The organism is Campylobacter sp. RM16704, from assembly GCF_000816245.1.
Taxonomy (GTDB): domain Bacteria; phylum Campylobacterota; class Campylobacteria; order Campylobacterales; family Campylobacteraceae; genus Campylobacter_D.
On record NZ_CP007769.1, the window covers coordinates 744,868 to 975,553 of the forward strand.

Sequence of the window (230,686 nt, forward strand, 5' to 3'; positions counted from 1 at the left end):
CTATTATGTTGGGAGATATTTTATATTCAAAAGCATTTTATGAGCTTTCTTTGATAGATTTAAAATTAGCAAAAATTATTTCAAATGCAGTAGTAATGCTTTCTGTAGGTGAATTAATGGATGTAAATTTAAGTACGACTTTTAATACTGATAAAAATGCTTATTTAAAAATGATATATAATAAAACCGCAGTTTTGATTGAAGCAAGTGCAAAATGTGGAGCTATACTTGCAAATTTAAACGAAGATGATTTTGCAAATTATGGTAAAAATTTAGGTTTAGCTTTTCAAATAGTAGATGATCTCTTAGATATAAAAAGTGATGAACAAACTTTAGGTAAACCTGCTATGAATGATTTTAAAGAAGGTAAAACTACACTTGCTTATATATATTTATATGAAAAATTAAATATTCAAGAAAAAGAAAAACTAAAAAATTATCACAAAAAAGAACTGAATATAAATGAAATTAATTGGATTAAAAGCAAAATGGAAGAATATAAAATTTTTGAACAAATTAATATGGATTTAAATATTTATACAAATGAAGCCTTAAATGCTATTTTAAAGTATAAAATGGAAGACTTAGAAGATATTGTCAAAAGCATGATAGAAAGGGAGTTTTAATGCATTATTATTGTATTAGCTTCACACATAAAAATACAGATATTGCTACTAGGGAAAAACTTTCTTTTTCCAATGAAGATAAAAAACGAGAATTACTAAAACTCATTCATTCTAATAATAAAATTTTAGAAAGTTTAATACTTAGCACATGTAATAGAGTAGAAATTTTTCTTTTTACTGGAGAACTTGATAAGATTAATGAACATATTATAAATACTCTTTGCATACTTTGTGGGGTTGATAAAACTGAATTAAGTACCAAAGCTGATTTTTATGAAGATAGTGGAGCAATTCACCATCTTTTTTCTGTAGCAAGTTCTTTAGATAGTTTAGTTATAGGTGAAACTCAGATAGCTGGACAATTAAAAGATGCTTATAAATTTTCTTTACAAGAGCAAAAATGTGGAGTTCATATTACTCGTGCAATACATTATGCTTTTAAATGTGCAGCTAAAGTTAGAAATCAAACTGATATTTCCAAAAACCCTATTTCAGTTGCTTCTGTGGCAGTTGCAAAAGCCAAAGAGCTTTTAAATTTAGAAAATAAACTTGTTGTGGTTGTTGGTGCGGGAGAAATGAGCGAGTTAGCCTGTAAACATCTTTTAAATGCAAAAGCTAAAGTTTTAATTTTAAATAGGGATATACAAAACGCAAAGAAACTTTGCGAAGGATTGGGTGAAAATGTGAGTTATGAAAGCGTAGCATGCTTAAAAGATACGTTAAATAAATATGAGGTATTTTTTAGTGCTACTAATGCCCCACATGCCATCATAACAAATGATTTATTGGAAGAAAAAGAATATAAAAGATATTTTTTTGATATAGCAGTTCCTAGAGATATTGATATAAAAGCAAATGAAAAAAATATTGTTTATGCAGTAGATGACTTAGAAGAAGTGGTAAGAAAAAATTTAACACTAAGAGAGCATCAAGCTCAAATTGCTTATTCAATAGTAGGGACTATGACAAACGATTTTTTTCAGCATTTAAGTAAATTAGCAACTTTACCTTTGGTCAAACAATTACGTTTGCAAGCTGATAAAATTGCTAAAGAGCAGCTACAAAAGGCTATTGAAAAAGGTTATTTAAAACACTCAAACCACGAAGAAGCTAGAAAACTTATAAAACAAGTGATGAATGCATTTTTACATCATCCTAGTGTAAATTTAAAAAAATTAAGTGGAACTATGCAAAATGATTCTGTTGTAAATGCTATGCGTTATGTATTTGATTTAAAAAATGAAAATATGGAAGGTTTAAACCTTTATAAGTGCGAATTTAATTTGGAGAATAATCATGAAATTTAGTAAATTTTATGCCATAAGTACAAAAGAAAATCCAAAAGATGCCACATTACCAAGTCATGTTTTTTTAGTTAAAGGTGCTTTTGTTGAGCAAATTGGTAGTGGATTGTATAATTTTTTGCCTTTAGGAAAACGTGTTTTAGATAAAATCAAAAATATTATTAAAGAAGAAATGGATCAAGCAGGGGCTTTAGAAGTAAATCTAAGCTTTAATACTCCAGCTGAACTTTGGAAAGAAAGCGGGAGGTTTAATATTTTTGGCAAGGAACTTTTGCGTTTTAAAGACAGAAAAGAAAATGATTTTGTTTTAGGGCCAACGCATGAAGAAGCTATGGTGGCTTTGATAAGAAATAAAATTACTTCCTATAAGCAATTACCATTGCATTTATATCAAATAGGACTTAAATTTAGAGATGAAGCTAGACCTAGATTTGGGCTTTTAAGATGTAGAGAATTTGTAATGAAAGATGGTTATAGTTTTCATGTAAATGAAGAGGATTTAGATAGAGAATTTAATTTAATGTATAAAACTTATAGCAAAATTCTTAAAAGATTAGGATTTGAATTTAGGGCTGTTGAAGCTGATAGTGGGGCTATTGGTGGTAGTGGTTCAAAAGAATTTATGGTTTTGGCTAAAAATGGTGAAGATGATATATTACTATGTGAGCATTGTGATTATGCTGCAAATATTGAAGCAGCAAAAAGAGCTAAAAAAATTTGTAAAGATGAAAGACCGGAAGCTGATTTTGCAACACAATTTTATACCCCAAATATAAAAACTATTGATGAATTAGCAGATTTTTTTAAAATCAATCCTTATTATACTATTAAAGCTATTGCTAAAAAAGCTATTTATGAAAATGAAGAAAAAATTGTGGTATTTTTTGTGCGTGGCGATGATGAATTACAAGAAGTTAAAGCATTAAATGCAGCAAATGCATTAGAGTTAGTCGATGCAAGCGAGGAAGAATTAGAAAAAGTAGGTTTAATATCAGGATTTATCGGCTTTGTAGGATTAAATAATGTGGATTTTTACATAGATTATGAGCTTGAAAATGAAACAAATATGATTATTGGATCTAATAAAAAAGATTATCATTTAGTTGGAATCAATGTAGTAAATTTAAATAAAGAACGCTTTAAAGATTTATGTGCGGTTAAAGAGGGTGATCTTTGTCCAAAATGTCAGCACAAGCTTAAACAAAGCAAAGGAATAGAAGTAGGGCATATTTTCAAACTTGGAAACAAATACTCAAAAGCAATGAATGCAAGTTATTTAGATGAAAATGGCAAAACTCAATTTTTCACTATGGGTTGCTATGGTATGGGCGTGAGCCGTTTGGTAGCTGTTGCTATAGAAGCAAGTCATGATGAAAAAGGTTGTATTTGGAATAAAACTCTAGCTCCTTTTGTTTTAGATATTATTGTTTCTAATATAAAAGATCCAAAAGCTATGGAGTTTGCTGAGCAAATTTATACTCATTTTAAAGATAAAGAGGTTTTATTTGATGATAGAAATGAGCGTTTTGGAATTAAAATAAATGATTTTGAACTTATGGGCTTTCCTTATGCTTTAGTTATAGGTAAGGGTTTGGAAAATAATGAAGTAGAGTTAATTCATAGAAATACCTTAGAAAAACAAGTTTTAAAAACCCAAGAAGTAATTTCACACTTAGAGAAAATTCTATGATAGCAAGAGTAAATATAAGTGCATTTTTGATTTTAGAATTAATTGTTAGTATTTTATTTATAGCCTTTTTTGGTTTTTTAAATTTTTTTATGATAGTTTTTGCAAGTATGTTCTTAGGTGCTGTTTTTTTAGCTAAAACATGGACAAATCTTATTACTATGCAAAATACCAATACTAATTTATTTGGTATGATTAAATTATTTTCTTTAACTATAGTAGGGATTTTACTCTTAATACCAGGAATTTTAAGTACACTTTTAGGGATTTTACTTTTATTTTTTATGATGGCACTAAAACTTTTTACAAAACAAAAAAGAAAATATTATCATCAAACAAATAATGAAGAAATTATAGATGTAGAAATCATACAGGAGCATAAAAAATGCAATTAATTATCGCAACAAGAAAAAGCCAACTTGCATTATGGCAAAGTGAACATATAAAAAATAAACTATTACAAACACATTCTGGATTAGAAATTTCATTAGAGGGTTTTAAAACTAAAGGCGATGTTTTACTTGATTCACCTTTAGCTAAAATAGGTGGAAAAGGACTTTTCACAAAAGAGCTTGAAGAAAGTATGTTAAGAGGTAATTCGCATTTAGCTGTGCATAGCTTAAAAGATGTACCTAGTTTTTTTCCAAAAGGTTTGGTTTTGGCTGCTATTTCAAAAAGAGAAGTGGTAAATGATGCTTTTTTAAGTGAATATTATGAAAGCTTAAATGCCCTTCCAAAGGGAGCAAGGGTTGGTACCACAAGTCTTAGAAGAAAAATGCAACTTTTAATATTAAGACCTGATTTGAATATTATTTCGTTAAGAGGTAACATTAATTCGCGTTTGGAAAAATTAAAAGCTAAAGAATTTGATGCTATCATTTTAGCTCTAGCTGGTATTAAACGCTTAGGCTTAGATAAAGAAATAAAATATATTAAAGCTTTTGAACTTGATGAAATGATACCAGCTGCTTCTCAAGGTGCTTTAGGTATAGAAAGTATAAATAATAATCAAATTTTAAAATATTTAGAATGCTTAAACGATGAAAATGCTTTTATAGAGACAAGCATAGAAAGAGATTTTATTAAAACTTTAGAAGGTGGTTGTCAAGTACCTATAGGTATTAACGCAAAAATCATTGATGAAAAAATAGAAATTCGTGCCATAGTAGGCTTGCCTGATGCAAGTAAAATTTTAAAAGAAAAAAGAGTGATTGATAAGCAAGATTACATAAATGCAGGCGAGTTTTTAGCTAATCAAATGATAGCAAAAGGTGCAAAAGAAATTTTAAAAGAAGCAGAGAGTATGATATAAATGCAAAAATTCATAGATCTTTTAGAAAAAAATAATTTATTAAAAATCATCAATGAACCTGTTGATGTTGATCTTGAAATGGCACATTTAGCTTATATAGAAGTTAAAAAAGAAGACTCTAAAGCCTTGCTTTTTACTAATGCGGTAAAAAATGGTAAAAAATATGATTATCCTGTACTTTTAAATACTTTTTGCAATGAAAAGGCTTTAAATTTGGCATTTGGAAGAGATTATGAGGATGTAGCTAAAGAAATTAGTTCTTTACTTAAAATGCATATACCACAAAGCTTTGGAGCAAAATTAAATTTTTTCAAAACCTTGCTTGATTTAAAAAATATTCCACCAAAACGCATTAAAAAAGATGGAGAATTTGGCTATAAAAGTTTAAATTCTTTATATGAAATGCCTATTTTAAAAACTTGGGAAAAAGATGTCGCACCTTTTATTACTATGGGGCAAGTTTATACTCAAAGTTTAGATGGTAAGCAAAATAATCTTGGTATGTATCGTTTGCAAGTAATTGATGAAAAAACCTTACTTATGCATTGGCAAATTCATAAAGATGCAAGCCATTTTTTCCATGAGTATAAAAAAGCAAATCAAAAAATGCCAGTAAGTATTGCCATAGGTGGAGATCCTTTATATATTTGGTGTGCTCAAGCACCTTTACCAAAAGGAATTTTTGAACTTTTACTTTATGGTTTTATCAAGAAAAAACCTGCTATCTTAGCAAAATGCAAAAGCAATCATCTTTATGTGCCTTATGATAGTGATTTTGTAATTGAGGGCTTTGTAAATCCAAATGAATTCGCACCAGAGGGTCCTTTTGGAGATCATACGGGTTTTTACACTCCAGTTGAACTTTGTCCTATCTTAAAAGTAGAGAAAATCTTTGCTAAAAAAAATGCGATTTATCAAGCTACAGTCGTAGGAAAGCCACCTTTAGAAGATAAATACATGGGGCTTGGTACAGAAAGAGTTTTTTTACCTTTACTTCAAACTAATGCTCCTGATTTGTTAGATTATAGTATGCCTGAAAATGGGGTTTTTCATAATTTAATCTTAGCTAAAATAGAAGCAAAATACCCAGCTCATGCAAAACAAGTAATGCATACTTTTTGGGGTGCAGGGCAAATGAGTTTTGTAAAACATGCTATTTTTGTTGATGAAAACGCACCTTGTTTGCAAGATTATAACAAACTCATACCTTATGTACTCAACCGCTTTGATGAAAAAAAATTGCTTATTAGCGAAGGAATATGTGATCAACTCGATCATGCTTCAAGTACTTATTGTTATGGTGGTAAAGCAGGGCTTGATGCGTGTGGAGATGAGAAAAAAGTCGAACTTGAAATTCTAAGCGATGAGGCTTTATTTTCGCTTTTCAAAGAAAAAGAACAAAGTATTTTAAATTTAAAGCAATTTTATACTCAAACTTTTGCTCCAATTTGCGTAATTTTAATTAATAAAAAAGAAAAAATTACTCAAATTTTTGAAAAACTACAAGCTTATAAAAAACATTTTAGAATTTTAGTTTTCTTAGATACAGATGCTATTTTGGAAAATCCTTATATGTTAATTTGGCGTGTGGTAAATAATATCGATGCAAAAAGAGATATATTTATCAAAAAAGACTGCCTTGCAATTGATGCGACAAATAAAGGATTATTAGAAGATTATCATAAAGAATGGCCTTTAATGACAAATTGTTCTAAAGAAGTTATAGATAGACTTATTGCAAGAAATTTACTTACAAATGATGAAAAATTATTCAAAAAGTTTGAAATTTTTTAATTTTTAACTTTTTGAGAACATTTTTTGCTTATAAAAATCAAATATTTAAAATAAAAATATTAAGTTTTTTTAAATTGTGTCGATAGTGTGTTTAAAAGTCTTTTAAAAAGGAGTTTAAAATGGACATAAATAATATTCACAGAGATAATAATAACTTAACTCATTTTAATAATATAAAGAATATTGAGAAGGTTTCTCTTGAAAATAAACAACAAGTTAATTTAAATGAACAAGAGGAAAATTTAAATGAAAAATTAAAAAACGCAACTGAAAAACTTAATATGCAAATGGAAACATTAGGAACAAATGTGCGTTTTGCATTTAATGATAAGATCAACGAAATGTATGTAAATGTAACAGAAAAAGATACTGGTAAACTCATACGTAAAATTCCTAGTGAAGAAGTTATGAAACTAATAGAGCATTTTAAAGGTGTTATTGGAACTATTTTTGATAAGGAGAGTTGAATATGGCGGTAGGTAGTTTAGGAAGCTTAGGTATAGGCTCAGGAGTTTTAACAAGTGATACATTAAATAAACTTAAAGAAGCAGAGATGAATGCGAATTTAAAATTTTATAATTCGCAGCTTGAAACTAATGGTTTAAGACAAAAAGATTTAGCAGAACTTGAAGCTAAACTTCTTGCTTTTCAAACTGCTGTAAATAGTCTTGGTGATGCAACGCAATTTAATCAAAAAAAAGTTTCTCCTAGTGTTAGTGGTGATAGTGCCGCTGCAAGTTTAACAGTAGGCTCTTTATCCGGTATTACTAGTATGAAAGTAATAGTTGACCAGCTTGCACAAAAAGATGTTTATCAAAGCAATGGTTTTACGGATAAAACTTCCTCTGTATTGCAAAAATTAGGCTTAAGTGGTACTAAATCTTTTACAATTACTCAAGATGGAAAAGAATATAAAATAGATTTAGATCAAAGTACTACTGTTACCCAACTTGCAGAAAAAATAAATACAGCAACAGGTGGTAAAGTAGAAGCTAAAATAGTCAATACTGGAGATAGGGAAAATCCTTATCGTTTAGTAATACAAAGTAAAGATACAGGAACACAAAATAATATTTCTTTTTCAGGTGATGAAGACCTTTTAGAAGGTATGGGTTGGAAACTTGATAAAAATAGTGTTAGTGCTGGTGGATTGTTTGGTTTTAGAGAGAGTGGAAATTCAGATAAAACACAAATTAAAGGTAATGTAAATGTTACAAATACTTCTGATAGGCTTTTAAATACAGGTGAAAAAACTTCTTTAACTTTTGTGGTTAAAAATGGTGATAGCTATGATAAGTACACAATAGATATTGATGATACTACAACTTATGATGATTTGAAAAATGCAATCAATTCAAAAACAAATGGTAAGGTTAAACTTGAGTTTGATCCTTCTACAAACCAACCTTCATTTAAAACAACTAATGGTGCTGAGCTTGGAATTTTTGATGGTGGTTATGCGGTAGATGAAAATGGCAATATTGATAAAGCAAACTACATAAGAGATCCAAAAGCAACTAACTTATTAAGTTCTAAATTTGGAATCACATTAGATACTAGTATTCCACAAGGTTATAATGTTGAATCAAATAATGAAAATCATATACAAAAAGGTTTAGATGCTATTTTTAGTGTTGACGGTGTTAAAATGACTAGACCAACCAACATTATAAAAGATATAGCTCCTGATGTTACTTTAGAGCTTAAGCAAAAAGGTGAGATTAGTTTTAATGTTACGCAAGATACAGAAGCTATTTCTAAATCATTGGAAAATTTAGCAACTGCTTATAATGATTTAATGTTAAACATCACTGCAGCTACAAAATATGATCCAGAAGCTGGCACAAAAGGAAATTTTGTAGGTGTAAGTTCTATTTATAATATAAAATCAGAAATCAATAATATTTTACTTAAAACTATTACAGTAGATGGAACAATTATAGTTGGAGATAGTGAAACTTCAGAAGGAACTAAAATTTCATCTAAAGTTAGTTTATCTTTGGCTGATTATGGTTTGACTATTTCAAATGGAACTATGACTTTTGATTCAGCTAAATTTAATACAAAATTTAACGAAGATCCTGAGATGGCAGAAAGATTTTTTGTGGGTAGTAATGGTTTTGAAGACATTAATTTAGCAGGAGAAAAAGTTACTAGTTTTGGAAGTGATAATTTAAGTTTTAGTGGCAAGAATTTTAAAATAATATACAACGATCAGACTATTGATTTAAGTAAAACTAAAAATGGAGATGATTTTGTTCTAACTGGATCTACAAATACAGAGAGGGCACAAAATTTAGTTAATCATATCAATAGTTTTGGTATAGAAGGGTTAGAAGCTAGTTATGAAATTATTAATCAAGGAACACCTAGTGAAAGTATTCAACTAAAAATTAAAGGTACTTCTGGAAGTGATCTGGAAATTCAAGGAGATGAAAATTTCTTGAAAAATAATTTTGGCTTAACTCCTAAAACTGTATACTCAAATTGGAGAGAAGAAACAGGGACTTTTGGGATATTAAAAAATAATATGAGAGAAATGATGAGCTCTGAAGGTTCTTTTGGTGGTTATAAATCTTCTTTAAATAAGGAATCAAAAAATTTAAATGACACCATAGAAAATACCAAAAAGTCAATTAATGTAAAATATGACACAATGTGGTCAACTTGGGCTGCTTATGATAGTATAATTGCTAAATTAAATAATCAAGCAAGCGTTATTGCTAATATGATTAATGCAGCTAATAATCAAAATTCTTAAAAGGAAAGGAATTTTTAGATGTTAAACAATGCAGTTTATAATGCATATTCACAAAACCAAGTAGGTGTAGAATCTCAAGAAAAGCTCATAGAAATGCTATATGGTGGTATTTTACGCTTTGGAAGTAGAATTAAAGTAGCTATACAAAATGGCAATATAGAAGAGAGAGTGTATTATGTAAAAAGAGCAAGTGCTATTTTTATTGAGCTTATAAATTGTCTTGATTATGAAAAAGGTGGTGAAGTTGCACATTATTTAAGTGGATTATATACTAGAGAATTACAGCTTCTTTCTTTGGCAAATATAGAAAATAACGAAGCTAGAGTTGATGAAGTAATCAATGTTGTAAAAGGTTTATTAGAAGCTTGGAGGGAAGTCCACCAAAAATGAGTGAAAAAAAATGGATAGATGAATTTAAATTAGCTGTTTATACTGAAGATGTAGAAGCAATAACTAAACTTATTGAAAGATCTGATTTTAAAGATTGCCCTAATGAGGCTTTAGCACTTACAAATGAAGCAATCGTTCTTATGAAAAAAAAACAAGATGAAATTGCAATCAATTTGCAAAAACTTAAGAAAGCTTCTGCTTATATGAAGTAAAACATGGCGATAAGCCGAGTTCTGTCAAGAGTGATCATTTATCTAGACTTGTTTTTACAAACAAGTTCAAGCGAAGGGTTATATATAAGACTAAAACCATCCCTTCTTGCTGCAGATTGGGTTTACATAGCTAACTTTGTTACCAAAGCTACTGGTAGGCTCTTACTCTACCGTTTCACCTTTTCCATATAAAACATATGGTAGTTTTCTTTCTGTTGCACTTTCCCTTAGGTTTCCCTAGCCATCCATTAGATGGAATCTTTGTCTTATTGCAGCTCGGACTTTCCTCTTCTAAAAGAAGCGATCACTTACCATGTTTAAGATAATTTTATCCAAAAAAAAATATTTATGCTAGGGTAAAAATTAAATTAAGTGAGATTTTTAATTTATTTTCATTTTTTTCAAGCTTCATTTTATTTACCATAATATTTTTATTAAGTTCTTGAAGCAAAATCATTAGTGATTGAAAATCTCCAATAAAATTTAAATTTAATTCATAATAAGTAAAATATTTATCCTTGTAGTGTTGTGTTTGAATTTGAATTGATTTTGCTTTTATTGATGCTAATTTTTTTTCTATATGATTTAATAAGTCTTGATAATCTTGATTTATTTCTTTGAAGCTATTAAAGTCAAATTCTAATGAATTATTATTTTCATATTGATAAGATGGAAGATTATTATATGTTTTTATTTGTGTTTGTAAAGAATGTAGTTTATTATTTAAAAATATCTCTTTATTTTCAAAAAAACTAAAAGTACTATAATAAACCATAAAAAAACCAAAAATAAAACTTAAAATCAAAGCCAATTTATATTCTCTAGATGTTAAATTTGATAGAATTTCTTCTGAAAAATCAAATATTTTTTTCAAAATATAAATTAATTTTCTCATTATTTATTTCTTTATTTTTTAATATAAAACCATATTTTTTAAAATCATTATAAAAATTATAATCCCTAGTAAGCTCTATATTGAAAATATTTTCTTTAAAATATAGACTTTCTATTGTGCTTTTATGAACATTTAAAACCTTAATAAAATTATAAAAGTCTTTATAACAAAGTGTATTTTTATAAAATTCATACAAAAGTTGATTTTTTTCTTTATTTTTGTTTTGAATATCAATAATATTTTGTTTTTGTATAGAATATTCTAGTGTATTTTTTTCTTCAATTAATACTTTTTCGTAATTTTCGATTTTTTTTTCTATTGTAAGATTATGTATATGTAAATATAAAGGGTAAATTAAAGCCAATAAAATACCAAAAACGAAACTACATATAATTTTAAAACTTAATGATTTATAAAATAACTTTTTTTCTTTAGATGCAAAATTAATACTAAAGTCTGTATTTGAATTTAGTAAGTCATAATATAATTTTTCACTATCAATTTTTTTAAAAGAACTTATATTTTTGACATCATTTATACTTATAATATTTCTATAATCACTTTTTATTTTTTGTTCATAGTTTATGTTGTAAATGTTAATAGGTAAAGTTTTACAATTTAGAAATTGTTGTCCTAAATATTCTATTAAAACTATATACTTATCTTTAAAAATCAAAATTAGATTTTTATCTATATCTTGATTAAAATAAGCCTCAAAAAGTAGAGGTTCTGGAATTAAAGTATTATAATCATTATAATCTAAAATATTTTCATATTTAGTTAAAAAAACATATGTTTGGTGTTTGTTGTAAAAATAAGCTAACTTATAAGAAAAATCATCTTTAAGACCAAGCTCTTCAAAACTTTTTTTTAGAATTTCATCTTCACTGATGGGATTTGCAAATTTTATATATAAAAGTTTTTCATAAGCTAGAAAATCTTTTTTGATATTTTTTTTACTCATCATAAAGATTTTTTTTAAGATTTTGTTCATTTTTGTGCCAATTTTTTTCAAGTTGAACAAATAATTTTAGCATTACCTTTTTTTGTGCTAATTTTTCTATTTTTATTCTAGCTTCTTTACCTATACGCTTAATTGTAGCTCCATCTTTACCTAGTATCATTCCTTTGTGAGAATTACTATCTGTAATGATGATAGCGTTAATATAATAAATTTGCTCTAGTTCTTCGATTTTTTCTATTTTTACTTCAGTGCTATAAGGAATTTCATCACTTAAATTTTCATATATAGATTCTAAGATAAAATCTCTATAAATATCCTTTTCATTTGTAGTAGTAATAAACTCAGGATCAAAATAATAAGGATGATTAGGTAAATACTTAATCATCTCATCTAAGAGAATTTTTTTATAAAATTTTTGCTTAGCAGAATAGGGGATAATAGCACTAAAATATGAGCTAAACCGAGAATATTCACTTAATTTCTTAAGCAAAACTTCTTTTTTTACTAAATCAACCTTATTAATCAATACAATATGTGGGACTTTAGGATTTAAACTTAAAAAATTTTCATAATCATTAATATCATCATAAATACTAGCTACAAATAAAATTACATCACAATCTGCAATGCTTTTAATCGCCAAATCTATCATAAGCTGATTCATAGCTTTAGAACTTGTATGCAATCCAGGAGTATCTATAAATATGAGTTGATGGTTTTCATGCATTACGATGGCATTGATCTTTCTTCTTGTAGCATTTTGTTTATGTGAAACCATAGCTACTTTTTCTTCCAATAAAGAATTTAGGATAGAACTTTTTCCTGCATTAGTTCTACCTACTATGCTTATAAAGCCACTTTTCACAAAATATACCTAGCTAAGTCTTTATTTTCTATAATATCTCCAAGTTTAACTTGAACTTTAAAATCATCTATCTTATAAATTTTTCCAGCATATTCATCTGCTTCAAAGCTTATATCTTCTAGTAATTTTTCCACTACTGTATGTAAGCGTCTAGCACCAATGTCTTGCATTTCTTGATTAGCTTTGCTTGCTATTTTTGCAATCTCTCTAATAGCCTCATCTTCAAAAACAAGTTCAACATTTTCAGTTTTTAAAAGCTCAATATACTGTGTTAGTAATGAATTTTTTGGTCTTGTTAAAATAGCATATAAAGCATCTTCATCTAGCGAATCAAGCTCAACTCTTAAAGGAAAACGCCCTTGAAGTTCAGGGATTAAATCACTTGGCTTACTTAGATGAAAAGCACCTGCAGCGATAAATAAAATATGATCGGTTTTTAAAGGTCCAAATTTAGTTTGTATAGTACTACCTTCAACTATAGGAAGCAAATCTCTTTGCACCCCTTCTTTACTTGGATCTTGGCGGTTTGAATTTGAACCTGAAACTGCCACTTTATCTATCTCATCAATAAAAATAATCCCTTCATTTTCCGCCCTTCTTAAAGCCTCACCTTTAATGCTTTCCATATCAAGAATTTTTTCACTAGCTTCTTGTGCTAGGGCTATTCTCGCATCTTTAACTTTCATTTCTTTTTTAATTTTTTTATTTCCTACACCAATGACTTTTACTATGTCTTGCATAGCACCCATTTCAGGTGGTAAATTTGGATTAGTATCAAATACACTTTGTGAAATTTCAACTTCTATCATGCTATCATCTAAATCACCAGCTTTTAATTTCACGCGCATTTTTTCTAAAGAATTTTGATATTCTTCTTGTTTTTCTTCACTAATTCCTTTTGGTAAAGGTGGTAAAAGTTTTTCTAAAATTTTATTTTCTATGAATTCATTGATTTTTTCTTCATTTTTTTCTTTTTCTTCATTCTTGACTAAATTTAAAGCAGCGTTAGCTAAATCTCTAACCATACTTTCTACATCACGCCCAACAAAACCAACTTCAGTATATTTACTTGCTTCAACTTTTACAAAAGGAAGTCCCATTAATTTAGCAAGTCTCCTTGCAATTTCAGTTTTACCAACACCAGTTGAGCCTATCATTAAAATATTTTTAGGCATGATATCATCTTGAAGTTCAGGAGAAAGTTGTATTCTTCTATAACGATTTCTTAAAGCAATTGCTATGATTTTTTTGGCATTTTTTTGTCCAATTACATAATCATCTAAAAATTTTACAATTTCTTTTGGGGTTAAATTCATTTATCATCCTCAATTACATAAGTTTTAATATTTGTATTAGTATAAATGCAAATCTCACCAGCTATTTGCAAGCTTTCTTTAACTAATTCTTCTTCATCCAAACTAGAGTGTTTAGCTAAAGCTCTTGCAGCAGAAAGTGCATAATTTCCACCACTACCAATAGCAGCTATAGCACCATCTTCAGGTTCAACTACATCTCCAGTTCCAGAAAGTAAAAATATATGATTTCTATCAAGCACAAGCATCATAGCTTCTAATTTTCTTAAATATTTATCTTTTCTCCACTCTTTTGAAAAATCAATAGCAGCTTTTAGTAAATCACCCTTAGAACTAGAAAGTAAATTTTCAAACATATCAAAAAGATTAAAAGCATCAGCGGTGCTTCCAGCAAAACCCGCTAATACTTTTCCATTATTTAGTTTTCTTATTTTAACCGCATTGTTTTTTAAAACAGTATTGCCAAAACTTACTTGACCATCTCCACCAATTACAGACTTATTTTTGCCTTTATAAGCTAAAATTGTAGTTGCGTGAAACATTATTCTCCTTTAACTTCTAGCTTAAATACAGCATGAATTGCATGACCTAATTTAGCTGAAATTTCATGCATGCCAAGCTCTTTAATAGTATCGCATTCTAGACTTTTTTTATCAAGTTCTATATTTTTTTGATCTTTTAGTGCATGTGCTATTTCATCTTTAGTAACTCCACCAAACAAACTCCCATTAGCTCCAACAGGTTTAGTTATACAAATAGTGATTTTGGATAATTCTTCTTTTAGTTTTTCTAAATTTGCAAGTTCAAATCTCAAATTTTCTGCTTTTTTCTTTTGTTCTGCTTCATATTGTTTTAATACTTCATGTGTGGCAACTTTTGCAAAACCTTTAGTAATTAAAAAATTTTGCCCATAGCCATCTTTAACCTCTTTTACTTCTCCTGCTTTTCCTAAACTTTTAACATCTTTAATTAACAATACTTTCATTGTTTTCCTTTTTTAAAATTTTCTTCCATTTTTACCTGCGATGATAAATCTTAAAGCGTTTAATCTTATAAAACCTGTCGCATCTTTTTGATCATACACAACATCTTCTTCAAAAGTACAATAAGCCTCGCTAAATAAACTATCATTTGCACTTTCTCTGCCTATTACCATTACATTGCCTTTATATAATTCAAGCTTAACTTTACCATTTACATATTTTTGCGACTCATCAATTAAGGCTTGAAGCATTAATCTTTCAGGTGAAAACCAATAGCCATTATAAATCAAACTTGCATATTTTGGCATTAATTCATCTTTTAAATGTGCTGCTTCTCTATCTAGTGTGATGCTTTCTATAGCACGGTGTGCTTTTAAAAGTATGCTTCCACCTGGGGTTTCATAACAACCTCTACTTTTCATACCCACATAGCGGTTTTCAACAATATCAAGACGACCTATACCATGTTTTGCACCAAGCTCATTAAGCTTTGCCAAAAGCTGTGCAGGAGACATTTTTTCTCCATTAATAGCACACAAATCGCCTTTACTAAACTCAAGTTCTATTACTTCACTTTCACTTGGAGTTTCTTTTAAATCTTTTACCCAACGCCACATATCTGCTTCAGGTTTAGCCGCAGGATCTTCAAGCACTAAACCCTCATAAGAAATATGCAATAAATTTGCATCCATAGAATAAGGTGATTTACCTGGTTTTTTGGCTATATCAATACCATGTTTTTGTGCATAAGCTAAGAGTTTTTCACGGCTGTTTAAATCCCATTCTCTCCAAGGAGCAATGATGGCTAAATTTGGATTTAGTGCTAGTGCACCCAATTCAAAACGCACTTGATCATTTCCTTTACCGGTTGCCCCATGGCTAATAGCGTCTGCTTTTGTTTTATTTGCTATTTCTACTAAAGCTTTTGTTATTAAAGGTCTTGCAATGCTTGTACCTAGCAAATACTCTCCCTCATAAATCGCATTTGCTCTAAACATAGGAAATACATAATCTTTTACAAATTCATCTTTTAAATCTTGAATAAAAATATTTTCTTCTTTTACACTCAAAGAAAGTGCTTTTTTTCTAGCAGGTTCAAGCTCTTCACCTTGCCCAATATCTGCTGTAAAAGTTACCACTTCACATTTGTATTCATCTTGTAACCATTTTAAAATTATACTTGTGTCAAGTCCACCAGAATATGCCAAAACCACTTTTTTGATATCTTTTTTCATTGTTTTCCCTCTTTGTAAAAAATGATTGTAAAATTTAACGAATTTAGCTTAATATAATGTAAAATATTTAAACATTTTATAACATTTTCTTATATTTTTTGATAAAATATTTTTATGAGAATAGATAAATTTTTAAATGTAGTTAATATTACTAAGCGCCGTGCAATTTCGGAAGATATGTGCAAAAATGGCGTAATAAGTGTAAATAATCAAGTGGTAAAAGCTAGTAAAGAAGTAAAAGTTGGTGATGAAATAAGTATCAAATTTATAGAATACACTAGCATTTATAAAGTTTTAGATATACCGACTTCTAAAAGCATTCCAAAAGCTATGCAAGAAAAATATGTGGTAAAAATTCAATGAAAGAATTAATTCTAGCTCAAGATGAGCTTAATAAGCTTTGTGAAATTTTACCCAAAAATGGGGTTATTTTACTTCAAGGGGATTTAGCTAGTGGTAAAACCACTTTAGTACAAAATTACGCTCAATTTCTTGGAGTAGTAAAGATGCTTAATTCTCCTACATTTTCTATCATGCAAGAATATAATTTTCATCAAGGTAAAATATATCATTATGATATTTATCAAGAAGGTTTTGATGGGCTTTTAAAAAATGGCTTGATTGAAAATTTTTTTGAAGATGGTTTGCATTTAGTAGAATGGGGTGATGATAAATTAAAAAAATACTTAGATAAATATCAAATTTTTAATATAATTTTGCAAATTATTCCTTATGAAAATAAAAGAAAGTACATTGTATATGAGTAAATTAGAAGTTAAAAATTTAGAAAAAATCATTAAAAAAACAAAAATTATACATGATATTTCATTAGAAGTTCAAAGTGGTGAAGTTGTAGGGCTTTTAGGACCAAATGGAGCAGGAAAAACAACAAGTTTTTATATGATATGCGGACTTATTTTACCAACTAATGGACAAGTTTTTCTAGATTCACAAGATATTACAAAAGAACCACTCAATAAAAGAGCAAAACTTGGCATTGGGTATTTACCTCAAGAAAGTAGTGTATTTAAAGATTTAAGTGTTGAAGAAAATTTACTTTTAGCTGCTCAAATAATATATACAGATAAAAAAAAAATAGAGCAAAAAATTGAGCAAATGTTAGAATTATTGAGTATAGAACCTATTAGACATAGAAAAGGTATGAGTTTAAGTGGGGGTGAAAGAAGAAGGTGTGAAATTGCAAGATCGTTGATATGTAATCCTAAATTTTTACTCCTAGATGAACCTTTTGCTGGTGTTGATCCTATAGCTGTGAAAGAAATTCAAAATTTAATTAAAGACTTAAAAGCTATGAATATAGGTGTTTTAATTACCGATCATAATGTAAGAGAAACTCTAGCAATTTGTGATAAAGCTTATGTGATTAGAAGCGGAAGGTTGTTAGCTAGTGGTAATGCTAAAGAAATAGCATATAATGAAGATGTAAAAAAATACTATCTTGGAAGTGAGTTTAGACTTGAATAATGCTTAAACAAAAAACCTCTATAACGCAAAAACCAAAACTATCACAAACGTTAAGATCATGGCTTCCTATACTACAGGCTAATATTGAAGATTTAAAAGAAAGATTAGACGAATTTGCAAAAGAAAATCCTTTTATAGAAATAAAAGAAAATTCAAGTATTGCTAATACTCAAAATAAATACTATCAAGAATATTTTAGTAAAAACACTACTACACAAATGATTGATGCAAAAAGTTTTGAAGTAAAAAATGTTTATAATATTTTAAGTGAGCAAATCATACCACCATTTTTTCCTACTAAAAAATCCCAAACAATTGCAGAAAAAATCATAGAATGCTTAAATCATGAGGGATATTTTGAATATGATGAAGAAATTCTAGGCGAATTTGATCCTTTGGAAGTTGAAAAAATAAGGCAGAGATTTAAGTATCTTGATCCTATTGGAGTAGGAGCAAAAGATCAACAAGAAGCTTTTATTTTTGCTTTGGAACATTTTGACTTAGAAGATGAACTTTATGAATTTTGTAAGACACTTATTTTAAATTTAGAAAATGCTAAAGATTTTATTAAAGATCCATTATATAAAAAGGCTATAGCTATAATTAAAAAAATTTCCATTCCGCCGTTTTTGGAGTATTTTGAAGAAAGCATGGAAATCATTCCTGATATTTTTATTTACCATGAAAATGGAGAAATTAAAATTAAAATTAATGATGATTATTATCCTGAAATTGCATTTGAATCAGATGGATTAGAGCATGAATTTTTAAATGCATATTTAAAAGATGCTAAAAATTTAATTGATGCCCTAGCTATGCGTAAAGCAACTCTTTATAAAATAGGACTTATGATAGTAGAATATCAATATGATTTTTTTATAGGAGGAGATATTAAACCTATGCAGCTTAAAGATTTAGCACAAGATCTTGAAAGAAATGCTTCCACTATTTCAAGGGCAATTGCAAACAAATATTTAAGTTGTGATAGAGGTTTAATACCTTTAAAATCTTTCTTTACTACTGCAGTTGATGATGGCGAAACTTCTAATGCAACAATCAAAGATTTTCTTAGTAATTTAATTAAAAAAGAAAACCCTAAAAAACCTTTGAGTGATTTAAAAATTCTAGAACTAACCCAAAAAGAATTCCCAAGTGTGCAACTAGGACGTAGAACCATCACTAAATATCGCATGCAACTTGGCATAGGAAGTTCAAGTGAGCGTAAAAAATTATATGAACTAATGTAGGAAAATATGAATATAGAAATAATTTTTGAAAAAACTATAAAACAAAATGTGCGTTTAATAGCTGCTAGTAAGTATGTTCAAGATGGACAAATTCGAAAGCTTTTTAAGCAAGGTGTTGTGGAATTTGGAGAAAATCAAGTTCAAGCTTTAGCTTTAAAAAAAGAAAAACTTCAAGATATACAAGAAATCAAATGGCATTTTATAGGTAATCTCCAAAGTAATAAAATCAATCTTTTAATCAAACAAAACCCTATACTTTGGCAATCTTGCAATGGCTTAAAAATAGCCAAAGCAGTAAATAAAAGACTTGATTATAAACTTGATACTTTACTAGAAATTAACACTGCTAATGAAAGTTCTAAAAGTGGCATAGAACAAAACAAAGCTATAGAAGAGTATTTACAAATACAAGAAGAATGTAAAAATTTAAACTTGGTAGGAATTATGTGTATTGGTTCTATGGATAAAGAAAAAACTAAAGAAAGCTTTGAGCAAAGCTTTAAAATTTATGACAATTTACAAAAACACGGGGCAAAAATTTGCTCCATGGGTATGAGTGGAGATTTTGAACTTGCTATAAAATGTGGCTCAAATATGGTGCGTTTAGGGAGTATTTTATTTAAATAAACCCCATTTGCTTAGCTTTTTCTATCATAAAATCTGCACCATTTTCACTTTTCAATCCTCGTAAAGCTAAAGATTTTGATTCTAGTGAAAAATTTTCTACTAAGTTCAAAAATTTCTGTTTTTCTTCTTGACTTAAAATCTCACACAAATTACGCTCTTTTAAATACAAAGCATTAAAATACTGATGATTTTTAGCTGCATAAGGATAAGGTATAAAAATACAAGGAAGGTAATTTGCGCTAAGCTCAAAAAGACTACTAGCACCTGATCTTGATATAGCTAAATCTGCTTTAGAAATTTTGTCTATAATGTTTTTATCAAAATCAAAAAGTTCTACTTTTATATTTAAATCCCCATAAGCTTTTTTACATCTTTCATAATCATTCTTACCACATTGATGAATAATATTAATGCCTTTTTCTTTGAAATATAAAGCATTTTCCAAAGCAAGATCGTTAATAAATTTAGCTCCTTGTGAGCCACCTAAAAAAATAATATTTTTTAATTCTTTTCGAACTCTTGCTTTTTGAGAAAAAATCTCGCTAATAGGATAAGGACAAAAGAAGGTGTTTGTTTTGTCAATTTGATCATCAAAAGCAGTAAAAAAAGCCTTAGAAAAAGGTTTTAAAAGAGAATTTAAACTCCCCATTTTGGAGTTTTGCTCATGAATTAAAAGAGGGATATTTGCCATTAAAGCAGCAAAAGCACTAGGAGCACTGCTATATCCTCCCACGCTAAAAACTGCTTTAATTTTATGCTCTTTTAAAATTTGCTTTGTTTTTTTTGCAAGTTTTAAAATGTGAAAAAGTGACTGAAATTTAGACAAGCCTTTTTTATTGACAACACCTTGAGAGCTTAAAAAATATTTTTTATAAAAACCATCTTCATTTTCAAACCAAAGCCTATCTTGACCATTTTCACTTCCTATATAAATACAATCTATGCCTTGTTTTTTTGCACTTTGCAATAGACATCTAGCTATAGCCAAATGCCCTCCCGTGCCTCCACCTGTAATTGCTATCATTTATCCTCTTTATTTAGTTTTTCTTCTAAAACAGCAAGCCTTGTTTCTAATTTAGCTATTTTTTCTTCATAATCAATCTTGCCATGTTCTTTAATATAAGCAGGTATGCCAATAGCTGTTAAATTTGATCCAACATCTTTTAGCACAACTGCATTTGAACCTATTTTGGCATTTTTACCTATAGTAATATTGCCTAAAATTTTAGCACCAGAGCCTATTATCACTCCATCTTCTATAGTAGGGTGTCTTTTGGTCTTTTTATCTAAATTCGTTCCACCTAAAGTAACGCCTTGATAAATCAAAACATCATTACCTATAACAGAAGTTTCACCAATCACAACTCCATAAGCATGATCTATAAATATCCTTCTACCTAAACTTGCACCTGGGTGTAAATCAACTCCGGTAAAAAATTGAGAAATTCCACTAATAATCCTTGCAATTTTTATAAAACCTTTTTTGTAAAAAAAATGTGCAAAACGATAATTTACAACAGCCCAAACTCCAGGATAATTAAAAGCTAATTCTAGGCAAGATCTATATGCAGGATCTTTTTGTTTTGGCATAGAAAAATCTTCTTTAAGAATACAAAAAAATCCCATATTTTCACCTTTTTATAATATCTGAAAAATAATTTTACCAAAAAAAATATAAATAATTTTACACTATATTTAAGTGTTTTTTAATAATGGGGGGGGGGTAGAATACTTTTTTTAAAAAATAAGGGTTAAAATGCAAGAAGAAATTAAAAATATCTTGATAAATTTTCTCAATAAATATAAACAATCTAAAGAATATAAACATTATAGAGAACAAGAAAAGGTAGTTGAATATATTTTCAACAATTACCCAGATAACAAAAACAAAATTTCTATTTCTCTAAAAGCTTGTATTATAGATAACTTTTATAGTACAAATTTAAAAATGTATGGCATAAATGATATAGCCGATTGGATATTAAAACTAGATATTGACAAAGCTTTAAAAGCGGGAAATCCTTGTATTATTGAGCAAATTGCAAATTTTACAAATTCTAAAAATAAAAAAATATTCTTATATTCTTTTGCTAGTAAATATTGTTTTCATCATAACAAACAAAAATATGTTATCTATGATCAATTTATTTCAAAAAGTTTAATTTATTTTAATAAAAAATACAAATTTTCATCCTTTTATTTTACAAAAAATAATTTAAAAAATTATAAAAATTTAATAAAAATAATAAATGAATTTAAAATATTTTACAAATTAAATAATTTTAGCAATAGAGAAATTGATCATATGCTTTGGATATATGGTAAGGAAAATTCAAAATAAGGAGGAATAAAAAACTTAAAAACTTAAAAACTTAAAAAAGGAAAGAGGGAAAAATGAAAAATAATTTTAAAAATGTAATTTGTATTATTTCAGTGTTATATGCTTCAATGTTAAATGCAGGAGATTTAAAAAATTTCATCGTTGATAATAATACACCTTCTAATAAAGAAAAACCAAAATCAGTCAATAGCAAACAGCCAAAAGATGGTATATATGATTTTGAATTTTCTGGAAAAAAGTATTTGCTTGAAGTTAAAAAAGGATTGAGTACTAGGGCACAATGTCCCAATAATAAAATAATTAAAATTTCAGAAGAATTTAAGAATCCACCAACTACACCAGATGGTAAAAAAGCTCTTATGATATATATACAGCAAAAATGTATGACGACTGATTGGTAAAAATAAGGCAAGAGAATTTTCTTGCCTTATAATTTTATTTGCTACCTATACTTTTTAAATATCCATTATCATTTAAAAACAAATAAATTTCACCTAAGATATGTTTTTTTTGATTTTCATTAACAAGTTTTGAAGCATAAATTTTTTCATTAATATTATCCATAATTGCATGAATATCATAGTCAAGATCTTCTAAGGTATCTAAAATAGATTGAGCCTCTAACACACTTTCTACTTCAAAACCCTTTTCATTGATACTTATGCAAGCATCTGTTGGGTGTGTAAAAAGATTATGTTTCATACCTAACACTTCTTGATAAGCTCCTACTAGGAAAAATCCTAAAAAATAATCTTCAGCTTCTACATCAATATCATGTAAAAACAAAGGATTATCTTTAGAGTATGAAATTTCTCCATCGCTATCACAAGTTATATCCCATATACTTGCACTTCTTGTGGGCTTTTTATTAAGTCTATCAAGTGGCATAATAGGAAAATTTTGTTCCAAACCCCAAAAATCAGGTAAAGACTGAAACACCGAAAAATTCACTAAATATTTTTCTTGCACTTCATTTTGCAAACTTGATAAATCAGCCTGATCACCCACCAAAGTAATAGCTTTTCTCATAATCAAATGCACTAAAATTTCACTATTAGAGCGATCTTGTAAATCCACATAACCTAAATCAAACAAGGTTAAAATGCTCTCCATATGATCTATACTATCATGTAAATATTCAAGTGCATTAGAGGCTTTAATATTTTTATATAAATCATAAAGTTCATCAATAAGTTTTGGATTTTTATCTTTTAATAAAAGCTTACTTTCTGTGTATTCTTGTGAAAAAAGCTCTAAAACAGGTGCTACTAAAACAGCATGATTAGCCGCTACAAAACGCCCACTTTCTATAAAAATATCAGGCTCTAAATCTTTTTTTTGTTCTGCAATACTTTTTAAAATAAATACAACATCGTTTGCATATTCACTTAAAGTATAATTTCTACTCGTTTCGTTTTTAAACTGAGAGTATTCTACTGCTAACCCCCCTCCAAGATTAATAGCTTTTAAATTTTTTGCACCCATTTTTCTAAGCTCGGTGTAGATATTGCCTGCTTCATTTAAAGCTTTTTTTAAAGGATGAATTTCAGTGATTTGCGAACCCAAGTGAAAATGTATCATAGTAAATTGATCTAAAAGTTTATTAGCTTTTAAAAGATTTACCGCTTCAATAAGCTCAGTAGATGTTAAACCAAATTTTGAGTTTATACCACCACTTTTTGCCCAAATTCCAACGCCAGCTGAATGCAAACGTACTCTTAAACCTATGTTTGGCTTTGGCTTAAAACGATTTTTAGCTATTTCTATCATTGCTTCAAGCTCATTAAGCCCTTCCATAGTTAAAGTGATATTATGACCCATTTCACACGCTATAAATCCCATATTTATTAGCTCTTTGTCTTTAAAGCCATTAACCGTTATAGGTGCACCTTTGTTGTTATAAGCCATAGCTAACAAAAGCTCAGCCTTGCTTCCTGCTTCCAAGCCATAATTATATTCTTTACCTAAATTGACTAAATTTTTTACAAAACCAGGATATTGATTGACTTTTAAAGGATACACAGCATTAAAAGAACCTTTGTAATTAAATTCTTTTTTTGCCTTAGCAAATTTATCATAAATTTGCTCAATTTGCTTATGGATTAAATGAGGAAAACGAAGCAATAACGGCCCCTTATAACCATCATCACGCAAAGTATTTACTATATCTATAATAGCAGGTTTTTTACCATGATTTACACATACTTTGCCATTTTCGATGATAAAATTATTTGCACCCCAAATATTAATACCATAATCAATCATAACTCATTCTCCAAATTTGCTAATTTTATATTTTTAGTATCTTTATTTTCTAAATTTTTATAAAAAATCTCTTCTTTTTGTATCTCATCTTCACCTATACACAAAAAGATTTTAGCATTAGCATTATCTGCTTGGTTTAAATGCTTTGCAAGTTTTTTTGCTTCATAGCTTAAATATACTTTATGTTTTTTTCTTAAAGTATTTGCTAATTTAAAAATAGTATCTATATAAGCTTCATCCATAGCACAAAGATAAATTCCTTCTCTTGATTTTACACTTTGTTTTTGCTCTAAAATAGCCATAATTCTTTCTATACCCATAGCAAAACCCACGCCATGACCACTTTTGCCATCTAAGTATTCAATCAATCTATCATATCTTCCACCACCTGCTACAGCAGCTTTTGCACCGATTTCATCACTAACAAACTCAAATGCACTTTTAGAGTAATAATCAAGCCCGCGCACTAATTTCTCATCACATTCAAACTCAACATCATTTTCTTTTAAAAGTTTTTGTAATTTTTCATAATCTTTTTTACAGCAAGGACATAAATTTTCACTTAGTTTTGGAGCATTTTCGATTAAACTTTGACAATGATCATTTTTACAATCAAGCACTCTAATAGGATTTAAGTCTTTTCTTCTTAAGCAATCCTCACAAAAACCTTCTTTAGAATTTAAAAAAGCTATGAGTTTTTCTTTATACACACCCATACATTCTTTACAGCCTAAAGAATTAATTTTCAAGCTTGTGTGAATTTCTAAGCGTTTAAAAATTTCATTTAGCATTAAGATAATACTTGCGTCCTCATACACACTTGCTATACCAAAGCTTTCTACACCAAATTGATGAAATTCACGCAATCTTCCTTTTTGTGGTCTTTCATAGCGAAACATAGAGCCATGATAAAACCATCTTTTAACACTTTGAGCCTTATCCATTTTAGCTTCTATATATGATCTTACCACCCCAGCTGTCCCTTCAGGCCTTAAGCACACTTCATTGCCTGCTTTATCGATAAATTCATACATTTCTTTACCGACTATATCAGAGCTTTCTCCAACACTTCTTTTAAAAAGTTTAGTTAGTTCTAAATGCGGACAATTGATGAAAGTAAATCCATAATTTTTAGCTACTTCTTCACAAGTTTTTACTACTTTTTCATAAAGCATTGCTTGATCATCTTGTAAATCTTTCATTCCTTTTAAAGCATTAATCATCTATAAAATCCTTAATTTTTTCATGTAAAATTTCAATACTTAATGATGCATCTAATTTTAAAATTTTTATATCTATCTTGGTTTTTAAAAACTCTAAAGTTTCTTCTAATGCATTTTGTATATTCAAAAAATATTCAATTCCTCTTTTCTCAATACTATCTAAATTCTTTCTAGAAAGTCTTTGCATAATAAGCTCTTTAGAACCATATAAAAAAACTACCTTTTGTGGAAATACTCCACCTGTAGCAAAAGTATTTAATTCAAATAAAGTTTTTAAATCAAAATCAAGTTTAGCATAAGCCATATTGGAGATAAAACTACGATCTGAAATGATAAGTTTGTTTTTATTTTGCACTAAATGCATATCAATTAAATTTGCTCTATCTGCTAAAAAAAGCAACAATTCAGCCTTTTTAGAAAATTGTATTTTACTTTCTAGCAAAATCTTTCTTAAATGCACCCCTAGCTCACTTCCACCAGGTTCTTTAGTAAAAATTGCATCATGGAAATATTTTTTTAAAAGCTCTATTTGTGTACTTTTACCAACACAATCAATTCCTTCAAAAGCTATATACAATCTTTCTCCTTTAATAAAGGTATAATTTCTTTTGGCACAAGTTTATCCACATCGCCATTATGCATACAAATAGATCTTACTATAGAACTAGAGATAAAAGAATTTTTTAAATTTGGCATAAGATAAATAGTTTCAAAATCTTCCCAAAGCATATGATTTGCATAACCAAGTTGCAATTCATATTCAAAATCACTTACTGCTCTTAAACCCCTTATAATGATATTTATTTGTAAATTTTTAGCTAAATCTACTAACAAATTATCAAAAGTGATAATTCTAACATTTTTTAAATCTTTTGTAGCAATTTTTACCATTTTTTCTCTATGTTCTAAACTAAACATGGGTCTTTTACTCTCACTCTTGGCTATAGCAACTACAACTTCTTCAAACATCTTACTAGCTCTAATGATTACATCTAAATGCCCATTTGTAATAGGATCAAAAGTTCCTGGGTATATGCAACTAGCCATTTTGCCACCTTTGGTATAAATTATGCTCAATGTTGGCAATATCAAGCCATTTACCTACAATAAATTCATATAATTTTTCTAAATTATCAACCTTAGCATAACTTGCCATTACAGGAGGTGCGATGATAACTCCATAATTAGAAAGCTTAGACATCTGCTCTAAATTTAAAGTAGAATAGGGCATTTCTCTGACTCCAAGTATAAGCCTTTTATGTTCCTTTAAAGCTACTCCTGCAGCCCTTGTAAGCAAAGTATCACCTATACCACAAGCTATTTTTGCCAAAGTATTGATAGAACAAGGTGTGATAAAAGTTGTATCTATACCAAAAGATCCACTTGCTACATTTTGGCTGATATCTTCATTATCTAAAAAATTTACATGATCAAGTTCAAATTTATCTTTTATGTGTTGCAAAAAGTCTATATTTTCTAAAAGAGAATTTTCTTTTGCGAAGCTTATTTTTGCATTTTTGCTTATAATGGCATAAATTTGTCCTTTTTCTTTTAAATGTTTTAATAATAAAAAACCAAGTTCACAAGAACTAGCCCCACTAATACCTACTAAAATTTTTCTCATTTTAGCTCCACATAATTTTTACTAATGACTTTACCATGCACGACTTTTCCATCTTTATTTTTAAGGCGAATTCTTTGGTTTAAATTCCCACTTTGTAAAGCTTTTAACTCTATAATCATACTTAAATCCCCATCTTTGATAACCCCATAAACAGAATCATTTCTTTGTATAAGGGTTTTGGTTTTAAACATATTATATTTTAAAATCATATTTTCTCTTATATTACTTTTTGCTATTAAATTTGCAATTTCATCTTTTTTTAACACACCTTGTGGAGCTTTATCAAAAGGAATTTTTAAAATTTTAAAACTTGCAGGACTTAAGTTTTCATTACGCAAAATAGGACGCGTAGTCTGCAAAACTTCTAATTTTGCCTTTAAAAAATATTTAAAAAAGATATTTTTTTTAAACTGCTCTGGAGTTTTAAATTCGGCCTTAACAAAACCATCAGCCCTATCAAAATTATGATTGCCTAGTTTTAAAAAAATGTATTGATTAAAATCTACAGGCAAGTTTGATTGAGTGTTAAGATCTAAAGAAATGATTTCTAATTCTGGATAGTTTGTTTTAAATTCCTTAATTAAAGCTAATTTTACTTCATCAAAATTTGAAGCAAAGCTTAAAGTATAGAAAAATAGAAATAATACAATATTTTTCACAAGTAATATAACCTTATATAATAAAATCAAAAACTGATATATCATATCTAAAAAAGTTTGAATTTAGTTGAAAATTGGCAAAATAAATGGAATAAAATTTGCTTGTAAAAATGCAAGATTGAAGATTGAGGGCAAAATCTAAATCTAAGGAATTGCATAATGAGTATATTTAGTATAAATGATAATTCCTCTTATGGTTCTATCATTTCACAAACAAAAGCAAATAAAGAAAATAAAACAAGTTCAAAAACAAATTTTGCAAATACTTTTGTTAAACAAAATGCTAGTAAATTAATTGAAATTCAAAGTAATAATACTCAAACATTAGCACTCAATGAAGCAATATTAAATCAAAATAGTATTAAAAGCGATTCTCCTAATTATCATATATCAAGCGATTTTAAAAATTCTATTTATGCTTTAAAATATAGACAAGCTAATAATCCTGCTTCTATGGCTTATGGTTATAGTGTTGATTCTAGTGGCTATATGGGTAGTGATTTTAATAAAGCAGCGGGATTGCCTGAAGATTTTAAGATACATAAATCTACTTTAGATGAGTTGTATAGATACAATGAGGAAAATTATTTTAGCACATCAAGTAAAACTTCATTGAGTGTAACTGGTGGTTACTATACAAATATAGATATGGCTGATACTATAAGACAATATTATTCTAAATTTGATCAAATCATAAATCATAGTTTTGAAAATTCTAATAAAACTAGTTTTAGTGTAGAAGATTTAAATTCTTTACCAAAAGGTTATAGCGTTTATGACACAAATAACAATTTTGCTTCTTTAGAAAATTTAAATAAACAAACTATAACAAATTTTTATGATACACAAGAGCAATACAATACTATAGATAGCATAGGAATGCAAAATTCTATCAATACAGGATTAAAAAAATTAGATTTTTCCCCTGAAAGTATGGAAACTCAAATTTTAGATAGCGATATAGCAAAAGATACTTTTAATCCCGATATGTCTGTTTATCCAAAAAATGAAGATGGAAGCTATACTAAAGAAGCTTTATTTATGAGTTTTTTAAAATCTAGTGGTGGAACAATTTTAGAAGGTGGAAGCACCAAAGTCAATCCTAAAATTCAAGCATTTAAAGAAGCTATGGCAAAAGAAAGTTTTGATGGTTCTTTAGCCTCTTTAAATGATATTATGACAGGTAAAGTCGATTTTGCACAAATTTTAAAAGCACACGCTCAAGATGGCTGGCTTGATTCTAAAATTTATGCCAAAGAAAATAATATTGCTTGGCAAAATTCAAGCATAGGTTATGGTGGGGCTTGGTTTGATAATCAATTTAATCAAGCTAAAGCTAGTGGCTACTCTCCTAGCAATGAAAGTATAAATTCTTATGTAAATTCTGTAATGGATAAATTAAATAATATTTTAAATCAAACTAGGGCGTAATCTTTTAATTTATACCAAAATGATTTATTTCAAAAAATAAATGTTTTGGTATATTTAATTTAAATTTTTTTAATTCTTTTTTTGGTGCTACAATTAAAGCATATCCACCTTTATTATATCTATCCCAAATGCTAAAAAATTCTCTTTTAGAACTTATATACTCTCCATAGCTTGGATCAAATACTTGTAAATAACCCCCTTTATAATTAATAATTACCACAAAATGTGGAAAGCGTGGGTCGTTTTCAATTTTTAAAGTATTGGTATATTAATAATGAATTATTGATAAAATCAAATATATTTTAATTTAAAAAATTTATACAAAAAATGGTCGATATTTAAATAGACATTTATGTAATAAGGATAACAAAATGATAACATTTCCATTAAGCTCTTTTAATAAATATTTTGGGAAAAATCCATTAGAAACACTTAATAAAATAAAAAACGAAATTGTAGAAAATAGAAATTCTAAACTTATAAAAAAACAAAGAGAAAAACTAGGTAATGATTTAATAGATTTATATAAAATTTCTAAAAAATTTAGTGATAAAATAGAATTACTTGAAGATTCAATAGAAGACAAGCTTAGAAAAAATGAATTATCAAAATTAGAAGTTGAAAATTTATACAAATGGATGGATGAAAACTCTAAATCACCCCATTGGTTAAGTATAAATGGAACAAGTTATGATGAAGCTTATGTTAAAATTTTTCATACAAGTAAAAGCATAAATGATTTTAAAGAAAAATACCTTGAGCTTCAAAAAACATACTCTGTTGATTTTAGTAAGAAAATCAACAGCTTTCAAGAAAATTCAGAAAAAAATAAAGAAAAACATTTCAAACCCATACAAGGCGAAAGCAAAAACAAAGAAACTTACAAAGGTAATAATATAAGAAATGAACTTGTAAAGAATCTTTTAAAAAATAAATTTAGCACAAATGGAGAGTTAGAAATTCTTTTTAATGTAAAATTTAGCAATGATATAGAAAAAGCTAATGATTTCCTTTCTCAAAACACTATGTTAAAAATTATAAATATTAAAGTCTGAATTATTTCTTACTTAATTAAATCAATGAAAGTAATCATGGATTTTTAATAAAACTAAATTACAAAAATTCAATTTATAGAAAAATGGAGCGGGAAACGAGATTCGAACTCGCGACCCCAACCTTGGCAAGGTTGTGCTCTACCCCTGAGCTATTCCCGCTTATCTTTAAAGTAGGGCGTGATTTTAACAAAAGTTTATATTAAAGTCAAGTGTATAAAAAGGAATATTTTTTGCTTATAAATTTTTAAATCAAAAAAGGAGATTTCATGTTAGTAAATGAAAAACAAAACACTTTAGCTTTAAATAATATGACAAAAATCAAAGAAAAAAATACTTCATCAGATGAATTTCAGGCTACTTTAAATGCTTTAAAAAATAAAGAAGAAAAAGAATATAAAAAAGAAAAAGGTGAAAATTTTAACAATACTGATTTAAATATTAAAAATGTCTCTAAAGATTTTAGTGTATATGCTTGGGGAAAATTTCGCCAAAACAAATATGAAAAAAATCAAGAAAATGTTATAAACAATCTATTTAAAACTTTAGATAAAGCAAGATTATGAAAATTTCTAATAACAATTTTGAAGAATTATTTTCAAATAACAATAAAGGACAAAATAAAAAATCTTCTTTGTATGATTTACCTTTTGATTATCTTTTAAAGCAAAATAAAAAACTTGCAGAAGATAAAATGAAAAAATACAAAGAAGAATTAGTTTTTAACAAAGAAACAAATCAGTTTGAAAAGAAAATAGTTTTAGATGAGCAAAGCTATAAAGAACAAATTAAAATCAAACTTGAAAAGAAAACAAAAGAAAATATCAATGAGCAAATAAACAATAAAATCACATCAAAAATAGAAAATATTAATCCTATGCAAACATCTAGCCTAGATAGCTTAAAATTTAGTACTAATTTTTGGCAGCTTAAAATAGAACAAAAGCAAAAAGAAAACAAAGATTTTAATGTATTTTCAGCACCACTAACTAATGATTGATTTGTAAAATTTCAATTTCTTGATCTTTTTTATATTCTAATTTATCTTCTTTACTTATAAATATATGTGAATTTTCATATAATGGTTTTATCATACCTGAGCCAAATTTAGTTTGATTTGGTATAAAAATTTCTTGTGATAACTTTCCAAATGCAAAATCATTTCTTTTGCCTTTAAATTTCAAATCTTTTGCTAATTTTACTTTTAAAAATGGTAATAAATTTAACCCGTAGAATAAATTTAAAATATTTCTAGCAAAAATATGTGTTGAGACTAAAGAAGCCAAAGGGTTTCCTGGTAAAGCCAAAAAAAGCATATTTTTTTTACTAAAAAGTTTTACATGCTTACAAAGCTTAGCATTGACTTTTTCAAAAATAGGGCTAAAATCACATTCAATTAAAGCTTGTTTGATAAAATCAGCCTCACCTATGCTAGCTCCACCACTACTTATAAGCATATCAAATTGTTTATTTTCTAAAAGCTTTTTATATGCATTTAAATCATCTTTTATAAGCCCTAAATACTCAACATCAGCATAATCTTGCAAAATAGCATAAATTCCAAATGCATTTGCATTATATACGCTATATTCATCAGCATTTTCCCAAGGTTCTACAAGCTCATCTCCACTTGAAAAAATCCCAATATGCATTTTTTTAACCACTTTTAGCTCATAAATTCCTTGAGAAGCAAGCATAGCTATCATGCCTGAAGTGATTTTTTGCCCCTTTTTAAACAAAAGCTCTCCAGACTTTGCTTCCTCGCCTTTAAAACGGATAGCATTGTTTTCTTTAGCATTTTTCGCATTGAGCTTTTCATCTTCAAGTAAAGCTTCTTCAAACATTAAAATAGTATTTGCATTTTGTGGAATTTTAGCTCCTGTCATAATTTTATAGCATTCATTTTTAGCTAAAACATAATTATTTTTATCTCCTGCTAAAATACTTCCTTTTATCTTTAGTAATTCATTTTTGTCCGCATAATTTAGCGCATAACCATCTAGGGCAGAATTATCAAAAGCAGGTAAGTTTTTTTCAACAAAAACATCTTCATATAAAATACACCCCAAAGCTTGTGTTAAATTTACTCTTTGAAACTCATTTTTTGCTTTGATTTGCTCTTTTAAAAACTCTAAAGTTGCAAAAATATCTCTCATTCTTCAAGCCTTCTTATACTTGCACCTAATTTTTTAAATTTTTCTTCTAAATTTTCATAGCCCCTATCAAGATGATAAATTCTATGAATTTTACTTGTTCCTTTAGCTGCTAAAGCTGCTAAAATTAAAGCCGAAGATGCACGCAAGTCAGTAGCCATAACATCAGCCCCTAAAAGCTCTTTGGAACCATTTATAGTAGCAATATGCCCATTTAATCTTATATCAGCTCCCATTCTTAAAAGTTCACTCACATGCATAAAACGATTTTCAAACAATCTTTCATCAATAATACTTGTACCACTCGCTTTTAAAGCCAAAGCCATAAATTGTGCTTGCATATCCGTTGGAAAACCTGGATATTCACTAGTTAAAATTTCAACCGGCTTAATTTCTTTAGCAGGGTTGATGCTAACACTATTTTCATTTACATCAAAACTAAATCCCATTTGTTCTAGCTTTGCTAAAACTGCACTAAGATGGTTTGCATTAACTTTTTTAAGAGTAATTTTTGAGTTAGTGATGGCTCCTGCACACAAGTAAGTTCCTGCTTCAATGCGATCAGGTATAATCTCAAAAGGTTTAAATTCTAAAAGTTCTCCACTTGTGCCATAAATTTCAAGTTCAGAAGATCCTATGCCTTGTATATCAAGTCCAGCCTGAGCTAAAACCTCACAAAGTTGCACCACTTCAGGCTCTTTAGCAACATTTAAAAGTCTAGTTTTACCATAAGCTAAGGCTGCAGCCATGATGATATTTTCACTACCAGTAACGGTGATTTTATCAAACATCACATCAGCACCTTTGAGTTTTCCACTAGCTACTACATAACCTTGTTTAATTTCAATATTAGCTCCCATTTTTTCTAAAGCTAAAAGGTGTAAATCAATAGGGCGTTGTCCTATAGCACAACCTCCAGGTAAAGAAACTTCACAATTTCCAAATCTGGCTAGTAAGGGTCCTAGAGTAAGTATAGAAGCACGCATTTTACGCACTATGTCATATTTTGCTATAGTTTTATTTAGATTATTTGTATTTATCTTTGCGAAATTGTTTTTAAAGGTATAATTTGCTCCTAAATTTTCAAGCAAAGAAAGTAGGGTACAAATATCTGCAACATTTGGTAAATTTGAAATTTGCACTTCATTTTTAGCTAAAATACTTGAAGCTATCAAAGGAAGTGCAGCGTTTTTAGCACCGCTTATTATTACTTCTCCATTTAATTTTTCAACACTATCAATCTCCAAATAAGTCATTAACTTTCCTTAAAATACATACATTTTTTAATGATATAATAATATTTTACTACAAATATTATATAAATTGATAAGATTAAAGGTATTTTTTGGAGTTTTTCTAGTTATACTTGGCGGGATACTTTGGGCTGTAAGTGGGGTTTTAGCTGAGTATTTGTTTAAAAATCATTATTCTGCTGAATGGGTGAGTTTTTATCGCTTAATTTTTACTGGTATTATTTTAATAATTTTAGGTGCAAAAAATTTTAAATTAAAATTATTAAAGCAAAAACAAGAATTTGGTTCTCTTTTAATTTTTTCAATTTTTGGTTTATTAATAACTCAATATGGTTATTTTAAGGCTATTTATTATACTGATGCGGGAACTGCTACGATGATTCAATACAATGCACCCCTAATCATAATGCTTTTTATGTGTTTTAAAAATAAAATTTTTCCTAAAAAAATAGAACTAATTGCTTTGTTTTTAATACTTTTTGCCTTATTTTTACTTATAACAAATGGGGATATTTATGCATTAAAGCTTGATATAAGAGGTGTTATTTGGGCGTTTTTTGGAGCTATTGGAGTAGCGTTTTATTCTTTGAGTGCTAGACTTATCATAGCAAAATATAGCTTATTTTTAATCATGGGTTTAGCTAGTTTATTTGCTTCTATTTTGCTTTTTACACTATTACAAGGGAATATCCCAAAACATAATTTTTCTTTAAATTCATTTTTAGCTATGAGTGGAATTATACTCATAGGCACAATAGGAGCTTTTTGTTTATACTTAAAGGGGATTGAATTAATAGGAGCTTTTAAGGCTAGTATGATAGCTTGTATCGAACCTGTGGCTGCTGCTTCGATGAATTTTTTATTTTTAGGAACTATTTATAGTTTAATTGATCTTCTTGCTTTTAGCTTAATTATTCTTAGTGTCTTTTTGAATGCTAAACATACTAAATAACTAAATTATTTAACAGCTTGCATAGCTTGAGATAACATTTGCATAATTCTTGCATAAATACTTTGCATTTGTGTATTTAAACTTTGAATTTGAGAATTGATCATTTGTGCTTTTTGTGGATCTTGACTTGATTGTAATTTTGCATTCAATTCTGCAATTTTAGCCTGTATTTTAGAAAGCTCTTTGTAAAGTTTGCTTAACTCATCTTCAGATTTTTCTCCATTTTGACTTTCTTTAACGCTTTTTCCAAGCTCTTTTATACCTTGAGTAAATTTAAACTCTATAAAATTTTTATTTTCTTTATTTTCTTTTTCTTCTTTTTGAGTATTTGAAACATAAGGATTAATTTTACCAGTATAGTCATTTATTTGCATAATATATCCTTTCTTTAAGAACATATCGGATTTTTGAAAAAATACTTAAGTTCCATCATAAAGTTTTTTAGCTACTTCTGCGGCTAATTTTAACTTTTCATTATCAAAATGAGTATAAATTCTTGAAGTGTTTAAACTTGCATGTCCTAGTGCTTCTTGAACCAAAACCAAATCTTTTTGTTTTTTATAGAGTAGGGTAGCAAAAGTATGTCTTAACATATGAGCACCATTTTTTTGCTTACGAATTCCGGCTTTAAATAAGATTTGCTCTACTATACGAGAAACATAAGCTTGAGTTAGAGTTTTTCCGTTGCGATTAACAAATAAAAGTCCATCATGAGAAAGATAATTTACTCTAACATCTTTTAAAAGATGCTCTATAAGCTCTTTTTTAATCATCACAACTCGATATTTATTACCTTTGCCTCTAATGCGTATGATATAAAGATCATTTTCTTCACTAATATCTTTTAATTTTATATTAATAGCTTCACTAACTCTAATTCCTGTAAAAATGATGATTTTAATAATTAAACGATTGCGTATAGTATTATTTTTAAAATCAGTATTATCAATAGCATTTAAAAATTTACCTACTTCATCTTCACTCATATATTCAGGTAGTTTAATTCCCTTAGAACCACTAATTCCAGCCCAATTTTTAAGATTTATATCAAAAACATGAGCTCTATCATCTTCTTCATTTTGTTTATCTAAAAATGCAAAAAAATTAATCACGGCTATGCGATAATTTTTCTTACTTGCATCAGATAATGAAGCACTAATGCTTGCTAAAATTTCTACTAAAAGCTCTTCATCGATTTGTTTTAGTGAATGAAGTTTATAAAACATTAAATACTCATAAAGCTTTTTCAAAGGATTAAAATATGTATTTACACCGCTAAGTCCTGCATTTCTTGCTTTTTTTACAAAAGCATCGAGCTCTTGTATATTTTTAACACCTTTACTTAAGGCTAAATTTACTACAGCCAAAGCTTGAGGATCTTTTAATTCCTTATTTGATAAAGAATTAAGCTTAAATTTCACATATCTACAAAGCCAAAATAAAAATGACTTTTCAAAATTTTCTTCACAATCTAGAGGATATTTCATCGCTTATTCTCCAAAGCTTTTAAAACAGCCATTTTTGCATGAATATAAGCACTATCAAATAGCTTTTTAGAATTTTCTTTAATAATCAAACCAAGTTCAGTACAACCCAAAATAACTCCTTGAACTTGTGGAAATTGAACAATCAAATCATCAAAATATCTTTTTGACTCTTCATTTATAATACCTTTACAAAGCTCATTAAAAATAATATCATTAACTATTACTATATCATCTTTTTTAGGGATAAAAACCTCAATCTTTGAAGCAATTAAAAGCTGTTTATAAAAATCTTCAGTCATAGTGTATTTTGTCCCTAATAATAATACCTTATTGATATTTTGGTTTTGAAGCTCTAAAAGCATAGCTTTAGCTATGTGCAAAATAGGAATTTGAATGTTTTTTTGTATATTTTCATAACATTTATGCATAGTATTAGTACAAATTAATATAAAATCAACTCCACATTTTTGCAAAAGTAGGGCATGTTGAGTTAAAATTTCACTTGCTTTTTGCCAATCATTCTTGCGTTGACATTCTTCTATCTCTTCAAAATCAACACTAGTTAAAACTATCTTAGCGCTATGTAATTTTCCTAGTTTTTCATTTGTTAATTTATTGATTATTTCATAATAACTAAGCGTGCTTTCATAACTCATTCCACCTATTAAACCTATGGTTTTCAAACTTTTTTCCTTTTAAATTTAATATAAAAATTATAAAAAAATCTTACTTAAAAAATATCAAGATATAATTATAAAAACAAAATAGGGCAGGATAATGTTTTTTATGAAGAAGAAAAAAATACCAATTGCTCCAAAAAAAGATAATAACTACAAACAAGATATTGGCTTTGAAAGTGACTTTGCTCAAGAAAAAAGACTTTATGAATTTAAAGAAAACATGAAAAAACTGTCAAAAGATGAAAATACTGCTATGATTTTAGCAAAACAACTTTCAAGATTAATCCAAAAATCTTAATAAGACTTAAAAACTTTATACAGTGTTAGCACTTGTTTTTGAATACAAAATTGTTTTAAAATCTCTAGTATTATTTTTTATTTTCATTTGTAATTTTAGCTTTTTATGTCATAAAAAATATTTTAAATAAAACTTATTAATTATGTAAAATTATATGATAAATAGTAAAATATTTAAATTATATATATTTTATATTGAAAACTATAATTTTCAAACTTTTATATTTTACTATACTATCATATATAAATATACTAATAAAATATCTATTTTTAGGTATTTGTGTGATTTTATTTTTTGAATTATAATAATTTATCCACAAAAAAATTAGCATAATTTTTTGAAAAATAATAAAACTAATTATGCATATAGCATGAAACATAAATAAGAAATTTTAATTATTTTTACTAGAATATATTTTTAATTTTTACTTAATTGTTTTTTAAAGTTAAAAATCTTGACTTTTAGGGTAATCAAAAAAAACAACTTCTCCAGTATGTTCTTTTATGTCTTCAAAATTGTTTATATTAAATTTAATACATAATATGGCTGAAGTTGGGAAATTTTCTAAATCTATATGTGTTAAATATTCGCATAATTGTAATAATAATGGATTATGCATTACAAGCACCACCCTATTTTGTTTTATCTTTTTTATATAATTTAAAACTTCATCAAAATTTCCATCATAGAAGCTTTTTTCTATTAAAATATCTTTTTCTTTTAAAGCAAAACTTTTGCATATTTTTTGTGCTGTTTTTATACAACGCTTAGCAGGACTTGAAATAATACTTTGGGCTTTAAATTTTAAGTCTTTAATCCTAAAAATCATAGTTTTAATATCATCTTTGCCACTAGAGCTAAGATCTCTTTGAAGATCTTGAATTTGTATATTTTTTTGTGCCCTAGCATGTCTTATAAAATAAATATATTTCATTTTATAATTCCGAATTTAGCTAAAATATAACCACATATAAATCCAAAAATATGTGCATACCAAGCTACATTTATACCCATAAAAATAGGTACAAAGCTCATCAATAATATAGCTATAATAAGCCCTTTAGTAGCACTTTTATCTAAATATGCATAAAACCCCATTAAAACACATATTGCACCACTAGCCCCTACTACATTTACAAAACCACCATCAAAGCTTAAATATATATAAAAAACACTAAGTAAAGAACAAAGAATTCCACCTGCTAAATAAAGCAGAGCAAATTTAAAACTTTTTAAATACTTTTCTAGTATAGAACCAAATTGAAAAAGCACTATCATATTTAAAATTAAATGTGTCCAATTTCCATGCATAAAAATTGAACTTAAAATTTGCCAATAATATCCTTGAAGGAAGAATAAATTTAAACCTAAAATTATATCTAAACTTAAAGAGTCAAAATAAAAATAATTAACATAGATAAATATAATAATATTTAAAGCTATAAAAAAAGAAGTTATCATCACTCTCTACTTTATATTTTAATAGTAAAAGTTTATTAAACAAACTAGTTTTACATATAAAATTCACATTTATGAGATACAATATCGACAAAAATTATAATAAGGTTTAAAAAATGAAAAAATTAATTTTGGTTTTTTTACTATGTTTAAGCATTCTTAATGCCGGTATTGTTATAGCTCCTGATTCTTTGCCAGTAGAAGTTAAAAATTTTATAAAGGAACATTTTAAAGCAGATATTGGCTTAGTTGAGCAAGATGGTTATTCTTATGAAATATACCTAAGTGATGGAAGTGAACTTGAATTTTCACTTTCAGGAGAGTTTAAAGAAGCTGAGAATTTTAAAGCTTTAAATTTTTCTATATTACCTTTAGCTATACAAAATACCATAAAAAGTACTTACCCAAATGCTTCCATAGTTGAAATAGAAAGAAAAATTTCATACTATAAAATAAAACTTAATAATCAAATAAAACTTTATATTGATAATAACGGAACAATATTAAGGCAAAAATACGATGATTGAGCTTATTTTACTAAGCTCAAATAAGAAAGTTTTGAATTTTTTTTCCAAAAAGGTTTTAATTCTTTAAAATCTATGAAAATTTCTACAACACCAGTAGAATAAGGTGCTATTTCATAAGGCTCCCATATAAAGACTAACCCATCTTTCCTAACTTCAAAAATTTCAGTCATTTTTAAATCTTTAGTATCAAATAATTCATTTTCATTGTAAAGACTAAAAAGTTTATCTTTTATAAGTTTTTTAAAATCCTCATTTTCTAATTTTAATTCCATTTTTAAATTAATCAAAGTCATATTTATAATATCATATGTCTTTCTTTCATAATTCATCATTCCATGGGCACCACCTTTATATTCATAAATATTTTTTCCTAAAGATATAATCTTATCATCTTGATAAAAAACATAAGCTTGTGCTAAAAAATCATTATTAACAATTTCTTCTTTTTTCCATTTATCTTTGTTTTCTTTTGCTATTTGAATTAACGAAGCTTCGTTTAAATTTTCATTAAAATCATCAATGATTTTTTCTAAATTTTTATTTTTACTGGAGTATTTTAATAAATCTGCACTATAATCAAAATCTATAGTTTTATTATCTTCACTAAGTTGTTTTTGATCTTTTAAAGATAATTTATATATTTTAAATCCTGAAAGTTTTTTTTCAAAAGTATATTCTTCTTTTTTATTTCCAATTTTACATAAAGCTTCAGTTTTATTATTTTTTACATCTTTTAAAGCACATGCACCAAAATCGTTAATATCAATAAAATATTCATTTTTATTAGCACTACCCCAAAAACTATGTTGTTTTTGTTTAGTTTGTATATAGCCATAACTTGTATTACTTTTTGCTGAACTATATAATTGAATATCAAATTCCTTTCCTTGTAAAAAACTAACATCAAAAGTATTTTTTTCATATGCGTATAAACTTACATACAAACTTAACCCAAAAGCTATTTTTTTAAACATTTTCTCCCTCTTCTACTCTTATAATTAAACTTTTTGGAAGTTTAAAAAAATCAATCCATTCTTTTTCTTTTTCTCGCATTTGTCCTTGATCTACCTCATGATCATAACCTTGCAAATGAAGCATTGCGTGAATAAAAAGCAAAGATATTTCATCTTCATTACTATGTTTAAATTGTATTGCATTTTTACTAACTTCATCTAAATTAATCACGATACAGCCAAGTAAATTTTCACAGTTTTCCAAAAGTGGAAAAGATAAAACATCTGTTGTTTTATCTATGCCTCTTTGGCTTAGATTAATTCCATGCATAGTTTTTTCATCCACCAAAACAAGCTCTATGTTTTTATCACTCATATTTTTGGCAATTTTTTCAAGAAAAGAAATGTCAATTTCTTCTTCACAAAAAATCATTATTATCCTTTTAAAATTATAATTTCAAATTATATCAAAATTAAGGAAAAGTATATGAAAAAAGCTCTTTGTATTATAAGTGGTGGTATGGATAGTACTCTTTGTGCATATTTAGCCAAAAACGAAGGATATGAAGTTATCGCCTTGCATTTTGATTATAATCAACGCACTATGAATAAAGAAAGAGAATGCTTTAATAAAATTTGTAAAGAATTAAATATAACAGCAAAATATATTCTAGACGTATCTTTTATAGCTAATATCGGTGGAAATTCTTTAACAGATCTAAGTTTAGAAATACCAAAAAATAAACTCCATGAAAAAGAAATTCCAAATACCTATGTTCCATTTAGAAATGGAATTTTTTTATCTATTGCTGGTGCTATTGCAGAAAAAGAAAAATGCGAGTGTATTTTTATAGGTGTAGTTGAAGAAGATAGTAGTGGATATCCTGATTGTACTCAAGATTTCATACAAAAGGCAAATGATTTTATAAATGAAGGAACAAGTAAAAATTGCAAAATACAAATAAAAACTCCATTGGTTCATCTTAACAAAAGTCAAATAGTAAGTTTAGCTATAAAAGAAAAAGTAGCTTTAAAATACACTTGGTCCTGCTATGAAAACGAGGAAAAAGCTTGTGGAAAATGCGATAGTTGTTTATTAAGACTTAGAGGATTTAAAGAAGCAGGTTATAAAGATGAAATAACTTATATGTGATTTAGTATATTTATTTACTTTTATTTAATAATATTTATTACTAGAAAAATTTTAAAATATAGGGGAAAATATGAAGAAAATTTTATTAAGTTCGATTATAGTTGGTTCTTTAGTGAGCATTAATGTTTTTGCAAAAGAATTTAATTTAGATAAAGCACATTCTAATGTCGCATTTAAAATTAAACATCTACAAATTAGTAATGTGAATGGAAATTTTAGAGATTATGATGCTATGATTGATTTTGATAGTAGTAATTTTAAATTTAATAAACTCCAAGCAAATGTAAAAGTTGCTTCTATAAATACCGAAAACAAAGCTAGGGACACACATTTACAACAAGATGATTTTTTTAATGCAAAAACTCATCCAAATATCACTTTTACCATGAGTAAATATGAAAAAATTTCTAACGAAAAAGGTAAAATGTATGGTTTGTTAAATATTGCTGGTATAAGCAAAGATATTATTTTAGATACTGAAATTGGTGGCATAATTAAAACAGACAACGGTAAAGAAAAAGCAGGGTTTACTCTACAGGGTCAAATCAAAAGAAGTGATTTTAATTTTGCACCAAAAACTTCTACTTTAACAATTGGTGATGAAATACAAATTAATATCGAAGCTGAAATAAATGAAAAATAATTTCTTACAAGCATAAAATATGCTTGTAAGAAATATAAAAAATTATTTACCTATCCAACCTTCTTCTTTCCATACTTTTTGAGCTTCTTTGCTTTGAATAAAATGTATAAATTCGGTTACTTTTGGATTGTTCATACCTTTTTTTGTTGGAACTATTTCGCTAGCTCTATAAATGATGGAATTTTTATCTGCTTTGATAAATTTATTCTCTTTTTCTCCAACTGCTTTAATCCAGTGGGTCCATATAATTAATACATCAATATTATGATTGTTTTTCCACTCATCTACGGCAGCTTTTGAATTCTTAGCATAAACTACAATGTTTTTTCTTAATTTTTCTAAATTTTCGATTTTTCCTGTTTTTAAAGCCATATCTTCATATAAACCAACCTGCCCTGCCCCATCAACAACCATTACTTTAACATTATTTTTTAAAATATCTTCAAATTTTTTAATTTTTTTAGGATTATTAGCTCTTACTATCATACCAGATCCTCTAGCATTTAAAACTTGAACATCTTCTATTTTAATTTGGCTTGGTAACATTTTAATAAAGTCATCCATCATTGATGAATTGCCAGAAAAAATTATATCAGCATCTATTTTAGCTTGTTTTATCCATTTAGGAGTTGGACCTGCATTAACAATGACTTTTTCTCCACTTTTTACTTCAAATTGTTTAGCAAGTTCTTTTAAAACAGGTGCTGGACCACCAGGACCATAAACTAAAATTTCAGCATTTATAGTAGCTGCTGTAAATACACTCAATAATAAAATTTTTTTCATAAATTAACCTTTAAATAAAATTTAACATAAAAATATAGCCTTTTATAGTTAATAAAAATTATTTTTAAATATTTTTAATCAAATAAACCAATTTCTTTTTTATTAGGTAAAAAATAAGCAAGAAAATCCTCTTGATTTTCTTTTATAAGACAATATGTAAAATCAATATTTTTTTTAAACTCACTTAAAGTTGAGTACGGAAAATCGCAAAATAAAGAATTTTTTAATGCGGTTTTAAAACCTTTTATATTTTGGAGTTTTTGTGCTATAAATTCATAATCTTCATCATTTTCTACTAGCAAAACTACCCTAGAACTACTACCAAAGATACAAATTTCATTTTTTGAATCCAAAAAAAATGTTTTAAAAAGTTCTAATTTTTTTTCATTAAAATTAAAAGATAGTTTTTTACTTTCAATAAAATCAATAAAACTTGCAAAAATATCTGCATAAAAAAAAGCAAATTTTAAATCTTTAAAATATAAATTTTTGCAAAGAATACTAGTATAAAATAAAGATTTAACACCTAATAGTTCATAATAACATTTTTTTAAAACACAATAAGTTGGTTTTAATTTTAGAATAAATTTTTCATCACTAGAACAAAAAAAAGTTTTTTCTTTGGCATTTTTCAAAAGCTCAAAATCAATTAAAATGTTAGAACTTAATATTTTAAAATTAAATGCATTTGCAAATTTTAATTCTATGTTGGAACAATATAAAAATTCACAAGATTTTTCTTCGCATAAAAATCTAAAAAGTCTGAAAATAGCTTCTTCTAAATCAAGAACTTGAAGATAAAATACATCTTTATCTATAAATTTTATTTTTTTTTGACTTACTATCACATATGCTCCAAATTTTACAGCATAATCTGCTTGTTCTTGGTTTTTAGCAAAAAAAACACTTGCTGGTTTAATTTTATTTAAGTCTACACTAAAATCATATACACTAGAAGTTGCTCCATAATTTAAAACTATAGCATTAACAAGTTCGATAAAATTAGAAATATTCATTTAACCTATCAAAGCTCCATTTTCAATAAAACCTTGAGGAGTAATTAAAACTAATTTTCCATCTTTTTCAGCACTTAATATCATTCCTTGACTTTCATACCCAAAAATTTTAGCTTTTTTTAAATTAGTTATTACACAAACTTGTTTTCCTATTAATTCGTTTGCACTATAAAATTTAGCAATACCTGAAAGCACTTGTCTTAGTTCTCCATTTTCTAGTTCAAGTTGAAATTTTAAAAGTTTTTCACTTCCTTCTATGTTTTTACATTCTTTTACTAAAGCTACTTTAATTTCAATTTTTTTAAAATCTTCAATTTTAATTTGAGCTAAGCTTGGAGTTTCAATCTTTTCTTCTTTTTTTGCTTCTTGAGTTAATTCTACTTTTGGAAATAAAGCTTCACATGGGCTTGATTTTAAATTACATAATTGATTATTTAAAATCAAATTTTGATAATTTTCATTTGAAATTTCAAAATCCAAAGCTTTAGCAATTTTTAAAGCTGTTTTTGGCATAGCAGCTGAAAGTAAAATTGTAACTTTTGCTAAAATATTGGCACATAAAGCAACTAAGGCATTTGCTTTTTGCAACTCGTTATTTTTGATTAAATTCCAAGGCTCGTATTTACTAATACTTAAATTCGCTAAGGCTAAAGCTTTAAAAAGTTCTTCCAAATAACGATTTGGTTGGATATTTTCTAAGGCATTAATTGCGTTATCTAAATATTCTTTACACTCACTAATTTCATTTTCAAAATATTTTTTAACATCTTCAATTTCGATAATATTTTGAGAATATTTTGTACTCATACCAATGATTCTATTTAGTAAATTCCCAAGTTCATTGCCTAATTCTGCATTAATTCTTGCAACTAATGCTTTTTGCGAAAAATCTCCATCATTGCCAAACGGAACTTCTCTAAGTAAAAAATATCTAAAAGTTTCTAAACCAAAAGTATTAGCTATTTCTCTAGGAGATACTACATTGCCTTTAGATTTACTCATTTTTTCACCATCTTTTGTCCACCAACCATGAGCAGCAACAAATCTAGGCAAAGGAAGCTCTAAGCTCATTAAGAATGCTGGCCAATATACTGCGTGAAAACGCAATATATCTTTACCAACAAAATGAATATGAGCTGGCCAAAAATTCATATTTTTTTCATCAAGTCCATAACCCAAAGCACTTATATAATTCATCAAAGCATCAAGCCAAACATAAATAACATGTTTATCATCATTTAATTCTTTTGGAAGTTTTATCCCCCATTCAAAACTTGTTCTTGTAATTGATAAGTCTTTTAAACCACTTTCTACAAAATTAATAAGCTCGTTAGCTTTATTTTTAGGTAAAATAGGCTTTTGCTCTTTATACCATTTAAGAATTTGATCTTGATATTTAGAAAGCTTGAAAAAATAACTTTCTTCCTTTAAAAGCTGTGTTGTTTTGCCACAATCTGGACAATGACACTCATTCACAAGTTGAGTTTGAGTAAAATAACTCTCACAAGAAACACAATAAAAGCCTTCATAAGTTCCTTTATAAATATCACCCTTATCAAACATTTTTTTAAATGCTTTTTGAACGCTTAATTTGTGATTTTCATCCGTAGTTCTAATGAAATAATCATAAGAAATTTCAAATTCATCCCAAAGTTTTTTAAATTTAGAACTAATTTCATCTGCATATTTTTTAGGGGTAAAATTTCTAGCACTAGCAGCTTGCTCTATCTTTTGACCATGTTCATCTGTACCTGTTAAGAAAAAAGTCTTATGTCCTTGTAGACGATAAAATCTCGCTAGAGTATCTGCAATGATTGTAGTATAGGCATGACCAATATGTGCCACATCATTTACATAATATATTGGAGTAGTAATATAACGCATTTTCAACCTTTATTAAAAATCAAATCCACCTTCTTTACCTTTAGACATACTTTTATAAACTGCTTCAATATACTCTTTTCTTAAAGAGCACTCAAAAACCATAGAACAAGGTAAACAAGATTTTAAGTTTTTATCGTTTTGGCAAGCTTGAAGTTCATTTTTTTTAACTTCTAAAGCCAGCTCAAATTCATCTTTAACTTCAGCCATTAAAGCCCTTTGTAAGCTTGTTTTAGTTTTTCAATTTCATATTTTGAACCCAAAAAGCATGGCGTACTTGCATGGATTTTTTCAAATTCTAAATCAAGTAAAGAATCATTTTCTCCATTAGTAGAAAATCCTCCTGCTTTTTCAAAAATAAAAGCAAAAGGAAACACCTCAAAATATGCTCTTAACTTTCCATTTGGTGCATCGCTTGTTGCAGGATACGAAAATAATCCTCCACCTTTAAGTAAAATTTGGTGTAAATCACTCACCATGGCACCAGAATATCTCAAACGATAACCCTCATCAAACAAGGATTTTATAAAAGCTCTATGGTTGTTTGACCAATTTTTTTGTGTCCCACCACTTGCGTTTAATTTGCCTTTTTCATTTAGTTTTAAATCTTTAACAAAAACAAATTCGTCATCTTCATTTAGTCTATAAAGTTTAGGAATATCTATACAAATTATTAATTCTAATCGCACACCATAAATAACATAGACAGCAGCTTTTAAATTTTTTGCACTTGCTTTTTGTTCATAGATGGCAAAAATAGAGCCTATAGCAAAATTAACATCCACCAAAGAAGATCCATCTAGTGGATCATATGCAACAATGTATTTTTCATTTTCATTGATTAGTAACTGCTCTTGTTTTTCTTCACTAATTAAACTTTTTATACTTTTATTTTGTTTTAAAATTCTAGTAATAATTTCATCACTTTTTACATCAAGCTTTAACTGTTTATCTCCAGTTGCATTTTGAGAACTTGTATAATCAAAATCCGTTAAATATCTAAGCTCATATGAAATTTCAATCACTGCTTTTTGTATATCATTGATAATTTCTTGCATATTTTACTCCTATACTTTTTTTGAATTTTTTAATATAAAATTACAAATACTTTCTAAATCATCCAAATGAATCCAAGTTAGTTTTTTATAAAAAATTTTTTCATAACTTGCTATAGCATCAGAATAAGTAAAATATGTTTCATCAATTTCTTTACAAAATACACTAATTCTAGGTATATCCAAAGTTTTTAATCCTTCTATAAATAAAAAATCAAAATCTCCTAGTTTAGAAATTGCTTCATCTAAACTACTTGGAGAATGGGTAAATAAAGTTGTTCTTGTAGGACTTAATACCATTACATCAGCACCACTTTGAAAAAATTTAAAACTATCTTTTTTAGCTATATCAAAACTAGCTTTATCCTTTGGATCATGCTTTATAATACAAACTTTATAGTTTTGTTCCATAAAATATTTAGCAACTTGAGTAATCAAAGTAGTTTTACCTGAATTAGAAGGTCCACTAAAAGCCATTGCTAATCTTTTCACTATGCTTTCCTTAAAATAAGAAAATATATATAATTATATCTTTTTAAAAGTTAAAAGCTTATAATTATAAAAAAATTAGGATAAAACAATGAAAAAATTTATAATTATTATTTTTTTAGCATTTGTATTGAATGCATGTGTTTATAAAAATCAAGAACAAAGCATTGTAAATTTAAAAAGCCAAACTCTAATGTATGCACAAAAAATCAATTTTAATTATAAAGATAATAGAATAGTAGCTTTATTAAGTTATCTTAATCCAGTATTAGATGAAAAAAGCCAAAAAGAAGTTTTTGTGCTTAGTTTTTTACCAAGTATAAACATTAAACAAGATCAAATTTCAGTATTAATAGATGGAAAAGCAACAATAATAATGCCTTTAAATAAAAATGATAAATTGTTTAAATACATACTTAAGAGTGATTATGCAAACTATTACAAAATCACCCTAAATGAAATAATCCAAAAACCTATTTTGCAATTAAATTTATGTTTTGAGAGTCAGTGTTTTGAATCAAAGTTTCAAAAAATTTCGAAATCGGTGTATTATCGTTCAGAAGATGCAAATATACAACATAATTAGCCAAAACTTTTTTACCATAAGTTCTACTTTCAGCATAGGGAACAAGCTCCATTGATAAAAATGGTTCATATTTTCCTGCTCTGAACATATCTTCTCTTTTAAGCATTCTTGTAGTAAAACCTATACCTCCATTATATGCATAAGCCACAAAAACTGGAGAATTAAGTTTAGATTCTAAATAATCTAAATGATGATTAGCAAAAGCGTAAGCTGTTTTTGGATCAAAAAGCATGTCTTGATCAAAATTTGGGATTTGTAGTTCTTTGTTACCTATATGATTTGCTAAAAATGGAATAAATTGCATAATACCCAAAGCATAAGAGGTAGAAATAGCAGTTGGTATAAAACGACTTTCTTGTCTAGCTAGTGCTAAAATCATAGCTTGTCTTTGGATTGCATAATCTTTTAAAAAATCATAATAAGGCATTACAAAATAATGTTTTTTAAATCCTTCTGCTCTTTCTTTAATATAAGCATAAATAGCTATATTTTCTTTAGTATAAAATTCTTTAGCAAGTTTTTCTAATTCACTCGGTGAGCTTTTTGTTATTTGCTTAGCAAGTTTTTGCCAAGCAAAAGGATCTTGCATATCAAAATCATTTTTTTGTTTTTTTGGTTTTAATTTTTCTATTTTAGGTATAGGTAAACCTTTTAATTCTCTTGCATACAGACTATAAATATTTAAAGAACTGCTTTGTGCAAGCTCATCAAGAATTTTTTTATCTTGAGTGATTAAATATATCCAAAAATTCGCATTATCTACTAAAGATTTACTTTTAAAAGTATCTCTTGCAATTTGAAAAAATTCCAATGCCTTTTTGTCATTATTTTCTAAAATAGCATTTACGCCTAAATAAAAAGCATTATCTTGAAAGCTTAAATTTGCATCCACATTGACTAAAGATTTTCTGATTAATGGATTTTTCCTTTTAATTACAAGCTCTTTTACAAAACCTGTAAAATCTTTTTCTTTAGCTAGTTCATTTACAAAATCTTTTTCTAAGAAAAGATCTTTTTTATCTTTCAAGAAATTATATACTTTATAAAAATTTACACTATCATAATTTAATACCACATAGCTTAGCGGGTCTTTTGCATCAAAAGCATCTAAAAGTTTTATCAAATTAACATTATCTTGTGGAATAGCTTTTTTTATTTCATTACGAACAGAAGTGTTTAAATCTTGTATAAAAGTTAAACTATTTAATCTTATAAATTGACAAGTAGTGTTAGCATCTAAGATATTTTGTGTATTAAATTTATAACATAATTCATATTCTTTATTATATCCCAAAGGTGGAACAATGGCTTCAATGGCATTCTTAATGCGTCCTGCATATCTATAAATATGCTCTTTTAATTCTTCAATTTCTTCTTTTTTAAACTTATTTTTTTCTAATAAACGATATAAATAATAATCTTTAGCTAAAGAATTTGGTTTTTGTTCTAATTCTTTATAAGAATACATTGCACAATTTGCAAATATGGCTCCACTTAAGAGCAATGTTATACTTTTTCTTAACACTTATAAACTTCCTAAAATTAAATTTGATAAAAATATTTGAATAAATTTTAAGCCTAAAATAATAATCAAAGGTGCTAAATCAATACTCCCTATAGTAGTAGGAATAAATCTTCTTACAAAAGCATAAGCAGGCTCACTTAAACGATATAAAATTTGAACTATTGGATTATATGGATCAGGTCTTACCCAAGAAATTAAAGCTGCAATAACTATAATCCATACATAAATATCAATTACTAAAGAAAAAATTTGCACCAATGACACAATCAAACTTGTTCCAACTCCCATTTTACTCCTTTATAATTTCTTTTACAAAAGGTTTGATTAAAGTATAAATTTCACTCATTTCAGGCCCATGAGTAACCCCTGTTAATACTAAACGCAAAGGCATAAAGAAATTTTTACCTTTTAAATTTGTTTTTTCCATTAAAATCTTTTTAAACTCATCATATTCTTGAGGTAAATCCAAATCTTTTAAAACTTCTTTAATCAACTTGCATTCATTTTCAAATTCATTATAATTTTTAACTGCAAAAATTGCTTGTATTTTTTCTCTTATCTCATTTAGTGTGCTAGCTTCTTGGGTATAAAATTTTGCAAGTTCAGCTACATCTTTGTCTAAGTTTAATAAAGAATTTAATTTATCATCATCAAGCATTTTTATATGCTCACGATTAATTTGCATTAAACGCTTAGTATCAAATCTCGCCGGAGATTTTGAAACTTTTTTTAAATCAAACCATTCTATAGCCTCTTCTAAAGTAAAAATCTCTTTTGGAGTTTTATTGCCTAAAAGTATTAAATAATTTGCAATAGCACTTGCTAAATAACCATTATCAAGCATCCATTTTACACTAGAATGAGCTTCTCTCTTGCTCATTTTAACACCCTCTTCATTTAAAATGATAGGCAAATGTGCATAAGTCATGCTTTTATCATAACCCAGACTTGCTCTAATATGCTCTTGCTTAGGAGTATTTGAGACATGATCTTCCCCTCTTATAATACAACTTACACCTTCTAGCATATCATCAACCGCACAAGCAAAATTATAAGTTGGAGTTTTATCCGCTCTCATAATTACAAAACTATCAATATCTTCAGGATTAAAACTAATCTCACCTTTAATATAATCAGTAAATTTCATTTGCGATTGAGGTTTTTTAAGACGGATTACAAAAGGCTTTTCGCAATTTAACACATCAATATCTGTTAATTTCTCACAAGTACCATCATATCTATAAGCTTGATTTTTACTTTTAGCTAGTTCTTTTTTATGAGCTAATTCATCCTCAGCACAAAAACAAGCAAAGGCTTTTTTCTCACTTACTAATTTTAAAGCCATTTGTCGATGAAATTTTAAATTCTCACTTTGTACGTAGTAATGTTGCCAAGTTATACCAAATTCTTTTAAAATAGCTTTTATCTCTTCTTCTTTTCCAGCTATATTTCTAGCATTATCTGTATCTTCAATACGCAAAATAAAATCTGTATTTTCTTGTTTTGCTTTGATATAATTAAACAAAGCAGCTCTTAAATTTCCAATATGCATATCTCCAGTAGGCGATGGTGCAAACCTATACATTTTAATAATCCTTTAAATTTTTCTGTCATTATACAATTAAATACTTGCTATTTCTTTTAATTTTTGTAAAGTTCACACAAAATTCACTTATTAATATTATGATTTTATCAACAAATTAATATAAAGGATTAAAAATGAAATTAAAATTAGTTCTAGTTGGTTTAGCAATAGCAAGTTGTGTTTTTGCAAAAGATATGGTTGTAGGCATTAATGCTTTACCAGCAAATTCAAAAAATTTCATACAGAAATACTTTGCAGGATCAAACATTGCTTTAGTTAAACAAGATATTGATGGTTTTGATGTTTATCTTGATAATGGAACAGAACTTGAGTTTTTTATTAATGGAGATTGGAAAGAAATTGATGCTAAATACAGACCTATTGACACTTCTTTTTTAAGTCCAAATGTTTTAACAACGATTAAAAAAATGCATCCAAATGCAAGTATAACTAAAGTTGAAAAAGAAATTCAAGGTTATAAAATTAAACTTAATAATATGATGGAAATTTACACTGACATAAATGGTAATTTTTTGGGGCAAAAAATTGATGATTAAAAAACTAGACTAAGTTTTACTTAGTCTAGTTTTTATAAGAACTTAACGCAAGCTTTTGTATATTAAAATTTGCTATTTTTTTATATGTAAAACCTTTTTTTTTTAAAAAATCAAGTAAAATTTTTTCCATCTTTTCTAAAGATTTTAAAACTTCATCTGAAATTTTAAAACTCAAAGGCTCTATACGCTTTGGCACACAAGCTAAGATTTGAGTTTTTGGAAGATCTCCCATAAGCTCCATATACTGTAAAGTTTGAAGCATTTCAACCTCATGTGCACTACCGCTCCAATTTACCTTTTTTGGCATAGCTTCATATGGAAAGAAAAATATATCTCCTACTTGAGCATCGTCTGCTTCTATACAATCAATCACAACCATTTCATCATATTCAGCAATGATATAACTAAGTTGTAATGCTAAAGTTCCACCATCAACAAAATTTATAGAGTCTTTTTCATGAGAAAAAATATAATTTTTTTCTAAAAGTTTGCAAAGATGAACACCTAAGCCTTCATCCGCAAACATAATATTTCCAATACCTAAAATTAAGAGCTTCAATGATTTTCTCTTACAAATTTATATCCGCTAAAGATAGCATCTAAAGCACCATCTTTACCTTTGACAGAATTAAATACAGCCATATAAATATGCACTGGAACGAAAATCAATACAACCCACATTAAAATTCTATGATAGGTTCTAACATCAGCTAATCCGCCTAATGCAACTTCAATAGGTCTTAAGATATTATATAAAAATCCACCCAAACCTTCATGATACACATGCATATAAAGAATCAAACCTGTCAAGATAAGTCCAAACATAACAAGATAAAAGAAAAAATAAGTTGCAAATTGTAAAGGATTATACACACCTTGCAAATGAGGATGTTTTCCTAAAAAAATGTAAAATTTAATTTGATTTATCCATAATTTTACATTAAAAATATCTTTTACACTTCTTCTCTCATTTGCACTTTTTGGATCAAAAAAGAATAAATATGTCTTAAAAAGCACACAAGCTATCATAATAAAACCAAAAATTTGATGCACCATGCGATATTTTGCTTGCATAAACAAAGTTGGCTCTGATGAAATAGAAGGAGCTTGAAATACATAAGATATATAATAACCAGTTCCCACTAAAATAACAATTGCAACAGCTCTTAACCAATGTGTAAAACGAAGACCGATACTAAATTCGTATTCAGCCTTTCTTTCTGTTGTTAAGGAATGTTTAGTATCCATGCTAAAATCCTTTCCTTATAAATTTACATTAACTTTATACTCGCTAAGATTATTACCTTTAGTATCCATAACATGCACAGCACATGCTATACAAGGATCATAAGAGTGAATAGCTCTTATTACTTCTAAAGGTTGTTTAACATCAGCTAGTTTCATACCAATAAGACATTGTTCATAGCTACCACCTACTCCATTTGCATCTTTTGGACTTGCATTCCAAGTAGAAGGAACTACTGCTTGCCAATTTTCAATCACACCATTTTTAATTCTACACCAATGACTTAATGCTCCACGAGGTGCACTACCAATAAATCTACCTTTATATTCTTTATTTTTATCAATCACATAAGTTGCACAAGTACTTTCATCTGTTTTTAAATTTTCAACTAGAGAATTAAATGCTTTTAAACCATGATCAGCAACAATTTTAGCTTCAATTGCCCTAGCACCTGTTCTACCTAGAGTACTCATTAATGCTTTAACTGGCAAATTTGTAGCTTTTAAGAAAGAATCTACAGCTTCAACTACAATCTTATTACCTTTAGCATAGTTAACTAAAATATTTGCTAATGGACCTACCTGCATTGGTAAGTTTTCGTATCTTGGAGCTTTAATCCAACTATATTTACCTTTAGTATCAAATACTTTACTATGAACCATATTACCTTTATCATCAATACTTTCACCATCAACCAAACCTGTGTAGTTTGGATTAGTTTTACCATCATAAGGATGTAATGCTTCATTATCTGCATACCAAGCTCTAGTAGCCTCTTCAGTAATTTTAGCTTCATCTACTTCTTCAACTTTACTTAAATCACCATTTTTGATAATACCACCTTCAAATAACCACTCATCACTAGAAACTTGGAATTCTCTTTCAGTATAGAAGTTATTTACTCCAACATCATTTAAAACACTTGCTTCTTTAGAGTAAGCTTTAGCTGCCATGATTAAATCTGGATAATAAGCACGATTAATAAAATCAGCTACTTCTTGGAATTTAGTCATATATTCAGCCATTCTTGAAGGATCTAAAAGATCCATAACACAAGTTACACCACCAACGGTTAAGCTTTGTGGATGAGGATTTTTAGCACCAAAAATAGCCATAGCTTGAGCTATTGTTCTTTGAATTCTCAAACATTCTAAATAATGCGAAAGAGCAATTAAATTTTGTTCAGGAGTAAAGCGATATGTCGCATGTCCATAATATGCATTAGCAAATGGTCCAAGATTGCCTTTATCTACGAAAGTTTTTAATCTTTGTTTTACTTCTAAAAGCTTATCTGCTCCTGTTGCATAAGGTATATCTGTATACTTGAATGCTTCATCACTAGCTTTTTTAACATCAGCACTTAATGCACTTACAACATCAACAAAATCAAGACCGTGTAATTGATAAAAATGAACTGGATGATCATGCATATATAAAGCTGCATTCATCAAAGTTCTAGTTAAAACTGCATTTAATGGTGGTGTAATACCTAAAGCATCTTCTACAGCAATAATACCTGCTCTATAATGTGAAAAAGTACAAACACCACAAACTCTTTGTGTTAAAAAACCGGCATCTCTTGGATCACGCCCTTTTACAATGGTTTCTAAGCCTCTCCATAAAGTTGATCCTGAATAAGCTTCTTTGACTACATTATTTTCATCAACTACCACTTCAATTCTTAAGTGTCCTTCTATTCTAGTAAGTGGATCTATAATAATTCTTTTTGACATTCTTAATCCTTATTTTTTTCTAATGAAGCAATCACAGCATGTGCTGCAACTGCAACCCCAGTTACACATAAAACACCTATACCAATTTTATCCGAAATATTATCAGCACCTAAGCCATAAACCGTATCAAATAATCTTCCTGCCATTACTTCTTCAAAAGGTCCCATTGTATCCCAAAAATCAGGTTCAGAACAACCTATACATCCATGTCCTGCTTGAACTGGCCAAGAAGTATGTTGATTAAATCTCTCTTTAGAACAATTATTAAAAGTATAAGGGCCTTTACAACCTACTTTATATAAGCAATATCCTTTTTTAGCACCTTCATCACCAAATTGATGAACAAATTCCCCCGCATCAAAACGACCTCTTCTTTCGCAAAGATCGTGTATTCTTAATGCATATGCCCATTTTGGTCTATTATATGCATCAAGTGCCGGTAATGTTTGATATAGTATATAATGAATTACATTACCTATAATATTTTTTTCACTTGGAGGACAACCTGGAACATTTATAACCGTTTTATTAGTAATTTTACTTAAACTTACAGAATTACTTGGATTTGGTCTTGCAGCTTGTATACCACCAAAAGCTGAACAGGTTCCTATAGCAAAAATAGCCAAAGCGTTATCACAGGCTTGCTCTGCTATTTGTTTACCACTTTTACCATGTGGTCCTATTGTTAAATAATGCTCAGTATCTCCTGTTGGTATACCACCTTCTACCATTAAAATATATCTACCTTTATATTTTTCCATAGCTGATTCAAGATTATGTTCAGCTTGCCAACCTGCAGCATTCATAATGGTTTCATGGTATTCTAAAGAAATATGATCAAAAATTAAACTATCAATTGTTGGTGCATCAGTTCTTAATAAACTTTCAGAACATCCTGTACATTCAGCCATATGAAGCCAAATTACTGGAAGTCTATCACTAAGCTCGGCAGCTCTTGCAACTATTGGAGTAAAGCTAGCAGGAAGTGCCAAAAAGGCTGTCATTGCACAAGCCCATTTCATAAAATCTCTTCTTGAGAAACCTGATTGCTCTAAAGCTTTAGAAATTGAAATCTCATTCTTCAAAAGAGGAAGTTTTTCTAATTCGTCTAAACGGCGATTAAAAATATCTAAATCACTCATTTGTTGTTCCTTAAAATATAGAATATCATTTTAAAGTTTATGATATTTAATGTTAAGAATAGATAAAAAATAATAATTTTTTGCCAAATATACGATTTGTTTATAATTTAATGTTATTTAGGATAATATTAGTCTAAAATAAGCAAGTTTTAACTTGCTTATTTTTTTGTTATAACTATATCATTTTCATTTGCATCTATGATTAATTCATCATTTGCACTTAACTTATCTTCTAAAATCATTTCACTAAGCTTGTCTTCTACCATATCATACAATGCTCTTTTTAATGGTCTAGCACCAAAATCAACATCAAAACCAACTTTTGCTATTAATTTTGCTGCTTCATCACTTAAACTTGCTTTAATATCTTTGTTTTCAAGATTATTTTGTAAAGTTTTAAACAATAATTTTACAATCTTTTCAGCTTCGTTTTCTCCCAATGGATTAAAAGTTATAATATCATCTAATCGATTTAAAAATTCAGGTTTAAAAAAACTTCTAAGTGCTTCTTTAATTGCTTTTTCTCTTTCTTCGCCTTTTAGCTCCATAATAAAATTTGCACCAATATTTGATGTTAAAATAATAATAGTATTAGTAAAATCAACCGTAATACCCTTACTATCAGTAGCCCTACCATCATCTAAAATTCCCAAAAGGACATTAAACACATCCTTATGTGCTTTTTCTACTTCATCAAACAAAATAACACTATAAGGTTTTCTTCTAACAGCTTCTGTTAATTCACCACCTTCTTCATGACCTATATAACCAGGAGGAGCTCCTAAAAGTCTTGATATGCTATGTTTTTCCATAAATTCACTCATGTCAAATCGTATCATAGCTTTTTCATCATCAAATAAGAACTTAGCCAAAGCTTTAGCACTTTCTGTTTTTCCAACTCCTGTTGGTCCTAAAAATAAAAAACTTCCTATAGGCTTAGTTGCTTGATTAAGACCTGCTTTATTGCGTTTTATAGCTTTAGCTAAAGCACTTAAAGCTTCATCTTGACCAACTACGCTTTCTTGCAAATGCTCTTGTATATGTAAAAATTTTTGTTTTTCAGAAGTTAACATTTTTTGCACGCTAATTCCTGTCCACTTACTCAAAATTCCAGCTACTAAATCCTCATCAACTTGATGTTTGAGTAAAACTCCATCTTCAGTCATTTTTTTCCATTTATCTTCTAAATTCAAAACCTCTTTTTCACATTCTGGTATTTTTCCATATTCTATTTCAGCTGCTTTTTGAAAATCACCTTTATTTTTAGCAAATACTGCTTCATTTTTTAAAATATCTATCTCTTTTTTCTTAGCACTTATTCCGTTAAAAACAGATTTTTCGTTTTCAAAACGAGAATTTAATCTTGCTTGTTCTTCTTTTAAATTTGCAAGTTCCTTTTTGATTTCTTCTAGTCTTTTTTCATTGGTATCATTATCTTCCATTTTCAAAGCTTCATTTTCTACTTCTAAACTTTCAATTTGTTTTTTTACTTTTCTTAATGAATTTGGCTCACTTTCTATTTGCATTTTAAGTTCAGCAGCTGCTTCATCTATTAAATCTATTGCTTTATCAGGTAAAAATCTATTTGCTATATAACGCTTAGATAATTTTGCTGCTGCCACCAAAGCACTATCATTTATACTTACATTATGATGAATTTCAAGTTTTTCTTTTATACCTCTAAGCATTGCCAAAGCTTCATTTACACTAGGTTCAGCTACATTGACAGGTTGAAATCTTCTTTGTAATGCTGCATCTTTTTCAAAATATTTTCTATATTCTTTTAAGGTTGTAGCACCTATAGTATGAAGTTCACCTCTTGCTAGAGCAGGTTTTAAAATATTTGCTGCATCCATACTACCTTCACTAGCACCAGCTCCTACAATAGTATGAATTTCATCTATAAATAAAATTATATTTTTATGTTTTACAACCTCATTTACAACAGCTTTTAACCTATCTTCAAATTCACCTCTATATTTTGCTCCAGCTATTAAAGCACTCATATCTAAAGCTATTACTTTTTTATTTTGCAAAGAAGTTGGGACATCTTTTTTTACTATTCTTTGAGCTAATGCTTCTACAACAGCAGTTTTTCCAACACCTGGTTCACCTAGTAATATAGGATTATTTTTAGTTTTTCTTATTAAAATTTGCATTAGTCTTTGTATTTCTTCTTCTCTACCAATAACAGGATCAAGTTCACCATTACTTGCTTTTAATGTTAAATCTATACCAAATTTTGATAAAGAATCTAAAGTTTCATCACTAGTTTTATTTTCTATTTTAACCCCTGCTCTAATTGATTTTAATTCTTTTATAAAATCATTTATATTTAAAAATCTAGATAAAATGTTTTTTATAGGACTATTTTCACTTTCTGAAATCAACCACATATCTACTGCTAAATAATTATCTTTATTTTCTATAGCAAGACCCTTAGCTTTTTCTAAAGAATTTATAAAATCATTTGAAAATTTTATATTTTCTTTATTTACATTTGAACTTGTAGGAAAAGTTGATATATTGCTTTTAATTTCCAACTCAAAAGCTTCTTTAGATACATTTAATTTATTAAAAACTTGATTTAACAAACTTGAGCTATCAACACTTAACGCCCATAATAAATGCAAAGGTTTTATTTCACTATTCTTAGAATGTATGGCCAAAGATACTGCACTTTCTATATTAGAAAGCATAGAATCTGTTAAAAAATCTTGTATATTTGCCATTTTCAACTCCTTAATATTATCTTTTATATATAATGTATTATATAACTTTAGTCTATTATTGTCAAGTTTTTTTAGTTATATTTATAAATATTTTTTTATATAATAACACTAATGATATAAAAATATTCGTATATTTACAATATTTTAAGCAAAAATAAATAAAATACAAGTATTAATATTTATTGTATTGGAGTTTTTCTTGAAAACAAAAAAAAATCTTCTAATTGTAGCTAGTCTTTGTAGTTTATTAGTGGCATCTTTTATTTTTACCAATCTACAAGCTAAAAATCAACCCCAAAGTGAGGCAGAAAAAAAAATCGAAGCTTTGTCTAAGCTAACTAGAACAATGTCTATCATAGAACAATATTATGTTGATGATGTAAATTATACAGATTTAGTAGATAAATCCATAGCAGGATTACTTACAAATTTAGATGCGCATTCTTCGTTTTTAGATGAAAAAGGCTATAAAGAATTAAAAGAACAAACTAACGGAGAATTTGGTGGACTTGGCTTTACTATCACACAAAAAGATGGAGCAATTAGCGTTGTAGCACCTATTGAAGGAAGTCCAGCAGACAAAGCAGGAATAAAAACTGATGATATTATCTTAAGAATCAATAATGAATCAACCTTAGGGATGACTTTAAATGAGGCAGTTTCTAAAATGCGTGGAGAACCTAAAACAAAGGTTACCTTAACAATCTATAGAAAAGGTGATATTAAACCTTTTGATGTTAATTTAAAAAGAGATATAATAAAAGTGGATAGCGTTTATGCTAAGTTGATAGAAAATGAGAACATGCTTTATTTAAGAGTGACTAATTTTGACAAAAATGTAGTTGATGAAGCAAGTAAGGCAATTAAAAACAATTCTAATGTAAAAGGTATTATTTTAGATCTTAGAACAAATCCAGGTGGTATATTAAATCAAGCAGTCGGTTTGGTAAATCTTTTTATAGATAAAGGAATAATTGTTTCTCAAAAAGGAAAAATTGAAAACGAAAATGTAGAATTTAAAGCAAATCCTAATAAAAAAATTACAGACGCACCTTTAGTTGTACTTGTAAACGGTGGAAGTGCTAGTGCAAGTGAAATAGTAAGTGGTGCTTTACAAGATTTTAAACGAGCTATTATTATAGGCGAAAAAACTTTTGGTAAAGGTAGTGTTCAACTTATTTTGCCTATGGATGAAAAAGGTAAAGAAGGTTTAAGGCTTACAATAGCAAAGTATTATTTACCAAGTGGTAGAACAATACAAGCTGTAGGTGTTAGTCCTGACATAGAAGTTTTTCCAGGAAAAGTAAGTAAAGAAGAAAATCATGGTTTTGAAATCAAAGAAAGTGACCTTAAAAAACATTTACAAGCTGAACTTAACAAAATCGGACATCAAGATAGTAAAAAAGATAATAAAGAAAATAAAAATATTATCACTAAAGAACAAATTAACAATGATATACAACTTAAAACTGCAATAGATGTAATTAAAATTTTAAATATCACAAAAGGAGAGTAAAAATGGCGACAAAATTAGATCTTTTATATGAAGGAAAAGGAAAAAAAATGTTTAAAACTGATGATGAAAATCTTCTCATCACAGAATTTAAAGACGATTTAACAGCTTTTAATGCAGAAAAAAAAGGAAATGAAGCAGGAAAAGGGGCATTAAATTGTAAAATAAGTACTGAAATTTTTCATCTTCTAGAAAAAGAAGGGATTAAAACTCATTTAGTTGAAACTATCGGAGAAAAAGAACAATTAGTAAAAAAATGCAAAATTATCCCCATTGAAGTTGTTACAAGAAATGTCGCAACTGGTTCCCTAACTAAAAGATTAGGTATTAAAGAAAAAACTATTTTACCTTTTGCATTGGTTGAGTTTTGTTACAAAAATGATGATTTAGGCGATCCTATTATTAATGATGAACATTGTTTAATATTAAATTTAGTCAAAAGCGAGAAAGATTTAGAATTAATTAAAAATACTGCAAGACATATTAATTCTATCTTAGTTAAATTCTTTGAATCTAAAGGCTTAAGACTGATTGATTTTAAATTAGAATTTGGAATTGATAGTGAAGGAAATATGATTTTGGCAGATGAAATTACTCCTGATTGTTGTAGATTTTGGGATAGTAAAACCGATGAAAAATTAGACAAGGACCGCTTTAGACAAGACCTAGGCAATGTAAAAATGGCTTATGAAGAAGTTTTGAAAAGAATTCTAAATTAGGATTTACTAATGAAAGTAATTGTAAACATCACATTAAAAAATGGAGTGTTAGATCCTCAAGGCAAAGCTATAGAAAAGGCTTTGCATTCTTTAGATTTCAATAATATTTCTAATGTTAAAACATCAAAACAAATTAGCTTTGATATAGCTTGCAACAACAAAGAAGAAACTTTAAAGCAAGTAGATTTAATGTGTAAAGAATTGCTTGCAAATACCGTGATAGAAGACTATGAGATAATACTATGAAAGTAGCTATTATTCGTTTTCCAGGAACAAATTGTGAATTTGATACAGCTTATGCTTTTGAAAAACTAGGGGTAAAAACAGAAATCATTTGGCATGAAAGACAAGACTTTAGTGCAGATTTAATCGTTTTACCTGGAGGATTTTCTTATGGAGATTATCTAAGATGTGCTGCTATTGCAAAACTTGCTCCTGCTATAAAAACACTTAAAAAACATGTTCAAAAAGGTGGTTATGTTTTAGGAATATGCAATGGCTTTCAAATTCTTTTAGAGCTTGGACTTTTAAAGGGAGCTATGAAGCACAATAACAGTTTAAGTTTTATTTCTAAAATGCAAACACTACAAGTAGTATCAAACAACAACGCCTTTTTAAAAAATTTCCAAAAAAATGATATTATAGAACTCCCTATAGCTCATGGCGAAGGCAATTATTTTAACGATGATGATAGTATTAAAATGCTTGAAGATAAAGATATGATACTTTTAAAATATATTAACAATCCAAATGGCTCTTTAAATGATATAGCTGGAATTTGTGATGAAAATAAAAAAATTTTTGGACTTATGCCTCATCCTGAAAGAGTATGTGATGAAATTCTTGGATCTAACATAGGACTTAAAATGTTTGAAGGATTTTTACATTGATAAAAACTTTTAAGTTTTTCTGTATTTTTTTTCTTATTTTAAATCTATATGCACAAGAAAATAGCGTATTTGAAGATTATAATACTTTAGAAAAAAATTATCATTCTTTAGGTGAACAAGAAAAGGAAATTTATAAAACTATAGCTCCAAGTTATGAAAATGATTTTGAAAAAAAAATCAATGAAGATAGTTTTATTCCCCAAGGATCTTTGGTTTTAAATACAAAAGATTACGCTGAAGAAGTCTATATAGATGAAGTATTTGCAATTGATCTTGAGGTTATCACAACAACAAAGATTACATTTGATTTGAATATAAGTCTTGATAAAAATGAAGATATGCTTTGGATTAATCCAAATCCTATATGGGATCAAAAAGCTAATTCTTATTACACTAGATTATGGTTTGTAGCAAAAAATCTTAATGCAAATTTAAACAAAATCACCGTTTCATTAAGTAGAAATGATCGTATTTTTCAAAGCTCATCTTTAATAATTAAACCTATCAAACTTAAAAAAATTGATGCTCCATCAAACAAATATTCTCATATTGTTGCAAACAATTTAGAGGTTAAACAAGTTAAAGCTAGTAACTTTGACAATGAAAATATGATAGTTTTTATTGAACTCTTAGGTGAAAATACCAATTTGGCAGGTTTTAATTTAAAAGATATTCAAAAACAAGGCGTAGAAGCTATAAAAGGTGAATTTGATAAACAAAGCGGATTTTATTACGCTATTTTAGACAAAAGTAAAACTCGTTTTGAATTTTCCTATTTTAATCTTAATTCTAAAGAATTAAAGGATTTTTCACTAAAAATAGAACTAAAAGAAGATAGCGTTAGCACGCAAAGTGACTTAAACCCCAAAACAAATGATTTTAATTTTTACAAACAAATATTTTTTTGGATATTATGTGGAATACTTGCTATATGGTTTGTATTTAAAAAAAGCTATATTGCCCTAGGATTAGCCATTTTAACACTAATTGCAAGTTTTTTAACACAAAATAGTATATACAAAGCAGTGTTAAAAGCAGATAGCAAGATTCAAATTTTACCAACACAAAATTCAACTCATTTTAATTCTGGAAAATATCAACAAGAAGTTGAAGTAGTTGGTTCTAGAAATGATTATAAAAAAATTTTATTTACAAATGGAAAAATAGGCTGGGTTAAAAGTGAAAATTTATCAAAAATTTAAAGCTTTGATCTTTTGGATAGAATTTATTATTTCTATTATATTTTTGTGTATATTTTTCATATTAATACACTCTCAAGAAAAAATATGGAAAATTAGGAAATTATGGGCGAAATTACAAAAATATGTTATAAACTATAAAATTCGAATACAAGGTTTTATACATCCAGAGACTAATTTATTTTTAATCAATCATCAAAGTTTGTTAGATATAGTAGTTTTAGAAGATTTATGCCCAAAAAATATATCTTGGATAGCCAAAAAAGAATTAGGGGAAATTCCTATTTTTAAAACACTGATTAAAAAACCTAAAATTATTTGCATAGATAGAAGTCCTAAAGGTTTAGTAAAACTTTTAAAAGAAGCCAAAGAGAGATTAAAAGAAAAAAGAATTTTAGCTATTTTCCCAGAAGGAACAAGATCAAAAACACAGAAATTATTAAAATTCAAAATAGGAGCTAAAATTTTAGCCGAGAAATTAAATTTAAAAGTTCAACCTGTAGTAATAGTTGATTCGGCTAAAATTTTAGATACACAAAATTTTAATGCAAAAAGCGGAGTTTTAAAAGTAGTGTTTTTAGATCTTGTAGATACAAGTAAAGAAAATTGGTTAGAGCAAACTAGAAAAAAAATGCAAGAAATACTAGATAAAGAAAGGTTGCAAAATTGATTAACACTATATTAGCCGTAGGTTTTGGAGGTTTTTTAGGTGCAGTTGCTAGGATGCTAACTAGTAATTTTATCAGCAAAAATATTCCTCATAATTTTCCCTATGGAACTTTAATGGTAAATATTGTAGGTTCATTTTTAATAGGTGTATTATTCTCATATGCTAATTCAAAGGGTATGCATACAATTACAAAAAGCTTTATTAGCACTGGATTTTTAGGAGCTTTCACTACCTTTTCGACTTTTTCTTATGAGAATTTACTATTTTTACAAGGCGGTAATTATTTTCATTTTTTATTAAATGTAATTTCTAATATAACATTTTGTCTTCTAGCAGTTTGGCTAGGATATTTAATTTTTAAATAAAGGAGAAAAAATGCAATTTCAAACAGAAGTAAATCAACTTTTACAATTAATGATTCACTCTTTGTATTCTAACAAAGAAATATTTTTAAGAGAACTTATATCAAATGCAAGTGATGCACTTGACAAACTCAGTTACTTATGCGTGAGTGATGATGCATATAAAAATTTAAAATTCGAACCAAAAATTCAAATTAATTTCAATCAAGATGCAAAAACACTAACCATAAGTGATAATGGTATAGGTATGAATAAAGAAGATTTAATCAGTCATCTTGGAACCATAGCAAAAAGTGGCACAAAAAGCTTTTTAGAAAATTTAAGCGGAGATGCGAAAAAAGACTCTCAACTTATTGGACAATTTGGAGTTGGCTTTTACTCTGCTTTTATGGTGGCTTCTAAAATAGAAGTTTTAAGTAAAAAAGCCCTAGATAATAATGCTTATCTTTGGACTTCTGATGCAAGTGGTTACGAAATAGAAGATGCTAAAAAAGATGAGCAAGGCACTTGTATAACTTTACATTTAAAAGATGAAGAATTTTTAAATTCGTATCGCATAGAAAGTATAGTAGAAAAATATTCCAATCATATACAATTCCCTATTTTTATGGAAAAAGAAGAGTATTTGCCGTTAAAAGAAGGTGAAAAAGAACCTAAAAAAGAATTAAAAAATACTCAAATTAATACAGCAAGTGCTTTATGGAGACAAAACAAAGCAAGTTTAAAAGCTGATGATTATGAAAAATTTTATGAGCAAAATTTTCATGATTCAAATAAACCTATGCTTTATATCCATACAAAAGCTGAAGGTTCTATAGAATATAATTCATTGTTTTTTATACCCGCTCAAGCTCCGTTTGATTTATATAGAGTAGATTATAAAAGTGGTTTAAAACTTTATGTAAAAAGAGTTTTTATAAGCGATGATGATAAAGAATTATTACCAACATATTTAAGATTTGTGCGTGGTATTATCGATGTTGAAGATTTACCGCTTAATGTTAGTCGTGAAATTTTACAAGAAAATAGAATTTTAAAAAGTGTTCAAGAAGCAAGTGTTAAAAAAATCCTAGCTGAACTTAAAAAATTCAAAGAAAAAGATAAAGAAAATTATCTTAAATTTCATGAAAATTTTGGAAAAGTTTTAAAAGAAGGCTTGTATGGTTTTGGTGAAAACAAAGACGCTATAGCTAAGCTTTTATACTTTAAAAACTCAAATAAAGAAGAATTAATTGATCTTGAAGAATATAAACAAAACTTAGCTGAAGGTCAAAATGAAATTTTTTATATTAGTGGAAAAAATGAAAAACTTTTAAGAAACTCTCCACTTCTTGAAAGCTATAAGCAAAAAAATATCAATGTTTTATTGCTTGATGAGGAAATTGACACCATAGTTATGCCCATGATGAATGAATTTGAAGGCTTAAAATTTAGTGCTATCAACCATCTAGCCAGTGAAGAAATTAGTGAAGAGCAAAAGGCTGAATTTGCAACCTTGCTCATCAAAATTAAAGAAGTTTTGAAAGATGAAGTAGAAGAAGTAAAACTTAGCCAAAGACTTTCAAATAGTCCAAGTTGTATTGTTTATGATCAAAATAAACCTGATTTTGCTATGCAACAAATTCTTAAACAAATGGGACAAGAACAACAAGTTAAACCTATACTTGAAATCAATCCTAATCATGAAATTTTAAAAGCACTAAAAGAAAATGATACTCTTACTAATGAAATGGCACACATACTTTTAAATATGGCTAAACTTAGCGAAGGTATGGGTATAGACAATCCAAGTGAGTTTAACAATGCCTTAAATAAAATCATCTCTAAGGCTTTAGGAAAATGAAAAATATAGTTATTTCTAAAAATATTTTAGAAAATTTTTGCATAATAGATGTAAGAACTCCTAGTGAATGGAAAAATGGAGTTATCAGTAATGCTCATTTGATAGCACTTTGTGATGACAATGGAAATATGAATGAAAAATTCATCGATGAATTTAAATCTAAAATAGATTTTAAAAACCAAAATATAGCTTTTGTATGTGCTACAGGCTCAAGAAGCAAACATACTGCTATGATGATTGAAAATACGCTAGGAATAGAATGTACTAATCTAGATGGTGGTATGACAGCACTTTTATCACAAGGCTATGAAACTACAAAAAAGGGAGATTAATTATGAAAAAATTATTTTTATATCTAGTACTTTGTACTAATTTTGTTTTTGCGGAAGTAAAAAATGTTAATATCAACGCTGATATTTTAAAAAATTATCAAATTATCGATATAAGAACTCCAAGTGAATGGGCTCAAACTGGCATGATAAAAGGAGCTATAGGGATTAGTTTTTACAACGAAAATGGTAGTTTAAATGAAAATTTTATACAAGAAGTAAAAAATGTTTCAAGCAATAAACCCATTGCAATAGTTTGTAGAAGTGGTGCTAGAAGTACTAAAGCTTCTGCTTTGTTAGATCAAAATGGCGTAGAAGTTACTAATCTAACAGGTGGTATGAATGCACTTTTATCACAAGGCTATGAAACTACAAAGTAAGTCTTCCTTGACTTACTTTTTCTTTGGTCTAAACACAGAAATTACTTCTTCGTTATTTTCTATATAAGCTCCACCTATTAAATCTATACAATAAGGAATAGCAGGAAATATAGGCTCTATACACTCTCTTATAGCTTTTGGATTGCCTGGTAAATTTATTATTAAAGATTTCCCCTTTATGCCTGCACTTTGTCTAGAAAGTATAGCAGTTGGGACATATTCTAAGCTTTTAGCACGCATTAATTCTCCAAAACCAGGAAGCATTTTATCACATACTGCTTGGGTGGCTTCTGGTGTTACATCACGTAGAGCAGGTCCTGTACCTCCTGTAGTAAAAATCAAATCACATCTTACTTCTTCTGCTAAATAAATTAATTTTTCTATGATCAAATCATACTCATCAGGAATTAACTCATAATAAAAACTTTTTTCATTCTTTATATATGAATCTAAAATTTTTTCTATTTCCACACCTGATTTATCTTCATAAATTCCACTACTTGCTCTATCTGAAAGAACCAAAATTCCTATTTTTATCATTTTCATTCCATTATCACTTTTTCTACATCGTATTTTTCTAATTTTTCATTTTCTAAAAGTATATTAGCTAATTTTATTACTTTGTTTTTCATTAATTCTAAAAAACCTTTTACCTCCTGCTTTTGATCTTGCATCAAGTTTTCACTTGCCATTCCAAAATTTTCCATAAAAGTTAGTATTTCTTTGATTTTTAAAAAATCACTTTGTGCATTGGTATAGTTTTCATTAAAGATAAGTTCCATAGCTATTGAACCAGCTAAAAATACTTTTATTTTATTTAAAAGCTCAGATTTTGATTTGATGGTATTTTCGTATTCTTTAAATCTATCTTCTACCAAGGTAATTTTCTCAAATTTCACATCAAAATAAAAAGCACATAAAGCTTTTGCTGCCTGATAAGTTGCTTGAATCTTTCTCTCATTATCGTTTAATGAAAAAATCTTTTTCTTACCCATTAAAACCTTGTTTAAAACCGCAAAAAAATCATTTTCCTCTATAAATTCAGATTGTCTTCTTATAGCATTAATCGCTGCTTCATTAACTAAAGTTTCCAAAGCTGCCCCACTAAAACCCACACTTACTTTTGCTATTTTTTCTAAATTAACATTAGATTTTTTCTCTCTCATATAGTTTTGCAAAATATGCATTCTATCTTTAAAATCTGGCAAAGATATGAAAATTCTTCTATCAAAACGACCCGATCTTAATAAAGCATTATCCATAAGATCGATTTTATTTGTAGCTGCCATTACTATAACACCACTATTATCTTCAAAACCATCCATTTGTGTTAAAAGCTGATTTAAAGTGTTATCTCTTTCTACATTTGAAAAATCCCCTCTACTTTTACCAACTGCATCTATTTCATCTATAAAAATTATACTTGGTGCTTGTGATTTAGCTTTTAAAAAAAGCTCTCTAACTCTTTTAGCCCCCATTCCTACATAAATTTCAACAAAACTTGCCCCACTTTGATAAAAAAACGGCACCCCTGCTTCACCCGCTACTGCCTTAGCTATCAAAGTCTTACCTACACCAGGAGGACCCACAAGCAAAACACCTTTTGGCATTTTAACACCAAAATTTTTATATTTTTGAGGATTTTTTAAAAAATCTACAATTTCCAAAAGCTCGACTTTAGCTTCATCTACCCCTGCTACATCTTTAAATTTCACATCACTTACAACTGCTTTTACAGTATTTTTATGTTCGTTTTTTTCTAAAATATTTTTTTCTAAAGAAAGTAAATTTTGTCTATCTTTATTTTTTTTGTTTAAAAAAAGTAGAAAACTAACAAGAAAAGCAAGTAAAATCAATATTAAAATAATTTCACTTAAATTATAATTTTTTGTATATTCTATAGGAATTTTTTGCCATAAAGCATTTAAATCTACTACATCTTTAGTAATTAAAAACTTCCCTTCTTTACTTTTAAGCAATACTTCATTATCATCTACTATTGCTTTTTGGATTAAATTATTTTCCAAAAGCTCATCATATACACCTTTGCTAATATATTCAGGCTGATTTTTAATTACACCTATAATCAATAAAATACAAAGTAATAAAAATGAAGCTAAAATAATCTTTTTATTTTTCATCTTCTAACCTTATAAAATTACACTCTTCTAAGCAATCATAGTCTTTTATATATATCCATTGTTTTGCAATATCTTGCTTAGTTTTTATTTTGATCTTATTAAAAAATTGATCATAACCTTCATAAAAACCATCTTTTTTACTCTCGACTAAAATTTCTAAAGTCTTTTTTTGCTCTTTTCTAAACTTATAATTATTTTTCGCGACTATATCTTTTAAAATATTTAATCTTTCTTTGGCAATATCTCCGTTTATACGCTCATTCATAGAAGCAGAATGCGTTCCATCACGCGGAGAAAAAATAAAAGCGTGAATATGTGTTAGATTAAAGTGTTTAAAATTTTCTAAAGCTTCTTGCCATATTGTTTCACTCTCTCCAGGGTGAGCTACGATAAAATCAGTCCCCAAAGCAAATCCTTTTTGACTTAACTCATTAAATAAAACTAAATCATTTTGAGTATGCGATCTTCTACGCATAATGCGTAACATTTTTTCATGAGTGTGTTGCAAAGCGATATGCAAATGTTTCTCTAGCCAAGGCTCATCTAAAATTTCTTTAAAACTTTCATCAATTTGAGCAGGCTCTAAACTCCCAAGTCTTACTCTTTTAATTCCATTAATTTTACCTATTTCTTGAAGTAATTTCCCAAGAGTAGTTTTATCTTTTAAACCATAGCTTCCTATATTTGTCCCTGTTAATACAACTTCACTATAACCATTTTGTGCTAAAAGTTTGATTTGCTTGATAATTTCTTCACTTGGCACACTTCTTGATTTACCCCTAACACTAGGGATTATGCAATAACTACAAGCAAAATCACAGCCCTCTTGAATTTTCACAAAAGCTTTAGTATGATTTTCATAATTACTTACTATTTTTGTATCAATAAATTTTAAATCCCCTATTTCATAAAATACCTTATCTTGCGAAATTAGCTCATTTATTTTATTTTTGTTAGAAGCACCTAATACTCCAAAAATTTCTTTTTTATCAAAAAAATCCCTACCCTTGCTTATAGCACCACAACCTGTAAGTATAACTTTAACACCATTTTTTTTCACGCTGTTAATATAATTTCTAAGACCACTATCAGCACCATTTGTAACAGTACAAGAATTTATTACTATTACATCAGCATCTTGTTCATTTTGGGTAATTTCATGATCTTTGATATATGTTTTTAACAATTGTGTGTCATAGATATTTGTTCTACAACCAAAAGTTTTAAAATATATCTTTTTTTTCAAACACTTTCCTTGTTTTCTATAAATTCATGTTTTGCCATATAAAGATTTTGTGATGGATAAGCTATTTTAATATCATCATGTTTATTAAATTCATTGATAATCTCTTTACTGATATTGCTTCTTAAAACTAAGGCTGCATAAGAATTTGTCATATACCATGCAGAAATTCTCATACCATAGCCCTCTAAAAATGTAAAAAATCTCGGCTCTACTTTAGGATTTCTAATGCTATATTCATTTCTTAATTTACTCATAGATTCTTTAGCTATTCTAGTGTAACCTTTGGAAGCCTTAATCACTATATCTTCTACTATTTCCAAAGCTTTTTTGTAATTTGAATCAAAAGTTAAAGTAATATCAAGTCCATCCCATACGGTTTTTACTCCATGATGAGTATAATTTGATATAAGATTTGTAAAAATAAAATTATTTGGTATAAAAATTATTCTACCGCCTCTTCGATTATCAGTATAAGTTAATAGCGAAATATCCTCATAAAGAGTAATTCTTAAAAAAGAAATATCTATAATATCTCCGATATAATGTGTATTATTTTGAAAAACTTTCACTCTATCACCTACTCTAAAACTACCACCAAAAACTATCACACACCAACCAAGCATAGACATAAACATATCTTTCATTGCAATAGCCAAACCAGCAGAAGCAAAACCAAGCACAGTAACTAAATAACTAATATTTTCTATATAACCAAAAAGCAAAATCAAAATAATTACATTGATATTAATAAAATTGATGATTTTATTTGCCGTATAAAAACGCTCATTATCGCCTATATATTTTCTTGCTATAAATTTGAGCAAAAATGCTATAGCTATAACGATAACAATAGCCAAAACTATATTAAAAGCCCTAATACCTTGTATTTTTATAGAAGCTGTAGTTTTATCAATCTCTTCTTGGATTTTTTTTTCATAAACAGAATATGAAATTTCGCCAAAACGCAAAGTCTGTGTAAAATCTTTTACTATTTTATTAGAAACTTTCAAATGTTCTTGATGCTCTTTGCTTGGATCTAGTTTAGTTATTTCTGTGATTAAAATATTTTCTTTTTCGAGTTCTTGTAAAGTTTGTTTGAAACTGTTTAATAAATTTATATAATCTTCTTTATCACGTCTTAATTTTTTTATATGCGAATAAGCAGAAATAATAGCCAAAGGATTAGTAATACTTTCCATTTTATCTACTTCCTCAGGAGCTAAAACCATTTTGGTAAAATTAGTGCTTTTATATTCACTTAAAAGCTCTAACCTTTCTTTTAAAATTAAAATTTGCTTTTCTATGATATTTTTATTACGCTCATTAGCTTTTAAACTTTCTTTTTCTAAAGAGATAATTTCATCTAATGTTTTTTTATAAATATTAAAATTATTATATTTAATAATCCAAGTGTTATAAGATAAACTAGTATGCAATTCATCTAATTTTTGATCTAAATGTTTTACATCTTCTTGTGCAAATAATACAAAAAGCGGCAAAAACAATGCTAAAATTATTTTTTTCATATAAAGACCTTTAAAGTTTGCATAATGTTTTCTTTAGAAATATCATTTTTAATACACGCCTTTCCTAAACCACAAGGTAAGATGAAATTTATTTTTTGATGGTGTGTTTTTTTATCTAAAAAAAATGCTTCATAAAATTCATCTACATTAAGAATTCTATAAAATATTGGTAATTTAAATTTTTTAAGTAGGTTGGCTACTCTTTTGCATTCATATTCATCTAACAATCCCAAATCAACAGCCAAAGTATTTGCCATATTCATTCCTATGGCTACAGCTTCACCATGTAAATAAGTCTTGTAATAAGTTTGATTTTCTATCACATGTGCAAAAGTATGACCATAATTTAAAAGCATTCTTAATCCACTTTCTTTTTCATCTTGTGAAACTATATTAGCTTTAAGTTCTATACTTTTTTGAATAATTTTTGCAAAAATTTCATCATCTAAGCTTGCATTTAAAAATTTATTTTCATCTAAATTTTCTAAAAAATCTAATATTTTTTCATCAAATATTACCGCCATTTTGATAAATTCAGCCATACCAGCAGCTAGTTCCCTTGAGGTTAAAGTTTTTAAAAACTCACTTTGACAATACACTGCTTTTGGCTGATAAAAAGTACCTATTAAATTTTTTCCAAATTTATTATTAATTCCAGTTTTACCACCCACACTTGCATCAACACAAGCTAGTAAAGTTGTAGGTATATTTATAAAATCAATCCCTCTTTGATATATACTTGCTACAAAACCACCCATATCAGATACCACTCCACCGCCAAAGCTTATAAGAAGACTTTTTCTATCAAGCTTATAACTAAACATTTGCTCTAAAATATATTCTATGGTTTGTAGATTTTTGTATTCTTCACCATCTTTTATTTTTACAACAAAAAGTTCTTTAGCTTGAATTTTTTCTAAAAGTGTATTTAAATGAAGTTTAGCTATTGTTTCATTTGTTAAAACCACTACCTTAGTGTCAAAACATAATCTTTCCAATTCATTTATATGGACTTTATAACTTGCATTTTTATCTAAATTAACATCAACTTGCATAATTTTCTCACAATGATGGAATAAATAATTGATAATTTTTATTCATTTTATAATATATCGTATTCAAATCTGTTTTTAAAATTTTATTAAAATTGCTACCCAAAATTTTTTCATTAAATGGAACAAAATGCAACACATTTTCTTTATAAGAAAAAGTGTTAATAGGATTATGTTCTTTTTCTTCTATTAAAAGTAATTTTTCATCATGGAGTTTTGAGAGACTTTCAAAATACTGATGATATTCAAAAATTTCAGCTTTATTTAGCTTTAATGCATAATAATACAAAGAAAGTCCTAGTTGAATTTGTTTATTAAAATCAAGCATTATAGAAGCAATTCCTTCAACATCTTCAAAATTTGAACTCAACACCACAGAAGATTTTAAATCCGCAAAACTACCCTTACCTGCTTTTAAAATAGGAATTTTTAAAGTGAAAAAGAAACTTTTTTCCTTTTCAAAAAGATAATCTTCTACAACCATCAAACCTATATTTGTATTTTCAACAAAAGTTTTTATATTTTTTATATTTGTATCTTCAAAATCAAATATTACTTCAATACTACTTTTATGTAAGGATTTAAGCTTATAATACATCGGTGTTAAAGTAGGATTTACAACTTTAAAATAAAGTTTTTTACTATTAATCCTCACATGTAAAAGCAAACTAGCAAAAATAAGTTTTTCTATAGCATACTCACTCATTTTTTTCATATCGATAACACAAAGTATATTATCTCCAAATGGCGAAGGAAAACGCCCAAGACTTGTTTTTACATTTGTAAAAACACTTTGTAAAACTTTAGGATCACCCACGATTAAAATACTATCATTTGGCATTAAAATAAGCCCAGGTCGTGCTAAGATAAATTCATTATTTCTATAAACCATTACGATTTTAAATCGTTTTTGACTAATAGAGCTTATATGTCTATAGGCAAAGCTTGATCCTGCGGGAATTTTTACTTCCATAATCTCACCCTGTCCAAGTCCTATAAATTGTGCCATAGAAGGCATATTATCCAAGCAACCGGTTAATCTTATACTTAAAGTATCATATATATTTACAACTTCACAAAAATTATCATCAATTTGCATATTCCACAAATCCATGATAACTATACTTAATCTTGAGTGTATTTTTCTTAAATTTTGATAACAAGCTAATGTATCAGCTTTATCTTGCATATAAATAATAGCTTGATGGAAGTTTTCTTTTAATAAGCTTTCTAATTTCACCAAACTAGTAGGATCAAATTTATAAAAAGATATTTGCTCATTTTCTAGACTTAAATCAACACTTTCATCATTATAATATACAACACTCAAAGATTCTTTAAATGTTTTATTGCTATGAATTTTTCTTAAAAAATCTTTTGCAAAAACTCCATCAGCTAATAATAAAATTTTATTCATCTATACCTCTAAAATACAAAATATAATTATAGCAGATATAGTTTATATTTTAGAGTTTTGTTCTAGGGTGTTAAAAATACACCCCACCACTTAAATATAATTTCATTCTATGATCATCATCTAATTTGTATTTGTGTAATGCTCTTGCTCCATCAAGTTTTATATAATACTCATTAGCTTTATTATAAAGTATTTGTAAGCCTAGTGCATCTAAAAAATGATCATCTACTAATCTATTACCTGAATCTTTTTCATACCAAGCATAACCTATATCATAAAAGGGAGTAAAATAAAAATTAGTATTTGGTATATTTATTCTTATACCAAAGTTAGCTACTATAGTATTATCTCCATCACCTTCTCCATTATCATAAGCTCTTACTCCATAAGCTCCACCCAAAGATGAACTTTCAGAAGAATCAAGCTCAAAATTCCCTAATACCTTTTGATAGTTTATATTAACAGTATGAGTAATATATTCATTAAAACTATAATAATTATTCAAACTAGCATTGAGTTTTCTAAACCAACCAAAGCCATTACCACCACTTTTAGATGTATCTCCAAATACAGTAGTTCCATCATCTTTTACCTTACCTATGCTTATTTTAGCACTATAACTTAAGGTATTGTTTTCAAAGCCTCTAAATAAACCTTCTAAACCCATACTTCCTACATTAGAACTTTTATCAAAGGTTAAAAGATCTAAGGTTACATCACTAAGTATTTTATGATATATACTAGAAGTTATATAAAAAGATGAATTAGTATTAATCCATATAGGATAAGAAAAATCTATACCAAAATTCCTAGAAGTACCACTAAAACCTAAACCCTCATATTCTCTTCCTAAATAATAAGTTCCTTGAGATATACTAGGAGTAATTTTTAAATTACCTACAAAGAAAGTATAACTTGCTCCATAATTGATTTGTTTTTCATCACTAGATTGTAAGTAAAAATTATAATAATCTCCCATATTAAGTATAGAATTAAATCCCATACTAATACCAGCTCTATATTCTCCTGCACTCTTAATACCATAATTATCACTATATATTAATACATTAGCCTTAGTATCAGGTTCTACTTCTATAAGAATATCAGTTTCACCTACATTCTCTCCTGCTTGCAAACCTGCTAAGGTTTGAAGTCCATACATTTCATTGACTTTATATACACTATCTTCTATTAATTTAGTAGAAATGATTTTACCTTTGATTCTTTGATTGAGCTTACTTTCTAAAAAATGATCTTTTATAGTAGTTTTATTTTTTATTATATACTTACCTAATACTCCTAAAGAAATATTAACTTGAATGTTTTTTCCATCAAATTCTTGTTGAGGAATATAAGCTGTTGCTGCAGGATAACCATTTACTTGAAAATAATAAGCAATGATATTAGATATATCTTGTAAATCTTGTAAGCTAAATCTTCTTGTTTTAAACTCACTCACTAAGCTTTGTAAATCTTCTTCTTTAATACCTAGTTTTTCAAAGCTAGTGTTTTCATTAGTAAGAACAAATTTATATTGAGTGAGTATTTTTTTATTAGTAGTAGTATTGGTTAAATTAGTATTATTAGTAGTAGTATTAGCTTTATTGTTTGAAGTATTATTATTTATATTAGTATTATTTTCTTTGGTAGTATTGGTTTTATTAGTAGTATTAGAATTAGTTTTATCTTTTGTATTAGAATTAGTATTAGTTTTATTATTGTTTGTATTAGTGGTTGGGTTGGTATTAGTTTGATTGTTTAAGTTATTAGTAGATGATTTAGCTTTTTCATCTTCTTGTTTAAATTTTTCTTCTAATTCTTGTTTTTTTTCTTCAAAGTCTTTTTTAGCTTCTTGGCTTTTTTTATAATCATCTTGGGTTTTTAGATTTTCTTTGATAGCTTTGTTTTGAGGGATGTTTTTATCAGGGGATAATTCTATAATTTTTCCTATATCATTTTTAGTTATAGTGATACTTCCATTATTAGCATAAACTAAAGAACTAATTGCTATGGTGCTAAGTAAAAGTTTTTTCATATTGGTTTTTTCCTTTATTTTAATTAATCTTTTATTTTAAAGTTAAGAGTTTTTGTTTTTTTATTTATTTGTTTTTAATTATATAAACTACTAAAAATTAGTAGTTTATATAGATTGTTTTTAAAAACTTCCAGTAACACAAGGATTCATAGTTTTAAAATTATCACTTACTATACAAATCTTTCCTTTTTGCATTAGGGCTGTTTCTTCTACTTCTTCTTTTTCGTTTTCTTCATATTCAAAAGTAGGTGTTTGTTTTTGAGCATTAGCTACTTGGCGTGATACTTTTTTATAGTCTTCATTTTCATTACCATTAACTATTACTTCATCTAAATTAGGTGTAAGTAAGGCTAAGTTTTTAAACTCACCTATTATTTTAAAGTGATTATTTGAATCATTGCTTGTTTTGTTTTGCCAAGTTTGTAATAATACTTGATTATTATTTATACTAGCAAAAAGTTCTTTACTAAGATTGTTTAATCTATCTACTTCAGCTTTTAAAGAATTTAAAGTTGCATCATTTTTTAAGCTAGGATTTTCATTGACTTTTTTAACATAGTCATTATATTTAGCTATAGCTGTTTTTAATTGTTCTTGAGCTGTTTTTAAATCTATAAAGGCTTTGTTAGATTGTTTGACTAAAGGTTTTAATTTATCATTGATAAAGGCTAAAAGATTTGCTTTATTTGTAGCAAATCTTTGATAATTTCTATAATTTGTTTTATAGTCATTACCAAAACCTTCTAGTATTTCTTTCATACCTTCTTGGCCATATAAGGCTTCTAGGAAAGATATACTTTGTTTTAGTTCTTCACTTATTCCTTTGATTGAATTAAGATCATTTATATCTATCCAGTAATTACCTGCAAGAATTTCTCCTAACCAAGTATCTAAATCATTTGCACTAATTACATCATCACTACCTAAGATTACATCAGGATTAGTTGGGTTAGATGGATTAGTTGGTGGGGTAGGTCTGCTTATAGTATTTGCTTTAGATAAAAAGTCTTGATAGAAACTTTGTTGGTTAGATCTGTTGTAAGTGTGAATGTTTATTTTATTACTAACATAGCCATTTGTGTTAAAATCATTCCAGTAGCTATTATCATTATTTGCATTAGTTAAATCACTTACATGATGATATATATGGACATTGTCAAAGGTGAGATTAGCATTGCTATATTTAACACCAAAGAATTTACCCCCATCTATACTTATACTCATATTAGGATTAAAAAATATATAAATATTTTTAAAAGTAGAATTATCATTAACATAACCAACAAAACCACCAGATAATCTATTAAAATTACTATTAATATTACCTATATTATTTAAAGAAATATTGGTAAAAGAACCATAACCAATACTACCAGCAAAACCACTAGAATGATGAGAAGCACTACCATAATTACTAATATCCCCTATATTATTTAAAGAAATATTAGTATAAGTTCCATTAGCCCAGCCAGTAAAACCACCAGTAGAGCTAATTTGACTACCATTATGACTATAAATATCCCCTATATTATTTAAAGAAATATTAGTATAAGTTCCACTATCAGTCCGACCAGCAAAACCACCAGTATAAACATAAAATACACTATCGCTAGCACTATTGCTAATACTACCTATGTTATTTAAAGAAATATTATAAAAAGTCCCATTAGTACTACCAGCATAACCAGCAAAACCACCAGTATAAACATTAGAAGTAGAAGAAGCATAAATATTGGTAATACTATATATATTATTTAAAGAAATATTGCCAAAGGTTCCATCATAAACATAACCAATAAAACCACCGACATAGCTACTACTACTACTAATATCCCCTATATTATTTAAAGAAATATTATTAAAGGTTCCATTAAGAGTACCACCAGCAAAACCACCAACATATTCACCACCATTAACCTTTATCCCACCGCCCATATAATCTACATTAATATTTTTAAAAGTGGCATTTCTAGTACCGCCAAATATACCAACAAAATAGGGTTTATTGTTTAAAGAAGTTGTGTCTATATTGATATTTTTTAAAGTATAGCCTTGTCCATCAAAGGTTTTAGTAAAAATATTATTTTGGTAACCAACTATCATAGAAGTACAATTATATGTACTTAAACAATAATTAGCATAGTTTTGTCCTTGATTTCCACTAAAATCCACATTCCCTACTAATCTAAACTCATCAACACTTCGTGTATAACCTTTATTTTCATTCCACCCTTTAGCAAAGTAAAACCATTCTGTAGCATTAGCTTTTTCATTTTCCATATTACCTATAGTTAGGACTTTTTTGAAGTTATTACTTCCATTATGAGTTTGTCCGTTAGTTTCTGTATAGTTTGTATTTTGTATATTGGTGTAATTTCCAAAATTATAATTATCATTAGCAAATTTATTCATTTGTCTTTGTATATAGCCATTTTGTATAGCTGTTACATTTATAGTTGAATTTAAATTAGCACTATCTGCATCTATATATACATTATTTCCTACTAAGTGTGTAGTAGAATTAGCATTACCTAATTTACCACCTTGTATATCTACTTTATTGCCTATAAGCAATACTTTATCTGCATTAATATTACCCATATTAACTACATTACCTAATTTAGATGGTTTAAATACAGGTGAGAAAGTATGAGCATTTTCATAAGTTAAATTTTTAAATGTTGTATAATCTGCATTATTTAAAGATGAAGTAGAAGCCACAAAGCGATTAGCATTGATAGTTCCTGTTTTAGTAATGATTACTCCATTAGGATTGATTAAAAATACATTATTACCATTAGCATTTAATAAACCAGCTATAGTAGATTTACTTGTTCCATGAGCAATGTTTAGATAGTTTTTATTGCTTCCTCCAAAATTTACACTCTCACCTTGATTAATACTAAATCCACCACCCCATTGAATGACAGAACTAACTTTATGACCATTAATATTCATAGTATTACCATTAATGTTTATAGTTCCTGTTGTTCCATGAGTAAATTTACCTCCACTAGGTAAAGCCATTAGTGGAGAAAAAAGTAAAGATACTGTTATACCTGAAAGTATGATATGATGAGTTAGTTTTGTTGTTTTCATATTTGCTCCTTTTGTAGTTTTAATTTAAATTTACTATGATGCTTTTAGCATCATCACTAATACTTAAAGTATAAGTAGCTCTTTGAACCTTTTCTTTAATGTTTTTATCTAAGGCTTTTTGATTTTTATGTATTTGATTTAATAGTTTTTGTAAATCTTTTTTATCTAAGTGTTTATTGTTTTCATCTACAAAGCCTTTTTCACTTTGCATTAGAATAAAACTTTTATTTTTTAAAGTATTATTGGTATAAACATTAATAGAAGTTTTTTCACTTAGATAAATAGCTTCTTTAGTATTTAAATAATTTTTAGTATTATCTTTTAGTATAAAGCTATAATGATCAAAGTAATTTACTAATTTAGCATTAATATTAGTATTTAAATAAAGATGATTATTAGTTCCACTTTTATGAGTAAGAGCTTTTGAGATATAAGTATTATCATTGGTTTTTTCTCTTAAAAAGCTACCTGCTAATACATCTATATTAGTATTTTTATAAATATTAGTAGTTCCACTTAAATATAAGCTATTATTATAACTTTTATCATCTTGATTATATATACCAGAAGCAGTTATAAAAATAGTAGAATTGTTTTTATACTCATCTATATTTAAATTAGTTATATGAGTATAATTATCATGAGTATTTTTAGCAATACCAGCACTAATTAATATATCTCCTTCTCTTGTATCAGAAGCTGTTCCTAGTGCAATATTTGTAAAAATGATTTTATTATTAGCACTTTCGTTATAAGCTCTAATAATATATACATTATCATGAGCTGCACTAGAATAATCTTTTATATTAAAAATATTTTCATTAGCATTTTCATTAGCTCTTAAAATGATTTTAGAGCCTTTATCTATACTTGAAGCATTAGATAAAGATTGGACTAAATTATAATGTATAGTATTTTTTTCTAAATTATCAGCTTCTATAATAGTAGTTAGATTTCTACCTGATTTTACATTATCTAAAGTTATACTATTAGCATTAGCACTATTTGCATAATAGTCTTTATTGTCTAAAGTAGTTTTAGCTACTCCATATAAATATAAAGGCATAGAGATATTAGAAGAGCTTAGAGTAATTTTATTATTATTTGCTTTACCACTAGCTGTAGTAGCTGCTGTGATTTGAATTTTATCTTGGTAGTTTTCTACTACACTTTCTTGAGTTAAATCTCCTTTTATATTAATACTATTTCTATTAGCACCTTTAGTAGCTACTCCACCATAAAAATTAAATTCATTCTTACCTGTAAAATTAGCATTAATTTCAAAAGGTTTTTTAAGATGAACATTAATGCTATTATCATTAGCATAACCATTTTTAGTAATACCTGCATAAAAGTCTAAGAGTGCTTTTACTTCTACATTGGTATTAAGGGCAAGTAAGGTTTGTAAGTCTTTAATCTCTATAGTATTTTTATTAGAGCTACCTTGAACTATCTTACCTCCATAAACTTCTCCATTTAATACAGCATTATAAGCTAATGGAGTATTTTTAGTATCTACTCTTAAATCTAGTTTTAAATCATTAATGAATACATTATTATTACTTACTTCATAGTTTTGGTTATTATTTACATCTACAAAGGCTCCTGCTAAATGAGTAGCAGCTGATGTTGAATAAGATCCACTTGGTCCATGGATAATTAAAGTAGCTCCATCTAATACAACTTTATTATTTTTAGCATTTCCATTATAAGTCATAGCACCTACTATATGAGTCATTCTCTCATCAAATACATTATCACCTAAGATGTTTTGCTTATAGGGGGTAGCATGAAAGTCTAGTTTTGCTCCTTTATTGAGTATAACACTATTATAATTTACATTAGCATCAATACCAAAAGCACCTACTACATAAGGAGCACCATTTAAAGGAAGAGTATAGGTGTTTTCAACACCCATATTAACATAGGTATCTTTGGAGTAAATTAAAGTATTATTATTAGCTTCACCCTTTCTAGCTATAGCTGGAGTGATTAAGAAATTATATTTATTATCATATCCACTAGCTTTAGGATTCATTATATCTTTATTGCTAGGTTTTAAATAATATACTGAAGAAAGCTCTCCTGTTTTTAACATTAAAGTATTATTATTAGCTTTAGCATTAAATACATAAGCAGAAACTAAAAAAGGTATATAGCTTACTTGACTAATAATATCATTAATAGAATATGCTCCATGAAAGCCATTAACTACAAATATATCTTCTTTAATACTTGGAGTAAGGATTTCTTGTTTTAATATCATATCACTTATATTATTGTTTTTTGCAGATTTAGGATTATCATAAATTAAAGTAATATTAGAAAGGTTTTTATTAGTAGCCATTTGACCATAATAATTTATACCATTTAAAAATTTATAAGTATTATTAGTATAATCATATACACTTTCATTATTAAAACTATGTTTTTTAATTACATAAGCATTTAAAGTTTTATCATAATTTGCTTGGGTAGCTGCATATAAAGAATTGATTGAAAGAATGGTTAATAAAGAAAGTTTTAAAAGATTGGATTTTTTATAATGTAAAGAAGTTAGGCTAAAACGAAAACTATCGTTCCCCCCCCCCATAGAGTATTTTTTAGATAAATTTGTATTCATTGAAAAAGTCCTTTCAAAAAATATTTATTGTTGTGTGTTTATGTTTGTAATTATATAAAATTATTAATAGTATTAATAATAATAACTAATTAATAGTTTATATTAGGAAATGTTAATATTATGTTTATAAATTTAAGCTTAGGAATGATTGATAGTGAATTAACTCTTAATTTATTATACAAAAAAAGTAACAATAAAACTAAAAAATTTTATTCTGTTTTTTCTTCTAAGTCATTAAAAACTAATTCTTTAGAACATTTTTTACATTTATATGCTATGTTTAAGTATTTAATTTTTATATGCAAACCATAATCTAATTTATGAATCATATCTTTACAACCGCAAACATAGTCATATTGTTCATCTTTTTCTATTTTTTCTATTATCTTTTTTTCTTCTTGATTTTCTTTAAATTTATTAATTCTCATATCATGTTTTACAATATGTTCTAAAAGCCATACTGATACAATTTCATATAATTTTTCTTTTAAATCATTAGTGGTAGAACAATCATTAATCAAACAACTCATATCTTTGATGATTTTTTTATGCATAGCCTTGTGTTCTACTAAATATGGATAATTTATACTTTCCATATATTCTTCTTCATCTTTAAAATGCGTTTGCATATAATTAAAAAAATCACTTAATAATTCTTTTACTTCTGTTTTATAAATGTGTCTATTTAAAAGTTTTGCAGTTTTTTCTGCCAAAGCAAAAAGAGTTTGATGTTGCGAATCTATATCAGTGTTACCTACACTATATTTCTCATCCCAAGCAGGAAATACTTCCATTTAAAACTCTCGTTCTGGATGAATGATTTTTTTACAAAATTTGCAATTGTATTTTACACCTTTAAGTATTTGTTGATGCAAACGATAAGAAATTTTGTGTTTTTCGTTAATACAACCGCAAACATAAACAACATATTTTGGGGCAAATTCTTCAAAGATAGGTTCTGTAGATACAATGTCTTCTTCAAATGTATATTCTTTTTCTTTTAATTTTTGTTTTTCATATGTATGATATTTCATATCCTCTTTTAAAATATGTTCTAAAAGCCATTTTTCAGTTATAATGTTTAATTTTTCTTTAAATTCATTTACTGTTTTAATATTTTTTACTAAAACAATTAAAGAGTTGGTGATTTCTCTATGGATTTTTTTATGGCGTGCTAAATCTGGATAGCCTATTTTTTCCATATAATTTTCTTCATCTTTAAAATGAGTCTTTACATATTCAAAAAGCTCAATTAAAACAGATCTTATCTCGTTAATACTCGCATGATTTTCTGTCATAAAATAAGCTTTTTTTGCTATTTCAAATAAAGCTTTATGCTGATCATCAATAGTTTTATTGTGTACGCTATATTCATTAGCCCATTTAATCACGAAAGTCCTTTTATATATATCTAAAACAACAAATATATTAATAAAAACACAAAAAACCAATAGATTATATAATAAAATTTAAATATTTACAAGATAATATAAAACTAAAAGTATGATATGTATTTATAATGTGAAAAATTAGCAATATAGAAAAAATAATATTAATATATTATTTGCAATTAATATACAATACCACTAGCTATTTAAAAGCTACAAATGTTTCAAAATTTACCCATTTAAAAACACTCTCGATTTTAGTAAAACCTGCTTTTTGTAACATAGCTACATTTTCACTTTGGGTATAAGGTATAAGTACATTTTCTAACGCCTGTCTTTTAGTAGCTATTTCTAATTTACTATAGCCTTGCTCTAGTTTATACTGCTCATAAATTTGTATCATTTTTTTTGCTATTTTTACATCATCGTAAAGTATTTTTTCGCTTAATACAAATATACCATTTTCATTTAGGTTTTGATAAATTTTATCTACTAATTCTTGTCTTTTAGGTGGACGAATGAATTGTAAAGTATAAGTTGCTACGAAAGCATCATTTTTAAAAAAAATAAAATCATCTAAATTTTCTTGATAAAAATCAATCTTAGCTCCAAAGGCTTTGCATTTATTTTTAGCTATTTCTAACATAGCACTTGCTTCATCAACTCCACTTAAAATCAAATCATTTCTTTTTTCATAAAGAGCCAATAATAAACTAGCAGTAGAACAACCAAGATCACAAATTTTCGCATTTTGTGCTGTAAAATGACTTATAAGCTCAACTATAAGTTTTAAATTTTGAGTATAAAATGGCACTGATCTTGATACCATGTCATCAAAAACACTTGCAACGCTTTTGTCAAATTCAAATTGTTTTTCTAGTGGATTTTTAAAAATTTCATCTCTCATTTAAATTTCCTAAAATTTCTTTTGCTTGTTTTATATCTTTTGAAATTTGTAGCTTTAAAAGACTTAAATCACTAAATTTTTTATTATCTCTTATAAAATCTATAAAACTTAAAATCACTTTGTCTATTTTTACATTAGTTAAATCATTATCTAAAATATGTGTTTCTAAGGCAAAGTTATCATCAGTGGATCTAACACCTATAAAACTCACACTTTTATAAATTTGTCCATTGATTTGAGTTAGGGTTGCATATACGCCATTTTTAGGTAAAAAAAAGTCTTTAGCATATAAATTTAAAGTAGCAAAAAATTCTTTTGCACCTATACCTTGACCTTTAATAACATTAGCTTGTATATCATAAAATCTACCAAGAAATTTTTTAGCTTCTCTTACCTTGGCTTCTTTTAGCAAATCTTTAATCAAACTTGTATGAACGCTTTTGTTTTGAATTTTAAATTCATCTACTATGGTAGTTTTTAAAGAACTAAGATTTTGTATATCTTTGGCACTATATTTTCGCTCTTTGCCAAATTTAAAATCATACCCTACTGTGATTTTTTCTAAGTTTGGAAATTCTTGTTTTAAAAATTCTAAAAAATTCTTTCCATCTAAATTTTTGATTTTATAAAAATCACAAAATACCAAAGGGAAATTGATTAAATTTGCTCTATAGTTTTTAGGTGTTAGCATATTTGTTTCATCTTTAGAAATGATAAATAATGCACCATTTTGATCTAAATGCTTAAAAAGCTCAAAATGCCCTAGATGCATACCATCAAAATGTCCTATGGCTAAATTTGTAATTTTATGCTTTTGTATAGGCATAGAAAAATTCAGCATTGCCTTCTTTTCCTTTTAGATGTGATTCTTGAGTAGTTTGTAAGATCCATCCAAGTTTTGCACAAGCTTTTTCAAAATTATCTTTTGCTTGATTTATAGCTTTTATATCTTTTACCACTCCGTTTTTATCGCGTTTAGCTTCTTTACCTACTTCAAATTGAGGTTTAAAAAGCAAAATGATGAGATTTTTAGCAAATTTGTCTATATAAAAAATCAAATGCATTAATGATATAAAACTTACATCACAAGTAATTACATCATATAAATTTTCACTTTTAAATTCTCGTAAATCAGTGTTTTCATAAATTTGAATATTTTCTAAGCTTCTTAAGCTCTCATGAAGTTGATTAGTACCTACATCTAAAGCGGTGATGTGTTTGGCTTTGTTTTGATGTAAAATTTGCACAAAACCTCCAGTGGAAGAGCCTATATCTAAGCAAATTTTATCTTTTATAACAAAAGTATTATTTTGCAAAAAATGCTTAAGTTTAAAAGCTGCTCTGCTTACAAAAAGTTCTTCTAAAAGCGTGAGTTTTAAACTCTCATCTTCAAGTGGGTTTTGACAAGTGATTTTAAAAGAAGTTTTTTTAAATTCGCCATTTAGTAAAATCTGTTTATTTTCTATAATTTCACAGGCTTTATTACGAGAAATGTTTAATTTTGTGCTAACAAAAATGTCAAATCTCATCAACACCTTTCAAAAGAGCAATAAATTCATCTTCATTAATACATTTAACTCCTAGGCTTTGAGCCTTTTGAAATTTTGAACCAGCTTCACTTCCATATAATACAAAATCAGTTTTTTTAGACACACTAGAACTTACTTTAGCACCAAAATTTTCAATCAATTCTTTAAAATAATCTCTTGATTTGCTTAAAGTACCTGTTATAACAAAGGTTTTATTAGAAATGTTTTCATTTAAAACTATTTCTTTCTTTTCATCTTCTAAATGTAAAATTTCATAAAAATGCTTAATGCGATTTGCATTGACATGGGTAAATTCTTCTAAGCTTTTAGCCATTTGTTCGCCAAAACCTTCTAAATTTACATAGGCTTCATAGCTTTGCATAAACCATTCAAAGCCAAAAGATTGAGCTAGTTTTTTAGCAGCTACTTCACCGATATGCTCTATACCCAAAGCAGTAATAAACCTTGATAAAGGGCATTTTTTTGCTTCATTAATTGAATTTAAAAGATTATTAATCTTTTTTTCTTTAAAGCCTTCTAAGCCTTCAAAATCACTATATTTTAAGAAAAATATGCTTTCTATATTTGTGATTTTTCCTTCTTTGAATAAAAGTTCTACGATGTTTTCTCCAAGGCCATCTATATTTAAACACTTTTTAGAAACAAAATGAATGATAGAATTTACAAGCCTTGCTTTACAATCTAGATTTTGGCATTTTAAAAAAGCACCCTCATCTAAAAGCTCACTTAAGCACTCAGGACAAAGAGTTGGCTTGATGATTTTACTTTCTAAACCATCACGCCTTTGGGTAAAAACTTTAGTGATTTTAGGTATGACATCTCCGCTTCTTATCACGCTTACACTATCGCCTATCATTACCCCAAGTCTAGTTATTTCATCAAAATTATGCAAGGTTGCAGACTTTACTATAACCCCGTCTAAATTTACAGGCTCTAACACTGCCACAGGAGTAACTACTCCACTTCTTCCAACTTGTAAATTTACTCCAAGTAAGGTTGTTGTTTTTTCTAAAGCAGGAAATTTAAATGCTGCCATAAATTTTGGAAATTTCACTGTATAACCCAAAAGCTTACAATGGGCTAAATCATCTACTCTAACAACCATACCATCCATCATCATGGGCTTTTGATCTCTTTTTTTTAAAAGCTCGTGGTATTTTTCTAAAACTTCATCTAAAGTTTTTATACAAAATACAAAATCATCTTTCAAAAAACCAAGATTTCTAATAAATTCCATCACTTCAGAATGCTTACTAAATTCTAAAGAATTCTCCCCAACTCCCCAAGGATAAAATTTCAAATTTCTTTCTTTTGTAATGCTTGTATCAAGCTGTCTTAAAGAGCCACTTGCCGCGTTACGGGGGTTTGCAAATAAACTTAAGCCATCTTTGGCTCTTTTTTCATTGATTTTTTCAAAATCTTCTTTTAAAATCACTACTTCACCGCGAATTTCTATTTTTTCTTTATAAGGAATTTTTTGAGGTATGTTTGATATTTCTTTTACATTTAAAGTAATATCCTCGCCTACTTCTCCATCGCCTCTTGTAGCACCGCTGATTAAAATACCATTCTCATAAGTAAGATTTAAACTCGCTCCATCAAATTTAGGCTCTATGAAAAAATCAAACTCACATTTAGCTCTTTTAGCCCAAGCTCTAAGCTCAGCTTCATCAAATACATCCTCCATAGACCACATTTTTGCACTATGTGCAAGTTTGTGAAATTCACTTTGTATAGTCGGGGCGATATTTTGCGTAGGGGAATCTTTGGCAATTTTTTCTTTATGAGACGCTTCAAATTCTTTTAATTCTCTAATAAGTTTATCGTATTCTTCATCACTTGCTAAAGGTTCATCATCTTCATAATAAGCTCTCATCCATTCTTTTGCTAATTTTACCTTTTCTAAATACTCTTGATAAGTCATCACTACTCCAAAGAAAGTTCATTCATAGCTTTTACAAGTTCAAACATTTGCTTATGTTCGTATACATCATGCACCCTTATAATGCTTGCTCCATTTTTAAAAGCTTCTAAATGCAGATAAAGCGTTCCTGCTAGTCTTTGTTCTACATTTGATTTAAAATATGCATTTATCACACTTTTTCTACTAGCTCCGATTAAAAGTTTTTTTTCAAAACGTAAAAAATGTTCTAAGTGTTTAATCAGCATCATATTATGCCATGGAGTTTTTCCAAAACCAATGCCTACATCTAAAATCACATCTTCTAAACCAAGCTCGTTTAGCCTTTTTAGTTTTTGCATAAAAAAATCATCAACTTCAATCAATACATCTTCATAATGTGGATTATCTTGCATATTTTGCGGAGTATTTTGTATATGCATTAATGTATAAGTAGCATTATACTTTAAAGCTAGTTTGGCTAAATTTTCATTTTTTAAACCAGTAATGTCGTTAATAAGCTTAAAACCTTTATTTAAAGCATATTCTAAACAATATTCATCAAAGCTATCTAAACTAAATATGCATTTTTCATAGAGTTTTTCACTATAAATTAAATCTAATGTTTTATTTAAGCGTTTAAATTCTTCTTCTTTTCCACAATACACACTACCAGGTCTTGAAGAAACCGCACCAATATCTATATAATCAGCTCCTTGAGAAATTAAAAGCTTTATTTTTTCTAAAACTTCATTTTCCCTTACTCTACTTTGAGCATTAAAACTATCTTCGTTGATATTTATTACACCCATAATTTTTGCGTATTTTGGTTTATCAAAATTAGATTTTAAAAAAAAAGCTAAATTTTTGAGTTTAAAATCTTGTAGCTTTTCTTTCTCTATAAGTTTTTTGGCTTGTTCTTGTGTTACCATAAGCAAGGCATTAGTTTGTTCTTTACCTAGTATAACTTTTTTATGTGTCACAAGTTCAGCTCCAACTCTTAGCGCATCTTGCTTTAAAATATTTGCTGCTGGTGCTCTTAATTCTTTGATAAGAAAAAAATGTATTTGAGTTTTTTCACTCATAATTTTTTTTCCTACAATGTGTGGCATTATATATTGGGATATTTTTTCATAATCTGTATTTGGATTTATCTTAAGAATTTTCATTTATCTTCTCATATAAAATTAATGCTAAAGTATTTAATAAAACCATAGGTTTTGCATTTAATTTTACAAGTTCATAAGCTTTGTAAAAAAATTCAATTTCTTCTTCATTTAGTTTTATATCTTGCTTAAAACACTCATAACTTAAGGCATTAATCAATTCTAAACATTCATGTTTGTCTATATTTTCATATTTTTTTAAAAAATCTAAAATACCAGCAAGATTTATTTTTTTAAGATTTAAATCTAAATTCATTTTTTCTTTTTGAATTTTATATTTTTCTATAATAAACCTTGAAAGTATTGTTGGTAAAAAAACATTTTTTGAAGGTGCTACTATGATAAAATAAACATTTTTAGGTGGTTCTTCGAAAAGTTTTAACAAAAAATTTTGTGCTTCTTCTCGAAAAGATTTAGCCAAAATAACAATAATTTTTATATTTACTTCAGATATATAGCTTTCCTTCATAATAGCCCTTGCAGTAGCTTGAGCATTTTTATCATAGGTTAAATCATTTAATCTTAACTCCAAATCAGGATTTTTAGGTATAAAAAATCTGATATTTTTTTGTCCGTATTCTTCTATTAGCTTTTCTTGTATAAGCTCAAAATCATTATGAATAATGATTTTATTTCTTAGATTCAAATTTCTACCTTAGAAAAAAGCACAGCATCTAAACTTTGCTCAAATATTTTACATAAGGAAATTAATTTATAATCTAAATATTTATCTTTAGAAGAAAGATAAAAACTATTTTGCAATTGTTCGTCAAAAAGCCAAAGCATACTATCTTCTTTAGAATTTGCAATTTTAAAATTAGAATCAATATTTGTTCCTATATAAAAAAATATATAGCCATTAGGAAATGATATACTTAAAAGATCATTGAGTAATGATATATCTTCTTGAGTATTACAAGTTTTATTGCAAATCCCTTTTAGAGAAACAAAAGGGACTAAAGGCCTTGCTGAATTTGCATTAATTTGACTTAAAAAATATTTTTCAAACCAAATTCTTTGGGCATCAGTAATGATTATGAAAGTATAACCTTGTAAAAGTAAAGATAGTTTTGAAGCAATCAAAGGCGACCATTCAAGACGCCTTTCTTCTAGCCAACTAGTATAAGCACCATTTTCACGGATTTGCTCTAAAGTAAATTTTAAAAAACTATTACTCATTATATATCTAACTTATAAACTTCATGCAATACTCTTACAGCTAATTCTCCGTATTTTTCATGCACTATTACTGAAATTTTAATTTCACTTGTAGAAATCATTTGTATATTAATATTTTCGTTTGCTAATGCTTTAAAAGCTGCAGAAGCCACTCCAGAATGTGATTTCATACCCACACCCACAACTGAAACTTTTACTACAGCACTATCTGTTTCTATATTAGCATTAGCACCTAAAACTTTTTTTACCGCATTAGTAGCTAAATCAAGCTCATTTTCAGGCACAGTAAAGCCTAAATTAGTAGCTCCATCTACTCCTACATTTTGTATAATCATATCCACATTTATATTTTCATTTGCTAAATTTCCAAAAATTTCGGCTGCAATTCCAGGTTTATCATCAATATTTCTTAAAGTAACCCTTGCTTGGTTTTTATCTAGTGCTATACCACTAACCAAAGCTTGTTCCATATTTTCCTCCTTAGTAATAATCGTTCCTTCATTTTCATTAAAACTACTTCTAGTAACTAATTTTACATTTAATTTTTTAGCAAGTTCTACAGAGCGATTTTGTAAAACTTTAGCTCCCAAACTAGCAAGCTCGAGCATCTCTTCATAAGAAATTCTATCAAGCTTTTTGGCTTTTGGTTCAATTCTAGGATCTGTTGTATAAACTCCATCAACATCTGTATAAATTTCACATAAATCAGCATTTAAAGCCCCTGCTAAAGCAACAGCACTCAAATCACTACCACCACGACCTAAAGTAGTAACATTACCCATTTTATCAATACCTTGAAAACCTGCTACTACTACTATATAATCTTCATCTAATGCTTTTGTTATATTAGTTGTATCAATATATTCTATTCTTGCTTTAGTATATACATCATCTGTAAAAATACCTGCATTGCGTCCTGAAAAAGCAATTGCTTTTAAACCCATTTCGTTTAGTGCTATTGCAAGTAAAGATGATGTTACACGCTCACCACTACTTAAAAGCATATCCATTTCGCGACCTGAAGGATTTTTACTAAAATGATGAGCAAAGTCTATAAGTTCATTTGTAACTCCACTCATTGCAGAAACTACCACAACTAACCTATCACAAGTTTTTTTGCTTTTTGCTACTCTTTTAGCGACTTCATCAATACGTTCAAGCGTTCCTACGCTAGTTCCCCCATATTTTTGCACGATCAGCATTAAATATACCCCCTTTCTTTAAAGTGTTTTAAAACCTTAACATATATAGGTTTTTTAAAATGATTTATCAATTCATAAACTTCATCTAAAGATACAAATTTAAAAGCATTAAATTCAGGATTTTTTGTGTTAAGGTTTATAATTGCTTTACTTTTTAGTTTTACCAAAAAATATTTTTGATTTTGTCCATCATAAGGATACATCTTTTGAGCTACTTTAGCTGGAAAATCATAGCTAATCCACTCAGGATATTCAGCTAAAATTTCAATCTTATCAGTACCTATTTCTTCTTTTAACTCTCTAAACAACGCACTTTTGGCATCTTCATTCTTATCAATACCACCTTGAGGAAACTGCCATATATCTTCCATATCATTGCGTTTAGCAAGTAAAAATTTACATTCGAAAGGATAAGTTGATGATAATACAATAGCAGCTACATTTGGTCTGTATTTTTTTTCTTTTTCCATAATTTTCTTATCCTTGACTTTTTGGTAATATAATTCTAACAAAAAAATACGAATTTATAATTACATTTTAAAGAAGTTTTATGCATTTATATATACATATTCCATTTTGTGAAAGCAAATGTTTTTATTGTTCTTTTACTTCGCTTAAAAAAAAAGATTTTGAAATACACTATTTACATGCATTAATACAAGATATAAAACACCAAATAGATTTTTTCAAAATAGACAAAAATTCAATAAAAACTATATTTATAGGTGGTGGAACTCCTAGTTTAATGGAAGCAAATTTTTATGAAAAAATATTTGTTTTTTTACAGAACTATTTGCAAAAAAATAGCGAAATAAGCATAGAAGCCAATCCAAATTCAAGTAATTTTTCATGGCTTAAAGAAATGAAAAATTTAGGTTTTAACCGCATTTCTTTTGGCTCACAAAGTTTTCATGAAAAAAAACTTCAATTTCTAGGACGCATTCATGATAAAAAAAGTATTTTCACTAGTATAGAAAATGCAAAGAAAGCAGGATTTGAAAATATAAATTTAGATTTAATTTATGACACAAAACTTGATGATAAAAAAATGCTTGATTATGAAATTTCAAATTTAGCTTTATTAGATATCAATCACGTAAGTGCTTATAATTTAACCATAGAAGAAAAAACAAAATTTGCTAAAAAATACCATTATAAAAAAAATGCACCTAATCTTGCAAAATACTTTATAAAAGCCATTGAAAATCTTGGATATAAACAATATGAAATTAGTAATTTTGGTCAAATTTGCAAACACAATCTTGCTTATTGGCAGGGGAAAGACTATATAGGTTGTGGTTTAAGTGCAGTGGGATTTTTAAAAAATCAAAGATTTTATACCAAAAAAAATTTGAAAGATTATGTAGCAAATCCTTACTTTAGAGAGATAGAAAAATTAAATTTACAAGATTTGCATTTAGAGCATATTTTTTTAGGACTTAGAAGTATTATAGGTATAAATGAAAAAAAATTAGAACCTTTAGAAAAAGAAAAAGCATTTTTCCTTAGCAAAAAAGGGAAATTAGTTTATAAAAATGGAACTTTTTACAATACTAATTACCTTTTAAGCGATGAATTGGCTTTATACATTTGTACTTAAAACTTCCAAAGCTGATTAACAAAATAAACACTTGCCAAAAAATATTACAACTTTGATAAATTAGTAATAATTTTTTAATCAAAATAAACTTATGAGGAGGCAATTTTCTTTTTACGCAAGTTGCTAAAGTTTGTGATATAAAAGATGAGCTAAGAGATTTATTATTAGGATATAACATCATTTCTTATTTTGATAAAAAGATGATAGCAACAGCTCATGCCATAGAAAATAATTATGCAAAAATGAAACTCACAGATACTAGAGTTAATATGTATGTGCAAGTTGTTTTTACGCCTAAAACTATAAGAAATATTGAAATGTATAAATTGCATAGAGCAAGAGAGGATTTGTTTTTATAACAAGAATTAATCTTGCTAAATCAGTAAATTAATTTTTAAGTTTTAGTGTGTATAATACACACTATAAGGTTTTTAATGAGCAATAAAGATAAGTTAATAAAAGAATTAAAAAACAATCCTAAAAATATTCGCTTTGAAATTCTTAAAAAGCTACTAGAGGATTTCGGTTATGAATGTTTTAATAAAGGAGGATCACACTATCAATTTAGAAAACAAGGGTGTGATTTAATTACTATACCATTTAAACGACCTATAAAGGCAATATATGTAAAAATGGTATTAAAAGCAATCGAGGAGAGTAAAGAATGAAAAATTTAGAATACTACTTGAATTTACCTTATGAAATCATCATTAAAAAATTAAGTGATGAAGATGGGGGAGGATATTTTGCTCGGTACAAAGATTTTCCTTATATCATGGGAGATGGTGATACACAAATACAAGCTTTAGAAGATGCAAAAGAAGCTTTCAAATGTGCTATTTCTTTAATGCTCGAAAAGGGAGATTATATTAAAGAACCACTTAATGAAGAATCAAAAGTTAGAATTAATATCACATTACCAAAAAGTCTAGTAGAAGCAATAGATCAAGTAAGCAACAATAGAAGTAAATTTTTAGCTGATGTAGCTTTTAGAGCTTTAAGATAAAATAATATTATATAAAAACAGATATCTTTATAACAAGCCCTCAACCCTGCTAATTGAAGACTTATGTTTTAAGGATAAACTAAGCAGGGTTTTTCTAAAATAAAATTAGTTTTTTATGAGAGTTCTTATTTTAGTGTTTTGTTACTAAAATAAGAACGATTAAAGCTATAATAAAAACGATAACTTCACTCATCTTAACCTCCTTTCGACTTTTAATAAAGCCTCCATTTGGTTAAATCTTTAAAACAATAAAATTATAATTATTACTTACTAGACTTTTCCCTTATAATTCCTTCTTACTTTCATTAAAATTATCACTAGCTAATAAAGATAAAGATGAGAATAATAGAATGGATAAGAGTTTTTTCATTGTTTTTCCTTGTTAGAATAAAAAAGCCAAAGGATTTCTAGTATCCCCTTTAAAAAAAGGGGAAATCAAAGCTAATAAGCCTTGACTATTATTATACATAGTAGTATAATAACTACTAGAAGTTTTTTAATCAAAATTAACTTACCTTCTTTCTAAGGCAAGATTTGATTAATCAAAGGTTGGGAACCCTTTGGTTAATCAGCCTTAGAATGATTATACCGTAAAACGCTTTATAACCAATTTATTTAGTTTTAATCCTCAATAATTAGACAATCAAACGAATTAAGTTCATTTATAATTATTTTTTCAACATCTTTTCTTAAATCAATAAATAAAGTATTTACATCGATCTCATCTAAGTTGTTTTCTACCCATTCTATGATTTTTCACTTAAAACTTAAAGAGTATAATTTGATATTTTTTAGAGAAATTTTAAATTTCTTTAACCCGAAAGCCACGCTCTCTTTCGGTTATTGTGTTATAATTGCATTAAGCTTAGACTAAGCGTGGATATATAATATATCCTAAGGTTTTTTATATGAGATAATTAACGGGTTTAATTATCTCTTTTATTAATTCTAAAATAAGAATTATAAAATCAATTATCTTTTACTCATTAATAACCCCCCCCCTTTTTTTTTTTCTAAAAAACCGAAAGAGCAGCCGTACTTAATACAAATTTATTATATCAAAATTTCTTTTCAATGAAAGATACTCTTAGTTTGCTTTCATCTTAACTTTTTAAAAGAATACAGCTTTTTATTCTAAAAATTGTTTTACCAAATTTTTAAATGATTTAACAAGGATTTTCTGCAATATCTGTTATTTTATTATCACTCTTGATCTTCTGGTTTAAAACCGATTATTTTTGCCATTATACCCCTATAGCTTTCAAAACTATTCATTGCTTGCATATTGCTAACTCTAAGAAGTCTAACTTTGTGATCTTGTTTGTAAAAAACTTTAAAAACACAACCACTTTCTTTGTGTTTTACCATATCATCTAAACCACATTTTTCTATAAACTCATAATCTTTAGCAAAAACTTCATTTTCTACATCAAATAAATCTTGAGAATAACCATTAGGATTAGCTGGATCATAAGTATAAGAACTTACTACACATTCTCTCATAGCTTTTTGTATTTCTTCTTGGGATAATTTTTCCATTTCACTTTCCTTTTTTTCTTTCTATTATGATATAAATAATTTAATGTATAGTTGAGAAATTTTATTTTATAAAATATTTTTTAAAAGAATCAATAAACTATATAAAGAGTACATACTATAAAATTGTAAAACTATTAATATTAACTACTTTTTATTTGTTGTTATTTTTTTTCTTGTTTTTGCCATAAAAACTGAGAAGCTACAACTCCAATTGAAGTAACAATTCCTGCAAAACTTAACCAAGGATATTTAAGATACGCGAGGGTAAAACCAAATATAAATCCTATTAAAATTATTACAAAAGCAAATATCTGTCCTTTTTTTACATATTTAATTTGCTCTGGAGCTAGATTTCTCATAACTTCTTGATTTTTACTATCTTCATTAATTAGTTTTCTTTCAATATCTATAATATGATCTGTTTGTTTTTCCATTAAAGCAATACATTTTTCTTGCATTTCTTTTGATAGTCTAGGCAAACAATCAAAAGAAGAATTAACATTAATGAAAGTATTATTTTGCTGACTAAGAGTAATATTATTTTTGGCTTGTGATTTTTTTGATTTCGGTTTTATATTGTTCATTGCTATCTTTTCTTAATTCTTCTGACTTTTTGTAAAAATTATCCACCATTGTCTTTCTATCTTTTAATGATATAGCATTGAGAATATCCGCATTAAACATGTTTGTAAAGCCAAATAAAAAAGCATTTATGTTTGACATTTGCCTTACCCCTTTCTTGCTATAAAATAGCACTAACTCACAACAAGTAAATTATGTTATTTATTATACACAATTTTTTATAAATGTTTTAACAATTATCAAGCAAAAATCAAAACTTATCTTACCAATATTAATTTTAAAGTTAAAATTAACAAATTATATTATAAAACAGAATAAATGCTAATATATCAATATTTAATGCTTATAAAAAAGACTTTATAAAGGACATTTAGGGGATATATAAAACACCTTTAGGGGCGATATAAAGCACTTTTTTAGTAAATTTTAAGTAAAAAATAATAAAAAAAGAAAAAATGGACTTTATAAAGGACATTCAGGGGATATATAAAGGACTTTTATGTGTAAAAAATACGCTTAAAAATCACTTAAAATGGACTTTATAAAGGACAAAAATGTAAAATGTAAAAACCCTTGCAAAATACTATAAAATAGGCATTTAAAAGCACTAAAAAACTTGACTTTTTTTGTGAATTTTAGTATAATTTTAATATTAAATGTAAAGGAATTTAAATGTCAAATGAAATAAGATTAGAGAACATAAAAAGATTACAAAAAGTTGCAGATGAGATTAATTTAATCTATCAACAAATCAAAGATGAGAATGTATTAAAAACATTACACGATGAAAATACACAAAGATTTATTTTTGTTTCTCTAATTAAAATCAGTGAAAGCTTTAAAAAAATAAAAGAAAGTGCTGATGATGAAATCTTATCTTTATTTGACAAAAAAGATTTAAAAAGAATAAATGATACTAGAAATTTCGCAGCTCACGATAATGAGGAAATTAGATTAAGTGCTGTTGCTAATGTAATTAAGTATGATTTATTTAGAGTTAAAAGAAATATAAATATATATATAGGAAAATTAGAAAATCAAAAACAAGAGGTTGAGATTATGGAAAATGTGGTAAGGAAAAAAGGTTTAAGTTTAAATGCAAAGATAATTACAGCATTATTAGTTGCTATTGTTTTAGCTTTGTCTTTGTTGTTGAGTATGGTAGATATTCCAAAAAATATAAAAATAGACAATGGGCTTATAATATTTATAGCTGGAAGTGTAGCATTATTATTTCTAATTTATTTTTTTAGAGAGCGTATTAATTCAACAAACATAGATGATATTTCTAACTTTAAAAATAAAATAATTGTTTGTTTTGTTGTTTTAGTTAATATAGTCCCTATTATATCTTATATTGTTTATATTAGTAGCACCAAGCTGTCAAATTCTCAGTTCATATTTTCATTAATTTGTTTTTTTGTAGTTTTTGGATCAATCTCTATATTTAGTTTGTTATTTTTAAATACAAAAAAGATTATTTCTTTATCGCCTGCAAAAAGAGAAGAAGACTATAATAATGATGATTTTACTGATATTTCTTATAGTTTTCTACCTTATAATATTCATCACAATGATTAACAAGTAGAAAAATAATACTCCTTAAATTTTAGGAGTATTATTTTCTTTTAAATCCGAATTTCTATCATTTATTTGTTTTTGAATTTTATTTTGCGTATTTTGATTTACTCTATTTACTTCCCCTGCAACACCTAAACCACCACCAACAATATCTTTAGGTGCATTTCTCATAGCAACTCTACCATTCTCACTAGCATTAATTTGATCTGTTGTAGAATTAAAATCTTGTTTTGCTGAAAGAGGATTATAGTGATTTTGAGCAGTTTGTGCATTTAAACCACTATTTGTAACATCTGAATTTACTCCAGAATATTTTGCTAATTCATTTATATTACCATTAGCAGCCAAAGTTTCTAATTCTTTCATTGCACTAGCAACATTTTCTTTATTATGGATACCTCTGTAGTTTTGATCAATATAATTATTAATCATTGAAACTCCACCATCATAACCAACAGAAGCATTAATAGATTTAGCATTAGTATAGCTATCCATAGAACTAAGAACTTCTGCTGAATTTGTAGTGTTTGATGATTTAACCAAATTGCTAAATGCAGACATATTAGAACTTGACTTAGTGATTTGATTTGTAAGACTTTCGTTTCTTGCTTTATAATCTGTCTTGTCTTTATCAAACAAATCACTATGTTTTGTTTTATTGACATGAAAATCATTGTTTGGAGTATTAAAATACATCCAAAAAGATTTTTTACCTTTTTTGGATGGTATAATCTTGAATAGTCTCAACTGCTAAAGCCATTTTTTATCCTTTTTATATTGTATTGATATAATTATAGGACTTTTGGTGTCTATATTTTAACCTTTACATTTTTGAGCTATTGTATCCATGGCTTCTTGTGAAAGCACAAAATTCGTATGATAAAGTAAGCAACTCCCCATATCCACTACTTTTAATACGAGTTTTTTATTATTAAAATCTTTTGGATTATGCCTTGTATTAGCTAGATCATAAATTTCATACACCATATCTTTGCTAAGCTTGTTAATATCAAGCTCTATGATATTTTCTTCAAATTTCATAGGTTCTTGCGTGAATTCTTCTTTATTTTCTTTTTTTGCAAAGCTTTTTCTTTTACTAAAAGATTTTAGCTCATTTTCTTTTGCTTCTTCTATGGTATAAATTTCATTTAAACTAAAGCTTAAGTCATTATCATTGTTTTTATATCTTAATAAAAAGGCAAAAGCTTCATCTTTGCTTTCTTTAAAAAGTGCTTCTACCTTTTCTACTTGGGCTTCAAAGACTATCATATCAAAAGAAGAATAAAAGTCTAAAACTACAGCCTTAGCATATCTTTTACCGCTTTTACTCATCATCGATTTAAAATCTTCAATCTTTCCTACAACTAAAATTTCACCCTCGCCTTTGAGTGTTTCAAAATCCATACTTTTAAAATACTCTATACCTTCTATTTGACTTGCAAATTTATCTAAAGGATGGCCTGATACATAAATTCCTAAAATTTCTTTTTCATAGCCTAGTTTTTCCATTATTTCAAATTCTATTTTACTATCATGAAGCCCTACTTTGATATCTGCTGCTATTTCTTCTTCTCCAAAAAGAGAAGCAGTGGAGTTTCTTTTAACTTCGGCTATTTTTCTACTTGTTTCTGAAATAAGCTCAAGATTATCTACTAAGCATTTTCTAGTATAACCAAATTCATCAAAAGCACCTGATTTTGCTAGGTTTTCAATAGTTTTTTTATTAATTTTAGTAGGATCAATCGAGCTTATAAAATCATCAAAATCACTAAAGCCCTCTTCTTTACGAATTGCCATGATATTTTCTATAGCAGGGATCCCTACGCTCTTAATTGCTCCAAGCCCATAAATAATAGCTTCAGAACCATCTTCAAGTTTAGTTGCACTAAATTCTCTTTGAGCTTTATTAATACTTGGTGGTAAAAGCTTGATATTCATTCTTTTCATTTCTTCAATGTATTTTGCGACTTTATCTACATTACTTTCTTCGCTTGTTAAAAGTGCAGCCATAAACTCACTTGGATAATAAGTCTTCAAATACGCTGTTTGAAAGGTTATAAGTGCGTAAGCAGCTGAGTGAGATTTGTTAAAACCATATTCAGCAAATTTTAAAATAAGCTCAAATAAATCATCAGCCTTTTTCTCATCATAGCCTTGTTTTTTAGCGCCTTCTAGATATTCTGCTTTAAGATTATCCAAAATTTCTCTTTTTTTCTTACCCATAGCACGACGCACATTATCAGCACCACCCAAAGAAAAACCACCGATTTTTTGCACTATTTGCATAACTTGTTCTTGATAAACTATAACCCCATAAGTGTTTTCAAGTATAGGTTTTAAATCCTCAAATGCATAAGTAGCAGCCTTTCTACCGTGCTTAATATCGATAAAATCATCCACCATTCCGCTATCAAGTGGACCTGGTCTATATAAAGCTAAAACTGCAATTAAATCCTCAAATCTTTCAGGTTTTAACCTAGCATTCAAACTTTGCATACCGCCTGATTCTATTTGAAAAATACCCAAGGTATTACCACTTTGTATGGTTTTATAAACCTTAGGATCATTCATATCAATCTTTTCCCAAATTACATCTTTACCATAACGCTTTTTAACTAGCTTAATCGCATTATCAATCACCGTAAGAGTTTTTAAACCCAAAAAGTCAAATTTGATTAAATCCACATCTTCAAGATATTCTTTAGAATACTGCGTTACTAAATGACGCTCATCATTTTTACTTTGTCGAAAAAGTGGAGCTTTATTCCACAAAGCTTCATTAGATATCACAACTCCTGCTGCATGCATACCTGCATTTCTATTTAAACCCTCTAGTGCCTTAGCAAAATCCCAAACTTGACGCCCTTTTGGATGAGAATTTATAAATTCAGCTATTTTTGGCTCTTGCTCATAAGCTTTTTCTAGAGTGATTTTTAGCTCTTCAGGGACTAATTTCGCCAAAGCATCAGCATCAGGTATGCTCATATCACAAACCCTAGCTACATCTCGAATCACTCCTTTTGCTAAAAGCTTACCAAAGGTAATCACTTGTGCAACTTTTTCAGCTCCATATTTATCAATAACATAATCGATCACTTCCCCTCTTCTATCTTGGCAAAAATCCACGTCAATATCTGGCATTGACACACGCTCTGGATTTAAAAATCTCTCAAAAAGAAGATTATAAGGTATAGGATCTAAATCCGTAATTTTTAAACAATATGAAACCAAACTTCCTGCTGCACTCCCACGACCTGGACCAACTGGTATGTCTTTTTCTTTAGCTGCTGCGATAAAATCATGAACAATAAGCATATAACCTGAAAATTTCATATTTTTTATGATATCAATTTCTAAATCAAGTCTATCTTTATACTCTTGATGTTTGCTTTTATCGATAAATTGAAGTCTTTCTTCTAAGCCTTTTTTACAAAGATATTCAAAGACTATATCATCATTGTCAAAACTAAATTCCTTATCTTCGACCAAATTTAAATTATATTTATTAGCGTATTCTTTTGTAAATTTAAAATTTGGTGGAGTAGGATCACCTAATTTTAATTCTAGATTACATTTGTTAGCTATTTCTTGAGTATTTTCAATAGCTTCAGGAATATCTGCAAAAAGCTCACCCATTTGCTCTGGCGTTTTTACATAAAATTCATGCACTTCATGTCTTAAACGCCCTGGATCATCAAGCTTAACTCCCATAGCTATACACATAAATACTTCATGTGCAGCTGCTCTTTCTTTAAAAGTATAGTGTGTATCATTAGTTGCAATGATTTTTATATCAAGTTCTTTGGCGAGCTTAATGATAGAATCGTCAATAAATTTTTGATCATCGATGCCATGTCGCATAATCTCAAGATAAAAATCATCTCCAAAAACCTTTTTATACCAAAGTGCAGCCTCTTTTGCACCTTCATAACCTTTTGCACCAAATTTTAAATTTCTCTCGTTTTTGGTATTTAAATGCCAATTAATCTCACCTTGCAAACAAGCAGAAGAACAAATCAAACCTTCACTATGTGTTTCTAAAATCTTTTTGTTGATTCTTGGGTAATAATATAAGCCATGAATATAACTTTGAGAACTTAAATACATTAAATTTTTATAGCCAATTTCATTTTTAGCAAATAAGCAAAGATGAAAACGCTGTCTTGAGCTTTTATCACTTAAATCATCGTGATTATGTAAATACGCTTCAAGCCCTATAATAGGCTTAATCCCTTCAGCCTTCATTGTTTTATAAAAATCAATTGCACCAAACATATTTCCATGATCAGTCATAGCAACACTGGTTGCACCTTGTGCTTTTAAAGTTTTAGCAAGCTCTTTAAGCTTGTTTGCTCCATCAAGTAAAGAATATTCAGTATGTAAATGTAAATGTGTAAATTGGCTCATATTTTCCCTTATGTTTTTTATTATTATAAAAAAAAACCTTAAATTTAAAACTTACAAGCATAAAAAATGTATAATAGCTTACTTTCAAAAAAGGAGTAAAAAATGGAAGTAAAAATTTATTATTGTAATCTTTGAAATTATAAACCACAAGCTGCAAGGGTTGCAGAAGAAATACAAAATGAATTCAAAGATGCACAAATTTCTACCATAGAAAAAGGTGGTGGTCATTTTATAGTAGAAGTAGATGGTAAGATCATTTACTCTAAAAAAGACTTATTTAACTGCGAAGTAGATAGATTTCCTCATGAGGGAGAAATTACCAAGCTTATGAAGCAAATGTAAGCTAAACCCTCACTAGCGAGGGTTTATTTTGTCAAAGGAACAAGCATTCCATCATAAAGTTTTATATAAACTTCTTCTGAGCACAAATGCTTAACAAGCTCTAAGCCAAACAAAATAGCTGTAGCAGGTCCAGCCGCTGTGATGATATTTTCATTTACCACAACTGCTTTATTAACTCTTACACCTTCAATACCCACTTCACAACCAGGATAGCAAGAAAACTCTCCACTAATCACCCCTGCTTTTGCTAATACCATAGGCGAAGCACAAATAGCAGCTACAATTTTTTTCTTTGCGTATAAATCTTGTATGATTTTTATGATAGCCTGATTGTTTTTTAAATTCATCATACCTTCAAAACCACCTGCAAGGGCAATTGCATCTAAATTTTCTTGATCAACGCTAGCTAAACTCACATCAGCTTTAATGCAAATTCCATTAGCACCTTGCACCAAAAGCTCATCATCTAGTGAAGCAACAATTACTTCTAAATTTCCACTAATCTCTCCTGCTCTTTTTAAAACATCAGCTATACCTATAAATTCAGCCTCTTCAAACCCTTTTGCCAAAGGCACTAAAACTTTTTTCATTTTTTCTCCTTTTAATCAATAAATCTTTTACTTAACTCATGAAAATATTCTATGCGTCTATCACGTAAAAACGGCCACCATCTGCGTACATTTTCACATCTTTGCATATTTATTTCAACAATCTCGCAAAGTTCTTGTTTATCATCAGCCCTAAAAAGTTCTTCACCTTGAGCCCCAAAAACAAAAGAATTTCCCCAAAATCTTATGCCTTCTTCTACTCCACTTTCATCTCTTTCAAAACCCACTCTATTAATAGCTACTACAGGTAAGCCATTAGCTATAGCATGGCCTCTTTGCACACCAACCCAAGCTTCAAGTTGTCTTTGTTTTTCTTCTTTTTCATCTTTATCAAACCAACCAATAGCAGTAGGGTAAATCAAAATTTGAGCCCCTTTTAAAGCCATTAACCTAGCAGCTTCAGGATACCATTGATCCCAGCATATTAAAACTCCAAGTTTTCCAACACTTGTTTGTATAGGTTCAAAACCCAAATCACCTGGAGTAAAATAAAATTTTTCATAAAAACAAGGATCATCAGGAATATGCATTTTACGATATTTACCTGCTATTTTTCCATCTTTTTCAAATACGACACTAGTATTGTGATAAAGTCCTGCACTTCTTTTTTCAAACAAAGAAGTAACTAAAACTATCCCATTTTCTTTAGCTACATTAGACCAAAACTTAATGTCATCTTCCCAACTATTTGCCAAATCAAAAAAATTTGTATTTTCACTTTGACAAAAATACTGGGTTTGATGAAGCTCTTGTAAACATATAAGTTCTGCTTTACCACTTACTGCTTGTTTGATAAGTTCGCATGTTTTTTCTATAGTTTTTTCTTTATTTTGCTTAAATTCTTGCTGAATGAGAGCTAATTTCATTCTTATTCCTTTCTTCTTCTGAATCATCATATGGATCTAGATGTATATGAATACTCCAAAAATCATCTTTAAAATAATCCCTAATAGCATCTTCAATTTCATCACTAATTTCATGTGCTTTTAAAAGTGATATTGTAGGTTTAAAAACTAAATGCACACTAACATAAAACATATCAGGGCTTTTTCTAGTTTTTAAATGATGAAAGCTTTTTATTTCTTTATTTGCGTTGATAATTTCTTTAATGATCTCTACTTTTTCCTTTTCTATAGCGACATCAAGTAGTATTTTAGAGCTTTCCTTGATAATTTTAAAAGCTGAAAAAATCGTATATAAACTTATAGCTATACCAAACAGGCCATCAATGAAATGATAATTTGTAAAAACAATAATAATAAGTGCTAAAAGAGTTAAGGCATTAGTTAAAAAGTCTATTTTATAATGCAAACTATCAGCTTGTATAATTAAACTTTTAGTTTTTTTAGCAACATAGTTTAAAAAAAATACTAAACATAGGGTTACTATCATAGCAAAAATCATGACAAAAATTCCAAGATCAAGTTTCTCTACACTTTCTTGATTGTGAATTTTTAAAACACTCACATAAAAAATATAAACCCCGATCCCGCTAATAACAAGTCCTTCAAAAAAACCCATTAAAGCTTCGATTTTACTAAGGCCAAAGTTATATTCTTTACTAGAGCCCTGAGAGCTTTTTTTTAAAGCTAAAAAATTTAACCCCGAAATCACACAATCAAGTAAAGAATCAATAGCACTAGAAAGCACCGCAACAGAACCTGAAGTTAAACCTACTATAAATTTAACAATGGCTAAAAAAATAGCACAAACACTTGCTATTATAGTTGCACTTTTTTGCAAATTCATCTTTGACCTTTAAAGCGATTTTGACAAGAACAATGTAAAGAGCCATTTTGTCTTAAAAATACTCTAGCATCAACACCTACTACTTTTCTATCTTTGCAGATCTTTTGTAAATTTTCTAAAATCAAAACATCGTTTTCATCATTATAAGTTGGCACTATCAAGCCATCATTAACAAAAACAAAATTTGCATAAGTAGCACCAAGTCTTTTTCCTTCAAAATACAAAGGCTTAGGTAAAGGAAGCTCTAAAAGATCAAACCCTATTTTTTTAAGTTCATCCTCCATAGCTTTTAAAGGTTTATAATGTTCATCGTTTTCATCTTTACACACGCAATAAGCAATGGTTTTTTCATTTACAAATCTTGCTAAAGTGTCTATATGATGATCAGTATCATCGCCTTTTATATAACCATGATTTAACCATATAATTTGTTTTAAGCCAAAAACTTCTTTTAACTTAGCTTCAATTTGATCTTTACTTAAATGCGAATTTCTATTTTCATTTAATAAACAAGCACTCGTTGTAAGCATTACTCCTTGTCCGTTAAAATCAATACTCCCACCTTCTAAGATAAAATCAATTTTTTCTAATTTTCCAGATAATTTTTGCGCAAAAAGCTTTGAATTTACTGCATTGTCTAAATCACTTTGGAATTTATCTCCCCAAGCATTAAAAGTAAAATCAAGTCCTATGAGTTTATCACCTTTACGCACATCGATTGCTCCAAAATCTCTAATCCAAGTATCATTAGTATCACACTTGAAAAAATCAACGTTTTTTATATGCTCAAATCTTTGAAAGTCTTTTTCACTTGGTGCTATAAGCAAAACTTTTTGAAAATTTGCCACAGCTTTAATAAATTCTTCATAGCTTTGCATAATTTCTTCTAAATAAGGCTTCCAATCACTATTTTTATGAGGTAAGGAAAGTAAAAGTAGTTCTTGCTTTTCCCATTCTGCTATACTTTTTCTCATTTTCATACCTTTTTTGATAATTAAAAAAGTATTTTAGCATTTTTAATGATAGTTTTTTACTCTTTTTTTAAAACCCAAGCAAAATACCATATAGCAAAAGATAAAAGTAAAATTATAAAAAGTTTTTTATCATACACTCCAAAACCTATATAAAGCACAGAATACATAAAACCAAAGCTTCCTACATAAATGCAAATTCTACTCATTAAACCATTTTCTACCGCTCTAAAACAAGGGCATTTATGAAAAAATTTCCTTTTTGCTTCTTTGGGTTTAAAAAAACTCAAAATAGCACTTAAAATTAGTAAAAAGCTTAAAAAATATAACACCTTATCCATTAGTGAAAATACCTTAACCAAGCAGGAATCGCCTTTTGTTCTTCTTTTAAAGTGCTTTCTTCTCCATGTCCTGGGAATAATTTAAAATCTTTTTCATAAGCTAAAACTTTAAGCAAACTCTCTTTCATCTTGGCTGCATCTGAGTAAGGAAAGTCCCACCTACCAATACTACGATAAAATAAAAAATCTCCACTAAAAAGAACATCTTCACCCACAAGTTCTATCATACAACACCCTGGAGTATGTCCTGGGAAATGATGAAATTTAAACTTAAACTCATCTATACTAAATTCATTTTCATTTTCAACTAAAACATCAGCATTTGAATGCTCAAAACCATAACTAAAAGGATCTTTTAACATAAAAGCATCATCTTTATGAATGAAAAGTGGAATTTCATAAGTTTTTTTAACTTTGGCATTATCATATACATGATCATAATGACCATGAGTGTTTAAAATAGCCAAAGGTTTGCTTACATTTTCTTTGATAAACTTATAAGCATTTTCACCTGGATCAATTATAATTTGCTTGTTATTATGGTCTATAATATAACAATTTGTTTCATACATTCCACAAGCTTTTTTTAGAATTTGCATAATCTCTCCTATATTTATTTTTAAAAATCACCATTATATAGCAAAAATAGAATAACTATTTTTATGTTTTAAAATTTCAATTGAAATTTTATATAAATTACTCATATTTTTGCTCGTGATAATTTCTTGTGCTTTTCCATAGTAATATCTTTCTTGTTCTAATACTAAAACAAAAGCCTTTAAGATTAAAGCATGTTCTGGAGAATGCGTACTCATGATAATTTTTTTATTTTTAGAAAGTTCCAAAATGATTTTTAAAAAGTATTGTATATTTCCAAAATCTAAATGAGCACTAGGTTCATCCAAAACCAACACTTTGCTTTCTTGTGTCAAGGCACTAGCTAGCATAACCATTTGTTGTTCACCACCAGAAAGTTCTAAATAATTTTTATCTTTAAGATGCAAGATATTTAAAAATTCCATATTCTTTAAAGCTATTTCTATATCTTTTTTTCCTGGATTAGAAAAATAACCTATCCAAGGAACTCTACCCATTAAAACAACATCTAAAACTCTAAAAGCAAAATCAAATGATTTTTGTGGGATATAAGCTATATTTTTTGCTAAATCACGTAAAGTATAAGAAAATACACTTTTGCCATTTAATTTAATACTTCCTTCAAATTTTTCATGAGCACAAAGACATCTTAATAAAGTACTCTTTCCTGCTCCATTTTTTCCCAATATGCACAAAATATTGCAATCATTATGTGAATATGAAAAATTAATATGAGAAAAGATCTTTTTTTCTTTATAAGAAAAAGAAACATTTTCAAGCTCTAAAAGCATTATATTCAAACCTTTTTTGATAGATAAAATATAAAAATAAGGGAAGACCTAATAGCCCGGTAACAACTCCTATGGGAATTTCTAAAACACTAATACTTCTACAAATATTATCTATAAGCAAAAGATAACAAATCCCTATGGAAATACTTAAAGGAAAAATTTTTCTAAAATCTACACCAACTAATATTCTCACAATATGTGGGACAACAATGCCAACCCACCCTATAATACCACACATACTAACAGCTAAAGCGGTTAAAATAGTACATAAGAGAATAATAATTATCTTATCTCTTCTAGCATTTACTCCAAAAATTTGAGCTTGTAAATCCCCCATGCTTAAAACATTAATTTTATATCGATACAAATAAATAAAAACAAAAACGATTAAATATATGGGCAAAATATAAGATATTTTTTCGTAACTTGAGCCTGAAAAAGTTCCCATTAGCCAATAAACAATTTCAGGAAGTTTATCAAAAGGATCTGCTATAAATTTAATAAAAGCTAATAAAGATGAAAACAAAGCACTAATTAACATACCAGATAAAATCAAATTTATAGATAAATTTTTACCGAAAAAAGAAAAAACAAAAGTTAAAAGTACAGCTAAAATAGCAAATGCAACTGCACTTAATTGAGTTAATATAAATCCCAATGATAAAACTATAGCCAAACTAGCTCCAAATCCAGCTCCATTACTAACTCCCAAAGTATAAGGATCAGCCAATGGATTTCTAAAAATAGCTTGAAATATAGCACCGCTTACAGACAAAGCACTCGCTACTAAAACAACACTAATAATACGAGGTAATCTTACTTCAAAAATCACACCATTTATGATTTCATCATAAGCACAATTATTGATTTTTGCAATTAGCAACTTTACGATATCTTCAAAACTTATTTCATATGCTCCTATTCTTAAAGAAACTATTATAAAAATAAAAGGAATTAACCAATATAAATTTATAATAAAAAATCTTTTAATCATTCAATAGAACCATTAAATTCTATATTATAAAATTTTTTATAAAATTCTTTTACTCTATTTTCAACTATATTTTTCGAGATTATATCAGGATAAAACTTATATGCTAACCACAATTCGCCTAAGGCAATAGAATCTGTATTTGGATTTCCAAACGGTTTAGTCCAATATGGAGCTAGAATAATATTTTTCTCTTTTACAGCTTTTAAAAGTCGATATTTTTTATTTTTCAAAAATTCATTATAAACATCTTTATAGCGATCTTGAATAATAATAACATCTGGATTATATTTTAACAACTGCTCAAAAGTATAAGGTTTGTAACCTTGAATATCCTTAGCCGCTACATTAATAGCACCAGCTTTTAAAAGTTGTATGCCAACATATTTATCATTACCATAAGTTTTGGAATTTTCATTTGCAATAAACACTCTGACACGATTTACATCTTCAATATTTTTTAATTTGTTTTCTATAATCTCTCTACTTTGCATTGCAAACTCCCAAAGCTGTTTAGCTCTCTCTTCTTTGTTTGTTAATTTCCCTAAAGTATTAATAGCCCAATGCAACCCTTCAGTATATGCTTTATCCGCATTTTTTAAACGTGGATTTTGTGCTTCTTCTTGCTTGCCTTCAGCTCTTAAAGAAATCACAACAACAGCGATACCCATTTTTTTAAGTTTTTCTACAGTTTGTTTATTAGCTTGAGAAGCTGCTATAACGACATCAGGTTGCAATTTAATAATTTCTTCTATATTCCACTCTTCCAAACTTCCAGGAGTTTTTAGATTTACAATATTAGGAAAAACTTCTTTCATATATGCCCCAAGATTTTTTTCCCAATCCTTTTCCACTCCTACTATACTTTCATAAGCACCTAATTGAGCTAAGATATCAATACTATGATGTTGCATTACCACTATTTTTTCTACAGGTATTTTTACACTAACATTATAATCTGCTTGATCTATAAAATTCCAAATTTCTTTTTTTGCATATAAAGAACAACAAAAAACAAATAACAAGAATGATATTTTATAAAATTTCATTATTGCACTCCTTAAAACATAGGCAAAATTATATAAAAAAAATACCGTATTTGCAATTTTTAATTTTTCTTAGAATATAATTAATATTTTAGGAAATTTTATTATGAAATATCAAAAAACACTAAAAGATTTAATTGAATTTATTGAAAATGTTTGTAAAAAAACTAAAATAAATAATGTTGTATTAGGTATTAGTGGTGGGATAGATTCTGCTGTAGTAGCCTACCTTTGTAAAGAAGCAGTTCAAGATAAATTATTTGCCCTATTAATGCCCACTAAACAATCTAATAAAGAAAATTTAAGTGACGCTCTTATGCTTTGCAAAAAATTAAATATAAAATATCAAATTATTTATATTGATGATATTTTACAAAACTTTGAAAAAGTTATCCAAAATCCTACACAACTTCGCATAGGAAATTTAGCCGCAAGAGTGCGTATGAGTTTGCTTTATGATTATTCAGCCTTGCATAATGCTTTGGTAATAGGCACTTCTAATAAAAGTGAATTAATGCTTGGCTATGGGACTATTTATGGAGATTTAGCTTGTGCTTTTAACCCTTTAGCTACGCTTTATAAAAGCGAAGTTTTTGAGCTTGCTAAATTTATGGGTGTACATGAAAATTTTATCAAAAAAGCTCCAAGTGCTGATCTTTGGCCAAATCAAAGCGATGAAAAAGATCTTGGGTATAAATATGAAATTTTAGATGAAGTTTTAAAAGCTTTAGAGAATAATCAAAGTTTAGAAAATTTTGATGAGAATTTAAAAAATTTGGTCTTAGAGCGTGTGAAAAATAATGCTTTCAAGACAAAACCCCCAATAACTTTAAAGAATTTTGATGACTTGGCTTGATAAATATTTCTTTAAACCTAATTTTTATCAAAAAATTCTAGCAGTTTTACTTTTACCTTTTAGCTTTTTATATATGCTTATAGCAATTTTAAATACCAAATTTAAAAAAGAGCTTGATTTTAATCTACCCATTATAAGCATAGGCAATCTAACCCTAGGGGGCAATGGAAAAACTCCTATTTGCAAAGCCATAGCAGCTGAATTTGAAAATTGTTTTATCATCTTAAGAGGCTATAAAAGACAAAGTAAAGGTTTGATAGTAGTTAAATATAAAGATGAAATTTTATGCGATATTAAAAAAAGTGGTGATGAAGCTATGGAATATGCGCTAACAAAGCATATTAGCGGGGTGATAGTGAGCGAAGATAGAGTTAAAGGCATACAAAAAGCCATCGAACTTGGAGCAAAGATTATACTTTTAGATGATGCTTTTTCTAAATTTCACATTAAAAAACTTAATATTTTATTACAAAGTAAAGATGAGCCGTTTTTTAATTTTACTTTACCTAGCGGAGCTTATCGTTTGCCAAAATCTTTTGCTAAAAGGGCTGATTTTATAGCTAAAGAAAATGAAGATTTTATGCGTTATTCCCATGTGAAAGAAAATCAAAAAGCTATTTTGATTAGCTCTATTGCAAAGCCTTTTAGATTATATGAGCATTTTATCAAAGCTAGGGCTTGTTATTTTTTTGCCGATCATTACACTTTTCAAAAAGAAGAATTAGAAAAACTTTTAAAAAAGCATAACTGCGATACCTTAATGCTAACCTTTAAAGACTATGTAAAGGTAAAAGAATTTGGTTTTAAAACAGAATTAATTCATCTTGATATAGTTTTAAAAGATAGTTTTAAACAAGTTTTGCAAAATTATATTCATCAATTTAACAAAAAGGAAAAAAATGTTACTACACTCAACCCAAGATAAAAACCACCAAGTCAGTTTTTCAAAAGCATTGCTTAGTCCTAGTGCACCTAATAATGCCCTATATGCACCACTTAATCTACCAAAGCTTAATAATGATGCTTTAAAAAATTTAAATTACAAAGAATTAGCATTAAAAATCATCGCTGCATTTGAATTTGATTTAGATCTTGAAGTTTTTGAAAAAGCACTAAAGACTTATGAGGGTTTTGATGATAAAACCTGCCCTATTAATTTAAAAAAAATCAATGATAAGCTTTATATTAATGAATTATTTCATGGACCAACAAGAGCTTTTAAGGATATGGCTTTGCAACCTTTTGGTGTACTTTTAGAACATCTAAAAAAAGATGATGATTTTTTAATCATGTGTGCTACAAGTGGCGATACAGGACCTGCTACACTAAAAAGCTTTGAAAATAAAAAAGGTATAAAAGTAGTTTGCATTTACCCAAATGAAGGCACAAGCAAAACTCAAGCTTTGCAAATGACACACTCAAATGCAAATAATTTAAAATCCATAGCTATTGAAGGTAATTTTGATGATGCACAAAATGCTCTAAAAATACTTTTAAATGATGAGGAATTTAAAAATACTTTAAAAGAAGAAAAGCTTAGCTTAAGTGCTGCAAATTCAGTCAATTTTGGAAGAATACTTTTTCAAATCATCTATCATTACTACGCTAGTTTGAAAATCGATAAAACAATTGATATCATCATTCCAAGTGGAAATTTTGGCGATGCTTTAGGGGCTTATTATGCTAAAAAAATGGGAGCAAATATAGGTAAAATTAAAATTGCTTCTAATTCTAATAATATCTTAAGTGAGTTTTTTAATACAGGTAAATATGATTTAAGAAATAAAAACTTACAAAAAACTATTTCTCCAGCTATGGATATACTTATATCATCAAACATAGAAAGATTGCTTTTTGATAAATTTAAAGATGAACGCACCAAAGAGCTAATGCAAGCTTTAAAAAATGAAAAATATTATGAGCTTAGCCAAAAAGAACTAGAACTTTTACAAGAAGACTTTGAAGCTGATTTTTGCAACGATGATTTATGTATGCAATATATCAAACAATACAGCTATTTAGGACTTTTAGATCCTCACACTTGCACTTGTTTTAAAATGCTTGATCCTAACACCACCACACTCATCACTTCCACAGCACAATGGAGTAAATTTACCCCGAGTATGTATCAAGCAATTTATAACAAAGAATGCCAAAATGAACAAGCTTGTATGCAAGAACTTGCAAAAGAATTTAACCAAGAAATTCATCCAAATATCGCAAATTTATTTACAAGCAAACAAAAGCAAAATCAAGTTTGCAAACTTGAAAATTTAAAACAAACTATTATAGAATGGATAAAACAATGATAATCATACCTGCAAGATTAAAATCAAGTCGTTTTGAAAATAAAATTTTATGTGAAATTGACAATCTACCAATGTTTATTTATACAGCTAAAAAAATGCAAGAAGTTGATGAAGTGTATGTGGCACTTGATGATGAAGAGGTTTTAAAAATAGCACAAAAACATAATATAAAAGCAGTTTTAACAAGCAAAAATCATGAAAGTGGTACAGATAGAATCAACGAAGCTTGTCAAATTTTAAAGCTAAATGAAAATGAGCTAATCATTAATGTTCAAGCTGATGAACCTTTTATAGAAATACAAAATATCAAAAAATTTAAAGAATTTAGCCAAGAAGCTTTTAAAGATGAGTTTTGTTTTATGAGTAGCTGCTATAAAGAAGTAGATGCAAAAACTTGCGAAGATCCTAATTTAGTTAAAGTGGTTATCGATAGTAATGATTTTGCTTTATACTTTTCAAGATCTAAAATTCCTTATGAAAGAGCAAATTATAAACAAAATTTCAAAGCTCACCTTGGAATTTATGCATATAAGGTTAAAAATTTACAAGAATTTTGCACTTTGAAAAACTCAGCCCTTGAAGAGTGTGAAAAATTAGAACAATTAAGAGCTTTAGAAAATGGCAAAAAAATTAAAATGCTAAAAATACAAAGTCAAAGCATAGGTATAGATACAAAAGAAGATTATGAAAGGGCTTTAGCTAAATTTGGAATATTTTAAAATTTACCAAGCAGATATTAATGATTTAGAAGATGTATTAATATTAGCAAGTTTATTATTTAATAAACCCATTGTAAAATTGAAGCACGAATTTGAAAATATATTAAAAGATCAAAAATATGCTGTATTCTTACTTAAAACACAACAATTGTGCATAGGTTTAGCTTATATTAGTATAAGATATGATTATGTAGAAGGTAGTTCTAGTACCCCAGTAGGATATCTAGAAGGAATTTACATTAGAGAAAATTTTAGAAGAAAATATTATGCTAAAAAGCTACTAGCATATTGCGAGCAATGGATTTTAAACCAACAAATTAGTGAATTTGCTAGTGATTGTGAATTACAAAACATTAATAGTTTTAATTTTCATATTCAATGTGGCTTCAAAGAAGCTAATAAAATTATTTGTTTTATAAAAAAACTAAATTAAGGAAAAAACATGAAAAAAATTATTTTATTGTTTATCTTAGCCTTTTTTCTTAACGCTAAAGATTTAATAGTAGGAATGGAACTAGCTTATCCTCCTTTTGAAATGAGTGATACTAGAGGTAGTCCAAGTGGAATTAGCGTAGATTTTTTACAAGCCTTTGCCAAAGAAAAAAACTATGATTTAACAATTCAAAACATAGCTTGGGATGGACTTATACCTGCTTTAAGAACTCAAAAAATAGATCTAATCATGTCTTCTATGAGTATTAGCGAACAAAGAAAAAAAGTAATAGATTTCACTATACCTTATGCTAAGGCAAATTTAGCAATACTAAGTGCTAAAAAATCGAATATCAACTCCATAGAAGATTTAAATCAAAAAGGAAAAATTATTGCCTTAAAAAGAGGATCAAGTGCGCATTTATATGCTCAAAAAAACCTTAAAAATGCAAAAATCTTAGTATTTGATAAAGAAAATGCAGCTATTTTAGAAGTTATACAAGCAAAGGCTGATGCTTTTATTTATGATCAAATGAGTATTTATAAAGCATGGAAAAAACATCCTGAGCAAACAAAAGCTATTTTTACTCCTTTTGAAAAAACACCTGAGCAATGGGCTATAGCTTTGAATAAAGACAATACCAAATTAAAAGAAGAACTCAATGAGTTTATTTTAAAATCTAAAGAAAATGGCTTTTTTGATAAACTAAGTCAAAAATATCTCAAAGATATGCAAGAAGTCTTCAAAGAACAAAAGCTTGAGTTTTTCTTTTAAGAAAAACTCTTTTCAAGCTTTCTTGAAAACATAGAAATAGGCAGAGTTAAAACTAAATAACAAAGAGCTAAAGGAATGTAAATTTCTAAGGTTGAAAAAGTAAATGCATTGATTTCTTGAGCATTTTGCGTTAATTCTGAAATAGCTATAACACTCAAAAGAGAGCTATCTTTGATTAAATTACTAAGTTGTCCACTTAAAGGTGCTAAAACATTTTTCAAAGCTTGAGGAAAAATCACACTTTTATAAATTTCAAACTCACTCAAACCCAAAGCTTTAGCACTTTCATATTGCATTTTATCAACACTTAAAATTCCTGCTCTAAATATCTCACAAATATAAGCACTAGCAAATAAAGCTAAAATCAAAACTCCGCAAATATAACGATTATCTAAACCTAAATTATCAGCAAAAATATAATAAATCAATAAAATTTGTACAAGCAAAGGTGTACCTCTAATAAGCTCTATAAAAACCCTTGCAAACATATTAAAAAGCACAATTTTACAAAGACTCATATAGCACAAAATCAAAGCAAAAACTACCCCTACAATTAAAGACAAAATGCTAATAAAAAAACTTGTAAAAAAGCCTTGTATCATTTTATCTTTATATTCAAAAATAGCTTTAAAATCAAAATTATAACTAGCACTTAAAAAAGACAAATAAAAAAATAAAAATAATAAAAATACTAACAAAAGTGCATTGATTATAAATATTTTTAAACTAATTTTTTTATGCTCACTAAATTTATTATATACTACAAAAAGATTCAATTTAATCCTTTAATTTTTATCAATTTTTTTAATTTTTTCATCATTTAAACTAAGCTCCATTTTGCGAATTTCTTCTTCACCACTACACATTAATTTTTTATTATATTTGAAATATTTGTTTTTAATTTTATTTGGATACTCTAAGACACTAAGTAAATACTTAAATAAATTTATCCTTGCTTTCTTTTTATCGTCTGAATTAATAACTACCCAAGGGCATTTTGGTGTATTAGAAGCTAAAAGCATAGAGTATTTTGCTAAAGTGTATTTATCCCATAATTCTTGTGATTTTTCATCAACAGCAGAAAGTTTGTATTGTTTTAGTGGATCTTTTCTTCTTTGTTCAAAACGCTTTTTTTGTTCTTGTTTAGAAACTGAAAAATAAAATTTAAAAAATAAAATTTCACTATCAATTAACATTTCTTCAAAAGATGCTACTTCACGTAAAAATTTTTTATGCTCACTTGGGGTGCAAAAACCCATAACAGGTTCTACCCCTGCTCTATTATACCAAGATCTATCAAAAATAACTATTTCTCCAGCTGCAGGCAAATGCGTCACATAACGCTGAAAATACCATTGAGTTTTTTCTACATCACTTGGTTTTTCAAGTGCTACTACACGACAACCTCTAGGGTTTAAATGTTCAATTAATCTTTTAATAGCACCACCTTTTCCTGCTGCATCACGCCCTTCGATTAAAATCAAAACCTTTAAACCCTTGTCTTTAACATGATTTTGAAATTTTAAAAGCTCAATTTGTAGTCTTTTAAGCTCACTTTCATATTCAAGTGTTGATTTTTTAACCTTAATAAGAGTAAATTTGTCCTTGTCCATAATAGGCTCCTTGGTTTAGGATAATTATTAACTTAAATTTACCACAAATAAGTAAAATAAAACAAGTTTAAAATTTTAATTTCAGGGAAAAAAATGCGTTTTATAGCAATATTTTTTATTTTTTTAAATTTGGTTTTTGCTAACAATGGGGTATTATCACTCAACGAAGCTTTTAAGCTCAACACTCATAGTAACAATCAAGGAATTTTTTTAAAAATCAATCTAGCAGATAGAATTTATCTTTACAAAGATCAAATCAAAGTAGAATTAGATTCAAATGATATTACTTCTTTATTAAATTTCCCACTAACTCAAACTAGGGAAAACAAAGAAGTAATTTTTAGCCAACTTGAACTTTTCTTGCCGCAATTATTATTAGATGATTTTATTAAAAATAACAAAGCAAAACTTTCTCTAGTTTATCAAGGTTGCTCAGAAGATGGTTTATGCTATCGTCCTATATATGTAAATTATGAACTAAATAAACAAAATGGAATTTATACTATAAGATCAACCAAAGATCAATTTAAAAAGCAAAATGAAGATGAACAAATTGCTAATGATTTAAGTACGCAAAATATATTTATCACGCTTTTAACTTTCTTTGGTTATGGCTTATTATTAGCACTTACTCCTTGTATTTTACCAATGATACCTATTCTTTCTTCATTAATCGCAATGAAACTCAAAGATAAACCATCTAAAAAGCATAGCTTTTATTTATCTTTTATCTATGTCTTTTTTATGTCTTTAGCTTATGCTATAGCAGGGGCTTTAGTAGGACTTGCTGGGGCTAATGTACAAGGTTTATTGCAACAGCCTTGGATTATCATTACCTTTGCAGGTATTTTTGTATTACTCTCACTTTCTATGTTTGGGTTTTATGAATTACAGCTCCCACTTAAATTCCAAAATTTTATTAATAAAAAAATAGAAGGTAAAAATGGAATTTTTGGTATAGCTATCATGGGATTTTTATCAGCTCTTATTGTAGGACCTTGTGTAGCCGCACCTTTAGCAGGAGCTTTACTTTATATTACTAATAGTGGTGATGTGTTTTTAGGAGGACTTTCTTTATTTGTAATGAGTTTTGGCATGGGTATGCCTTTACTTTTAATAGGACTTGGAGGAAGCTTCTTAAAAAGTGGAGCTTGGATGCTTAAAGTAAAAATTTTCTTTGGTTTTATCATGCTTATCATGGCAGTTTGGATGCTAGAAAGAATACTTAATGCAAATATCATATTAATGCTTTATGGAATTATAGGGGTATTTTTTGTTAGCTTTATGGGGTTGTTTGATGAAGTAAAGGATAATTTTGATAAATTTAAAAAAGCAAGTATGATTTTAGTTTTAGCTTATAGCTTGAGCATCCTTTTGGGAGGTTTTATGGGTTCAAAAAGCCTATTAAAACCACTTGAGTTTAATTTTGCTGCAAAAGAAAACAGCTCAAGTTTAAATTTTAAAACCATTAAAAATTTAAAAGAACTTGAGCAAGAATTACAAAATTCTACCAAACCTATCATGCTTGAATTTACAGCTGCTTGGTGCGAAAATTGCAAACTTTTAGAAGAATATACTTTTAAAGACACAAAGGTGCAAAATTTACTTGCTAACTACACGCTTTTAAAAGCAGATGTAACACACAACAGCCAAGAAGATTTAGCACTTATGAAAGAATTTAGCGTTTTTGGACCTCCTGTGATGATATTTTTTAACAAAGGCGAAGAAAAGGGACGCATTATAGGTTATGTAGATGCGGAAGAATTTTTAAATAGAGTTCCCTGATGAACTCTATTATCTTTTAAATCAAATTTATTTTAAAAATCCTTTAATTCCTATAAGTTGATATTGCCACAATTTTTCTATAAAAATTTTAAGTTTTATCGCTAAAATACCACTAATTGGCTTATGTAAAACCGTTCCTACTGCATAATCATCCCCTACAGAACAAACTGTATTACCACTAATAAAAGAAAATTCTTGCTTAAATTCTTTCTCATCAACCATAGCCATTAAAGCTTTAGCTACATAAGCCCCCTCTCTTAATGCAAGCTGGGCTGTTGGAGGATAAGGTGTATTTGTTTTGGGATTTTTAAATATACTATTATCGCCTATAAAAAAGTATTTTGATGAATTTTTTACATTTAAAGGATGCATAAAAGCATCAACTTCTATGCGTGATCTAATGCTTGGAAAATCTGTACTATTTTCTATCACAGCATTTCCTTTAACACCAGCAGTCCAAATGATAGTATTTGCTCTAATAAATTCTCCACTTTCAAGTTTTATGCCATTTTTTTCACATTCTATAATTTTAGATTTTTCATATACTTTTACACCAAGTTGTTCAAGCTTATTTCTTGCTTTTAAAGCTAGATTTTTATCAAACATAGGTAAAATTTGATCCATAGCTTCAATAATAGAAAGTTCTAATTTCTCATAAGCAATTTGCTCTTTTTGACAAAAAATCTTAAGCTCTTTCGCTAAAGAAGCTATAAACTCAACCCCACTTAAACCTCCACCACATACTACGATTTTTAAATCATCATCATTTTGTGAATTTTTATAATTTTTTATTTTTTCATAAATACTTTCATTAATTTTTAGTGCATTTTCATAATTATCAATACTCAAAGCATATTCTTGCATACCTTTAATACCAAAAGTTTCTTTTGCAAAGCCAAGTCCACATACTAAAATATCAAAATCAAATTCTTTATTTTTAGTAAAAACCTTATCTTTAGAAATTTTTATTACTTCATCTTGAAAAAAATTAATTTTTGGACTTAACAAAGGAAAAAGATCATATTTTGAACTATTAATATCTTCATTAGAAGCTACTTTATGTAATAAAATAGTATGATAATGATAAGAATTGTTATTAATCAAACTCACTTGTACTTTTTCAAAAAACTCATCTGGCAGTGCTTTTATAGCTGATAAAGTAGCATATCCTGCACCTAAAAACAAAATTTTCTTTTTTTGCATGGATTTTCCTTTAATTTGATAAAAAAATAAATAAAAATTTGGCATAATGGTATTATTTTTTATCTTAAAATACTTTTTATTTAACTTAACAAGGAAAAAGCATGCAAAGACAAACTTGGAGTAACACTCTAACTTATATTCTCACTGTAGCAGGAGCGACCGTTGGTTTTGGAGCCACTTGGCGTTTTCCGTATTTAGTAGGTGAAAATGGTGGTGGTGCTTATGTTTTAGCCTTTTGCATTGCAATGATTTTTATAGGCATTCCTGTGATTTTAGTGGAAAATGTTATAGGAAGACGCAGAATGTTAAATTCAGTTGATGCCTTTGGTGGAAAAACTAATGATGGAATTAAAATATCTAATTCTTGGCAAGGTGTTGGCTATATGGGGCTTTTGGGAAGTTTTGGAATTATGGCTTATTATATGGTAATAGGTGGCTGGGTTTTAGCTTATATTTTTAAAATTATCATAGGAGATTTTAATCTTTCAAGTCCCATTAATGCTCAATATACAAGCCAATTTTATAATTCTACTATAGAAAACAATCCCTTATTAATAGGTATTTTTACTACTATATTTGTAATAATTAATTGGATTATTTTAAAAAAAGGTGTGATTGATGGTATAGAAAAGTCAGTAAAATATCTTATGCCATTTTTATTTATCTGTCTTTTGGTTGTAGTTATAAGAAATTTAACTCTTGAAGGAGCAAGTGAAGGGGTAAAGTTTTATCTAACACCTGATCTTTCTAAAATCACTCCTAAGTTGTTTATAGATGTTTTAGGACAAGTATTTTTTGCCTTGTCTTTAGGTTTTGGTGTGATGATAACCCTATCTTCCCATCTTAAAAAAAATGAAAATTTAATTAAAACTTCTGTTTATACTGGAATTTTAAATACTCTTATAGCAGTACTTGCTGGTTTTATGATTTTCCCTGCTTTATTTAGCGTAGGTTTAACCCCTGATAGCGGGCCATCTTTGGTTTTTAAAACCTTACCTGTTGCTTTTTCACATATACCTTTTGGAAGTATAATTTGTGTATTTTTCTTTTTACTTTTAATCGTTGCTGCACTTACTACAAGCTTGCCAATTTATCAAGTAATTATCAGTGTTTTGGAAGAAAAATTTAAACTAGATAAAAATACTGCTATCAATCTAACACTTGGAAGTATTTTTTTACTAGGAAATTTACCTTGTATACTTACTTATGGTCCTTTAAAAGATATTACTATCATCAAAGGAAAAAATATTTTTGATAGTTTTGACTTTATTAGTGGAAATATCTTTTTTGTTTTAACTGCGTTTTTTTGTTGTATTTATGTAGGTTGGGTGCTTAAAAAAGATGCTATTTATGAACTTTCAAATCAAAATACATTAAAAGGAAATATTTTTAAACTATGGTATTACTATGTTAAGTTTATCATACCTTTGATTATTTTAGTGATTTTTTATTTTGGAATATTTAGTTAGTTTTTTACATAAAAATCTAAAAAATATTTGACATAAGATATTAATTATGATAATATTTTTCATAAAATTAAGGTTGTTTAATTTGGCTGAAAAATATATCTTCATTAATCCAGTTGTTTTGAAACTTTATGATATATCATATTTAGAAAATCTACTTGCTCAAAATAATTTTAAACTCATTTTTCCTAAAGAAGATATTGCTAAAATTGTTAAAAATAAATATCTATCACTAAGTTCTAATTCCAAAGAATGTATTATAGATTCAAGGTGTCCTAAGATTAAAGATTTTATAGAAAATCACACTTTATCTGCTAATATCAATCCTATTTTGATAGAAACAGCTTTGCATTTACACGCTCAAAAGCAAAAAGAAGATTTTTTATACATTACTACACCTTGTATTGCTTTAGAAAATTTTGGAAATAACTTAAATTTAAACAATACCCTATTTATCACTTGGAATAATTTTGTGTCAAAATTTAAGTTAAAAATTGATTTAAAAAATAAAAAACAATTGCAAAATAGTCCTATTCCACTCGGTTTTTTTAAAGATTTAGAGATTTCTATAGGAAAAATACCTTCTGTAAGTGGTAAGCAAAATATCATCAAAATATTTAAAGAAAAATCTTATAAAAAACATAAACTCATAGAAATGCTTTATTGTGATAATGGATGCCATAATGGAGATGGAATTTAATAAATGCAATGGATTAAAAAAAATATATTGATTGTTTTTATTATATTGTTATGGTATATGATTAGTGAATTAAATATATGGAGTGAGTATGTTCTTCCTTCTCCTCAAAAGGTCTTTGTAGCTTTTTTGTCTGAATTAATTGACGGAAATTTATTAGAAAATACCTATATTAGCTTACTAAGAATCATGTTTGGTTTTTTCATAGCATGTATTTTAGCTTTTATATTTGGAATCATTGCTGGAATGAAAAACCAAATTTTTGAATATTTTGAAAATATTATTGAATTTTTAAGAAATATTCCTCCGATTAGTTTAATTGCTATTTTAATCTTATGGTTTGGTATAGGTGAAGAACCAAAAATTATCATTATAATCCTAGCATCTTTTTTTCCTATATTTATCAACACAACAAAAGGTATTTATATGGTCGATAAAAAGCTTTTGGAAGTTGGATATTCTTTCAATTTTACAAAAATACAACTGTTTTTTAAAATCATACTTCCAAGTTCTTTACCTTATATTTTATCTGGTATGAAAATTGGTCTTGGATATAGTTTTAGAGCTATTATAGGAGCTGAAATGATAGCAGCTTCTAGTGGTCTTGGTCATATGATATTAGATGCACAAGAATTGTCAAAATCAGATAGAGTTATAGCTGGTATTATAGTTATAGGCCTATTGGGATGTTTGATTGATTGGTTTTTTTCTTATTTGATAAAAAAATCCTCTAAAACAGGATATACCTATGAAGCTTGAAGCTCAAAATATATCTAAATTTTTTACAATCAATAATAAACAAATAAATATACTCTCTAATATCAATTTTAAAACCATAGACAATGGAATAACCATCATTTTAGGTAAAAGTGGTTGTGGGAAAACAACATTTTTAAAAATCTTATCTGGCTTAGAAAAACCATCTCAAGGAAAAATTCTTTGCAATGCAAAACTATCTATAGTATTTCAAGAACCAAGATTAATGCCATGGCTTGATGTGTTTTCAAATATAAGTTTTGGTATGAAAAGAAGCACAATTAATAAGGAAAAAATTTATAAACTTATTAATCTAGTAGGACTAGATGGATTTGAAAAAGCCTATCCTTCACAGTTATCCTTGGGTATGATGCAAAGAGTTTCTATAGCTAGAGCTTTAGCTAACAATACGGATATTATTTTAATGGATGAACCATTTGCATCCCTAGATTATTTTACTCGAGAAAAATTACAAAAAAATCTTATAAACATAGTAAAGCAGACCAATAAATCTATTGTTTTTGTAACACATTGTATTGATGAAGCTTTAATTTTAGGCAAAAAAATCATAATTTTAAAAAACGGTCAAATCACAAAAGACTATTTTTTAGATAAAGATTATGAAAGAGATTTATTGTCTAATAATTTTATTGAATTAAAAAAAGATATACTAAACACAATCAAGGAGACAAAATGAAAACACTTTCAAAAAACAGCTTAAAAATTATAACTATGACAATATTTTCAATATTGTTTTTAATTGCTTGCAACCAAAATTCATCCTCTAAAGAAAATATAGATAAAAATTTCACGGCAAAAAAAATAGCTATAACTTATGTAAAAGCACCGCTGAATATACCATCAATCATTGAAAAAGAAAAAGCTATTTTTCAAAAAACATTTGATAAATATAATATTCCGGTCTTTTATTCTCAACTAACAACAGGACCTGAGCAAACACAAGCATTAGCTTCAGGAGATATACAATTTTTATATGCTGTGGGTTCTACTTCTGTAATTTTAGCAAAAGCTAATGGACTTGATATTAAGATAGTTAATAAATATAGTAAATCTTCAAAAACTTTTACTATTTTATCTCAAAAAGGAACTAAATTTATAACGGCTGATGATATTAAAGGAAAAAAGATAGCAGGCCCAAAAGGAACTATTCTTCATGAGCTTTTATTAGCATACCTTGATAGTCTAGGATTAAAAGAAAAAGATATAGAATTTATTTCTATGGGTATACCACAAGCTCAAGCAGCATTGGTTGGAAAATCTGTAGATATGGCTTTGCTAGCAGGTCCTAATGCATATAATTTAATACAAGATGGTTATAATGTTGTTACTACAGCCGATGGATTGATAGAACCATTAATTGTAGTTGCTACAAGTAAAGAATTTTATAATAATAATAAAATTCTTGTCGAAGAATTCATTAATGCTCAAAAAGAAATTCTACAATATATTGACAATAATTATGAAGAAAGTATGAATATTACAGCTAAAGAAACAAATTTGAGCATTGATGATATTAAACAAATGTATCCACTGTATAATTTTGATATCAACATAAATAATGATGATATCAAATCAATGGAAAAAACGAAACAATTTATGTTAAACAACAAAATGATAGATCATGATGTAAAAATAAAAGAATTGTTTATAAATTAATTGAATATTTATACTCATATCTTTTTAACATGCTTATATTTCCTTCAAGGCCTCCTTGATGGATATATAAGAACTTATCATTAATCTGCTCTTTATAAGCTAGTAATGTTTTAAAACCTACCATATCATAAAGCAAATCAAACTCCACTCCACATTCTTTTTTTAAATCTTTATAAAGTTCATATAATTCCAAGTAAGGCTTAGCAAAATGATATTTTTTAGGTGGATTTAGTATGGTTAAATTACTAAAATCATATTTTGGTTCTAGAGCTAAAATTTGCTCTTTTAAATACACACTATCTCCCACACAAGCACAAGTAAAAACCTTAAATTTACTATGTTTAGCCAAAAATGCCGCAGAAGTTCCTGTTCCTGAAGGCAAGAAAATACTTACATTTTCACTTAATTGCTCACTAAGCTCTAAAGCTAGCTGTTTATAGCCAAATTCAGCTTCTTTTATAGCTACACCCTCTTCTATAAAAATATCATCATCTTTTTTTAAAGCTAAAGCTTGCAGTCTTCTTGTAGGATAATTTACATTTTCTATCAACTCAACATTATGTTTTAGTGCAAATTCTAAATTTCCATGGGGATTTTCTTTTAAAAAAGAACTCATTTTTTCACAAACAAAAATGAGTGAAAAATCATTTTCATAACAAAATTTAGTCAAAGCAACCAAAGCATTACTTTGAGAAGAACCAAAAGAAACAAATCTTTGTCCTTTCTTAAGTAAATGTTTATTTTTTTCAAATAAGGCTAGTTTTCTAGCCTTATTTCCATTGATATAACCTAATAAATCATCTCTTTTTAATAAAAATTCAAAATCTTTGTATTTTAAAGTATCAATTTTACTTACTATCAAGGTATTTTTCAACCTTTTCTATAGCATTATTTGTATTGATATTAAACTTAATCTCTATTCTACGGCTTGCCTCTTTGTCTTCCTTGCCATCTTTCATAATTACATCAGAATATGATCTACCACTTGCCATTAAAAGTTTTTGCAATCCTGGTTCTTTATAAAATGAGTGTATAAAACTCATCACAGCGTAAGCTCTTTTTTGTGATAAATCAAGATTATATATATAAGATCCAGCGCTATCTGTGTGTCCTTCTATAACTATATTTTCAATACTTGACAATATATCTTCATTCTTAAAAATAGCATCAAAATATTGCGTAAGAACAGCTTTTAAATTTTCTTTTGCATGGGCTTTTAGTGTAAAAGAATTTGTATCAAAAAGTACTTCAGAAGGTAAAATTATAGCACCCGAATTAGAATCTAAAGTGATATTAGTGTCAAATTTTGTTTGAAGGCTTTTAATAGTATTTTCTTTAATCAAGCTTAATTCTTTAATTTTTAATTTTGCATCATCAAAGTTACGCTCTAACTCTTTAATCTCTTCATCTTTTTTGTTTAACCTTTCAAGCAAAGCAAAAATTTGCTGGTCTTTTTCATCTAAGCTTGAACTTAAATCTCGATTTAGTTTAGTTATATTGGCTTCTAGAATTTGTTTTTGCTTACTAATATCATCAAGTGTATTTGAAGTATTGTTTAATTTTTGACTAAGATTTTTTAAAATATCTTCTTTTTGACTTAACTCTTCTTTATTTTCCCTAAGCCTTTCTTCTTGTTTTTGTAGATTTTCTTTTATGATTTGCAAATCACTTTGAGTTAAGACATATTTTACAACTATAGCTCCAATTAGTAAAATAAATATAAAAAGCAATCCTGCCATTAAATCTGCATAAGCTATCCAAAAATTATTTTCTTCGTTATTTTGATTGTTTTTAATCATTTATTTTCATCTTCTTTTTGATTTTCAAGCTTTGCAATTACCTGTGAAGTTTGTTCATCTAATTCCTTACTTTCTTCTTTAAAATCTTGCATTAACGAAATTTTTTCATCAATATTTTTTTCTTCTTCATAAGCCTCTTTAAAAGTATGCATACCTTCTATAATACTTGCTTTAAAACCTTCAAAAAGTTTTGTTTGGTTTTCAAACATTAAATTTTGATATTTTTCAATATTATTTGAAAAATTACTTATTTTTTCATTTAAAAACGAAACATTTTTATCCAAATGAGCAATTTTATCTGAGCTTACATCTAAAAGTCTATTATATTGCTCTGAAATCCTTAAAGTCAAATCTTTGGTATTTGAATTTAATATATTAACAGCATTTGCAATTTCAGTATAAATTTTAACTATATCTTTTTGTTCTCTTTGAGTTTTTGACAGATCACTCATAGTTTGTTTTACATGCTCACTACTAAGCTTAACTGCTTTTTCTTCAGCATTTACAAGCTCTTGAAAAACCTTAAATTTTCTATCTATTGTATTATCAAGTTCTTTAAAAAATTCTTCATTACTTACATGCTCAAAAATTGTACCTATTTTTTCAAAATGTTGTAGGCTTTCTTGAAGATATTTTCTATCAATTTCTTCTTTAGACCAAAAAAAATCACTTGTTGCATTTTTTTGACGATTCAATAGTTTTTGGAATTTACTATTTCCATATTTTTCAAAAAATATCCACCAAAGTGCTAAAAAAATTCCATAAATTGAAACATAAAAGGCTGTTCCTACTCCATTTAATAAAATAGAAATTTCTTGTTCTAAACCCGCTGTATCACTAGAATTAAAATTAGGCATAGACATTGCTATACTTATAAAAGTTCCTAAAATCCCAAGCATAGGAAAAACAGCTGCCCCAACTGAAGCAAAATTTTCATTTCTTAATTCTTTAGCATAAGCATAAGCAAAATCATCAAAACTTGCGTTAGATTTTGTTTCTTTACCTATGACCAAAAAATGCTTCATGATATAACGCTTTAATACAAGTTTAAATTCATCTTTTTGTTGTTCAAAGATACTCGAAGCATAATCAGCACTATGTCTTGTGAAAATCAAAGCAACCAAAAAGATAATTCCTATCATTACAACACTATGTAATTCTACCTTAAAATCAATCTTTCCAAAATATCCCAAGAGCACCAAAATATACAATATAGCAGGGATGAAAATAATTTTTATATAAGCAATAATTCCTGTACTACCCTTTCCTTCAGGCAATACAAGATCAGAAAAATCATCAGTTGTTTTATTAACTTCCATTTTACAAACCTTTGTTAATTTTACTCTAAAAATATAAAATCTTCACAGGAAAATCAACTAAGAGTTATAAAACTCTTAGTTTCTATCAATACAACTTAAGTCACTAAAAGCACACTCTAAGCGTTTAATCATACTTTCTTCACCCGCTCTAAGCCACACTCTTGGATCGTAGAACTTTTTATTTGGTTTATCATCGCCCTCTGGATTACCAATTTGTCCTTGCAAATAAGCTTTATTTTTAAACTCATATTCTCTAACACCATCCCAAAAAGCCCACTGGGTATCTGTATCGATATTCATTTTAATTACACCATAACTAAGTGCAGCTTTAATATCTTCTATATTGCTACCACTACCACCATGGAAAACAAAATTGATTGGTTTTTCATCTTTGAGATTGAATTTTTCTTTTACATAATTTTGAGAGTTTTTAAGAATTTCTGGTCTTAAAACTACATTACCTGGTTTATAAACACCATGCACATTACCAAAACTAGCTGCAATTGAAAATCTATCGCTAATCTTAGAAAGTCTTTCATAAGCTAAAGCTACATCTTCAGGTTGAGTGTATAATTTTGCATTGTCGATATTGGTATTATCAACTCCATCTTCTTCCCCACCTGTACATCCTAATTCAAGTTCTAAAGAAATTCCAAGTTCAGACATTTGCTTTAAGTAGTTTTCACAAGTGCTTAGATTACTTTCTAAATCCTCTTCACTTAAATCAATCATATGAGAACTAAACAAAGGCATGCCAGTTTCTTTTTTAAACTCAATATTTGCTTCGATTAAAGCATCAATCCAAGGAAGTAATTTTCTAGCGGCATGATCAGTGTGTAAAATTACTGGAATCCCATAAGCTTTAGCCATTAAATGCACATGTCTTGCTCCGCTTATTGCACCAAGAACATCAGCTTTTGGACAAGCTTTTCCTGCTACAAATTTAGCTCCACCATTTGAAAATTGAATAATTACAGGTGAATTAACTTTTTTAGCACTTTCTAAAACCGCATTAATGGAATTTGTCCCTACGACATTTACCGCAGGGATAGCAAAACCTTCTTTTTTTGCATGATTATATACGATATTTAGATCATCACCGTTTAAAACACCCGGTTTAACAAGATCTAATACGCTCATTATTTATATTCCACTTTTGCTTTTTTACGAAGTTCCTCGGCTTTTTTATTCATAAGCTCTTTAAATTCTTCCATTTTAATAGTGCCTTCAATACCTGCTTTTACTTCATTGTAACTCATGGTACTTTTTGCCCTAGCATCTTCTTTTAAGATAATATGATATCCAAAATCACTCTTAACTGGAGTTTTAGAAATAGTTCCTTTTTTCATAGAAAAAGCCGCATCTGCAAATGGCTTAACCATAGTTGATTCAGAAAACCAACCAAGTTCACCACCTTGAGCTGAAGAACCTTTGTCGATTGATTTTTCTTTTGCAAGTTGGGTAAATTTATCGTTTAAAGCTTTACCACTTAATTTGCTAAGTTCAGCAATAATATCTTTTGCTTCTTTTTCACTTGTAACTAAAATATGTTTAGCTTTTACTTGAGCTGGTTTAGTAAATTTATCTTTATTATCTTCGTAATATTTTTTAGCTTTAGATTCGTTATTTTTAATTGAATCAAAAATTTTCTTTTGATAAATATTTACCATAATAGCTTCTTTTGCACGCTCTAATTCTTCTTTATATAAAGGATCATTTTCTATTTTTTGAGCTTTTGCATCTTTTAATACAAGCTGTTGGACAACATATTGATCAATAATAGCTTTTTTTTGATCAGCTGGTAAGTCAGTAATTTTTGCACCTCTTAGCATAGGAGCAAAAAATTCATTTACTTCTGTGTCGGTAATATTATTTCCATCAAGAGTTGCAACTACTGCAGCATTTAAACTCAAACCTGTCAATAAAGCCGCAGCAACTAAAGAAATTTTTTTCATTGTTTTTCCTTTAAAATAATTTAATTGATTTTATTATATCTAAACTTTATTTAAAGCCGATTAACATACAATAAGTTTATGAAAAGAAATTTAGAAATTAAAGAATTATTTTTAAAACATTTTGGGCAAGCAAAAACTGAATTAGTTTTTAGCAATGCTTATGAACTTATAGTTTGCGTTATGCTTTCAGCCCAATGTACTGATAAAAGAGTAAATTTAATAACTCCTGCTTTATTTAAAGCTTATCCTAGTGTGCAAGATTTAGCTAAAGCGAAGTTGTTATCTTTAAAACTTTTAATCAACTCATGTTCTTTTTATAACAATAAAGCACAAAATCTTATCAAAATGGCTCAAGCAGTATGTGAGCAATTTAATGGCGAAATCCCCATGAATGAGCAAGATTTAAAAACTCTAGCAGGAGTAGGACAAAAAACTGCACATGTAGTAATGATAGAATGGTGTGGTGCTAATTGTATGGCTGTAGATACTCATGTATTTAGAGTTTCACACAGACTTAATCTTAGCAAAGCCAAAACTCCTGAAGAAACCGAAAAAGATTTAACTAAAATTTTTAAAGACAATTTAAATTATCTTCATCAAGCTATGGTTCTTTTTGGCCGCTATACATGCAAGGCTAAAAATCCTTTATGCAATGAGTGTTTTTTAAATCATTTATGTAAAAACAAAGATAAAAAATTAATCTAGCACTAAATTTAGTGCTAGATAGTTTTAATGAAAGAATGGCAAATATAAGAAAGCATTAATCACTAAAGCATTTACTATATCTATAAAAAATGCACCAACTAAAGGTACAATAATAAAAGCCATATGACTCATACCATAATGATTTGTAACGGTTTGCATATTTACCATGGCTGTTGGAGTAGCACCTAAACCAAAACCACAATGTCCTGCTGCTAAAACTGCTGCATCATAGTCTTTTCCACACACTCTAAAAGTAACAAATATAGCAAAAGCAGCCATCATAGCAACTTGCACTACTAAAATCACTAACATTGGTACAGCTAAAGTTACCAAATCCCAAAGATTAATAGTCATTAAAGCTAATGCTAGAAATAAAGACAAGCTTACATTACCCAAAACTGAAACTTCTCTATCGAATACATGATGAATTTTTGTGACTGATAAAACATTTCTTAAAACTACACCAACAAAAAGACAATATACAAAAGTTGGTAAAGTAAAACCTGTATTTGCTTTAATGTAAGTAGATAAAGCACTACCTATTAATAAACATAAAGCAATTAATGCTAAAGATTCTATAAACGAAGAAGGAGTAATCAATCTTTCTTTTTCTGGAGATTGGAAATTTAAAATTGCATCTTTATCATCGTTTTGTTTTGGAACAACTAATTTATGTTTATTTACTAAATATCTTGCCACTGGACCACCTATAATACCACCTGAAATAAGTCCAAAAGTAGCACAAGCAATAGCTACAGTTGTAGCACTTGAATACATATAAGGTTCTTTAATAAATTCAGCTGCCCAAGCTGCACCTGTTCCATGTCCGCCACTCATTGTAACAGATCCTGCTATAAGTCCCATTAATGGATTTTGCCCCATAGCACTTGCTACACCTATGCCAACTATATTTTGTGCAAAAAGTAAACCCACAACCACTACTAAAAAAATTGCTAACTTTTTACCACCTTTTTTTAATGAGGCAAAATCAGCCAATAAACCAATACTTGAAAAAAATGCAAGCATCAAAGGATCTTTCATAGACTCATCAAATTTAATACTAAGCGAAAATGAACTATGTAAAATCAAAAGAATAATCGCAGCAATACCACCACCAACAACAGGTTCAGGAATATTATAATCACGTAAAAATTTTACTCTTTTAATAACAAAAACACCTAAAAGCAATACTGCAACCATAACAACTAAAGTTGCATAAAAATCAAATTTCATATCTCTCCTTTTATTCAATTTATCTGTAAATTGTAATCAAAATGACTTTAAAACAACACTAATTAATAACACTCTTTATCATTATATTACAAAATGAAACATTTTGCATTCTATTCTGAAATTACGACAATATTATAATATAAATTCATGTTTTTAAGTAAAGCTAATTTTGATCTACTTAACTCTTGTAAAGAATTTATATACAAAGTATTTGCATCAAGATAGTCTTTTAACTCATTGCGTCCTAACTCATATTTTTCAAAATATAATTGTGTAATTTTTGCTTGATTAATATTAATATCTTTTACCAAATTTAACAAATCACTATAATATCTATCATTTTCATAACAAAGTTTAAATTCATTAATAGCTTTTTGCAACACATCTTTATATTCAATCAAACGCATTTGGTAAGCTAATTCAGAAATTTTCACATTTTGTTTTACTCTGTAAAAATCTAAAAATGGTAAATCAATAGCAATATTTCCACCTAAGATTAAAAATTTAAAGCTCTCATCTATATTTTTATTACTTCCATCTAAATTTCCAAGTAGTTTAATACTTGGTAAAATGCTTTTTTGCATACTTGTATAATCTTTATAAGAAGCTCTAAGTTGATTTAATTTTGCTTGAATTTGTGGTCTATAGGCAAGCATTTTTAATTCTATATCAAAATTTACTTTTTGCAATGAAAAATCTTCAAGAGTATAACTTAGCATTTTATTAATCAAAATCTCATCTTCTTTACCTAATAAATCTTTTAAATTTTTAAAAATCAACTCTTTATTTTGTAAATTTGTAATGATATTTTGCTTGGTATTTAATAAGGATTTTTTAATATTTAAAAGATCAATATACTCAACTTTACCATAATCAAATTTGGTGGTATAAATTTCTAGCATTTGTTCAAGATTTTTCAAATGATTATTTAGTAAGTGATCAACATCATTAAAATAAATAAGCTCAAAGATACTATTAATTGCTAAATTAATAGTATCAAGTTCTAACGAACGCAACTCATATTCACTTGCTTTTGCTAAAAATTCAGAACTTGCAACTTGGTCTGAAATTTTTCCATACAAATCAAGCTCATAATTTAATACGATGCCATTTGAAAAATTATGTGTTTGTAAGCCATTATTTAAATTTTTTCTTACGTTTGCACCTAAATTTCCACTTAAAGTAGGATATAAATCTAAATTTAAAAGTTTGTATTTTGCTAATGTGCTTAAAAAATTAATTCTAGCTACATTTAAGTCTTTGTTATTGTCGATTATAACTTGTAAAATATTATTTAAATCTTCGTTGTTATATTTTTTCCACCAAGCTTTACTAGCATTAAAATCTTCAAAATATTCTTTTTTTACACTATCTTGAGAAATTTGCTCAAGCTTCACTCCAACGCAAGCATTAAAGAAAAAAGTCAAACAACATAATAAAAATATTCTCATTTTATTCCTTTGATAAAGCACTAATTGGATTTAAATTTGCTGCATTTTTTGCCGGAAAAAATCCAAAAATAACTCCGATTAAAACCGAACTCAAAAGTCCCAAAAATACCGAATTTAGTGAAAGTATCATAGTAAAACCTATATTTAACGAATTAAATACTTCAATAATCACAAAAGAAAGCATTACTCCAAAAATAGCACCTAAAGAACAAATCAATACAGCTTCAATTAAAAATTGCATTAAAATATCTTCTTTTCTAGCTCCAATTGCCATTCTCACACCAATTTCTCTTGTTCGTTCACTTACTGAAACTAGCATAATATTCATCACACCAATTCCACCAACTATCAAAGATACTACCGCAATAGAAGAAATCAGTAAAGTCAAAGTAGCGGTATTTTCCTCTATAGCATTTTTAATCGCATCTGAATTTATAGTGAAAAAATCTTTTTTTCCACGTTTAATTTCTAAAATCTTTACCATAGCCTCTTCAGCTAAAGCAGGATTTACCTCATCTTTTACTTTAGTTACTATGGCTCTTATTTGTTTATCGCCTGTAATTTTATTCATCAAGGTAGAATAAGGAGTATAAATTTTGATTGTATTTTCATCAGGTCTAAAATCTTTATTATCTCTTTCTTTCTTTAAAACCCCGACTATAGTTAAAGGCTGTTTATTAAAAATAATACTTTTACCTAAAACATATTTTGCATTAATATTATCAAACAAAATTCTTAAAGCATTTTCATCTACTATGCAAATATTAGCATTATCCTTAATATCTTCATTATTAATAAATCTACCATCTACCATCACAAAACCTCTAAGTCTTAGATGGTTTGGTCCTACTCCATGAATTCTAGCTTGTAAAGAATTATTCTTATAAGTAACCACCCCTACTTTACCTACATCTGCTTCAACTGCTTCTAAATAAGGCAAAGAACTTAAGGTTTTCAAATCGCTTAAATTCAGTCTTGTTCTTCCTGATCTAATATCTCCCAAGCCACGCCCTGAAACAACTTCTATCGTATTAGTTCCAATAGAGCTAATAGAGGCAAGTATATTTTGTTGGGCCCCAAGACCTAAAGCTACCACGCAAACTACTGAAGCTATACCTATGATAATACCAAGCATAGTAAGTAAAGATCGAAGTTTATGTGCCACAATAGCAGCTATAGACATTTTCAAACTTTCAAAAAGCTGATTTTTAAGCAAGTTGAAGTTTTTTTTCTCTTTTGGCATTAACTTAACTTTTATTTCATCTGCTTTTTTTGTACCATTATCACTTATAATCTTACCATCTTTAATCTCTATAACTCTTTTAGCTCTAGCTGCAATTTCTCTATCATGAGTTACTAAAACTACGGTATGTCCTTGTTCGTTTAACTTATTGAGTATTTCTAATACTATCTTACCACTTTTAGAATCAAGTGCACCCGTTGGCTCATCTGCTAAAATAAGCTCACCACCATTCATCAAAGCTCTTGCTATAGAAACTCTTTGTTGTTGCCCGCCACTTAATTCATTTGGCTTAGATAATTCTTTATGATCAAGCTCTAAAAAAGAAAGTAACTCTTTAGCTTTTTGCGATCGTTCTTGTTTATTTTTACCTGCATAAACAGCTGGTAGAGCTACATTATCTTTAGCATTTAAAAGATTAAGCAGATTGTATCTTTGAAAAATAAAACCGATTTTTTCTCTTCTTATTCTTGCTTTTTCATCTTTGTTTAAATTTGTAACTTCATATTGATCTAAAAAATACTTTCCATTACTTGGCTCATCAAGCGTGCCTATGATATTCAAAAGAGAAGTTTTTCCACTACCTGATTGACCAATGATTGCTACGAATTCTCCCTTTTGAATATAAAGATTAACATTTTCTAAAATAGTTGTATTATTAATCTTTTTTTGTATATTTATTAAGCGTATCATTTTTTATTTTTACCTATGATAACTAAATCACCTTCTTTTAAACCCTCTAAAATTTGAGTATTTAAACTATCTTTAATACCTAATTTAATAGGTGTTTTCACACTTATATTATTTGCTTTTAAAATTTCTACATAATAACCTTTTGCATCACTTTTTATAGCTAAAGTTGGTATAACTAAAGTATTATTTTCTGTTTTAATGGCTATTTCATTTTCTGTACTCATGCCTATGCGTAAAAAATTATTATCATTTTTTACAAAAACTCTAGCATAATAATACACAGCACTAGAGCTTGAATTTGAACTTGAATTTAAATTAGTATTACTTGTAGCATCACTTATAGTGGTATTTGCTGGATCTATACTAGAAATTATTGCTTCATATTTTTTATCAGGTTCGTTTAAAATGCTAAATTTAACCTTTTTTCCAACGCTAATTTTATTTATATCAGCTTCAGCTATTTGCATACGAATTTCCATTTCGCTTAAATCAGCTAAACGCACAATACTAGGTGTATTTTGATTTGCGTTCACAGTTTGCCCTTCTTCAACAGCTACATTGATAATCTCACCCTTGCTTGGTGCGGTTATTGTCGTATAAGTTAAATCTTTTTGTGCATTTTTTAAAGAAATTTCAAGCTGAGTAGTTTGTGCTTTTAAATCAGCCACATTTGCTTTTAAAGCATAAAAAGTATTTTTTAAATTTTCAAGATTTTCTAAAGAAGTAGCTTTTTTAGTATAAAGTTTTTGCTCTCTTTGGTATTGTTTAGTAGCTATATCAAGAGCTATTTTTTTACTTTCTAAATTTGCCTTTGCACTTTCAAGCTGAGCTTTGGTAATATCTAAATCATTTTGCTGTTTGTCTTTATCAATTTGTGCAATTAAATCACCATCATTTACATGATCGCCTAATTTTACATAAAGCTTAGTGATTTGCCCACTAACTTGTGCACCAACATCAACTTGTGTCTTGGCATAAACTTCGCCAATTGCTTCTATACTTTGAGTAATATCCTGTTTTTTAACTTCATAGGTTAGATAATTATATTCTTCCTTATTTGCAAAAAAGAAAAAATACACCCCTATAATGAGTATAATCAAAAATATGCTTAAATAAATTATTTTTTTCATTTTTGTCCTTTAAAAAACATATAATAGAATATTTATATGAAGTAAAAATAAAATTGTAACAATAAAATATAATTTTAACAATATTTAAAGCTTATAAGATATAAGATAAAACTAAAAAAGGAAAAATTATGCAAGATTATTTAAATTTAATGCAAAATCGCTCTTCAATACGCTCATATACCAAAGAAAAAATTTCTAAAGAAAATTTAGAATATATCTTAGAATGTGCTAGATTATCTCCTAGTTCTTTAGGACTTGAGCCTTGGAAATTCTTAGTTTTTCAAAAAGATGAACATAAAAAAGAAATTGCAAAAATAGCTAATAATCAACCCCATGTAGCAAATTGTGCTGCTATTGTTATAGTAATTTCAAGGGCTGATTTTAAAGATTATTTTGAAGAGAAACTAAAAAAACGTAGTTTAAACCAAGAAGAATTAAATAAACGCATACAAACTTACAAACCATTTATAGATACAATGGATTTAGAACAATGCTTTATTTATGCAAAAGAGCAAAGCTATATAGCAATAACAAACATTGTTAATGCTGCTTATAGTTTAAATTTAGGCTCGTGCATTATCGGTGGCTTTGACAAAGATAAAATCAATCAATATTTAAATTTAGACACCACCAAACAAAGAGCATCCATGCTAATTACTCTAGGACATACTCAAGAAAATTCTAATACAGATAAAACTCGTTTTGCATTTGATGAAGTAGTAGAATTTAAAGATTAATCAAATATCAAAACTCCATTTAATTTTTATATATTAAAATAATATTTTTAAAATAAAATGGAGTTTTAAATGCAAGGAAATTTCTTAAAGATTTTTGGTGTATTGCCTTTTTTAGCAGTGGCTTTTATCAACGCTTTTGTAGATTTAGGGCATAAAATTATTATACAAAATACTATTTATAAATTTTATGAAGATAGTACTCAACTTTTTTTAACCGCAATTGTAAATGCTTTAATGCTTTTGCCTTTTATTCTTATACTTTCACCTTCTGGATTTTTAGCAGATAGATTTCCTAAAGATAAAATCATGAAAATATCTGCATTATTTTCAGTAATTTTAACTTGTATTATTTGTTTATGTTATTATCTTGGGGCTTTTTGGCTTGCTTTTATTATGACTTTTGTCATGGGAATACAATCTGCCTTATATTCACCTGCAAAATATGGTTTTATAAAAGAATTAGTAGGAAAAGAGCTTTTGGCTATGGGAAATGGAGCAGTAAATGCAGTAAGCATAGTTGCTATTTTAGCAGGTATGGCTGTGTTTTCTCTAAGTTTTGAAATGCTTTTTGACACAAATTTTAACACTCCCTCAGATATTTTAAAACAAATTGCACCTTTAGGTTTTATCTTGATTATTTTTGCGTTATTAGAACTTTTTTTAGCTTATAAACTTCCAAATTTAAAAGAAGAAAATAAAAATTTAAACTTTGATAAAAAACAATATTTTCAAGGAAAACTCTTAGCTTCTAATTTAAAAACAATATTTTCTCACAAAATCATTTGGCTTTGCATAGTTGGAATTTCATTTTTTTGGGCCATATCACAACTTTATTTAGTGAGTTTTCCTGTATATGCAAAAAACGATCTTTTTATAGAAAATACTTTTTATGTGCAATGTTCTTTAGCTTTTTCCGGTATAGGAGTAATCATAGGTTCAATTATTGCAGGTAAATTTTCTAAAAATTATATCGAATTAGGTCTTATACCACTAGGTGCTTTAGGAATTTTTCTAATGAGCATTTTAATGCCATTTTTAGAAACCTTACTAAGTTATAGTGTAGTATTTTTTATTTTTGGTTTAAGTGGAGCATTTTTTATCATACCTTTAAATTCCCTCATACAATTTCATGCTAAAGAAAATGAGTTAGGAAAAGTCATAGCGGGAAATAATTTCATACAAAATATTTTTATGTTAGGCTTTTTGGTACTAGCTACTTTTACTGCTTATGCTAAATTTGATGTGATAAATTTGTTTTATTTCATCATTGCTGTAGCATTTTTTGGAAGTATTTATGTGCTAAGTAAATTGCCTTTTTCTTTAGTGCGTTTATTAATGAGTATAGCGTTTTTTCAACGCTATCGTTTATTAGTAGAAGGTTTTGAAAATATCCCTGAAAAAGGCGGAGCATTATTACTTGGTAATCATATATCATTTATTGATTGGGCTATTGTGCAAATGGCTATACCAAGAAAAATATATTTTGTTATGGAAAAAAGCATTTATTCTAAGTGGTATATTAAATTTTTTCTTGATAAATTTGGAGTTATTCCTGTTTCAAGTGCTTCTAGTAAATCAAGCTTAGAGCTTATTGCTATGCATATTAAAAACGGAAATTTAGTTTGTCTTTTCCCAGAAGGAGTGCTTTCACGCCATGGACAACTAAATGAATTTAAAGGTGGATTTGAGTTAGTTTGCTCAAAATTAGAAGAACAAGATGGAGTGATTTTGCCTTTTTATATTAGAGGACTTTGGGGAAGTGCTTTTTCAAGAAGTGATGAAGAATTTTCAGCAAGAAATCGCAAAATAAGCAAAAGAAAAATCGCTATTGCTTTTGGAAAAAGCTTACCAATACACTCTAAAAAAGAAGTGGTTAAAGCAAAAGTTTTTGAACTTTCTTTTATTGCTTGGAAATCTCAATGTGAAAGTATGCATACTATAGCCAGAGCTTGGATAGATAATGCCAAAAGAAATTTAAGTCAAATAGCTATTGTTGATCCTTTAATAGGTGGTATTACTTATAGAAAAATGCTTGCTTTAAGTTTAGTTTTTAGCTCTTTTATAAAAAATAGATCACAAGAGTTAAATATACAACCAACACAAGGAAACTATGCTCCAAAAGAAGAATGCATAGGAATTTTACTTCCTGCTTCTATGGCTAGCTCACTTTGTAATTTAAGTGTATTACTTGCAAATAAAATCGTGGTTAATTTAAATTTCACAGCAGGCACAAAGGCGATTAATCAAGCCATTCAAAGTTCTCAAATCCAACAAATTTATACCTCTAGAAAATTTATGGAAAAATTAGAAAATAAAGGTGTAAAATTAGAGTTTGAAGAGCATGTCAGGATGGTTTTTATGGAAGATGTCATTGCAAGTTTTAAAAGACAAAAACTCAAAATCTTTTCTATGCTTACCTTGATAAGTATCTTGCCTACTTGTTTAATAAAAGCATTTTTTGCACCAAATAAACAAAATCTTGCTATAGCTGCTATACTATTTAGTAGTGGTAGCGAAGGAATACCTAAAGGGGTAATGTTAAATAACCGCAATATTTTAAGCAATATAGCCCAAATTTCAGATGTATTGTGTGCAAAAAATGATGATGTTATATTGTCATCTTTACCACCTTTTCATGCTTTTGGCTTAACCGTAACAACTTTTTTGCCTTTATTAGAAGGTATTAAGAGCGTAACATATGCTGATCCAACTGATGCACTAGGTGTTGCAAAGGCTATAGTAAAAAACAATGTAAGTATTATGTGTGGCACTTCAACTTTTCTAGGTATTTATGCAAGAAATAAAAAGCTAGATGCGATTATGTTTGAAAGCTTAAGGATTATCGTTTCAGGTGCTGAAAAACTCAAAAGCGAAGTAAGAACTGCCTTTGAAATGAAATTTAAAAAACCTATTTTTGAAGGCTATGGGGCCACTGAAACCACTCCAGTTGCAAGTGTGAATTTACCAAATAAATTTGATCCTGATTATTGGATTTTACATCGTGCAAATAAAGAAGGAAGTGTTGGCATGCCTTTACCAGGAAGTGCTATACGCATAGTAGATCCTTCAACTTATGAAAGTTTAAATCATGGAGAAGATGGATTGATACTCATTGGCGGCCATCAAGTTATGGTAGGGTATTTAAATAATAAAGAAAAAACTAATGAAGTTATCAAAGAAATTGATGGCATACGCTGGTATAATACCGGTGATAAAGGCCATGTAGATGAAGATGGATTTTTGTATATAGTAGATCGTTATTCTCGTTTTGCCAAAATTGGCGGTGAAATGATTTCTTTAGGGGCTTTAGAAGAAGAAATTGCTAAGTTTATTAATACCGAAGTGGTAAAATTTTGTGCTGTGGCTTTAGAAGATGAAAAAAAAGGTGAAATGGTGTGTTTATTGGTAGAATGTCAAGATCAAGATTTTGAAGGGATTTGTGAAGCGATTAAAAACTCTACTATGCCTGCTATTTTTAAACCAAGTAAATATTTTAAAGTAGATCAAATTCCTCTTTTGGGTTCTGGTAAAATAGATTTAAAAGGTGCTAAAGATTTGGCAAATATTTTACACAATAACTAAATAAGCAATAAGCTTATTTGGTAAATTTTTAAATTTACATCATACTTTATGGTAGTATGCTTTTCTATATTTGATATTTATTATTATTTTTTTGATACATTTTTGTATTAAAAACAATAAAAAAGGGAAATAATGAAAATTTTTGATATGGTAATTATTGGTGCTGGCCCTGCAGGTATTGCAGCAGGAGTAGAAGCTAAAATAAAAAATAAAGAAGTTGCTGTTTTAGAAAAAGCTGATGCAATTTGTCAAACCTTAGTAAAATTTTACAAAGAAGGTAAAAGAGTAGATAAAGCTTACAAAGGTTGCGATAGTACAAATCATGGGCATATAAATTTTGAAGATGGAACAAGAGAAAGTACAATAGAAACTTTCCAAAATGCTATTAAAGAGCATAATCTTGAAGTAAAACTTTCTAGTGAAGTTGAAAGTGTTAAAAAAGATGGAGAAAATTTCATCGTTAGTACTGCAAATGAAAATTATATCTGCAAAAATGTAGTAGTTGCTATAGGTAGAATGGGCAAACCAAATAAACCAAGTTATATTTTACCTATAGCTTTAACCAAAATTATTAATTTTAATGCAAACTCAACTAGCCAAAATGAAAAAATTTTGGTAGTTGGCGGAGGGAATTCGGCTGCAGAATACGCTATAGATTTAGCTAAAAATAATGATGTTACACTTTGTTATAGAAGAGAAACTTTTTCAAGATTAAACGATATAAATCTTGAAGATTTACAAAAAGCATTTAATGAAGGTGCTATTAAAGCAAAACTTGGCATAGACATTATAAGTGTTGAAGATGAAAGCGGTAAAGCTAAAGTCAATTTTACTGATAATTCTAGTGAAATTTATGATCGCATAATTTATGCTATAGGTGGTTCTACTCCGCTTGATTTTTTACAAAAATGCTCTATAGAAGTTGATGAAAAAGGTGTGCCAAATTTTGATGAAAATAAAGAAAGCAATGTTAAAGGCTTATTTGTAGCAGGCGATATAGCAAGCAAAAACGGGGCTTCTATTGTAGTAGGTTTAAATGATGCATTTAAAATCTGCAATCATCTTTATAAATGCTAAAACTCTTTCAATATTCAAAAGGCTACCGCTATAATAACGATAGTCTTTTGCTTTTTGATTTTTTATCTAAATACAATTTAAAAGGAAATATTTTAGACATAGGATGTGGTTGTGGTATATTAGGACTTTTGGTAAAGCAAAAATTTCCAAATTCTAAAGTTTATATGCTAGATATTCAAGAACAAAATATCAAACTAAGCTATAAAAACGCCAAAGAAAATAAGCTTGAAATTCAAGGTATTTGTGAAGACTTTTTAAACTATAAAAGTGATATAAAATTTGATTTTTTAATCTCTAATCCTCCATTTTATAAAAAAAATACACAAAAAAGCCAAGATTTGCATCTATGTATATCAAGATATCAAGAATTTATGCCACTTGAGAAAATGTTTGCTAAAATAAATACTTTAATCAAGCCAAATGGCAGTTTTTTTATGTGTTATGAAGCTAGTTTTTTAGATGAAATTTGTGCTTATATAAAACAATTTAAACTAAAGCTAGTTTCACTTCAATGTGTTCATACTAATGCACAAACTAATGCAAGACTTGTTTTAATGTATATTAAAAAAAACAGCAAGAGTCCATGTGCTATAATGCCCACACTTTTTATGTATGAGAATAATATTTTAAATCCTAAAATTCAAGAAATATACAACGCTATAGGAACTATAAGTTATGATTTGTAAAAAAGGGTATGATTTTTCTTTTGATGAAAATGCTTGTGAAAAATGCGGTGGAAAATGTTGCATAGGAGATAGCGGGTATATATATGCTAGCAAGGAAGAATTAGAAGCGATAGCTAGTTTTTTAAATTTAGATTTTAAAACTTTTGCTAAAGATTATCTCATCAAAGTTGGATTTAAGTATAGTTTTAAAGAAGCTAGGTATGAAAATGGCTATCGTTGTATTTTTTTTGATACAATGTATAAAAAATGTTTAATTTATCAGCACAGACCAAAACAATGCAAAACTTTTCCATTTTGGGAATATTTTAAAATACACAAAGAGGAGCTACAAAAAGAATGTATAGGGGTTTGCTTTCACTAATTATCGTTTTTATTCTAACAAGCCTTGCTTTGGCAAAAAATGAAGATAAAATTTTACAAGCACTCATTTATGAAGAACATGGGCAATTTCAAAAAGCATGTAATATTTATACAAATTTATTTCACGAAAACAATGAAAGTATTTATTTGCAAAAGGCATTACTTTTAGCCTTAAGTAGTGATTTAAAACAAAAAAAAGAGCTTTTAAAAGCTTCTAAGGATTTTTTAGAACATACAGCCATTGCAAGATTAAACGCTTTATATTTTTTTGAGATAGGAGATTACAAACAAGCTGAAGCAATTCTTTACAAACTTATTAAAGAAGAGCAAGATTATAGAAATTATGAAATATTAGGCGATATTTTTGCTAAAAAAGCTTTATATACCAAAGCTTTAGAACAATACAATATTGCTTATAAACTTTTTGAGCATGAAAGCTTACTATTAAAAATAGTCGAAATAAATATAAAAAATAAAAATATTGATCAAGCAAAAAAAGCATTAGAAGACTTTAGTAAAAAATCAGGATGTACCTTTAAAACTTGCACCCTGCTTTTAAAAATTTATCAAGAACAAAAAAATAATAAAGCAAGTATTCAAATCCTTAAACAATTATATAAACTCCATAACGACATTAAATATATTTATGCCATCATAGAGCTTTTAGTGCAAGATAAAGACTACACACAAGCTTTAGATTTAACTCAAAAATATAATATTGATTCTGATACTAAAATTTTCTTATACACACAAACAAAAAACTATCAAAAAGCTTATGAAATAGCACTTAAACGCTACGAACTTAGCAAAGAAAAAAAATACCTTTCTATGGCTGGAATTTTAGAATTTGAAATCTATATGAATCCTAAAAGTAAAAAAATAACTGATCCTAAAAGATTAGCTTCTATTATAAAAAAATTTGAAAAAAGTGTAGATGTGCGTAGTGATGCACTATATCAAAACTATTATGGTTATACTCTAATTGAATATGATATTGATATAGCAAAAGGCATAGAATTAGTTAATTGGGCTTTAGAACAAGAACCAAAAAATTTATACTATCTTGATTCTTTAGCTTGGGGTTATTATAAACTTAAAGATTGTAAAAAAGCTTATGAAATTTTACAAAAAACATTTCATGATAAAGAATTTTCAAATTCAGATGAAAGCAAAGAACACTTAAAGGCTATAAAAAAATGTTTGAAAAAATAAATCTAAAAGATTATTTTTTCAAAGCACAAAAAATTTTAGAATCAAAAAAAGCTACTTTTTCCTATGATATGTTAGGCAGAAGTTTAGCTTCAAATGCTTTTTATCCTAAAGATATTTATACTCTTTTGATTGAAAAAAAACTTCCAAATTTTTTATATACCCAAGAATTAAATTTTAATAAAGATGATTTTGATGGCATTATCTTGCCAACAAGCCCTTTACTTAATCAAGACATACAAAATTTAAGCCTTTTTAGACGCTATCATGAAAAACCCATTATACAATTTGATTTTATATTTGATGAATATCAAATTTTAGAAAGTTTGGTCTATGGAGCTGATACTTTTATCATATTTCCTAAAATGTTAAAAATATTACAATTAAAAAAACTTTATAATTTTGCTATTCATCTTGGTTTAGAAGCCATATTTTATATAGAAAATAAAAAAGATTTAAACAATGCTATTTTAGCTGGTGCTAGAATTTTTTTAGTTAATGATGAAAAACTTCTACCTTTAATACCTAAAAACAAAGCCCTTATAAGCAAAAATATTAAAAATTTACATGCTTACATAAAGGAGAATTGATGGAATATCTATATGCACCTTGGAGAGATGTTTATTTTAATAACAAAAATAAAAATTTTTGTCCTTTTTGTCATTGCACTCAACATTTAGATCAAGATAAAGAACTTGGAGTGATTTTTAGAGCCAAAGAGTGTTTTGGCATTATGAATAAATACCCTTATAGTCCAGGCCATTTTATGATTATTCCCTATAATCATTTAGAAAATATCGAAGACTTGGAAGAAAATACTTGGATACAGATGAGTTATTTTGTAAGAATTGGCGTTAAGATTTTAAAACAAGAATTTCATGCTAAAGGTGTTAATATAGGTATGAATTTAGGCACTGCAGCAGGAGCTGGTATAGCAGTGCATTGTCATTATCATTTAATCCCAAGATGGCAAGGCGATACAAATTTCATCACAACCATAGGACAAACAAGAGTTTGCGGGAGTGATTTAGAAAAAATTTATATAACTTTATGTAAAGCATTTAAAGAATATGTATAAAGAAGTAAATTTTGAAAATTTTTTAAATTGTAATTTTGATTTATTGATTGATGCAAGAAGTCCTAGAGAGTATAACTTTGCTCATATTAAAAACGCTAAAAATTATTATGCTTTAAACGATGAAGAATTTGAAGAAATAGGAACTCTTTATAAAAGAAGTAAAGGACTAGCTAAAGCAAAAGGTGCTAGTTATATCTGCAAAAATATGAGTTATCATATCAATGAACTTTTTCAAAATTACAAAATAGGCTCATTGATTGGAATTTATTGTGCAAGAGGTGGAAAAAGATCTAAGGCTATTGCTTTGATTTTAGCAGAGCTTGGTTATAGAGTTATAAGGTTAGAGGGTGGATATAAAGCTTATAGAAGCTATGTAAGTGCATTTTTCCAAAAGGAATTAAATATTAAGTTTTTATGTCTTTGCGGTAATACAGCAAGCGGTAAAAGTGATTTAATCCAAACTTTAGATAATGCTTTAAATTTAGAAAAAATAGCAAACCATCAAGGGTCAAGTTTTGGTAAAATTCATGGAGAACAACCTAGTCAAAAAGCTTTTGAAGACGAATTGTTCTTTTTTTTAAAAGATTACCCTTATAAAACCTGTTTTATAGAGGCAGAAAGTAGGCAAATTGGTAATTTAACCCTGCCTTTAAATTTATACACTAGTATGCAAAATGCGAAAAAAATTTGGTGTGAATGTGATTTAAACTCACGCATACAAAGAGTTTTAAAAAACTACACTCCAATGGAAAAAGATACTTTCTTTAAATGTGTAGAAAAAATTAGTCCTTATATTAGCAAGGATTTCAAAATAAATCTTTGTAAAAATTTTGAAAATAATAATTTAAAAATTTGCATAAAAATGCTTTTTGAATATTATGATAAAGTTTATAAAAAGCCTAAAAAAATTGATTATTTTATTAATAGTTCTAATTTGGACGAGGCAAAAAAATATCTTATGAGTTTAAACTCATAAGATTATATTTACAAATACCATAAAAATAATACTTGAAAGAATTCCTGCAACTGGTAAAGTAATGATCCAAGCAAGCCCAATAGGCTTCATCATACTCCATTTAGCATCTTTATTAAATACCCCTATACCCAAAATTGCTCCGATTAAAATATGTGTTGAGCTAACTGGAATTCCAAGCTGGGTTGCTAAAAGTATCACAATACTCGCACCAAGCTCAGCACTAAAACCTGTAGTTGGTTTAATTTCAGCTAATTTTGAACCCACCGTTTGAATCACTTCTTTACCTAAAAACCAAAGCCCAATAACCAAAGCTATACCAAACATAAGCATTACAGCAAATGGCACTGGAGAACTAGGATTAATAGTATTATTTTTTAGCACATCTAAAATAGCAGCAAACGGCCCAAGAGCATTAGCTATATCATTAGCTCCATGTGAAAAGGCAAAGCTTGAGGCGGTAAAAATCTGAAACCATGAAAAAATCTTTTCTATAGTTTTATTAACTTGAGTTTTTTTCATAAGTCTTACTACTGCTAAGGTAACAATATAAGCAAAAATTGAAATGATAGAAACTATCCATAAATTTTGCATTACATCTAGTGTTGAAACTTTATTCAAGCCTTTAAATAAAAACATAGAAGCTATAATCAAAGCAGCAACACCAGCAATTAAAGGAACATGGAATTTCATTTTAGAGAAAACATCTATATTTTTTTCTTTTTCTTTTAACTCTTTAAGTTTTAACTGATATTGGCTTTTGTTTTCTTCATCATCTAAAACTATAGCACTGAGTTCTTTGATTTGTTCTTCTTGACTTTTGTTTTTTAAATTTATAAAGTATTCTTCTTTAAAAGCTTTTTTTTCTTTTTTTATCTCCTTTACAACAAGAGTGATTTCTTCAGATGGTTTTAATATCTTTTTATAAATATAAGCATAAATTAAATACGCTACAAGCCCACCAAGCAAAGGTGAAATTATCCAACTCATAGCTATTTTATAAATACCATTCCAATTTACCATTAAAAAAGCTTGATTTTGATCAAAAAATACAAAACCCATAGCAATACTTGAACCTACAATACCGCCTATAATACTATGAGTAGTCGATACTGGAAGTCCCTTTTTAGTTGCAATAAAAAGCCAAATTCCTGAACTTAATAAGGCTGAAAGCATTACACATACAAACACCATAGGATCAACACCATCAGGTAAAATTACTATACCACTTCTTATGGTATTAGTGACTTCTCCACCTGCAAATACAGCACCACTTAGCTCAAACACAGCAGCGATGATTAAGGCTTGCTTAATAGTAACTGTTTTAGCACCTACGCTAGTTCCAAAAGAATTTGCAACATCATTGCCTCCAACATTAAAAGCCATAAAAATTCCAAATACACTGGCAAGAATAAATAAAATCATAGAATTATTAGGGATATAATTATAACCCCACACAAAAAAACACAAAACACTCACAATAAAAATTAAAAATGCAATAGCATTATCTTTACTCAAGCATTCTCCTTAGAATTTATTTTGATGAATTAATTTTAGTAACTTTTACTTAGTTTTTTCTTTGATTTTTAAAAATTGCAAAGCTGATTTCACTGCTTGGATATAACTTTTTAGATTGATTTTTTCATTTTTATAAGCCCTATCATAAGCAGTGCCATGATCAACACTAGTACGAATAATAGGCAAATTTAAACTCACATTAATACTTTCATCAAAAAACAAAGCTTTCAAAGGTGCTAAAGCAACATCATGATACATACTTACCAAATACTTACATTTACTCAAAGCAAAGGGAGTAAATGCTGTATCAGCAACCAAAGGTTCGCTTAGAAAAATATCTTTTCTATTAGAGTGTTCTTTTTCTTTTTGATTTAAAAAATCTTCATTTTCTAAATTTTGTAAAAGTAAATCATCTTCTTTTAAAAATACATTTGCCATTCTTATAGCTTTTTTTATTTGCTTTTCTTCTTCTCCACCAATTACACCATTATCACTTGCATGCGGATTAAAACTTAATACTCCAATTTTTTCAAAAAAAGTGCATTGATAAAAACTAATCAAAAATTTAGCTAGTTTAAAAGCTTTAATTTGCCTATAAACCTCTCTTAAAGCTATATGTTCAGTATATAAAGCCACAAAAAGCTTATCACACCCTAGCATCATAATGGCATCTTGTTTAAAAAAATATCTCAAAGCTTCAGTATGTCCTTTATAATCTATACCCGCCATTTGCCAAGTTTTTTTATTAATCGGCAAAGTTACTAAAGCATCTAAAAACAAATTCGAACAATAACTAGCCCCCTCAAAACTTAAAAAAGAATAAGCCCCACTTTTAGCGTCTAAATTTGCAGGATTTAACTCAAAATCAAAATCAATTATTTTACTAGCTTGATATGAAAAATTATAAATTAAAAATTTTTCTTTTTCTTCTTTAAAACTAAATTGTGGCTTTGAAGCATTAGAAATTTCAACTAAATTGATTTTAGATTTAGGGTTTATTTTCAAAAGCTTACTTGCTTTTTGAAATAATTCATAATGCACAAAATAATAAGGCTCACAAATTTTTACTAACTCATCATGGCATTGTAGTAAAATTTGCATACCTATGCCATTTAAATCTCCTACACTAATAGCAATTTTTCTCATCTTTTAATCAAAGCTTTCATTTGCAATATAGCTTTTTCTAAGCCTACAAAAACAGATCTTGCTACTATGCTTTGACCTATATTTAACTCTTCTATTTCTAAAATATCTACAATATTTTTTACATTTTTATAATTAAGCCCATGTCCAGCAGCTACTCTTAAATTTAAACTCTTAGCTAAACTTGCACTTTGTTTTAATCTTTGGAGTTCATTTTTTAAAAGCTTTTTGAGTTCATTTTTACTTAAAATTAATTCAGATAATGCATAAGAAGTTTGATTGATATTAGTATATAAAGCATTATAAATATTAGCATATAATCCAGTATGAAGCTCTATAAAATCAGCATTTAAAGAAGATGATTTTTTAATATCTTCTAAATTTGGATCAATAAACAAAGAAACTTCAATCTGTTCTTGTTTTAAAGTATTAACCGCTTCTTGTAATTTTTCATTATGAAGATTCAATCCACCTTCTGTTGTAAGTTCTTGTCTTTTTTCAGGCACTAAAGTAACGCGTGAAGGTTTGTATTTTAAAGCATATTCTATCATATCTATAGAGCATTCAAGATTTACCATACATTTGCAGTATTTTAAGATATTTTCTAAATCTTGTTCATTAGTATGGCGACGATCTTCTCTTACATGAATGGTTATTTGATCAGCTAAATTTGCACTCAAAATAGCAGCTTCTAATAAATCAGGATCATTAACCTTTCTAGCCTCTCTTAAAACTGCTATATGATCGATATTAACCCCTAAAAGCATAAGTTTTCCTTATAAGTTTTTTAGCTATTATACTTTAATTTTTTTAAGGAGAGCTAGTGCTAGGTATTGATATAGGCTCAAACACCCTAAGAGCTGTTTTTATGGATGAGAATTTCAATAAATTAAAAAGCGAAGAATTTATCATAGCAACAGCTAAAAATATGCAAAATGGCTTAATAAGCAATGAAGCAATACAAAGATTATTTAATGCTTTAAAAATTTTAAATGATAAGTACGATCTAAGCAAAGCTATAGCAGTTGCTACAGCTGCTTTTAGAAAAGCAAAAAACACAGAAGATATTTTTATAAAAATTGAAAAAGAATTTAAACTTAAAATAAAACTCATTGATGCTAAAACCGAAGCAAGATTAAGTATTTTAGGTATGCAAGAGCGTCTTAAAACTCTTAAACTTTTTAGAAAAAATTCAAGTTATTGTGACTTAGGTGGTGCTTCATGTGAAATTTCAAATGATTATTTTAGTAAAAGCTATGATTTTGGTATTATTAGTTTTTATGAAAGAATGAATTTTAAAGCTATAAAACCAAATGCTTATGTGAATTTTTTTAAAAAACACCCAAAAAATCTTGCCTACATTAAAGATAAAAAACTTAAAATTCATTTTAGTTCTTATCCGGTGCATTTTAAACAAATTTTTTTCGAAGCTTTTAATATAACCAAAGAAGCTAAAAAGAATTTAAAAGGAAATTTTTTTGTATTAAATTCAGGTGTTCCTACTACACTTTGTGCTTATAAACAAAATATAAAATACAAAGACTACTTAGAAGAAAGTGTAAATGGTAAAATACTAAAGCGAAAAGATTTTTTTGATTTTGCATTAAAAATTTGGAATTTAGAGCAAGAAAAAGCTAAAATTTATCTTGGAGAAAATAGAAAAAAATACCTCATAGCAGGTTCGATGATACTTTTTGCTTTATTTACCAAGCAAAAACTAATCGTAATTGATGATGGAATTAGAGAAGGCGTGTGTATAGCACATTTTAAAAATATCAAATTTTAAAGGAGAAAAAATGAGTTTAAAAGATCAAATTTTAGAAGATATTAAAGAAGCTATGCGTAACAAAGATGATTTTAAAAGAAATACTTTACGAACGCTTAATGCTAGCTTTAAACAAATTGAAGTAGATGAAAGAATTACGCTTGATGATGAAAGAATTTATAAAATTATTGCAAGTGAAATTAAAAAAAGAAACGAAGCTGCACTTGCTTTTAGTAAAGGTGCAAGAGAAGATTTAGCACAAAAAGAACTTCAAGAAGTTGTTATTTTAAGCACATATTTACCAAAACAACTTAGCGATGAGGAATTAGAAAGTGAGCTAAAAAAACTCATAGAAAAATTGCAAATTAGCTCATTAAAAGAACAAGGTATTTTGATGAAAGAAGCTAAAACAATTTTTGGAGCAAGTGTTGATGGTAAAAGACTTAATGAAATGGTAAGAAAGCTTTTAGCATGAAAAAAATTTTAACGCTTTGTGCTATAGCTTTAAGCTCTTTTGCTTATACTCAATATGAACTACATCCTAGTTTTAAAGAATACTTTAAAAATTGTTCTTTACTTATGGATAAATATTATTATATTAATTGTTATGATTATAATTATAAAGGCACTAAAGCTATAGCTTATAAACTAAAAGCAAGTATTTTAAATCAAGGACACATCAAAAAACGCCCTAAATTTTCAGAAGATACAAATATACCTAAAAAATACAGAACTTATTGGGAGGATTATCTAAGAAGTGGCTATACAAGAGGGCATGTTGTACCAAATCAATCCATGAATGCAACCCCGCAAGCTCAGCTTAGTACTTTTTTAATGAGTAATATCACTCCACAAAAAAAAGATATTAACGCTGAAATTTGGAATGAAATCGAACAAAGAGAAAGATATTTAGCAAAGAAAAACAAAGAATTAGAAGTGCTAAATTTAGTTCTTTATGATGAAAAACCAAAACGCATAAAAAACAACATCGCAATACCTAGTTTTTATGTAAAAATACTTAAAGCAAAAAACTATGCAGAATGTTATAAAGTTCCAAATAATGATAATTTTGCAAGATTTGATAGAAATTATTTTAAAGAAGATTGTAAAAAATATATCAAGTATTAACACATTAATTTAAGTAAAAATTTATAAATATAATATTAACATACATAAAATTTTAGCTTAAAGGAACTACAATGTTAAAGCTATCTTCACGGGGGGGGGTGTGTTGGGGATCGAATAATCTTGATTTAACCTCTTCTTATAAAAAATTATCAAAACAAATTCTACTTTCAAATATAGTCGCTTCTTTACTTTTTTCATCTACATTTGCTTTACCTAGTGGAGGTAAATTTACTCATGGAACAACAGGAACTATAAACATTAATGGTAATACTATGAATATTAATGGTCATAAAGTTAGTTCTGTCATTCAATGGGGTGGTGGATTTAGTATTAATCAAGGTGAGAGTGTAAATTTTAATGGATCTAATAAAAACTATCTAAACATTGCTCATGGAACAAGTAAATCTACTATAGCTGGTTTATTAAATGCTAATGGTAATAATGTATTTTTAATCAATCCTAATGGAGTAATCATTACTAAAACAGGAACTATCAATGCTAATCGCTTTGTGGCTTCTACTTCATCTTTAAATAATGCAGATTATACAACATTTAAAAATTTAACTTATGAAAATGCTCATACTTTCTCACCTGTATTTAAACCTAATAAATTAGGTAATGTAGTTAATATGGGTAATATTAAAGCAAATAATGTATTGCTTATAGGTAATAAAGTAGATATACAAGGTGGTAAGCTAGGTAATGCTAATTCTACTACACACTTAGTAGGGAATAATGTATATATAGATGCAGATAGTGCTAATTTAAATTCAACTATAAATGTAACAGCTATACAAAATGGTTATATACAAAGACAAATGAATAAATTTGCTAATGATAATTATAATTTTACAAATAATGTAAATATAAATAAAGTAAATTATACAGATAGTGCTAATACTACTCATAATGGAATTTCTTCTAACTTCAAAAAAGTCCTAACTATAGGTAATATGGAAAATGAAAAAGCCAATGCTACAGAATGGTTTTACTTTGCTAAAGGGTGGAATGAAAGTATAGGTTATACACAAAGTGTTGATGAGTTTAGATTAGTAGGGAATGTGGATTTTAGTGGAAATCAAGGACAAAACTATGCTAATTATTGTATAGATGGTTTAGGTTGTACTTCTATGATAGTTGGCTTCTCTAATACTTTTGACAAAACCTTTGATGGACAAGGCTATACTTTAAAAAATATCAATATAGACACAAGTTCTTTAAACAATAAACCCTATTTTGTTGGTATATTTGGTTCTACTAATAATGCTACTTTTAAAAATATCAATGTAGATTATATGGGTGGTGGGATAAAGACTACTGATGGTGCGCGAGTTGGTGGTTTTGCTGGTTATGCTAGTGGAACCTTTAGTAATATTTCTTTAAATAATATAGGAAATATTAGTAATAGTGGTAAGTATGATAGCTATACTGGTGGTTTTGCTGGTTTTGCTTATGGAATCTTTAGTAATATTTCTTTAAATAATATAGGCAATATTAGTAGTAGTAATAGTTATGATGCTAGAGCTGGTGGTTTTGCTGGTAGTATTAACAGTTTTTTATCAATTACTTTCAAAAACATTTATATATTTTTTAATCCTAATATGAGTATAAGTATAGATGGAGGTAAATTCTTTGGTGATAAATATGGAAGTGCTAATCCTACCTTTGACAATGTCCATATCTATCATCATGTAAGTGATTTAACTAATGCAAATAATGATAATAGTTACTGGAATGATTTTAACACAAATGGCTATGTTAGTAATAAAATAAACATTCACACCTACAACAACTCAAACCAAGAAAGTGTCTATCAAGACTTTTTATCTAAAGCAAATACTATAAGCAGACCTACCCCACCAACTAATCCATCTAACCCAACTAATCCTGATGTAATCTTAGGTAGTGATGATGTAATTAGTGCAAATGATTTAGATACTTGGTTAGGAGAAATTCTTGCAGGTAATTACTGGATAGATATAAATGATCTTAATTCAATCAAAGGAATAAGTGAAGAACTAAAACAAAGTATATCTTTCCTAGAAGCCTTATATGGCCAAGAAGGTATGAAAGAAATACTAGAAGGTTTTGGTAATGACTATAAAACAAATTATAGAAATTATCAAAGATTTGCTACAAATAAAGCAAATCTTTTAGCCTTTATCAATGATAAATTAAAACCTTTAGTCAAACAATCTAACAAAGCCTTTATAGATTTAAAAACAGCTCAAGAACAATTAAAAACAGCTATAGCTAAATATAATGACTATGTTAAAAAAGTCAATGAAAATCCTAGCTTAAAAAATGATGCAACTTTAAATTCTTTAAAAGCTGAAGTAGATAGATTAAACAATCTTAGTAAAGAACTTTTTGCTAGTATAAATAATAATCAAGTATTATTACAAACTTGGCAAAACAAAACAAGCAATGATTCAAATAATCACTTTAAAATAATAGGTGAGTTTAAAAACTTAGCCTTACTTACACCTAATTTAGATGAAGTAATAGTTAATGGTAATGAAAATGAAGACTATAAAAAAGTATCACGCCAAGTAGCTAATGCTCAAAAACAAACACCTACTTTTGAATATGAAGAAAACGAAAAAGAAGAAGTAGAAGAAACAGCCCTAATGCTAATTTGTATAGTAAGTGATAATTTTAAAACTATGAATCCTTGTGTAGTTAGAAGTTTTTAAGCACACAAAATGTGTGCTTAAAATTATTCAACTTCAGCATCGATTACATCATCATCTTTTTTATTTTTATCATTAGCTGCATTTGACTCATCTTTTTTATACATATTTTCTGCCAATTTATGAGAAACTTCGCTCAAAGCTTTCATTTTGCTTTCTATTTCTTCTTTAGAAGCATTGGCATTTTTCAATGTTTCTTTTAAATCATCAAGTGCTTTTTGGATATTTGCTTTATCCTCATCGCTTACTTTATCTCCAAGTTCATTTAGTGATTTTTCTACTTGATGCACTAAACTATCTGCTGCATTTCTTGTTTCAACTGCTTCTTTGCGTTTTCTATCTTCTTCTTTATGAAGCTCTGCATCTTTTACCATATTATTAATTTCTTCTTCACTTAAACCACTTGAACCTGTGATTTTAATCTCTTGTGCTTTTCCTGTAGCTTTATCTTTAGCACTAACAGTTAAAATACCATTTGCATCTATATCAAAAGTAACTTCGATTTGTGGCATACCACGAGGTGCTGGTGGAATTCCCTCAAGATTGAAATTTCCTAAAGATTTATTATCTCTACTAAACTCTCTCTCACCTTGCAAAACATTGATAGTAACTGCACTTTGATTGTCTTCTGCGGTTGAAAAAACTTGTTCTTTTTTAGTTGGAATGGTTGTGCCTTTTTCGATGATTTTAGTCATAACTCCACCTAAAGTTTCAATACCCAAAGAAAGTGGAGTAACATCAAGTAAAAGCACATCTTTTACATCACCTTTAAGAACAGCACCTTGAATCGCCGCGCCAATTGCTACAACTTCATCAGGATTTACTGATTTATTTAAATCTTTTCCAAAAGCTTTTTTAACTTCTTCTTGAACTAATGGAACACGAGTAGAACCACCTACCATAACGATTTCTTTTATTTCGCTCTTATCAAGTCCAGCATCTTTTACAACTTCGTTAATTTTGCTAATAGTTTCAGCTACTAAAGAATCAATCATACCTTCAAATTTAGCTCTAGTTAATTTTTTAACTAAATGTTTTGGGCCACTTGCATCAGCTGTAATAAATGGTAAATTAATTTCAGTTTCATTTGCCGAACTTAATTCTTTTTTAGCATTTTCTGCAGCTTCTTTTAATCTTTGTAAAGCCATTACATCATTTTTAAGATCAATACCTGTTTCATTTTTAAATTCACTTGCTAAAAAGTCGATTAATTTATTATCAAAATCATCGCCACCTAAGAATGCATTACCACCAGTTGCTAAAACTTCAACAACATTATCTCCAGTTTCAAGCACGGTAACATCAAATGTTCCACCACCCAAATCATAAACTACGATTTTTTCACTTTCTTTTTTATCAAGTCCATAAGCTAAAGCTGCTGCGGTTGGTTCATTAATAATTCTGAGTACATTAAGCCCTGCAATTTGTCCTGCTTCTTTTGTTGCTTTTCTTTGAGCATCATTAAAATATGCAGGAACAGTGATAACCGCATCAACTACATTTTCACCTAAAAAAGCTTCTGCATCTTCTTTTAATTTTGTTAAAACTTTTGCTGAAATTTCTTGCGGAGTATAAATTTTACCTGCTATTTCAATAGCACAAGCACCATTTCTTTCTGTAATATGATAAGGCAGACGATTTTTAGCTTCTTTTGCCGCATCTTCATTTATCATTAAACCCATAATTCTTTTAATAGAATAAATAGTTTTTTCAGGATTAGTCACAGCTTGACGCTTAGCACTATCTCCAACTAAAACTTCACCCTTATCTGTAAAAGCAACTACTGAAGGAGTTGTGTTTTTACCTTCTTTATTTGGGATAACTTTACTCTCTCCTCTTTCATACACACTCACACAAGAGTTTGTTGTTCCTAAATCTATACCTATAACTTTTGACATTTTTTATCCTTTTTATTAAATTTTATTTTGCAACACTAACTTTAGCTGATCTTATCACTCTATCATTCATCATATAACCCTTTTGTAAAAGTTGAACGATATAGCCACTTTCATGTTCAGCACTTTCAACATGAAATATTGCTTCATGTAAATTTGGATCAAATTCACCATTTGCATCTATTGCCTTAACCATATGTTTTTCAAGCTTTTTCAAAAGCAAATCTAAAGTGTTTTGAACACCTTCTTTGATTTTTAAGCTAATTTCATCACTAGCTTCGACATTAATAGCTGCTTCAAGTGCATCCACTACATCAAGCAAATCTTTAGCAAAACTTTCATTTGCATAAATAGTTGCTGAAATTTTCTCTTTTTCCATTCTTTTTTTAATATTTTCAAATTCAGCATTTGCTCTTAAATAAGCATCTTTTAACTCATCATAATCTGCTTGAAGCTTTTCTAATTCATCATTTTGATTTTCTGAATTTTCTGCTGTTTCTTCTAGCATTTGTTCATTTTGCTTTTCTTCGCTCATGCAGCCTCCTTTATAATATTTAACATTGTTTTAAAGTCAGAATACACACTTCCTGCAAAAATAGCTTTTGCTTCTTTGCCTAAAAATGTGCTCTTAAGCTTTAACCCCATAAAGCCTTCTTCAAATAAGGGTTCAAATTGCAATTTACCATCAAAGTAAAACCCAATTTTTGGAGATAAAAGCTTAGCAAATTCATCATTTTGATAAATTTGATAAGCTTTGCTCTCATTATATCTATAATAAATCATAGATTGTTTTAGCATAGCTATTTTTTCTAACAATTCTTTAAACTCAATCCTAAATGCTAAATTTTCAATACTTTTTAAGTCAAGCCCAATAAGTCTTTGTAAAAAAATCAAACTATCTTGATTAAATTTTAATACAATCTCATTTTGTCCAAAATCAAGCACAATAAACTTATTATTTACCATATCAATATCTTGTAAAATAAGCTCATCACCACCATAAATTAATGCATAAATTTCAAATTTATCTAACAAAAACTTTAGTAAAGTAAGATCATTTATAATAAGCTCTTCTTCGCAAAGTTGCTCTTGCCAATAATATTTCATAGCATTAATAGTAGGTATACGACCACTACTAATATGAAGTTGTGTTATAACACCTTCATCACTTAATTTTTTAAAATAAACTCTTATAGTAGAAGCTGGTATTCTAACTTTATGATTTAACTCATTTGAACCTACAGGATTGTTTCCATTTAAATAGGTTTCAATGATAGTTTTTAAAATCAAATCTTTTTTATCGTAAGACTTCACTATAAAACCTTAAAAAATTATTTTCAGCACTCGTTGTTTTCAAGTGCTGAAAAGTATTATACAACTTTAGTATTATAATGTCAAGTTTTTTATAAATAAAATTATTTAAATTTATTTAGTCTATATAGCTAAAGTTTATTTAGTTATACATCTTAAATATTATAAATTCATTTTTTTAGTTATATTGAAAAATAATATGATATAATTACACTCAGTAATATAAAAAGGTTCAAAAATGAAAAATCTCACTATACAAGAAAAACAAGATTTGGATAATTATGTATTTTGTAATATAACAAGAAAAAAAATGGCTTTAAGTAGAATTTTAAAACTTTATTGTCTTAAATTCTTTAGGTTAGTTTTTTAACTTATACTTTCTCATATCTTTTTTGCTAAATGATAAATCTTTAAATTCAGGTGAAGAGATTAATTCCATACAAGCTTTATCTAAATTTTCCATTCCGCTTATTTGCATACTAGCTTGCAAATTTTCATCTAAATAAAGATCAAAAATAACGCAAGCTTTATTATTAATTTTATAAAGGATTTTTCCGCCTTTTTTTTCATCTAATTTATTATATACTTGCAATTTGCCATTTTTACTCATTTTTTTAATATCGTTTGTAAAAGATTGATTAAGTGTATAATAAATCATAAAATCACGCATAATATTTTTAATTTCAGCGATTTCTCTTCTTAGTTTTGATAAATCTTTAGTGTATAAACTTATAAATTGCGTATTTAAATACTCATTTAGGCTTTTTTTGTTTAAATTTTCACACAATGGATAAATTTTAACCACATAAACCTTATCTTTAGCAAGTACTATATCTACACAAGCTTGTTTGTTTTTTTTATATTCTAAAAATAAAGCTTGATTTGCATTTAAATTAAGAGTATTTTGCTTATTGTAAGCAAAATCGTTTAGGTCTTCATAAATATTCGCATAGACAAATATGCCTATAAAAGCTATAACTAAAAATCTCATTCAAATAAATCTTTGTGATGATTTTTTAAATATTCTACTACTTCTAAAATCTCATCAACGCCTTCTTTTTGAACATTTAAACAAACCTCATCAATACAATCTATATATATTTCTATTGCTTTTTCTAATTTTGCTCTTTTTACCCCAGCAAATAAAAGCATTGCCTCTAAAACTATACTTAATTCATATTGTAAATTTTCTATTTCTTCTTTAAGATTGTGATTTGCTTTCATTGTTTTCCTTTATTTCTTTGCTTTTAACTAAATCTACAAATTGAGCTTTTATAAAATCATAATTAGAGCTGTCTTTATATGCTGCAAACAAGCCACCACTAGCATTTTTATGCCCTCCTCCATTGACTAAATTTTTAGCCATTAAACTCACATCAATTTTATTATTTGCCCTAAAACTTAAAGTTTTTCTCGAACTAATATCTACAAAAAAATCAAAATCAGGATTTTGCATTAAAAAATCATTTCCAATTACTGAAGTATTACCTATATTTGAGGTAAGCAGTCCCTTTTGCCCTTTATAATATACACTGAATGTCTCCTTATTAGCACTTAATCTTTCTACTACGAATTTAGAAATTAAATTGCTTAAGGTGTCATTATTTTCTTTTTTGAAAAAAGATTTTTTTAAACCATGTAAATCATCATCTAAGCTAATATGAGCATTTTTTTGATGAATATAATTTTTCGAAACACTAAAAAGATAAAAAAGATATTCTATATTCTCTTGTGCAAACATCACTCTATTGATCTCTTTTGCACCTGAAACCATACTAAGTAAAACTTTACCAAGTTCAAAATTTTCATCTTCACTAAGCCAAATATCTACTGCATTTACTACATCTACAAATTCTGATAAAGCTTCATTTTTACCATAACATCTACTAAAAAAATCATAAACAATCTTAGTAGCACATCTTTTATCATCTAAAAAATACCAAGGATATTTTTGCATACATTCTAAACCACTTTGATGGTGATCTAAAAGCAAAAGTTTGATTTTTTTATCTTTTATGGTTTTTTGAAAGTCTTCACACTGACTTAAAGTCAAATTTAAATCTGTAATTAAAATCACAAATTCTTCATTAGGGTTTTCTTTTAATTCTTCTTCTATATTTTTAAAAATCACATTAAAATTTTCATTAATTTCTTTGCCATAGTTAGAATTATAAAAATAACAATTTTTAAAATAAAAATCCACCACATACTGACAAGCATAGCCATCTAAATCAGTATGCGAAAGATGATAAATTTTCATGCTCTATCCTTATAAATCATCAACTTTTATAATACCTTCTGTTTCAAATTTAGTATTTTCTGCAATCTCTGCAAAACTAAGCACGGTGATATTTACACCGAAATTTGAACAAATATCAGCAATAAATTTTCTAAGCTGTGGTTCAACACAAAGCAAGAAAGGTTTTATCCTTGTATTTGCTACACTTGCAAGTTCAGCCTTTAATGCCTCGACTAAAGCACCAGTTTGAGCTACATTTATCATCAAATGATACGAACCATCTTTAAATTGCACATGCTCCATTAATTTAGCAGCTGCAGCTGCATCAAAGATATAAAAACCAATTTGCCCTTTTTCATCTACATATAAATTTGTAATTACCCTTGCTAAAGAAGCTCTTACATGCTCTATAATCATATCCAAACTCTTACTAACTTCAGCTATATCACTAATGGATTCTAAAATTGTAAGCATATCTTTTATAGGAATATGTTCTTTAAGTAAAGCTTTTAATACTTTTTGAATTAAACCTATACTAGCAACTCTTAAACAATCATCTACCACAATAGGATAATCATTTTTAATCTTGTCTAGTAAATTTTGTACTTCTTGTTTAGTTAAAAGTTCTGAAGCATTAGCTTTTATAAGCTCACTCATATGGGTTGAAATCACACTTGCAGGATCAATTACTATATAGCCATTAAGTGTTGCTTCATCTTTCAAAGAAGCATCTATCCATAAAGCATCAGAATTAAAAGCAGGTTCTTTAGTAGCTATACCCTCAACAGGTTCAGTAATAAAACCACTATCCATAGCCAAATATTTATCAGGATAAATTTCAGCACTAGCTATACCTACACCTTTTAATTTGAAGGTATATTCATTTGGTTTTAATTGTAAATTATCCCTAATTCTAATTTTAGGCATTAAAAAGCCTAAACTTTGAGCTATGTTTCGTCTTGTTGATCTAATACGCTCTGTTAATTCACTCTCTGCTAACTTTATGAGTCCATAGCCTAATTCTAATTCTAGAATTTCTAATTTTAAAATATCAGTAATTTTATTTTCTTCCTCTTTTAATATTTCTTCTTCGCTACGTTTTTGAGGTTTAGCTTGGTCTTCTTCATTAGCTTCTTGGGATTTTTTACTAGAAATTGTATTAATTTGAATTTTACCCTCTTGAACTTGTTTTATAATATAACCAAGCCCTAAAAATACCAAAGCCATAAATCCTAAAGAAAAATGCGGTAATCCAGGAACCAAAGCAAAAATAAACAAAATAAATCCTACAATTAATAAAGTTTTATACTCTCCTAAAAGTTGATTAATAGAACCTTCAGCAAAATTATCTTCATCTTTACTAGCACGCGTAATAATAATAGCAGTTGCTGTTGAAGTTATAAGACCGGGGATTTGAGAAACAAGTCCATCACCTATCGTTAATATAGTATAAGTTGAAGCACATTGTCCAAGCTCCATATCATGCTGAAAATATCCTATCATAAATCCACCAATTAAATTTACAATAGTAATAATAATCCCAGCAACAGCATCTCCTTTAATAAATTTAGAAGAACCATCCATTGCTCCATAGAAATTTGCTTCGGCAATGATTTCTTGACGTCTTGCACGTGCAGTTTTTTCATCAATCAAACCTGCATTTAAATCTGCATCAATAGCCATTTGCTTACCTGGCATAGCATCGAGTGTAAATCTTGCCTGAACTTCAGAAACCCTTGTACTACCTTTGGTTACAACCATAAAATTAATCAAAACCAAAATACAAAAAACAACCATACCTATAACATAGTTTCCACCAACAACAAATTCTCCAAAGCTGGCAATTATATCACTTACCGCGGTTGGCCCTTGATGACCTTCACTTAAAATCATACGCGTTGTAGCAATATTAAGTGAAAGCCTAAAAAGAGTGATTATTAAAATTAAAGTTGGGAAAGTTGTTAAGTCTGTAGGTTTTGGTATATATAAGGAAATTAAAATAATTAAAACTGAAATTGCTATACTTAAAGCAAGAAAAAAATCTAAAACTATACTTGGCAAAGGAACTATAATAATAGCCAAAATTGCTATAATAACAGCTACTATAGTTAAGCTTTTTGCCTTTACTATGGGCGCAATAAGCGGTGCAATCCAAGGTAAAACCAAAGTAAAAATATTTCTTTTAGCCATTATTTTGAATAATATCCTCTAAAGTGATAGAAACTAAAAAGTCATCAATTTTATTTTGAAGTTTTACAAGTATTGGCATTATTTTACAATTTTCTTCTTTTTGTGAAGGACAAATTCCATTACTACATTCAAAAACATTAAAAGATTTTTTTTCTACGCTATTTATAATCTCTTTCAAAGTATATTCACTTGGTTTTTTTACTAATATAAATCCTCCCTTAGCGCCTTTGTAGGATTTTAAAAGTGTTTCTTTAGCTAAAGCTTGTAAAATTTTTGCTAAAAAACTTTTTGGAATATCTAAAGCAACTGACATAGTATCAACGTCTTGAGGTTTTTGAGATTTTGCTATATACATTAAAGATAACAAAGCATATTCACTAGCTTTTGTAAATAACACAATTATTCCTTTCTTAAAAATATTTCTACAAATTTATGAGTATTTAAAGTTATAATTAAATATTTTACATAAAGATATTTGGTATTATATCAAAACAAGTCTTGATAAAAATTAAATTCATTTATTTTATCTAAATTAAAAATTCAGCATATTTTTTGTTTTTTTAGATATAATTTTCCTTTCAAAAAATTAAATACCGCTCAGGAGGTCTATTATGGCTTTAGATTCGGCTAAAAAAGCAGAAATTGTTGCAAAATTTGCTAGAAAAGAAGGAGATACAGGTTCTCCAGAAGTTCAAATCGCTCTTTTAAGTGCGAGAATTTCAGATTTAACAGAACACTTAAAAATTTACAAAAAAGATTTTTCTTCTCGTTTGGGGCTTTTAAAACTTGTTGGTCAAAGAAAAAGACTCTTATCATATCTTAAGAGAAAAGATTACCAAATATATACTAAATTAATCAATGAGTTAAATTTAAGAGATAAATAAGCTAAATGCTTATTTATCTCTATGATTAAAATATTCTTTTCATTATTTATCTTGATTTTTTATTCTATTCTTAATTTAAGTTTTCTAAATTTCAAATCTTTATTCACAAGAGTTTCACAGTGTGATTTAACGATATAGATACCTAAAAATAGCACTTTAAGGTTTATGCTAAAAAATATTTTTCACATTTAAATTTATTGATTTTTAATGTTTTTTCACTTTTGCAATAAAAAATCCATCGGCATAATTATTTGGTAAAACTCTTTTTGCAAAAGACAAGTTAAATTTATTACTTTTTGCTTGAATAAATTCAACATAATCTAATTCAAAATCAACTAATTCTAGCTCAAAATTTTTATTTTTTAATGCATTTTCCAAAACTTCTTCATTTTCTTCTCTTAAAAATGTACAAGTACTATACACTAATTCTCCATCATGTTTTAAAGCCAGTAATGCCGAATGAAGTAATTTTTTTTGTAAATTTACAATTTTTTTAATTTCTTTAGTATTTTTTTGTATATCAAAACCCATTTTTGAAAAAGTCGAACAAGGTGCATCAAGTAAAATCTTATCAAATTTTAAAGGGCAAACCTTGCCTATGGTGCAAGCATCTTTTAAAAAACATTTTGCTATTTTAACTTGGTAATTTTCTAAGGTATTTTTTAAAGTAAAAAATCTAGTTTTAGATAATTCACAACTTGCTAAATAACCTTGATTTTGCATAAAATTGGCTAAATTTAGACTTTTACCACCAGGTGCTGCACACATATCCAAAACACTCTCTCCTGCTTTAACACCTAAGGTTTTTGCACATAAATAAGAAGAATAATTTTGAATATAAAACTTTCCTTCATTAAAAGCACTCATAGAGCTTAATTTACCTTTAAAAAAATATGGAATTTTATAACAGTATTTGTCAATTTTTTCAAATTCTATAGTTTCTTTTTTTAACAACTCTTCTAAATTGTCATTATCTATAAGCAAAGAATTTCTAAAAATATTTACATTTTTTTCTTGTTTAAAACTTTGAAGAATTTGTTCTTTTTGTTCTTTTGTATAAATCATATCTAAAGCTGTATTTAAATCAAATAAGGCCATAAAAATCCTTTAAAATTAAATACGCAGCTAAAGAATCAAGTTTTCCATCTTTTTTCTTTAGATTTGCAATTTTAAATTCTTGTGCTTTTTTAGAACTAAAACTTTCATCTACAAAAAATATTTCTTTGTCAAACTCAAGTAAAGAAACAAAATGTTTAATTCTTTTACACATTTCATCTTCACCTGATCCACCTATAGGAATCCCTACAACCAAAGTATTTATATCATATTCTTTAATGTACTTTCTGATCTCATTTGCAGCTTGATTACGATTTTTTCTTATAACAGCATCAAGTGGCATAGCTATAGTTTTATTTATACACAAAGCTAATCCTATACGTTTTAAACCAATATCTAAAGCTAAAGTTTTCACAAACAAGCCCTTATTTTTACCCCAAAAATTTCTACTAAACCTTCAAGCTCATACTCATAAACCCTATCACCAAATTTTTGTAAAACCTTTTCTAGATTGTCTTCGTATTTTAAAAAATTTAATAAATCATCTTGTTTTTGATCTTGATGAATTGTTCCAAACATACTTACAAAATCTTCAAAATTATGAATTAAATTTGCTTTTTTTGTAGCTAAAAGCAAATTTGTCCCTTCGCTTTCATTTTTTCTATGAGGTAAAACATAGATAGGTTTATTCATACCTAATGCAAGTCTTGCACTTTGCATAGATCCACTTTTTAAATCCGCTTGTGCTATTATAACAACTTCGCTTAAAGCTATAATAAGTCTATTTCTTAGTAAAAAATCATAAGGTTTTGCTTTATAATTTGGCTCATTCTCACTTAATGCTAAAGCATTTCTATAAATATTTAAAATATCATTAGTGTTAGCTTTTGGATAAATCTCATCAAGTCCATTAGCAAAAACAGCTATGGTTTGTGGATAGGCAATTTTTGCTGCCTGAATATCTACCCCTAAAGCTCCACCACTTACTACACAAACATTATTTTTTTTTAATAAAGATACTAGTTCTACAATACAATTTTTAGTATAAATGCTCATTTTTCTAGAGCCTATAATAGCAACTTTTCTAGTACTTAAAAGCTCTAGATTGCCTTTATAATAAATCCTAGAAGGTGGATCTAAAAGACCTTCAAAACCATCAATGTTTTCAATAAATTTCATTTAAATACACAAGTTCGACTAAATTTAGCAAATCTTTACTTTGAACCAAAGCTTCAAAAGTTTTTTCTCTTGGATGACCTATGGCTATTGCAAAACCTTTTTTTCTAGCCTCATTTATAGCTTGTTTTAGTTGATTTTTAATATAAGTTACATTATCTTCATTATCTAAAAATACATCTCTTGCTATATATGGTTGTTTAAATTTATTTGCTAAAATTTTAGCCTTAGAATTTCCTATAGTTCTTGAATCCACAAAGATAAATTTATTTTCTTTAAAAGCTACAAATAGCTTTTCCATAGCACTTTTATCTGCTGTAAATAAACTACCTGTGTGATTATTGATAAATTTAACATTAGGAAACTGTTCTTTTATATAAAAAATTCGTTGAGTTATTTTTTTTGTATTATCACTAGGATGTAAGGTATTTAATTCTACTTTATCGTAATTTATAGCAGCTAAAGGTAGATGAACCATAAAAAAATCAAAATCTTTAGCAAATTCAGCTGTGTAAGGATGATTCTTATCAGGTGGAAAAAATGATGGTATTAGTTTTAAATTGGTTTTTTTAAGCATATCTACATGAGTATGACTTGCCATATCATCTATAATAATAGCTAAACGGGGTTTTAATTTTTTTTCTATACTTTTAGTTTTATTATTATCTTTTTGTATATTTGTGATATTTTGGTCTTTGCTTGTATTTAACTCAATAAAATCTAAAATTGTAGTTTTATTATCTTCTTTAGTATGATTTAAATCGGTTTTTATATTTTTTAAATTTAAAATTTCACTAATGTTTTTATCTAAAAAATCTAATTCTTCATCCTTCAAACTGAAATTTATATCATTGAGATTAAGATCATTGTTTTGCTCTAGTAATGGTAAAACTTCTTTTTTTTCTGTTGTTTGATTGTGTTCTAAGATTTTACTTTCTTCTTTTTTTAAAAATAAAGCTCCAAAAGCAAAAAGAAAAATTCCTAATACAATAAGACAAAGTGCTAAAAGCACTTTGTATTTTTTATCTATAGTTTTCAAATTAGTTTTTATCTTTATCAACTAATTTTTTAGCACTAATCCAAGGCATCATAGCACGAAGTTCACGTCCTGTTTTTTCTATCAAAGAGTCATTCATTAATTTACGCTCTGCATGCATTCTTGCAAAATTTGCTCTTCTTTCTAAGATAAAATCTTTAGCAAAACTTCCATTTTGTATATCTTTTAAAACATTTTTCATAGCTTCTTTGGTTTCTTTTGTGACAATCTTAGGCCCTGTGATATAATCTCCATATTCAGCAGTATTAGAAACAGAATATCTCATATCAGCAATACCACCTTGATAAATCAAATCCACAATCAACTTCATTTCATGTAAACACTCAAAATAAGCCATTTCAGGCTCATACCCTGCTTCAACCAAGGTTTCAAAACCTGCTTGGATTAAAGCACTAAGTCCCCCACAAAGTACTGCTTGTTCACCAAATAAGTCTGTTTCAGTTTCAGCTTTGAAAGTTGTTTCTATAATGCCCGTTCTACCACCACCTATAGCACTAGCATAACTTAAAGCTAAATTTTTTGCATTTTTACTTTCATCTTGATGGATAGCAATTAAGCAAGGCGTTCCACCACCTATGCTAAATTCATGTCTTACAGTATGTCCTGGAGCTTTAGGAGCTATCATGATCACATCTATACCTACTGGAGCAACAATTTGTCCATAGTGGATATTAAAACCATGTGCAAATGCCAAAGTTTTACCTGTTTTTAATTCAGGTTTTATTTCTTCATTAAAAATTTCACTTTGAATTTCATCAGGAGCTAAAATCATAATCAAATCTGCTTCTTTGGTAGCTTCTTTCACACTTTTTACTACAAAATTCGCTTTTTGAGCTTTTGCCCAACTTTGTCCACCCTCTTTTAGACCTACAATTACTTCTACTCCACTATCTCTTAAATTCATAGCATGAGCATGGCCTTGAGAGCCAAAACCTATAATAGCTACTTTTTTTGACTTTATTAAATTGATATCACAATCTTTATCATAATAAATAGAAACAGCCATTATATACTCCTATAATTTTGAATTAAAGCAAAGATTATAACCAAAAAATATAAATTTAATCCTTTTATGATAAAATTTAAGTTTTAAATCATTTTAAAGAGTATTATGAAAGAATTATTTAATCAACTAAGCTATGGTCTAAATGCCAATGAAATTACCAATAAAAATAAGCAAATCATTAGAGAATTATTAACTTGTGATATTGTTAAATTTTATAAAAACAAATACTATTTAAAAGATGGTTTTACTTTTGGTAAAATTGATATTTCATCTAATGGAACAGGATTTTTAGAAAGTTTTGATCATACTCTTAAGCGTGACTTGCTCATAGAAAATAAAAATTTAAAAGGAGCAAATTATGCTGATATAGTTGTAGCAAAATTACTCCCTCTTAAAAAAAAGCGTCCAAATGCTAAAGTTATTTTAATACTCAAAAGAGCTCATGAAACTTCTTTGGTTATAACTAAAAAATATGGTGAGGTTGTACTTGGAGTTAATATACAAACAGGTTTAACATGTGCTTTAAAAGCTTCTCAAAAATCTTTAAAGGCTTTACCTTTGGGAACTATTTTAAAAATAGAAAATCATGATAATAATATCACAGAAGTAATAGGACACATTGATGATGAATTTGTAGATGAAAAAATCTCTTTAGCACTTTTTAATAAAAATGCAGTTTTTGACACTTTATGTGAGAATGAAGCAAGAGCTTATGGAAATGAAGTTGATGCAAGTATGTATCCTTCAAGAAAAGATATTAGAAATTTAAATTTTTGCACCATTGATCCAGTTGATGCAAAAGATTTTGATGATGCAATTTATTACGATAAAAATGAACATGCTATTTATATAGCTATAGCTGATGTAAGTACTTATGTACACGCATATAGTGCCATTGATAAAGAAGCAAGATCAAGAGGATTTTCTATCTATTTTCCACATATTGCTATACCTATGCTACCAAGAGCTTTAAGTGAAAATATTTGCTCACTAAAACCTAATGAAGACAGACTAGCATTTTGCTTTAAAATAAGCTTAGATAAAAATAATGAAGTAATTAAAGAAGAACTTTTTGAGGCTATCATTAACTCAAAACGCCGTTTTAACTATGATGAAGTTGATAAGTATTTACAAAATCATGAAGATTTGGGAGTAATTGATTGGCTTTATGATGCTTTTAAAATTACCCAAAATTTACGCAAAAAACGCTTGAAAAATGCATGTGAATTTAAAACTCAAGAGCTTAGAATGAGTTTAGATGAAAACAACAGACTTATTCAAACACGCCTTGAAAGCGATACAGCTTCACATAATCTGATAGAAGATTGTATGCTTTTAGCAAATAAAGCTGCAGCTAAACTTATAGATGTAGGAGTTTTTAGAAACCATTTAAGCCCTGATTATAAAAAAATCAATCAACTACTTTCTGATTTATCTACTCTTAGTATAGATATAAATCCTAAAAATAATGTTATAGAACTATTCAAAGATATTCAAGTCTTGGCAAATGAGCTAAATATAAGAGAAGAAGTAGACAAACTCATCATAAAAGCACAAAAAAAAGCAGAATACTCTAGTGAAAATGCTGGACATTTTGGCTTAGGTTTTGATAGATATACTCATTTTACAAGCCCTATTAGAAGATATTCTGATCTTATTTTACATAGACTTTTAAAAGCTAAAATCAACAATGATGAAAAAATGTTTAATTATTTGCTTTTAAATATACAAAGCACTTGTGAAGAATTAAGTTTACTAGAAAGAGAAGCAGATAAAGTAGCATGGTATTTTATAGATAGAAAATTTGCAAGATGGGCAAAATATAATATAGGAAAAAAATTTAAAGCTTTAGTGATAGAAAATCAAAGTTCATTGCAAGTTAAATTAAATGATGATATTAAAGGAGCTTTGATTACTGTCGTAGGTTCAAGAGCAAATTTATTAGAAAATGTGGAAGTAGAAATTACTGAAGTAGATATTGTTAGTGCTAAAATTTTTGGCAAAATCACTAAGCATTTTAACTTAGAAAGAAGTCAAAATGTATAAAAATCAACTTCAAAACCTACTTAACAATGATAATTTTCCTAATTTTTTCTTACTTTATGGAGTAGATAATTTTCAGATAGAACTTTATGCCAAATTTATTAAAGATAAATATTCTTTTGATGAAAGTTTAAAATTTTATTTTGAAGAGTATGATTTTAAACAAGCATATGATTATTTATCTAGTGCTTCATTATTTAGTGAAAAAAAGTTATTAGAAATTAAAACCCAAAAGAAAATTCCAAACAAAGAACTCAAGCAACTTGTTGAAATTTGCCAAAAATCACAAGATAATTATTTTTTACTTGAAATTTATGATGAAATTTCCAAACAAAATGAAGTGGAAAAAATTTTTAATAATAATTTTTGTAGATTTTATAAAGTTAATTCAGCAAAAGAAGGTATAGAATTATTGACTTTAAAAGCTAAAGAATTAAACATTGATATAACACAAAATGCACTTTTTACTCTCTTTTATAATTTTAATGAGAATTTATACTTAGCGGCTAATGAATTAAATAAATTTAGCGGATTAAATATTGATGAAAAAATTATTCAAGAACATTGTTATAGTTTAAGCACTATTAGTTTTGAAAGTTTTTTTGACAATCTTATGAAAAATAAAGACTTAAGAAAAGATCTTGAAAATATATTAGATAATTACAATGAAATTGCATTGATTAACGCTTTATATGCGAATTTTTTAAGACTTTTTAAAATAGTTTTATATATAAAAGTTTATGGAAATTTAGATTTAAAAGAAATTTTAGGCTATGCCCCACCTATTTCTGTGGCACAAAATTTACAAAAGCAAGCTTTTATGATAAAAATACCACAATATAAAAACATTTTTACAGCACTTTGTAATTGTGAATATGAACTAAAAACAAATTCAAAAATAGAAAAAAAAGAATTTTTAGTTGCTACACTATTACAGATTAGTTCTATACTAAAAAGTTAAATTAAGAAAAATTATGTTAAAATAAAATGCATTTTTGCAAAAATCCTTGCCTAAAAATTAGGCTTTATATCCACAAGGAGAATTAATGAAACACTATGAAGTTTTATTCATATTAAAACCAACGCTTACGGAAGAAGAAGTAAGTGCTAAGTTGGAATTCGTAAAAGAAGTCCTTACAAAAAATAATGCACAAATAGAAAGCGTAGTTCCAATGGGAACAAGAAAACTTGCGTATAAAATTAAAAAATACGAAAGAGGAACCTATTTTGTGATATACTTTAAAGCTCCTACAAATTTAATTGCTGAGCTTGAAAGAATATTAAGAATCACTGAAGAAATAATTAGATTTTTAATTGTAAAATATGAAAATAAAAAGGAAATTGCTGCTTGGGAGAAACTAAGCAAAGGTATCAAACAAAATAAAAAAGAAATAAAAGTTAGCGAAAATACGGAAGGCTAATATGTTTAATAAAGTCGTTTTAGTAGGTAATCTTACAAGGGACATAGAGATGCGTTATGCTCCATCAGGTAGTGCAATAGGCTCTTCTGCTATAGCAGTAACAAGAAGATTTAGTGCAAACACAGGAGAAAAAAGAGAAGAAACCTGCTTTATCGACATTAGTTTTTTTGGTAGAACAGCAGAAATTGCAAATCAATACCTTGGAAAAGGCAGTAAAATACTGATCGAAGGTCGTCTAAGATTTGAGCAATGGACTGACCAAAATGGGCAAAATAGATCAAAACATAGCATTCAAGTTGAAAATTTAGAAATGCTAGGTTCAGCTATACAAAATAATCAGCAAAATAATTTTGACAATCAAAATTATGGTTATAACCAAAATTTTAATCAACAACAAAGTTTTGACCCTTATGCTCAAGTACAAACTAGAACAAATTCATCAAATACATATCAAAACACTCAAAAAGATGCACCTTTGAAAGAAATTGATATAGATAAATATGATGATGATACAGAATTACCATTTTAAAGGAAAATATCATGGCAGAAAAAAGAAAATACTCACGCAAATATTGTAAATATACTGAAGCTAAAGTGGATTTTATTGATTATAAAGATACAGCATTATTAAAACATGCTTTATCAGAAAGATTTAAAATCATGCCACGCCGTTTAACAGGCACTAGTAAAAAACACCAAGAAATGGTGGAGGTCGCTATTAAAAGAGCTAGACATGTAGCACTTATCCCTTACATAGTAGATAGAAAAGAAGTTGTTACTAATCCTTTTGAAGGACTATAACTAAATATAAATTAAACCCCAAGCATTAAGTGCTTGGGAAATAAAGAGGTTATAAAATTATGTTTTCAGATATAGAATCTGAAATTTATATTATATTGCTTGCTTCTGTTGCTATTGTAGCAGTACTTAATCCTTTTGGCAACCTGCCTCAATTTTTAGCTATGACGGAAGGATTGGATGCTGATAAAAGAAAAAAACTTTTTAGAAATATTATCTATACAGCTTTTGGAATAGTTTTAGTTTTTTTACTCACTGGTCCTTTTATTATGAAGTATTTATTTAAAATTGATATTAATGATTTAAGAGTTGCCGGTGGTTTAATTTTAATAATCATGAGTACTAAAAACCTACTTTTTACGCCTTCAAGCAGTCAATTTCAACACTATCAAGATTTAAATCATAAAGAATTGCTAAAAAAAAGTATAGTACCTATGGCTTTTCCTATGCTTGTAGGCCCTGGAACACTATCAACTATTGTAGTTATTTCTGAAGATCATAATTTAAGCATAGCTATTGTTTCTGTATTACTTACATTTGCTTTTATATTTGTATTATTTCATTTTTCAGCTACTATTGAAAAAGTTATAGGAAAACTTGTGTTGTATGTTTTTTCTCGTATAGCTTTAGTTTTTATTATGGCAATGGGGGTAAAAATGATAGCTGTTGGAGTTCAAAATTATATCCAATCTAATTTAGGATAGATAAAAAAACTTTTTTGCAAAAATATTTCTTCATTAACATTGGTATTATCATTGGTTAATACACTCACATTTACGGCAATTATAGACTTAGCATTATCGTAGTTTTTGATAAATTTTTCGTTTATACATTCTCCTAAGGGGTAAACATAATCTATTTTAATTTTTGCATTATTAATCTCAAAATAAACATATTCTAAACATTCTTTACCTTCTAAATGAGCTTGATACAAAAAATATTTTGAGAGTTCTTTAGAATCATAAAGTAAAATTTTACTTTGGGTGTAAAGTATTAAATCTTTCATTATTCTAGGAGGGTAAGAAGAAAGTTTAATTATAAATAAAGACATAAAAGAAATAAATAATATAAAAAATATTGTATAAATCATAGCAAAAGATTTTTTCATATAAATATCCATTTAGTTAAGCATTCTTTTTGATTTTCTTCACAAAGTTTCACACTAAGGATTTCGTTTTCTTTTGCAATTTCAAATCTAGAAACATCTTTTATAAGCAAAAAATCATTTTTATGATAATTTAAATCATCTATTTGAATAAAAATACTTCCGTTTTTAAAATATATTTTTACATAAGCATAAATAACACTATATAATCCAGTAAATTTTTTTTCATCGATAAAAGAAACTTTATCTTCGTTGTTTATTTTAAATTTATATATTTTAGATTCTTTCAAACTATAGATATATAAAAAATCACTAGGATATATTTTTTGCTTTTTAATACTATGCATATCTTTATAATTACTAAAAATTCCTTTGGATATTCCATTTTCTATAGTATAAAAATTGCTTTTAGGACTAAAAAACATTTTGTCATTTTCTAAAATAATACCACTAAAATTTAATTTTTTTAAAGAAGTATCATAAAAAATATCATCATTTGCACTCAAATAACATTCAAAAGAATTATTAGTATATTTTAAATCAACACATGATTGATAAATTTTTTCTATACTAAGCAAAGCTTGATTTAAATCAAAAAAAATACCATTTGTTTTTTTTGATTTAAAACTATATTGATAAATTTGTACAACTGGAGAACTTAAAAGTATAAATAATACACCTAATATAACAACGCTAAATACAAGTTCTATTAAACTAAAAGTTCTTTTCATTGCCAAATGCATTTATATAAGTTAAATCTTTAGCTTGCAGGGATTTGATATTAAATTTATTACTTGAATATTCAAGTAAAATATATCCATTAACAACAATATCTCTTTTTTTGTAACTATTATTTTTTTTTAGAAGTTCTTTTTCTTCTTCGAAAAGTTGTTGGTTAAATTTTATAATCTTTTGTGGAGAATTTAGAAAAATAAAATAATAAAATCCAAAAACAAAAGATAAAATAACTATGCAAAAAACAAGCTCTAAGAGGCTGAAAGCTTGTTTCATTTTCTTACACTTGCTTCAAAAGCTTCAAAAAAAGCACCTCGTAAAGCCCTTTTTTCCAAAGCCTCAACTCCTTTTATAGTAATTCCAGCAGGAGAACATATTTTTTCTTTAATAATTGCAGGATGTGTATGAGCAAATAATGTTGAAAAACTTTCAAATGTTGCTTTTGCTAAATCATAGCTTAAATCATTTTTAAGTCCATTTCTAACACCTGCATTTGCTAAACTTTCTGCTACCATAGCTAAAAACGCTGGAGCACAACCACTTAAAATCATAGCAATATCAAATTCTTTTTCATTTTGAAGCAAAAAAGACTTACCAAAAGTATTTATAATTGATAAAATTTCATTTTCAAATATTTTTTTTTCCATCAAATAAGGGGTTGTAGAAGCTTTAAATTCTGCAGCTATATTTGGCATAATTTTTGCATAATTTTGTGCTTTAATACAATGTAATTGTTCAAAAGTAGTATTTGCTAAAACAGAAATAATAAATTTAGCTTTACCTTTTAATTTATTAGCTACTTCATTTAACGCATAAGGCTTAAAAGCTAAAATAATATTTTTATCTTTTAAATCAAAATTATCATAAGATACGACTTTTAAATTCAAGTGGTTGGTTTTTTTTATATCTCTAGCTACTATAATAACATTATAATCATCTTGCAAACCTTTTGCTATAGCACTAGCCATAGCACCATTTCCTAAAATATAAATTTCAGACATTATTTTGCTTGTTTAATAAAAGCCGAAATCTTTTCAGACTGAAAATAATTAGGATATTTTGCAGTGTCTAAAATCACTTGCACCAAAGATTTGTTGTCATAATTCATTACAATTGGTGCTAGGAAATTTACAGTAGATTCCTCCAATGGTTCATTAATTGCAACTATTACATATACACCAAAATTAGTTTTTTCATTTAATGCCAACAATTCTTGATAATAATCAGGAACTTCAAAATCATAATCAGGACGAATCATATAAGGATCTATCATTACAAAAGAGAAGTCTTTTCCATCAAGACTTTTAAGTCTGTAAAATACTTCATCAATTTTGTAAAAATTCATATTTTTTGTTTCTTCAAATCCCAATATAGGACATTTAACTTCTAAATTCATTTTGCCTCCTAAAATCTATTGACTAAGAAATTACAACACAAAAAGCAAAATTGGTTCCAATTTTTATTTTTTCTCCAATTAATGCTTTTTTATTATAATTTTAGTTTTGAAAATTAACAATTTCATAAACATAAAACACTATAATTATAATTTATATAATTTTACAAGGCAGCAATATGAAAAAACTTTTTATTTTTTCACTTATAGTAAGTTTATTTTTAGGAGCTTGTAGCTCTAAAAAAACAGAAGATTTATACAATCTAAGTTCTATGGAGTGGTATAAACAAATCATAAAAGATTTACAGGAAAAAAATCTCGAAGCAGCTGACAAACATTATACTTCTATGGCTGCTGAACATACAGCAGATCCTCTACTAGAACAAACTCTACTTATTTTAGCACAAGCTCATATAAGTGAGGAAGAATATGAAATGGCTAACTTTTATTTAGATGAGTATTTAAATAAATTTGGAGATTCCCAAAATATTGCATATATTAGATATTTAAAGATTAAAGCCAAATTTGATTCTTTTGCTGTTCCAAATCGCAATCAAGCACTTATGCTTAAAACCATAGAAGAGATCAAAGAGTATAATCAAAATTATCCTAATGTTCAATACAATGATTTAATAGATACCATGCTTACTAAATTTAACCTTGCGGTATTTTATCTTGATATAAGCATAGCCGAGTTATATAAAAAAAAGAATAGAGAACAAAGTTATGAAATTTATAAGGAAAAAATAGAAAATTCTGATTTTAATAAAATTGATATGATCAAACCAGAACTTCCATGGTATAGAAAAATATTTGAAGAAGGCATAATATAATGAAACTAGAAAATATGCAAAATTATCCAACAAAACTTCCTATTCTTGTGGAAGATGAATTATTTTTATATCCTTTTATGATTACTCCTATTTTTTTAAATGATATGCAAAATATTAAAGCATTAGATACTGCTTTACAAAATGATAGCATGATTTTTGTGGCACCCTCTAAAATAGAAGGTGGCCGTAACTTTGATGACATTTATGATTGTGGAGTAATAGGGACCATAATGAGAAAAGTTCCACTTCCTGATGGTAGAATAAAAATTTTATTTCAAGGTTATGCAAAAGCAAAAATAGTGGAAAAAATTTCTGATGAGCCTTTATTTGCTTTAGTTGATTTAATCTATCAAGAGCCAATATGTAGCACAAAAAAAGAAGCTATTTTAGAAGTACTAAGAGAAAAGACTAAAGCTTTATCCACAGTAAGCCATTATTTTCCACCAGATCTTTTAAGAACTATAGAAGAAGATGTTGAACCTAATAGAATTTGTGATTTAATATTAAATTCTGTAAAAATTAAAAAAGAGCAAGCTTATGAATTTTTTATTGAAACAAATTTAGAAACTAAACTTCTAAATTTAATTGATTATTTAGCTAAAGAAATTGAGGCTAATAAAATTCAAAAAGAAATTAAAAATAAAGTTCATTCAAAAATAGATAAAGTCAACAAAGAGTACTTCTTAAAAGAACAACTTAAACAAATTCAAAGAGAGCTTGGAGGCGATATACAAAAAGAAAGCGAAGTTGAGGAATACAATAAAAAACTAGAAAAGAAAAAAGCTTTTATGTATGAAGATGCTTACAAAGAAATTAAAAAACAAATTCAAAAGTATGAAAGAATTCATCAAGATAACTCAGAAGCTTCAATGGTGCAAACTTATATAGAAACAGTATTGGATATACCTTTTGAATATTTATCTAAGAAAAAACTTAATTTAAAAGATGTATCTTTACAATTAAATAACGATCATTATGCATTAGAAAAACCTAAAGAACGCATAGAGGAATATTTTGCAGTTAAAGAACTTTTAGAAAAGCGTAAAATTAAAGATAGAGATGGTGCTAAAGTTATTTTATGTCTAGTTGGTCCTCCTGGTGTTGGCAAAACTTCTTTAGCAAATTCAGTTGCAAAGGCATTAAAAAGAGAATTAGTACGTATAGCCTTAGGTGGTTTAGAAGATGTTAATGAATTAAGAGGACATAGAAGAACCTATATAGGAGCTATGCCAGGAAGAATTATACAAGGGCTTATCGAAGCAAAACAAAGTAATCCAGTAGTTGTATTAGATGAAATTGATAAACTAAGTCGTAACCACAGAGGTGATCCAAGTGCTGTTTTACTAGAAATTTTAGATCCAGAACAAAATACTAAATTTAGGGATTATTATTTAAATTTTAATATTGATTTAAGTAAAATAATTTTCATAGCAACTGCAAATGATGTAAGTTTAATTCCTCCTGCTTTAAAAGACAGAATGGAATTTATAGAGCTTAGCTCTTATACTCCTCAAGAGAAATTTCAAATTGCAAAAAATTATCTTATACCAGATGAAATAAAAAAACATGGTTTAAAAAAAGATGAGATTAATTTCAGCAACGAAGCTATAGAATTAATTATCAATGAATATACAAGAGAATCAGGTGTAAGAAATTTAAGAAGAAAAATTGCAGAAGTTTGTAGAAAATGTGTTAAACAACTTTTATTGAAAGAAGATGTTAAAAACATTAAAATTAATGCTAAAAATCTGAAAGATTATCTAAATAAAAAAGTTTTTGAAATAGAAAAACACGAAAAAGAAAATAAAATTGGTCAAGTTAATGGACTAGCATGGACAGCAGTGGGTGGAGATGTGCTTAAAATAGAGATTATTAAAATAAAAGGCAAGGGAGAATTAACTCTTACAGGAAGCTTAGGTGATGTAATGAAAGAATCAGCTAAAATTGCCCATAGTCTTATAAAAAATCTAATTGATCAAGAACAAATAAAAAGTCCTAAAAATCTCTACTATAAAACCGATGAAAGTATTTATAACCAATATAATTTACACATTCATGTTCCAGATGGTGCTACACCTAAAGATGGTCCAAGTGCTGGCATTACAATTTCGACAGCTATAGCTTCTATTTTTAGCAATAAAAAAGTAAGATCAGATGTTGCTATGACTGGTGAAATCGATTTGATGGGAAATGTTTTACCAATAGGTGGATTAAAAGAAAAGTTAATTGCCGCTTACAAAGCCGATATTAAAACTGCTATCATTCCATATAAAAATTACGAAAGAGACTTAAAAGACATTCCAGAAGAAGTAATAAAAAATGTAAAAATTACAGGTGTCAAAACATTAAAAGAAGTTTTAAAAATTGCTCTTATATGAAGACTTGAAGTGCTTTTAAGCTTCAAGTCTATCCATAATTCTTACGCTTTCTTTTTCTAAATTGCTAATATCATTTATAATAGAATCATAGTCTTCTTTTGAAATATTTTCCTTTTTAGAAATTTCTACAGCTTTATTGGCTGCTGTTTGCATATTATTGCTAGCAACCTCCATTTCATTTTGTGAAATTAAAGGGCAAAATATACTTTTTGCATCTTCATCTTTACATAGAGTAGAAATTGGATCTAAATTTTGTAATTTATCTTGAGAGCCATTTAACGTTAAGTAAACATCCGATTTGTATAATATATGATCAATTTTCATTGCAGAAAGAGTTAAATCAGAAGCAAAATTTACAAATTCTTTACCCAAATGGATGCTTTTTTCTTCTAAATATCCAAATGCTTTACTAAAATCAATAATTTTACCATCTGAAGAATTTGCTATATTATAAACTTTTTCACTATTTTCCTGAATAGAACCTATTTCTTGATTCATAACTTGAATTGCCAAGGTAATTTCGCCTGTTGCTTTTTGGGTTTTTTCAGCAAGTTTTCTAACTTCATCAGCAACCACAGCAAAACCACGTCCGTATTCTCCGGCACGTGCAGCTTCTATAGCGGCATTCAAAGCAAGAAGATTGGTTTGTTCGGCTATATCTTTAATTACGCTAACGATAGAATTAACATTTTGAGCATTAGACGCAAAAGCATTTACTGCATTTTTGCTTTCATCGGCTACTTGCATCATGGTTGATATCGACTCCTGTAAACCTCCTATTTCTATTCCATTTTTTTGTGCAGTATCTGAAATAATCTTAATATCTCCAAAAACTTCCCTCATTAGTTTAATAATTTTATTCAAAGAAATAGACAAGTCATTTAAATTTTTATTTTGACTATTTAAACTTAAATCCATTAATTCTCTAGATAATGCGTTTTTAAACACAGATTTTCCAGTCTTTTCTATATCATCTAAAGATTTATTAATAAATTTTATATTATGAACAAAAATCCCTTTTAAGCCTTCAGAGATTGCTCTTCTATAATACTCTCCTTTTTGCGAACATGCAATAGATGTGTTAATTTCTCTTAAATAAGCTTCTAAACCATCTATTGTGTTATTTAAATTATCTGCGATTTCTTTTAATTTTTTATTACCACTTTTAATATAAACAACACGTCCATCAAAATTTCCATTTTTAAGTTCTTTGCTAAAAGTTAAAATTTTATCTATAAATTGTTCATCAACTTTGTTGCAATGAACCAGTACCGCGAGTAATATCAATAAAAACACAAAAAAACCTATCGAAAAATACTCTTGAAAACATAAAGCACTGATTATTGCTAAAACACTTAAAATAATTCCACCATATAATACTTTATTCATTATTTATTCCTATTTTTATTTTTGAAGTTCTAAAATTAATTGATTATAATTCATACCGTAAGAATTTACTATATTCATAAGCTCATCAATACCTGCTTTTATTCCTTTTTTTTGTTCAACTTCTAAAAGAATTTTATAAACTTGCTCTATAGTTGATATAGCTTCGCTTTTTGGTTTTCTTCTTACTGAATAATAATTTATAATACTTCCTTGTTCATCAAATGAAGCTGTAACATTTGTAAAAACCCAATAATAATCATTTTGTTTAGTTTTATTTTTCACAAAAGCAAAAATTTCTCTTCCATCTTGTATATAATCCCACAAACATTTAAAAACAGTTCTTGGCATATCAGGATGACGTACTATATTATGGGGTTTGTATAAAATTTCTTCCATCTTGTATCCAGCATACTTTAAAAAATCATCATTTGCATAAATTATATTACCTTTTAAATCTGTTTTAGAAGTTATTAGTGTATTTGGATCTAGAATTTTTTCTTTTGACATATTTTTCCTTAGTTATAATTTATTTACGAAATATTATATTCTATTTTTTTATAAAATTTCATTAAAATTAAAACCATTATCAAAAAGAATTTTCCTCACAAGTTCTTGATGTTCTTTACCTTTAGTTTCTAAAGTAATGGAAATCATAGCATCGCCATATTCAAGTTTAGTTGAAAATCTATCATAGTCAATTTTAACTATATTGGCATTAGCTTCTTTTATAGCATCACTTAAAGCACTTAAAGCTCCTGGTTTATCAACCAAGGTAACATTTATAAGCATTTTTCTAAACGCCTTAAACAAACCTTTTTCTATAATAATATTTAACATTTGAACATCAATGTTTCCACCACTTAGAACAACACCTATTTTTTTATATTTTTTTAAATCTAATTTCTTATGCAAAAGTGCTGCAACAGTACATGCTCCAGCTCCCTCGACTGTTAATTTATGTTTTTCAAGTAAATATAATACTGCATTTGCAATTTCCTCATCATCTACTTGTATAAATTCATCTACACATTCAAGAATAATATCAAAATTAATTTTATTTACATCACGCACTGCTATACCATCTGCTATAGTTCTAACAGATTTAGAATTAATAATCTTTTTACTTTTAAAACTTTCATACATTGCAGGAGCACCTTTAGCACTCACACCCACTATTTTTATATTAGGATTAATCTGTTTTGCTGCACTTGCAATACCGCTTATTAATCCACCTCCGCCAACCGGAGCTAAAATCATATCTAAATCACTAATTTCATCAAGCATTTCAAGCATCAAAGTGCCTTGTCCTGCCATAATACTTTCATTTTCAAAAGGATGGATAAAATTTAACTTATGTTCCTTGGCATAATTTAGTGCATAAGCATAAGCTTCATCAAAATTATCTCCTTTTAAAATTACTTTAGCACCTAAATTTTTTGTTGCACTTACTTTTAATAAAGGTGTAGCTTCGGGCATAACAATAACAGCTTCAATACCAAATTTTTTAGCACTTATAGCTACTCCTTGAGCATGATTTCCTGCACTTGCTGCTATTACACCAAATTGCTTTTGATCTTTGGTTAAATTAGCTATTGTATTATATGCACCTCTAATTTTATAAGCTCCCGTTTTTTGCAAATTCTCGCATTTTAAAAATATATCCGTATCTAAAAACTCACTCAAAGAAGAAGAATGTACGAAAGGAGTTTTTAGCACAAAATCTGCTATTTTCTGTTTCGCTTGATAAATTTTATTTAATTCAATCATAATTTTCCTTTTTTTGTAGTTCTATTTTTATACAGCAATCTTGAACACAATTTATACCATATTTTTGACATTTTTGCATTATCTCATTATTGATAATTCCAAGTTGCATCCAAAAATTTTTTATTTTTTTTATTAAAAGATCTTCAAATAGTTTATTAGCAAAATCTGCTTTTCTAAACATTACGACAGTATCAATTTCAAAAGGAATTTCTTTTAAATTTCTATAAACTTTTTCACTTAAAATAAAATCTTCTTTAGGGTAAATGGGATAAACTTTATAGCCTAAATCTTGTAAATATTTACTTACAAAATGCGAAGGTTTAGTTTGACTAGGACTAAGTCCTACAATAGCAATATTTTGCATAGAATTTAGTATTTTTTCTATATCACGCAAATTTTCTCCTTTTTTAAAGCATTGTATCCAAAATAAAACTAAAAAGTTGTTTTTTTAACAATCAACAAATGATATAAAGCCATAGATATTAAAACAAGTATTGCACAAAACACATAAATATTAGAAAAACCTATACTTGGCTCTATAATGCCTAATAAATAAGGACTAATACCTATTCCAAAATCTAAAGCAATAAAATAAGTTGAATTTGCTAATCCCATTTTTTCTCTAGGTGCAAGCTTTATTGCTAAAGCTTGGGCACTTGAGGTAGCATTTGCATAACCTAAAGCACAAAACAAACCAGCAAAAATAACCATATAAGAATTTCGTGCAAAAGCAAGTAAAACTAAACAAAAAATAAAATTTAAAAATGAAAAATTCATAATAATATGTGCTCCATATTTATCAAATATTTTTCCAGCTAATGGCCTAAAAATCATTGAAAAACTAGCATATATTACAAAAAACATCGAACCTGCAAAAGTTAAATTTAAACTTTGAGTATAGGCACTCATATAGGCTATTATAGCTCCAAATGGACATGCAAGTAAAAAAGTAACTAAAGCTAAATTTAAAACTGATTTTTCAAAATAATTGTAAATACTAAATTTTCTTTTTATATGATAATTTTTTTTAAATCTTTTTACTTTTAGAAAAATAGACAAATTTATTGCAAAAAATATACTAGAACTTGCAATTAAAAAACTTAGCTGAAATTGATTAATGGAATCAAGTTTTATCGCTAAAAAAGGCCCTAAAGCAGAAGTTAAAACAACACTTATAGCATAATATCCTATTCCAACACCTCTTTTATTGCTAGGTATTATCCTAGCAATAGCTGCCCCGCAAGCACAAGAACAAATTCCATAACAAACCCCTGCTAAGAAGCGTATCAAAACCAAAAAATATACATTGTAAAATTTCAAATACATCAAATTAATAAAAAGATAGAACAAAAGCGAAAAAACAATTACTTTTTTTATATTAACATCATCAATAATAGAACCAAAATAAAGCCTAGAAAATAAAGCACCTATAACAAAAGCACCCATAATAAGACCTGCCGTGCTAGTTTGAAGATTTAAAACATCTAAAACATAATCTGTACTAGAAATAGTACTCATATAAAAAACAAGACAAATAACAAAATTAATACCAAAAATACAAAAAAAATTAATATTAAATAAATTATATTTTTTACTAAGACCCATGAAAAAACCTCACTCATATTTTTTCATTGATATAGTCAAGTAATTTTAAAAGTCTTTCTTGATCTTGTATATTTAAGATACTTAAAATTTCTTTTTCGTATTTTCTTATATAAACATTAGCATCAAAAAAAATTTCTTTACCTTTAGCGCTTAGAGTAATGATTTTTTCTCTCTTATCATCCGCTTTTAAAAACTCTATATATCCAAGTTTTGCTAATTTAGAAACAACTCTAGAAAGTATAGCTTTATCCATCTGATAAAACTCACATATTGGAGCTAAAGCACTATTTTGATGATGGCTTAAATACACAAAAACTCTCCAATCACTTGATTTCAAACCAAATGGCTCTAAAATTTCATTAATTTTATGTAATATTTTTCTATTTGTGTAAGTAATTTTTTGAAAAAAAATAAGAAATCCTTTATAAAAATTAATTGATTAAATCAACTATTTTTATAGTAACAAATAATATATAAATTTAAACTTATACTATATTAGGCTTTTTTTCTTAAATACACTCCGCATTCAAGATGAGGAGTATTGGCAAATTGATCAAAAAAAGCAAAATTTAAAATTTCATGACTTTGACATAAGATTTCAAGATTTTCTTTTAAAGTAATAGGATTACACGAAATATAAATGATATTTTCATAATTTTTAATAAGTTCAATCACACTTAAATCAAGCCCTGCTCTTGGAGGGTCAACCAAAACATGAGATATTTTAAAGCTATCTAAATTTACCCCTTTTAAACGATTAAATTCTCTTTCTTTTTTCAAAGCTTGACTTAGCTCTTCACTAGAAAGTCTTGTAAAAGCTATATTTTCAATAGAATTTAAAGTACAATTTTTTAAAGCAAATTCAACATTTTTCTTAGAAATTTCAGTCGCTAAAACTTTTTTAAAACTTCTTGCCAAAGCTATAGTAAAATTTCCATAACCACAATAAAGCTCTAACAAATCTTGTTTAAAATCATCCTCTATACAAGATATAATCCATTCAATCATCTTTTCATTGATAAAAGTATTAGGCTGAATAAAACAATCATTATTTAACTCATATAAAAATTCATTTGTATTTATTTTTAAAACCTGTCTTAGATTTTCTCCATTAAACACAAGCTTTTTACCCCTACTTCTTGCTATGAATTTGAGATTTAATTTTTCTGCTAATTCTTGTAAATCTTGCACAATTAACTCTATATTTTTATGGAAAAGTAAAGTTATACTTAAATCTAATTTTGTAGCTAAAAACTCCACTCCAAAAAGCTTATGTTTTAAATTTTCATTTAGATTATTTAATAAAATAGGCATATATTCTTGAATTTTTTTATCTGCTATATCAAATTTTTCAATAGGAATTTTTTTCTTATTTTCATACATTGCATAAGAAATTCTTCCATTGTCTTTGTGATATATAGAAAATTCTGCCCTAGTTCTATAAAATTTTAAAGGTGATTTATAGCATTGAATTTCTCCATCATATAAAGAAGAAAACAATGCCTTATTTAAAGCAATCTTTTCTTCAAAATACATTTAAGCATCTACCTTTTTGCCAACTACAAAAAGCAAGGCCATCATAGCCAATATACCAAAAACAAGTCCAAGCCATACATTAAGTCCTAATGCTACTGGTAGATAACCACAAACTATACTTACAGCACAAACACTTAACGCATAAGGCATTTGTGTGCTAACATGTGCCAAAAGATCACACTTGCTTCCCATAGAAGAAAGTATAGTAGTATCTGAAATTGGTGAACAATGATCACCAAAAATAGCTCCTGTTAAAACACCTGAAATATTTATAATCATATATTGGTGTAACTCAACGCCGTTTAAATCATTATGTACTCCTACGGCCATAGCTAAAGGTATAGCTAAAGGCATTAATATCCCCATAGTTCCATAACTAGTTCCAGTTGAAAAAGAAATCACAGAAGCAAATAAAAAAACAGCAGTAGGGAGAAAATAAATTGGGGTTTTATCCGAAAACAAATCAATTAAATATTTAGAAGTTCCTAAATCCTTAATAACAGAAGCCAACGACCATGCACAAAGTAAAATAATTACCGTCATAATCATAGTTCTCCAGCCATGAGTCCAAACAGCAATAGCTTCTTTTAAAGTAAAGATTTTTCTATAAATTCCTAAAATAATAGCAACTATAGTAGCCAAAAGTGCTGCCTGAAATAATACAATAGATGCATCAGCTGCACCAAAAGTTTCCCTAAAGGCAAACAGACTCAAAGGTGCTGCATCAATTTGAGCTTTCAAGTTTACATCATCAATAGCATTATACCCACTAAAATAAAAACCTATAAAAGAAAAAATTATTAAAATAGCTAAGGGAATAATTGCATTTGTTGCTTGTAATTTAACATGTTCTTTTGGTTCTAATACTTTATCTTCTATATTGTCAATTTGCTCATGTCCGTGTGAAAATTTGCCCGCTCTTGCACGAAGTTCAGCTTTTAGCATAGGTCCAAATTCTCTACCAGTATAAATAGTTAAAATAACAAAAATCAACATAAAAAGATTATAAAACCTATAAGGTAAAGTTTGAACAAAAATTTCAAAAGCATTAATTTCTTCTTTAATAATACCAAGATGAATAAAAGCTTCATTGTCAATCAAATCATATCCACTACGAATAAGTGAAATCTCAAGTCCAATCCAAGTGGAAATAATAGCAAGACCTGTAATAGGAGCTGCAGTTGCATCCATAATAAAAGCAAGTTTTTCACGACTCACTCTAAATTTATCTGTAACAGGACGCATAATAGGCCCTACGATTAATGAATTAGCATAATCATCAAAGAAAATGAAAATCCCCATACACCAAGTAGCAAATTGCGAACTTTTTGCCTGTTTTGCCTTAGTAGAAAGCCAAACAGCAACCGCTTTCGTTCCTCCTGTTTTGGTAATAAGTGCAACAACACCACCTATAGTTAAAACTTGTAATAAAATACCTGCATTTCCAGGACTTGCCATTGAATTTACCGCTTTGAAAATAAAACCTGTAAAAGAAGCAACAATAGCATGATAGATACTATTTTCAGCAAGACTTAGCATAAAAGTACCACTTAATGCTCCAATAAACAAAGAAAGTACAACATCTTTGGTAATAAAAGCTAAAATAATAGCTATAATAGGTGGAAGAAGTGTCCAAACTCCAAAAAGTTCCGCATTTGTTTGTGCATCGGCAAATAAAAATAAAGGAGCTAATAATAAATAAAAAAATTTCATATTTTTCCTTAAAAAATTAAAGTTTTTCGCTAAAGGTTCCTGCCCAAGTTTGAGTGACAGGCATAAGTTCTATTTCGTTAATATTGATATGTTCAGGCAAACTAATAATAAAAGTGATAATTTTTGCTATGTCTTCGGCTTTAATGTATTTAGTATTTTCATAAACCTCATCAGCTTTTTTAATATCACCTTTAAATCTTACTTCACTAAATTCAGTTTTACAAAGTCCTGGAGCTATATTAGTTACTTTTATATTACTTCCACGCAAATCCGTTCTTAATGCTTTAGAAAATTGTGCTACAAAAGCTTTAGTTCCACAATAAACATTTCCACCATAATAAGGTACATTTGCTGCGATTGAGCCAAGATTGATCACATGAGCATTGTTTGCTTTTCTAAGTAAAGGCAATATGGCTCTTGTTATATATAAAAATCCTTTTATATTAGTATCTACCATAGTTTCTATGTCTTCAATACTCAAAGAATCAAATTCTTGCAATCCTATAGCAAGTCCAGCATTGTTAATAAGTAAAGAAATGTTTTTTAAACCTTGAGGTAATTTTTCAATAGTTTCAAAAACAGCTTGTTTATTTCTAACATCAAGCACTATAGGATAAATTTTATCCCCATAAAGCTCTTGTAGTTTTTCTAATCTTTCCTTGCGTCTTGCTATGGCTATTACTTTATAATCAAGTCTTATCAAAGCTTTTAGACTTTCTAAACCAAAACCAGAGCTAACACCTGTAACTAAAGCAATTTTCATGGTTGTGTTTCTTCGTAAAGTGTTAAATTTTTATTCTTTTTTAAACCTAATGTTTTTAAATATTCAATATTTTGCTCTTTTTTAGCCATAATAGCAAAATCAAGTGCATTAAATCCTAAATCATCTATATCTTTATAATTTGCCCTATAATCTATTAATAACTTTAACATTTTTACATCTGCATAGTTAGCTGCATGCATAAAAATATTTTTGGAGGTATGCTCTAGAGCACATAAAGTAATAAAATATGGAGCACTTACACCCATACTAGTAATAGAAATTTTTTCATTATCATTAATATATTTTTGATTTACATTGGCTCCATTTTCAAGTAAAAGTTTTGCTACTTTATAATTATTATATTCTACCGCATAAAACAAAGGAGTTTTTCCAAAAGAGTTTTTATAATCTATCACAGCATTGTTTTCTAATAAAACTTTTACATTGTTCTCATTATTTAATGCAAAAAACAAAGCAGACTCATAGCCTTCATTTAATTTCACACCAAGTTTAATAAATTCAATAATAATTTCACTTTCTCTATTATTTAACAGTGCAGCCTTAAAACCATTATTTAATTCTAAATTATTAATTTTTTTTGAATAAATATATTCTTTGATCTGTTCTAAAGAATTTTTAGGATTAGCTACAAATTTTTCAAAATCAGAAATATCTTTAAAAATTTTAGTTTCACCTACTGCCCAAATTAAAAATTCATTTAAAGCGTTACTAGCGTAATAAATTGCACTAGCATTATCTAAATTAAATTCTTTTTGAAAATATTTTGTTAAAGGATTTATAGCTTTATTATATTCTACCCAAAACTCTTTGAATAATTTAAAATTTCCTATACTTTGATAAGCCCAAAATCTAAAATAAGCTTTTAATTTAGTAATTTTTTGTTCTAAAAACACGGGATCTTCTAAAGATTTTTGATAAACTTGTGGATTTAAAGCAATTTTTAATAATTTAAAATCAAATTTCCTTAAATCACTAAAATACTCTCCACCCATACAAGCGCTATTACTACCTCTAATTTCATTTGCAAGTTCATAAAGTCTTTGTGTAATTTTATTATTTTTCAAAGAAATATCACAACTTAAATCAACTCGTAAAAAATCCTGCATATCTTTAGGATTAAAGTTTTTAAAAAATGCCTTATTTTCCTTTAAATAATTACAATCAAAATCCAACGCTATAACATTTAAACTAAAAAACAAACCAAATAATAGAATTTTCAAACATTTGTCCTTATAATATGAATTAAATTACTATTTTAACTAAATTTTTGCTTTAATAACAATTAATTAATTTGAAATTTTATACAATAAATTCTTTAAAATAAGGAAAAACATGTATCAAAGTTTTTATAAAACTGATTTTGCCTATATTCTTTTACAATGTAACAAAAACAAGCTTATTAATATTAGCTTTTTAGATTCAAAACCAAATTTCATAAAACACAGACATCCTATTTTAAATCAAGCTTTAGAGGAATTAGATCTATACTTTAATAAAAAACTTTTTAAATTCAATACACCATTATTACTTGATGGCAGTGATTTTGAGATAAAGGTTTATAAAGCTTTAATAGAAATTCCCTATGGACAAACAAAAACATATCAAGAGATTGCTTCTTACATTAATCATCCAAAAGCTTTTAGGGCAGTTGGCAATGCAAATGCTAAAAACAAATTTCCAATTTTTATTCCTTGTCATAGAGTGGTAGCTAAAAACCATGTAGGCGGTTATAATGGAGGGTTATATATAAAGAAAAGATTACTACAACTTGAAGGTAGTTTGTAAAAAACTTCATTACCAATCATTTTATATAAGCATCTCATTTTTTTACTAATTATAATTTTATAAATTTTATAATTTAAAAAATTAATAGATTTTACCATATATGAAAGTTTTTTCTTATTAATATTTTTTTAAACTAAATAAAAAATATAAGTTTTTTCAGTATTTACATAGTAAATTTTGTTCTTTAATATATAAAATTATGCATTATTGCAATAAGAAATCCTGCTTAAGTACAAGCCACTAGCTGGAGCTAAAAATCTACAATGAGCTTTTTTAGCATTAATTTGCTCTAAAAGCTCGTTTTGATTCAATTTTCCCTCTAATACTTTTAAAATACTAGCCATCATCATTCTAATTTGTGATCTTAAAAAGCCATTAGCCTCAAAATAAAAAATAGTATGATTTTTATAAATATAAACCTTGGTTTTATATATTATTCTTATACTTGTTTTATTATTAGAGCCTTCTTTTTGAAAAAATTTAAAATCATGCTCACCTTCAAATAAATACACTATTTTTTTCGCTAAACTAGTATTTATTTTTGGATAAAAATACACATATGAAGCCAAAAAGGGATTATAATTTTCATGACTTAATATATAACGATAAGCCCGTTTTTTCACATCATAACGCACTTGAAAATCATCATTTACTTTTTCAATATGCTTAATATGTATAAAAGGATGAGAAAAGTGATTAATTTTATTTTTTAAATATGAAAAGTCTTTAAAATGTCCTCCTGATTTTACACAAGCTACTGCATTAAAAGCATGTACACCTTTATCAGTTCTTGATGCAAACAAAGGTTTATCATAAATTCCTAAATGTGTTAAAGCATTAGCCAAAGCATCTTGAACACTAAGTTTATGTGGCTGGGTAGCTGAGCCATTAAATTTAGAGCCATCATAAGAAAAGGTTAATTTTAAAAGCATTTAATACTTACTTATAATTTTAATTTTAAAATAAATACTAGAAGCAATGAAAAACAATATAAAAATACTTCCAACAGCTACAAATGGAGGATTATAAAAGCTAATCAAAAGACTAAAATAAACAAATATAACTGCAAAAATCCCAAAATAAGCAAAACCTTTTTCATAACGATAGGTTACTATTCCAAAAGATAACGCAAACAATACACTTGCCAAAGGAAACAAAGCAATTAATACATAAATAACAAACTCTTTAGCTTTTTCTTTACTGCTAGTTATATCATTCCAATAATTATAAAAGCTTTTAGTATTTAATTCCCTAGAATATAATTCACTCGTAATTAATAAATTTTTAAAACTTGAAATATGCCAATTATTATCTTTTATTTCATAAGCTTTACCTTCATTCAATTTAAAGGTAATTACACCTTCATTGGTTTCAAATCTCCCTTCTTTAGCTAAAATCACTTGTTCTTTATCTTGCAACTTTTTCTTTGGATGATACATAATAATATTTTGATAAATATCTTCTGAATTTTTATTATCTATAAAAACAAGCCACTCACCATATCTTTGTCCAAATTCCCCTGTTTTAATGCTTATTTTCGCACTAATTTTTTTATAATCTACAAAATTATCAAAAAGTTCAAATGAAATTGGTATAAAAATCAAAACTACTATAAGCAAAAAAGTACTAGTTGCAGTAGCTATTTTTATAAAAAAACTAGCCATCATTTTTGGTGTTATACTTAAAGCAAATAAAACCGTACTTTCATTTTCCCTTGAAAGTCTGTAAAAAGATAAAGTTAGGGCTATAAAAAAAGATATAGGTAAAGTAAAAACTAAAATTTTTGGTAAAAGATATATATATAATTTTAAAAGTTCAAAAAAAGATATTTCAATATAAGATGTAATTTTTGCAAGTTGAATAAAAAAAATAATAGAAACAATAATAAATAAAGTAAAAAACAAAGATAGCATAGTGCTTAAAAATTGATTAAGTAGATACTTATAAACTAGCTTCATAATATACTTTCTACACTTATATTAATCAAAATTCCACAAAATAAAAAAGGAATCATAGGCATTTGATAATCTTTTTTAGCTATTTTTACAAACATTAAAAGACTTAAAAAACTTGCAACAAATAAAATTAAAAAGCCTTTTTCATAGCCAAAAATTCCAAAAATCAAAGCTATTATTATAACATCACCATCCCCTAAACTTTCTAAAATTTCATCTCTTTTTTTAAAATTTTTAATAAAATTAATCACACTTTTTAGTATAAAAATTAAACCTGCTCCAAAACACACTCTAAATAAAAAGCTATCTTGAAAATCCTCTAATTTTAAACCATTTTGCAAAAAATCAAAACAAAAAGCTAAAACAAACAAAATCCAAAGCCAAAGCTCATCCACTGCTTTTAGATAATAATCCATCCAAGAAAGTGCTAATAATATAGCTAATATACAAGCAAAAATTAAAGTTTGAAAAATATCTTCAATTAGGTGAAAAGCAAACATAAACAAACATGCACAAACTAACTCATTAAAAGGATAAATTAAAGAAATTTTTTCCTTGCAAAAAGCACATTTTCCTTTTAAAAACACAAAAGAAAACAAAGGAATAAGATGATAAAATTTCAAAGTATTAAGACACTTAGGACATTTTGATCTTGGAACTGCAATACTTTCTTTACAAATCGTTCTGAAAATCAAAACATTAATAAAAGATCCTATGCAAAGCCCCAATAACAAAAAGAAAAATATCATTTACCAAAAGTTCTTTTGCGTTTTTTAAAATCACTAAATATATTTGCAATTTCTTTTTTAGTAAGTGCTGGAAATAAGGTTTGGCTAAAATAAATTTCTGCATAACTTGATTGCCATAGTAAAAAATTTGATATACGCTTTGCACTTCCTACTCTTAAAAACAAATCTACATCATCACTTAAATCAAGATTTGCTTGTATATTTTCTTCATTGATTTCAAGATTTTTTTCAACCACTTTCTTAACTGCTCTTACTATTTCATCTTTAGCTCCGTAAGAAATAGCTAAATTTACACATAATTTTGTATGATTTTTAGTTTGCTCTTGAAAATTTTGTATTTTTTTTAAAGTTAATTCATCTAAAAAATTTAAATTTCCTATAGCTTTAAAACGCACTTCATTAGCTATAAATTTATTTAATGACTCATCAAGATATTTATTTAATAACTTAAAAAGAAATTCTATTTCCTCTTTTGGTCTTTGCCAATTTTCTGTGCTAAAAGCATAAAGAGTTAAAATTTGAATTTTTTCATCTATACAAACTTCTATGATTTTTTCAACAACCTTAGCACCTTGGTTATAGCCGATTTTTTCTAAAAGTCCATTTTTTCTAGCCCATCTTCTATTACCATCCATTACAACAGCAAGATGTTTTAACTCATTCATTCTATCTAACCCTTTATATCTATCAATCTTTTAAAAACAAATATAGGATTAAGTGATTTAACCACTTCAAATTTAAAATATTCATTTAAAAATTGTGCAACTTTAGCAAAAGGTGTTTGTATATGAGTAATTTTACCATTATCAATGATAATTTTTAAAGCACCGAAAATTTCAAAATACAAATACACTTCTAAAATGTTTCCATTTTTCCTAGCTTCGAATAAAGCCCTATTTCCCTCATAAACAAAAGGTATATGATAAATTCCTTCAAAAAAAGCAAAAAACATTTCTTTATAAATTTCAAATTCATACGCACCTTTACTTTCTATAAGTTTTTTAGTGATGAGTTTTTTATACCAAGCTTTTTCATCACCCTCTTGCAAAAGCTTTTCTATAAGATCCACTCCTTCTTCAAAAAGTCTAATTTTAGGTTTTTTCAAAAGATTTTTAAAAGAAATTACACCTTTATCTTCATAAACTTCAGCTAAATATTCCTCTCCTACTTCAAGTTCTATCATACTTTTAGTTTCAAGCTTTTTAGTATTTAAAAGCAATACATAACGATTATATGATTTTTTTTCTAAAATTTGCATTCTTACAGGCAAGGTTGAGTTGATGATATTCACCAAAGTTTCCTTAATTCTTGTGCTAAAACAAAACTAAGCTTTTCTTTGCTTTGTTTAAAACTTTGAGAAATACTATCTTTAGTGATAAAGTAAATGCTATTTTCATCGCTTCCAAAGCTCATTTGCTCATTTAAAATATTTAAACAAACCATATCTAAATTTTTATTAACTAAAGATTTTTTTGCATTTTCTAAAGCATTTTGTACATCAAATTCCATTTTAAAGCCTATTTTTTTACCTTTAAAATCTAAATTTTTTAATATATCCTCATTAATCCTTAATTTTAAATCAAACCCATTTAAATACTCATTTTTTTTAATCTTACCTTTAAAAGCTTTGGGAATAAAATCACTCACAGCAGCAGCCATAATCAAAGCATTAAAATCTTTGTATTTTTGCAATTTTTCTTTTAATTCCAAAGAAGATTCAAATTTTTCTAATTTATAAGGTGTTTTAAACTCTACTGAACTAACCAACACTACCTTAGCACCTAAAAAATACAAAGCATCTGCGATTGCCTTTGCCATTTTTCCACTTGAAAAATTGCTAATACATCTTACATCATCGATTTTTTCTTTAGTTCCACCACCACTTATAACAAAACTTTTATCTTTAAAAAAGTCTTCTTGCATTAAGCTTCTTTTTAAAGCATAAACAATACTATCAAGTTCAGCCAAAGCTCCTAAACCTTCATCTTTACAAGCTAGAGTTTTAACCACAGGATCAATGATAATATAACCTTGCTCTTTTAAATTTTTTAAAGAATTTTGAGTGCTAAAGTGTAAATACATATTTGTATTTGCAGCAGGTGCGATTAAAAAAGGCTTGTTTTTATCTACTGCTATTAAAGTTTGAATGAATAAATTATCCGCCATACCATAGTTTAGTTTATTGATAGAATTAACACTAGCAGGTGCAAAAAGCACACAATCACAAGTCTTACTAAAAGCTATATGATTATTAGTATTTTGCCAACTTTCATTTTCTTCACATAAAATTTCATCTGCCAAAGCTTCAAAACTAAGCTTAGTGCCAAATTTCAAAGCTCCTTGACTTAGCAAAACTTTAACTCTAAAACCTTCTTTTTTTAATAAAGAAATAAGCTCATAAGCTTTATAAAAAGCTATACTTCCACTTACTGCCAGTAAGATTGTTTTCATTTTTTACCTAATTTTTTATAGTAAAAATCTTCTATGATTTGCACTTTTGCTCTATTAATATGTAAAGAGCCTTTTTCTACATCCTTACACACAGTGCTTCCTGCTGCGATGATTACTTCATCTTTTATTTCAACCGGAGCGATAAATTGCGTATCTGAACCTACAAAAACATTTTTACCTATTTTGGTTTTATGTTTTTTAACCCCATCATAATTACAAGTGATAGTACCACAACCTATATTAGTTCCCTCATCTATCTCACAATCCCCTAAATAACTCAAATGCCCTGCTTTAACTCCATTTAATAATGCATTTTTGCATTCTACAAAATTTCCTATATGTGTATTTTTAAGCTGACATTTTGGACGTAAATGTGCTAAAGGACCTACATCACTATTTTCTACTATGCTATCTTCAATCACACTTGAGCTTTTAATGATAGAATTAATGATTTTTGATTTTCCCTCTATACGCACATTTTCATATACTTCGCACTCGCCTACAAACTCAACCTCATCTGAAATAAAAGTCGTCGCAGGCATATGAAAAATAACCCCTTGTCTCATCCATTCTTTTTTAATCGCTTCTTGCATAAGATCTTGTGCTAAGCAAAGCTCTACTTTATCATTTACTCCCATAAAATCTTGCTCATTTACAAACACTGCATCGATTTCATAGCCCTTTTCTTTTGCTAAATATACTGCATCGGTTAAATAATACTCTTTAGCTTTATTTTCATTTTTTATCAAAGGCAATACTTCTTTTAAAATTTGTGCTTTTATAGCATAAACACCACTATTACAAATGTTTATAGCAAGTTCTTCTTTGCTTGCATCTTTTGTTTCTACTATTTTTTGAATTTTATTTTCTTTTAATACTATTCTTCCATAGCTTTTTGGATCTTTTACCTCAAAAACTGCCACATTAAAATCACTTTCATTTAAAGCTATTTTTTCTAAATCACTTGCTTTAACTAAAGGCATATCACCACATAAAATCAATACTTTTTCATGCTTACTCTCATAACCCCTTAAAGCCCCTGCAGTACCTGGAAAATTTTGCAAGTCTTGTTCTAAAAAGCGTGTATTTGGAAAATGCTCTAAAACAACTTGCTCAACCTTTTCTTTTTGATGAGAAAGCACCACACATACATCATCACTAATTTTATATGCTTGTTTTAAAATATGTAAAATCATTGCTTTTGAACAAATTTTTTGAAGCACTTTTGGATTTTGTGATTTCATACGCGTACCAAGTCCAGCAGCTAAAATAAGCACAGAAATTTTCATGAAACACCTTTATAAAAAATTATTGCTTATTTTAACAAGCTAAAGTAAAAAATTCTTACTAATTATTGCTTATTTTTGTAGATTCTCATTTACTTTAAACTTAAATTTATGGGGGGGGGTATAATGCTTTTTTTCATTTTAAATTTAAAGGAGCAATCAAATGAAACTTTCTTATCATACAAGTAAAGTTTTAATGGGAGTTAGCATTAGTGCTTTATTAAGTAGTGCTACATTAGCACAAGAAATAAATCATGGAAATTTTACTGATTATTTCAATTATAAAGATGGAATTTGGAATTTAAATTCTAAAGAAAATATAGAATTAAAAATACAACCTGGAAGTATTCAAGCATATTATGGTAAAGAAAACCATGATAAGCCTATAAAAGATTTAATATCAAAACAAGTGGTGTTTTAACCATAGGATCTGATTCAGACTGGATAGATGTTGGTGAAACTTCGACTAATGAAGCAAAATATGATTTATACAGCGTCAATCTAGAAGCAAAAGAAATTGTTTTAAATAAGGATCAGACTTCTTTAAAAGCAAATAAGGCTTTCAATATAAAAGGAAATGTTACACTTAATGGTAGCTCACCTATAACAAATGATAATATACATGATGAAGAACTTGATAGACCTAGTTTAGATGTATGGAATGGATATGGCGAAAAAGATGGCTATATGAATATACAAGGAAATTTAAATGTAAATAATTCTTTTATTGGTATATTTGATGCAAATAAGAAAGGTGGTTTAATCTTTGTAGATGGAGATGTGAATATAAAAGATTCAGCTATAGGTATAAGTACAAATAGTGTTTCAAATTTAGGTATAAACAACTATGTAGCTATAAAAACAACAGGCAATTTTAACCAAGATATAGATAAAAACATAGTAACAGCACTATACACTAAAGATATAACAAGTATGCTTGAAACAAGCAATTTACTACCAAAAAATGTATTTTTTGAAGATACCGATTTAGCTCAATTTACAGACTATAAACTTAGTGTTTCTAATGATGGTAAAAATCTTTTAATTAGTGGTGGTGCTAATGAAAATGTAAGAGATTTAGCAAAAATATTAAAATCTGAAATTGATATTAGAAAAGAAGCCTTAGATACTTTTGAAAATATAAAAAATAGCATAGAATACGATGAAGATTATAATCAAAATTCTTACCAAAAACCAGGATATATCGGAGATGAAGCTATGCTTGAAGCCATAGTGCAAGCAGAAAAAGAACTACAAGAACAAATTGAAAAATTAGAACAACAAATCCAAGATATACAAGATAATGGTGGAAAATTTGATGGTAGTGATTTAGTTGAAAATATGAAAGATGTTAGCTTAGAAAATAAAAATTTAGCTGTAAATATGCTAAATAGTATTTTAGATTCTAAACTTAGCAATGACGCTATCGCAGCACTCACTTTAGATACAACAGGAAAAAATCTAAATACAATCACAACAAACACAAATGCAAGTGCAAAAGCTATAGTAAATAATGCTCAAAATTCTTCTGTTAATTCTTCCATAGGCGTAGCAAATGACCTAGCTATTGGAACAAGAATAGCAAAACTTTCAAATCCTTATCAAGATAAAGCTTTAGTAGAAAAATTTGCTACAACCCATATAGCAGCACTAGCAAGTGATGTTTATAATTATTATGGAAGCTCTTCATTTAATAATAGCTTTTGGGGTAATGTTTTTGGTGGTGCAAATATCATAGATGGAGATAGTGGTGCTTTGTATGGATTTACCTTAGGTGCTGATAGAAAAATCAACGATAATGCTTTGCTTGGTTTTTATTTTACTTATGCTGATTCAACTATTAAAGATGGGGTTATGGAACAAAAATCAGATAATTATCAATTTGGTATTTATTCTTTAATCAATCCAAACGATCAATGGGAAATTAATCTAAGAGCTTACGGGCAAATTTCTCCAACAGATCAAAGTGTAACAATGCTAAGTGATTCTAGTAATGCTGATTATAATAGTAAATTTTTTGGTTTAAGTGCTAATGCTGGTAGAATTTTTAATCCAAATTCATCATCATTATTTATCAAGCCTTTTGCTGGTATAAATTACTACTACGCACACACTCCAAGCTATAAAGAAAGTGGTATGTTTGCAAAAGATGTTCAAAGTATGACAAATAATTCTATTAGTTTAGAACTAGGTGCTGAATTTAGAAAATATATGAGTGAAGAATCATATTTATTTATCACTCCAAAAATAGAACAATATGTGATGAATAATGGAGATGATTTTGTAGCTGGATTTGTTGGCTCAGGTTCAAATTTTATCATCAAAGGTAATGATAAGAAAAAAACTTACGCTCAAATCATCATAGGTGGTAATGTAGATATTAACGAACAATTTAGCTTAAATGCTGGTATTGGAGCTAAACAAATATTAGCTGGCAAAACAGATAATAAAAACGAAACTTATGTAAGTGGTCAAGTAGGTTTTAAATATAAATTCTAAAAATCTTTTGAGAACTCCTTAAATGCTAGAGTTTTTACTCTAGCATTAATAATTAGTCAAATATAGTATTTTTTTAAGAGTAAAATTGCTAAAATAACTCTTTAATTTTATACAAGGAAAAATTTTTGAGAGTTTTACTAGTTTTATTTATATCAAGTTTAGCTCTTCTTAGTGCTGAAGTAACTATACCAACTGTGAATTTAAGCCTAAGTGCACCAAATAATCCACAACAACTTGTAACAACTTTAAATATAGTCATAGTTTTAACCATATTAGCTCTTGCACCAACTATTATTTTTGTGATGACTTCTTTTTTAAGACTAATAGTTGTGTTTTCTTTTTTAAGAACTGCTCTTGGTACTCAAACTATGCCACCAAATACCATTTTAATAACCTTGGCTTTAATTTTAACTTTTTTTATAATGGAACCTGTTGCTACAAAATCATATAATGAAGGTATAAAACCCTACATTGCTGAACAAATAGGCTATGAAGAAGCTTTTACCAAAGGTGTTAAGCCTTTTAAAGATTTTATGCTAAAAAATACTAGAGAAAAAGATTTAGCACTTTTTTATAGGATTAGAAATTTAGAAAATCCAAAAACCATAGATGATGTGCCTTTAACAGTTTTGGTTCCTGCTTTTATGATAAGTGAACTTAAAACTGCTTTTGAAATAGGATTTTTACTCTTTTTACCATTTTTGGTTATTGATATGGTTGTAAGTTCTGTGCTAATGTCTATGGGTATGATGATGCTTCCACCTGTAATGATTTCCATGCCTTTTAAATTGCTTATTTTTGTTCTAGTAGATGGATGGAATTTACTCATTCAAAATTTAGTTAAAAGCTTTTTAACATAAAAATATTAAAAGTAAAAATATGTTTATTTTTCCATCATTATTTAGTATATTTTGCTTACTTTTTGGTGGATATTTTGCTAAGAAAATTAAAATTTTAAAGCAAAAACAAGCTAGAGCTTTTCTTGACTTTGCTATCATTTTTGCTTTGCCTTGTTTGATTTTTGAAAGAACATATCATTTAAATTTTGATTTTTCTTTGATTGTAATTATTTTAATCGGTTTATTTTCATCGCTTTTTTCAGCTTTAGTTTGTACGATTTTAGCTTCGTTTTTTAAATTTAGCAAAAGTACCCTAGTGAGTATTTTTTTACTTTCTAGCTTTGGAAATACTTTATTTGTAGGCATTCCGGTTGTAATGGGAATTTATAAACAAGCTTATTTTTTAGGAGAAATTATTCTTTATGATGCTCTTGCTACTTCTTTACCAGTAGCATTGCTTGCACCTATTATTATTTCTTTAACAAGTGAGCAAAAAACAAGTTTTTTTCAAAACCTTAAAAAAGTTTTTACTTTCCCACCCTTTATTGCACTTATCTTAGGGATAGTTTTTAAACTAATCCAACTTCCTGAATTTATTTTTGAACCTTTGCGTATGTTAGGTTCTAGTGCTACACCTATAGCATTATTTGCCATAGGATTAAATTTAGGATTTAGCACCATTACCACTTCTTATAAAGCAACCACTATAGTTGTTTTTAGCAAAATGATACTCGCACCTTTAGTATTTTTAATACTTTTAAAACTTTTAAATTTTGAGCTAAATCCTAATACCATTATCGCTTTACTTGAATCAGCAATGCCTACCATGACTATGGTTGCAGCCATGATAATGAAAGCAAAACTTGATACAAATTTAGCAGTAAGTTCAGTGGCTTTTGGAATAGTCTTTGCCTTTATTTCTTTACCTATTTGGGTATATTTTTTAATCTAAAGGTTTTTGGTGTCTTTTGTTATTTTTGGAAAGCATATTTATAACAAACTTGCATTTACTCTTAAAGCCTATGACCAAAAACAAAGTAAAAAACTTTTTAAAATTATAGAAAAATATAAAAACAAATACTATTTTCTAGGATACATTCAATACGAATTTTACAAATACTTAGAAGATAAAAATTATAAAAGCAAAGAACCTTTTTTGTATTTTTTTGCTTTTAAAACAAGAGGTTTATTGAAAAATACTCAAGAAAAATTAGATTTTTATCCAAAATTTGTATCAAATTTAAACCAAGAAAACTATTTTGAAAATTTTGATAAAGTTAAAGATGCTATAGCTAAAGGCCAAAGTTACCAAATCAATCTTACTCAAGAATTACATTTACAATCAAATCTTAATGTGTATGAGAGTTTTTTAAGTCTTTATCATAAACAAAATACTCCCTATAAAGCTTATATGAAAAATGAATTTTTAGAACTAGCTTCATTTTCACCTGAGCTTTTTTTTAAAATCAAAAATAAAAAAATCATCACAAAACCCATGAAAGGCACAATCGAACGCTCAAATAATCCAAAAGAAGATGAAAATCTAAAAAACTTTTTAAAATGCGATGAAAAAACCATTAGCGAAAATGTAATGATAGTTGATCTATTACGCAATGATATTTCAAAACTCATCAAAAAGCATTCCTTAAAATGCGAACTTTTTAAGGTTAAAACCTACCCTACCTTACACCAACTCATTTCAAAAATAAGCGGAAAATTAAAGCAAAAAAATGATTATTTTAAAATTTTCAAAGCCCTTTTTCCATGTGGATCCATCACAGGTGCACCCAAAATAGAAACCATTAAACTCATAGGAAATTTAGAGCAAAGAAAACGCGGGATTTATTGTGGGGCGTTAGGTTTAATCCATAAAAAAAAGGCAAAATTTAGCGTAGCCATACGCACTTTAGAGAAAAAAAATAACGATGATTTTTTAAGGTATGGCGTGGGAAGCGGGCTTGTATGGGATTCACAAAAACAAGATGAATTTAAAGAATTAAAGCTAAAAAGTAAAATTTTAGAACCTGATTTTTATTTGTTTGAAACAATGTATTATAAAAATCATTCTATTTTATTTTTCAAAGAACATTTACAAAGAATTTTAAACTCAGCTAATTTTTTTGGCTTTGATGCTCAAAGATTAAAACATGATTTTAAAAATATACTAGATAGTAAAGATAAAAAATTCCATTTTAAATCTTTACAAAATTTTAATAATTTTGTTTTCAATCGTCATTATTTTTTTACAAAAAGTAATTTTACTCAAAAAGGCTCAAAGGCTATTAAATTAAAACTTTTTAAAAATGGTCTTTATGAAATTAATTTTAGTAATATACATGAAAATTCAAGCAAAAAGCTACTCATAAGTAAAGACATTACAAAAGTAAATCTTTTAACACATCACAAAACTTCCCTACGTAGTTTATATGAAGCAAATTCACATCTATGGAAAGAAAACATTTGCTATGATATAGTTTTTTTTGATGAAAAAGGCATACTTTGTGAGGGTTCAAGAACTAACATTATTATAAATTTAAATGATGAGTATTTTACTCCTTATGCTAAAAACTGTCTAAATGGTATTTATAGACAAGCACTCTTAAAACACAAGCTCATTAAAGAAAAAGATATCACTAAAGATGAGCTTTTAAATGCTAAAGAAATTTATGCTATTAATTCTTTAAGAGGTCTAAAAAAGGTGTTTTTGTGAAAGTTTTAATCATAGATAATTACGATTCTTTTACCTACACCATAGCCTTTTATTTAAAAGAATTAAATATTGCTTATAAAATCATCAAAAACGATAAATTTAAAAACCCAAAAAAGCTTAGAAAATATGATTTTACTCATCTTTTAATCTCTCCTGGTCCAAATTCTCCAAAAGAATCAAAGTTAAGTTTAAAAGCTATAAAATACTTTAAAAAGAATAAAAAAATTCTTGGAATTTGCTTGGGTCATCAATGTATAGCACATGCTTTTGGTGGTAAAATTTCTAAGCTTACAAACCCAACTCATGGCAAGGTAAATACTATAAAATTTAAACCAAATCCACTTTTTAAACAACTTGAACAAAATTTTAAAGTTTGTTTATATCATTCTCTTTATGTTAGCTATATAGGTAAAAAATGTGAAGTTTTAGCCCAAAGTGAAGATAGTATCATTATGGCTTTAAAACATAAAAAATACAATATTTATGGAGTTCAGTTTCACCCCGAAGCCATACTAAGTCAAAATGGTAAAAAGCTACTTAAAAATTTTCTTACTTTATAATTACTTTAAGTTATATTTTTTATAATAAATCAAAAAGTTTAAAAATGAAAATTTTATATTTACTTTTCTTACCCTTGTTTTTACTAGCTAATAATCTTAAAGAATTTATAGATTTAAGCTTAAACAATGAAAATTACTTACAAAAACAACTCCAATTTTCAAAAAGTATTTTAGAGCAAGAAAGCGTGCAAAATGCTTACTTACCAAGTTTGCATTTGGGTGTTTCCTATCTTGGTTCAAATAAAGATCGCTTCATCATAGAACCCCAAGAAAGTCTAATGAGTACTCTTTCGCTTAAATTTTTGCTTTTTGATGGAGGCAATAGAGAAGCAAAAATTGCTAGTATGCAAAGTCTAAAACAACTTGCTCATCTTGAAAAAGAAAACATGGCAAATTATATGGCACTTAGTGCTAGTGTTTTGTATTTTAATTATCTTAGTTTAGAAAGTATTATAGCAAGTGACAAACAAAAAGAAATTACTCTACAAAATCAACTCAAACGCTTAGAAAATTTTTACCAAGCTGGACTTACTAGCCAAAGTGAGCTTGAAAGTATAAGAGCAAAATTTGAGTTAAGCTCTTATGAATTAGCTCAAAATGAATTAAAACTATATGAATTAAAAAATGAAATTTACAATCTTAGTAAAACACATTTTATACCTTCTTTTCAAAATATTTTGCAAGAACCAAGTGTAGAAAAAAATAAAAGTTACGAAGTAGCCCTTATGCAAGAAAAATTAAATTTAGAAAATTTAAAAATAGACTTTGTTAGAGCTGAGTTGTTTCCAAAAATATTTTTACAAAATAGTTTTAGTTTTTATGATATGAATTATAATCCTAAATTACCTCATGAGTTAAAAACAGCAAGTGAAAGCTTTTTAAAAGAGCATGGGCAAAGCAATCGTTTTTTTGTCACTTTTGAATGGAAAATTTTTGATTTTGGTGCTAATCAAAAAGCTCTAGAAGCTCAAAAATATACAAGCAAAATCACTCAATTAGAGCTTGAAAAAACCAAAAGAAAAGTAGATATAGAACTAGATAATCTTTTACAAGAAATTGAAATTTCTAAAGTTAAAATAAAAGCATTAAATGCAAGTTTCAAAGCAGCCAATTTAGCTTTTGAAGCCATAGAAAAAAAATACATTGCAGGACTTTGTTCGTATGTAGAGTACTTAAACGCACTAGAAGCAAAATACCAAAGTCAAAGTCAACTTGAATTAGCTAAAAATGAATATGAAATCACAAAGGCAAGATATTATTTTACAGCTGGAATTGATATAAAAACAAAGGTTTTAGAATGAAATTAGTGTTTTTAATTTTATTTTCTCTACTCACTTTAAAAGCTGAAGAAATTTATGCTAGTTTTGATGTGCTTGCACAAAATCAATCTAAATTGTCCCTGCAAAATGCTGGTATAGTTAAATCTATCTATGTAAATATCAATGATAAAATAAAAAAAGATCAAATTTTACTTAAACTTGATGATACAAGTGAGCAAATAGCTTTAAAATTAGCACAAAATGAATACAAACTCGCCACTCTTACCCTAGAGCATGCTAAAAGCTCTTTAGAAAAATTTAAAAAGGTGCAAGAAGTAATAGATAAACAAAGCTATGAAAATGTTTTATTTGAATTTCAAAAAGCACAAATTTTACAACAAAAAGCCTTCTTAAATATACAACATTACAAAGACTTAATCGATAAAAAAACTCTAAAAGCACCTTATGATGGGATTATTTCTAACAAATATATCGACATAGGCGATGGAGCTAGGGGAATTTCTCATGTTTTGTTTGATTTTTTTTCTTACCCAAAAGTAAAATTGCTTTTAAGTTTTGATGAAAAATTCAAAGATAAAGTAAAAATTGATGATATTTTTATTTATAAAATAGATTCAAATGAAAAAGAATATCAAGGTAAAATTACACTTATTTATCCAAGTATAGACATAAAAACACGAAAAGTTTATGCAGAGGTGGAGGCTTTAAACTTTACTCCAGGTTCTTTTGGAGAAGGAAAAATCATCACTAAGGATTAATCTTGTATCGTTTTGCTATAAATAATCCTATTGCTGTTTTAATGTTTTTTATTGCCTTAGTGATTTTTGGTACTTTTTCTATTTTTAGTATGCCCATTAATCTTTATCCAAAAGTAGATATTCCTTTGATTAAAATTACCACCACCGCCAATGGAGATTTAAAATTCATAGAATCTAAAATAACCAAAGAAATAGAAAATGCAATTTCAGATGTACAAGGGATAAAAAATATCAATTCTACAAGTTACAATAATTTTTCTATTTCAGTTATTGAATTTGAACTAGGTAAAAATTTAGAAGTAGCCGCAAATGATATTAGAGATAAACTTAACACTATCAATCTTCCAGCAAAACCGACCTTAGAAAAAATATCCCCTGATGCAGGATCTGTTGTATCGTTATTTTTAAGTTCTAGTGATAATTTTAAACTTATGCGAAAAATTGACAATGATATAAAGCCCTTTTTACAAAGAATTGCAGGTATTGGAACGATCAATGATATAGCCTTTTTAAAACCACAAGTTCAAATCAAACTCTTGCCCAATGCATTACAAAAATACCACATCAATGCACTTGATGTAGCCAAAATCATTCAAAGCCATAATTTTAAGCAATACTTAGGTGAGTTTGAAAATTCTAAAGATAATTTAACCATAAAAGGATATTTTGAAGCACAAAACTTAGAAGAGTTAAAAAATATACGCATTTTTAGTGGAATATTTTTAAAAGATATAGCAAATATTAGCTATGGCTTAGAAGATCAAAAACAACTTGCAATGCTTGATACAAAAGATGGTGTATTACTTGAGCTTAATAAAATTTCTGGTTATAACTCTTTAAAAGTTATAGAAAATATCAAAAATTCTTTAAAAACGCTACAAACAATAGCAGGTGATGATATAGAAATCAAAATAGTTTATGATAAAAGTCAAAATATTTTAAAACATATAAATCAAGTCATTTTTGATATGATTTTTGGTGTAGTTTTAACACTTTTAATAGTGTATGTATTTTTAAGAAATATTAGTGCGACTATTTTAGCTTTTATTGTTTTACCAACTTCAATTATTTCTAGTTTTTTTCTTATTAATCTTTTAGGTTATGATATTAATCGCTTAACCATCATAGCTTTAACTTTAAGTATAGGAATTTTTATAGATGATGCTATAGTTATCATTGAAAGTATAGCCAAAAAAGCAAAAACACTCCCTCCTTTACAAGCTTCTTTTGAAGGTATTAAAGAAATTGGCTTTAGTGTTTTAAGCATCAGTGCTGTTTTATTGTGTGTGTTTATACCTATTGCTTATATGAATTCAGTTCCTGGTTTATTTTTTAATGTATTAGCCACTAGCGTTGCTTCTGGTGTGATTATCAGTTATCTTGTAAGTGTGTTTTTAATCCCTACTTTAAGTGCTAGATTTTTAAACACTAATGAAAGTGAATTTTATAAAAAAAGTGAATTTTTATTTATAAAACTTGATCTTTTTTATGAAAATTTACTTTATAAAGTTTTGGCCAATAAAATTAAATTCATCATATCAACTATTATTATAATTATTTTATGCTTTTCCCTAGCTCCAAAAATAGGTTTGGATTTTCTACCTATAGAAGAAGATAGTGAAATACAAATTTTATTAGAAAGCAAAAACGACTTATCTTTAGAAGCCATGAAGACAAAAAGTTTAAAAGTATATGAAAATATAAAACAAGAGCCAAGTGTTGCTTATACATATTTGCTTATAGGATATAATGACGCAAAGGAAATTAAAAAAGCAAAAATTTATGTAAAATTAAAGCCTTTAAACGAAAGAAAATTCAGACAACCTAAACTTATTAGCCTTTTTCAAGAAAAATTAAACTCATATAAAGATTTAAAAATAAAAGTTTTAGAACTTCCTAAAATAGAGGGTGCAGGTATAGAAGATCCTGTACAAATTCAAATCCTAGGTGATGATTTAAAGCTAATAAAAGAAGCTATTGACAGAATGAAAGAAGTGTTTTTAAAACACGAAGGTTTTGTCGCTATAGATGATAATGAGGGAGATTTAAAAGAAGAAATAGCCATCACCATTAATAAAGAAAAGGCTGCAAAACTTGGTATCAATCCCCAAGAACTTGCCTATGTTTTAGCTTATTCTTTTGGAAATTTAAGCGTTGGAAGTATGGACTATAAAAATTTTAAAGATGAAATTATCCTTAGTTTTGATAAATCTTTTAAACAAAATCCAACAAGTCTTGAGCTAATCGAACTTAAAAATCAATACAATGAAAACATAAAGCTCTCTAGTATCGCTAATTTTTCTTATAAAAAAGATCTATCATTAATCAATAGACACAATAAAACCACAAGCATAAAACTCACTTCAAGTATAGAAAACATTTCTTTAGGTGATGTAAGAAATATTTTTGAATCAAATTTAGCTTATATTTTAGGAAATAACAATCTATCTTTTGCTTATTCTGGATTTTTAGACTTTTTAGATGATACTATTAGTGGGTTTTTATTTTCTATATCTTTAGGAATGATTTTAATTTATCTAATCCTTGCTTCTTTATACTCAAGCTTAATACTTCCTTTAATCATCATGATAAGTATGCCTTTAGCCTTTGGTGGAGCATGTTTTGGAATTTTTATCACGGGAAATCACTTTTCTTTATTTGTGCTTGTAGCTATTATTTTACTTTTTGGAATGGTAGGAAAAAATGCTATATTATTAGTAGATGTAGCTAATAAAAAATGCGATGAAGGTATGGAAATAGAAAAAGCACTAATTTATGCAGGAAAAAGTCGTTTAAGGGCTATTTTAATGACTACTTTTGCGATGATTTTTTCCATGCTTCCACTAGCACTTTCAAAAGGCTCTGGCTTTGAGGGAAATTCTCCTATGGCTGTTGCTATTATATTTGGTCTTATTAGCTCAACCTTACTTACACTTTTAGTAGTACCTGCTTTATTTAAATTTGTTTACAATCTAGATATAAAAATAAAAAAAATCTACCAAAGAGATAAAATTTAAATACTTTTTTAAACTCTCTTTTGCTTTAAACTTAAATTTATGGGGGGGGGGTATAATGCTTTCAGTTTAAAAATATTTTTATAATGGAGAAAATATGCAAAAGTTATCTAGAAGGGGTTTTATAAAACTTGCTACTGCTTCTGCCATAAGCACACCTTTAATTTTAAATGCTTCGCCAAATCAAACGCCTAAAATCAATTTTGATGAAATTTATGATGTTATAGTGGTTGGAAGTGGTATTAGTGGGCATATATGTGCAACTTATCTTGCAAAAAACAAGCTTAATGTTTTAATGATTGAAAAAATGGATAGAATTGGAGGTAACTCTGCTTTATCTCAGCAAGATTTTGCTGTAATGGGCTCTGATTTGCAAAAAAAGGAAAATATACAAGATAGTGTTGAGCTTTTCCTTAAAGATTTAAATAAAGTTGGACAAGGATATAACCATAAAGAGCAAAGTTTAAGATTAGCAAAACACTCTAATGAAGCTTATGAATTTGCCAAAAGTTGTGGTATAAAATATTCAGACAAACTCAAATTCTTAGGTGGTCATAGTGTACCAAGAACCATACAAACTATAGGTGGTGGTGGTCAAGCCATCCAAACAATACACCAAACCTTTTTAAAAGAAGGTGGAAAATTTAAAAAAGAAACCAAATGTGATGAAATTTTAAAAAATGAACAAGGTGAAGTAATAGGGATTAAAGTAAGAGAAAATTATCGTTTTAATCGAGAGTTAAAAAACGATGATAGAGAAAATACTTCAGGAAATGCAAAAACATATCAAGCAAGGCTAGCGGTTGTTTTTGCAACAGGAGGATTTAGCAAAGATGTGGAATATAGAAGCATTGCTAACCCTAGATTAAAACTTGCATATACTCCTTCAAATTTAGGCCAAACAGCTGGTGCTTTAAAAATCATGGCAAAAGCCGGAGGAAACCCTGTACAAACTGCTTTAAGTAGATTTTCTTTTGGTATTCCAACAGAAGATTTAATATATGGTATTATAGTAGATGATAGATCGCAAAGATTTTTAAACGAAGATGGTGATCGTCAAGTGCTTTCTAATAAAATTTTATCTCATATGGATACGATAAATACAACAAATTATCCTATTGTCATTTTTGACTCAAATGGTTTTGCAAATTCTCATGACCCAAGAAGAATGAATAGTTTTATAACTTCTAGCAAAATGCACAAATTTCAAACCTTAGAAGAATTATCAAAATATTTTGATTTAAATCTTGAAACTTTAAAACAAACCATAGCAAAATACGAAGAGGGTTTAAAAAATAACAAAGATGAATTTGGCAAAGACTTAAGTAAATCAAAAAATTCAGGTATCAACAAAGCTCCATTTTATGCCATGAAAGCTGCACCAAGCTTAAGCTATACACCTGGTGGAATTTTCATTGATACTAATATGAAAGTTTTATCTTTGCAAGATAACACCCCAATTCCTAATCTATATGCAATAGGAGAAGCTACAGGAGGAGTCCATGGAGCAAGTAGATTAACAAGTTGTTCCATACCTGATTGTATGACATCTGGATTATTGTGTGCAAAAAATATCATTAATGAGAAAAAGATATGAAAAAAATACTAAGTTTATTGACATTTTTTTTATGTTTTAATTTTTTATATGCTGATAATGTGGATTTAAATAAAACAATGAAGCCTCATCATAAAAGTGTTCAGATTAGTTGTAAGGATTGTCATGGAGCTATTCCAAAAGAAAAATTTAAACCCGTGCAGACTCAAACCTGTCTTAATTGCCATAAAAGTAAAGAATTTCTAGCACAAAGATTAGATTTTTTAGACAAAAAAAATCCTCACAATTCTATCCATGATGGGTTAAATTTAAATTGTTATTCATGTCATAACGAACACAAACCATCTTATAATATGTGCGAAGACTGCCATAATACTTCAAAATGGATGAGAGAGATAAAATAATGAAAAAAATGATATTTTTAATTTTATTTGGATTTATAATTGGGCTGGTTACGATTTTTTTTGGCCATAAAACCATTCAAGTTACAGGAGATTTACCGTTTTGTGGCGCTTGTCATGTAATGGAACCTATGGAAAAATCATATTTAAACGATGTTCATTCTGGTATTGGAAAAACTGGAGTTAAAGCAGCTTGTGTTGATTGTCATCTTCCTCATGATAATATTTTTAACTATCTATTAACCAAAGCTTACAATGGAACAAAAGAAGTTTTTATAACAACTATAGGAAAAGATAAAGATATTGATTGGCTAGAAAAACTCAACCGCAGAGAAAAATTTACCTATGATTCAGGTTGTTTAAATTGTCATTCAAATATAACAAACAACCTAGCATCTAATACCCAAAATGCTATGCATATGAAATATCTTGATTCTAATAATACTCTAAGTTGCGTAAGCTGCCATAAACAAGTTGGACACTCAGGTCTTAGAGGAGAATTGCATAAATTCGACCCTGAAAAATATCCACTATATAAATAAATACTAAAGAGTATCAAAACTATAAATTTTGATACTCTTTAGCAATTAATACTTTATCATTATCTACAATAATAGGTCTTTTTATCAGCGTTGGATTTTGTAAAATCATCACTTTAATTTCATCTTGGCCTAATTTTTGGAGTTTTTCTTTATTTAATCCTATTTTTCTAGCACTCATACCTGCTGTATTTACAAGCTCCAAAACGCTTCTTTTGCTAAGCCAAAAATTCAAAGTTTCTTCATCTATTTTTTTAATATCCAAAAACTCAAATTCAATCTGCTTAGAATTAAAATAATCCATAGCATTTTTAACACTATTGCAATTTTTGATACCATAAAATTTTAACATTTTCTTGCCTTTTTAACCAAGTCTACTATGATAAATGCTAATTCTAAAGCTTGATCAGCATTTAATCTTGGATCACATTGTGTTTCATAGCGTTTAGAAAGTTCTTCTTGAGTTATATTAAAAGAACCTCCTATACATTCGGTTACATTTTGTCCTGTCATCTCCAAATGCACCCCGCCAGGATACACTCCTTCGCTCATTGCAATCTCAAAAAACGAACGCACTTCTTGAATGATTTTATCAAATTCTCTTGTCTTGAAATTACCCGATTTAACCGTATTTGCATGCATAGGATCAATACTATAAAGTATATTAAAACCTTCATGTTTTAATTCTTTAAATAGTTTTGGTAAAGAATTTGCTATCTTATCACACCCCATACGAATGATAAAATTCAATCTTCCTGCTTCATTATGCGGATTTAAAATGTCTACCAACTTTTTAATCTCATCTAAATTATAATTAGCACTAATTTTTACACCCAAAGGATTTTTTACTCCGCTAAGAAAATGAACATGTGCTTCATCTGCATTTCTAGTGCGTTCACCTATCCAAAGCATATGAGCTGAACAATCATAAATTTCACCACTTAAACTATCTACTCTTGTTAGTGCTTCTTCATATGGCAAAAGCAAAGCTTCATGAGAAGTATAAAAGGCTGTTTGAGAAAGATTTGGCGTATCAGTGATACCACAAGCTTGCATAAAAGCTAAAGCTTGAGTGATTTTTTCACTAAGCTCGTCATATTTTTTACCAAGTTCTGCTTTTTTTAAAAATCCTAAATTCCACTTATGTACCACTCTTAAATCTGCCAAACCACCTCTAGAAAAAGCTCTTAATAAATTTAAAGTTGTAGCACTTTGATAATATGCTTCTAACATTCTTTTAGGATCAGCTATCCTTGATTTTTCATTAAATTCAAAACCATTAATAATATCCCCACGATAACTTGGAAGTTTTACTCCATCAGCTTCTTCAAAATCACTGCTTCTTGGTTTTGCAAATTGCCCTGCAACACGACCTACTTTAACAATAGGACAAGAACCTGCAAAAGTTAGCACTATAGCCATTTGAAGCATAATTTTAAACATATCTCTTATATTATCAGCTCCAAAATTTACAAAACTCTCTGCACAATCTCCTCCTTGAAGTAAAAATGCTTGAGAATTTGCAACACTAGCAAGAGATTTTTTTAATTTATCAACCTCACCAGCAAAAACAAGAGGTGGTAGTTTTTCTAATCTTTTAATAACTTCTTGCAGCTCATTTTCATCTGGATATTGTGGTTGCTGTTGAATTTTATAATTTCTCCAAGAATCTTTTGTCCATTTCATAAGTCTATTCCTTAAACTAAGTAAGTCTAAATTATACAAAACAAGACTTAAATTAAGATTTTAAAACACTTTCAACACGTCCGAAACTATCGTATTTATATAAAGTCAAACGCACTATAGAATCTTCTAGTGCTAAAAGATTATGGATTTCATGAGCTTTTAAACTTATACTATCTAGTGTTTTAAGTAGAATTTGTTGGTTTAAAACTCCAAAATCAATGGAGCCTTTTAATACTTGTATGGTAATATCAAAAGGTGCTTTATGATCTTTCATAAAGCTATCTTTTGACATAGCTATACAGATTTCTTTAGCATAAGCATTTTCTATTTTCTTAGATATATTTATACCATTTTGAATTTCTTGTTCCCAAGAAACTACTTTATACATTTGAGTTCTAAATTTCACTTTTATTTTTTAAGTTCTTTAATACGAGCAGCTTTACCTCTTCTATCTCTTAAGTAGAATAATCTAGCACGACGTACACGACCTCTTCTTAGTACTGTAATACTTTCTAAACTTTCACTATAAATAGGGAAAATCCTTTCAACACCTACATTGTTAGCGCCGATTTTACGCACGATGAAAGTTTCATCTACACCATTTCCTCTACGTGCTATACAAATGCCTTCGAAATTTTGGATTCTTGTTTTATCACCCTCTTTAATACGAATAGCAAGTCTTAAAGTATCTCCAGCACGAAATTCTGGAACATTTTTACCTTCAATTTGTTTTTGTTCAAATTGCTCAATGTATTTATTTTTCATAACGATATTCCTTAAAATTTGCGTTCATGCTTTTGATACAAATCAGGACGAAAATATTTCGTTTTGCAAGACGCCAAAGTAGTTTTTAAAGCTGTAATTTTAGCGTGGTTTCCCTTTAAAAACTCTGAAGGAACATTAAAAATTCTATTTTTTTTCTCAAAAATAAACGGTTTAGAAAAAGAAGGAGCTTCTAGCAAGTCATTTTCAAAACTTTCTTCACTCAAACTTTCACTATTTCCAAGTACACCTTTAATATTGCGACTTATAGCATCACACATTACCAAAGATGCCAGCTCTCCACCTGTAAGTATAAAATCACCTATAGAACAAACTTCATTAGCAAATTCTTCCACAATACGCTCATCCAAACCTTCATATCTACTACTAACAAAACAAATATGATCTTTTTTACTTAATCTTTTAGCATCAACTTGCTTAAAAGTCTTAGCACAAGGCAAAAGAAAAACAAAATGAACATTTTTATCTTGCTTTTTAATATGCATTAAGCAATCATACAAAGGCTGAGCCTGCAATAAAAGCCCTGCACCTCCTCCTATTTTATAATCATCTACTTTCAAATGTTTATTTATGGTGAAATCTCTAGGATTGACAAATGCAAATTCTAAAATATTTTTCTCTCTTGCTCTTGCTAAAATAGAAGTTTGAAAATAAGGTTTTAAAAGCTCTGGGAATAAACTTACAAAAGTATATTTCATGAATTTTCTAAAATATCTAAAGCAGATTGTGTAAATATTTTTTTATTTTCTATATCAATTTTTTGAATGTATTTATCAACATAGGGAATATAAAAGTTTTTAACCTTTGTTTGTAACCTATCATCGCATTTTATACAAAATAAAAACCCAACTCCATTTTCTAAAATGTCTTCAACTACGCCTAATTTTTGCTCATTTTCGAAAATCTCACATCCAATTATGTCAAAATAAAAATACTCATCTTTTTTTAATTTGCAAGTTTCTTTTGTAGCTTCAATAGTTTGAAAAAGAATAATATTAGTCAAGGTTTTAGCTGTTTCAACACTCTCAAAACCTTCAAACAAAACCAAAAATCTAGTTTTGTCAAAAGCTTTTATAGTATAAATTTTTTGATTTATATCAAAAAATTTGGCACCCACTTTAAATTGCTCATAAAAGTCACTTAGATTATGCAACTTTACATAACCTTTCAAACCAACACTTTTTCCAAGTCTAGCAACTTGGACTAAATTATTCTTCAATAGCTTTAACCGTTATACGATATGAAGTTACATCTTTAACTTTATAAGCCATAATAACTGTTTTTATAGCATTAATTAGTTTTCCATTTTTTCCAATCAACTTGCCTGTATCAGAAGAATCAACATAAATAGTAATCTCGGCAAAATTATTTTCCAAATTCTGCCTTTTTATATCAACTTTTTCAGGAAAGTCAACGATTAATTTTGCATATTCTCTTAAAAAATTTTCAACCATTTTATTTACTTGTTATAGCTATTACCCTATCACTTAATTTAGCACCTACACTTTTCCAATAAGCCAAACGTTCAGCATCAAATTTTACTACTTCAGGTTCAACCATAGGATTATAATAACCAATACTTTCTATCCAACTACCATCTCGTCTTTTTCTACTATCAGTTACAACTATACGATAAAATGGTCTCTTTTTACGTCCCATTTTTGTAAGTCTGATCACTGTCATTTTAATACTCCTAAAAAAATTAAAATTTTGTTATAGATATTATAGCTTATATATCCATAAAAAAGTTTTAATTATTGCGGTCTTTTAGATTGTTGCAACATATTCATAAAATTTTCCATCCCTTTTTTATTTGAAAATTTCTTTGCTAACTTAGCCGCATTAGCAAATTGTTTTAAAAAGCGATTGACTTCCATTTGAGATAAACCAGCACCTTCTGCAATACGACGTTTTCTTGCATTATTCAATAAATCAGGATTTTCTCTTTCTTTTAATGTCATTGAAGAAATCATCGCTTTAATATGAAGAATTTCTTTAGAATTATCTAAATCAATGTCTTTAATATTTGCTGCCATAGAAGACAAACCCGGTATCATTCCTATAATTGATTTCATGCTACCGAGTTTTTTAACACTTTCCATTTGATTTAAAAAATCATTAAAGTTAAATTCACCTTTTTTAATTTTTTTATTAAGCTTTTTAGCTTCTTTTTCATCAATAATTGCAGCAGTTTTTTCAGCTAATGTTGCTAAATCACCTTCACCCATAATACGATTAACAATCCTATCAGGGATAAATACCTCTAAATCAGCTACTTTCTCGCCTACACCTACAAACCTCAAAGGCACACCAATTTGCTTTGCTATACCTAAAGCAACACCACCTTTAGTATCTGCATCAAATTTACTTAAAATAACCCCAGTAATTTCTAAGGTTTCATTAAAACTACTAGCAGTTTTTACCCCATCTTGACCACTCATAGAATCAGCTACATAAAAAATTTCATCAGGATTTAAAATGGTTTTTACTTCTTTGAGTTCATTCATTAAAGCCGTATCAATAGCTAAACGACCTGCAGTATCTACAAGCAATACATCATACATGGAATTTTTTGCTTTTTCTAATGCTTGTTTAGCTACTTTTAAAGGATTGCTTTCATTTTCTATAAAAAATAAATCAAGTTCATTAGCTTGAGTAAGTTGTCTTAATTGCTCCACTGCAGCTAGTCTTTGCAAGTCGCATGCAGCAATTAGCACTTTTTTATTTCTTAGTTTTAAATAATTAGCAATTTTAACCGTGGTTGTAGTTTTACCACCACCTTGCAAACCACACATTAAAACAACCGTGGGTGGTTTACCAGCAAAAACAAAACCTTGGTTTTTGCCTTTAACACTAAGAATTTCTTCTAAATTTTTCTTAATTGAGTCTAAAAATTGTTTTTGCCCTATACCATTCGTTTTTACATCGTTTTCTACCAAAGTAAGTAATTCTTTAGTAACTTTATGATGTACATCTGCTTTTAAAAGGGATTTTTTTAAAGTGTCAAGAGCGTTTTTTAAAGCTTTTTCATCATCAATAAAACGAAGTTTATTAACCGCAGATTTAAATGATTCACTAACTATTTCAAACACTTTATTTTCCCTTTATTAAAATTTTAAAAAGCTAAATTATAAACCTTTTTAGCTTTAAACGCCTTTAAAAAATTAAATTTTTTATTTCAAAACCATAAACATTAAAACTATCATCAAGCAAGGCTTTAAATTGATAATCAAAAATATGCGTTTCATAAGAATGCAAAAACATTCTAGATGAACTTATTTTAGCATATTTTTCATCACCAATAATGCCATGTTTTATATGGTTTAAATGTACTCTGATTTGATGTGTCCTACCTGTTTTAATGATTGCTTTTATTAAGGTTTTTTTAGCATTTACCATTAAGGGTATAACTTGAGTATGAGCTTCTAAACCAAATTTATCAATTTTACTAAAAGCTCCGAATTTATTTTTTACAGTAGTTATTTTTTCACAAATTTCAAGTTCTTCAGCAATCACTCCATCAACAATAGCTAAATAACTTTTATAAACATTTTGTTTTTTGTATTCTTGAATACATTTTAGCCTAAATTCCTCATCTTTGCTTAAAAGTAAAACTCCACTTGTTTCTTTATCTAACCTATTGATTAATTTGGCATGAAAAATATTTTCTAAATTCTCGCTGACTTCTCCACAAGGTTTATCCAAAGCTATGATTTTATCATCTTCGAAAAGCACTTTTGCTTTTTTGATTTTCTGTACGACAAATTTTGTTTTAGAACTCATTAAAGCCCTAGCTATAACAATCTTTTTTCCCATAGCAAAAACACAGCCTTTATCGATTAGATCTTTTGCTGTATTATTAGAAATTTTTTCTTGCATTGCAAGTAATTTATAAGCTTTTTCTTGCATCTAAACCTTCTTCAATGCTTATTATAATCTCGCTCAAATCACCTTGTTTTTTGAGTTTTGATTGGACTAATTTTTGTTTTAAATATATGTTAATATCTTTAATACTTTCGCAAATATATAAATTTTCCACTTCTTGGTATAAACTTTCTTGATTAAAATAATACTTTCCAGAAATAATAACATTGTTCCATCTAGCTGCTTCTATAGGATTATGCCCACCTATATCATCGATAAAAGAACCACATAAGAAAACAATATCACCAATTTTATAAAAATTTTCAAGTTCGCCCAAAACATTTAATAACAAACATTTTGAAATAAAAGCTTTTTCAAATTCGTTTTTATCTAAATTTAAATCCGTGAATTTTTGCATATCATAACGATTTTCTTCACAATAATTTTTTAAAATTTCTTCAACTTTTTTAAAGCGTTCTGGATGTCTTGGAGCAATAATCAATCTATCATTTTCTTCTAATTTAATCACATCAAGTAACAATTGTTCTTCATTTTCATGTGTACTGGCAAATATAATAACCCTAGCTTTAGGTTTTGAATAATTTTTCAGCTGTTTTTGTTGCTCTATATTTGCTTTAATATTTTTATACACTATAACATTTCTAGCTCCTAAACACTCTAATCTTTCTTTGTCTTTTTGACTTTGTGCAAACACAGTATCAATATATTTAAAAAGAAAGCGATAAAAAAATTTAAAACGCTTGTAATTTTTTAAGGATTTATTGCTAATTCTAGCATTAAGCAAAATTACTTTAGCATTATAAAATTTAGCCATAAAAATTAGCATAAGCCAAAGTTCTGCTTCAAATATAACTAAGACTTTACAAGGACTCATCCAAAAAGGTATAAAAATTTCAAATGGTAAGAAATTAACTTTTTTAGTATAATTTAATGCTTCATTATAACCTGTTTGAGTTATAGTTGAAATTTTACAATTTGAAAAATATGTTATCAAAGGAACAATACTTTTGATTTCCCCAAAAGAACAAGCATGAAAATATATATTACCATAAGCTTGTTTTAAGTTTTTATAAAGAAAAAATCTAGACTTTAAAGACAATTTATATTTTTCATTATAAAAACTTAAAACCAATAAAAAAGGAGCTGTGATTAAATATGCTATCACAGCGAAAACATAATAAAAAAAAATCAATTTTGATTTTCTTCTCTTTCTCTATATAGAATCCTTCCACAATGTGGACAAGTAATAATTTCATCACCTTTTAAAACCGCCAAATATGTTTTATCATAAATCCTCATAAAACAACCATAGCAAGCATGTTTTTTTACCGGAACTACTGCACTATTTCCAGCCCATTTTCTAATTTTTTCATAAAAAGTTAAAACTTTTTGATTTATTTCACTTACTAATTTTACTTTTTTATCGTAAACCTCTAATCTTTCTTTTTCAATATCTACCAATACAACTTTGGTTTGTGCGTCTATCTGATCCACTTCATTTTCAAGTTCAATTCTTTTAGTTTGCAATTCTTGTTTAAATTTCTCTTTATTTTCTAATATTTTATCTAATCTTTCTATTTCCTCATTAGCAGCATCAAGTTGTTCTTTAGCTATATCTTCTTCAATTTTCAAAGCATTTGCTTCTTTTTCGGTTTTTACAGCAGCACTTTTTTTTGCCAACTCTTTTATTTTTATCCCAAATTCAGCAATATGAGTATTATTTTGATTTTTTTGATTTTCCAAGTCTTTTATGTCTTTATCAAAAGCATTAATCTCTTCTTCTGTTTTATCAAGCAAAACTCTTTTGTCTTTTAGATCTTTAGTCGCATTATCCACTCTAAGAGTAAAACCATCTAACTCTTTATCTATTTGAGATAAAACTATAAGTTGTTCTAAATATTTATTCATTGAAAAATTCCTTAAAAATATTGAAATGGATTTTTTGAAACTGATATTATAACTTCTAAATGAAAATTTTGCAAATATTTTGCTAAAATTTCACCAAAATATAATTCACTTTCATAATGACCTATATCTATTAAACTAAGTTTATTATAATAGCTTTCTAAGGCTTGATGATATTTAAAATCTCCACTTAAAAAGCAATCAGCTTTTACACTAGAAATCAAATCCCCTCCACTTCCTGTGCAAATTGCCAAAGAATTTATTTTTTCATAATGAGCATCTACCACTCTAATATAATCAAGATTTAAAGTATGTTTCACATGTGATATTAAATCATTAAAGCTAAGATTAACATCACAATAAATTAAAAAATCTTTTTGTTCCTTAATCTTAAAACCCAAAATATCACTTACAAAATAAGCGTTTAAGTGACTTAAATCGAAATTTGTATGCATAGCAATTAAAGCTATATCTTTTTGAATCATTTTAGTAAGAAGTTTTTGCGGATAAAACTCTCCGTTTAAATTTTTTAAACCTTTAAAAATCAAAGGATGGTGTACTATAAAAAGTGAATTTTTACTAGCATTTTCAATTAAATTTATATCTACATCAAGAGCAATATAAATTTTTTCTATTTCTTGATTAAAATCTCCTAATAATAATCCACTATTATCCCATGAACTTTGTGTTTCAAATGGACTAATAGTGTTTAAGTAATCATATATTTCTTTAATTTTCATCTAAACTTTCTTTATAAACTAAAGCACAATTTTTAGATAACTCTCTAATTTTAAGCATAAAATCTTGTCTTTGAGTTACAGAAATAGCACCTCTTGCATCAAGCAAATTAAAAGTATGAGCTGCCAACATACAATAATCATAAGCTGGCAAAGCAAGTTTTGCTTCCAATGCATTTTTACATTCATTGTAAGCATTCTCAAATTGAATATTTAAGGTTTTCACATTACTAATTTCGAAATTATATTTACTAAATTCAAATTCAGTTTGTTTATGAACATCTTTATAAGTAATTTTTCCACCATTAAATTCGTTCCAAATAATATCATATACATTATCTACATTTTGTAAATACATAGCAAGTCTTTCTAAACCATAAGTAATTTCGGCACTGACTAAATCCACACTTATACCACCAACTTGTTGAAAATAAGTAAATTGTGTTACCTCCATTCCATCAAGCCAAACTTCCCAACCTAGACCCCAAGCACCTAAACTCGGACTTTCCCAATTATCTTCAACAAAACGAATATCATGTGATTTTAAATCAAATCCTAAATTTTCCAAACTTTTTAAATATAACTCTTGAATATTATCAGGGCTTGGTTTAATTAGTACTTGAAATTGATAATATGCACCTAACCTATTAGGGTTTTCACCATATCTACCATCAGTTGGTCTTCTACTTGGAGCTACATAAGCAGTAGCCCATGGTTTTTTTCCTAAACTTCTTAAAAAAGTAGCCGGATGAAAAGTACCTGCTCCAGCTGGAAAATCATATGGTTGCATAATAGCACAACCTTGTTTTTGCCAAAATTCTTGTAAATTTAATATCATTTGAGAAAAAGTCATCATTTTTCTTCCTTTAATTCTTCTGGCTTTTCTTCATTATTTGCATAAAGTTCTACAGTTTTATTCCACATCATTTTATACTTTCTCTTTAAAAATTCGACTTCATTTCGAGCATATTTGAGTTGCTCATTAAGATTTTCTATAGTTTTTCTATCTTCATCGTATAGTTCTTGCATGGAATACAAAGCATCTTTTAAAAATTTATTCTCGCCTTTTAGAGCTTCTAATGTTTCATCTTTAGCATCAAGTACTTTTTCATGTAAATTTAAAATAGTTCCTATAGTTTTTTCTACAAAACTTTCTCCTGCTAAAGTCATAGAATTTACCATTGCCGGCTGTTTTGAACTCATAGGAACAACACTAAAAGTGCCTTGATTGGCCTCTATGTAAATTTTATCCTCTTCTTCTTTAAAATTTAAAGCTCCATTAGCCATCATTCCTTTTACAACATCTTCGGATAAATGTACTAATTGACAAAATTCCTTTAACTCTAAATAAGTTTGCATATGCACTCCTTAAAGAAAAACTTCGATTGTGCTAGAATCTTGAATTAATTTTTCTTGCTGTTTTTTTCTATCTTCTAGTAATTTTTGAGCTAAACTCTCATCTTCAATAGCCAAAATTTGAATGGCCAGATAAGCTGCATTTACAGCTCCTGCCTTACCTATAGCCAAAGTTGCAACAGGAATTCCACTTGGCATTTGTACTGTAGAAAACAATGAATCCATACTAGATAAACTGCTTCCTGGCATAGGTATGCCCAATACAGGCTTTGTAGTGTGTGCTGCCACAACTCCTGCTAAATGTGCTGCCATACCAGCTGCAGCTATAAAAACTTTAGCACCCTTATCTTCAGCTTCTTTTATATACTCTTGAGTTCTTTTAGGGCTTCTATGAGCTGAAGTTACTAAAATTTCATATTTTACTCCAAATTGTTCAAAAACTCCCAAAGCCTCTTTCACAACATCATAATCACTTTTGCTACCCATTAATATAGATACAAATTTCACTCAACACTCCTTCTTAAAAAGCTAAATTCTGGAAGCTTAAATGGCAAAATAATTTCATTTTCATTACCACTATGAATTTCATTAAATTCTTTATTATTTTTTGCTAATAATTGTTTAAAAACTATAAAATTTTTTCCATCTTTTTGATAAGTTAAACCTAATTTATTTTCCCCTAATTCTATATGAGAATTTACTGGCGTTAAAATTTCATATTCTTTGTTTAATTGTATTTTACCTTTGCATTTAAAAAATTCACCATCTTCGCTTATTGCATGTACTTGATGAGTTCCCTCTTCTATGCTTGTATTATAGTTAATAGAATCATTTTTTTCATAAGCTCTTGAAACTAAATATCCATCTGTAAAACCTCGATTTTTTAAAGTATGAATTTCTTTTTCGTACTTAGTAGCATCAAAAGCGTCGTTTAATACGTCATTCACTGCCATCTTATAAGTTCTTGTAGTTAATGCTACATAATATTCACTTTTAGTTCTTCCTTCTATTTTAAAAGCGTGAATACAATTTTCTTGCATAATTTTTTGAATATAAGAACTTAAATTTAAATCTTTAGAATTAAATACATGGGTTCCATTTTCATTCTCTTCTAATCTAAAAAGAGTATTAGTTTCTGGATTTTTAGCATAGAGTTCATAATTAAATCTACAGTCATTTGCACATGATCCACGATTGCTCATACGACCACTTTGCACTGAACTTATCAAACACCTTCCAGAATATGCAAAACACATAGAACCATGAACAAAACTTTCAAGTTCTATATCACAATTATTTTTTATATCTTTGGCATCTTTTAAACCTAATTCTCTTGCTATAACGACACGCTTTGCACCCATATCCTTATAAACTTGAGCATCTAAATAATTTAAAATATTAGCTTGGGTTGATACATGAAGATTGACTTCAGGTGCTAACTCTCTTACTAAGCGCATAACACCAACAGAAGCTACTATAAAAGCATTTGGTTTCATTTCTTTTAGTTTTAAAATATGTTTTTTTAAATTTTCTATTTGGGAGCTAAAATGAAAACCATTAATTGTCACATAAATTTTCTTACCCTTTGCATGAGTATAATCAACAGCTTCCTGAAAAGTTTCATAATTAAAATCTCTAGCAGTTCTTGCTCTTAGTGAAAAATTGCTTACTCCGGCATAAATAGCATCAGCTCCATATGCTAGTGCTATCTTTAATTTTATAAAATTGCCTGCAGGTGCAACTATTTCAGGAATAATCATTTTTTTCCTAAACTAGCAATTAAAGCCTCAATGTCATCATTACTTACAACATCTGCAGTCGTATCACCCTCAATATGTACAGCAGAACCAACACGTTTTTCATCATCAATTTTACCCTCAAACAAGCTACTCATATATCTACTTAAAGCTCTCATTACATTGATAACACGCTCAATTTTTTGACGATGTATATCTTGATATTGCATTGCATCCATTGCCATCATAACCTCATCTTGACCAGTTTGCAAACAACCTGTAATATCATCTATAATATTTTTAGCATTATTATTAACCTCAATAGCTTCCTTAAAACTTTTTACATTAGGAAATTTTAAATTTAATTTTTCAAAAATCTCAATATTTTTATTTAACGCATCACTAATAACACAAAGCTCATTTTCAGAATTTGCAAAAAAATCATTGATAGATTCTAATTTTTCCATCATTTCTGTTGCTTTAATCTCACTATCCCTTGTTACATCATCAAGTTGATGTACAACTTTATGTTCTTTGCTAGGTGGTGGTGGTGGCCAAGCCATATCAGCTCTTGCCTTATAATCTCCGTTAATCATGCCATTAACAATTTGCTTATTTCTTTCTTCATCTTCATAGTCTGTTTCGGGTTTTACTTCGGTCTCTTCTGCACCATCAAGATCTAAATCTTCAGTACTATTCATCAAAGCATCTAATTCTTCTTGAGTCATTGTTACACCTTTTTAATTATAAAAACTAATTGAAGATTATATTACAAAAAAATATAATTCAAAATTAATTTTATAAAATAAATTGCGTTTTTTATATAAAAATATATTTTTATATTTGATTATAAAAAATATATTAATTTAAACTTAATTTAAAAAAAATATAATACAATCATAAATATGTAAAATATTTTGGTTTAATTAAAGGAAAATAAAATGGGTAAATTTGTAAATAGTGTAGATGAATTTTTTAGCTATACTCAAGAGCATGAAGTAATGTTTGTTGATTTTAGATTTACTGATATGATAGGCACTTGGCATCACATCACTTATAATATAAAGGCAATTGACAACAAAACATTTGAAAATGGAATTCCTTTTGATGCAAGTTCTTTACATGGATGGCAACCTATAGAGAAATCAGATATGATTTTAAAACCTGATGTTGAAAGTGCTTTTTTGGATCCTTTTACAGCTGATCCTACTATAATAGTAATTTGCGATGTTTATGATATTTATAAAGAACAAATGTATGAAAAATGTCCAAGAAGTATTGCAAAAAAAGCTATGGAATATTTAGCTAAAAGCAATATAGCAGACACTGCTTATTTTGGTCCTGAAAACGAATTTTTTATCTTTGATAATGTAAAGATAGTTGATTCATCAAATTGTTCTAAATATGAAGTAGATACAGAAGAAGGTGAATGGAATGATGATAAAGATTTTTTAGATAGTTATAATAGTGGTCATCGTCCTAGAAATAAAGGTGGATATTTTCCTGTAAGTCCTATTGATTCTAGTGTGGATATTAGAGCTGAAATGGTACAAGTTTTAGAAAGAGTCGGTTTAAAAACTTTTGTTCATCATCACGAAGTAGCACAAGGTCAAGCTGAAATTGGAGTTGAATTTGGAAATTTGGTTGAAGCGGCTGATAATGTTCAAATTTATAAATATGTAGTAAAAATGGTAGCTCACTTAAATGGTAAAACAGCAACCTTTATGCCAAAACCACTCTATGGAGACAATGGAAGTGGTATGCATGTACATATGAGTCTTTGGAAAGATGGGGTTAATTTATTTTATGATAAAGAAGGCTATGGAAAACTAAGCGAATGCGCAATTAATTATATCGGAGGAATTTTAGGAAACGCTAGAAGTGTAGCTGCTTTTACCAATCCGAGTTCAAATTCTTACAAAAGAATAGTTCCAGGTTTTGAAGCACCTTGTATATTGACTTATTCTTGTCAAAATCGCTCCGCAAGTTGTCGTGTACCTTATGGTATTAATGAAAAAAGTGCAAGAGTTGAAATAAGATTTCCTGATAGTACTTCTAATCCATATTTAGCTTTTGTAAGTTTATTAATGGCAGGGCTTGATGGTGTTAAGAATAAAACAAAACCTGTAGGTCCAATGGATGAAAATTTATTTGCCCTAACTTTAGATGAAATTAGAGAGAAAGGTATAGAACAATTACCTCATACCTTAAGAGGATCTTTAGAAGCACTTATTAGAAAAAATACTTTCTTAAAACCTGTAATGAGCGATGTATTTATTGATGATTATCAACATATGAAATTTGAAACTCAAGTTTGGCCTGTAGAAGCTAGACCGACTGCATATGAGTTTAAAACTTGCTATTCTTGCTAATTTTTGATGCCTAAAATGGCATCGAAAATTAAAATACTATTGTTTTATTTTCATGTATAAAAATCCTATCATCAAACACTAAATCCAAAGCTTTAGAAAAAACATTTTTTTCTACATTACGTCCTGCTTGTTGCATAGCTTGCCAAGAATACTCATGAGTAACCGGTATAACATCTTGAGTAATGATTGGACCTTCATCTAAATTATTATTTACAAAATGTGCTGTTGCACCTATGATTTTAACACCTCTTTCATAGGCTTGTTTATAAGGATTAGCTCCTATAAATGCAGGTAAAAAAGAATGATGGATATTAATAATCTTTCCCTCAAAATGTTCTACAAAAGATGGAGATAATATTCTCATATATTTTGCTAAAACAATATAATCAAATTCATATTGTTTTAAACACTCTAGCATTTTTTCTTCATGCTCTTGTCTACTTAAATCTTGCGCTAAAATAGTATGAAAAGGTATATTAAATTTATCCACCAAAGGTTTTAACACATCGTAATTTGCAATTACTGCTTTAATACTAGCATTAAATTCTCCGCTAAATTGACGAATAAGCAATTCACCTAAACAATGTGTTTCTTTGGTTGCTAAAACAATAATATTTTTTTTTCTTTTTTGTGTAATTTCTATTTGAGCATTATCAGGAAGCATAGCCTCAAGCGTTCCTTTAAAAGCTTTTATATCAAGCTCTCCTTCTAAATGCGCTCTAAAGAAAAAACGATTTTCACCAACAAATTCATCATTTTTTATAATATTTATTCTATATTTAAAAATAACATCTGAAATTCTATAAATCAAACCTTTTTCATCACTACTTGATATTTTTAAAATATATTCATTCATTTTTTATCCTTTATATAGTTTTTTAATTCTTGTAGTTTTCTTTTTTCAAGTTCTTTTCCAAGCTCTTTTCCACTAAATCCTTCCTTTAATAAATCATTTGCACTAATTTTACTTTCAAAAGCATGATGATATAAATTTAATTTTTTTGCTTGTATGATACGCTCATCACTCCAAAGCCCAAGCCATTTGCAAAGTGATTTTTTTAAAGCAATTTTAGCCAAATTAAAATCATCAATTTTGCCTAAAATAAATTCTTGATCACATTTTTTTAAAAGCTCTTTTTTTAATTTCATTTTTTTAAAAAAATAATCTTTATCTATATGAAAAAAATTCAAATATAAATATAAAAACAAAGCCTCATCTTTAATAAATTCTTGACTTTGCTTTAAAAGATTTTCAAATTCAATACTTTGCGTTTTATGAAAAAAAATTTTTTCTTCCAAATTTAGAATTTTGAAATATTCATATGCTTTATCAAGCCTTGATGTTTTAAAAATCTTATAAAGCTCATTATTAATACGTTCTTTAGACAAATCACTTATGTCCATAGCTTGCATTAATTTTAAACTTTCTTTTGCAATTATTAAATCAAACCTACACGCAAAAGAAATCGCACGAAGAACTCTTAAACTATCTTCAATAAAACTTTTATCATCAATATGTCTTATAGTTTTTGCTTTTAAATCTTTTAAGCCGTTAAAAAAATCTAAAAATGCAAAATCAAAAATATTCATCATTAAAGCATTAATGGTAAAATCTCTTCTTCTAGCACCCTCTTGCTCATCATTACAAATTTTAACTTCAAAACCTTTATGGCCTTTAGAAATTTTATTTTCATAGCGTGCTAATGCTAAATCAAATTTTTTATATTTATATACAAAAAAGCTTTTTCCCGCCCCACTTGCTCCAAGCTTTTTCATAAGTTCATCAAAAAGTTCTGGATGTACATCATATATTTCTATATCATAATCATCACTTGTTAAATTTAAAAAAGAATTTCTTACACACCCACCTACCAAATAAGCTCTTTGAGTGTAAGGTTTAAGTATATTTTTAATCCTTAAAAAATCTTGATCATTTCTTAAGTCTGTCTTCAATCTTTGCAAGTAAAAACTCTAAAAAAGTAATAGTTATATCTAATCTCTTATCTAAATGTTCATCTTTGGTATTTTTTAAACCTTCAAATAATACCAAAATACGCTCTCTAATATTTTTTAAAAAAAATTCTTCGTTATTTTGTAAATTTTCTTCAATACTTTCTGTTTTTATATCTATAGCAGGTTGTTTCTTTTCTTCAGCTTTCTCTTCTATACTGCTAATTTCTTGCGTTAACCCTTGTGCTACCTTATCTATTTTTTCTTTTATTTTTTTTTCTTGCATTATTTCCTCTACCATAGGAGCAAATTCTTCATTTTTATTTTTTTTATTATTATCTAATTCTGAATTGACTTCACTTATAGCCATTTTTGCTAAATCTTCAATATTCATAATTTTATTAACCACCTTTTAAATTCATTAATTTCTTCTTCACTTTTCATATTAACAAAAAAGTCAAGCATTTCATAATTCAAATCCTCGTGATTCGAACGTAAGCCGCTTAAACGCCTTATAGCATCAATAGCATTTTTATTTTGAGGATCTTGTTGTAAAATATTTTTATAAATCTCTAAAGCTTCGTTTTTTAAACCTTGTGCCTCGTATATAGAAGCCTCTGTTACTGTATATCGCATTATAAACTCACAAAAAATAAAATCTTCGAAATTTTAACAAAAAAGGCTTTAATTTATTTTTAATTTTTATTTAATCACAGGAGCTTTATAAGCTAAAAAAACAAAAATATTTAATATTATAGCTATTGCAATAAGCATAACAAACCCTAAAATAAAATTATCAAATTTATCATGAAGCATACCTATAATCCAAGGCGCTTGAGCTGCTATTAGATATCCTATACCTTGTGACATAGCAGAAAGTTTTGCCGCTATAGTAGAATTTGAACTTTTTATAGCAATAAACAGCAAAGATACAGTAAAAACACCACTAGAAGCACAACCCAAAAAAATAGAATCCAAAAGCAATATTACTTTTGTTTCGCAAATAAAAATTATAATAAAACTTAAAATATACATAAAACCCAATACTACTATAACAAAACTTTTAGCGTGACTTCTAAGTTTTCCTAAAATTATAGGTAAAAAAAAGGCTATAGGCATACCTATAATTTGCGACAATAATAAAACATTAGAGCCAAAATCAACACCGAAACCTTTTTCACTAATCATTACACTAAGCCAAGCAAAAAGACTATAAGATAAGAAACTTTGCAATCCCATTACTATTGTAACTTTCCAAGCTGTTAAATTTAAAAAAATATTCATCTTATTAATACTTTTCTTTTTAGTGCGTAATAACCTTTTATTTTTCAAATGAGGAAGATAAAAAATTAGAGCAACTAAAGCTAAAATAACCCAAAAAAACATTGCTTCAGGTACACTAAAACTTTTAAGTAAAGGTAAAGACAAAGCCACACCAATAATAGAAGATAAACCTAAAATAGAACCGTATAAACCCATTATTTTATAAGTATTTTTTGAAAATTTTTCTTTCACAAAAGAAGGCAATAATACATTAGCAATAGCAATACCTCCACCAATTAAAAAAACACCTGAAAATAAGCCTATACTACCTCCATAACTTCTAATAAATTCTCCAACAATAATTAAAACTAAAGCAAAAAACAAAGCTTTAATTTGTGAAAAATATGCTACAAAAAAAGAAATAAGTCCAAATGCTATCAAAGGTAAAGTTGTAAGCATACCTGCTAAAGTAGAATTGATTTTATAATATTCTTGGATATATTCAATCATAGGTCCTATAGAAGTTATTGGTGCTCTTAAATTTAGAGCAAAAGCAATAACAACTAAAATATTAATCCAAAAGAATTTTTTATATGATATTTGAGTGTACATATTATTTTTGATTTAAAATTTTTTCAAGATATTTTTGCTTATCGTGTTCAGTATTTTTTTGTTCTATTTGTTTTTGAGTTTTTATTACTTCATTTTCTTTAGAATAATAAAAATAATCAAAAATAAAAATAGAAAATATAAATAAAACCAAAGGGATTAAAAAAACCATATCTAATCTTTTAAAAATAATCTTTACACCAAAACTTAATTTTTTATAATTTATACAATTAAAACGCTAATTATTTTAGCGTTTTAATTGATTTACAATTCCTAGCATATCATCACTTGTTGTAATTGCTTTTGAGCCTGCCTCGTAAGCTCTTTGTCCTGTGATAAGATCAGTCATTTCTTCAACAAGCTGAACATTGCTAAGCTCTACAAAACCATGCTTAATAGGAGAAAAACCATTTTCACCTGCAATACCTGCAATAGGTGCTCCGCTTGCATCAGTTTCTACTAAAAGATTATCTCCTAATGCATGCAAACCTGCAGGATTTATAAAATTTACAAGTTCAATTTGACCTATTTGAGTTTCAGCTGTATTTCCTGGTTGCATTACTGAAATAGTTCCATCACTTGCAACATTAATAGCTGTTGCATCTTCTGGTATAGTCATCTCTGGTAAAAGTCTATATCCATCTGAATTTACAATATTTCCTTCTGCATCTTTTGTAAATTGACCATTTCTAGTATAAGCTATGGTTCCATCAGGCATTTGAATTTGAAAAAACCCATTATTACCCACTATAGCCATATCAAGTCCTGCTGTTGAAGTTTGCTTTAAACTACCTTCACTAAAAATTTTACTAATAGCAGTTACTCTTGAACCAAGTCCAACCTCAATACCACTTGGATGTTTTGTTGTGCTTGAAGTTGAAGTACCTGCATATTTCATCGTTTGATACATCAAATCTGCAAATTCTGCACGTGACTTTTTATAACCTACTGTATTAACATTTGAAATATTATTTGATGTTACATCAATCTGAGTTTGTTGTGATACCATCCCTGATGCTGCTGTATATAATGATCTTAACATTTTATCTATCCTTAGTTTTATTTAGTACTTGCTAATTTATTAATAGCTTCTTGATTTAAATCATCCATATGAGATGTCATGACCTTTTGATACATCTCAACCATTCTATTCGCTTCGATTAATCCTACCATTTCTGTAACTGGATTAACATTTGATCCTTGAGTAAAACCTTGCTTAATGGCGTTTGAATTTGGCAAATCTCTAATTTTGTTTAAATTATCGATTTTATACATATTATCGCCATCTTTTTGTAAATCTCTTAAGTCATCAACTTGTGCTACGAATAATCTTGCTATATCTTGATTAGACGCACTAATGATTCCATTTTTATCTACATTAATAAAAGAATTAGAATCTTCTATTCGTATTTCACCTAATTCCGGATTACTAAAATAATCACTGCTTAAAACTCTATATCCTTGACGATTTACCAAATAACCCTCATCGTCAAGTTGAAAATTTCCATCTTGGCTTAATCTTACTTCGCCATTATTTGTTTTAATTAAGTAAAAAGTATCTTCACGAGTTAAAGCTAAATCCAAAGGATTGTGTGTCATTTTCATTGAACCCACACTAAAATTTGTATAAACATGATTAACCTGTGGAACCCTATCTATGGTTGTATTGACAAATCTAGAAGCATCCCTAGTATGATTTTGTATAGGTAACTCATCTTGAGTTTCTTTAAAAATCCTTTTAAAATCTGCAATAACAACATTATCCCTTTTATACCCACTTGTATTGACATTTGCTAAATTGTTTGTTACTACATCTAAACGATTAAATTGAGTAACCATAGCACCTGTAGCTTGATAATAACCATTTTGCATTATTTTTCCTATTTAAAATCTTGATTTTGTCAATATAAAGCAAAATATGTTCCAAAATATTTTTATTTATTTTTAATTAATTTTTAGGCATAATGACCAATTTTACACTTAAATTACAACACTCAAGGAGTAATCATGGCTAATGAAACTAATACTTTAGAAGAACTTTTTAAAGAAAATTCCAAAGATTATATCACATATGAAAAACTTGTCAAGTATTTATCAAAACTTCCCAATACAAGTAGTGCCAAAAAAATCCGTGATTTAATGAATAAATATAAGGTAGAATTAATATCTTCAGCAGAAATTGCAAAGAAAAAAAATTTAGAAGAAGCAAAAAAACTACAAGAAGAAAAACAAAAGCTACAAGACATAAGCTTAGAAAATGAATTTGATTTAGCTAATGAGAATGATTTACTTGAATGGAGTCGATCTGATTCTCCTGTAAGAATGTATTTAAGAGAAATGGGACAAATTTCACTTTTAAATAAAGATGAAGAAATTGAAATTTCTAAAAAAATTGAACTAGGTGAAGATATTATTATTGATGCTTTTTGCTCTGTGCCTTATTTAATCGACTTTATTCTTGATTATAAAGAACCTTTAATAAATAGAGAAAGAAGAGTTAAAGAACTTTTTAAAAGTTTTGAGGATGATGAAAAAAATGATGATGAAAAAAATGATGATGAAATAGATAGTGAAGAAGAAAATGAAAATGAAGAAAATGAAAATTCCAATGACAAGAAACCCAAAAAAACAAATAAGAAAGAAGATGAAAGAACTCTAAAAGTTATAGAAAGTTTTAAAGCTTTAGAAAAAGCTAAAAAAGAATGGTTAAAAACTATATCTACTATTAATGCAGAAAATAGTGATGATGGATTATTAGATAAATTAGTAATAGCTTTTAAGAAAAATATATTAAAAGAAAAATTAATGGATCTTGGTCCAACCTCAAAACTTATTTCTGAAATAGTAAAATCCATGGAAACAGCATTAAAAAGCGATGAAGAATTTGATAAAGAATTAAAACGTTTAGAATATCGTTTACCGATGTTTTCCGAAGAGTTAAAACAAAGACATCAAGATATTTTAAAAGATATAACCAAACTTAGTAAAGAAGAAATTACAGAACGAGCACTAGAAACTACTATGGTTAGTACTTACATGGAGATTAAAAAACTTATTCAAACCAAAGAAGCTAGCCAAAATTCTTTTGATCTAGAAAAAGATCAATTAAAAGAAATTTTAGAACAAATCAAACGAGGTAAAAAAATATCCGATGAAGCTAAAACTAGAATGGCAAAATCAAATTTACGCTTGGTTGTAAGCATTGCTAAAAGATACACCAATCGTGGGTTACCATTTTTAGATTTAATCCAAGAAGGCAATATAGGCTTAATGAAAGCTGTTGATAAATTTGAATATAAACGCGGTTATAAATTTTCAACTTATGCAACTTGGTGGATTAGACAAGCCATCTCAAGAGCAATTGCAGATCAAGCAAGGACAATTAGAATTCCTATTCATATGATAGAAACTATCAATCAAATTAATAAAATTATTCGTGAACATCTACAAAAAGAAGGTAAAGAACCTGATGTTAGTATTATTGCTAAAGAAGTTGGACTTAGTATAGATAAAGTAAAACAAGTAATCAAAATCACCAAAGAACCAATTTCTCTTGAAGCACCTATTAGCAATGAAGATGATGGCAAATTTGGAGACTTTGTAGAAGATAGAACCTCGATTTCTCCTATGGATCATATTTTAAAAGATGATTTAAAAGAGCAAATTGATGATGTATTAGATCAACTCAATGACAGGGAAAAAGCAGTTATTAGAATGCGTTTTGGTTTAATGGATGATGAAAGTGATAGAACTTTAGAAGAAATTGGCAAAGAGTTAAATGTTACAAGAGAAAGAGTAAGACAAATAGAAAGTTCAGCTATAAAAAAACTCAAACATCCAAAAGTCGGTAGAAAACTTAAAAACTACATAGAAGGTTGGAAATAATCCTTGCTAATAAAAAAGCAAGGATTAGCTATCTTTAAAAAGCTTAGTTGCCAAATGCGTAGCTCTACTATGATCAGTATCCTTTTTCAAAGTGTTAAAAATTCTACTAATATACTCTTCTAGAATTTGTTGAGAATTATTAGTTTTTTCTCCCTCTCTTAAAGTGATTTTACGATACCTTTTTTCACTATCTAATTCATAAGCTAAATCATTATCGCTTAATTGTAATTTTAAAATTTGAGCTAATTTTGCACGAGAATGCTCATCAAATATAGGAGTCATCAACTCTAGTCTTCTTTCTAAATTTCTTGGCATCCAATCGGCACTTGATATAAAATAATTTGGTGCCGTATGCTTAAAATATAAAATTCTAGCATGCTCTAAATATTTTCCCACTATACTCCTAACCTTTATATTTTCACTATATCCTTTTACTCCAGGTCTTAAACAACAAATTCCACGCACAATAAGATCTATTTTAACACCCTTATTTGAAGCTTCATATAAAGCCTTAATCACATCTCCATCTACTAAAGCATTCATTTTGGCTATAATTACACCTTCTTTTCCATAATTTGCTTCAGCATTTATCATATCTAAAATTCTTTCTTTAATTTGTTTTGGACTCATTGATAAAGTTTTTAAACGACGGCTTTTGCTATATCCTGAAAGAATATGAAAAAAAGTTGTTGTATCTTGTGAATATTCTTCTTTGGAAGTAAAATAACTCACATCAGTATAAATTTTTGCCGAGCTTGCATTATAATTTCCTGTACTTAAATGATTATAAATTTTTAACTTTTCTCCTTCTTTTCTAATCACTTGAGCAACTTTTGCATGAACTTTAAAACCTGTAATACCATATATAACATGAGCTCCTGCATTTTCTAATGATTTTGCCCAATGTAAGTTATTTTCCTCATCAAAACGTGCTTTTAACTCCACCATTACAGTAACTTGTTTACCATCACTTGCTGCATCAATTAAAGCTTGAACTATGTTTGAGTTTTTTTCTACCCTATAAAGGGTCATTCTTATAGAAACAACCTTAGGATCTTTACTTGCTTCTTTGATAAATTGATACACAGGCTCAAAGCTTTCATAAGGCTGTATAGCCAAAATATCTTGTTTATCTATTGCACTAAAAATCGAAACATTATCCCCAAAAGGTGGTAGAATTTTTGGCGTATATACAGGATTTAATAAATGTGTAAATTCTTTATTAGAAATGATTTGCCATAATGATGGTAAATTTAAAAGTATATTATATTGATAAATATCTTTATGAAAAATATTCATATGAGAACTTAAAAATTCAATCAACTGCTCATCTGCACCTTTTTCTATTTGTAAGCGTATAAAAGCACCTTTTCTACGAAGTTTTAAACCC

At 27.7% G+C, this 230,686-nt stretch carries 244 protein-coding genes, 1 tRNA gene, 1 other RNA gene and 1 pseudogene (2 of these 247 running past the window's edge); 95 read left to right on the plus strand and 152 right to left on the minus strand.

What is annotated here, in order from left to right:
- The 10 genes from CAQ16704_RS03850 to CAQ16704_RS03895 form a co-directional block, all read left to right on the plus strand.
- A protein-coding gene (locus CAQ16704_RS03850) for a polyprenyl synthetase family protein (RefSeq protein WP_039666952.1) crosses the window boundary here: on the plus strand, nt 1-626 show its 3' portion. 268 nt of this gene lie to the left of the window's left edge; the window shows 626 of its 894 coding nt (coding positions 269-894); the start codon falls outside the window, past its left edge; it ends in the stop codon at nt 624-626.
- On the plus strand, nt 626-1,933 hold the full coding sequence (gene hemA / locus CAQ16704_RS03855) for a glutamyl-tRNA reductase (protein WP_039666953.1): 1,308 nt from the start codon (nt 626-628) through the stop codon (nt 1,931-1,933). Before CAQ16704_RS03850 ends, hemA begins: the two co-directional genes overlap by 1 nt.
- The gene (locus tag CAQ16704_RS03860) at nt 1,920-3,620 is read left to right on the plus strand and encodes a proline--tRNA ligase (protein WP_148308473.1); all 1,701 of its coding nucleotides are present in this window, start codon (nt 1,920-1,922) and stop codon (nt 3,618-3,620) included. Before hemA ends, CAQ16704_RS03860 begins: the two co-directional genes overlap by 14 nt.
- Nucleotides 3,617-4,012, plus strand: coding sequence for an FxsA family protein (locus tag CAQ16704_RS03865; RefSeq protein ID WP_039666955.1), 396 nt, complete (start codon nt 3,617-3,619; stop codon nt 4,010-4,012). The genes CAQ16704_RS03860 and CAQ16704_RS03865 overlap by 4 nt, the downstream gene beginning before the upstream one ends.
- On the plus strand, nt 4,003-4,929 hold the full coding sequence (gene hemC / locus CAQ16704_RS03870; protein ID WP_039666956.1) for a hydroxymethylbilane synthase: 927 nt from the start codon (nt 4,003-4,005) through the stop codon (nt 4,927-4,929). The genes CAQ16704_RS03865 and hemC overlap by 10 nt, the downstream gene beginning before the upstream one ends.
- Nucleotides 4,930-6,723: a menaquinone biosynthesis decarboxylase gene (locus CAQ16704_RS03875; protein WP_039666957.1), complete on the plus strand. Its 1,794-nt coding sequence runs from the start codon at nt 4,930-4,932 to the stop codon at nt 6,721-6,723.
- A gap of 119 nt (nt 6,724-6,842) precedes the next feature.
- The gene (locus CAQ16704_RS03880) at nt 6,843-7,190 is read left to right on the plus strand and encodes a flagellar protein FlaG (RefSeq protein ID WP_039666958.1); all 348 of its coding nucleotides are present in this window, start codon (nt 6,843-6,845) and stop codon (nt 7,188-7,190) included.
- Nucleotides 7,191-7,192: 2 nt separating this feature from the next.
- On the plus strand, nt 7,193-9,484 hold the full coding sequence (gene fliD / locus CAQ16704_RS03885) for a flagellar filament capping protein FliD (protein ID WP_039666959.1): 2,292 nt from the start codon (nt 7,193-7,195) through the stop codon (nt 9,482-9,484).
- 18 nt (nt 9,485-9,502) lie between these two features.
- Nucleotides 9,503-9,874, plus strand: coding sequence for a flagellar export chaperone FliS (fliS, locus tag CAQ16704_RS03890; protein ID WP_039666960.1), 372 nt, complete (start codon nt 9,503-9,505; stop codon nt 9,872-9,874).
- Entirely contained in the window at nt 9,871-10,086 is a 216-nt protein-coding gene (locus CAQ16704_RS03895) for a hypothetical protein (RefSeq protein WP_039666961.1), read from the plus strand. The genes fliS and CAQ16704_RS03895 overlap by 4 nt, the downstream gene beginning before the upstream one ends.
- On the opposite strand, the gene rnpB is transcribed toward CAQ16704_RS03895, so the two are convergent.
- The 8 genes from rnpB to CAQ16704_RS03930 all read right to left on the minus strand — a co-directional run bounded on the left by rnpB (nt 10,081) and on the right by CAQ16704_RS03930 (nt 16,341).
- Nucleotides 10,081-10,406: RNase P RNA component class A (gene rnpB, locus CAQ16704_RS08055), an RNA gene on the minus strand. The two genes, CAQ16704_RS03895 and rnpB, sit on opposite strands and share 6 nt — an antisense overlap.
- A gap of 26 nt (nt 10,407-10,432) precedes the next feature.
- Nucleotides 10,433-10,981 carry a hypothetical protein gene (locus CAQ16704_RS03900; RefSeq protein WP_039666962.1) on the minus strand — a complete coding sequence of 183 codons (549 nt, stop codon included), beginning with the start codon at nt 10,979-10,981 and terminating at the stop codon, nt 10,433-10,435.
- A complete protein-coding gene (locus CAQ16704_RS03905) occupies nt 10,944-11,975 on the minus strand; it encodes a hypothetical protein (protein WP_148308474.1) in 1,032 nt (343 codons plus the stop codon). The genes CAQ16704_RS03900 and CAQ16704_RS03905 overlap by 38 nt, the downstream gene beginning before the upstream one ends.
- The gene (gene era, locus CAQ16704_RS03910) at nt 11,938-12,810 is read right to left on the minus strand and encodes a GTPase Era (protein WP_039666964.1); all 873 of its coding nucleotides are present in this window, start codon (nt 12,808-12,810) and stop codon (nt 11,938-11,940) included. Before era ends, CAQ16704_RS03905 begins: the two co-directional genes overlap by 38 nt.
- Nucleotides 12,807-14,126 (minus strand): ATP-dependent protease ATPase subunit HslU, encoded by a 1,320-nt coding sequence (hslU, locus tag CAQ16704_RS03915; RefSeq protein ID WP_039666965.1) that lies wholly within the window; start codon nt 14,124-14,126, stop codon nt 12,807-12,809. Before hslU ends, era begins: the two co-directional genes overlap by 4 nt.
- The gene (hslV, locus tag CAQ16704_RS03920) at nt 14,123-14,665 is read right to left on the minus strand and encodes an ATP-dependent protease subunit HslV (RefSeq protein ID WP_039666966.1); all 543 of its coding nucleotides are present in this window, start codon (nt 14,663-14,665) and stop codon (nt 14,123-14,125) included. The genes hslU and hslV overlap by 4 nt, the downstream gene beginning before the upstream one ends.
- Nucleotides 14,665-15,108 (minus strand): 50S ribosomal protein L9, encoded by a 444-nt coding sequence (gene rplI / locus CAQ16704_RS03925; RefSeq protein WP_039666967.1) that lies wholly within the window; start codon nt 15,106-15,108, stop codon nt 14,665-14,667. Before rplI ends, hslV begins: the two co-directional genes overlap by 1 nt.
- Nucleotides 15,109-15,120: 12 nt before the next feature.
- On the minus strand, nt 15,121-16,341 hold the full coding sequence (locus CAQ16704_RS03930; protein ID WP_039666968.1) for an argininosuccinate synthase: 1,221 nt from the start codon (nt 16,339-16,341) through the stop codon (nt 15,121-15,123).
- Between the two features lie 114 nt (nt 16,342-16,455).
- Here CAQ16704_RS03930 and CAQ16704_RS03935 point away from each other — a divergent pair, with 114 nt between their 5' ends.
- Genes CAQ16704_RS03935 through CAQ16704_RS03955 form a run of 5 tightly spaced genes read left to right on the plus strand, consistent with a single transcriptional unit; the run spans nt 16,456 to nt 19,700 of the window.
- Nucleotides 16,456-16,704, plus strand: coding sequence for an RNA-binding S4 domain-containing protein (locus CAQ16704_RS03935; protein ID WP_039666969.1), 249 nt, complete (start codon nt 16,456-16,458; stop codon nt 16,702-16,704).
- Complete coding sequence (gene tsaE / locus CAQ16704_RS03940; protein WP_039666970.1) at nt 16,701-17,108, plus strand: tRNA (adenosine(37)-N6)-threonylcarbamoyltransferase complex ATPase subunit type 1 TsaE; 408 nt, start codon at nt 16,701-16,703, stop codon at nt 17,106-17,108. The genes CAQ16704_RS03935 and tsaE overlap by 4 nt, the downstream gene beginning before the upstream one ends.
- Nucleotides 17,101-17,826: an LPS export ABC transporter ATP-binding protein gene (gene lptB, locus CAQ16704_RS03945; protein ID WP_039667722.1), complete on the plus strand. Its 726-nt coding sequence runs from the start codon at nt 17,101-17,103 to the stop codon at nt 17,824-17,826. Before tsaE ends, lptB begins: the two co-directional genes overlap by 8 nt.
- Nucleotides 17,826-19,073, plus strand: coding sequence for an RNA polymerase factor sigma-54 (locus CAQ16704_RS03950; RefSeq protein WP_039666971.1), 1,248 nt, complete (start codon nt 17,826-17,828; stop codon nt 19,071-19,073). The genes lptB and CAQ16704_RS03950 overlap by 1 nt, the downstream gene beginning before the upstream one ends.
- Before the next feature lie 6 nt (nt 19,074-19,079).
- Entirely contained in the window at nt 19,080-19,700 is a 621-nt protein-coding gene (locus CAQ16704_RS03955; protein ID WP_039666972.1) for a YggS family pyridoxal phosphate-dependent enzyme, read from the plus strand.
- Here CAQ16704_RS03955 and murG read toward each other — a convergent pair.
- Both murG and cysE read right to left on the minus strand, forming a co-directional pair.
- The gene (gene murG, locus CAQ16704_RS03960) at nt 19,693-20,724 is read right to left on the minus strand and encodes an undecaprenyldiphospho-muramoylpentapeptide beta-N-acetylglucosaminyltransferase (RefSeq protein ID WP_039666973.1); all 1,032 of its coding nucleotides are present in this window, start codon (nt 20,722-20,724) and stop codon (nt 19,693-19,695) included. The genes CAQ16704_RS03955 and murG overlap by 8 nt on opposite strands.
- Nucleotides 20,721-21,326 (minus strand): serine O-acetyltransferase, encoded by a 606-nt coding sequence (cysE, locus tag CAQ16704_RS03965; RefSeq protein ID WP_039666974.1) that lies wholly within the window; start codon nt 21,324-21,326, stop codon nt 20,721-20,723. The genes murG and cysE overlap by 4 nt, the downstream gene beginning before the upstream one ends.
- Before the next feature lie 130 nt (nt 21,327-21,456).
- Here cysE and CAQ16704_RS03970 point away from each other — a divergent pair, with 130 nt between their 5' ends.
- Both CAQ16704_RS03970 and CAQ16704_RS03975 read left to right on the plus strand, forming a co-directional pair.
- Entirely contained in the window at nt 21,457-22,041 is a 585-nt protein-coding gene (locus CAQ16704_RS03970) for a hypothetical protein (RefSeq protein WP_039666975.1), read from the plus strand.
- Between the two features lie 53 nt (nt 22,042-22,094).
- Nucleotides 22,095-22,442, plus strand: a complete 348-nt coding sequence (locus CAQ16704_RS03975) for a hypothetical protein (RefSeq protein ID WP_039666976.1) — start codon at nt 22,095-22,097, stop codon at nt 22,440-22,442.
- 34 nt (nt 22,443-22,476) lie between these two features.
- On the opposite strand, the gene speA is transcribed toward CAQ16704_RS03975, so the two are convergent.
- The 6 genes from speA to flgA are packed head-to-tail and all read right to left on the minus strand — an operon-like array spanning nt 22,477 to nt 27,812.
- On the minus strand, nt 22,477-24,306 hold the full coding sequence (speA, locus tag CAQ16704_RS03980) for a biosynthetic arginine decarboxylase (RefSeq protein ID WP_039666977.1): 1,830 nt from the start codon (nt 24,304-24,306) through the stop codon (nt 22,477-22,479).
- Nucleotides 24,303-25,529, minus strand: a complete 1,227-nt coding sequence (gene hisS, locus CAQ16704_RS03985; RefSeq protein WP_039666978.1) for a histidine--tRNA ligase — start codon at nt 25,527-25,529, stop codon at nt 24,303-24,305. Before hisS ends, speA begins: the two co-directional genes overlap by 4 nt.
- Nucleotides 25,522-26,106: a dTMP kinase gene (gene tmk / locus CAQ16704_RS03990; RefSeq protein ID WP_039666979.1), complete on the minus strand. Its 585-nt coding sequence runs from the start codon at nt 26,104-26,106 to the stop codon at nt 25,522-25,524. Before tmk ends, hisS begins: the two co-directional genes overlap by 8 nt.
- Complete coding sequence (gene coaD, locus CAQ16704_RS03995; RefSeq protein WP_039666980.1) at nt 26,097-26,576, minus strand: pantetheine-phosphate adenylyltransferase; 480 nt, start codon at nt 26,574-26,576, stop codon at nt 26,097-26,099. Before coaD ends, tmk begins: the two co-directional genes overlap by 10 nt.
- Nucleotides 26,569-27,153: a UbiX family flavin prenyltransferase gene (locus CAQ16704_RS04000; RefSeq protein WP_039666981.1), complete on the minus strand. Its 585-nt coding sequence runs from the start codon at nt 27,151-27,153 to the stop codon at nt 26,569-26,571. The genes coaD and CAQ16704_RS04000 overlap by 8 nt, the downstream gene beginning before the upstream one ends.
- A complete protein-coding gene (flgA, locus tag CAQ16704_RS04005) occupies nt 27,150-27,812 on the minus strand; it encodes a flagellar basal body P-ring formation chaperone FlgA (protein WP_039666982.1) in 663 nt (220 codons plus the stop codon). The genes CAQ16704_RS04000 and flgA overlap by 4 nt, the downstream gene beginning before the upstream one ends.
- A 159-nt stretch (nt 27,813-27,971) precedes the next feature.
- Here flgA and CAQ16704_RS04010 point away from each other — a divergent pair, with 159 nt between their 5' ends.
- Nucleotides 27,972-29,243 (plus strand): Cj0814 family flagellar-dependent secreted protein, encoded by a 1,272-nt coding sequence (locus CAQ16704_RS04010; RefSeq protein ID WP_039666983.1) that lies wholly within the window; start codon nt 27,972-27,974, stop codon nt 29,241-29,243.
- 4 nt (nt 29,244-29,247) lie between these two features.
- On the opposite strand, the pseudogene CAQ16704_RS04015 reads toward CAQ16704_RS04010, so the two are convergent.
- Nucleotides 29,248-29,519 (minus strand): annotated as a pseudogene (locus CAQ16704_RS04015) (cysteine peptidase family C39 domain-containing protein); the annotation flags it as partial.
- Between the two features lie 95 nt (nt 29,520-29,614).
- On the opposite strand from CAQ16704_RS04015, the gene CAQ16704_RS04020 reads away from it, so the two are divergent.
- Nucleotides 29,615-30,298, plus strand: a complete 684-nt coding sequence (locus tag CAQ16704_RS04020; protein ID WP_039666984.1) for a hypothetical protein — start codon at nt 29,615-29,617, stop codon at nt 30,296-30,298.
- 84 nt (nt 30,299-30,382) lie between these two features.
- Here the strand turns inward: CAQ16704_RS04020 and CAQ16704_RS04025 are convergent.
- Nucleotides 30,383-30,457: transfer RNA gene (locus tag CAQ16704_RS04025), tRNA-Gly, on the minus strand.
- Nucleotides 30,458-30,564: 107 nt separating this feature from the next.
- On the opposite strand from CAQ16704_RS04025, the gene CAQ16704_RS04030 reads away from it, so the two are divergent.
- Together CAQ16704_RS04030 and CAQ16704_RS04035 are read left to right on the plus strand one after the other, a co-directional pair.
- Nucleotides 30,565-30,861 carry an invasion antigen C gene (locus CAQ16704_RS04030; protein WP_039666985.1) on the plus strand — a complete coding sequence of 99 codons (297 nt, stop codon included), beginning with the start codon at nt 30,565-30,567 and terminating at the stop codon, nt 30,859-30,861.
- Entirely contained in the window at nt 30,858-31,295 is a 438-nt protein-coding gene (locus CAQ16704_RS04035; protein ID WP_052244995.1) for a hypothetical protein, read from the plus strand. Before CAQ16704_RS04030 ends, CAQ16704_RS04035 begins: the two co-directional genes overlap by 4 nt.
- Here CAQ16704_RS04035 and CAQ16704_RS04040 read toward each other — a convergent pair.
- Together CAQ16704_RS04040 and murA are read right to left on the minus strand one after the other, a co-directional pair.
- On the minus strand, nt 31,285-32,451 hold the full coding sequence (locus CAQ16704_RS04040; RefSeq protein ID WP_039666986.1) for a molybdopterin molybdotransferase MoeA: 1,167 nt from the start codon (nt 32,449-32,451) through the stop codon (nt 31,285-31,287). The two genes, CAQ16704_RS04035 and CAQ16704_RS04040, sit on opposite strands and share 11 nt — an antisense overlap.
- A complete protein-coding gene (gene murA / locus CAQ16704_RS04045) occupies nt 32,448-33,704 on the minus strand; it encodes a UDP-N-acetylglucosamine 1-carboxyvinyltransferase (RefSeq protein WP_039666987.1) in 1,257 nt (418 codons plus the stop codon). Before murA ends, CAQ16704_RS04040 begins: the two co-directional genes overlap by 4 nt.
- 70 nt (nt 33,705-33,774) lie before the next feature.
- Between murA and CAQ16704_RS04050 the strand changes: the two genes are divergently transcribed.
- Complete coding sequence (locus CAQ16704_RS04050; RefSeq protein ID WP_039667724.1) at nt 33,775-34,653, plus strand: DMT family transporter; 879 nt, start codon at nt 33,775-33,777, stop codon at nt 34,651-34,653.
- A gap of 5 nt (nt 34,654-34,658) precedes the next feature.
- Here the strand turns inward: CAQ16704_RS04050 and CAQ16704_RS04055 are convergent, their stop codons facing one another.
- From CAQ16704_RS04055 to CAQ16704_RS04065, 3 genes are read right to left on the minus strand one after another with little or no spacing between them, the layout of a single operon-like run.
- A complete protein-coding gene (locus CAQ16704_RS04055) occupies nt 34,659-35,027 on the minus strand; it encodes a hypothetical protein (protein ID WP_039666988.1) in 369 nt (122 codons plus the stop codon).
- Nucleotides 35,028-35,072: 45 nt separating this feature from the next.
- Nucleotides 35,073-36,140, minus strand: coding sequence for an integrase/recombinase (locus CAQ16704_RS04060; RefSeq protein WP_039666989.1), 1,068 nt, complete (start codon nt 36,138-36,140; stop codon nt 35,073-35,075).
- Nucleotides 36,137-36,823, minus strand: coding sequence for an aspartate racemase (locus CAQ16704_RS04065; RefSeq protein WP_039666990.1), 687 nt, complete (start codon nt 36,821-36,823; stop codon nt 36,137-36,139). The genes CAQ16704_RS04060 and CAQ16704_RS04065 overlap by 4 nt, the downstream gene beginning before the upstream one ends.
- A 94-nt stretch (nt 36,824-36,917) precedes the next feature.
- Here CAQ16704_RS04065 and CAQ16704_RS04070 point away from each other — a divergent pair, with 94 nt between their 5' ends.
- Nucleotides 36,918-37,118 carry a hypothetical protein gene (locus tag CAQ16704_RS04070; RefSeq protein ID WP_039666991.1) on the plus strand — a complete coding sequence of 67 codons (201 nt, stop codon included), beginning with the start codon at nt 36,918-36,920 and terminating at the stop codon, nt 37,116-37,118.
- A gap of 445 nt (nt 37,119-37,563) precedes the next feature.
- Here the strand turns inward: CAQ16704_RS04070 and CAQ16704_RS04075 are convergent, their stop codons facing one another.
- Together CAQ16704_RS04075 and CAQ16704_RS04080 are read right to left on the minus strand one after the other, a co-directional pair.
- Nucleotides 37,564-38,052 carry a phosphohistidine phosphatase gene (locus CAQ16704_RS04075; RefSeq protein WP_039666992.1) on the minus strand — a complete coding sequence of 163 codons (489 nt, stop codon included), beginning with the start codon at nt 38,050-38,052 and terminating at the stop codon, nt 37,564-37,566.
- Nucleotides 38,049-38,579 carry a rhomboid family intramembrane serine protease gene (locus CAQ16704_RS04080; RefSeq protein WP_039666993.1) on the minus strand — a complete coding sequence of 177 codons (531 nt, stop codon included), beginning with the start codon at nt 38,577-38,579 and terminating at the stop codon, nt 38,049-38,051. The genes CAQ16704_RS04075 and CAQ16704_RS04080 overlap by 4 nt, the downstream gene beginning before the upstream one ends.
- A 113-nt stretch (nt 38,580-38,692) precedes the next feature.
- Between CAQ16704_RS04080 and CAQ16704_RS04085 the strand changes: the two genes are divergently transcribed.
- Nucleotides 38,693-39,103, plus strand: a complete 411-nt coding sequence (locus CAQ16704_RS04085; protein WP_039666994.1) for a PepSY-like domain-containing protein — start codon at nt 38,693-38,695, stop codon at nt 39,101-39,103.
- Nucleotides 39,104-39,105: 2 nt separating this feature from the next.
- Here the strand turns inward: CAQ16704_RS04085 and CAQ16704_RS04090 are convergent, their stop codons facing one another.
- Nucleotides 39,106-40,077 carry a DUF3298 and DUF4163 domain-containing protein gene (locus CAQ16704_RS04090; RefSeq protein ID WP_039666995.1) on the minus strand — a complete coding sequence of 324 codons (972 nt, stop codon included), beginning with the start codon at nt 40,075-40,077 and terminating at the stop codon, nt 39,106-39,108.
- Complete coding sequence (gene ybeY / locus CAQ16704_RS04095) at nt 40,070-40,489, minus strand: rRNA maturation RNase YbeY (RefSeq protein ID WP_039666996.1); 420 nt, start codon at nt 40,487-40,489, stop codon at nt 40,070-40,072. Before ybeY ends, CAQ16704_RS04090 begins: the two co-directional genes overlap by 8 nt.
- 54 nt (nt 40,490-40,543) lie before the next feature.
- Here ybeY and queC point away from each other — a divergent pair, with 54 nt between their 5' ends.
- Both queC and CAQ16704_RS04105 read left to right on the plus strand, forming a co-directional pair.
- The gene (gene queC / locus CAQ16704_RS04100) at nt 40,544-41,209 is read left to right on the plus strand and encodes a 7-cyano-7-deazaguanine synthase QueC (protein ID WP_039666997.1); all 666 of its coding nucleotides are present in this window, start codon (nt 40,544-40,546) and stop codon (nt 41,207-41,209) included.
- Nucleotides 41,210-41,279: 70 nt separating this feature from the next.
- On the plus strand, nt 41,280-41,852 hold the full coding sequence (locus CAQ16704_RS04105) for a YceI family protein (protein ID WP_039666998.1): 573 nt from the start codon (nt 41,280-41,282) through the stop codon (nt 41,850-41,852).
- Nucleotides 41,853-41,894: 42 nt separating this feature from the next.
- Here the strand turns inward: CAQ16704_RS04105 and CAQ16704_RS04110 are convergent, their stop codons facing one another.
- From CAQ16704_RS04110 to mobB, 6 genes are all read right to left on the minus strand, one after another.
- The gene (locus CAQ16704_RS04110) at nt 41,895-42,638 is read right to left on the minus strand and encodes a major antigenic peptide PEB2 (protein ID WP_039666999.1); all 744 of its coding nucleotides are present in this window, start codon (nt 42,636-42,638) and stop codon (nt 41,895-41,897) included.
- Nucleotides 42,639-42,712: 74 nt separating this feature from the next.
- Nucleotides 42,713-43,654 (minus strand): hypothetical protein, encoded by a 942-nt coding sequence (locus tag CAQ16704_RS04115; RefSeq protein WP_039667000.1) that lies wholly within the window; start codon nt 43,652-43,654, stop codon nt 42,713-42,715.
- The gene (metG, locus tag CAQ16704_RS04120; protein WP_039667001.1) at nt 43,655-45,538 is read right to left on the minus strand and encodes a methionine--tRNA ligase; all 1,884 of its coding nucleotides are present in this window, start codon (nt 45,536-45,538) and stop codon (nt 43,655-43,657) included.
- 12 nt (nt 45,539-45,550) lie between these two features.
- Entirely contained in the window at nt 45,551-45,745 is a 195-nt protein-coding gene (locus tag CAQ16704_RS04125) for a hypothetical protein (protein ID WP_039667002.1), read from the minus strand.
- The gene (locus CAQ16704_RS08225) at nt 45,745-46,593 is read right to left on the minus strand and encodes a class 1 fructose-bisphosphatase (protein WP_039667003.1); all 849 of its coding nucleotides are present in this window, start codon (nt 46,591-46,593) and stop codon (nt 45,745-45,747) included. Before CAQ16704_RS08225 ends, CAQ16704_RS04125 begins: the two co-directional genes overlap by 1 nt.
- A gap of 9 nt (nt 46,594-46,602) precedes the next feature.
- Nucleotides 46,603-47,082: a molybdopterin-guanine dinucleotide biosynthesis protein B gene (gene mobB, locus CAQ16704_RS08230; protein WP_039667004.1), complete on the minus strand. Its 480-nt coding sequence runs from the start codon at nt 47,080-47,082 to the stop codon at nt 46,603-46,605.
- A gap of 88 nt (nt 47,083-47,170) precedes the next feature.
- On the opposite strand from mobB, the gene CAQ16704_RS04140 reads away from it, so the two are divergent.
- Complete coding sequence (locus CAQ16704_RS04140) at nt 47,171-47,665, plus strand: hypothetical protein (protein ID WP_039667005.1); 495 nt, start codon at nt 47,171-47,173, stop codon at nt 47,663-47,665.
- On the opposite strand, the gene CAQ16704_RS04145 is transcribed toward CAQ16704_RS04140, so the two are convergent.
- From CAQ16704_RS04145 to gltX, 3 genes are read right to left on the minus strand one after another with little or no spacing between them, the layout of a single operon-like run.
- A complete protein-coding gene (locus tag CAQ16704_RS04145) occupies nt 47,553-49,133 on the minus strand; it encodes a soluble lytic murein transglycosylase (protein ID WP_052245054.1) in 1,581 nt (526 codons plus the stop codon). The genes CAQ16704_RS04140 and CAQ16704_RS04145 overlap by 113 nt on opposite strands.
- A 57-nt stretch (nt 49,134-49,190) precedes the next feature.
- Entirely contained in the window at nt 49,191-49,478 is a 288-nt protein-coding gene (locus CAQ16704_RS04150; RefSeq protein ID WP_039667007.1) for a YggT family protein, read from the minus strand.
- Between the two features lies 1 nt (nt 49,479).
- Nucleotides 49,480-50,775: a glutamate--tRNA ligase gene (gene gltX / locus CAQ16704_RS04155; protein WP_039667008.1), complete on the minus strand. Its 1,296-nt coding sequence runs from the start codon at nt 50,773-50,775 to the stop codon at nt 49,480-49,482.
- Between the two features lie 134 nt (nt 50,776-50,909).
- Here gltX and CAQ16704_RS04160 point away from each other — a divergent pair, with 134 nt between their 5' ends.
- Entirely contained in the window at nt 50,910-51,332 is a 423-nt protein-coding gene (locus CAQ16704_RS04160) for a PepSY-like domain-containing protein (RefSeq protein ID WP_039667009.1), read from the plus strand.
- A 25-nt stretch (nt 51,333-51,357) separates the two neighbouring features.
- On the opposite strand, the gene CAQ16704_RS04165 is transcribed toward CAQ16704_RS04160, so the two are convergent.
- The 5 genes from CAQ16704_RS04165 to CAQ16704_RS04185 all read right to left on the minus strand — a co-directional run bounded on the left by CAQ16704_RS04165 (nt 51,358) and on the right by CAQ16704_RS04185 (nt 58,185).
- The gene (locus tag CAQ16704_RS04165; protein WP_039667010.1) at nt 51,358-51,891 is read right to left on the minus strand and encodes a [NiFe] hydrogenase maturation protease HydD; all 534 of its coding nucleotides are present in this window, start codon (nt 51,889-51,891) and stop codon (nt 51,358-51,360) included.
- Nucleotides 51,888-52,580: a Ni/Fe-hydrogenase, b-type cytochrome subunit gene (gene cybH / locus CAQ16704_RS04170; protein ID WP_039667011.1), complete on the minus strand. Its 693-nt coding sequence runs from the start codon at nt 52,578-52,580 to the stop codon at nt 51,888-51,890. Before cybH ends, CAQ16704_RS04165 begins: the two co-directional genes overlap by 4 nt.
- A 15-nt stretch (nt 52,581-52,595) precedes the next feature.
- Entirely contained in the window at nt 52,596-54,311 is a 1,716-nt protein-coding gene (locus tag CAQ16704_RS04175; protein WP_039667012.1) for a nickel-dependent hydrogenase large subunit, read from the minus strand.
- A gap of 2 nt (nt 54,312-54,313) precedes the next feature.
- The gene (locus CAQ16704_RS04180; RefSeq protein ID WP_039667013.1) at nt 54,314-55,453 is read right to left on the minus strand and encodes a [NiFe] hydrogenase, small subunit; all 1,140 of its coding nucleotides are present in this window, start codon (nt 55,451-55,453) and stop codon (nt 54,314-54,316) included.
- Between the two features lie 158 nt (nt 55,454-55,611).
- Nucleotides 55,612-58,185 (minus strand): ATP-dependent Clp protease ATP-binding subunit, encoded by a 2,574-nt coding sequence (locus CAQ16704_RS04185; protein WP_039667014.1) that lies wholly within the window; start codon nt 58,183-58,185, stop codon nt 55,612-55,614.
- A gap of 199 nt (nt 58,186-58,384) precedes the next feature.
- On the opposite strand from CAQ16704_RS04185, the gene CAQ16704_RS04190 reads away from it, so the two are divergent.
- The 10 genes from CAQ16704_RS04190 to CAQ16704_RS04235 are packed head-to-tail and all read left to right on the plus strand — an operon-like array spanning nt 58,385 to nt 66,090.
- Complete coding sequence (locus CAQ16704_RS04190) at nt 58,385-59,701, plus strand: S41 family peptidase (protein WP_039667015.1); 1,317 nt, start codon at nt 58,385-58,387, stop codon at nt 59,699-59,701.
- A 2-nt stretch (nt 59,702-59,703) separates the two neighbouring features.
- Nucleotides 59,704-60,417, plus strand: coding sequence for a phosphoribosylaminoimidazolesuccinocarboxamide synthase (purC, locus tag CAQ16704_RS04195; RefSeq protein WP_039667016.1), 714 nt, complete (start codon nt 59,704-59,706; stop codon nt 60,415-60,417).
- A gap of 9 nt (nt 60,418-60,426) precedes the next feature.
- Nucleotides 60,427-60,663 (plus strand): phosphoribosylformylglycinamidine synthase subunit PurS, encoded by a 237-nt coding sequence (purS, locus tag CAQ16704_RS04200; protein WP_039667017.1) that lies wholly within the window; start codon nt 60,427-60,429, stop codon nt 60,661-60,663.
- Nucleotides 60,660-61,307 carry a phosphoribosylformylglycinamidine synthase subunit PurQ gene (purQ, locus tag CAQ16704_RS04205; protein ID WP_039667018.1) on the plus strand — a complete coding sequence of 216 codons (648 nt, stop codon included), beginning with the start codon at nt 60,660-60,662 and terminating at the stop codon, nt 61,305-61,307. Before purS ends, purQ begins: the two co-directional genes overlap by 4 nt.
- The gene (locus CAQ16704_RS04210) at nt 61,304-62,509 is read left to right on the plus strand and encodes a hypothetical protein (RefSeq protein ID WP_052244996.1); all 1,206 of its coding nucleotides are present in this window, start codon (nt 61,304-61,306) and stop codon (nt 62,507-62,509) included. The genes purQ and CAQ16704_RS04210 overlap by 4 nt, the downstream gene beginning before the upstream one ends.
- A complete protein-coding gene (locus tag CAQ16704_RS04215) occupies nt 62,487-63,176 on the plus strand; it encodes a lysophospholipid acyltransferase family protein (RefSeq protein WP_039667019.1) in 690 nt (229 codons plus the stop codon). Before CAQ16704_RS04210 ends, CAQ16704_RS04215 begins: the two co-directional genes overlap by 23 nt.
- A complete protein-coding gene (crcB, locus tag CAQ16704_RS04220; protein ID WP_039667020.1) occupies nt 63,173-63,541 on the plus strand; it encodes a fluoride efflux transporter CrcB in 369 nt (122 codons plus the stop codon). The genes CAQ16704_RS04215 and crcB overlap by 4 nt, the downstream gene beginning before the upstream one ends.
- Before the next feature lie 10 nt (nt 63,542-63,551).
- Nucleotides 63,552-65,381, plus strand: coding sequence for a molecular chaperone HtpG (htpG, locus tag CAQ16704_RS04225; RefSeq protein ID WP_039667021.1), 1,830 nt, complete (start codon nt 63,552-63,554; stop codon nt 65,379-65,381).
- Nucleotides 65,378-65,713 carry a rhodanese-like domain-containing protein gene (locus CAQ16704_RS04230; protein WP_039667022.1) on the plus strand — a complete coding sequence of 112 codons (336 nt, stop codon included), beginning with the start codon at nt 65,378-65,380 and terminating at the stop codon, nt 65,711-65,713. Before htpG ends, CAQ16704_RS04230 begins: the two co-directional genes overlap by 4 nt.
- A gap of 2 nt (nt 65,714-65,715) precedes the next feature.
- Nucleotides 65,716-66,090 (plus strand): rhodanese-like domain-containing protein, encoded by a 375-nt coding sequence (locus CAQ16704_RS04235; RefSeq protein ID WP_039667023.1) that lies wholly within the window; start codon nt 65,716-65,718, stop codon nt 66,088-66,090.
- Between the two features lie 12 nt (nt 66,091-66,102).
- On the opposite strand, the gene mog is transcribed toward CAQ16704_RS04235, so the two are convergent.
- From mog to CAQ16704_RS04335, 20 genes are all read right to left on the minus strand, one after another.
- On the minus strand, nt 66,103-66,636 hold the full coding sequence (gene mog, locus CAQ16704_RS04240; protein WP_039667024.1) for a molybdopterin adenylyltransferase: 534 nt from the start codon (nt 66,634-66,636) through the stop codon (nt 66,103-66,105).
- Nucleotides 66,633-68,231, minus strand: a complete 1,599-nt coding sequence (locus CAQ16704_RS04245) for an integral membrane ATP-dependent zinc metallopeptidase (RefSeq protein ID WP_039667025.1) — start codon at nt 68,229-68,231, stop codon at nt 66,633-66,635. Before CAQ16704_RS04245 ends, mog begins: the two co-directional genes overlap by 4 nt.
- Nucleotides 68,221-69,477, minus strand: a complete 1,257-nt coding sequence (gene mtaB / locus CAQ16704_RS04250) for a tRNA (N(6)-L-threonylcarbamoyladenosine(37)-C(2))-methylthiotransferase MtaB (RefSeq protein WP_039667026.1) — start codon at nt 69,475-69,477, stop codon at nt 68,221-68,223. Before mtaB ends, CAQ16704_RS04245 begins: the two co-directional genes overlap by 11 nt.
- The gene (locus tag CAQ16704_RS04255; RefSeq protein WP_039667027.1) at nt 69,474-71,003 is read right to left on the minus strand and encodes a mechanosensitive ion channel family protein; all 1,530 of its coding nucleotides are present in this window, start codon (nt 71,001-71,003) and stop codon (nt 69,474-69,476) included. Before CAQ16704_RS04255 ends, mtaB begins: the two co-directional genes overlap by 4 nt.
- Nucleotides 71,000-72,058 (minus strand): 3-dehydroquinate synthase, encoded by a 1,059-nt coding sequence (aroB, locus tag CAQ16704_RS04260; RefSeq protein WP_039667028.1) that lies wholly within the window; start codon nt 72,056-72,058, stop codon nt 71,000-71,002. Before aroB ends, CAQ16704_RS04255 begins: the two co-directional genes overlap by 4 nt.
- 7 nt (nt 72,059-72,065) lie before the next feature.
- Nucleotides 72,066-73,472: a COG3400 family protein gene (locus CAQ16704_RS04265; protein ID WP_039667029.1), complete on the minus strand. Its 1,407-nt coding sequence runs from the start codon at nt 73,470-73,472 to the stop codon at nt 72,066-72,068.
- Between the two features lie 70 nt (nt 73,473-73,542).
- Nucleotides 73,543-75,507, minus strand: coding sequence for a ShlB/FhaC/HecB family hemolysin secretion/activation protein (locus tag CAQ16704_RS04270; RefSeq protein WP_039667030.1), 1,965 nt, complete (start codon nt 75,505-75,507; stop codon nt 73,543-73,545).
- Between the two features lie 120 nt (nt 75,508-75,627).
- Entirely contained in the window at nt 75,628-78,606 is a 2,979-nt protein-coding gene (locus tag CAQ16704_RS07975) for a two-partner secretion domain-containing protein (RefSeq protein WP_052244997.1), read from the minus strand.
- A gap of 19 nt (nt 78,607-78,625) precedes the next feature.
- Nucleotides 78,626-81,229, minus strand: coding sequence for a hypothetical protein (locus CAQ16704_RS04280; RefSeq protein ID WP_052244977.1), 2,604 nt, complete (start codon nt 81,227-81,229; stop codon nt 78,626-78,628).
- Nucleotides 81,230-81,438: 209 nt separating this feature from the next.
- Nucleotides 81,439-82,023: a bacteriohemerythrin gene (locus CAQ16704_RS04285; protein ID WP_039667031.1), complete on the minus strand. Its 585-nt coding sequence runs from the start codon at nt 82,021-82,023 to the stop codon at nt 81,439-81,441.
- Complete coding sequence (locus CAQ16704_RS04290) at nt 82,024-82,620, minus strand: hemerythrin-like metal-binding domain protein (protein WP_039667032.1); 597 nt, start codon at nt 82,618-82,620, stop codon at nt 82,024-82,026.
- Between the two features lie 199 nt (nt 82,621-82,819).
- Nucleotides 82,820-83,524: a carboxy-S-adenosyl-L-methionine synthase CmoA gene (gene cmoA / locus CAQ16704_RS04295; protein WP_039667033.1), complete on the minus strand. Its 705-nt coding sequence runs from the start codon at nt 83,522-83,524 to the stop codon at nt 82,820-82,822.
- Nucleotides 83,514-84,365 (minus strand): bifunctional riboflavin kinase/FAD synthetase, encoded by an 852-nt coding sequence (locus tag CAQ16704_RS04300; RefSeq protein ID WP_039667034.1) that lies wholly within the window; start codon nt 84,363-84,365, stop codon nt 83,514-83,516. Before CAQ16704_RS04300 ends, cmoA begins: the two co-directional genes overlap by 11 nt.
- Nucleotides 84,331-85,053: a 23S rRNA (cytidine-2'-O)-methyltransferase TlyA gene (gene tlyA / locus CAQ16704_RS04305; RefSeq protein WP_039667035.1), complete on the minus strand. Its 723-nt coding sequence runs from the start codon at nt 85,051-85,053 to the stop codon at nt 84,331-84,333. The genes CAQ16704_RS04300 and tlyA overlap by 35 nt, the downstream gene beginning before the upstream one ends.
- Complete coding sequence (ligA, locus tag CAQ16704_RS04310; RefSeq protein ID WP_039667036.1) at nt 85,043-86,998, minus strand: NAD-dependent DNA ligase LigA; 1,956 nt, start codon at nt 86,996-86,998, stop codon at nt 85,043-85,045. Before ligA ends, tlyA begins: the two co-directional genes overlap by 11 nt.
- A gap of 2 nt (nt 86,999-87,000) precedes the next feature.
- On the minus strand, nt 87,001-88,143 hold the full coding sequence (folP, locus tag CAQ16704_RS04315; protein ID WP_039667037.1) for a dihydropteroate synthase: 1,143 nt from the start codon (nt 88,141-88,143) through the stop codon (nt 87,001-87,003).
- The gene (locus CAQ16704_RS04320) at nt 88,130-88,786 is read right to left on the minus strand and encodes a DNA polymerase III subunit delta' (protein ID WP_039667038.1); all 657 of its coding nucleotides are present in this window, start codon (nt 88,784-88,786) and stop codon (nt 88,130-88,132) included. The genes folP and CAQ16704_RS04320 overlap by 14 nt, the downstream gene beginning before the upstream one ends.
- Nucleotides 88,783-89,319, minus strand: coding sequence for a HobA family DNA replication regulator (locus CAQ16704_RS04325; protein WP_039667039.1), 537 nt, complete (start codon nt 89,317-89,319; stop codon nt 88,783-88,785). The genes CAQ16704_RS04320 and CAQ16704_RS04325 overlap by 4 nt, the downstream gene beginning before the upstream one ends.
- A complete protein-coding gene (locus CAQ16704_RS04330; protein ID WP_039667040.1) occupies nt 89,319-90,521 on the minus strand; it encodes an aspartate kinase in 1,203 nt (400 codons plus the stop codon). Before CAQ16704_RS04330 ends, CAQ16704_RS04325 begins: the two co-directional genes overlap by 1 nt.
- The gene (locus CAQ16704_RS04335; RefSeq protein WP_039667041.1) at nt 90,521-90,991 is read right to left on the minus strand and encodes an RNA pyrophosphohydrolase; all 471 of its coding nucleotides are present in this window, start codon (nt 90,989-90,991) and stop codon (nt 90,521-90,523) included. The genes CAQ16704_RS04330 and CAQ16704_RS04335 overlap by 1 nt, the downstream gene beginning before the upstream one ends.
- Before the next feature lie 80 nt (nt 90,992-91,071).
- On the opposite strand from CAQ16704_RS04335, the gene hemW reads away from it, so the two are divergent.
- The 4 genes from hemW (at nt 91,072) to CAQ16704_RS04350 (ending at nt 93,127) form a co-directional block, all read left to right on the plus strand.
- Complete coding sequence (gene hemW / locus CAQ16704_RS04340) at nt 91,072-92,121, plus strand: radical SAM family heme chaperone HemW (RefSeq protein ID WP_039667042.1); 1,050 nt, start codon at nt 91,072-91,074, stop codon at nt 92,119-92,121.
- A gap of 200 nt (nt 92,122-92,321) precedes the next feature.
- Nucleotides 92,322-92,480: a hypothetical protein gene (locus CAQ16704_RS08260; protein ID WP_158336268.1), complete on the plus strand. Its 159-nt coding sequence runs from the start codon at nt 92,322-92,324 to the stop codon at nt 92,478-92,480.
- Between the two features lie 75 nt (nt 92,481-92,555).
- The gene (locus CAQ16704_RS04345; protein ID WP_039667043.1) at nt 92,556-92,789 is read left to right on the plus strand and encodes a type II toxin-antitoxin system HicA family toxin; all 234 of its coding nucleotides are present in this window, start codon (nt 92,556-92,558) and stop codon (nt 92,787-92,789) included.
- On the plus strand, nt 92,786-93,127 hold the full coding sequence (locus CAQ16704_RS04350; protein WP_039667044.1) for a HicB family protein: 342 nt from the start codon (nt 92,786-92,788) through the stop codon (nt 93,125-93,127). Before CAQ16704_RS04345 ends, CAQ16704_RS04350 begins: the two co-directional genes overlap by 4 nt.
- 1,203 nt (nt 93,128-94,330) lie before the next feature.
- On the opposite strand, the gene CAQ16704_RS08305 is transcribed toward CAQ16704_RS04350, so the two are convergent.
- The 3 genes from CAQ16704_RS08305 to CAQ16704_RS04365 all read right to left on the minus strand — a co-directional run bounded on the left by CAQ16704_RS08305 (nt 94,331) and on the right by CAQ16704_RS04365 (nt 95,389).
- Entirely contained in the window at nt 94,331-94,666 is a 336-nt protein-coding gene (locus CAQ16704_RS08305; RefSeq protein ID WP_039628369.1) for a hypothetical protein, read from the minus strand.
- 161 nt (nt 94,667-94,827) lie between these two features.
- On the minus strand, nt 94,828-95,250 hold the full coding sequence (locus CAQ16704_RS04360; RefSeq protein ID WP_039667045.1) for a hypothetical protein: 423 nt from the start codon (nt 95,248-95,250) through the stop codon (nt 94,828-94,830).
- A complete protein-coding gene (locus CAQ16704_RS04365; RefSeq protein WP_039667046.1) occupies nt 95,204-95,389 on the minus strand; it encodes a hypothetical protein in 186 nt (61 codons plus the stop codon). The genes CAQ16704_RS04360 and CAQ16704_RS04365 overlap by 47 nt, the downstream gene beginning before the upstream one ends.
- Nucleotides 95,390-95,920: 531 nt before the next feature.
- Between CAQ16704_RS04365 and CAQ16704_RS07980 the strand changes: the two genes are divergently transcribed.
- On the plus strand, nt 95,921-96,829 hold the full coding sequence (locus CAQ16704_RS07980; protein WP_052244998.1) for a HepT-like ribonuclease domain-containing protein: 909 nt from the start codon (nt 95,921-95,923) through the stop codon (nt 96,827-96,829).
- 21 nt (nt 96,830-96,850) lie between these two features.
- Here CAQ16704_RS07980 and CAQ16704_RS08310 read toward each other — a convergent pair whose 3' ends face one another.
- Nucleotides 96,851-97,525: a hypothetical protein gene (locus tag CAQ16704_RS08310; protein WP_039667047.1), complete on the minus strand. Its 675-nt coding sequence runs from the start codon at nt 97,523-97,525 to the stop codon at nt 96,851-96,853.
- Between the two features lie 120 nt (nt 97,526-97,645).
- Entirely contained in the window at nt 97,646-101,236 is a 3,591-nt protein-coding gene (gene dnaE / locus CAQ16704_RS04380; protein WP_039667048.1) for a DNA polymerase III subunit alpha, read from the minus strand.
- Between the two features lie 102 nt (nt 101,237-101,338).
- Between dnaE and CAQ16704_RS08530 the strand changes: the two genes are divergently transcribed.
- Nucleotides 101,339-101,578, plus strand: coding sequence for a SelT/SelW/SelH family (seleno)protein (locus CAQ16704_RS08530; protein WP_257396702.1), 240 nt, complete (start codon nt 101,339-101,341; stop codon nt 101,576-101,578).
- Between the two features lie 23 nt (nt 101,579-101,601).
- On the opposite strand, the gene CAQ16704_RS04385 is transcribed toward CAQ16704_RS08530, so the two are convergent.
- Genes CAQ16704_RS04385 through CAQ16704_RS04425 form a run of 9 tightly spaced genes read right to left on the minus strand, consistent with a single transcriptional unit; the run spans nt 101,602 to nt 108,675 of the window.
- Nucleotides 101,602-102,168: a 4-methyl-5(beta-hydroxyethyl)-thiazole monophosphate synthesis protein gene (locus CAQ16704_RS04385; protein WP_039667049.1), complete on the minus strand. Its 567-nt coding sequence runs from the start codon at nt 102,166-102,168 to the stop codon at nt 101,602-101,604.
- Nucleotides 102,169-102,179: 11 nt separating this feature from the next.
- Nucleotides 102,180-103,052: an N-carbamoylputrescine amidohydrolase (class 11 nitrilase) gene (locus tag CAQ16704_RS04390; protein WP_039667050.1), complete on the minus strand. Its 873-nt coding sequence runs from the start codon at nt 103,050-103,052 to the stop codon at nt 102,180-102,182.
- Nucleotides 103,021-103,935: a cation diffusion facilitator family transporter gene (locus CAQ16704_RS04395; protein WP_039667051.1), complete on the minus strand. Its 915-nt coding sequence runs from the start codon at nt 103,933-103,935 to the stop codon at nt 103,021-103,023. Before CAQ16704_RS04395 ends, CAQ16704_RS04390 begins: the two co-directional genes overlap by 32 nt.
- Nucleotides 103,932-104,909, minus strand: a complete 978-nt coding sequence (locus CAQ16704_RS04400) for an agmatine deiminase (RefSeq protein ID WP_039667052.1) — start codon at nt 104,907-104,909, stop codon at nt 103,932-103,934. The genes CAQ16704_RS04395 and CAQ16704_RS04400 overlap by 4 nt, the downstream gene beginning before the upstream one ends.
- Nucleotides 104,910-104,965: 56 nt before the next feature.
- Nucleotides 104,966-105,247, minus strand: a complete 282-nt coding sequence (locus CAQ16704_RS04405; RefSeq protein ID WP_052244999.1) for a hypothetical protein — start codon at nt 105,245-105,247, stop codon at nt 104,966-104,968.
- Nucleotides 105,247-105,846, minus strand: coding sequence for an MBL fold metallo-hydrolase (locus CAQ16704_RS04410; RefSeq protein WP_039667053.1), 600 nt, complete (start codon nt 105,844-105,846; stop codon nt 105,247-105,249). Before CAQ16704_RS04410 ends, CAQ16704_RS04405 begins: the two co-directional genes overlap by 1 nt.
- A gap of 33 nt (nt 105,847-105,879) precedes the next feature.
- A complete protein-coding gene (locus tag CAQ16704_RS04415; RefSeq protein ID WP_039667054.1) occupies nt 105,880-106,635 on the minus strand; it encodes an iron siderophore ABC transporter, ATP-binding protein in 756 nt (251 codons plus the stop codon).
- Nucleotides 106,619-107,629 (minus strand): FecCD family ABC transporter permease, encoded by a 1,011-nt coding sequence (locus tag CAQ16704_RS04420; protein WP_052245000.1) that lies wholly within the window; start codon nt 107,627-107,629, stop codon nt 106,619-106,621. The genes CAQ16704_RS04415 and CAQ16704_RS04420 overlap by 17 nt, the downstream gene beginning before the upstream one ends.
- The gene (locus tag CAQ16704_RS04425) at nt 107,626-108,675 is read right to left on the minus strand and encodes an iron siderophore ABC transporter, periplasmic substrate-binding protein (RefSeq protein WP_052245001.1); all 1,050 of its coding nucleotides are present in this window, start codon (nt 108,673-108,675) and stop codon (nt 107,626-107,628) included. The genes CAQ16704_RS04420 and CAQ16704_RS04425 overlap by 4 nt, the downstream gene beginning before the upstream one ends.
- A 103-nt stretch (nt 108,676-108,778) precedes the next feature.
- Between CAQ16704_RS04425 and CAQ16704_RS04430 the strand changes: the two genes are divergently transcribed.
- From CAQ16704_RS04430 to CAQ16704_RS04455, 6 genes are read left to right on the plus strand one after another with little or no spacing between them, the layout of a single operon-like run.
- The gene (locus CAQ16704_RS04430; RefSeq protein WP_039667055.1) at nt 108,779-109,528 is read left to right on the plus strand and encodes an NAD+ synthase; all 750 of its coding nucleotides are present in this window, start codon (nt 108,779-108,781) and stop codon (nt 109,526-109,528) included.
- The gene (locus CAQ16704_RS04435) at nt 109,515-110,453 is read left to right on the plus strand and encodes a tetraacyldisaccharide 4'-kinase (protein ID WP_039667056.1); all 939 of its coding nucleotides are present in this window, start codon (nt 109,515-109,517) and stop codon (nt 110,451-110,453) included. The genes CAQ16704_RS04430 and CAQ16704_RS04435 overlap by 14 nt, the downstream gene beginning before the upstream one ends.
- Nucleotides 110,428-111,837, plus strand: coding sequence for a threonine synthase (thrC, locus tag CAQ16704_RS04440; RefSeq protein WP_039667057.1), 1,410 nt, complete (start codon nt 110,428-110,430; stop codon nt 111,835-111,837). The genes CAQ16704_RS04435 and thrC overlap by 26 nt, the downstream gene beginning before the upstream one ends.
- Nucleotides 111,834-112,556 carry a 3-deoxy-manno-octulosonate cytidylyltransferase gene (kdsB, locus tag CAQ16704_RS04445; protein ID WP_039667058.1) on the plus strand — a complete coding sequence of 241 codons (723 nt, stop codon included), beginning with the start codon at nt 111,834-111,836 and terminating at the stop codon, nt 112,554-112,556. The genes thrC and kdsB overlap by 4 nt, the downstream gene beginning before the upstream one ends.
- Complete coding sequence (gene aac(6') / locus CAQ16704_RS04450; RefSeq protein ID WP_039667059.1) at nt 112,543-112,989, plus strand: aminoglycoside 6'-N-acetyltransferase; 447 nt, start codon at nt 112,543-112,545, stop codon at nt 112,987-112,989. Before kdsB ends, aac(6') begins: the two co-directional genes overlap by 14 nt.
- 9 nt (nt 112,990-112,998) lie before the next feature.
- Complete coding sequence (locus tag CAQ16704_RS04455; protein WP_039667060.1) at nt 112,999-113,763, plus strand: transporter substrate-binding domain-containing protein; 765 nt, start codon at nt 112,999-113,001, stop codon at nt 113,761-113,763.
- Here the strand turns inward: CAQ16704_RS04455 and CAQ16704_RS04460 are convergent.
- Together CAQ16704_RS04460 and ppk2 are read right to left on the minus strand one after the other, a co-directional pair.
- Nucleotides 113,760-114,539 (minus strand): amino acid ABC transporter permease, encoded by a 780-nt coding sequence (locus tag CAQ16704_RS04460; RefSeq protein WP_039667061.1) that lies wholly within the window; start codon nt 114,537-114,539, stop codon nt 113,760-113,762. The two genes, CAQ16704_RS04455 and CAQ16704_RS04460, sit on opposite strands and share 4 nt — an antisense overlap.
- A gap of 9 nt (nt 114,540-114,548) precedes the next feature.
- On the minus strand, nt 114,549-115,376 hold the full coding sequence (ppk2, locus tag CAQ16704_RS04465) for a polyphosphate kinase 2 (protein ID WP_039667062.1): 828 nt from the start codon (nt 115,374-115,376) through the stop codon (nt 114,549-114,551).
- Nucleotides 115,377-115,469: 93 nt separating this feature from the next.
- On the opposite strand from ppk2, the gene dsbD reads away from it, so the two are divergent.
- Complete coding sequence (gene dsbD, locus CAQ16704_RS04470) at nt 115,470-117,161, plus strand: protein-disulfide reductase DsbD (RefSeq protein ID WP_039667063.1); 1,692 nt, start codon at nt 115,470-115,472, stop codon at nt 117,159-117,161.
- A gap of 27 nt (nt 117,162-117,188) precedes the next feature.
- On the opposite strand, the gene CAQ16704_RS04475 is transcribed toward dsbD, so the two are convergent.
- Entirely contained in the window at nt 117,189-118,364 is a 1,176-nt protein-coding gene (locus CAQ16704_RS04475) for a type II NADH dehydrogenase (protein WP_039667064.1), read from the minus strand.
- A 101-nt stretch (nt 118,365-118,465) separates the two neighbouring features.
- Here CAQ16704_RS04475 and CAQ16704_RS04480 point away from each other — a divergent pair, with 101 nt between their 5' ends.
- The 5 genes from CAQ16704_RS04480 to CAQ16704_RS04500 all read left to right on the plus strand — a co-directional run bounded on the left by CAQ16704_RS04480 (nt 118,466) and on the right by CAQ16704_RS04500 (nt 122,960).
- Nucleotides 118,466-119,833: a sodium-dependent transporter gene (locus tag CAQ16704_RS04480; protein WP_039667065.1), complete on the plus strand. Its 1,368-nt coding sequence runs from the start codon at nt 118,466-118,468 to the stop codon at nt 119,831-119,833.
- An 82-nt stretch (nt 119,834-119,915) separates the two neighbouring features.
- Nucleotides 119,916-120,530, plus strand: a complete 615-nt coding sequence (locus tag CAQ16704_RS04485; protein WP_039667066.1) for a hypothetical protein — start codon at nt 119,916-119,918, stop codon at nt 120,528-120,530.
- 3 nt (nt 120,531-120,533) lie between these two features.
- On the plus strand, nt 120,534-121,286 hold the full coding sequence (locus CAQ16704_RS04490) for an ABC transporter permease (protein WP_039667067.1): 753 nt from the start codon (nt 120,534-120,536) through the stop codon (nt 121,284-121,286).
- Complete coding sequence (locus CAQ16704_RS04495; RefSeq protein ID WP_039667068.1) at nt 121,276-121,980, plus strand: ABC transporter ATP-binding protein; 705 nt, start codon at nt 121,276-121,278, stop codon at nt 121,978-121,980. Before CAQ16704_RS04490 ends, CAQ16704_RS04495 begins: the two co-directional genes overlap by 11 nt.
- The gene (locus CAQ16704_RS04500) at nt 121,977-122,960 is read left to right on the plus strand and encodes an ABC transporter substrate-binding protein (protein ID WP_148308475.1); all 984 of its coding nucleotides are present in this window, start codon (nt 121,977-121,979) and stop codon (nt 122,958-122,960) included. The genes CAQ16704_RS04495 and CAQ16704_RS04500 overlap by 4 nt, the downstream gene beginning before the upstream one ends.
- On the opposite strand, the gene CAQ16704_RS04505 is transcribed toward CAQ16704_RS04500, so the two are convergent.
- The 5 genes from CAQ16704_RS04505 to CAQ16704_RS04525 all read right to left on the minus strand — a co-directional run bounded on the left by CAQ16704_RS04505 (nt 122,950) and on the right by CAQ16704_RS04525 (nt 128,033).
- Nucleotides 122,950-123,822 carry a 1-aminocyclopropane-1-carboxylate deaminase gene (locus CAQ16704_RS04505; RefSeq protein ID WP_039667069.1) on the minus strand — a complete coding sequence of 291 codons (873 nt, stop codon included), beginning with the start codon at nt 123,820-123,822 and terminating at the stop codon, nt 122,950-122,952. The two genes, CAQ16704_RS04500 and CAQ16704_RS04505, sit on opposite strands and share 11 nt — an antisense overlap.
- The gene (locus CAQ16704_RS04510) at nt 123,809-124,759 is read right to left on the minus strand and encodes an OmpA family protein (protein WP_039667070.1); all 951 of its coding nucleotides are present in this window, start codon (nt 124,757-124,759) and stop codon (nt 123,809-123,811) included. Before CAQ16704_RS04510 ends, CAQ16704_RS04505 begins: the two co-directional genes overlap by 14 nt.
- Nucleotides 124,756-126,078 carry a MotA/TolQ/ExbB proton channel family protein gene (locus tag CAQ16704_RS04515; protein ID WP_039667071.1) on the minus strand — a complete coding sequence of 441 codons (1,323 nt, stop codon included), beginning with the start codon at nt 126,076-126,078 and terminating at the stop codon, nt 124,756-124,758. The genes CAQ16704_RS04510 and CAQ16704_RS04515 overlap by 4 nt, the downstream gene beginning before the upstream one ends.
- A 75-nt stretch (nt 126,079-126,153) precedes the next feature.
- Complete coding sequence (gene fbaA, locus CAQ16704_RS04520; protein WP_039667072.1) at nt 126,154-127,218, minus strand: class II fructose-bisphosphate aldolase; 1,065 nt, start codon at nt 127,216-127,218, stop codon at nt 126,154-126,156.
- Complete coding sequence (locus tag CAQ16704_RS04525) at nt 127,218-128,033, minus strand: major antigenic peptide/PpiC-type peptidyl-prolyl cis-trans isomerase (RefSeq protein WP_039667073.1); 816 nt, start codon at nt 128,031-128,033, stop codon at nt 127,218-127,220. Before CAQ16704_RS04525 ends, fbaA begins: the two co-directional genes overlap by 1 nt.
- 78 nt (nt 128,034-128,111) lie before the next feature.
- On the opposite strand from CAQ16704_RS04525, the gene nth reads away from it, so the two are divergent.
- Nucleotides 128,112-128,738 carry an endonuclease III gene (nth, locus tag CAQ16704_RS04530; RefSeq protein WP_039667074.1) on the plus strand — a complete coding sequence of 209 codons (627 nt, stop codon included), beginning with the start codon at nt 128,112-128,114 and terminating at the stop codon, nt 128,736-128,738.
- A 24-nt stretch (nt 128,739-128,762) separates the two neighbouring features.
- Here the strand turns inward: nth and gltS are convergent, their stop codons facing one another.
- The 4 genes from gltS to CAQ16704_RS04550 form a co-directional block, all read right to left on the minus strand.
- Entirely contained in the window at nt 128,763-129,971 is a 1,209-nt protein-coding gene (gene gltS / locus CAQ16704_RS04535; protein ID WP_039667075.1) for a sodium/glutamate symporter, read from the minus strand.
- Nucleotides 129,972-130,081: 110 nt separating this feature from the next.
- Nucleotides 130,082-131,422: a TolC-like outer membrane efflux protein gene (locus tag CAQ16704_RS04540; RefSeq protein ID WP_039667076.1), complete on the minus strand. Its 1,341-nt coding sequence runs from the start codon at nt 131,420-131,422 to the stop codon at nt 130,082-130,084.
- A 1-nt stretch (nt 131,423) separates the two neighbouring features.
- Nucleotides 131,424-133,355, minus strand: a complete 1,932-nt coding sequence (locus CAQ16704_RS04545) for a MacB family efflux pump subunit (RefSeq protein ID WP_039667077.1) — start codon at nt 133,353-133,355, stop codon at nt 131,424-131,426.
- Entirely contained in the window at nt 133,352-134,485 is a 1,134-nt protein-coding gene (locus CAQ16704_RS04550; protein ID WP_039667078.1) for an efflux RND transporter periplasmic adaptor subunit, read from the minus strand. Before CAQ16704_RS04550 ends, CAQ16704_RS04545 begins: the two co-directional genes overlap by 4 nt.
- A gap of 128 nt (nt 134,486-134,613) precedes the next feature.
- Here CAQ16704_RS04550 and CAQ16704_RS04555 point away from each other — a divergent pair, with 128 nt between their 5' ends.
- From CAQ16704_RS04555 to mnmH, 9 genes are all read left to right on the plus strand, one after another.
- On the plus strand, nt 134,614-135,222 hold the full coding sequence (locus tag CAQ16704_RS04555) for a nitroreductase (protein WP_039667079.1): 609 nt from the start codon (nt 134,614-134,616) through the stop codon (nt 135,220-135,222).
- Between the two features lie 69 nt (nt 135,223-135,291).
- Complete coding sequence (locus tag CAQ16704_RS04560; protein WP_039667080.1) at nt 135,292-138,804, plus strand: 2-acylglycerophosphoethanolamine acyltransferase / acyl-acyl carrier protein synthetase; 3,513 nt, start codon at nt 135,292-135,294, stop codon at nt 138,802-138,804.
- Between the two features lie 132 nt (nt 138,805-138,936).
- The gene (locus tag CAQ16704_RS04565) at nt 138,937-139,881 is read left to right on the plus strand and encodes an NAD(P)-binding domain-containing protein (protein WP_039667081.1); all 945 of its coding nucleotides are present in this window, start codon (nt 138,937-138,939) and stop codon (nt 139,879-139,881) included.
- Nucleotides 139,875-140,567, plus strand: a complete 693-nt coding sequence (locus tag CAQ16704_RS04570; RefSeq protein WP_039667082.1) for a tRNA1(Val) (adenine(37)-N6)-methyltransferase — start codon at nt 139,875-139,877, stop codon at nt 140,565-140,567. Before CAQ16704_RS04565 ends, CAQ16704_RS04570 begins: the two co-directional genes overlap by 7 nt.
- Nucleotides 140,557-140,928: a YkgJ family cysteine cluster protein gene (locus tag CAQ16704_RS04575; RefSeq protein WP_039667083.1), complete on the plus strand. Its 372-nt coding sequence runs from the start codon at nt 140,557-140,559 to the stop codon at nt 140,926-140,928. The genes CAQ16704_RS04570 and CAQ16704_RS04575 overlap by 11 nt, the downstream gene beginning before the upstream one ends.
- On the plus strand, nt 140,904-142,139 hold the full coding sequence (locus CAQ16704_RS04580; RefSeq protein ID WP_039667084.1) for a tetratricopeptide repeat protein: 1,236 nt from the start codon (nt 140,904-140,906) through the stop codon (nt 142,137-142,139). The genes CAQ16704_RS04575 and CAQ16704_RS04580 overlap by 25 nt, the downstream gene beginning before the upstream one ends.
- Nucleotides 142,124-142,726, plus strand: coding sequence for a hypothetical protein (locus CAQ16704_RS04585; RefSeq protein WP_052245002.1), 603 nt, complete (start codon nt 142,124-142,126; stop codon nt 142,724-142,726). The genes CAQ16704_RS04580 and CAQ16704_RS04585 overlap by 16 nt, the downstream gene beginning before the upstream one ends.
- Nucleotides 142,726-143,214 (plus strand): HIT family hydrolase, FHIT branch, encoded by a 489-nt coding sequence (locus CAQ16704_RS04590; protein WP_039667085.1) that lies wholly within the window; start codon nt 142,726-142,728, stop codon nt 143,212-143,214. Before CAQ16704_RS04585 ends, CAQ16704_RS04590 begins: the two co-directional genes overlap by 1 nt.
- Nucleotides 143,207-144,190, plus strand: a complete 984-nt coding sequence (mnmH, locus tag CAQ16704_RS04595; RefSeq protein ID WP_039667086.1) for a tRNA 2-selenouridine(34) synthase MnmH — start codon at nt 143,207-143,209, stop codon at nt 144,188-144,190. The genes CAQ16704_RS04590 and mnmH overlap by 8 nt, the downstream gene beginning before the upstream one ends.
- Here mnmH and CAQ16704_RS04600 read toward each other — a convergent pair.
- The 3 genes from CAQ16704_RS04600 to CAQ16704_RS04610 are packed head-to-tail and all read right to left on the minus strand — an operon-like array spanning nt 144,185 to nt 147,615.
- On the minus strand, nt 144,185-145,705 hold the full coding sequence (locus CAQ16704_RS04600) for an inorganic phosphate transporter (protein ID WP_039667087.1): 1,521 nt from the start codon (nt 145,703-145,705) through the stop codon (nt 144,185-144,187). The genes mnmH and CAQ16704_RS04600 overlap by 6 nt on opposite strands.
- A 45-nt stretch (nt 145,706-145,750) precedes the next feature.
- Nucleotides 145,751-146,851 carry a 4-hydroxythreonine-4-phosphate dehydrogenase gene (gene pdxA, locus CAQ16704_RS04605; RefSeq protein ID WP_039667088.1) on the minus strand — a complete coding sequence of 367 codons (1,101 nt, stop codon included), beginning with the start codon at nt 146,849-146,851 and terminating at the stop codon, nt 145,751-145,753.
- On the minus strand, nt 146,848-147,615 hold the full coding sequence (locus CAQ16704_RS04610; protein WP_039667089.1) for a pyridoxine 5'-phosphate synthase: 768 nt from the start codon (nt 147,613-147,615) through the stop codon (nt 146,848-146,850). Before CAQ16704_RS04610 ends, pdxA begins: the two co-directional genes overlap by 4 nt.
- Nucleotides 147,616-147,671: 56 nt before the next feature.
- Here CAQ16704_RS04610 and CAQ16704_RS04615 point away from each other — a divergent pair, with 56 nt between their 5' ends.
- The 4 genes from CAQ16704_RS04615 to CAQ16704_RS07985 all read left to right on the plus strand — a co-directional run bounded on the left by CAQ16704_RS04615 (nt 147,672) and on the right by CAQ16704_RS07985 (nt 152,437).
- On the plus strand, nt 147,672-148,634 hold the full coding sequence (locus CAQ16704_RS04615) for an exopolyphosphatase, Ppx/GppA family (RefSeq protein ID WP_039667090.1): 963 nt from the start codon (nt 147,672-147,674) through the stop codon (nt 148,632-148,634).
- Nucleotides 148,635-148,644: 10 nt separating this feature from the next.
- A complete protein-coding gene (locus CAQ16704_RS04620; RefSeq protein WP_039667091.1) occupies nt 148,645-149,088 on the plus strand; it encodes a GatB/YqeY domain-containing protein in 444 nt (147 codons plus the stop codon).
- Nucleotides 149,085-149,741 carry a DNA/RNA endonuclease G gene (locus CAQ16704_RS04625; protein ID WP_039667092.1) on the plus strand — a complete coding sequence of 219 codons (657 nt, stop codon included), beginning with the start codon at nt 149,085-149,087 and terminating at the stop codon, nt 149,739-149,741. The genes CAQ16704_RS04620 and CAQ16704_RS04625 overlap by 4 nt, the downstream gene beginning before the upstream one ends.
- A 71-nt stretch (nt 149,742-149,812) precedes the next feature.
- A complete protein-coding gene (locus tag CAQ16704_RS07985) occupies nt 149,813-152,437 on the plus strand; it encodes a two-partner secretion domain-containing protein (RefSeq protein WP_052245003.1) in 2,625 nt (874 codons plus the stop codon).
- Between the two features lie 23 nt (nt 152,438-152,460).
- Here CAQ16704_RS07985 and dnaK read toward each other — a convergent pair whose 3' ends face one another.
- The 3 genes from dnaK to CAQ16704_RS04645 are packed head-to-tail and all read right to left on the minus strand — an operon-like array spanning nt 152,461 to nt 155,643.
- Nucleotides 152,461-154,332, minus strand: a complete 1,872-nt coding sequence (gene dnaK / locus CAQ16704_RS04635; protein ID WP_039667093.1) for a molecular chaperone DnaK — start codon at nt 154,330-154,332, stop codon at nt 152,461-152,463.
- Nucleotides 154,333-154,354: 22 nt separating this feature from the next.
- The gene (grpE, locus tag CAQ16704_RS04640; RefSeq protein ID WP_039667094.1) at nt 154,355-154,864 is read right to left on the minus strand and encodes a nucleotide exchange factor GrpE; all 510 of its coding nucleotides are present in this window, start codon (nt 154,862-154,864) and stop codon (nt 154,355-154,357) included.
- Complete coding sequence (locus CAQ16704_RS04645; protein WP_039667095.1) at nt 154,861-155,643, minus strand: HrcA family transcriptional regulator; 783 nt, start codon at nt 155,641-155,643, stop codon at nt 154,861-154,863. The genes grpE and CAQ16704_RS04645 overlap by 4 nt, the downstream gene beginning before the upstream one ends.
- Before the next feature lie 235 nt (nt 155,644-155,878).
- Between CAQ16704_RS04645 and CAQ16704_RS08520 the strand changes: the two genes are divergently transcribed.
- The gene (locus CAQ16704_RS08520; RefSeq protein WP_256375726.1) at nt 155,879-156,010 is read left to right on the plus strand and encodes a hypothetical protein; all 132 of its coding nucleotides are present in this window, start codon (nt 155,879-155,881) and stop codon (nt 156,008-156,010) included.
- On the opposite strand, the gene CAQ16704_RS04650 is transcribed toward CAQ16704_RS08520, so the two are convergent.
- Genes CAQ16704_RS04650 through CAQ16704_RS04670 form a run of 5 tightly spaced genes read right to left on the minus strand, consistent with a single transcriptional unit; the run spans nt 155,999 to nt 160,466 of the window.
- Nucleotides 155,999-156,631 carry a hypothetical protein gene (locus tag CAQ16704_RS04650; RefSeq protein ID WP_039667096.1) on the minus strand — a complete coding sequence of 211 codons (633 nt, stop codon included), beginning with the start codon at nt 156,629-156,631 and terminating at the stop codon, nt 155,999-156,001. The genes CAQ16704_RS08520 and CAQ16704_RS04650 overlap by 12 nt on opposite strands.
- Entirely contained in the window at nt 156,628-156,864 is a 237-nt protein-coding gene (locus CAQ16704_RS04655) for a hypothetical protein (protein ID WP_039667097.1), read from the minus strand. Before CAQ16704_RS04655 ends, CAQ16704_RS04650 begins: the two co-directional genes overlap by 4 nt.
- Nucleotides 156,842-157,900 carry a DHH family phosphoesterase gene (locus CAQ16704_RS04660; RefSeq protein WP_039667098.1) on the minus strand — a complete coding sequence of 353 codons (1,059 nt, stop codon included), beginning with the start codon at nt 157,898-157,900 and terminating at the stop codon, nt 156,842-156,844. The genes CAQ16704_RS04655 and CAQ16704_RS04660 overlap by 23 nt, the downstream gene beginning before the upstream one ends.
- A 9-nt stretch (nt 157,901-157,909) precedes the next feature.
- Complete coding sequence (flhA, locus tag CAQ16704_RS04665; protein ID WP_039667099.1) at nt 157,910-160,069, minus strand: flagellar biosynthesis protein FlhA; 2,160 nt, start codon at nt 160,067-160,069, stop codon at nt 157,910-157,912.
- Nucleotides 160,062-160,466 carry an Rrf2 family transcriptional regulator gene (locus CAQ16704_RS04670; protein WP_039667100.1) on the minus strand — a complete coding sequence of 135 codons (405 nt, stop codon included), beginning with the start codon at nt 160,464-160,466 and terminating at the stop codon, nt 160,062-160,064. Before CAQ16704_RS04670 ends, flhA begins: the two co-directional genes overlap by 8 nt.
- A 214-nt stretch (nt 160,467-160,680) precedes the next feature.
- On the opposite strand from CAQ16704_RS04670, the gene rpsO reads away from it, so the two are divergent.
- Nucleotides 160,681-160,953 carry a 30S ribosomal protein S15 gene (gene rpsO, locus CAQ16704_RS04675; RefSeq protein WP_039667101.1) on the plus strand — a complete coding sequence of 91 codons (273 nt, stop codon included), beginning with the start codon at nt 160,681-160,683 and terminating at the stop codon, nt 160,951-160,953.
- A gap of 204 nt (nt 160,954-161,157) precedes the next feature.
- Here the strand turns inward: rpsO and CAQ16704_RS04680 are convergent, their stop codons facing one another.
- The 5 genes from CAQ16704_RS04680 to ilvC are packed head-to-tail and all read right to left on the minus strand — an operon-like array spanning nt 161,158 to nt 165,248.
- Nucleotides 161,158-162,051 carry an RsmB/NOP family class I SAM-dependent RNA methyltransferase gene (locus CAQ16704_RS04680; protein ID WP_052245004.1) on the minus strand — a complete coding sequence of 298 codons (894 nt, stop codon included), beginning with the start codon at nt 162,049-162,051 and terminating at the stop codon, nt 161,158-161,160.
- The gene (gene ruvX / locus CAQ16704_RS04685; protein WP_039667102.1) at nt 162,038-162,424 is read right to left on the minus strand and encodes a Holliday junction resolvase RuvX; all 387 of its coding nucleotides are present in this window, start codon (nt 162,422-162,424) and stop codon (nt 162,038-162,040) included. Before ruvX ends, CAQ16704_RS04680 begins: the two co-directional genes overlap by 14 nt.
- Nucleotides 162,421-163,188 (minus strand): DNA-processing protein DprA, encoded by a 768-nt coding sequence (locus tag CAQ16704_RS04690; protein ID WP_039667103.1) that lies wholly within the window; start codon nt 163,186-163,188, stop codon nt 162,421-162,423. Before CAQ16704_RS04690 ends, ruvX begins: the two co-directional genes overlap by 4 nt.
- Nucleotides 163,175-164,224, minus strand: a complete 1,050-nt coding sequence (locus tag CAQ16704_RS04695) for a divergent polysaccharide deacetylase family protein (RefSeq protein ID WP_148308476.1) — start codon at nt 164,222-164,224, stop codon at nt 163,175-163,177. Before CAQ16704_RS04695 ends, CAQ16704_RS04690 begins: the two co-directional genes overlap by 14 nt.
- A 1-nt stretch (nt 164,225) precedes the next feature.
- Complete coding sequence (gene ilvC / locus CAQ16704_RS04700) at nt 164,226-165,248, minus strand: ketol-acid reductoisomerase (protein ID WP_039667104.1); 1,023 nt, start codon at nt 165,246-165,248, stop codon at nt 164,226-164,228.
- 105 nt (nt 165,249-165,353) lie between these two features.
- Between ilvC and CAQ16704_RS04705 the strand changes: the two genes are divergently transcribed.
- The 6 genes from CAQ16704_RS04705 (at nt 165,354) to CAQ16704_RS04730 (ending at nt 170,214) form a co-directional block, all read left to right on the plus strand.
- A complete protein-coding gene (locus tag CAQ16704_RS04705; protein ID WP_039667105.1) occupies nt 165,354-167,294 on the plus strand; it encodes an RNB domain-containing ribonuclease in 1,941 nt (646 codons plus the stop codon).
- Complete coding sequence (gene holA / locus CAQ16704_RS04710) at nt 167,287-168,252, plus strand: DNA polymerase III subunit delta (RefSeq protein WP_039667106.1); 966 nt, start codon at nt 167,287-167,289, stop codon at nt 168,250-168,252. The genes CAQ16704_RS04705 and holA overlap by 8 nt, the downstream gene beginning before the upstream one ends.
- A gap of 85 nt (nt 168,253-168,337) precedes the next feature.
- Entirely contained in the window at nt 168,338-168,712 is a 375-nt protein-coding gene (gene rpsF / locus CAQ16704_RS04715) for a 30S ribosomal protein S6 (RefSeq protein WP_039667107.1), read from the plus strand.
- Between the two features lies 1 nt (nt 168,713).
- Nucleotides 168,714-169,241, plus strand: coding sequence for a single-stranded DNA-binding protein (locus CAQ16704_RS04720; RefSeq protein WP_039667108.1), 528 nt, complete (start codon nt 168,714-168,716; stop codon nt 169,239-169,241).
- 11 nt (nt 169,242-169,252) lie between these two features.
- Nucleotides 169,253-169,513, plus strand: coding sequence for a 30S ribosomal protein S18 (rpsR, locus tag CAQ16704_RS04725; RefSeq protein ID WP_039618521.1), 261 nt, complete (start codon nt 169,253-169,255; stop codon nt 169,511-169,513).
- A gap of 59 nt (nt 169,514-169,572) precedes the next feature.
- Nucleotides 169,573-170,214, plus strand: coding sequence for a MarC family protein (locus CAQ16704_RS04730; RefSeq protein WP_039667109.1), 642 nt, complete (start codon nt 169,573-169,575; stop codon nt 170,212-170,214).
- On the opposite strand, the gene CAQ16704_RS04735 is transcribed toward CAQ16704_RS04730, so the two are convergent.
- Genes CAQ16704_RS04735 through fliW form a run of 5 tightly spaced genes read right to left on the minus strand, consistent with a single transcriptional unit; the run spans nt 170,190 to nt 172,746 of the window.
- The gene (locus CAQ16704_RS04735) at nt 170,190-170,618 is read right to left on the minus strand and encodes a hypothetical protein (RefSeq protein WP_039667110.1); all 429 of its coding nucleotides are present in this window, start codon (nt 170,616-170,618) and stop codon (nt 170,190-170,192) included. The genes CAQ16704_RS04730 and CAQ16704_RS04735 overlap by 25 nt on opposite strands.
- Nucleotides 170,615-171,346 carry a type II secretion system protein gene (locus tag CAQ16704_RS04740; RefSeq protein WP_039667111.1) on the minus strand — a complete coding sequence of 244 codons (732 nt, stop codon included), beginning with the start codon at nt 171,344-171,346 and terminating at the stop codon, nt 170,615-170,617. Before CAQ16704_RS04740 ends, CAQ16704_RS04735 begins: the two co-directional genes overlap by 4 nt.
- Entirely contained in the window at nt 171,330-171,626 is a 297-nt protein-coding gene (locus CAQ16704_RS04745) for a hypothetical protein (protein ID WP_039667112.1), read from the minus strand. Before CAQ16704_RS04745 ends, CAQ16704_RS04740 begins: the two co-directional genes overlap by 17 nt.
- Complete coding sequence (locus CAQ16704_RS04750; protein ID WP_039667113.1) at nt 171,623-172,351, minus strand: pyrroline-5-carboxylate reductase; 729 nt, start codon at nt 172,349-172,351, stop codon at nt 171,623-171,625. Before CAQ16704_RS04750 ends, CAQ16704_RS04745 begins: the two co-directional genes overlap by 4 nt.
- Entirely contained in the window at nt 172,351-172,746 is a 396-nt protein-coding gene (fliW, locus tag CAQ16704_RS04755; protein ID WP_039667114.1) for a flagellar assembly protein FliW, read from the minus strand. Before fliW ends, CAQ16704_RS04750 begins: the two co-directional genes overlap by 1 nt.
- 176 nt (nt 172,747-172,922) lie before the next feature.
- On the opposite strand from fliW, the gene bamD reads away from it, so the two are divergent.
- On the plus strand, nt 172,923-173,576 hold the full coding sequence (gene bamD / locus CAQ16704_RS04760) for an outer membrane protein assembly factor BamD (protein WP_039667115.1): 654 nt from the start codon (nt 172,923-172,925) through the stop codon (nt 173,574-173,576).
- Nucleotides 173,576-175,954 (plus strand): endopeptidase La, encoded by a 2,379-nt coding sequence (gene lon, locus CAQ16704_RS04765; protein ID WP_039667116.1) that lies wholly within the window; start codon nt 173,576-173,578, stop codon nt 175,952-175,954. Before bamD ends, lon begins: the two co-directional genes overlap by 1 nt.
- Before the next feature lie 15 nt (nt 175,955-175,969).
- On the opposite strand, the gene CAQ16704_RS08540 is transcribed toward lon, so the two are convergent.
- The 10 genes from CAQ16704_RS08540 to CAQ16704_RS04815 all read right to left on the minus strand — a co-directional run bounded on the left by CAQ16704_RS08540 (nt 175,970) and on the right by CAQ16704_RS04815 (nt 185,968).
- Nucleotides 175,970-177,343, minus strand: coding sequence for an MCP-domain energy taxis signal transduction protein (locus CAQ16704_RS08540; RefSeq protein ID WP_039667117.1), 1,374 nt, complete (start codon nt 177,341-177,343; stop codon nt 175,970-175,972).
- 15 nt (nt 177,344-177,358) lie between these two features.
- Complete coding sequence (gene cetC, locus CAQ16704_RS04775) at nt 177,359-177,850, minus strand: energy taxis response protein CetC (RefSeq protein WP_039667118.1); 492 nt, start codon at nt 177,848-177,850, stop codon at nt 177,359-177,361.
- Between the two features lie 48 nt (nt 177,851-177,898).
- Nucleotides 177,899-179,110, minus strand: a complete 1,212-nt coding sequence (ilvA, locus tag CAQ16704_RS04780; protein ID WP_039667119.1) for a threonine ammonia-lyase — start codon at nt 179,108-179,110, stop codon at nt 177,899-177,901.
- Entirely contained in the window at nt 179,103-179,474 is a 372-nt protein-coding gene (locus CAQ16704_RS04785; protein ID WP_052245056.1) for a CoA-binding domain protein, read from the minus strand. Before CAQ16704_RS04785 ends, ilvA begins: the two co-directional genes overlap by 8 nt.
- Nucleotides 179,475-179,542: 68 nt before the next feature.
- Entirely contained in the window at nt 179,543-180,715 is a 1,173-nt protein-coding gene (locus tag CAQ16704_RS04790) for an MFS transporter (RefSeq protein ID WP_039667121.1), read from the minus strand.
- Between the two features lie 13 nt (nt 180,716-180,728).
- Nucleotides 180,729-181,052 carry a MarR family winged helix-turn-helix transcriptional regulator gene (locus CAQ16704_RS04795; RefSeq protein ID WP_148308477.1) on the minus strand — a complete coding sequence of 108 codons (324 nt, stop codon included), beginning with the start codon at nt 181,050-181,052 and terminating at the stop codon, nt 180,729-180,731.
- Between the two features lie 158 nt (nt 181,053-181,210).
- The gene (gene trmA, locus CAQ16704_RS04800; protein ID WP_039667123.1) at nt 181,211-182,251 is read right to left on the minus strand and encodes a tRNA (uridine(54)-C5)-methyltransferase TrmA; all 1,041 of its coding nucleotides are present in this window, start codon (nt 182,249-182,251) and stop codon (nt 181,211-181,213) included.
- Nucleotides 182,252-183,964: a Na+/H+ antiporter NhaC family protein gene (locus CAQ16704_RS04805; protein ID WP_039667124.1), complete on the minus strand. Its 1,713-nt coding sequence runs from the start codon at nt 183,962-183,964 to the stop codon at nt 182,252-182,254.
- Nucleotides 183,965-183,980: 16 nt separating this feature from the next.
- On the minus strand, nt 183,981-184,727 hold the full coding sequence (locus tag CAQ16704_RS04810; RefSeq protein WP_039667125.1) for a short-chain dehydrogenase/reductase, subgroup 5: 747 nt from the start codon (nt 184,725-184,727) through the stop codon (nt 183,981-183,983).
- Nucleotides 184,724-185,968 (minus strand): ankyrin repeat domain-containing protein, encoded by a 1,245-nt coding sequence (locus tag CAQ16704_RS04815; RefSeq protein ID WP_039667126.1) that lies wholly within the window; start codon nt 185,966-185,968, stop codon nt 184,724-184,726. The genes CAQ16704_RS04810 and CAQ16704_RS04815 overlap by 4 nt, the downstream gene beginning before the upstream one ends.
- 112 nt (nt 185,969-186,080) lie before the next feature.
- Between CAQ16704_RS04815 and CAQ16704_RS04820 the strand changes: the two genes are divergently transcribed.
- Nucleotides 186,081-186,533, plus strand: a complete 453-nt coding sequence (locus CAQ16704_RS04820) for an O-6-alkylguanine-DNA/cysteine-protein-methyltransferase (protein WP_039667127.1) — start codon at nt 186,081-186,083, stop codon at nt 186,531-186,533.
- Between the two features lie 197 nt (nt 186,534-186,730).
- Here the strand turns inward: CAQ16704_RS04820 and truA are convergent, their stop codons facing one another.
- The 7 genes from truA to glmU are packed head-to-tail and all read right to left on the minus strand — an operon-like array spanning nt 186,731 to nt 192,977.
- Nucleotides 186,731-187,465: a tRNA pseudouridine(38-40) synthase TruA gene (truA, locus tag CAQ16704_RS04825; RefSeq protein WP_039667128.1), complete on the minus strand. Its 735-nt coding sequence runs from the start codon at nt 187,463-187,465 to the stop codon at nt 186,731-186,733.
- Nucleotides 187,466-188,491 (minus strand): LptF/LptG family permease, encoded by a 1,026-nt coding sequence (locus tag CAQ16704_RS04830; protein WP_039667129.1) that lies wholly within the window; start codon nt 188,489-188,491, stop codon nt 187,466-187,468.
- Nucleotides 188,488-189,237, minus strand: a complete 750-nt coding sequence (locus CAQ16704_RS04835) for a prepilin peptidase (RefSeq protein WP_039667130.1) — start codon at nt 189,235-189,237, stop codon at nt 188,488-188,490. The genes CAQ16704_RS04830 and CAQ16704_RS04835 overlap by 4 nt, the downstream gene beginning before the upstream one ends.
- On the minus strand, nt 189,234-189,902 hold the full coding sequence (gene uppS, locus CAQ16704_RS04840) for a polyprenyl diphosphate synthase (protein ID WP_039667131.1): 669 nt from the start codon (nt 189,900-189,902) through the stop codon (nt 189,234-189,236). Before uppS ends, CAQ16704_RS04835 begins: the two co-directional genes overlap by 4 nt.
- 5 nt (nt 189,903-189,907) lie before the next feature.
- Nucleotides 189,908-190,528, minus strand: coding sequence for a hypothetical protein (locus CAQ16704_RS04845; RefSeq protein WP_039667132.1), 621 nt, complete (start codon nt 190,526-190,528; stop codon nt 189,908-189,910).
- Nucleotides 190,525-191,688: a bifunctional phosphopantothenoylcysteine decarboxylase/phosphopantothenate--cysteine ligase CoaBC gene (gene coaBC / locus CAQ16704_RS04850; protein ID WP_039667133.1), complete on the minus strand. Its 1,164-nt coding sequence runs from the start codon at nt 191,686-191,688 to the stop codon at nt 190,525-190,527. The genes CAQ16704_RS04845 and coaBC overlap by 4 nt, the downstream gene beginning before the upstream one ends.
- Nucleotides 191,685-192,977, minus strand: coding sequence for a bifunctional UDP-N-acetylglucosamine diphosphorylase/glucosamine-1-phosphate N-acetyltransferase GlmU (gene glmU, locus CAQ16704_RS04855; protein WP_039667134.1), 1,293 nt, complete (start codon nt 192,975-192,977; stop codon nt 191,685-191,687). The genes coaBC and glmU overlap by 4 nt, the downstream gene beginning before the upstream one ends.
- Before the next feature lie 160 nt (nt 192,978-193,137).
- On the opposite strand from glmU, the gene CAQ16704_RS07990 reads away from it, so the two are divergent.
- From CAQ16704_RS07990 to CAQ16704_RS04910, 12 genes are all read left to right on the plus strand, one after another.
- On the plus strand, nt 193,138-193,395 hold the full coding sequence (locus CAQ16704_RS07990) for a hypothetical protein (protein ID WP_052245005.1): 258 nt from the start codon (nt 193,138-193,140) through the stop codon (nt 193,393-193,395).
- Between the two features lie 266 nt (nt 193,396-193,661).
- Nucleotides 193,662-195,473 (plus strand): autotransporter outer membrane beta-barrel domain-containing protein, encoded by a 1,812-nt coding sequence (locus CAQ16704_RS04860; RefSeq protein WP_052245006.1) that lies wholly within the window; start codon nt 193,662-193,664, stop codon nt 195,471-195,473.
- A gap of 125 nt (nt 195,474-195,598) precedes the next feature.
- Nucleotides 195,599-196,333, plus strand: a complete 735-nt coding sequence (fliP, locus tag CAQ16704_RS04865) for a flagellar type III secretion system pore protein FliP (RefSeq protein ID WP_039667135.1) — start codon at nt 195,599-195,601, stop codon at nt 196,331-196,333.
- A gap of 19 nt (nt 196,334-196,352) precedes the next feature.
- Nucleotides 196,353-197,264, plus strand: a complete 912-nt coding sequence (locus CAQ16704_RS04870; protein WP_039667136.1) for an AEC family transporter — start codon at nt 196,353-196,355, stop codon at nt 197,262-197,264.
- Between the two features lie 9 nt (nt 197,265-197,273).
- Nucleotides 197,274-199,022, plus strand: a complete 1,749-nt coding sequence (locus CAQ16704_RS04875) for a bifunctional anthranilate synthase component I family protein/class IV aminotransferase (protein WP_082020055.1) — start codon at nt 197,274-197,276, stop codon at nt 199,020-199,022.
- Nucleotides 199,019-199,582, plus strand: coding sequence for an anthranilate synthase component II (locus CAQ16704_RS04880; protein ID WP_039667138.1), 564 nt, complete (start codon nt 199,019-199,021; stop codon nt 199,580-199,582). The genes CAQ16704_RS04875 and CAQ16704_RS04880 overlap by 4 nt, the downstream gene beginning before the upstream one ends.
- A 44-nt stretch (nt 199,583-199,626) precedes the next feature.
- Complete coding sequence (locus tag CAQ16704_RS04885) at nt 199,627-200,883, plus strand: efflux system, outer membrane component (RefSeq protein WP_039667139.1); 1,257 nt, start codon at nt 199,627-199,629, stop codon at nt 200,881-200,883.
- Nucleotides 200,880-201,620: an efflux RND transporter periplasmic adaptor subunit gene (locus CAQ16704_RS04890; RefSeq protein ID WP_039667140.1), complete on the plus strand. Its 741-nt coding sequence runs from the start codon at nt 200,880-200,882 to the stop codon at nt 201,618-201,620. Before CAQ16704_RS04885 ends, CAQ16704_RS04890 begins: the two co-directional genes overlap by 4 nt.
- 2 nt (nt 201,621-201,622) lie before the next feature.
- Nucleotides 201,623-204,637 (plus strand): efflux RND transporter permease subunit, encoded by a 3,015-nt coding sequence (locus CAQ16704_RS04895; RefSeq protein ID WP_039667141.1) that lies wholly within the window; start codon nt 201,623-201,625, stop codon nt 204,635-204,637.
- Nucleotides 204,638-204,731: 94 nt separating this feature from the next.
- Nucleotides 204,732-206,231, plus strand: a complete 1,500-nt coding sequence (locus CAQ16704_RS04900) for an FAD-dependent oxidoreductase (protein ID WP_039667142.1) — start codon at nt 204,732-204,734, stop codon at nt 206,229-206,231.
- Nucleotides 206,228-206,593, plus strand: coding sequence for a flavocytochrome c, heme subunit (locus tag CAQ16704_RS04905; protein WP_052245007.1), 366 nt, complete (start codon nt 206,228-206,230; stop codon nt 206,591-206,593). The genes CAQ16704_RS04900 and CAQ16704_RS04905 overlap by 4 nt, the downstream gene beginning before the upstream one ends.
- Complete coding sequence (locus CAQ16704_RS04910; RefSeq protein WP_052245008.1) at nt 206,593-207,132, plus strand: NapC/NirT cytochrome C domain-containing protein; 540 nt, start codon at nt 206,593-206,595, stop codon at nt 207,130-207,132. The genes CAQ16704_RS04905 and CAQ16704_RS04910 overlap by 1 nt, the downstream gene beginning before the upstream one ends.
- Nucleotides 207,133-207,151: 19 nt before the next feature.
- Here the strand turns inward: CAQ16704_RS04910 and CAQ16704_RS04915 are convergent, their stop codons facing one another.
- The 18 genes from CAQ16704_RS04915 to CAQ16704_RS05000 all read right to left on the minus strand — a co-directional run bounded on the left by CAQ16704_RS04915 (nt 207,152) and on the right by CAQ16704_RS05000 (nt 219,945).
- Nucleotides 207,152-207,481 (minus strand): ArsC/Spx/MgsR family protein, encoded by a 330-nt coding sequence (locus CAQ16704_RS04915; RefSeq protein ID WP_039667143.1) that lies wholly within the window; start codon nt 207,479-207,481, stop codon nt 207,152-207,154.
- A complete protein-coding gene (locus tag CAQ16704_RS04920) occupies nt 207,475-208,815 on the minus strand; it encodes a class II 3-deoxy-7-phosphoheptulonate synthase (protein ID WP_039667144.1) in 1,341 nt (446 codons plus the stop codon). Before CAQ16704_RS04920 ends, CAQ16704_RS04915 begins: the two co-directional genes overlap by 7 nt.
- A 52-nt stretch (nt 208,816-208,867) precedes the next feature.
- Nucleotides 208,868-209,221 carry a hypothetical protein gene (locus CAQ16704_RS04925; RefSeq protein WP_052245009.1) on the minus strand — a complete coding sequence of 118 codons (354 nt, stop codon included), beginning with the start codon at nt 209,219-209,221 and terminating at the stop codon, nt 208,868-208,870.
- Between the two features lie 2 nt (nt 209,222-209,223).
- Complete coding sequence (rplS, locus tag CAQ16704_RS04930) at nt 209,224-209,580, minus strand: 50S ribosomal protein L19 (RefSeq protein ID WP_012661698.1); 357 nt, start codon at nt 209,578-209,580, stop codon at nt 209,224-209,226.
- Nucleotides 209,581-209,591: 11 nt separating this feature from the next.
- Complete coding sequence (gene trmD, locus CAQ16704_RS04935; RefSeq protein WP_039667145.1) at nt 209,592-210,296, minus strand: tRNA (guanosine(37)-N1)-methyltransferase TrmD; 705 nt, start codon at nt 210,294-210,296, stop codon at nt 209,592-209,594.
- Nucleotides 210,293-210,817 carry a ribosome maturation factor RimM gene (rimM, locus tag CAQ16704_RS04940; RefSeq protein WP_039667146.1) on the minus strand — a complete coding sequence of 175 codons (525 nt, stop codon included), beginning with the start codon at nt 210,815-210,817 and terminating at the stop codon, nt 210,293-210,295. The genes trmD and rimM overlap by 4 nt, the downstream gene beginning before the upstream one ends.
- On the minus strand, nt 210,807-211,052 hold the full coding sequence (locus CAQ16704_RS04945; protein WP_039667147.1) for a KH domain-containing protein: 246 nt from the start codon (nt 211,050-211,052) through the stop codon (nt 210,807-210,809). The genes rimM and CAQ16704_RS04945 overlap by 11 nt, the downstream gene beginning before the upstream one ends.
- 1 nt (nt 211,053) lies before the next feature.
- Complete coding sequence (gene rpsP / locus CAQ16704_RS04950; RefSeq protein ID WP_039667148.1) at nt 211,054-211,281, minus strand: 30S ribosomal protein S16; 228 nt, start codon at nt 211,279-211,281, stop codon at nt 211,054-211,056.
- Nucleotides 211,282-211,352: 71 nt separating this feature from the next.
- Complete coding sequence (gene ffh / locus CAQ16704_RS04955) at nt 211,353-212,690, minus strand: signal recognition particle protein (RefSeq protein WP_039667149.1); 1,338 nt, start codon at nt 212,688-212,690, stop codon at nt 211,353-211,355.
- 64 nt (nt 212,691-212,754) lie between these two features.
- Nucleotides 212,755-213,507 carry a 23S RNA-specific pseudouridylate synthase gene (locus CAQ16704_RS04960; RefSeq protein WP_039667150.1) on the minus strand — a complete coding sequence of 251 codons (753 nt, stop codon included), beginning with the start codon at nt 213,505-213,507 and terminating at the stop codon, nt 212,755-212,757.
- Nucleotides 213,488-214,675, minus strand: a complete 1,188-nt coding sequence (gene waaA, locus CAQ16704_RS04965; RefSeq protein ID WP_039667151.1) for a lipid IV(A) 3-deoxy-D-manno-octulosonic acid transferase — start codon at nt 214,673-214,675, stop codon at nt 213,488-213,490. Before waaA ends, CAQ16704_RS04960 begins: the two co-directional genes overlap by 20 nt.
- Nucleotides 214,672-215,391: a zinc ribbon domain-containing protein gene (locus tag CAQ16704_RS04970; RefSeq protein WP_039667152.1), complete on the minus strand. Its 720-nt coding sequence runs from the start codon at nt 215,389-215,391 to the stop codon at nt 214,672-214,674. The genes waaA and CAQ16704_RS04970 overlap by 4 nt, the downstream gene beginning before the upstream one ends.
- A gap of 11 nt (nt 215,392-215,402) precedes the next feature.
- Nucleotides 215,403-216,128: a Nif3-like dinuclear metal center hexameric protein gene (locus CAQ16704_RS04975; protein WP_039667153.1), complete on the minus strand. Its 726-nt coding sequence runs from the start codon at nt 216,126-216,128 to the stop codon at nt 215,403-215,405.
- A complete protein-coding gene (glyQ, locus tag CAQ16704_RS04980; RefSeq protein WP_039667739.1) occupies nt 216,118-216,978 on the minus strand; it encodes a glycine--tRNA ligase subunit alpha in 861 nt (286 codons plus the stop codon). The genes CAQ16704_RS04975 and glyQ overlap by 11 nt, the downstream gene beginning before the upstream one ends.
- Nucleotides 216,978-217,484, minus strand: a complete 507-nt coding sequence (locus CAQ16704_RS04985) for a DUF3972 domain-containing protein (RefSeq protein WP_039667154.1) — start codon at nt 217,482-217,484, stop codon at nt 216,978-216,980. Before CAQ16704_RS04985 ends, glyQ begins: the two co-directional genes overlap by 1 nt.
- 9 nt (nt 217,485-217,493) lie before the next feature.
- The gene (gene purE / locus CAQ16704_RS04990) at nt 217,494-217,988 is read right to left on the minus strand and encodes a 5-(carboxyamino)imidazole ribonucleotide mutase (RefSeq protein WP_039667155.1); all 495 of its coding nucleotides are present in this window, start codon (nt 217,986-217,988) and stop codon (nt 217,494-217,496) included.
- A complete protein-coding gene (locus CAQ16704_RS04995) occupies nt 217,985-219,241 on the minus strand; it encodes a peptidase U32 family protein (protein WP_039667156.1) in 1,257 nt (418 codons plus the stop codon). The genes purE and CAQ16704_RS04995 overlap by 4 nt, the downstream gene beginning before the upstream one ends.
- The gene (locus CAQ16704_RS05000; RefSeq protein ID WP_039667157.1) at nt 219,238-219,945 is read right to left on the minus strand and encodes a hypothetical protein; all 708 of its coding nucleotides are present in this window, start codon (nt 219,943-219,945) and stop codon (nt 219,238-219,240) included. The genes CAQ16704_RS04995 and CAQ16704_RS05000 overlap by 4 nt, the downstream gene beginning before the upstream one ends.
- 213 nt (nt 219,946-220,158) lie before the next feature.
- On the opposite strand from CAQ16704_RS05000, the gene glnA reads away from it, so the two are divergent.
- Nucleotides 220,159-221,589 (plus strand): type I glutamate--ammonia ligase, encoded by a 1,431-nt coding sequence (glnA, locus tag CAQ16704_RS05005; protein ID WP_039667158.1) that lies wholly within the window; start codon nt 220,159-220,161, stop codon nt 221,587-221,589.
- Nucleotides 221,590-221,617: 28 nt separating this feature from the next.
- On the opposite strand, the gene purU is transcribed toward glnA, so the two are convergent.
- The 8 genes from purU to CAQ16704_RS05040 all read right to left on the minus strand — a co-directional run bounded on the left by purU (nt 221,618) and on the right by CAQ16704_RS05040 (nt 227,283).
- On the minus strand, nt 221,618-222,445 hold the full coding sequence (purU, locus tag CAQ16704_RS05010; protein ID WP_039667159.1) for a formyltetrahydrofolate deformylase: 828 nt from the start codon (nt 222,443-222,445) through the stop codon (nt 221,618-221,620).
- Nucleotides 222,442-223,551, minus strand: a complete 1,110-nt coding sequence (locus tag CAQ16704_RS05015; RefSeq protein WP_039667160.1) for a multifunctional tRNA nucleotidyl transferase/2'3'-cyclic phosphodiesterase/2'nucleotidase/phosphatase — start codon at nt 223,549-223,551, stop codon at nt 222,442-222,444. The genes purU and CAQ16704_RS05015 overlap by 4 nt, the downstream gene beginning before the upstream one ends.
- On the minus strand, nt 223,520-223,933 hold the full coding sequence (locus CAQ16704_RS05020) for an invasion antigen D (RefSeq protein ID WP_039667161.1): 414 nt from the start codon (nt 223,931-223,933) through the stop codon (nt 223,520-223,522). The genes CAQ16704_RS05015 and CAQ16704_RS05020 overlap by 32 nt, the downstream gene beginning before the upstream one ends.
- A complete protein-coding gene (locus CAQ16704_RS05025; protein WP_148308479.1) occupies nt 223,930-224,178 on the minus strand; it encodes a hypothetical protein in 249 nt (82 codons plus the stop codon). The genes CAQ16704_RS05020 and CAQ16704_RS05025 overlap by 4 nt, the downstream gene beginning before the upstream one ends.
- A gap of 63 nt (nt 224,179-224,241) precedes the next feature.
- Entirely contained in the window at nt 224,242-225,414 is a 1,173-nt protein-coding gene (locus CAQ16704_RS05030) for an MFS transporter (protein WP_039667163.1), read from the minus strand.
- 1 nt (nt 225,415) lies between these two features.
- Entirely contained in the window at nt 225,416-225,583 is a 168-nt protein-coding gene (locus CAQ16704_RS08360) for a hypothetical protein (RefSeq protein WP_200884639.1), read from the minus strand.
- A gap of 75 nt (nt 225,584-225,658) precedes the next feature.
- Nucleotides 225,659-226,453 carry a flagellar basal-body rod protein FlgG gene (gene flgG, locus CAQ16704_RS05035; protein WP_039667164.1) on the minus strand — a complete coding sequence of 265 codons (795 nt, stop codon included), beginning with the start codon at nt 226,451-226,453 and terminating at the stop codon, nt 225,659-225,661.
- A gap of 17 nt (nt 226,454-226,470) precedes the next feature.
- Nucleotides 226,471-227,283, minus strand: coding sequence for a flagellar hook-basal body protein (locus CAQ16704_RS05040; RefSeq protein WP_039667165.1), 813 nt, complete (start codon nt 227,281-227,283; stop codon nt 226,471-226,473).
- Between the two features lie 135 nt (nt 227,284-227,418).
- Here CAQ16704_RS05040 and rpoD point away from each other — a divergent pair, with 135 nt between their 5' ends.
- Complete coding sequence (rpoD, locus tag CAQ16704_RS05045) at nt 227,419-229,296, plus strand: RNA polymerase sigma factor RpoD (RefSeq protein ID WP_039667166.1); 1,878 nt, start codon at nt 227,419-227,421, stop codon at nt 229,294-229,296.
- Nucleotides 229,297-229,320: 24 nt separating this feature from the next.
- Here rpoD and CAQ16704_RS05050 read toward each other — a convergent pair whose 3' ends face one another.
- Nucleotides 229,321-230,686 carry the 3' portion of an RNA degradosome polyphosphate kinase gene (locus tag CAQ16704_RS05050; RefSeq protein WP_039667167.1) on the minus strand. It continues 728 nt past the right edge of the window, so only the last 1,366 of its 2,094 coding nucleotides appear in the window; its start codon lies beyond the right edge, outside the window; the stop codon is at nt 229,321-229,323.

What these genes read in the sequence shown, in the direction of transcription:
- CAQ16704_RS04580 (WP_039667084.1), top strand. Translation starts at nt 140,904, where the DNA reads ATGTATAGGGGTTTGCTTTCACTAATTATCGTTTTTATTCTAACAAGC.
- CAQ16704_RS04650 (WP_039667096.1), bottom strand. Translation starts at nt 156,631, where the DNA reads ATGAGATTTTTAGTTATAGCTTTTATAGGCATATTTGTCTATGCGAAT.
- CAQ16704_RS04945 (WP_039667147.1), bottom strand. Translation starts at nt 211,052, where the DNA reads ATGGTTGAAAATTTTTTAAGAGAATATGCAAAATTAATCGTTGACTTT.
- CAQ16704_RS04430 (WP_039667055.1), top strand. Translation starts at nt 108,779, where the DNA reads ATGAAATATCAAAAAACACTAAAAGATTTAATTGAATTTATTGAAAAT.
- fliD (WP_039666959.1), top strand. Translation starts at nt 7,193, where the DNA reads ATGGCGGTAGGTAGTTTAGGAAGCTTAGGTATAGGCTCAGGAGTTTTA.
- CAQ16704_RS07985 (WP_052245003.1), top strand. Translation starts at nt 149,813, where the DNA reads ATGTTAAAGCTATCTTCACGGGGGGGGGTGTGTTGGGGATCGAATAAT.
- CAQ16704_RS04055 (WP_039666988.1), bottom strand. Translation starts at nt 35,027, where the DNA reads ATGCAAATAAATGACTATACTGGTAAAATTAATCCTTATGTTTCAAAT.
- CAQ16704_RS05030 (WP_039667163.1), bottom strand. Translation starts at nt 225,414, where the DNA reads ATGTACACTCAAATATCATATAAAAAATTCTTTTGGATTAATATTTTA.
- glnA (WP_039667158.1), top strand. Translation starts at nt 220,159, where the DNA reads ATGGGTAAATTTGTAAATAGTGTAGATGAATTTTTTAGCTATACTCAA.
- CAQ16704_RS04995 (WP_039667156.1), bottom strand. Translation starts at nt 219,241, where the DNA reads ATGATTATTCCTGAAATAGTTGCACCTGCAGGCAATTTTATAAAATTA.
- tsaE (WP_039666970.1), top strand. Translation starts at nt 16,701, where the DNA reads ATGAAAGAATTAATTCTAGCTCAAGATGAGCTTAATAAGCTTTGTGAA.
- CAQ16704_RS04705 (WP_039667105.1), top strand. Translation starts at nt 165,354, where the DNA reads ATGAAAGAATTATTTAATCAACTAAGCTATGGTCTAAATGCCAATGAA.
- CAQ16704_RS04400 (WP_039667052.1), bottom strand. Translation starts at nt 104,909, where the DNA reads ATGAGAAAAAGTATAGCAGAATGGGAAAAGCAAGAACTACTTTTACTT.
- CAQ16704_RS04920 (WP_039667144.1), bottom strand. Translation starts at nt 208,815, where the DNA reads ATGAAATGGACAAAAGATTCTTGGAGAAATTATAAAATTCAACAGCAA.
- CAQ16704_RS04610 (WP_039667089.1), bottom strand. Translation starts at nt 147,615, where the DNA reads ATGCTTTTAGGGGTTAATATCGATCATATAGCAGTTTTAAGAGAGGCT.
- CAQ16704_RS04390 (WP_039667050.1), bottom strand. Translation starts at nt 103,052, where the DNA reads ATGAAATTAGCTCTCATTCAGCAAGAATTTAAGCAAAATAAAGAAAAA.
- CAQ16704_RS04395 (WP_039667051.1), bottom strand. Translation starts at nt 103,935, where the DNA reads ATGAATTTGCAAAAAAGTGCAACTATAATAGCAAGTGTTTGTGCTATT.
- dnaK (WP_039667093.1), bottom strand. Translation starts at nt 154,332, where the DNA reads ATGTCAAAAGTTATAGGTATAGATTTAGGAACAACAAACTCTTGTGTG.
- folP (WP_039667037.1), bottom strand. Translation starts at nt 88,143, where the DNA reads ATGAAAATTCTTAAGATAAATCCAAATACAGATTATGAAAAAATATCC.
- CAQ16704_RS04185 (WP_039667014.1), bottom strand. Translation starts at nt 58,185, where the DNA reads ATGGCAAATATACAAGATTTTTTAACAGATTCTATGCTTTCTAATATA.
- cetC (WP_039667118.1), bottom strand. Translation starts at nt 177,850, where the DNA reads ATGTCAAAAGAAAAAATTCTAGATCCAAATACACTAATAACTTCTAAA.
- gltS (WP_039667075.1), bottom strand. Translation starts at nt 129,971, where the DNA reads ATGAAATTTGATTTTTATGCAACTTTAGTTGTTATGGTTGCAGTATTG.
- ppk2 (WP_039667062.1), bottom strand. Translation starts at nt 115,376, where the DNA reads ATGGACAAGGACAAATTTACTCTTATTAAGGTTAAAAAATCAACACTT.
- CAQ16704_RS04350 (WP_039667044.1), top strand. Translation starts at nt 92,786, where the DNA reads ATGAAAAATTTAGAATACTACTTGAATTTACCTTATGAAATCATCATT.
- CAQ16704_RS04345 (WP_039667043.1), top strand. Translation starts at nt 92,556, where the DNA reads ATGAGCAATAAAGATAAGTTAATAAAAGAATTAAAAAACAATCCTAAA.
- glyQ (WP_039667739.1), bottom strand. Translation starts at nt 216,978, where the DNA reads ATGACTTTTTCTCAAATGATATTAAATTTACAAGAATTTTGGCAAAAA.
- CAQ16704_RS03875 (WP_039666957.1), top strand. Translation starts at nt 4,930, where the DNA reads ATGCAAAAATTCATAGATCTTTTAGAAAAAAATAATTTATTAAAAATC.
- glmU (WP_039667134.1), bottom strand. Translation starts at nt 192,977, where the DNA reads ATGAAAATTTCTGTGCTTATTTTAGCTGCTGGACTTGGTACGCGTATG.
- gltX (WP_039667008.1), bottom strand. Translation starts at nt 50,775, where the DNA reads ATGTATAGGTTTGCACCATCGCCTACTGGAGATATGCATATTGGAAAT.
- CAQ16704_RS08310 (WP_039667047.1), bottom strand. Translation starts at nt 97,525, where the DNA reads ATGTATTTTAATACTCCAAACAATGATTTTCATGTCAATAAAACAAAA.
- CAQ16704_RS03955 (WP_039666972.1), top strand. Translation starts at nt 19,080, where the DNA reads ATGAATATAGAAATAATTTTTGAAAAAACTATAAAACAAAATGTGCGT.
- CAQ16704_RS04265 (WP_039667029.1), bottom strand. Translation starts at nt 73,472, where the DNA reads ATGAATAAAATTTTATTATTAGCTGATGGAGTTTTTGCAAAAGATTTT.
- CAQ16704_RS04455 (WP_039667060.1), top strand. Translation starts at nt 112,999, where the DNA reads ATGAAAAAAATTATTTTATTGTTTATCTTAGCCTTTTTTCTTAACGCT.
- CAQ16704_RS03970 (WP_039666975.1), top strand. Translation starts at nt 21,457, where the DNA reads ATGCAAGAAGAAATTAAAAATATCTTGATAAATTTTCTCAATAAATAT.
- CAQ16704_RS04565 (WP_039667081.1), top strand. Translation starts at nt 138,937, where the DNA reads ATGAAAATTTTTGATATGGTAATTATTGGTGCTGGCCCTGCAGGTATT.
- rpsF (WP_039667107.1), top strand. Translation starts at nt 168,338, where the DNA reads ATGAAACACTATGAAGTTTTATTCATATTAAAACCAACGCTTACGGAA.
- tlyA (WP_039667035.1), bottom strand. Translation starts at nt 85,053, where the DNA reads ATGAGATTTGACATTTTTGTTAGCACAAAATTAAACATTTCTCGTAAT.
- CAQ16704_RS04405 (WP_052244999.1), bottom strand. Translation starts at nt 105,247, where the DNA reads ATGGATAAGGTGTTATATTTTTTAAGCTTTTTACTAATTTTAAGTGCT.
- CAQ16704_RS04655 (WP_039667097.1), bottom strand. Translation starts at nt 156,864, where the DNA reads ATGAAAGCAAATCACAATCTTAAAGAAGAAATAGAAAATTTACAATAT.
- CAQ16704_RS04040 (WP_039666986.1), bottom strand. Translation starts at nt 32,451, where the DNA reads ATGAGAGATATTTTTGCAACTTTAGAGTTTTTAAAAGAGCAAATCAAA.
- CAQ16704_RS04475 (WP_039667064.1), bottom strand. Translation starts at nt 118,364, where the DNA reads ATGCAAAAAAAGAAAATTTTGTTTTTAGGTGCAGGATATGCTACTTTA.
- CAQ16704_RS04365 (WP_039667046.1), bottom strand. Translation starts at nt 95,389, where the DNA reads ATGTCAAACATAAATGCTTTTTTATTTGGCTTTACAAACATGTTTAAT.
- CAQ16704_RS08540 (WP_039667117.1), bottom strand. Translation starts at nt 177,343, where the DNA reads ATGAATAAAGTATTATATGGTGGAATTATTTTAAGTGTTTTAGCAATA.
- CAQ16704_RS04515 (WP_039667071.1), bottom strand. Translation starts at nt 126,078, where the DNA reads ATGGAAGTTAATAAAACAACTGATGATTTTTCTGATCTTGTATTGCCT.
- rplS (WP_012661698.1), bottom strand. Translation starts at nt 209,580, where the DNA reads ATGAAAAATAAATACATTGAGCAATTTGAACAAAAACAAATTGAAGGT.
- CAQ16704_RS03950 (WP_039666971.1), top strand. Translation starts at nt 17,826, where the DNA reads ATGCTTAAACAAAAAACCTCTATAACGCAAAAACCAAAACTATCACAA.
- metG (WP_039667001.1), bottom strand. Translation starts at nt 45,538, where the DNA reads ATGCGTTATATTACTACTCCAATATATTATGTAAATGATGTGGCACAT.
- CAQ16704_RS04830 (WP_039667129.1), bottom strand. Translation starts at nt 188,491, where the DNA reads ATGAAGCTAGTTTATAAGTATCTACTTAATCAATTTTTAAGCACTATG.
- CAQ16704_RS08360 (WP_200884639.1), bottom strand. Translation starts at nt 225,583, where the DNA reads ATGGTTTTTTTAATCCCTTTGGTTTTATTTATATTTTCTATTTTTATT.
- coaBC (WP_039667133.1), bottom strand. Translation starts at nt 191,688, where the DNA reads ATGAAAACAATCTTACTGGCAGTAAGTGGAAGTATAGCTTTTTATAAA.
- CAQ16704_RS04115 (WP_039667000.1), bottom strand. Translation starts at nt 43,654, where the DNA reads ATGAATATTTCTAATTTTATCGAACTTGTTAATGCTATAGTTTTAAAT.
- CAQ16704_RS04680 (WP_052245004.1), bottom strand. Translation starts at nt 162,051, where the DNA reads ATGGCCTTATTTGATTTAAATACAGCTTTAGATATGATTTATACAAAA.
- CAQ16704_RS04140 (WP_039667005.1), top strand. Translation starts at nt 47,171, where the DNA reads ATGAAAAAATTTATAATTATTATTTTTTTAGCATTTGTATTGAATGCA.
- CAQ16704_RS04820 (WP_039667127.1), top strand. Translation starts at nt 186,081, where the DNA reads ATGTATCAAAGTTTTTATAAAACTGATTTTGCCTATATTCTTTTACAA.
- CAQ16704_RS05040 (WP_039667165.1), bottom strand. Translation starts at nt 227,283, where the DNA reads ATGCAAAATGGTTATTATCAAGCTACAGGTGCTATGGTTACTCAATTT.
- CAQ16704_RS04280 (WP_052244977.1), bottom strand. Translation starts at nt 81,229, where the DNA reads ATGAATACAAATTTATCTAAAAAATACTCTATGGGGGGGGGGAACGAT.
- CAQ16704_RS07980 (WP_052244998.1), top strand. Translation starts at nt 95,921, where the DNA reads ATGTCAAATGAAATAAGATTAGAGAACATAAAAAGATTACAAAAAGTT.
- pdxA (WP_039667088.1), bottom strand. Translation starts at nt 146,851, where the DNA reads ATGAGAAAAATTGCTATTAGTGTAGGAGATTTAAATGGCATAGGTATG.
- CAQ16704_RS04910 (WP_052245008.1), top strand. Translation starts at nt 206,593, where the DNA reads ATGAAAAAAATGATATTTTTAATTTTATTTGGATTTATAATTGGGCTG.
- CAQ16704_RS04245 (WP_039667025.1), bottom strand. Translation starts at nt 68,231, where the DNA reads ATGAAAAATAAAAAGATTATTTTAGCTTCATTTTTATTACTTTGTATT.
- purS (WP_039667017.1), top strand. Translation starts at nt 60,427, where the DNA reads ATGAAAGTAATTGTAAACATCACATTAAAAAATGGAGTGTTAGATCCT.
- CAQ16704_RS04625 (WP_039667092.1), top strand. Translation starts at nt 149,085, where the DNA reads ATGAAAAAAATTTTAACGCTTTGTGCTATAGCTTTAAGCTCTTTTGCT.
- CAQ16704_RS03935 (WP_039666969.1), top strand. Translation starts at nt 16,456, where the DNA reads ATGAGAATAGATAAATTTTTAAATGTAGTTAATATTACTAAGCGCCGT.
- CAQ16704_RS04510 (WP_039667070.1), bottom strand. Translation starts at nt 124,759, where the DNA reads ATGATTAAAAACAATCAAAATAACGAAGAAAATAATTTTTGGATAGCT.
- CAQ16704_RS04105 (WP_039666998.1), top strand. Translation starts at nt 41,280, where the DNA reads ATGAAGAAAATTTTATTAAGTTCGATTATAGTTGGTTCTTTAGTGAGC.
- CAQ16704_RS04230 (WP_039667022.1), top strand. Translation starts at nt 65,378, where the DNA reads ATGAAAAATATAGTTATTTCTAAAAATATTTTAGAAAATTTTTGCATA.
- CAQ16704_RS04385 (WP_039667049.1), bottom strand. Translation starts at nt 102,168, where the DNA reads ATGAAAAAAGTTTTAGTGCCTTTGGCAAAAGGGTTTGAAGAGGCTGAA.
- cmoA (WP_039667033.1), bottom strand. Translation starts at nt 83,524, where the DNA reads ATGAGAGATGAAATTTTTAAAAATCCACTAGAAAAACAATTTGAATTT.
- CAQ16704_RS04420 (WP_052245000.1), bottom strand. Translation starts at nt 107,629, where the DNA reads ATGATTAAAAGATTTTTTATTATAAATTTATATTGGTTAATTCCTTTT.
- CAQ16704_RS08520 (WP_256375726.1), top strand. Translation starts at nt 155,879, where the DNA reads ATGAAAAATCTCACTATACAAGAAAAACAAGATTTGGATAATTATGTA.
- CAQ16704_RS04550 (WP_039667078.1), bottom strand. Translation starts at nt 134,485, where the DNA reads ATGAAAAAAATAATTTATTTAAGCATATTTTTGATTATACTCATTATA.
- CAQ16704_RS04490 (WP_039667067.1), top strand. Translation starts at nt 120,534, where the DNA reads ATGCAATGGATTAAAAAAAATATATTGATTGTTTTTATTATATTGTTA.
- flgG (WP_039667164.1), bottom strand. Translation starts at nt 226,453, where the DNA reads ATGTTAAGATCATTATATACAGCAGCATCAGGGATGGTATCACAACAA.
- mnmH (WP_039667086.1), top strand. Translation starts at nt 143,207, where the DNA reads ATGTATAAAGAAGTAAATTTTGAAAATTTTTTAAATTGTAATTTTGAT.
- CAQ16704_RS04235 (WP_039667023.1), top strand. Translation starts at nt 65,716, where the DNA reads ATGAAAAAATTATTTTTATATCTAGTACTTTGTACTAATTTTGTTTTT.
- CAQ16704_RS04110 (WP_039666999.1), bottom strand. Translation starts at nt 42,638, where the DNA reads ATGAAAAAAATTTTATTATTGAGTGTATTTACAGCAGCTACTATAAAT.
- CAQ16704_RS04740 (WP_039667111.1), bottom strand. Translation starts at nt 171,346, where the DNA reads ATGAAAAGAACTTTTAGTTTAATAGAACTTGTATTTAGCGTTGTTATA.
- CAQ16704_RS04735 (WP_039667110.1), bottom strand. Translation starts at nt 170,618, where the DNA reads ATGAAAAAATCTTTTGCTATGATTTATACAATATTTTTTATATTATTT.
- trmA (WP_039667123.1), bottom strand. Translation starts at nt 182,251, where the DNA reads ATGTATTTTGAAGAAAAGATTGCTTTAAATAAGGCATTGTTTTCTTCT.
- CAQ16704_RS04790 (WP_039667121.1), bottom strand. Translation starts at nt 180,715, where the DNA reads ATGGGTCTTAGTAAAAAATATAATTTATTTAATATTAATTTTTTTTGT.
- CAQ16704_RS03895 (WP_039666961.1), top strand. Translation starts at nt 9,871, where the DNA reads ATGAGTGAAAAAAAATGGATAGATGAATTTAAATTAGCTGTTTATACT.
- CAQ16704_RS03900 (WP_039666962.1), bottom strand. Translation starts at nt 10,981, where the DNA reads ATGAGAAAATTAATTTATATTTTGAAAAAAATATTTGATTTTTCAGAA.
- CAQ16704_RS04900 (WP_039667142.1), top strand. Translation starts at nt 204,732, where the DNA reads ATGCAAAAGTTATCTAGAAGGGGTTTTATAAAACTTGCTACTGCTTCT.
- CAQ16704_RS04570 (WP_039667082.1), top strand. Translation starts at nt 139,875, where the DNA reads ATGCTAAAACTCTTTCAATATTCAAAAGGCTACCGCTATAATAACGAT.
- ilvA (WP_039667119.1), bottom strand. Translation starts at nt 179,110, where the DNA reads ATGATTGAATTAAATAAAATTTATCAAGCGAAACAGAAAATAGCAGAT.
- CAQ16704_RS04620 (WP_039667091.1), top strand. Translation starts at nt 148,645, where the DNA reads ATGAGTTTAAAAGATCAAATTTTAGAAGATATTAAAGAAGCTATGCGT.
- CAQ16704_RS04860 (WP_052245006.1), top strand. Translation starts at nt 193,662, where the DNA reads ATGAATATACAAGGAAATTTAAATGTAAATAATTCTTTTATTGGTATA.
- CAQ16704_RS07990 (WP_052245005.1), top strand. Translation starts at nt 193,138, where the DNA reads ATGAAACTTTCTTATCATACAAGTAAAGTTTTAATGGGAGTTAGCATT.
- CAQ16704_RS04960 (WP_039667150.1), bottom strand. Translation starts at nt 213,507, where the DNA reads ATGCAAGAAAAAGCTTATAAATTACTTGCAATGCAAGAAAAAATTTCT.
- CAQ16704_RS04540 (WP_039667076.1), bottom strand. Translation starts at nt 131,422, where the DNA reads ATGAGAATATTTTTATTATGTTGTTTGACTTTTTTCTTTAATGCTTGC.
- truA (WP_039667128.1), bottom strand. Translation starts at nt 187,465, where the DNA reads ATGCTTTTAAAATTAACCTTTTCTTATGATGGCTCTAAATTTAATGGC.
- CAQ16704_RS08260 (WP_158336268.1), top strand. Translation starts at nt 92,322, where the DNA reads ATGATAGCAACAGCTCATGCCATAGAAAATAATTATGCAAAAATGAAA.
- CAQ16704_RS04660 (WP_039667098.1), bottom strand. Translation starts at nt 157,900, where the DNA reads ATGAAAATTTATCATCTTTCGCATACTGATTTAGATGGCTATGCTTGT.
- rpsO (WP_039667101.1), top strand. Translation starts at nt 160,681, where the DNA reads ATGGCTTTAGATTCGGCTAAAAAAGCAGAAATTGTTGCAAAATTTGCT.
- ligA (WP_039667036.1), bottom strand. Translation starts at nt 86,998, where the DNA reads ATGACTTATCAAGAGTATTTAGAAAAGGTAAAATTAGCAAAAGAATGG.
- CAQ16704_RS04975 (WP_039667153.1), bottom strand. Translation starts at nt 216,128, where the DNA reads ATGAAAATTAAAGAAATATATGATTACTTAAACACTATTAGTCCATTT.
- CAQ16704_RS04835 (WP_039667130.1), bottom strand. Translation starts at nt 189,237, where the DNA reads ATGATATTTTTCTTTTTGTTATTGGGGCTTTGCATAGGATCTTTTATT.
- fbaA (WP_039667072.1), bottom strand. Translation starts at nt 127,218, where the DNA reads ATGAGCGTATTAGATCTTGTTAAACCGGGTGTTTTAAACGGTGATGAT.
- rplI (WP_039666967.1), bottom strand. Translation starts at nt 15,108, where the DNA reads ATGAAAGTATTGTTAATTAAAGATGTTAAAAGTTTAGGAAAAGCAGGA.
- hemA (WP_039666953.1), top strand. Translation starts at nt 626, where the DNA reads ATGCATTATTATTGTATTAGCTTCACACATAAAAATACAGATATTGCT.
- trmD (WP_039667145.1), bottom strand. Translation starts at nt 210,296, where the DNA reads ATGAAATATACTTTTGTAAGTTTATTCCCAGAGCTTTTAAAACCTTAT.
- CAQ16704_RS04415 (WP_039667054.1), bottom strand. Translation starts at nt 106,635, where the DNA reads ATGCTTTTAGAGCTTGAAAATGTTTCTTTTTCTTATAAAGAAAAAAAG.
- lptB (WP_039667722.1), top strand. Translation starts at nt 17,101, where the DNA reads ATGAGTAAATTAGAAGTTAAAAATTTAGAAAAAATCATTAAAAAAACA.
- CAQ16704_RS05000 (WP_039667157.1), bottom strand. Translation starts at nt 219,945, where the DNA reads ATGACTCAAGAAGAATTAGATGCTTTGATGAATAGTACTGAAGATTTA.
- ybeY (WP_039666996.1), bottom strand. Translation starts at nt 40,489, where the DNA reads ATGATTTTTTGTGAAGAAGAAATTGACATTTCTTTTCTTGAAAAAATT.
- CAQ16704_RS04435 (WP_039667056.1), top strand. Translation starts at nt 109,515, where the DNA reads ATGACTTGGCTTGATAAATATTTCTTTAAACCTAATTTTTATCAAAAA.
- hslV (WP_039666966.1), bottom strand. Translation starts at nt 14,665, where the DNA reads ATGTTTCACGCAACTACAATTTTAGCTTATAAAGGCAAAAATAAGTCT.
- CAQ16704_RS04425 (WP_052245001.1), bottom strand. Translation starts at nt 108,675, where the DNA reads ATGAAATTTTATAAAATATCATTCTTGTTATTTGTTTTTTGTTGTTCT.
- dnaE (WP_039667048.1), bottom strand. Translation starts at nt 101,236, where the DNA reads ATGAGCCAATTTACACATTTACATTTACATACTGAATATTCTTTACTT.
- CAQ16704_RS08225 (WP_039667003.1), bottom strand. Translation starts at nt 46,593, where the DNA reads ATGCAAGAAATTATCAATGATATACAAAAAGCAGTGATTGAAATTTCA.
- CAQ16704_RS03905 (WP_148308474.1), bottom strand. Translation starts at nt 11,975, where the DNA reads ATGAACAAAATCTTAAAAAAAATCTTTATGATGAGTAAAAAAAATATC.
- CAQ16704_RS04160 (WP_039667009.1), top strand. Translation starts at nt 50,910, where the DNA reads ATGAAATTAAAATTAGTTCTAGTTGGTTTAGCAATAGCAAGTTGTGTT.
- CAQ16704_RS03880 (WP_039666958.1), top strand. Translation starts at nt 6,843, where the DNA reads ATGGACATAAATAATATTCACAGAGATAATAATAACTTAACTCATTTT.
- fliS (WP_039666960.1), top strand. Translation starts at nt 9,503, where the DNA reads ATGTTAAACAATGCAGTTTATAATGCATATTCACAAAACCAAGTAGGT.
- CAQ16704_RS04125 (WP_039667002.1), bottom strand. Translation starts at nt 45,745, where the DNA reads ATGGCTGAAGTTAAAGATGAATTTGAGCTGGCTTTAGAAGTTAAAAAA.
- CAQ16704_RS04590 (WP_039667085.1), top strand. Translation starts at nt 142,726, where the DNA reads ATGGAATATCTATATGCACCTTGGAGAGATGTTTATTTTAATAACAAA.
- CAQ16704_RS04545 (WP_039667077.1), bottom strand. Translation starts at nt 133,355, where the DNA reads ATGATACGCTTAATAAATATACAAAAAAAGATTAATAATACAACTATT.
- CAQ16704_RS04075 (WP_039666992.1), bottom strand. Translation starts at nt 38,052, where the DNA reads ATGAAATATATTTATTTTATAAGACATGCTAGGGCACAAAAAAATATA.
- murA (WP_039666987.1), bottom strand. Translation starts at nt 33,704, where the DNA reads ATGACTTATTTGGAGATTGATAGTGTTGAAAAATTAAATGGAGAAGTA.
- hemW (WP_039667042.1), top strand. Translation starts at nt 91,072, where the DNA reads ATGCATTTATATATACATATTCCATTTTGTGAAAGCAAATGTTTTTAT.
- CAQ16704_RS03930 (WP_039666968.1), bottom strand. Translation starts at nt 16,341, where the DNA reads ATGAAAAAAGATATCAAAAAAGTGGTTTTGGCATATTCTGGTGGACTT.
- ilvC (WP_039667104.1), bottom strand. Translation starts at nt 165,248, where the DNA reads ATGGCTGTTTCTATTTATTATGATAAAGATTGTGATATCAATTTAATA.
- CAQ16704_RS04905 (WP_052245007.1), top strand. Translation starts at nt 206,228, where the DNA reads ATGAAAAAAATACTAAGTTTATTGACATTTTTTTTATGTTTTAATTTT.
- CAQ16704_RS04885 (WP_039667139.1), top strand. Translation starts at nt 199,627, where the DNA reads ATGAAAATTTTATATTTACTTTTCTTACCCTTGTTTTTACTAGCTAAT.
- htpG (WP_039667021.1), top strand. Translation starts at nt 63,552, where the DNA reads ATGCAATTTCAAACAGAAGTAAATCAACTTTTACAATTAATGATTCAC.
- CAQ16704_RS04525 (WP_039667073.1), bottom strand. Translation starts at nt 128,033, where the DNA reads ATGAAAAAAATTTCTTTAGTTGCTGCGGCTTTATTGACAGGTTTGAGT.
- coaD (WP_039666980.1), bottom strand. Translation starts at nt 26,576, where the DNA reads ATGGCTAGTTGCATATACCCAGGAACTTTTGATCCTATTACAAATGGG.
- CAQ16704_RS03975 (WP_039666976.1), top strand. Translation starts at nt 22,095, where the DNA reads ATGAAAAATAATTTTAAAAATGTAATTTGTATTATTTCAGTGTTATAT.
- CAQ16704_RS04285 (WP_039667031.1), bottom strand. Translation starts at nt 82,023, where the DNA reads ATGGAAGTATTTCCTGCTTGGGATGAGAAATATAGTGTAGGTAACACT.
- CAQ16704_RS04085 (WP_039666994.1), top strand. Translation starts at nt 38,693, where the DNA reads ATGAAAAAATTAATTTTGGTTTTTTTACTATGTTTAAGCATTCTTAAT.
- bamD (WP_039667115.1), top strand. Translation starts at nt 172,923, where the DNA reads ATGAAAAAACTTTTTATTTTTTCACTTATAGTAAGTTTATTTTTAGGA.
- CAQ16704_RS05020 (WP_039667161.1), bottom strand. Translation starts at nt 223,933, where the DNA reads ATGAATATTGAAGATTTAGCAAAAATGGCTATAAGTGAAGTCAATTCA.
- CAQ16704_RS04785 (WP_052245056.1), bottom strand. Translation starts at nt 179,474, where the DNA reads ATGCAAAATATTGCTATTGTAGGACTTAGTCCTAGTCAAACTAAACCT.
- CAQ16704_RS04560 (WP_039667080.1), top strand. Translation starts at nt 135,292, where the DNA reads ATGCAAGGAAATTTCTTAAAGATTTTTGGTGTATTGCCTTTTTTAGCA.
- murG (WP_039666973.1), bottom strand. Translation starts at nt 20,724, where the DNA reads ATGATAGCAATTACAGGTGGAGGCACGGGAGGGCATTTGGCTATAGCT.
- fliW (WP_039667114.1), bottom strand. Translation starts at nt 172,746, where the DNA reads ATGAATTTAGAAGTTAAATGTCCTATATTGGGATTTGAAGAAACAAAA.
- aroB (WP_039667028.1), bottom strand. Translation starts at nt 72,058, where the DNA reads ATGCAAGTTGATGTTAATTTAGATAAAAATGCAAGTTATAAAGTCCAT.
- kdsB (WP_039667058.1), top strand. Translation starts at nt 111,834, where the DNA reads ATGATAATCATACCTGCAAGATTAAAATCAAGTCGTTTTGAAAATAAA.
- CAQ16704_RS04035 (WP_052244995.1), top strand. Translation starts at nt 30,858, where the DNA reads ATGAAAATTTCTAATAACAATTTTGAAGAATTATTTTCAAATAACAAT.
- hisS (WP_039666978.1), bottom strand. Translation starts at nt 25,529, where the DNA reads ATGATTAATGCTTTAAAAGGAATGAAAGATTTACAAGATGATCAAGCA.
- flhA (WP_039667099.1), bottom strand. Translation starts at nt 160,069, where the DNA reads ATGGCTAAAAGAAATATTTTTACTTTGGTTTTACCTTGGATTGCACCG.
- CAQ16704_RS04180 (WP_039667013.1), bottom strand. Translation starts at nt 55,453, where the DNA reads ATGAGTGATTTAGATATTTTTAATCGCCGTTTAGACGAATTAGAAAAA.
- nth (WP_039667074.1), top strand. Translation starts at nt 128,112, where the DNA reads ATGAAAAGAAATTTAGAAATTAAAGAATTATTTTTAAAACATTTTGGG.
- purU (WP_039667159.1), bottom strand. Translation starts at nt 222,445, where the DNA reads ATGAATGAATATATTTTAAAAATATCAAGTAGTGATGAAAAAGGTTTG.
- CAQ16704_RS04360 (WP_039667045.1), bottom strand. Translation starts at nt 95,250, where the DNA reads ATGAACAATATAAAACCGAAATCAAAAAAATCACAAGCCAAAAATAAT.
- CAQ16704_RS07975 (WP_052244997.1), bottom strand. Translation starts at nt 78,606, where the DNA reads ATGAAAACAACAAAACTAACTCATCATATCATACTTTCAGGTATAACA.
- speA (WP_039666977.1), bottom strand. Translation starts at nt 24,306, where the DNA reads ATGATTGATTATGGTATTAATATTTGGGGTGCAAATAATTTTATCATC.
- CAQ16704_RS04060 (WP_039666989.1), bottom strand. Translation starts at nt 36,140, where the DNA reads ATGAAATATCCTCTAGATTGTGAAGAAAATTTTGAAAAGTCATTTTTA.
- CAQ16704_RS04070 (WP_039666991.1), top strand. Translation starts at nt 36,918, where the DNA reads ATGTTTTTTATGAAGAAGAAAAAAATACCAATTGCTCCAAAAAAAGAT.
- CAQ16704_RS08305 (WP_039628369.1), bottom strand. Translation starts at nt 94,666, where the DNA reads ATGGAAAAATTATCCCAAGAAGAAATACAAAAAGCTATGAGAGAATGT.
- CAQ16704_RS04300 (WP_039667034.1), bottom strand. Translation starts at nt 84,365, where the DNA reads ATGCTGAATTTTTCTATGCCTATACAAAAGCATAAAATTACAAATTTA.
- lon (WP_039667116.1), top strand. Translation starts at nt 173,576, where the DNA reads ATGAAACTAGAAAATATGCAAAATTATCCAACAAAACTTCCTATTCTT.
- rpsR (WP_039618521.1), top strand. Translation starts at nt 169,253, where the DNA reads ATGGCAGAAAAAAGAAAATACTCACGCAAATATTGTAAATATACTGAA.
- CAQ16704_RS04970 (WP_039667152.1), bottom strand. Translation starts at nt 215,391, where the DNA reads ATGAATAAATATTTAGAACAACTTATAGTTTTATCTCAAATAGATAAA.
- dsbD (WP_039667063.1), top strand. Translation starts at nt 115,470, where the DNA reads ATGCGTTTTATAGCAATATTTTTTATTTTTTTAAATTTGGTTTTTGCT.
- CAQ16704_RS04270 (WP_039667030.1), bottom strand. Translation starts at nt 75,507, where the DNA reads ATGAAAAAACTTTTACTTAGCACCATAGCAATTAGTTCTTTAGTTTAT.
- CAQ16704_RS04175 (WP_039667012.1), bottom strand. Translation starts at nt 54,311, where the DNA reads ATGTCAAAAAGAATTATTATAGATCCACTTACTAGAATAGAAGGACAC.
- CAQ16704_RS04090 (WP_039666995.1), bottom strand. Translation starts at nt 40,077, where the DNA reads ATGTTTAAAAAAATAGCTTTTGGGTTAAGTTTGTATGTAAGTTTATAC.
- CAQ16704_RS04495 (WP_039667068.1), top strand. Translation starts at nt 121,276, where the DNA reads ATGAAGCTTGAAGCTCAAAATATATCTAAATTTTTTACAATCAATAAT.
- CAQ16704_RS03865 (WP_039666955.1), top strand. Translation starts at nt 3,617, where the DNA reads ATGATAGCAAGAGTAAATATAAGTGCATTTTTGATTTTAGAATTAATT.
- CAQ16704_RS04480 (WP_039667065.1), top strand. Translation starts at nt 118,466, where the DNA reads ATGCAAAGACAAACTTGGAGTAACACTCTAACTTATATTCTCACTGTA.
- uppS (WP_039667131.1), bottom strand. Translation starts at nt 189,902, where the DNA reads ATGAATGAGTTAAAACATCTTGCTGTTGTAATGGATGGTAATAGAAGA.
- rpoD (WP_039667166.1), top strand. Translation starts at nt 227,419, where the DNA reads ATGGCTAATGAAACTAATACTTTAGAAGAACTTTTTAAAGAAAATTCC.
- CAQ16704_RS04330 (WP_039667040.1), bottom strand. Translation starts at nt 90,521, where the DNA reads ATGCTGATCGTGCAAAAATATGGGGGAACTAGCGTAGGAACGCTTGAA.
- purC (WP_039667016.1), top strand. Translation starts at nt 59,704, where the DNA reads ATGGCGACAAAATTAGATCTTTTATATGAAGGAAAAGGAAAAAAAATG.
- CAQ16704_RS04870 (WP_039667136.1), top strand. Translation starts at nt 196,353, where the DNA reads ATGTTTATTTTTCCATCATTATTTAGTATATTTTGCTTACTTTTTGGT.
- CAQ16704_RS04810 (WP_039667125.1), bottom strand. Translation starts at nt 184,727, where the DNA reads ATGAAAATTGCTTTAGTTACAGGTGTTAGCTCTGGTTTTGGTTTAGAA.
- thrC (WP_039667057.1), top strand. Translation starts at nt 110,428, where the DNA reads ATGTTACTACACTCAACCCAAGATAAAAACCACCAAGTCAGTTTTTCA.
- CAQ16704_RS04575 (WP_039667083.1), top strand. Translation starts at nt 140,557, where the DNA reads ATGATTTGTAAAAAAGGGTATGATTTTTCTTTTGATGAAAATGCTTGT.
- mog (WP_039667024.1), bottom strand. Translation starts at nt 66,636, where the DNA reads ATGAAAATGATAAAAATAGGAATTTTGGTTCTTTCAGATAGAGCAAGT.
- CAQ16704_RS04335 (WP_039667041.1), bottom strand. Translation starts at nt 90,991, where the DNA reads ATGGAAAAAGAAAAAAAATACAGACCAAATGTAGCTGCTATTGTATTA.
- CAQ16704_RS04555 (WP_039667079.1), top strand. Translation starts at nt 134,614, where the DNA reads ATGCAAGATTATTTAAATTTAATGCAAAATCGCTCTTCAATACGCTCA.
- hslU (WP_039666965.1), bottom strand. Translation starts at nt 14,126, where the DNA reads ATGAATTTAACCCCAAAAGAAATTGTAAAATTTTTAGATGATTATGTA.
- CAQ16704_RS04255 (WP_039667027.1), bottom strand. Translation starts at nt 71,003, where the DNA reads ATGAAAAAAATAATTTTAGCATTGTTTTTGCCGCTTTTTGTATTATTT.
- CAQ16704_RS04010 (WP_039666983.1), top strand. Translation starts at nt 27,972, where the DNA reads ATGAGTATATTTAGTATAAATGATAATTCCTCTTATGGTTCTATCATT.
- CAQ16704_RS04000 (WP_039666981.1), bottom strand. Translation starts at nt 27,153, where the DNA reads ATGAGAAAAATTTTAGTAGGTATTAGTGGGGCTAGTTCTTGTGAACTT.
- CAQ16704_RS04145 (WP_052245054.1), bottom strand. Translation starts at nt 49,133, where the DNA reads ATGTATTCTTATAAAGAATTAGAACAAAAACCAAATTCTTTAGCTAAA.
- CAQ16704_RS04690 (WP_039667103.1), bottom strand. Translation starts at nt 163,188, where the DNA reads ATGAAATTTATTGAAAACATTGATGGTTTTGAAGGTCTTTTAGATCCA.
- CAQ16704_RS04730 (WP_039667109.1), top strand. Translation starts at nt 169,573, where the DNA reads ATGTTTTCAGATATAGAATCTGAAATTTATATTATATTGCTTGCTTCT.
- rpsP (WP_039667148.1), bottom strand. Translation starts at nt 211,281, where the DNA reads ATGACAGTGATCAGACTTACAAAAATGGGACGTAAAAAGAGACCATTT.
- grpE (WP_039667094.1), bottom strand. Translation starts at nt 154,864, where the DNA reads ATGAGCGAAGAAAAGCAAAATGAACAAATGCTAGAAGAAACAGCAGAA.
- CAQ16704_RS04325 (WP_039667039.1), bottom strand. Translation starts at nt 89,319, where the DNA reads ATGAGTAATAGTTTTTTAAAATTTACTTTAGAGCAAATCCGTGAAAAT.
- CAQ16704_RS04020 (WP_039666984.1), top strand. Translation starts at nt 29,615, where the DNA reads ATGATAACATTTCCATTAAGCTCTTTTAATAAATATTTTGGGAAAAAT.
- cysE (WP_039666974.1), bottom strand. Translation starts at nt 21,326, where the DNA reads ATGGGATTTTTTTGTATTCTTAAAGAAGATTTTTCTATGCCAAAACAA.
- queC (WP_039666997.1), top strand. Translation starts at nt 40,544, where the DNA reads ATGAAAAAAGCTCTTTGTATTATAAGTGGTGGTATGGATAGTACTCTT.
- hemC (WP_039666956.1), top strand. Translation starts at nt 4,003, where the DNA reads ATGCAATTAATTATCGCAACAAGAAAAAGCCAACTTGCATTATGGCAA.
- CAQ16704_RS04500 (WP_148308475.1), top strand. Translation starts at nt 121,977, where the DNA reads ATGAAAACACTTTCAAAAAACAGCTTAAAAATTATAACTATGACAATA.
- cybH (WP_039667011.1), bottom strand. Translation starts at nt 52,580, where the DNA reads ATGGATACTAAACATTCCTTAACAACAGAAAGAAAGGCTGAATACGAA.
- CAQ16704_RS04745 (WP_039667112.1), bottom strand. Translation starts at nt 171,626, where the DNA reads ATGAAACAAGCTTTCAGCCTCTTAGAGCTTGTTTTTTGCATAGTTATT.
- CAQ16704_RS04805 (WP_039667124.1), bottom strand. Translation starts at nt 183,964, where the DNA reads ATGAAATTTTTTTATTTATTATTAGCTCCTTTATTTTTATTTGCCGAT.
- CAQ16704_RS04750 (WP_039667113.1), bottom strand. Translation starts at nt 172,351, where the DNA reads ATGTCTGAAATTTATATTTTAGGAAATGGTGCTATGGCTAGTGCTATA.
- CAQ16704_RS04720 (WP_039667108.1), top strand. Translation starts at nt 168,714, where the DNA reads ATGTTTAATAAAGTCGTTTTAGTAGGTAATCTTACAAGGGACATAGAG.
- CAQ16704_RS04150 (WP_039667007.1), bottom strand. Translation starts at nt 49,478, where the DNA reads ATGGGAGTTGGAACAAGTTTGATTGTGTCATTGGTGCAAATTTTTTCT.
- CAQ16704_RS04410 (WP_039667053.1), bottom strand. Translation starts at nt 105,846, where the DNA reads ATGCAAATTCTAAAAAAAGCTTGTGGAATGTATGAAACAAATTGTTAT.
- CAQ16704_RS04080 (WP_039666993.1), bottom strand. Translation starts at nt 38,579, where the DNA reads ATGATAACTTCTTTTTTTATAGCTTTAAATATTATTATATTTATCTAT.
- CAQ16704_RS04985 (WP_039667154.1), bottom strand. Translation starts at nt 217,484, where the DNA reads ATGCAAACTTATTTAGAGTTAAAGGAATTTTGTCAATTAGTACATTTA.
- CAQ16704_RS04915 (WP_039667143.1), bottom strand. Translation starts at nt 207,481, where the DNA reads ATGTTAAAATTTTATGGTATCAAAAATTGCAATAGTGTTAAAAATGCT.
- purQ (WP_039667018.1), top strand. Translation starts at nt 60,660, where the DNA reads ATGAAAGTAGCTATTATTCGTTTTCCAGGAACAAATTGTGAATTTGAT.
- CAQ16704_RS04890 (WP_039667140.1), top strand. Translation starts at nt 200,880, where the DNA reads ATGAAATTAGTGTTTTTAATTTTATTTTCTCTACTCACTTTAAAAGCT.
- CAQ16704_RS04585 (WP_052245002.1), top strand. Translation starts at nt 142,124, where the DNA reads ATGTTTGAAAAAATAAATCTAAAAGATTATTTTTTCAAAGCACAAAAA.
- holA (WP_039667106.1), top strand. Translation starts at nt 167,287, where the DNA reads ATGTATAAAAATCAACTTCAAAACCTACTTAACAATGATAATTTTCCT.
- CAQ16704_RS04030 (WP_039666985.1), top strand. Translation starts at nt 30,565, where the DNA reads ATGTTAGTAAATGAAAAACAAAACACTTTAGCTTTAAATAATATGACA.